We start from the raw sequence: 227,189 nt of genomic DNA on the forward strand, positions 1-227,189 counted from the left end.
GGTCGGCCCCGCCTGCGCCAGGCCGGGCGGCCGCGGCGGGCGGCACGACGCTCGCCGGCGGCGATTCGCGCCAGCGCGCGGCCAGCCAGAACAGCAGCAGCGCCACCAGGCCGAAAAACAGCCAGCCATAGATCAGGTGGTCGACGCCCACGGCCAGGCGCATGTTGCTCAGGTGGCCCAGCATCACGATCATGTAGGCGCGCACGCCATTGGCGAGGATGGGCACGAGCAGGGCGGCGGCCATGACGGCCAGGCGCCGCCGCGTGCTGTGGAAGTTGACGTGGGCGAACAGGGCGCCCAGGGCCAGCGCGGCGATCAGGTAGCGCAAGCCGCTGCACGCTTCCACCACCGACCAGTTCCCCGTGGGCAGTGAAAAATTGTTGCCATCGCGAAACACGGGCACGCCCGTCCATTGCAGCGCGGTGACGGTGAAGGCGGCCGTGAAGTCGATCAGGGGCTCGAGGAAGACTTCGCCAAACGGCACGGCGAGGAACAGATACGCCAGCGGAAAAGCCAGCAGGCGCACGGCCGGCCAACCGAGGATGGCCAGCACGCAGGCGGGCAGCATGGCCGTGGCCGCATATTGTTCCACCACGGGCACATTGGCGGCGTCGGCCAGCAGCCAGGCCAGGCCCAGCGCGCCCAGCATCAGCAAGCCCAGCGACGACGGCTGTGGCCCCAGCGCGGCCAGGCGGGCGCGCTGGCGCCAAGCCAGCCAACAGCTGATGGGCACGATCAGGAATCCATGCGCGAAGGTTTGCGAGCGCGACCACAGTTCCAGCATCGACCAGAAGGTGGCGTGGTACAACAGTACGACGGCGGCCAGGGCCAGCAGCAGGAGCATCAGCGGTTGCCGCTGGCCATGCCCGCGCCCATGTGGCAGCACGTTGGCATCCGGCAAGCGGGCCAGCTGGTCGAGTTGCGTGCTCATGTGGATGGTTCCCGCGCGGGCAGTGGCGGCGCGTCGGCGCCGCTGGCAGGCGTATCCGTACCGGCCTCGGCCGGTACACCCAGCATGGTGCCCAGGCCGCGCAGATTGCGTTCCCAGTCGTAATCCTGCAACACCAGCTGGCGCGCCGCCGCACCCATCGCCGCGCAGCTTCCATCGGCCGCGCCGTCCTGGGCATGGCGCAGCACGCGCGCGGCATGGTGGATGAACTCCGCGTCGTCGCGCGCCAGCAGCAGTTCCAGGCCAGGCTGGGCGGCGATGCCTTCCAGCGCCTGTGGCGTGGCCAGCACGATCTTGCCCATCGCCATCGCTTCCAGCACCTTGTTTTGCACGCCGCGGGCGATGCGCAGGGGCGCCACGGCCAGCGCCGCGCCGGCCAGGTAGGGCCGGATGTCGGGCACCTTGCCCGTCACCACCACGCCGGCCACCCTGGCCAGCGCCGTCACGGCCGGCACGGGCGCGCTGCCGACGATATAGAACCGCAGCTGGGGAAACTGGTGCCGCAGCGCGGGCCAGACGTGGCGCACGAACCATTGCACGGCGTCGATGTTTGGCCAGTAATCCATGGCGCCCGTAAACACCAGCGCTTGCACGCCTTGCGGGTAGATTGCGGGCTGGGCCGGCATGGGCGTGAAATACGCCGTGTCGACGCCGTTATTGAAATAGCCCGTCTTGCGCCGCGCCATCGGCGCGCACTGGCGGAACAGGGCCGCTTCGGCCGGCGAGACGAAGCTGGCGGCCGTGAACTGCTGGGCGATATGTCGCTCGTATTGCAGCAGCAAATGTGCTTCGCGCCGGTACAGCAGCGACATGGGCCAGGGCTTGCTGTCGCCGTACTGGCGCCATTTGTCGGAATCGACGTCGACGAAATCGATGACGCGGTGCAGGGTACGGCCCGCGCTGCCGTCGATGTATTGCGCCATGGGCCCGGAAAAGGCCAGCGCGTGGCGCACCTTGCCGCCTGATAGCAGGCCGTCGACCCACTGCAGCAGCCGCGCGTCGCGGTAGTACTGCACGCTCATGGCCTGGCGCGACAGCAGCGCCTGCATGGCGCGCCAGCGGGCCGCGCCGCGCGGTAAGTCGATGAAGCGCGTGCTGGCGCACAGGGCGGCCACGGTTTTCGTGTGCCGCCAGTCGTCGTCATCGTCGATGAAGCAGCCCAGGTGCACGCGGAAATGCCGGCTCAGGTAGCGCAGCATGTGCCATGAGCGTATCTTGTCGCCCTTGTTGGGCGGATACGGCAGGCGGTGGGCGAGGAAGAGCAGTTCGCGCATGGTGTGTCCCTCGCTTAGCCCAGCTGCCGCACGATGTGCGGCCCCAGCAGGTTGGCCAGCGGCAGCGGCAGGCGGCGCCAGGCGCGGATAAACAGCGCGTATTTCGGATTCAGGGGATTGACTTCCGGCAAAGTCTTCGCGCGCACGAGCCGGCAGGCGTAGGGCAGCGGCTGGGGCGCGAAACCCCAGTTCTTCTTGAAGTCGTATGCGCCGGTACCGAGCTTGCTGCGGCCGAAATCGAACAGGCGGCAGCCGCGCGCGCTGGCGCGGCGCATCGTTTCCCAGTACATGAAATCGTTGGCGCCCGTGCTGCGCGCCAGCGGCGTGCCGCCACCGTAATACGGCAGCACTTCATCGCGGAAATAGAACAGCAGCACGCTGGCCTGCGCCTGCTGGCCGTGATACACGGTGAGGATGTCGCAATCGCTGCCAAACACCGTGCGCAGCAGGGAAAAATGGCGGCGCGCAAAAACGGGCGTGCCCAGCCGGTGCACGCTGGCCGCGTAGATCGGGTAGAAGCGTTCGACGTCATGGTCGATGGCGCTGTGCAGGCCGCCCGCCATGGCCTTGCGCACGACGGCGCGCTGCTTGCGGGGAATCGCCAGCAGATTCTGTTCCGCATCGGGGTGCAATGGGCGGCGGAAGGTCGCGTACAGGGGTTTGTGCAGCCAGGACGCGTCCGGATTTTGTTCCACCTCGCGCCAGCGGTATTCCAGGTGCCCCACGCCGAGGCGCCGCGCCAGCGCCAGCGCGGCGCTGTCGAGGGCCTGGCGCACGGCAGCGCCGCCGCCGGCGATGCCGCCGTACACGCAGAATGGCAGCGAGACGAGCGAGGAGCCGAACAGGCGGCTGCGCAGATGGGCCAGCGGCAGTACGCCGGCGATGCGCCCATCCTGTTCCGCATACAGGAAATGGCTGTCATGCTGAAAACCTTGCTGCATGATGGTTTGCCAGCCGGCGCGGTGAAAGAAGGTCGCTTCCGGGCAGGTGTCGACGAAGGCATCCCAGCGCGCATGCTCGTGTTCCTGCAGCGACCGCACGGCAATGGCGGCGCTGCAATGTAGCGGGTCGGGAGGAAGGCTGGCCTCGTGCATCATGTGCTTTCCAAAAAAATACGGTCCATGCGGTCCCAGGAGAAATCGCGCGTCAGGCGCCCCAGCCGCGCTTCCATGCGCCCCAGGTTCAGGTAGTGGCGAAAGCGCGTCTTCGCGCTCAGACCGGGCGGGCGCGGCTGGCCGGGATCGAGTTCCCAGGGATGAAAATAGAATATGCCAGCTTGCCCGTCGCGCGAATTGATGCGTCGCAAAAGCCAGCGCGACAGTGCATACGGCATCAATCTGAAGTAACCGCCGCCGCCGGCCGGCAGGTTGTGCCCACGCAAGCGCACTGTGCTGACGGGCAATTCCAGCATGCCCAGCGGCCCCCGCGGGCGCCAGGCGAAACGGGGAGCATCGGGCATGCCGTAATGGTCGTGGCGGATCGGATAGATGCTGGAACTGTAGCGGTAACCCGCTTCCTGCAGCACGTCGAACGCCCACAGATTGGCCGCGCCGATGGAAAAGCTGGGCGCCCGGTAGCCGTGCACGGCCAGTCCCGTCAATTGTTCCAGGATGGTCTTGCTGCGGCGCACGTCATCGGCGAATTGCGCGGCCGACTGGTCGCAGGCGCGCAGGTGCGCATAGCCGTGGCTGGCCACTTCGTGCCCGGCGGCGGCCACGCGGCGCAGCATGGCCGGATAGCGCTCGGCGATCCAGCCCAGGGTAAAAAAGGTGGCGTGGATGCGACGGCGCTCGAGCAGCAGCAGGATGCGCTCGATATTCGCCTCGACCCGGCATTCCAGGCGCGGCCAGTCGGCGCGCGCGATGTGCGGCGCGAAGGCGGACACCTGAAAATAGTCTTCCACGTCGATGGTCAGCGCGTTGCGCAAGATCAAAGATGACGGCGGCGTCATGGCGTGCCCCGGCGCGCCGCCAGCCAGGGCGCGATGACGGCGGCGATGCGCCCGGCCGCGTGGCCATCCCACAGGGGCGGGATGCGGCCGCGCTTGCCGCCCGTGTCGAGGATGCCCTGCGCCAGCGCCAGGATGGCGGCCGGGTCCGTGCCGGCCAGCGTATTCGTGCCATCGCTCACCGTGACGGGGCGCTCCGTCGTGTCGCGCAGGGTCAGGCAGGGCACGCCCAGGGCCGTGCTTTCTTCCTGGATGCCGCCCGAATCCGTCAGCACCAGGCGCGCATCCTGCATCAGGCCCAGCATTTCAAGGTAGCCCAGTGGCGGCAGGCAGACGATGGCATACCGCGCCAGCATCGCTTCCAGGCCCGCCAGGCGCAAGCCGGCCGCCGTGCGCGGGTGGATGGGAAACAGCAGCGGCAACCGGGCCGACAACTGTCCCAGCGCCTGCAGCAGCGCTTCCAGTTGCGCCGGATCATCCACGTTCGACGGCCGGTGCAGGGTCACGAGGCCGTAGGCGGGCGGGCAGGCGTGGCCGTGGGCGCGCAGGGTGGCGGCGGGCACGATGGCGCGCGGCAGCTGCTGTCGCAGGCTGTCGATCATGACGTTGCCCACAAAATGGATGCGTGCGGGGGCGATGCCTTCGCGCAGCAGGTTGGCGCGCGCGCCTTCCTCGCTGGTGAGCAGCAGGCTTGATAACTGGTCCGTCAGCACGCGGTTGATTTCTTCGGGCATGCGCCGGTCGCCGCTGCGCAAGCCCGCCTCGACGTGGATCACGGGTGTGCCGCGCTTGGCCGCCACCAGCGCGCAGGCCAGGGTGGAATTGACGTCGCCCACCACCAGCACGGCATCGGGCGCCAGCGGCGGCCAGGCGTCGAGCACGGCGTCGAAGCGGCGCATGATCTCGGCCGTCTGTTGCGCGTGGTTGCCGGAGCCGACGTCGAGGGCGATGTCGGGCGGGCGCATGTCCAGGTCCAGAAACAGTTGTCCGTTCATGGCCGTGTCGTAATGTTGGCCGGTATGCAATAGGGTCACGCGCACGGCAGGCGCCTGACGCGCCAGGGCGGCCAGGATGGGCGCCATCTTCATCAGGTTGGGGCGCGCGGCCACCACGCACAGCAGGTGCGCCGGCGCGGCGGATGCAAGAGCGGGTTCGGACATGCTGCGGCCTCCTTAGAATTGCATGGTGAGCGTGGCGCTGACGCCGTTCTCGCGGTAGTCTCCGCCGCGGTTGCTGGCGTGCCGCGTATGCCGCACGTCGATGGTGGCCGTCATGTTCGGCCGCAGGACGCGGCTGTAGCCCGCCGTCACGGTGATATTGTTGTCGCGCCGGGGCGCGCTCAGCGAGCGCACGCCGGCGTAGCCGGCATTCGCATTGACGGTGGTGCGCGCACCGGCTTGCCAGCTCCAGCCCACATTGGCGCCGATCTGGCGCGTGCGGTCTTCGCTGCCGAACTCCACGCCGGGCAACAGGCCGCTATCGATGCCGCTGGCCGTTTGCGCCGTGCGGTCGACGGCGCTGATGCCGGCGATCATCGTGCTTTTCGCCGTGGCACGCGCCATCGTCAGTCTCAGCTGCTTTTGCAGGAAATAGCGGTGGCTGAAGTAATTGATGGCGCCCCGTTCCGGCCCCAGGCTGTTGGCGTAGCGCAGGAAGGCATCGATGCGCAGGCGCCGGTCGCGCGCATTCGGGAAGATGCCGCGCCACAACTGATCGAGCAGCTGGCCCGCGTCGCGGTCGCCCAGGCGCGAAAACTGCGTGGGCATGGTGGTGATGTTTTCGCTGTAATTGAGTTGCCAGTTGGTGTGGCGCTGCAGGAGATTGGCATCGAGGCTGTACGTGGTGCCAAAAAAGCGCTTGCCCGTGCTGAAGGCCACGCTGGTGCGCGGCGACGGCGTCCACACGCCGCCCAGCGACCAGAAGCGGCCTGTCGGCGCCTTGCCGGTGTTTGACAGATACCCTTCCTTTTCCATGCCGCCGCTGGCCGTGGCCGACCATTTGCTGCTGAACGGATAGCGCAGGCCCGCGCTGCTGCGCTGCATGCGCACGGGGGCCAGCTTGCTGTCCTGCGTGCGGCGCACGTCGTGGCTGGCGTTCCAGGTCCAGCCGTTGCCGCGCGGTTCGCCGCTGAGCAGTAACTCCATTTCATCGCTGTGCACGGACAGCAGTGCGCCGCCGCTGTCGACCGTGTTGCGCGTGTAGCGCAGCTCGGCCGTGGCCAGGCCGCGGAAACGGTGGCGCAGGTAGGGGCTGATGCCGGTGGTGCGCACGGTGCTGCTATTGTCCGTGTCGGGCAGCTCGGCTATCAGTTGCGGGCCGAACGGCGAGATGTTGCGCCGGCTCACGCTGGCATCGGCATCGATGAAGAACCAGTCCTTGACCAGCTCGGCGTCTGCCGAGGCGTGCAGTTCGTGGCTGTTCGTGTCGGCGCGCTGGCCCGACAGGTATTTGTGCCAGCGGTAATCGAGGTGCACGCGCAGGCGGGGGCCCGTGCCGATGAGGGCGATGGCGGGCGCGATTTCCGTGATGAAGTCCGATTGCGCCTGACCGGGCGGCGCGCGCAAGGCGTTGTCCGTATAGCTTTCGCGCAGGCGCAGCGACGGTTTGACCAGCCAGTCGACGGCGCCGGCCGGCAGCGGCAGCAGCAGGGACAGCAACGACAGCAGCGGCAGCGGTGGCGGCCCCCGGCGGCTAATCGTAATAGCCATAGCCGTAGTAGTCGTTGCCGGGGAACGATTTGGTCTTGTTGTAGATCAAATGAATGTGTTCGCACGATTCGATCTGGCGCAGCGCTTCCTTGACGGCGTGCTGGGTCGTCGTTTCCGCCTCGACCACCATCACGACTTGCCCCATTTGCCCCACCAGCGCGTGCGCCTCGCTGGTGATCAAGAGGGGCGGCGAGTCGAAGATGACGATGCGGTCGCCATAGCGGCTGGCGATTTCGGCCAGCAAGCGACTCATGGCCCGGCTGGCCAGCAATTCCGTCGCGTGCTTGTTGCTGCGTCCGGCGGGCAGGATGCTCAGGTTGGCCACGTTGGTTTTCAGGATCACGTCCGCCATGGCCAGTTGCGGATCGAGCAGCACGTCCATCAGCCCGGGCTCCGGCGGCAGGCCCAGCACTTTCAGGACGGACGGGCGCGCCACATCGGCGTCGACCAGCAGAACCGTGATATCCATTTCCATGGCGATGCTCATGGCCAGGTTGATGGCGCAGTAGGTCTTGCCTTCGCCCGGCATGGCGCTGGTGACGACGATCAGGTTGCCGTGGCGGATGGCCTCGGCGCCGCTGGCGCGCGCCTGGCGCAGCAGCGGGCGCTTGATGATGCGGAAATCCTCGGCCACCGAGCTGCGCCCGCCTTCCTGCGTGAGCATGCCTTGCTCGGCCAGCCGGGCCAGGTTCAGGGCGCGGTACTGGGGCGACCGGGCCGCGTCCGCACCCTGCGCAACATAAGGCACGCTGGCCTCGGCCACGCCCAGGATGGTGGGTTCCTGCTTGCCGCTGTCCTTGCTGCTCATCGTCGCTCCCGTGGCGTGGTCTAGAATTTCAGCAGCGCGGCCGTCATGACCCCGCCGTACAGCACGAACAGGCTGCCCAGGCAGGCGCCAAAGCCATAGCGGGCGCGGCGGCGGCGCACCTGCTGCAGCGCCGTCCAGTTCATCGATACCGTGCCCAGCACGTTCAAGCCCGTGGCGTCGCGCAGTTCGGCGGGGCTGAGGAAGGTCGGGCGCACCTGGCTGATCAGGAGGGCCGTGGCGACGCCGGCCACCAGGGCCGCGCCCAGCGCCGCGGAAAACAGCAGCGGGCGGTTCGGGCCGACGGGCGCATATTGCACCGTCGGCGGGTCGATGATCTTGAAGGCCATCATCTCGGTGGTGGAACTGAGTTCACCGGACAGCTTGGCCGCCTCGCGCCGGCCGATCAGCTTTTCATAGTTTTCCTTGTTGATGATGTAGTCGCGGTTGAGCTGCGCCAGCTGCGATTCCACCTCGGGCACGGCATTGCTCTGCGCCAGCAGGCGCTCGTTGCGCGCGTTGTATTCCTGCACGCGCGCCTTGATGGCGGCCACCTTGGCGTCCGCGTCCGTCAGCGCCACCTTCAGCTGCTGCAGCATGGGGCTGTAGTTCTTGCCCGGATCGCCGGACGCCGTTTTCAGCTTGCTTTCCTCGATCTTGCGTTCTTCCAGCTGTGCAATGAGGCGCTTCGAGGCGATGATGTCGGGGTGCAATTCCGTAAATTGCATGCGCAGGCTGTCGAGGTTCTTGTTGATCGACGCGATGCGTTCGTCGAGTTCGGGATTCGTGATGGCCGCCGCGTTCGGTTCCAGGTCGAGCACGGGCTCGTCGCCCTCGATCTGGCTCTGGATGGCCTTGCGCGCCTGTTCGGCCTCGACCAGTTCCAGCTTGGCATTGTTCAGGCTATCGGACGACATCAGCAGCTGGCTGCTGTAGTCGATGCCCTGGCGCGGCAACAGCAGCGTGTTGCGGATCTTGAATTCCTTCACCAGGTTTTCCGCCGCGCTCAGCTTGTCCTCGTAATTCTTGATCTGCTCGTCGATGAATTGCACCGCCTTTTGCGAGTCGCCTTTCTTGCCCTGGAAGCTGCCTTCGACAAAGATGGTCAGCAGGCTTTGCACGACGTCGCGCACCAGCTTCGGGTCGCGCCCGCTGTAGCTGATGGTGTAGATGTCGTACGCGTTGGTGCCCGTGATCTTGATGCGGCTCATCAAGTCGTCGAGCTGCGCTTCGTGTTCGCGCACGGTCTTCGAGTCCAGGTCGAGGTCGACCATGCGCATGACGCGCTCCACGTTCGGGCGGCTGAGCAGGGTGCGGCTCATGATGGCCACCTGCTGCTCCGTGTTCGGCACGCTGGTCATGCCGGCCATCAGCGGCTTGAGGATGGTTTGCGTATCGACAAACACGCGCGCCGACGTCTGGAAGTCGTCGGGCAGGGTGATCACCCGGATGAAACCGACGATGGCCACCAGCCACGCCACCACGACCGCATGCCAGCGGTACTTCCAGATACCTTTCAGGCTGGAAAGCAGTTGCTGTATCAATTCTTCCATGTCGCTTCCTTCAGGTGACGGTTCTGCACGGTCGATGGCTGGGCGGCGCGGACGACGGCGTCTTGCAAGAAAGGCTAGCCTGTTGAGTAAGCAAAGTATAGGGCGGCTGGAAGGCAAGATTTCCCAAGATGATTGCTTCTTGATACGCCTCAAGGTTCACTTGCCGGGTTTTAATAATCATAGGAAGTTCGCGGCCCAGGCTGGTTCTGCGGGGCCGGCCATGGACGCGCCATCGACTCGAAGAGGCTCCGCATGAATCCGTTTCGCCGTGCATTTGTCTGTAACGCGCTGGGCATGGCCTGTGCCGCCAGCCTGCTGGGCGCCTGCCGCTCGCCCCATCCGCTGGCACCGGCCGACGACAGCGCGCCCCTGCACGACTACCTGATCGGACCGGGCGACTCCGTCAACATCATTGTCTGGCGCAACCCGGAAGTGTCGCTGACGGTGGCCGTGCGGCCGGACGGCAAGATCACCACGCCCCTGGTGGAAGACCTGGAAGCGAGCGGCAAGACCTCGACCCAGCTGGCGCGCGACATCGAGCAAGCCTTGAGCAAGTTCATCCAGCAGCCCGTGGTGACGGTCATCGTCACCAATTTCTCGGGGCCATATGGCGAGCAGATCCGCGTGATCGGCGAGGCGGCCAAGCCGCAGGCGCTGCCGTACCGGCTGGGCATGTCGCTGATGGACGTGCTCATCGCCGTGGGCGGCATCACCGATTTCGCGGCCGGCAACAAGGCCAGCATCATCCGCAGGCGCGAAGGCAACCAGCAGCAGCTGCGCGTGCGCCTGGACGACCTGCTCAAGAATGGCGATATTTCCGCCAACGTCATGATGCGTCCGGGCGACGTGCTGCTGATACCGGAGAGCTTCTTTTAATAACTATCTCAACAATATCAAAACAGCACTTATATTTGTCATTTTGTACTTCCAGGCAAATTTAATCATGTAATTTTGCTATGAAATAGCGTATTTCTTTTGTTTTTTTTTGTCTGGCGTGGGAACTTCTCCAGTTTTTGTCTTGTCACAAGGCATTGGCTTCAGTCCGTCTCGACGGCTGCCGATGAACGTGAGGACAAGATGAGCTTTGACGATGAACCCATTATTTCCTTCGACACGCCGGGCAATTTCAGTGACCTGGTGGTGGGCGAGGGGCAGATCGACCCGGCCATGGAGCACGAGCTCGACCTGCAGCGCTTTCATATCCGCATGGCCAATTCGCGTGGCCGGCGCGAAGCGGCCAGTTTGCTGATCCGCAAGATGTACGGTTGGCGCGGCTATGCCGTCGATCCCGGCATCGCGCATGCCCTGAATAAAATCACGCTGTTCGCGGAAACGGCCGGCACCACCGTCGGCACCATGACCCTGTGCCTCGACAATGACGAGACGGGCTTGCCTGCCGATGAGAATTTCCGCGACAAGCTCGACATCCTGCGCACGGAGGGCCGGCGCCTGTGCGAACCGTCGCGCCTGGCCATCGACAAGGGCGTGAGCAAGCGCGTGTTCGCGGCGCTGATTCATATTTCTTATATCTACGCCCACAATATTCACGGCTTTACGGATTACGTGATCGAAGTCAACCCGCGCCATGTGGTGTTTTACAAGCGCATGCTGGGTTTCAAGGACTTCGGCGGCGAGCGCGAGTGCACGCGCGTGGGGGCGCCGGCCGTGCTGCTGCGGCTGGACCTCGATTACATGGGGGCCCAGATCCGCAAATACGGTGGCCTGATGGAACAGCATGGGGGTGAACGGTCGTTTTACCCCTTTTTTTTTCCGACATGGGATGAGCCCGGCATTACCGACAGGCTGAGGCAGGGGCGCAACTGATTCATTTGTTTTTCAGCAAAATCGCCTGCATGTGGCTGCCTGGAATCGCGTAGGTGATGCCGCTGGGCGCGCTGATGGCCGCCTCCTTGAGGCCCTTGACGTACACCATGTTGACGATGCCGTAGACGAGACCGGTCTCGGGATCGAACAAGGGGCTGCCGCTGCTGCCCGGATACGCGGTCGCGTCCAGCTGGAACACGGTGTATGGCGCCTTTTGCAGCTGTGCCAGGCGGCGGGGGTCGAGCCGTTGCGCGTTTTCGCTGGGCATGACCACCGGTGTCAGCGATGACACCGTGGCGCGGTGCGTGACGTGGTGCAAGCCGAGCAAGGTGCCCAGCGGAAACCCCGTAAAGGCCATGGCCTGGCCTTCGCGCACCGTGGCCGCATCGCCCAGCGCCAGGGCGGGCAGGGGTGCGCCCGTCAGGCGCAGCAGGGCCAGGTCGTGTTCCGCGTCCACCGCCTGGACTTTGGCGGGGCGAAATTGCGCCGCCTCGCCCTGGCCCGTGAGTATGCCGATGACTTCATTCGGATTGGCGTCGAGCAGTTTCTGGATCACATGGGCGCAGGTCAGCACGCTCAAGCCGTCGCCCGTCACGAACCCCGTGCCGATGAAGTTCATCGGCGGCGTGCGCGTCTTTTGCAGGCTGCCCACGCCGACGATCGACGGTTTCACGCGCGCGATGGTTTGCGCCAGCGGCGCATCGGCGCGGCAAGGCGCGCTGGCCAGGGCCAGGCAAAACAACAGGAGGGAAGACAAGGCTTTCATGGCGGCGCGCTTTCAAGGGACGAAGATCGTGGGGAGAGGGGCGGTTGCAGCAGCGCACACAGCAGCATCAGATAGCACAGCAGGGCGATGCGCGGCACGTCGAGCAGGCTGTCGAACAGGCCGACGACGAGAAAACCCAGCAGGGCGGCGGCGCAGGCCAGCGCGCCCGTGTCGCCGCGCGCGGCGCGGCGCAACAGGCGCTGGCCGGCCAGGGTCAGCAAGGCCAGCATGGACAATGCGCCGCACCAGCCCGTTTCGACCAGCAAATGCAAGGCCAGGCTCTTGATATGCCATGGCAAGTGATGATGGTCGCTGCTGAAGAACCAGTAATTATTGGCCTGCGTAAAGCGCCCGTTGGCGATCATTTCCCTGCCGCCGGGCGCGCGCAGGCTCAGGTTGTCGACCTCGATCACGGACGAGGTGGCCGTGCCGCTGGCCGCCAGTTCCAGCTGCACGGGCGCACGCAGCAGCCAGGCGCCCCCGCCCAGGCCGCCACTGTCGAAGGGGACGTCATAGTGTTGCCACGCGCCGGCCTGCATGCCGGGCGGCGCAGGGCGCAGGCGCAGGGGGACATGGACGCAGTTTTGTGCATACAGTAATTGTCTCTGGCACAAGCGCACCTGCAGCACGGGCATGGGGCCGCTTCTACGCGCGTCGAGCGACAGCGTGTAGCGCGTGGCGGCATGCACGGGCAGGCGTTGCAGCAGCCGCAACAGTTCGCCATAGCCGGCGCTGTAGCCGGGACTGGCCAGACGCACATAGCGGTTTGCCCCTTCCTCGGCATACGCGATGCTGGCCGGCACCTCGCGCTGGGGATTGTGCCAATAATAGGTGGCGGGAAAGCTGCCGATACCCATGCCGAACAGGCGATTGCCCGCGTCGGACGGCTGCATGGCCAGCGCCTGCCGCCAGTGGCGCAAGCGGCCTTGCATATCGAATGCTGTGGTGGAGAAACGTTCGGTGGCGTAATAGCTGGCCGAGACGGGGATGGCCAGCAGCAGCAGGACGCTGGCCGCGCCAGCGATGCTCAGGCTGGCCCGATCCAGCCGCCACAGCGGTGGGCGCAAGCGTCCGTTGCACAGCATCAGCATCGCCAGCAGCACGACCAGGCCGGCCGACAGCAGGGCTGGTGGTCCCGCCCGGTGCCAGACTATCCAGGCGAGATTGCACGCCAGCATGGTCCACGCCATCATCGCCAGGCCCAGCCTGGCCGGCCCGTTGTCGGCGCTGCCGCCCGGCCACAGGGGGCCGGGCAGCAGCACGGTCGCCATCAGCACGGCGGCCAGCAGGAACAGGAAATACGGGCCTTTCAGCCAGCCGGCGCCCTGCGGGCCAGCCGCTTCCGGCCACCAGGCTGCCAGCAAACCCTGCAGACACAGCGCGCACAGCAGGCTGGCCGGCGCCAGGCGCCACGGCAAGGGCCGCGCGGCCAGCACGAAGCTGGCCGCGAGCAGGACGACGGCGGCGAGCAAGCCCCGGTAGCCGGCCAGGCCGAACATGTATACAAGCAGGACGGTGCCCAGGCCGGTCAGCAGCAGCCACAGCAACAGTTTGCGTCCGGGCGGTTGGCCGGGCCCATGTTGTGCCGTGTCGGGTGCCGTCCGCCAGGCTTGCCACAAGGCCAGCGGCATGGCCGCCGCCAGGGCCGCGTACAAGCCCCGCGAAAAAGTGGTCAACGCCGCGTGCAGGGCCAGGGCCAGCAGCAGCAAGGCCAGCGCCGCCTGCCAGCGGCTGCGCGCGCGCGCCAGCCACAGGCCGGCAAACGGCAAGCTCAGGGCCAGGTAGCCGTCCAGCGCGGCGCCACCCGTGTGCATGGCGGAAAACGGCGCCGTGATGCGGTAGTCGCTGGACAGGTTCAGCAGACCTGGAAACACGGCCCGTTCCCACAGCGCGAACAGCGACACCATGGCCAGTCCCGTCAGCATGCCGGGCAGCGCGTAGCGGCGCAAGGCGGGAGGATCCGCGTCGCGCAGCAGCAGCGGCAGCAGCAGCATGCTCCAGGCCCAGGCCTTGCCCAGCCGCAAGCTGTTGTAGGGGCTCAGGTAGTTATCCCAGGCATTCAGGTCCAGGGGCGCCAGCGGCAGAACGCCGCGCAGTAGCGCCGCCAGCCAGGCCAGGCTGCACAGCAGCAGGCAGGCGCGGGCGCCGGGCGAGAGCCGCGCCGCCGCCGGCCGGGCGGGTCCGCCCAGGCGCCAGTAACCGCAGGCCAGCGTCAGCAACAGCAGCACGTCGATTTCTTCGAGGAAGAACCAGCCCGTCCACGGCGCCAGGTCCAGCACGGGCAGCAGGGCCGGTACGCAGAACAGCCAGCAGGCGGGACGCCAGCACAGCAGCAGGAAATACGCGGGCAGCAGGACGGCAAACAGCAGGCTGGGCCAGCCGTGGCCCAGCGGATACTGGCGCAGGGCCAGCACGCAGGCCGCGCCCGCCAGCAGGGCCAGGGGCCGCGCCGCCAGGCCGGGCATGGCCGCTTGCACAGCCATGTCCTACAACTGGGTCAGCAAGGCTTGCGCCGCGGCCCGCTGCGGGAAGTCCTTGTTGGCGGCAAGCAGTTGTTCCAGCTGCTTGCGCGCGCCGCCCTTGTCGCCCGATTTCGCCAGCGCCGCACCCAGGTGGTACTGCACTTCGGGCGACGTCGGCGCCAGCCCCGCCGCCTTGCGCAGCAGGGCCGTGGCGCGTTTGACGTCGCCTTGCTCCAGGGCGATCCAGCCCACGGTGTCGAGCACGGCGGGATTGTCGGGCGCCAGCTTGAGCGCCTGCTCGGCCGTGGCCAGCGCGCGCGGATCTTTTTCCTGCTGATAGGCCCAGGCCAGGTCATTCAAGGCCACCACGTTGCCCCCATCCTTGGCGACGACATACTGGAAGTGCTCGATGGCTGCGCGGTATTGTTTCGCCGCCAGCCGGGTGCCGGCCAGGTAGGTGCGCGTCGACAAGTCTTCCGGATGATCTTTCAGCCAGGTGGCCATGCGCGCATCGGCTTCGCGTTCCTGTCCCGACGCCTGCAAGGCGAGGTACAGCTGTACCTGCAACGGGCCGATGGGGCTGATGCCAAAGGCCTGCTGGTACAGCTTGACGGCTTGCTGCGGCAGCTTTTGCTCCATCAGCACGTCACCCTCGAGCTTGTAGCCGGCCGCCACCTTGGGCTGCTGTTCCTGCACTTGCCGCGCCACGGCCAGCGCCTCGCGCTGGCGATTCAGGTTCAGCAGCAGGGCCACTTCCACCACGCGCGCTTCGAGCAGGCCCGGGTCAAGCGCTTGCGCCCGCTTGACGGCTTGCAGCGCATGGGCATGGTCGCCCAGCGCCAGGTGCAGGCTGGCGATGCGCATCTGCAAGGGCGCGGACGTGGTTTGCAGGCTGGCCAGCTTGGTGTAGCTGTCGAGCGCGGCCGGCGCCTGGCCGGCACTGTATTCCACCTGGGCGCGCAGGGCCAGCGCATCGGCGTCGCCCGGATGGCCCGTCTGCAGGGTGCGCGCCAGTTCCAGCGCCTTGTCGGGCGCGCCCGTCTTCAGGTAAAAGTTACTCAGCAGCAGGGCTGGCGCGACGGCGTCGGGATTGTCGCGTTGGGCCCGCTCGAGCCAGCGCCGTGCCTCGTCGGTCTTGCCCTCCGACGCAGCCAGCTTGGCCAGCGCCGCGCACAGGTCGGCATTTTTCGGCGCCTTCGCCAACGCCCGCTCGAAGCGTTGCTTCGCCTGTTCCGGCTTTTTCTCGGCCAGGTCGATCTGCGCCAGGTTGTTCAGGGCCGGCAGATAGACGGGGTCCATGCTCAGGGCTTGCTCGAAGCTGGCGCGCGCGGCCGGCAAGTCGCGCAAGGACAGGTAGACGCCGCCTTTCAGGTTCAGCAGCAAGGGATTCGTGCCTTTCTGCTGTTGCTCCATCATCTTGACGGTGGCCAGGGCCTTGTCGTTCTGCTTGTTGCGCAGCAAGGTCATCACCAGCATGGTGCCCGCTTGCGGCGTGCTCTTGTCGAGCATGCTGGCGCGTTCCAGTTCGCTGATGGCGCGGCCGTTCTCGCCCTGGCCCAGGCGGCTGATGCCCAGGGCCGCATGCAGTTTGGCCGTGTCCGGCGCCAGCGTGCTGGCCTTTTCGAAATACGCCGTCGCCTTGTCGTACTGGCGCGCGCGCAAGTGGGCTTCGCCGGCCAGCGACAGCAATTCCACGTCGTCGGGAAAGGCGGCCAGCACGGGCAGCAGCAAGTCGATGGCCGCGTCGGTCTTGTTGCGCATTAATTCGATCGACGTCATCATCTTGATGGCGTACAGATGTTTGGGATACACGGCCAGGAAGCGCCGCAGGTAGCTTTCGGCCTGGGGAGGCGAGCCGAGCGCCAGTTGCACGGCGCCGGCCAGCAGGATGGACGGCATGTGATCGGGTGCCGCCTTGAGCACCAGCTGCAAGCCTTGCAAAGCCGCCTTGTTCTTGCCCTGACGAAAATCTAGCAAGGCTTGGGCTTGCAGCAAGCCCAGGCTATTGGGCGCCGTCTTGCGCGCCGTGGCCAGCTGGGCCGCCGCTTCCATGTAGCGGTTTTCCACGATGTCGAGGTTGGCCAGGTCGATATGCGCCTGGGTATTGTCCGGCTTTATTTTCAGGATCTGCAGGTAGGCGCGCCGCGCCGCGTCGTTCTTGCCTTGCAGACGCAGCAGGTCGCCCTGCAGGCGCAAGGCGTCGAGGTTGGCAGGCGCGCTTTTCAAGGCTTGCGCCAGCAGCAGCTCGGCCGTCGTCACTTGCTGCTCCAGCGCCGCCAGCCGCGCCAGGCCCAGCAAGGCCTCGACCTGGTCGGGATGGGCTTCCAGCAAGCGCGCGTACAGGGCGCGCGCCTCGTCCTTGCGCTCCAGGGCCAGCAGGGCGTCGCCGCGCAGGACCAGCACGCTGGCGGGCAGCGCCGCATCGTCGGCGATCTCGGCCAGTACCTTGTCGAACTGGCCCAGCATCAGCCAGGCCTTGCCCAGCAGTGGCATCACTTGCTGCGGCGCCGATCCCAAGGACTTTGCCTTGCGCAATTCTTTCTCGGCAGATAGCCCTTCGCCCGTGTCGATATAGATACTGCCCAGCAGCAAGCGCGCGGCCGCGTTGTCCGGTTCCTTTTGCAGCAGGTTCTTCAACTGGATGATGGCGGCGCGCGCCTCGCCTTTCTGACGGTATTGCTGCGCGTCGGCCAGGAGGGTGTCGCTGCTCTGCGTGCCGTGGCAAGCCGTCAGCAGGGGCAGCAGCAAGGTGCAGCACAGCGCGGCGGCCGGCAGGCCAGGGAAAGGGCGGGGCAGGGAACGGGCCATGGAAGTCTCCGGTAGCGACGTGCATGAGGGATCGGCATGGCCTAGCTTAAAAAGATGGCCGCCGGTCTCCTTGATTGCGCTCAACAAGCCGCCGATTGTCCGCGCGCATGCCGGCCGCCACCCCGTGTTTCTTGTTCCCGCTCAAGAATGGCCTGATCGGCAACCGTAGACTTTCCCGGACGGCGATGCTCGGGCCGCAACCCTTCGGAGCGCATGCATATGGACAGCAAGGTGGATAGCAAGACGGACGTGGTAGCGGTGGTGGGACTCGGTTATGTGGGCTTGCAGCTGGCCGTGGCGTTCGGCATGCGCCAGCGCACGATCGGCTTTGACTTGTCGGCCCGCAAGGTGGACAGTTACCGGCGCCACATCGATCCGACGGGTGAAGTCAGCCATGAACAGTTGCTGGCGGCGCAATGGCTGAGCGTGGGCTGCGATCCGGCCGAGCTGCAACTGGCCGATTTCATCGTCGTGGCCGTGCCCACGCCCGTCGACAGCGCGCACAATCCCGATTTCTCGGCCCTGGCCGGCGCCAGCGCGGCCGTCGGCCGCCACATGCGGCGCGGCGCCATCGTCATCTATGAATCGACTGTGTATCCGGGCGCCACCGAGGAAATCTGCATCCCCATCCTGGAACAGCATTCGGGCCTGCGCTGGAAGGAAGACTTTCATGTGGGCTTTTCGCCCGAGCGCATCAACCCCGGCGACCGCGACCACACCCTGCACAGCATCCGCAAGGTGGTCTCGGGCGACGACGACGCCACCCTGGACAAGGTGGCCGCCCTGTACGAAGGCGTGGTCGAGGCCGGCGTGCACCGGGCCTCGAGCATCCGCGTGGCCGAGGCGGCCAAGGTGATCGAAAACACGCAGCGCGACCTGAACATCGCGCTGATGAACGAGCTGGCCATCATCTTCGATCGCATCGGCATCGACACCCTGGAAGTGCTGCAGGCGGCGGGCACGAAATGGAATTTCCTGCCATTCCGTCCCGGGCTGGTGGGCGGGCACTGCATCGGCGTCGACCCCTATTATTTAACGCACAAGGCGGAAATGCTGGGCTACCACCCGCACGTGATCCTGGCCGGGCGCCGCATCAATGACGGCATGGCCAAGTTCGTGGCGGAAAAGACCATCAAGGAAATGGTGCGGGCAGGCTTCAAATTGAAAGGGGCGCACGTGAACGTGCTGGGCCTGACCTTCAAGGAGAATTGCCCGGACCTGCGCAACTCGAAGGTGGTCGACATGATCCACGAGCTGCAATCGTACGGCGTGCAGGTGCACGTGCACGATCCAGTCGCCGATGGCCGCGAAGCGCTGGAAGAATACGGTTTATCGCTGGAAACCTGGGAACAGCTGCCGCGCGCCGAGGCCATCATCAGCGCCGTCTCGCACCAGGCCCTGCTGGCCCGCCCGCTGGCCGATTTCCAGGCCAAGGTGCTGGAGAACGGCTGCTTCATCGACATCAAATCGCACTTCGATCCCCGTCCGCTCGAAGATGGCGGCTTGCACGTGTGGCGGCTGTGATGGCGGCCGATGCGCTCGATCCGGCTGCCGGCGCCTACGCGCTGGCCCGCGCGCAACTGCTGCAAACGCCGCGGCGCTGGCTGGTGACGGGCGTGGCCGGCTTCATCGGTTCGCACCTGCTGGAAACCTTGCTGCAACTGGGCCAGGAAGTGCGCGGCCTGGACAATTTTATGACGGGCCACCGCCATAACCTGCAACTGGTGCGCGCCAGCGTGGGGGAACAGGCGTGGCGCCGCTTCACCTTCATCGAAGGCGATATCCGCGACCCGCAGGCGTGCGCGCGCGCGTGCGGCGCGCCGGCACGCACGGCCGGCGACGGCGAGGCAGACGGTGAGTCAGATTTGGCCGATGGTGGCAGCGTGGCCGAGCGCGGCCGTGCCGCTCCGGGCGGCCCCGTCGCCGTCGACTATGTGCTGCACCAGGCGGCGCTCGGTTCCGTCTCGCGTTCGCTGGAAGACCCGCTGCTGTGCCATGCCGTCAATGTCAGCGGCTTCCTGAACATGCTGGCCGCCGCCCGCGAGGCAGGCGTGCGCCGCTTCGTGTATGCCGCGTCCAGCGCCACGTATGGCGACCATCCGGCCTTGCCGAAAGTGGAACAGCACATCGGCGCGCCTTTGTCGCCGTACGCCCTGAGCAAATATGTCAATGAACTGTATGCGCAGGTGTACGCGCGCTGCTACGCCATGCAGACGGTGGGACTGCGCTATTTCAATGTCTTCGGTCCGCGCCAGGACCCGCTGGGCGCCTACGCGGCCGTCATTCCCCGCTGGATCGCCGCCATGCTGGACAACGAGCCCGTGCACATCCATGGCGACGGCGCCACCAGCCGCGACTTTTGCTTCGTGCACAATGCCGTGCAAGCCAATATCCTGGCCGCCACCGGCACCGACCCGGCGGCCGTGAACCAGGTCTACAACGTGGCCGTCAACGCCCGCACCAGCCTGACGCAGTTGCACGCCACCATGCAGCAGATGTTGCTGGCCGTCCGACCGCAACACGTGCCGCAGGCGCCCCAATACGGCGAGTTTCGCGCCGGCGACGTGCGCCATTCGCAGGCGGACATCGCCAAGGCGGCCCGCCTGCTCGGTTATATGCCGACGCACGACCTGGCGCAAGGCTTGCGGCAGACTATCGCGTGGTATGTGGCGCAAGCGGGCCGGGCTTGAGAAATAAGCTGGTAAGAAATAAGTTGACAAGAAATAAGCTGGCGAGAAACAAGCTAACAAGAAGCAAGCTGATAAGAAGCAAGCTGGCCAGGCGTGAGGCATCCGTTGGCCGCAGCTGAGGTGGCTAAGGTCGCTGCGCAGGCGGCCTGCGCGGGTTGCGTCCGATACCGGCCCCAGGCCCATTTGCCTTGCCTGCTATGCCTACCCGATAGACATATAAGATACGCCTGGCAGATACCCGCTACGCCTAGCAGATACCACGATACCGGGCGCACAGGCTCGATATCCGTCCGGGCGCCTGCCGCTCGGCGCTCAACGGCGTTCTGCGTTCAGCGTGGCGTGGGCGCCGCGGTCGGCATGGGCGGCGTGGTTGATGCAGGCGGCGCAGGCGGCTCTGGGACGCCGTCGGTCTTGCTGCGGAGAACACGCGGCGTGCCGCGGAAATCGGCCGTATGCAGGGTGACGGGGCGGCGCCAGACGCGGGCGATATACGCCAGCACCTGTTCGGCCCGCTCCAGGTCGAGGCCGCGCCCATCGCGCTGGTGATCATGGCGCAGCACCAGGCTGCCATCGTCGTTGAGCAGGGTGACGGCGATGCACGGCGCGCCATAGTTGTATTTGGGCGCCAGGATGGCTTCGCGGATGGCCCGCAAGTCGCGGTTGGCCAATCGCGTTTCACCGTCGCGACGGCTCTCATGCACGAACAGGCCCAGGCGGTCAGCCAGCTCCCCGTCCAGATAGTTGCGAATAAAACTGCAGTCATCGTCGTCGTGGCAAATCTGGCGCGCCCGCGCCAGTCCTTCGCGCTCGATGATGTGTTCCCACATGCAAAAACCCAGGTGATAGGGGTTGACGGCCAGCGCCAGCTGGTGCTCGGCCGCGTACGGGCGCACCACGTCCGAATGGGACTTGATGGCGGACAGGTACAGGGCCGGCGGCAGAAAGTCCGCTTCGCGCAGCAGCCGCGCATGCCAGTACGAGGCCCAGCCTTCGTTCATGATCTGGCAGGCGTATACGGGATAGAAGTAAAACGATTCTTCGCGCACGGCGAGGAAAATGTCGCGCTCCCAATCGGCCAGTTCGGGCCCGTGTTGCGCAATGAACCACAGCAAGTCGTACTCGGGCTGCGGCGGCATGAGCGGGCGCTGCGCCAGGCGTGCCCGTGCCGCGTCGTGCGCCGCCAGCGCCGCCGCTTCGCCGGGCAAGCGCCGGTAGCGCTGCGCAAAAGGATCGGCCACGCCGGTCTTGTCTTGCTTGCCTGCCACACCGGCTGGCCCGGATGGCGCGGCGTAGGGCGGGCGGTGCAGCTCGGCGTGGATGTCGACGTGTTGCTCCAGCGCCAGTGCCGCATCGAGCACGGCTTCCACCTGTTCCTGCCCGTGGCGTTGCAGCGCCAATTCCAGACGCTGCGCCCGCGCCGCGCTTTGTTCCAGGATGCGCTGGCCCGCCATGGCGCCGAAACGCAGGAACAGGGCATTGCGGCTGGCAAAATCGGCGTGGCCCAGCACGTGGGCAGTGACGAGGGTGTTTTCGGCCACGGAATTGTGCTCGGCCATGTAGGCATGGCAAGGGTCGCCGGGAAACATGACTTCAAACATATGCGAGTTGCCCATCTTTCGATGCACGAGCTGGTGGAGGTAGCGCACGCCGAACGACCAGTGACGCATGCGCACGGGCAAGCCGTAGATGGCGATCTCGGCCATGAAACTGTCCGGCACCAGTTCGAACTCGACAGGGGTAAATTCCAGGCCCAGTTGCCGTGCCAGCGCTTCGATGCGCGCCGCGTAGTTGCCCAGGTCGCCTGGCGTTGGAGCAGGCTGCGTGTCAGCGCGCGTCATTCCGTTGCCTCCGTATCGGCCGCTTCGTGTTGAAAAAAGGTGCGGATGGCCGCCCAGATATCGTCACTCTTGCTCAGGATGCTGCTATGCAAGGGCAAGCCCCGTCGTTCCTGTTCGGCGAACAAGCCGTGCATTTCCGTTTCCAGGCTGCGCGGCACGCCGGGCACGGTTTCCACATAGCCCATATAGTTGAGCAAGGCGGCCAGTTCGCCCAGGGCCAGGCTGGCCGCCGCCCGGTCTTCGCTGAAATTCTCGCCATCGGAGGCATAGAACAGGTAGGCGTTGTAGCGGCCCGGCGCGTAGTGTTCCTGCAGCAGTTCCCGGCTCAGGCGAAAGGCGGTGGACGCCATGGTGCCGCCCATGCCATTGACCTGGAAGAACTCGGCCTCGGAAAATTCCCAGGCCCGTGTCGTGTGGGCGATAAAGCGCGTCTCCACGCGTGCATACTGGCGCCGCAAGCCCTGCAAGGCAAAGAAAAAGAAGGATTTGGCCAGCTTGCGCTCGGCTTGCCCCATGCTGGCCGACACGTCCAGCACGAAAAACACGACGGCATTCGTGCTGGGCCGGGGCTGCGGCAATATCTGGCGGTAGCGCAAGTCATCATTGGTGAAGGGGACGGGCTGCGCTTGCAGGGCGCGCCGCTTGATCGCTTCCTTGACGGTGCGCCGCCGGTCCAGGCGCGAACGGGCGCCATGCCGGTCCAGGCCGCTACGCACGAGCCTGATGTCATCGATCGCCCCAAGGTGGCGCGGCTGCAGATGCGGCAATTCGAACGCGTCCCACAGCCAGTCGAGGATGTCGTCGATGGGAAACTCCAGCAGCAGGCGCACCGCCCCCTCGCCATCGCCGCCATCGCCTTGCGCACCGGTCCCGCCCGCGACGGCGGGGCGCGCCGCGCGCAGGATATCGCCGGGCTGGCCGTCACCCTGGCCCGCGCCCACGCTGTTGCGCGCTGGCGCCAGGCGGAAACGCGCATGCTCGAGCAGGCGCATCGGCACTTGCACCGTGCGCTGTTGCGGCCCGCCGATCAGATCGGGCGCGGCGATCAGCTCGGGCAAGTGCGCCTGCACGGCGTCGCGCACTTTCTGGTTGTGGCGCAGCCAGTCGCGCGCGCCACGCGAGAACAGCCCGTACCAGGGCCGGGCCAAGGCCGGCGCGGCGCCCGCCTGCGCCGCCGCGCCAGCGGAATGCACCGTGCTGGCCGCAGCCGCCGTGCCTGCGGGGGCGCCGCGTGCCGGAGCGCCATCGTGGTTGCCCTTGCCTGGCGGGGTCGTGGCGGACATGGCTATTCCTGCGCCAGCAAGGTGGTCACGTAGTTGAGCGCTTCGCGTGCGCTGTGGGCGTCATAGCCATATTCGTCGACCAGACGCTGTTCGACGGCGGAGATCCTGGCCCGCACGTCGTCATCGGGACGCTTGGCCGAGCCGACCAGCCGCAGCACGTCACGCCGCTGCTCGAACAGATATTGCTGGATGGCGTCGTGCAATTGCGCATGGCTGCCCAAGCCAAACGCCTCGCCCCGCTTGAAGGCGCTCATGGCCTTGCGCACCACTTCCTGCCGGAACGACTGCTTGCCCGAGTCGCTGATATGGATTTTTTCTTCCACGGCGCGCAGGAAGCGCTCGTCGGGGCGCCGCTCTTCGCTGGTGATGGGATCGCGGATCTGGCGATTGTCGAGCATGGCTTCGACTTCATCGAGATATTTGTTCAGCAAGTCTTGCGCCTCTTGCTCGAATGACACGAACAGGGCCTTGTGCACGTCGGCCTTGACCCAGCGGTTATAGAAATCCTTGCGCGTGAGCACCAGATAATCGACCCATTTGCGCTTGCGCCGCGGTTCGATGCGCGCATCGCTCTCGATGCCGTCTTTCAGGGCCAGCAGCACGTCCATGGTGGACAGGCTGTTGCGCTGGGCGGAAATGATGGCGTGCGACAGGGCATTGATGACGAAACGGGGCGACACCCCGGACAGTCCTTCGTCGGGCGACTTGTCGCGCTCGCGCATGCGGCGCAGGTCGGCAGGCTGCAAATCGTCCACGTCTTCGTTGGCGTAGACGCGCAGCTTCTTGACCAGTTCGGCCTCCTTGTCGTCGCCTTCGGGCAAGCGGCTGAGGATGGCAAACACGGCTGCCGCATGCAGCACGTGCGGATCGAGGTGCACGTCGCGGAAGGCGGGGGCGGCCGCCTGGATCAGCTTGCGGTAGATGCGCGCCTCTTCGCGGTAATTGAGCGTGTATGGCACTTGCACGATGACCATGCGGTCGAGCAGGGCCTCGTTTTCGCTTTCTTGCAGGAATTTGCGAAATTCGGCCAGGTTCGTGTGCGCGACGATGGTTTCATCGAGGTAAATCAAGGGAAAGCGCGACACCTTGACATTCTTTTCCTGTGTCAGCGTGAGCAGCAGGTAAAGGAATTCCCGCTTGACCTTGAGGATCTCGATCATTTCCAGCATGCCGCGGCTGGCCGCATACACGGCGCCGGACCACGACCAGGCGCGCGGATCGCCTTCGTCGCCGTATTGCGCCACTTTCGACAGGTCGACCGAACCGACCAGGTCGGCCAGGTCGGCCGTGGTGGGGTCGTGCGGCGCGTACGTGCCGATGCCGCAGCGGCCCGCCTCGGACAGGTGGATGCGTTCGACGGGCATGCGCAGGAAATCGCCCGCATACTGTTCTTCCAGACGGGCGCGGCAATGGGGGCACAGTTCGCCATGCAGCTCCGCATCATAGCTGGCGCGGAAGTCGGCGCGCAGGCTGTGCGGCACCAGATGCAGCGGCGATTCATGCACGGGACAGCCGGCGATGCCGTACAGCGCGCCTTCGCTGCTGTGGCTATATTCTTCCAGTCCCCGCTTGAGCAGGATCACCATGGTCGACTTGCCGCCAGACGGCGGGCCCAGCAACAGCAACATGCGCCGGCCCACCTCGGAACCGGCGGCGGCCGCCTTGAAGTAGGCGGCGACCCGTTCGATCGCCTCGTCGATGCCGAACAGTTCGTCGTCGAACAGGCGGCAGCGGAAACGGCCGGCGTCGTCGGTGTGGCCGTTCCAGCGCATCATGTCCCACAGGTACTGGTGCGCGCTGCGCGTCAGCAGGGCCGCGCGGCCGGGCAGGATCTGCTCGATGAAGTCGGCAAAACTGCCGCCCCAGGGACTGATGCGGTGTTTTGCCGCCCAGGCCGCCATGCCGTGCACAAAACCCGCATGCTGGCCTGCTTGTTCGCCCTCAGGCGCGTCGTCGTGGCGTGTCATACCAGGGCTCGTCATTGTTTCCCCATCCTTGCTGTCGCTGGCGTTGCTAACGTGGCGCAGGCCCGGTTCCAGCCTGTCGGCCAAGTATACGGCGCCGCCTCTGCCCGCACGCCTGATGTCGCTCAACCTGGAAGAGGGAACTATTTTTATCCTCGCCGGGCCCAGATGGGCGGGGCGGCCAGGCGCCGGCGCTGTTCGATCCAGATCAATACCGGCCCGCGCGGCCCGTCCACACTGGTGGTTTGCGGCGACCCACGAGGAGAAGATAATGATAGGCAACGAGAATGGTTTCAGCGCGCCGCCTGGCAGCAGGGGCAGGGGGCAAAGCGCGGACGACGAGGAGGCCGTCGGCCAATTTTCCGTCCCCGGTGAAGACGAGAACGCGATCGAGAGCGCGTCCGTCTCGGACGTGCCCGACGCCCTGAGCGGCGTCAGCATGGAATTGCTGGAAATCAAGCGCAGCATCGAAGACGGCATGCGCCAGTCCATTTCCCAGGCGGGCGGCGTGCGCGCGGCCGACGCCTTCAGCGACGGCGGCAACATCCAGGGCGTGTCCATCGGCGTGGGTGACGGCGCCAGCGACAGCTCGTCCGGCGAACCGGGCTTGCCGGCCCTGACCTTGTACGTGGCCGAACCCACCTCCGTCGACCGCGCCAAGGCCGCCATCGTGGGGGCCATGGGCGTGCGCGCCGTGGCCAGCGACAAGGTGCCCGTCAATATCGTCGTCACGGGCGTGATCGATGCGCAACCGCACCGCTTCCGCCTGCGCCCGGCGCCGGGCGGCGTGTCGGTCGGGCATTTCCGCATCACGGCCGGCACCATCGGCTGCCTGGCCGTGGGGCGCAGCGCGCCGCGCAACAGCCGCTTGATGATACTTAGCAATAATCACGTGCTGGCCAATTCCAACGGCGGCGTCTTCAACGATTGCATCGTGCAGCCGGGCCCCATCGACGGCGGCCGCTGCCCGCAAGACCAGGTGGCCGTGCTCGAGCGTTTCGTGCCCATCAATTTCAGCGGTGGCGTGAATTTTGTCGATTGCGCCACCGGCTGGGCCTGGCCAGACCGCGTACGTCCCGAACTGGTCTACCTGAGCGGCGGCGTGCCCGCCTACTTTCGCATCAGCAATGCGCTGGTGGCGCCCGCGCTGGGCATGATCGTCGGCAAGTCCGGCCGCACGACGCAGTTGACGCAGGGCCGCATCACGGGCCTGGGCGCCACCATCAACGTCAATTACGGCGGCGGCAGGATCGCGCTGTTCCAGGACCAGATCGCCATCACGGGCGTGAGCGGGGCGTTCAGCGCGGGCGGCGATTCCGGCTCGTCCATCTGGACCTGGAACCAGCAGCGCAATCCCGTCGGCCTGCTGTTCGCCGGCGGCGGCAACATCACCTTCGCCAACCAGATGCGGCGGGTGGTGGTGGCGCTCGACATCAATCTGTACACTTGAACGCTGCCTTGACGTGTCATGCCGCCTGTCCTGTCGCCTTGTTTGACGCTATTTTGTGCACGATGATGATCTTGCTCAAGGACCGCAGCCACGCACGGTATTGGCCGGCGAACGGTGGTGCAACGCCGGTTGGGCGGGTGTATGATGGAATGCATCAGGAGGGTGTGTCATGTCAAACAGTAAATTCGCACAATCGCCATTTGCCGTCTTCGAAGACGCCGCCATGCCGTATTTGCCGGATGAGACCGCTGGACAGGGCATGGGCCAGTACGCCCATGCCGCACCGCAGGGCCGCCTGGAAGCGGCCAGGCGGCGCAACGAGCGGGCGCTGATGGCCATCGATGGCGTGGAAGGCGTCAGTGTGGGGCAGACGCTCTTGGGCAAGGAAGCGCTCGTCGTGTACCTGCGCGACTCTTCCGTCAAGCGGCGCGTGCCCTTGCAGGTCGAGGGCTACCCGGTAGAAACGAGCATCACGGGCCAGATCGATATCCAGCGCGGCTAGGCAGGCCTGCAGACAGGCCTGCCTGGCCGGGTATTCGCCCGCCTTATTTGCTCAGGCGGCCGATCGCTTCGGCCACGCCCGCGCCATAGGCCGGGTCGCACAGGGTGCAGTTGCCGATGTGGCGTTGCTTGACTTGCTCCGAGGCGCCCGAGATGGCGCGCGCCGTGTTGTCGAACAAGGCTTGCTGCTGTGCCGGTGTCATCAGGCGGAACAGGGCGCGCGGCTGCGAATAGTAATCCTCGTCGACCCGGTGGTTCCAGTGGTCGGCCGCGCCTTCAATGCTCAAGGGCGGTTCGCGGAAGTCAGGCTGCTCGGCCCACTCCTGCTCGCTGTTCGGTTCATAGCCCAGGGTGCCGCCCTGGTTGCCGTCGACCCGCATCTGGCCGTCGCGGTGGTAGCTGTGAAATGGGCACTTCGGCGCGTTGACGGGGATATGGCTGTGGTTGACGCCGAGACGGTAGCGCTGCGCGTCGCCATACGAGAATAACCGGCCCTGCAACATCTTGTCCGGTGAAAAGCTGATGCCGGGTACCACGTTGGCCGGGTTGAAGGCCGCTTGCTCCACTTCCGCGAAGTGATTGTCGGCATTGCGGTTCAGTTCCAGCACGCCCACCTCGATCAGCGGATAGTCACCGTGCGGCCATACTTTCGACAAGTCGAAGGGGTTCAGGTGATACGTGCCTGCCTCTTTTTCCGGCATGATCTGCACGTACAGGGTCCAGCGGGGGAAATCCTTGTTTTCGATGCTCTCATACAGGTCGCGGTGCGAACTTTCGCGGTCCTTGCCCACCAGCGCCTCGGCTTCGGCATCCGTCAGGTTTTGTATCCCTTGCTGGGTTTTAAAGGTGAACTTGACCCAGAATCGCTCGTTTTGCGCATTCAGGAAGCTGAAGGTATGACTGCCGAAGCCGTGCATGTGGCGGAAACTGCGCGGCAAGCCCCGGTCGCTCATCACCACCGTCACCTGGTGCAGGGCTTCGGGCAGCGACGTCCAGAAGTCCCAGTTGCTGTTGGCGCTGCGCAAGCCGGTGCGCGGGTCGCGCTTGATGGCGTGGTTCAAATCGGGGAATTTCAGCGGGTCGCGCATGAAGAAGACGGGCGTGTTGTTGCCGACCAGGTCCCAGTTGCCTTCTTCCGTGTAGAACTTCAGGGCGAAGCCGCGGATGTCGCGTTCCGCGTCCGCCGCGCCCCGTTCACCGGCCACCGTGGAAAAGCGCGCGAACATCGGCGTCTTCTTGCCCACTTCGCCAAAGATTTTCGCCCGCGTGTAGCGCGTGATGTCGTGCGTGACGGTAAACGTGCCGTGCGCGCCGGAACCCTTGGCATGCATGCGGCGTTCGGGAATGACTTCGCGGTCGAAGTGGGCCAGCTTTTCCAGGAACCACACATCTTGCAGCAGGGCGGGGCCGCGCGGGCCGGCCGTCTGGATGTTCTGGTTGTCGACTACGGGCGCGCCAAAGGCGGTGGTCAGCTTTTTCATTGGACTCTTTCTTTCATGGCTAGGCAGAGCAATGGACGCACCGGCGCTACTCAAACACTGGCTGGGTTGAATGCACACTCACCGGGGCTGGTCCAGAGTAAAATTTCTAAAATGCAAACCAGTGTAAACTTTTTTTGTGCGGGATGGCTTGCCACGCCGCCCGTGCGAGCACAGGCGGCATCCTTGCATCATAAGCGCTGAGTGGCTGCCGCTCCCGCACGCTTGCAAGTTACAAGTATATAAAGACAGACCTCGCTCACGCCACTGGCCTTTTGTCCAGATTTTAAAACCCAGTTTTTTAAAAGCGGTTCCAATTGTTGTGCCGGTGCTCCGTCGCTTCCTTCATCAGGTGGCCGGCGCGCAGGGCGTCGTCCGCCTGCACGGTCATGGCCAGTTCCTGGATGGCAGGCGGGTATTCGTGGTGGGCCGCTTCTTCCAGCAATTCGCGGCCCTTGGCCAGGTCGCGCGGCACGCCGCGGCCTTCGCGGTAGGCGTTGTACAGCAGGAACATGGCGTGTGCATTGCCCAGTTCGCTCGACTTGACCAGCCAGCGCGCGGCTTCGGCCTGGTCTTTCGGTACGCCTTCGCCATTCGCCGCCAGCAGGCCCAGCATTAATGCCGCCTTCGCGTGCCCTTGCTGCGCCGCCTGGCGATACCACAGCCAGGCTTGCGCCGGCGTGGCCGCGCGCAGCATCTGGCCCAGCTCGAACGCCGCTTCCGTGTCGCCGGCGCGGGCCGCCTGTTCGAACAGGGCCAGGGCCTCGGCGCGGCGCTCCGGACGGAGCTGGTAAATCAGCGCCAGTTCGCGCTCGGCGACGGGCATGTCCTTGCCGGCCCAGCTGCGTACCTTGCGCTCGGCCTGCTGGTCGCCCGCCTGGCGCGCATGCATGGCGACGGCTTCGATTTCCGCCGACGTGGGCGGTGGCGACGCCTGGCAGGCGGCCAGGACGGTGGCCAGCACGACGGCGGGCAGGGAGAGTGCGTGTTTCATTGGGATCTCCTTTCATCAAAACGGGCCGGCACATCCTTTGTGCCGGCCCTCAGACCTTATTTGCTCAGGTCGATGCGGTACTTGGCGAAACCGCTGGCGTCGAGACCGCCTTCGGCCGCCACGTTGGCGATGCCGCTGCCTTGCGCCAGCGCCAGGTGGCCCGGCGCCGAACGCAGGATCACGGGACCGGCCGTGGCCGTCTTGACGAAGCTCCAGCTGCGCGCGCTGCCATTGGCCGCCAGGGTCACCTTGCCGCCCTTGGTGCTGAGCGACGCCAAGTAATTGCTGACCACGGCCTGGTTCGCATCGGGCGACTTGATGATGGTCTTGCTGCCATCGATGCCGGGCACGGCGCCGCCGCCACCGGCGCGGTAATCGTTGGTGGCGACGATGAAATCATCGCCGTCGGCGACCGGTGCACCCTTGTAGGTCAGGTTGACGATGCGGCTGCCCGGTTTTTTCGTCACGTCGATCTGGTATGTTAGTGCATTGTTTTCCGCGTAGAACACGTCATAGTTATATATCGTGCCATACGACGGCACCAGGTCTTGCTCGGCCGTGGCGCTCGGGTCGATCTGGGCGAATTGCTTGGCCGACGTTTCCAGCCACGCCTTCAAGTCCGCGCCCTTGATCTTGACGGCTTGCAGGTTGTTGTTGCTATATAAATACAAGTCGCCTGGGTTGCGCACTTGCAAGCCGACCGGTGCGGCCGGGGAGGCGCCAGCGGCCACGTCCGTGAAGTCCGACGGCCCGTTGCGGCCCGCCTTGAATGGCGCGCTGCAGGAAATGACGGGGATGTTCTTGTAGCTGGACAGGGTCGCATCCGTGCTGGTGGCGATGAAATTCTTCACGTAATCGAGCTGCGCCTGGTTCACCAGCTGGATGGCGCTCACGTCGCCCACCAGCGCGAAGTAGGCGGACATCTCGAAATCCGTGCTGATGCCCAGCGGCTGCTTGGCGTAGGCGATGGTGGCGGCGTGCTCGGTGGCCACAAGGGGCGCGATGGCCGGGTCGGCTTTCACGAGGGTCTTGCCATCGGTGTACTTGAAGCCGCGCGATTCCACCGTCGTCTTGGCCGGCTGCACCACCCATTTTCCGCCCTGATACACCATCGTCAGCTTGATGATGCCCAGACGGCGGCCCCAGCTTTGTGCCATGACGGTGGGCACGCCGTTGACGAAGCCGTTGACGGCGTCGATCTTGGCGCTGGCCGGGAAGGCGCTAAACGAGCCGTCCAGCGCGGCCGCGCCTTCTTCCTTGCCTTTCGGGAAGATCAAGTGCGAGTGGCCGATCATCAGCGCGTCGATGCCCGTGCTGGTCAAGTGATAGCTGCCGTTTTCCATCTTCGGACTGTAGGTGCTCGTGTCCAGGCCGCCATGCGACAGGGCCACGACGAGGTCGGCGCCCTTGTTGCGCAATTCGGGCACGTACTGTTTCGCCGCTTCCTGCACGCCCGTCACGCTGACCTTGCCAGCGAGCACTTTCTGATCCCATTCGAGGATTTGCGGCGGCACAAAGCTCAGCACGCCCACATTGATTTTCACGGTCAGCTTGCTGCCATCGGGCGCCGTGGCGGCGAAATCGCGTGGCAGCAGGGTGTAGGGCTGGAAAATCGGCTTGCCGCTGGACACGCCGACGACATTGCTCAGCACGGAAGGGAAGGCGGGCGCGCCGCAGGTGCCCGTCGGCTTGGCCACGCCGGGAATGCCGAAATCCGTGTTGGTGATCTGGCTCAGGTAAGGCAAGCCATAGTTGAATTCGTGGTTGCCCATGCCGCCCGCGTCGTATTTCAGCGCATTCATGGCCTTGTGCACGGCCAAGGTGCCGGAGCAGGGCACGGGCGCGGCCACGGCCTGCAGGTCGGCGAGTAAAGTGCCCTGGATGACGTCGCCATCGTCGAGCAAGACGTTGTTCGGATTTTCCGCGCGCGCCGCCTGGATCAGGGTCGACGTGCGCTCAAGTCCCAGGCTCGTGTCTTCGGCCAGCGCGTAATAGTTATAGCTGAGGACGTTCGAGTGAATGTCCGTGGTTTCCAGCAACGCGACCGTGACCGTCGTGCCCTCGGGAATGGCCGGCGCCGTATTTGAACTGCCGTTGCAACCGACGAGACCCACACTTGCCAGCGCCGCCAGCATGACCCAATTTGTTTTCATTACCGCCCTCGGAAAGATTCAAAGGACGCGACTGTAACGCCGTCATATGACGCGGCGATGACAGCCGTGCAAGGCGCATGGATTCAGGGGGGGGGGCGCGCAGGCGGTCAGGGCCTTGGCCAGCCAGGCCGCATCGACGGGGCCCAGGTGCCGGGTACAGATCCGATGTTGAGAATTCACAATCACTGTGTATGGCAAGCCCTTGATTTGATTGCCAAAGGTGGGCAGCAAGGAAGGCCGGGCCAAGGCCTGGGGATAGCTGGCCGGGTGGCGCCGCAGGAACGCCTGTGCGGCGGCCCGGGTATCGATGCCGTGCGCGTCGCGCTCGGCGTGCTCTTCCAGCTGCTTGGATACGCCGAGGATGAACGTCATCATGGCGATGCCGATGGCGACCACCAGCAGGTTCAGGCCGGAATCCAGCGGCTTGTGGCGCAGGGCGCGTCAGGTGAGCGTCACCACGTTCATGCCGCGCTCCCGGTGCGGGGCAGGCGCAGCACGGCGGCGTCGGGCAAGGCGGCCAGGACGCGGGCGTCGTGGCTGGCGATGACGAGCGAGGCGCCCACTTGCGCGGCCTGGCTGGCCATCAGCGCGACGACGGCGGCGCAGGCTTCGTCGTCGAGGTTATCCGTCGGCTCGTCGGCCAGAATCAGTTTCGGGCGCATGACGATGGCGCGCGCGATGGCGGCCCGCTGCCGCTGGCCGCCGCTCAGGGCATGCGGGTAGGCGTCGAGCTTGTCGGCCAGGCCCAATTGGCCCAGCAGGCTGGCCGCGCGGGCCGGATCGGGCCGCTGGCCGTTGGCGTAGCCGGGCAGCAAGACATTGTCGAGCACGTTCAAGCTGGGCACTAGCGCCAGTTGCTGGGGCAGCAAGCCGACGGTGCGGCCGCGCCAGCTGTCGCGCTGGCGCGGCGAGAGGCCGGGCAGGGACGTGCCCGCCACATCGAGGCGGCCGGCCTGGGGCGCCAGGATGCCGGCCAGCAAGTGCAGCAGGGTCGATTTGCCGGAGCCGGATGGCCCCAGCAGCAGGGCGTGGCGCCCGACGGGCAAGTGAAAGGCGGCGATGTCCAGCACACGGCGGGCGCTGTCATAGCCGTAGGTCAGGGAGGCGAGGTGGAGCATGAAGTTCTTTCGGGTAACTGGCCGGCAGGCAAAGATTGCCGCACAAATGCAAGTGAGCTGCATTATAATTCAAACGCAATTGACTTGCATTTAAAATGCGGCCGTCCATTTCCCCTTGCTTGACAACCCGATCACCCCATCCGAAAGATACCCATGACCCAGCGCACACTCCCCGTCACCGTCCTGTCCGGCTTTCTCGGCGCCGGCAAGACCACCTTGCTCAACCACATACTGCGCAACCGCGAAGGCAAGCGCGTGGCCGTCATCGTCAACGACATGAGCGAAGTCAATATCGACGCCGCGCTTGTCAGGGATGGCGCTGAGGCGGCTGGCGCGGCCCTGTCACGCACGGAAGAAAAACTCGTGGAAATGTCCAACGGCTGCATCTGCTGCACCCTGCGCGACGATCTGTTGCTGGAAGTGCGGCGCCTGGCCGCGGAAGACCGCTTCGATTACTTGCTGATCGAATCGACGGGCGTGGGCGAGCCGATGCCCGTGGCCGCCACCTTCGATTTCGAGGATGAGCACGGCGACAGCCTGAACGACGTGGCGCGCATCGACTGCATGGTCACCGTCGTCGACTGCGCCAATTTGCTGGCCGATTTTCACAGCGAGGACAGCCTGGAGCAGCGCGGCGAGATCGCGGGCGAGGGCGACGACCGCCAGCTGGCCAACTTGCTCACGGAACAGATCGAGTTTGCCAATGTCATCGTCCTCAACAAGGTCGACATGGTGGCGGCGGACGAGCGCCTGCGCGTGCTGGCCATTTTGAAAGCCTTGAATCCCGGCGCGCGCATCATCGAAACGAACCAGTCCGTCGTGCCGCTGGACGCCATTTTGGGCACGAACTTGTTCGACCTGGAGCAGGCGGCCAGCATGCCGGGCTGGGCCCAGGAGCTGGCCGGCGTGCACGCGCCGGAAACGGAAACGTATGGCATCAGCAGCTTCGTCTATCGCGCGAAAGAACCATTCCACGCGCAGCGCTTGCACGATTACATTGCCCAGCCGATCAAGGGCGTGGTGCGCAGCAAGGGATATTTCTGGCTCGCCAGCCGGCCCGAATGGGTGGCCAGCCTGTCCGGCGCGGGCAAGCTGATGAATATCGAACCCGTGGGCCTGTGGTGGGCGTCCGTGCCGCAGGAGCGCTGGCCCACGGATGCGGCCTCGCTGGCGGAAGTCAGAACAGGCTGGAGCGAGCCATATGGCGACCGCTACCAGGAGCTCGTCTTCATCGGCCAGGACATGGACCAGGCCGCCATCGAGGCGGACTTAAGGAAATGTCAACTTAACTATACGGAAACGCGCCAGGGCATGGCTGCCTGGCGCAAGCTGCCGGATCCGTTTCCGCAGTGGCAGCGCATGGAAGAACTGGAAGATTAACCATCATAGGAAAGACATATGACAGAACTGATCCCCGTCACCATCATCACGGGTTTTCTCGGCAGCGGCAAAACCACCTTGCTCAAACGCATATTGCAGGGCGATCACGGCGTGCGCATCGCCGTGATCGAAAATGAATTCGCCGCCGAAAGCATCGACCATGGCTTGCTGGTGCAGGGCAGCGACGAGCAGATTGTGGAAATGAACAATGGCTGCATCTGCTGCAGCGTGCGCAGCGACCTGATCCGCATCCTGGGCGAGCTGCACGCGAAACGCGCGGCGGGCAGCATCGCTTTCGACCACGTGATCATCGAAACGACGGGCCTGGCCGCGCCCGGTCCCGTGGCGCAAACCTTCTTTGCGGAGCCGTCCGTCAGCGAGCACTACATGCTCGACGCGATTTTGACGGTGGTCGATGCGCGTCATGCGCAGCAGCAATTGACGGCGCATAAGGAAGCGCAGGAGCAGGTGGGATTTGCCGACCGCATCCTGCTGTCGAAGACGGACCTGGTCGGCAAGGACGAACTGGCCGCGCTGCGCCAGCGCCTGGTCGCCATCAATGGCCGCGCCAGCATACAGAAAGTGCGCTTCGGCAACGTGCCCCTGCGCGACATCCTGACTATCCGCGGCTTCAACTTGAACGCCATCGTCGAGCTGGAGCCGGATTTCCTGGGGGAACTGGGGCACCGCCATGGCGATGGCGTGCAATCGTTCGTCTACCACCAGGCCCAGCCCCTCGATCTGCTGCAGGTGGAAAATTTCCTTGACGCCGTGGTGCAGCTGTTCGGCAGCCAGCTGATGCGCTACAAGGGCATTTTGTATGTGGCCGACCTGCCATGCCGCGCCGTCTTCCAGGGCGTGCACATGCTGATGGGCTCGGAACTGGGCGCGCCGTGGCGCGACGGGGAGACGCGCGCCAGCAAGATGATCTTCATCGGCCGCGACTTGCCGCAGGACATGCTGATCCGGGGCCTGGACCGCTGCGTGGCCAAGCAGGACAGCGCCGTCGGGGTGGCGGCGTGAGCGTGGAGGCGGGCTTGCCCGCCCTGGCGCTGATCTTTCTGCTCGGCATGCGCCATGGCCTGGAACCCGACCACCTGGCCGCCGTCGACGGCCTGACCCTGCGCAGCCAGTCCGCCCATGCGCGCTGGGCGCCGTGGATGGGTGCGCTGTTTGCGCTGGGGCATGGCGTGACCGTGCTGGCCATCGTGGCCGTGGCCGCCGTGGCGTCGGCGCAATTCACGCCATCGGAAACCGTGTTCGGCTGGCTGGAATGGCTGCCCATCGCCTTGCTGCTGCTCATCGCGGCCCTGAATGCGCGCAGCCTGCTGGCCGGCGCGCATCTGGCCGAGGTGCGTGGCCGGCTGCTGCCGCGCTGGCTGCGGGGCGCGTCCGGGCCGCTGGCCGCCATCGTCGTCGGCATGCTGTTCGCGCTGGTGTTCGACACGGCCCTGCAGGCCGCCGCTTGGGGTTACGCGGCCGTCGCGCTCGGTGGCATGGGTCCCGCCCTGATGACGGGTCTGGTGTTTGCCGTCGGCATGGGCGTGACGGATACCTTCGATGGCTGGGTCACGGCGAAAGTCATGCGCACCGGCAAAATTGACCTCGTGCGCGCCTTCCGGCGCCGCCTGGGCTGGCCCATCGTTGCCATCTGCGTGGCCATGGCCGGCTACATGGCCGCCGGCAAGCTGGAACCCGCCTGGTCGCTGCCGGAAAGCTGGACGGCGGGCCTGGGTGCGGCCATGGTGCTGCTGATGGCGGCCCTGTACGGCTGGACCTTGCTGGGATTGCGCCGCGTGCGTGCCTGAGACGGGGGCGTGGGTATAATGGGAAAAAACTCCCGAGTCTTCCCATGTCCGCCTCCGAAATCGTCATCCGCCTGCTGACGCCAGCAGACACCGCCGCCTTTTGCGCGCTGCGCCTGCGCGCCATCCTGGATTCGCCCAGCTCCTTCTCCTCGTCACGCGAGGACGAGCTGGCGCGCACGCCGGAAGAGCACGCACAGCGCATCGCCGGCGGGCCGCTGCACCGGGCTTTTGGCGCCTTCGATGGCGAACGATTGGTCGGCTTCGCCGGCTTGCGGCGCGACCCGATGCGCCAGCTGTGGCACAAGGCTCTGCTATGGGGCGTGTTCGTCGACGTGCAGCAGCGGGGCAAGGGCGTGGCGCGGCGTCTCGTCAACGCCTGCATCGCCCAGGCCGAAGCGGACCCTGCCATCATGCAAGTGCACTTGAGCGTGAATGCGGAAAACAATGCCGCCCTGAGCCTGTATGAGTCGCTGGGATTCATCGCGTATGGCACGGAACCGCGCTCGATGCGCGTGGGCGAGCTATTTTATGACGAGCATCACCTGGCTTTATTGATCAGGTAATGCTGCCGCCGATTACTTGCAGCGCGGGCACAGGCCCTTGATCAGGTAATCGACTTCGCCGCCGCTGAAGCCTTCCGGCAAGAGCACGGGCGGCGGCAGCTTGACTTCATTGAAGCACGTGACGTTGGCGCATTTGGTGCACTGGAAGTGCGCGTGCTCGTGCGCCTGGTGGCCGGCACCGGCGCTGAAGCGCCACACCTGGTCGGCGCCCGCGATGCGGTGCACGAGTTCATTTTCCGTCAGCCATTCCAGCACCCGGTACAGGGTGACGGAATCGATATCGCTGTCCTGCGACAGCGCCTGCTGGATTTCGTGGTGGGTCAGCGAACGGCTTTGCGCCATTAAAAAGTCGAGCACCTTGACGCGCGTCTTGGTGACGCGGGCGTTGGTGTTGCGGATCAGCGATTCGGCGTGCGGTGTAGAAGATGATGTCAACATGATAGGCCTGCTTGCGGGGGATCGGCTGGCGGCGTCATCGCCGTGCCCCTTGCCACCCTATGGGCCGTATCTTAGCATGCGTGCTCACAAGCATGAAGCCGCGTCATGCTTTGAACGGCCAATTCAGTATGTCGGCGCCGCGAGCATGCCCGCGTCCGCGGGCAGTGCCAGCGGACGCTGGACGCGCATCACGCCATGGCTCAGGGCATCGAACATTCGGCCTTAGCCATGCCAGCGATCCATGCGCTCAACATGGCGTTCGCTTCCACGTGATTGGAAGCGCGCCCGATCACCGGCATCACCGATTCTGAATCGGTATGGCTGGTGCGGTACAGCAAGATGGAGGTTTCAGGCGAGCCCGGTACGATATCGTACTGGTAAGGCAGTCCCGGGCCACCGTAGGCCAGCGGCTTTTTACAGATGCCGCGCTTGATCGAGTCGATCAGCGGATTGGCTGTCTGGTTAAAGCCAAGCAATAGGCCGCTTTGCTGGGCTTGGCCAGTGGTGGAGTGACAGTGCGCGCAGTTTGCTTCCAGGTAGCCTCTGGCGCGGGCATCCAGCGTTTGCGAGGCATCGCTCCAGTCGACTGCTTTGGGCGCGGCTGCAGCGCTGATATAGCCGCTCAGCAAACCGAGGTCGTTGAGATTGTCGAGCTGATTTTTTGCGCCGGCGCCATACAGATAAGTCTTGTTGAGATTATGTGCCTTGGTGCCAATCGGCAGCAATTCGCCTCCGCCAGCCGAGGTGGTGGCGTGGCATTGCTGGCACTGTTGTGCGCTGGGTACTTTATAGCTGATTTTTTGACGCGATGTATTATCGCTGACCAGCTCTACGCGTTTGACGTCGCCGCCAACTTTCAGGGATGCGTCTTTCTGATCGTCATCCCATACATAGGGCAGGCCCAGCCAGCTGCCATCGGCCTGCTTGACCAGCAAACGGCTTTCTATCAGATGGTTCTTGCTCAAGTCGATGGAGTTGCCCTGCACCGTTTGATGGCTGACTGCCTGTGCCCCGATGTAGCCGGCATCGCTGCCTGCGGCCTTCGGGTAATAGAAAGTCTTGACGATGACCGAGCCATTGGGAAAAATGAAGGGATCGACGCCATTGCCGTTGTAGGTAATTTTGCCACCCTTGGGCAGATAAATGGCGCGCAACTTGCTGGAATAATCGGAAAACAGGGGGCTGTTCAAATCATACGCCACGGTAGCGGCATTGAGCCGCATCAGCTTGCCGTCGCTCTGCAGCAAATTCCAGCTGGATAATTTATCCGGTACGGTGGTGCGTTCAAAGAGCTTCACCTCGGACGCAAAGCTATCGCTCTCGGCGGTCTTGCCGCCGCCGCAGGCGCTTAGCAAGCTCATGGCGAGCATGAGCGCGAAAAGTGCGGCAAAAAATGTCAATCTGGTCTTCATATCATGGACTCCTGACGAGCAAAAAATGGATGGCAAGCACACTGTGCCCTCTGGCGCGGTCACACGCAGCGGCCCTGGTTTGCTTACTTAATGATCGGAAAGGCTGGAATGGCTGGCAGCGTCAATTGACAGTTCATGCGCGGCGCGAAAGGAAAGCTTGGCTGTAATAGCTCGACGGGTATGCCGGCAATCGCTTCCGGCGGTGTTTCTCCCGCCTCGATCGAGGCGCCCAACTTCAACCCGATGAGATTGATATCCAGCGTCTCATAGGAAATCACGGTGTCAATGACGGGCGTATCGAGCGAGGTATTGTTCTTGATGCAAATGCGGCTGTCATCGCTAGCCACGCCACCGACGCCCAAGCCGCCTAGCCCGGGCAAGGGTAGCAGGCCGCTACTTTTTGCCGGATCGAGTATGCCGTCCCACACGCCGTACGGCAGCAGCGTAGGCAAGCCATTCGATGCCAGCTGCGCGAACAGGCCATCGACCAGGGGTTTGAGCTCAGTCTTGAATGCGCCGTCCGGCGCATAACCCGATAGCGAGATGGTATTGCCGTAGGCATACAGGCCATGGATGAAGGGATTGTAGGCCGGGTCGTTGATGGCGAAACCGGTCGCCTGATAGCTCAGCGCCAGTATGCTGGTGGTCTTATGGTTCTTGATGACATTGTTTTTGATTTCAGTATTGTCCGCCGCCAACACCATGATGCCGGTCCCGACCGGCACCGATGTGACAAAGCCCGTGGCATTGTCGGCGACCGGCGTATTGTTATCATGGATATTGTTGTTTTGTATCAAAACCCCGGAACCTTTTTTAAAGCGATAGGTGCCAGGCAGGGAGAACACCAGCACGCCGCCCGTGTTGTCATGCAGATCATTGTTCTCCACGATGGCATTGAGCGAGTTTTCTATCTCCACGCCTGCCACGTTCAAATACACTTCATTGTTGCTGACACGAATATTTTGCGATTGTCCGACATAGATACCCGCATCCTCCGAACCGATCACCTTGCTGTTCTTGACGATGATATTGTCGGAGTTGACCGGGTAGAGGCCATACGCCATTTTGGACGTTTTGGTCGGATCAGTGGTCCACTCTGCGCGCAAGCCATCCATGGTCACATTGCTTGACGCTGAAACAAACACGGCATTGCCGGCCGCATCCTCTACCGCGAAATTTTTCAGCGTAATAGTCTTGACATTGCTGACCTGTAAGCCGTTGCGGCTGCTGGCGTCCTTGAAGGACAAAATGGTATCGCTCGCCGGATTGCTGCCACTGCCTTTGCCGATAATCGTCACGCCGCTGGTATTCATGATCAAGGGACGGTCAAAATGGAATTTGCCGGCCGGAAGCATGACGGTGGAGCCTTCCTTGAGACGAAACAGCAGATTACTCATGTCGCTGTCATTCATTTGCGCTGCCGTGATGACGACGTCCAGTGTCGAGGGCACCACGGCCTCGACAACGGGCACGCTGGAACTGCCGCCGCAACTGGCCAGCATGAGCATGGCGGTCGCGTAGGACATGGGTTGAAAGTGTTTGAGGCGCGGTAGTTTGTTCATGCAATGTCTCCCTTGTTGTATGGCGGTTTTTATCTTTTTATCCATATTTATGCGATGATTATAGTTCTGCCCTTGTGTTTCATTAGTGACAGAATTGGCCTAAATATGTGCATTTCATGCCAAATTTCGGGAGAAAAAATGTTGCGTTGCATTATTTAATGAGCCACCAGAGCGCGACCATTTCGGTGAGCCTGGCCACCGATTTGCTGAAAGGACTCGATCCCGATTCGGACCTGGTCAGGACCGCCCTGTCGCGTGCCAAGATCGCGTCCGAATTATTGCTGGAGCAAGGGGGGCGCATTACGATAGAGCAATTTTCCACCTTGCTGCGCCAGACTGCGCTCCTGCTCGACGACGAAACACCGCGGTTTTTTTCCCGCCCTTTGCGCAATGGCACGCTGAAGTTTCTCTGCCTGGGGATGCTCGACGCACCCAATCTGGATATTGCACTGCATCGTTTCGTCCGTTACTTCCGTTTGCAGCTCGATGACATGGGCTTTGATGTCACGCACGACAATCAACTGACCCGTATTGCCCTGATTGAATATGTGCCACCAAAAGGAGAGCGGGTGCTCGTACATGAGCTGATGCTGAAACTGGTGCATGGACTCGCTTCATGGATGATAGGGCGCGAGATACCGCTGGCGCGTGCCGATTTTGCGTTTCCCCGGCCGGCGCGGGCGGCTGAATACGTGTATTTATTTCCTGGCCCCATATATTTCGAGCAGGCCCAGACTGCGTTGTACATAGGCTCCGAGCATCTGGGTGCGCCACTGCGTCAGGACAAAAGTGCGCTCAATCAATTCTTGCGCAATGCGCCCGCCGATTGGCTGTACGTGCCATTTAATGACAAGATCCTCACGCATCGTCTGCGCGACTACCTGGCGTCCCGCCTGGGCGATGTGATGACGATAGGTTCTTGTGCGAAGGCGCTGCATTTTTCCGTCCGCACGCTGTCGCGGCGCCTGGCCGAAGAAGGAAGCTCATTTCAGACGGTAAAGGATGAGTTGCGGCGCGACATGGCGATTTTGCAGCTGATTAAGAGCGATTTGACGATCGCGGCGATAGGGCGGAGCCTGGGCTTCGATGATCCCACCACGTTCAGCCGGGCATTCAAGCTATGGACAGGCAGCGCCCCGGGCGTTTACCGCCGTCTTGGGGGCGGCGAAAAGTGCAATTGAACGGCGTGGCTCAGGGTTTGAACGTCCAATAGCGGCCGGCCACCGTATCGACGGGGGCGAGAAAGCGCTGGTCGGCGCGCGCATGGTTGCGTATCAGATAAAACATGTCGGACAGGGCCGAGCGCTTTTCCGCAAAGTAAGAGTGCTTCATGAAGCTCGTGTCGACCCCGGTGGCGTCGATGGTTTCCACGCCCGCCACGATCAGCATGCCGGCGCCGCTGTCGCCCGCGCGCGGGTAGCCGTGCACGGCTTTCGAGGCGGCCAGGGCCAGGTCTTGCGACGAGGCATACAAGGTGACGGGATTGCGCGCGCCGGCCAGCTTCGGCGCGATGTCGTGCCTGAAGACGGCCGCGTCGATATCGGGCGCGGACAGGATGATTTCCGTGATCTTGTGCGCCAGCTGCGGCTGCGCGGCCAGCAAATCGGCCACGGCCCGCGCCAGGCCGCGGCTGCCCATGCTGTGGCCCACCAGATAGACTTGCGCCGCTTCCGTGCTGGCGAGAAAGTCGGCCAGGAAGGCCGTGATATGGGGCGTGCTCCATTCGATATTGTTTTCATCGATGGTGTAGGCGGCCAGGTCGCCGCGCGACGGCCAGCTGTAGAACACGGGCGCGCCGTCGAAACCCAGATCGTAGGCCATTTGCCCCGTGCGCCGGGCCGCATCCTCGAAACTCACGTTGTAGCCGTGCACGAAGACAAAGGCGCTCTTGCCGGCCGAGGCGCGGATCTGCGTCTTCAAGGAGGCAAAGAAGTTGTCGCGGTCTTGCACCTCGGCGCTCAGCAGCACCACGTGCTTGGCCGGGTCGTCGCGAAACTCCAGGCGCCACAGCGACGGCGATTCCAGCTGGCCCATGCGGTGGTCGCGGGGGATGCTGATGGCGCAGCTGCCATAGCTGAGCGCATCATTGCCGTTGCCCATTCCTGTGCTGCGTTCGCCGCTGAAGCGCCGGGCCGGCGGCTTGCCCACGTCGCGCTGGCGGTCGGTGGCGAAATACACTTTGACCACCGCATAATTCGACACGACGGCGCCTTGATCGGCCGGGGAGGGCGCCTTCTCCGCCGCGGGCGACGGGGGAAAGGGACGCAGCGGGGGCTGCAGGGCGTCGAGCAAGCCTTGCGCGGCAAACAGGGTTTCCATGTCGTCCGGCGCGTTCGCCGAGGCCAGGGCGGCCGACAGGGCCAGTTGCAGCTGGGCATTGGCCGGCTCGGCTTCCAGCGCGGCGATGGCGGCCAGGATGGCGGCGGCGCCGTCGAACTTGGCGATGGCCTGCATCAGCCGTCGAAAATGGCTGGTGACGGTTTCGGGCGCGTGGCCGGGCGCGCCATGCCCGATGGCCGCCACGACGGCGGAAGTGATCAAGTCCATGCGCCACCTGCCTTTCCGTTCAATCTGGATTAAATGTCAATCCATATTGCCATAAAAGCACGCGAAAAGCGACTTGTCCAGCGCCCCGCGCAGCGGGACTGTCAACGGTCAATGCTGCTTGTCGTCGCTGAACTGCTGTGCCAGGGATTGCAGCGGCGCCACGGTCAGGCCGCCGCGGCTCACGTGCTCGGGGATGGCCACGCGCACGGGCTTGCTGTGCATGTTGGCCGACGATAAGACGTTCGTCGTGGTTTCCGGCGCCGCATTCCACACGGGATCGACGATGCCTTCGAACACATGCTTCAACTGTTCGCCCCAGGTGTCGCGGATCATGCGGAAATACTGGTTCTTTTCATCGATGGTGACGAAGCGCGTGACGGCCAGGCTGCCCGTCTCGTAGACGAGCAAATCGAGCGGCAAGCCGACGGAAATGTTCGAGCGCAAGGTCGAATCCATGGAAATGAGCGCGCACTTGGCCGCCTCGTCCAGGCGCGTGAACGGATTGATGACCCGGTCGATGATGGGCTTGCCGTATTTCGCTTCGCCGATCTGGAAATACGTGTTTTCATCGTGCGATTCGATGAAATTGCCGGCCGAATACACCTGGAACAGCCGGCAGCGCTCGGCGCCTATCTGGCCCCCTAAAATGATGCTGACATTGAAATCGATGCCGCAGTCGGCCAGGGCCTTCGCTTCGCGCAGGTGCACGGTGCGCACGGCTTCGCCCACGATGCGGGCCGCGTCGTACATGCTGGCCACGTTCCAGATGCTGCGTCCGTCCGCATCCACGTGTTCGGACACGATCTGGCGGATCGCCTGCGAGATCGACAAATTGCCGGCCGTCATCAGGACCAGCATGCGGTCGCCCGGGTTTTCGAACACGCTCATCTTGCGGAAGGTGCCCACCTGGTCCACGCCGGCGTTGGTGCGGGAGTCGGACAGGAAGACCAGGCCTTCGTTCAGGCGCATGCCTATGCAATAAGTCATCGTCGTAAATCAAGTCAAAAGGGGAAGCATTTTACACCAGCCGGACCGTGCCACCTGCTGGCAAGGCCCGGCCAGCCTCATTCCTGCCACGTTACACGGGCACGATCTGCACATCCACGTGCAGGGTTTCCGTGCCGCCACCCTGGCGCACGCCGCGCACGGGGGCGGCCGAATCGTAGTCGCGTCCGATGGCCAGGCGGCAATACGCATCCGTCATCAGCCGCGCATGCGTGACGTCGATGCTGACCCAGCCCGCGAAATCCGTGTCTTCCGTCCAGGCGTCGACCCAGGCGTGGCTGGCCGCGTGGCCCGTCGTGCCCGGATCGATATAGCCGGACACATAGCGTGCCGGGATGCCCCAGGCGTGGCAGCAGGCCAGGAACAGATGCGCGTGGTCCTGGCATACGCCGCGCCCCAGGGCCAGGGCGTCGCCGGCCGTCGTGGTGACCATGGTGGCGCCGCTTTCATAGGCCACCTTGCCGACGATGTGCTCGGCCAGGCGCAGCAAGTGTCCCGTGCCGGCAGTCACGCGCCGGTCCGGCAGGCTGGCGGCCGTCAGCTCCAGGATGGCGGGATCGGCCTGCGTCAGGGGCGTTGGCATGGTAAACAACAGCGGCGAGAGCGTGTCGACCAGGTTCAGCCGTCCCTTGTGCGGGTAGATGGTTTCCACCACGCCGTGCGCCACCAGGCTCAGCGACTGATGGCTGCCGTTAATCGTCAGCATGTGCGACAGGTTGCCGTAGGCATCCGTGTAGGCGTGGCACCGGCCCGGCGTGGCGATGTGCCAGGACAGGGCCCGCTGCTGCGGCTCGATGCGCGGCGTCAGGTGCAGCTGCTGGATGGTGTAGGCCAGCGGCGCACTGTAGGCGTAATGTGTTTCGTGGCGGATGGTGAGCTGCATCAGGCCGCCAAGGGAACGAGGAAGTCGCGGCTGACCCGGTTGCCCAGGTCGTAGATGTTTTCCAGAAATTGCGTCAAGGTCTGGTGCAAGCCCGCCTTCATGATGTCGTCGATATGGCCGAATTTCAGTTCCGCATGCAGTTTGCCGGCGAAACGCTCCGTATCGGCCGACACGTCGTTGCGGATATGTCTTAAGTTTTCCACCACGTCATCCATGCAGGCGAGCAAGGACCTGGGCATGTCGCCACGCAGCATCAGCAATTCCGCCACCCGTTCCGGGGTGATCACGTCGCGGTAGACCTTGCGGTAGATTTCGAAGCCGGAGACGGAGCGCAGCAGGGCCGCCCAGTAATAGAAGTCGCGCTGGGTGATGTCCTTCGACGTGTCGCGCGCGCCGTGGAACTTCACGTCGAGGATGCGCGCCGTGTTGTCGGCCCGCTCGAGGAAGGTGCCCAGGCGGATGAAGTGGATGGCCTCGTCCTTGAGCATGGTGCCCAGGGTCACGCCGCGCGACAGATGCGAGCGGTATTTCACCCATTCGAAGAATTGGCTGGGGTCCGTTTCCAGCAGATTGCTTGTCAAGCGCTTCTGCATGTCAAGCCAGGTGGCGTTCTGGATTTCCCACACTTCCGTCGTCAGGGTGCCGCGCACGGCGCGGGCGTTTTCGCGCGCGCCCGTCAGGCAGGCGAGGATGGAAGACGGGTTGTTCGGGTCGCGCACCATGAAGTCGAGCACGTCGCGCGTGTGGAAACGGCCATATTTGTGGTCGTACGCGCTTTGCAGCTCGGAAATGCCCAGGGTGGCGCGCCAGCCTTGCTCCGCGTCCTGCTCGGACTGCGGCAGCATCGACGTCTGCATGTTGACGTCGAGCATGCGGGCCGTGTTTTCCGCCCGCTCCGTGTAGCGGGCCATCCAGAACAAATGATCGGCGGTGCGGCTCAGCATTTTTTTTCTCCTGCAAAAGCGGATGTGGCTTCCAGTACCCAGGTATCCTTGGTGCCGCCCCCTTGCGAGGAGTTGACCACCAGCGACCCTTCACCGAGGGCGACGCGGGTCAGGCCGCCGGGCACCATGGAAATGGTCTTGCCGGACAGCACGAACGGGCGCAAATCGATATGGCGCGGCGCGATGCCGGCCTCGACATACGTGGGGCAGGCGGACAGGGCGAGCGTGGGCTGGGCGATGTAGCCGCCCGGATTGGCCAGCAGGCGCTGGCGGAAATCCTCGATCTGCGCGGCGCTCGACGCCGGTCCCACCAGCATGCCATAGCCGCCCGCGCCATGCACTTCCTTGACGACCAGTTTCGGCAAGTTCGCCAGGACGTAGGAAAGGTCGGCCGGTTTGCGGCACTGGTAGGTGGGTACGTTGTTCAAGATCGGTTCCTGCGACAGGTAAAACTTGATCATGTCGGGAACAAAAGGATAGATCGACTTGTCGTCGGCCACTCCCGTGCCGATGGCGTTCGCCAGGGTGACCCGGCCGGCGCGGTAGACGGACAGCAGGCCCGGCACGCCCAGCGAGGAGTCGGAACGGAAAGCCAGCGGGTCGAGGAAATCGTCATCGATCCGGCGGTAGATCACGTCGACGCGCTTGGGGCCGCGCGTGGTGCGCATGTACACGGAATTGTCGTTGACAAACAAATCCTTGCCTTCGACCAGTTCCACGCCCATCTGCTGGGCCAAAAACGCATGTTCGAAGTAGGCGGAGTTGTACATGCCGGGTGTCATGACGACAACCGTCGGGTCGTCGACGCCCATCGGCGCGACGGAGCGCAGGTTGTCGAGCAGCATGTCCGGGTAATGGTCGACGGGGGCGATGCGGTTGCGGGCGAACAGTTCCGGGAACAGGCGCATCATCATCTTGCGGTCTTCCAGCATGTAGGACACGCCGGACGGCACGCGCAAGTTGTCTTCCAGTACATAAAATTCGCCCTGGCCGGCGCGCACGATATCGACACCGGCGATATGCGCGTAAATGTCGGAAGCGACGGCGATGCCCTGCATTTCCGGGCGGTACTGGGCATTCTTGTAGATCTGCTCGGCGGGAATGATGCCCGCCTTGATGATGTTTTGCTCATGATAGATATCATGGATGAACATGTTCAAGGCTTGCACGCGCTGCACCAGGCCCGTTTGCATCTGCGCCCATTCGGCGGCGGGGATGATGCGCGGGATGGTGTCGAACGGAATCAGGCGTTCCGTGCCGGCATCGTCGCCGTAGACGGCGAAGGTGATGCCGACGCGGCGGAACGTCAGGTCGGCTTCGGCCCGCTTGCGGGCGATGGTCTCGGGGGATTGCTGCGCCAGCCAACTGTCAAATTCACGATAGTGTTCACGTACCTTGCTGTCCGTACCCACTTCATCCGCAGTCATTTCATTGAAAAAATTTGCCATGTTGTGATTTCCCTTGAGCCGTGTCTATATATAGCTCAGCAGGAAGCGTGCCAGTCCGGCGATGGCCAGAAAGTGCAATAATGACCACTTTTGTGGCGTTCACGGCCCATTTGCACCGCTTTGGTGCGCACGGCGTCAGTTTCTGGGGCTATCGGTCGCGGGCACGAACGGCCGGCAATCGATGGGCAGGTCGAGGATGAAGGTGGTGCCCGCTTGCGGCGAGCTGTCGACGGCCACGCTGCCGCCGTGGCTTTCGGCCACGTTCTGCACGAAGGGCAGGCCGATGCCCCAGCCGGGTGCGGGCGCGTGGTTGTCGCGCCGCAGGTAGTCGAAGATGCGCGCCATCTGCTCCGTGGCGATGGCGTGGCCACGGTTGTGAACGGTCAGTATCATGCGTTCGTGGGCATGCGCCACATGCACGGCGATGGGACTGTCGTCGCCATACTTGACGGCATTGCTGACCAGGTTTTCCAGCGCGCGGCGCAGCGAGTTCTCGCACCACCAGCCCGTGACGGACTGGCCCGTGAGCACACAGCGGCCAGAATGCTGCAGGTTGACCTGGCCGCACACGGCTTGCGCCAGCGGCAGGATGTCGAACTGGCTCAAGGCCAGCGGCAGCCGCTGGCCCCGCTGGTAGCTGAGGGTATCGAGCAACTCCTCGATCATCGCGTCGAGGCGCTTGCTGTGTTCGCCGATCTTGCGTGCCAGCTCCTGCACCTTGGCCGGGTCGGCTTGCCGCTGCAACAACTGGGCGCTGGTGGCGATGACGGACAAGGGGTTGCGCATGTCGTGCGACAGGCCGGCGGCGATGCGGCGCCGGAAACTTTCATGCATGGCCGTGAACTCGCGTATCGATTCGCGAATGCCCGTGTCGATGGAATCGTTGATGATGCGCCAATCGCGCCGCCGCAGGGACACGCCCGCCTCGAGGGCGACGGCGGCAAAACAGTCGCGGAAAATCTGGTACTCCTGGATCACCTGTTCCGGCCCGTAATCGGTCATGCGCGCCCGTTCATTGCCATGCACGGCCGGCACATTCGTGTTGCTGGCCGCATTGTCGCGCGCATGGCCTCGCGTCAGCGCCTCGGCCAGATTGTCGAAGAAGGCGGGCAGGGTGTTGATCAATATGGGCGTGAGCAATTGTTCGGCGCCGCGCACGCTGGCGCGCACGCGATGCTCCCATTCGGCCAGTACGGCGTCGCGCAAGGCGAAGATGCGTTGCGCGCGCTGGAGCGGCCGCAGCGGGGCGAGCGGATGATCAGTCGAGAGCGACACGCTTCCTCCAAGGCAGGACGGCGCACCAGCCACGCCGGCCGCACCGCATGTGGACAGTATCCTCTTGTTGGAGGCGGCGCGCACGCCCTTACTGAGCGTCTGTGGGGGCCGACATGATATAGGTCAAACGGGCCACCGTTGTGGACCAGGTTTCCAGCGAAAAGTTTTGCGGATCGTCATGACCGTTCGCATACCCCGTATCGAGCACGGCGTGGAAGGCGGGGATCAGCCACGTGCCCTTGCGTACGCTGGCGGCGATATACAAGAGGGCCAGGCGCTCGTATTGCGCGGGGGTAAAACCTGGATCGGGCGCCAGGCCGTCGTTGCCCTTGCCGCCGCCGGGCACGGAGTGGCGCGGCTGCACCAGTTCCACGTGCAGGAACAGGCCCGTCAAGGAAGGCTTGTCCTTTTCCAGTTTGCTGGCGTAGCCGGGCGTGCCGAAGTCGCGCACGGCCAGTGAATCGCCGAGGCGGTTCACGTAGACATGGCCTTTCGGGCCGCCGCCCAGCGCGGGATTACGTCTATTGAAATCGTTGAAATCCCAGTCGGCGTCGTTGATGTGCTCGGGAATGGGTTCGGCAAGAAAATTCGGATAGCTGGTGTCGTGGATGACGAAATAGCGGGCCATGGGCGCCGCCAGCCGGCCCACGGCGCGCGACAGGGGCGCGTCGACGGCGCCGCCCACGTCCGCTTCGCTGATCGATTGCTGCGCCAGCCAGGCGCGCAGGCGGGTCGGGGCGATGGCCGTGCGCTGGCCGATGCGGGCGGCCAGAAAGTCCGGCAGCGGCGCGCTCCCGCCCAGGCGCGCATACAGTTTCACAGGGCGCAGCAAGCACGTCGCCTGCGCCCGCGCATCGCCCTTGAAGCCGCTTTTCCAGGCGGCATACGGGCAGGCGGCTTGCTTCTGGGCAGCGGCCGGCAGGGACAGGCAAAGCAAGAGCAGCAGGGCAGGAAGTCGTTTCATGTGCGCATTGTCGCCGAAGCGCGGCGCGCCGCAAAGGCGCGCACGCGAAGCTGCCCGGGGAGGGGGCAGCTTAGGCGCGGGCGAATCAGAACGCCACGCTGCCCGACACGACAAAGGTGCGCGGCGCGGCCAGCACCAGGCTGCCGGCGTCGAACGAGGAGACGGCCGAGGCCCAGTAGCTGCGGTCGGCCACGTTGTCGATGCGCGCGCGCAAGGTCACGTCATGACCCGCCACCTGGGTCAGGTAGCGCGCGCCAAGGTCGACGCGGGTCCAGGAGGACAGCTGCTTGCTGTTGGCCAGATCCGCATACTGTGTCGACGTGTAGACGGTGCGGGCGTTCAGCGACAGACCCGGCGCGCCCGGCACATCCCATTCGCCGCCCACGCTGAGCTGGGTTGTTGGCGCGCCGATGGCATCCTTGCCATTGTTGGCCGGCTTGTCCGTGTTGCGCTGCTCCGTATCGAGCCAGGTCAGGCCGCCCAGCAGGCGCACGCCCGCCACCGGCGTGCCGAAGACGGACAGTTCCAGGCCCTGGTTGCGCTGTTCGCCCGACAGGGTGGCGCGCGAACCGAACACGGCCGGCAAAGGCCTGGGCGTGGAAAACAGCGAGGCGCTCATGCCCAGCCTGCCGCCGTCATACTTGACGCCGATTTCCTTCTGTTTCGACTTGTAGGGCGAGAAAACTTCCCCCTTGTTGCTCAACGGCAGGTCATTCTCGCCGTCAAAGTAGCTACCGCTGGCAACGGGACCCTTGACCAGCGCCTCGATGTAGTTGGCGTACAGCGACACGTTCTTGCTGGCCTTGTAGACGATTCCGGCCACGGGCGTGGTGGCGCTCTTGTCGTAGCTGGAATATTGCACGGCCGTGCCGTAGGCGTACGCCGCGTCGCGGATCTGCTGGCGGCGCAGGCCCACGGTCAACAGCAGCTGGTCGTCGAGGAAGGCCATGGTATCGGCCACGGCGTAGCTGCTGAGGATGGTTTTTTGCGTCAGCCGCGGGTCGCTCATCACGCCGCCAGAGTTGGCGGGCAGGGTGGGCGGCATGGCCACGTCCAGCGGACGGTAGATATTCGTCGGCAAGCCCGCATAGTCGCTGATCGCATACGCATTCTTCGCTTCGTTCCAGTGACCGGACCAGCTGGCCACCAGGGTGTGCTTGACGGCCCCCGTCACGAGCTTGCCGCGAATGCCCAGTTCGCCCGTGCGGATTTCCTGCTTGCGCGCATTGTCGAAGCGGTACACGCTGGCATCGCCATTGAGCGAGCCCAACGTCGGTTGGGCCAGGCTGTTGGCTTCCTTCGTCGAGCGGCCGCCGAACGCGGCCCAGGCCACCACATCCTTGGCGAGGTCCACTTCGGCGCGCGCCGTGCCGAACACGTCGTGCTCCTTCGAATAGCTCCAGGGCTGGGCAAAGTTGCTCGACGCATCGGGCGCGCCAGGCAAGCTCGTCAGGCTGCCCGTGCTGATGGAAGGGCGCGGCGCCGTCAAATCGAAATTCTGGTAGCCGGCATCGGCCGACAGGCGGTAGCCGCGGCCGCGATAGTCGAGGCCCACCGAAAACATGCCCACGTCGTGGTCTTCGCGCCGGATGCTGGTCTCGCCCTGGCGCTTGGCGGCATTCACGCGTACGCCAAATTCCTGCTGCTCGCCAAAGCGGCGCGCCACGTCGATGGCCGCATAGGCGTGGCCGCCCGATTCCACGCCCAGCGTCAGTTCCGTCAGCGGCGTGTTGCCGGCACGCTTGGGCATCAGATTGATGGCGCCGCCGATGCCGCTGCCGCCCGGCGCCGCGCCATTCAGGAAGGCGCTGGCGCCACGGAACACTTCCACGCGCTCGAGCAGTTCCGGCGATACGTATTGACGGGGCAACACGCCGTACAAGCCGTTGTAGGCCACGTCGTCCGAATCGAGGGCGAAGCCGCGGATCACATACACTTCCTGGAAATTGCCATAGCCGCGCGACATGCGCACGGCCGGATCGCTTTGCAGCAGATCGCCCACGCTGCGCGCTTGCTGGTCGGCGATGAATTGCTGCGTATAACTGGTGCTGCCGAAGGGCGAGTCCATCATGTCCACGTTGCCCAGCAAGCCCATGCGCCCGCCGCGCGCCACCTGGCCGCCCGCATACGCTTTGGACAAGCCTTCCGCCGACGCATCGGCCGAGGCATGCACGAGCACCGTGGGCATGGTCTGCGTGACGCCGTCCGCCGGCGTGTTCTGGGCGTGGGCGGCGCTGCTGGCCAGCAGGAAGGCGGCCAGGGCGAAGGGGGTAGGGACGAGGCGGAAGGAACGCATGGTATGGTCAGGATATGAATGAGAATGATTATCATTATATTCCAGCGGGGAAAGATGCGTGGGAAAGTGTGACAAAGCGGCAAAAAAATCGCCATGCGTACAACATTCACTGCAGCAGGCACTGGAATCTGGTGAAAAAGGGCGCGCCAGACGATACCTTGTGGATTGATCAATGCCTGTTGCCCGGTTTCGTTAGAATGGGCCATCGCGCCCGGCGCCCACAGGAAACCGCATGCCCTTGCACCGCCATCGACAGTCCGCCTTTATGCGCATACGGCGGGGCTTGAGCTTGAGAAGCGCGGCCGTCGCGCTGATCCTGGCCATGCACGCGCTGGGCTTGTATTTCCTGCTCCTGCCGGCGCGGCAACTCAAGCAATACACGGAAGTGGCGTTCATGACCCTGCTGCCGCCCCGGCCAACGCCGGCGCCGCCGCTGGCCTTGCCGCTGCCCATGCCGGTTCCTACTCCGCGCGCGCGGGCCAGCGTGCCATCCGCCGTCCCTGAGCTGCCTGCCGTGACGGCGCAGGCGATCACCATGCCCGCCGAGGAATTGCCCGAAGGGCCAGCCATGGCGCCGACCGGCGCGGACCTGCGCACGCGCGCCCGGCTGGCCGCGGGCGCCGCCGACAAGGCCCTGCGCGGCGAGCTGAAGCAAGACCAGCCCTGGCTGGCCAATGCCGACCTCAAGAGCGAGAACACTTTCCACAAGCTGCTTGCTTCCGCCTGGCGCGGCGGCCCCGTCATCCGCGTGGAGGAAGTCCTGTCGGCCGATGGCCGGCCCGTCACGCGCGTCGTCAGCGCCGGCGGCGCCAAGTGCTTTGGCATGGACGCGAACCCGGGCGCGGGCGCCGACCCGGCCAGGACGGGCGGCAAGGTCAAACGCGTGCCTTGCCCCGGCTAAAGACCGGCAAGGGCGCACGGTTATCGCGGCGATTGCGGGGCGGTGGTCCCCGGGCGGGCGTCAAATATGCTAAGTTGCGTCTGCAAATCCTGTCGACACCAACCCGGACGCCCATGCCAGCCGAACTCCTCATCCTCGCCCCCAGCCCCTCGGCTGCCGTCAACGCGCAGCTGGAACAGCAATACACGTGTCATCGCGCCTGGCAAGTGCCGGCGGACGAGCGCCAGGCCTGGCTGGCGGAACGGGCGCCGGCCATCCGCGGCGTCGTCACGACGGGCGCGCTGGGCTTGAACGCCGGCGACATGGCCATGCTGGCGCATCTGGAAATCGTCGCCGTCAATGGCGTCGGTCTCGACGGCGTGGCGCTCGATGTGGCCCGCCAGCGCGGCATCGCCGTCACCACCACACCGAACGTGCTGACGGACGACGTGGCCGACGTGGCGCTGGCTTTGCTGCTGGCCAGCGCGCGGCACATCGTGGCGCTCGACCGTTTCGTGCGCGACGGCGGCTGGGAACGCCGCGAGGCCATCGCCCCCGCGTCCAGCCTGCGCGGCAAGACGGCCGGCATCTTCGGCTTCGGCCAGATCGGCCAGGCCATCGCGCTGCGCCTGGCCGCTTTCGGCATCAAGGTCCGCTACTTCCAGCCGCGCGCCATTCCCGGCACCGACGTGCCGCGCGCGGCCTCCCTGCTGGCCCTGGCGCAGGAAAGCGATTATCTGATCGTCTGCGCGCCGGGCACGCCCGCCACGCGCAAGATCATCGACCGCAGCGTGCTCGACGCGCTCGGTCCGCAAGGCACCCTGATCAACATCGCCCGTGGCGCCCTCATCGACGAAGACGCCCTGATCGCCGCCTTGCAGGATGGCCACCTGGGCGCGGCCGGCCTCGACGTGTTCACGGATGAGCCACGCGTACCCAACGCCTTGCGCGCCTTGCCGAACGTGGTGCTGACACCGCACGTGGGCAGCCTGACCGTGGAGACACGGTATGCGATGGGGCAACTGGTGGTCGACAACCTGGCCGCGCACTTCGCCGGCTTGCCCTTGTTGACGCCAGTCAAACTATAAAAGTTCGCAGATAAACGTTTTAATCAAGCTTGAATGAAAGAGTAGCTATGGAATTGACAAAATCGCTGTTGCGCACGCGCGGCGGGCAGGACAGCGGCAAGGTGGGCATGATCGAGCTGTTCTTCGATCTGGTGTTCGTGTTTGCCGTCACACAACTGTCGCACGGCTTGCTGGCCCATCTGAGCGCCATGGGCTGGCTGCAGACGGGCTTGTTGCTGATGGCCGTCTGGTGGGTGTGGATTTTTACTTCGTGGATCACCAACTGGCTCGATCCCGAGCGCATTCCCGTGCGCATCAGCCTGTTCGCCCTGATGCTGGGCGGCTTGATCATGTCGGCCTCGATTCCCGAAGCGTTCGGCACGCGGGGCCTGGGCTTCGCGGGCGCCTATGTGGCCATGCAGGTGGGCCGGCCCCTGTTCGCCTGGTGGGCCGTGCGCCATGAAGCGCTGGCGCGCCGCCGCAATTTCCAGCGCATCGCCCTGTGGGCCGTGCTGTCCAGCATTTTCTGGATCGCCGGCGGTATAGCGTCGCCCGAACAGCGCATTTTCTGGTGGGCGCTGGCCCTGGCGATAGACCTGGCCGGGCCATGGATGCTGTTCGGCATACCCGGTCTGGGCCGCTCGACGACGGCCGACTGGGATGTCGATGGCAACCACATGGCCGAGCGTTGCGGCCTGTTCGTCATCATCGCCCTCGGTGAATCCCTGCTGGTGACGGGCGCCACGTTCGCGGGCCTGGAATGGACGGCCGCCAACTGGCTGGGCTTCCTGTCGGCCCTGGTCGGCAGCATCGCCATGTGGTGGATTTACTTTGACACGGGCGCCGAGGCGGGGCACCACCGCATCGCCCACTCGAAGGACCCGGGCCGCATCGCGCGCAAGGCTTACACATATATCCACGTGCTGATCGTGGGCGGCGTGATCGTTTCCGCCGTGGCCGATGAGCTGGCCCTCGTGCACCCGGACGAGGCGAGCTTCGCCGGCATCAGCGCCTTGCTGGGCGGCCCGATCCTGTATCTGCTGGGCAATGCGCTATTCAAATGGGTCAGCAGCGACCGCGCCGCGCCGCCGTTGTCGCATCTGCTGGGCATTTTGATCATCCTGGCGCTGATCCCGATGGCTTACGGCCGCCTGTATGCTCCGTTGACCCTGGCCTGCATCACCAGCTGCGTGCTGGTATTGGTGGCCGTATGGGAACATATGGCGCTGCGCCGTCCGCCGCCGGAAATCGATCCTTGATGCGCTATCCCTGATACTTGCCTGAACTTAGCCGGGCGGCGCGATGCCGTCCGGATCGCTGCGCGTATCGAGCTGCAGCTGCAGGAACGCCAGGTCCAGCCAGGCGCCGAACTTGGTACCCACCTGGCGCAGCAAGCCCACTTCCTCGAAACCCAGCTGCTTGTGCAGGGCGATCGAGGCGGTATTGCCCGCCTCGATGCCCGCCACCATCACGTGCTTGCCCAAGCCCTGCGCCCGCACGATCAGCTCCCTCATCAAGGCCTTGCCGACGCCGGCGCCGCGCCTGTCGGCGCGCACATACACGGAATGCTCGATGGTATGCCGGTAGCCCTCGAACGGGCGCCAGTCGCCGAACGAGGCGTAGCCGGCCACATGTTGTTGTGCATCGATGGCGACCAGCACCGGATAGCCGGCCTTCTCGCGGTCGGCCAGCCAGGCGGCGCGATTGGCCGCATCCACCGTCCGTTCATTCCAGATGGCTAAAGTATTGCTGACGGCATCGTTGTAGATGGCCGTGATGGCTTCGATGTCGCCCGCATGGGCATCGCGTATCTGCATGTTGCTCTCCTTGCCAAGCGTCTACTATAATGGACAAATCATAGATTGCCATCAGAAACTTGTCCAATAAAATTTTATAAATGTCCACTAAACCAGATGAATTGAACCAGCGTATCGGCGCCAGGGTGCGCCTCGAGCGGGAAAACCTGGGCTGGTCGCTGACGCAGCTGGCGGCCCGCTCGGGCGTGTCGCGCGCGATGGTGCACAAGGTGGAGCGGGGCGACTGCAGCCCCACGGCCACCTTGCTGGCGCGCCTGTCGGGCGCCTTCGACCTGAGCATGTCCGAACTGATCGCCCGCGCCGAGATGCGCCCAGGGCGCTTGCTGCGCCAGGCGGAGCAGCCCGTGTGGATCGACCCGCAGAGCGGCTATGTGCGGCGCCACGTGTCGCCCGCGTCCGACATGCCGCTCGACCTCGTGCATATTACCTTGCCGCCGGGCGCCGTGGTGGCCATGCCGGCCGCCGCCTATGTGGCGCGGCGTCAATTGATCTGGTCGCTCAGCGGCAGCCTCGTCTTCATGGAAGGGGACACCCGCCACGTGCTGGACGCGGGGGATTGTCTGGAACTGGGGCCGCCGGCCGACTGCGTGTTCAAGAATGAAACGGCCACGGCCTGCACCTACGCCGTGGCGGTATTGAAGAACTAAGGCTAAGCCAGCGCCGCCGCCCGCAACTGGGCGATGAAGGCGCGCGCGGCGGGCGCCTGTTCGTGGCGGCGGAAGGCCGCGGCGATCTCCGAGCTGATCTGCGGCGCCGCCAGTTCGCGGAATACCACGCCGGGCAATTGCACGCTGGCCATCACGGAGTGGGGCACGATGGCGCAGCCCACGCCCAGCGACACTTCCGTCAGCACGGCCACCAGGCTGCCGGGGCGCGACACCACCTGCGCCGAGAAGCCGCCGCGCCGGCTCACTTCCAGGGTGCCCAATTCCTGTTCCGGCACGATGAACGCCTGCTGCGCCAGCGCGGCCGGCCCGATCACGCAGGGGCGGGCCAGCGTGCTGTCCGCCTGCACGGCCAGCACGAAGCGGTCGCGCAGCAAGACGACGCTGTCGAGCCCATCCGGCAAGTGCAGGGGCGGGCGCACGAAGGCCAGATCCACCCGGCCCTGGTCCAGCAAGCCGGGCAGGGCATCCATCGGGTATTCGCGCGCGCCGATATGGATGCCGGGATGACTGGCGCGAAAGCGGGCGAACTGGTCTTGCAGCACGCCGGCATACGCGGCCGAGGCCACGTAGCCGATTGCCAGCCGTCCCAGTTCGCCCCGGCCCGCGCGCCGCGCCACTTCCTGCGCCTGCGCCAGCTGCGCCAGCGCGCGCGCCGCTTCCAGCACGAACAGCTCGCCGGCGGCCGTCAAGGCCACGGCGCGCTTGCTGCGCTGGAACAGGCGCGTGCCGAGCAGGCTTTCCGTTTCCTGCACCTGCTTGGTCAGCGCCGGCGGCGAAATGCCCAGTTCCGCCGCGGCCCGCGCGAAGTGCAGGCTGTGCGCGACGGCCAGCACGCAGCGGAAATGCCGCAGTTCCATCTCTTTTTCTGTATTCACCATGGGTGAATTATAAGCCGCTCATCTTATAACAGGAAATAATACAAGCCTGCTTACAATCGAGGCATGAAGAATACCGACTGGACCTTATATACGTGCTCGGGCGTGTGCGCACTGATCATGCTCGACACCAACGTGGTGGCCGTCTCGCTGCCCTCGATCGCCCGCTCGCTCAACGCCAGCTTCGTCGACGTGGAATGGGTGGTCAGCGCCTACATGCTGGCGTTCGCCTCGTTCCTGCTACCCGCCGGCAGCATCGCCGACCGCCTGGGACGGCGCAGGGTCATGCTGTGCGGCCTGGCCGTGTTCGCGCTGGCCTCGCTGCTGTGCGGCCTGGCGTGGACGCCGTTCGTGCTCAACGTGGCGCGCGCCGTCAAGGGACTGGGCGCAGCCTTGCTGCTCACGTCCGCGCTGGCCGTCATCGGCCACACCTTTCATGCGGAAAAGGAGAGGGCGCGCGCCTGGTCCGTGTGGGGCGCGGCCATGGGCGTGGCCATGACGGTGGCGCCCCTGTTGGGCGGCCTGGTGACGAGCGCCATCAACTGGCGCTGGATTTTCTATCTGAACCTGCCCGTCGTCGCCATATTGATGTTGCTGGTAAGCCGGCACGTGGATGAATCGAAGGATGCGTCCAACGCCAGCTTCGATCCGCTGGGCGCGCTGCTGTTTTCCGCCGGCCTGTTCTGCATCATCTGGGGCCTCATCGACGCCAGCGTGGCGGGCTGGTCCAGCCGCGCCACCATGCTGCGCTTTATCTCCGGCGCGGCGCTGCTGGCCGTGTTCATCGCCGTGGAACGGCGCCAGCGCGCCCCCATGGTCGATTTATCCCTGTTTGGCCGGCGCGTCTTCGTCGGCGCCGTGCTGGGCATGTTCGGCTACGCCATCGCCGCGCAGGTGATGATGACCTTTTTACCGCTGTATCTGCAGAACGCCTTCGGCTTTTCCGCTGTGCTGGCCGGCTGCGCCATGCTGCCGTTTGCCGTCGCCATGGTGGTGCTGTCGCGTCTGGCGCCGCGCGCCATGCGCCATCTGGACGACCGCGGCATTCTCGTCACAGGCTTGCTGATCGTCGCCGTCGGCAACGTGGCCACGGCGTTTGCCGCCGCCAGCCTGCAGTACGGCTGGGTGGCGGCCGGCATGGTCGTCACGGGGGCGGGCGCGGGTTTACTCAACGGCACCACGCAAAAAGCCATCCTCGCCTGCATCCCCCGCGAGCGCACGGGCATGGGTTCCGGCATCAGCACCACCACGCGCTTCGTCGGCATCGTGCTGGCCGTGGGCGCGCTGGGCGCCGTGCTGGCCATGCGCACGGCGGCCTCGTTCGAGCAACTGGCGTGGCTGCACGGCTTGAAGGCGTCGCCCGAAATGATCGGGCGCATCGTCGCCGGCAACGCGGCCGAGGCCTTTGGCCAGCTGCCGCCCGCGCTGCAGGCCGTGGCGCAGGAAGCGGCGCGCCACGCCTTCATCGACGGCTTTGCCAGCGTGCTGTACCTAGCCGGCGGCTTGGCGGCCGTGGCGGCGGCGCTGGTCTTCGTGCTGGCGCGACCCGTGCAAACAACGGGAAAAGTGTAACTGTTTAGTAATATCAGCGTGCGCCGCCCGCACTTGTAATATGATGCCATCGAGCAATACATGGCAATCATATAACTACCGCAGGTAATCCTATGCGCAGAAAACGCATCATCATCACCAGCGTACTGGTGGCCGTCATCGGCGTGGCCGCTCCCCTGAGCCTGGCCTTTTACCTGTCCTCCGTGCGCGCCGAGCAGGGCGAGCAAGAACGCCTGCGCCTGCTGGCCGGTTACGCGCTCGAGCGCGCCCACCGTTCCATCGCCTCGGCCAGCATGGCCCTGCGCAGCGCCGATGCGCTGGACTTGGCGCCGTGCTCGGAAGCGCATATCCAGCAATTGCGCCGCATCACCATGACCACGCGCAGCATCGACGATATCGGCTATGTGGAAAACGGCTTGCTCAAATGCACCTCCACGGGCATCGAGGAGACGCGCATCGCCATCACGCCCGCCGACTTCACGCTGGCCAATGGCATGGGCCTCGATTTCAACCTGCGCCCCGTCGTCAGTGGCGGCAAGCGCATGGTGGGGTTGTCCTACCGCGCCTACAAGGTGCTGATCGATCCCGTGCGCTTTTCCGACGTCATCGTCGACAGCGACATCCAGATGGCCGTGGCCATCGGCAGGGAAGGCGTGCTCGACACCTTGCACCATCCCGATCCGGCGCAAGTGCAGGCCTTGCTTGCCGGAAAACCCACGGCGGGCGACCTCACGCACGATGGCAGCATCCATGCGACGCTGTACCGCGACGGCTTGACGGCCGTCATGATCGAGCCGCGCAGCAAGCTGAACGACAGGCTGCGGCGCGAACAATTGCTGCTCTTGCCGCTGGGCCTGCTGATGGCCGCCTTCATCGTCGGCATCGTCGTGTGGCTGTCGCGCCGCCGCCTGTCGCTGCGCGGCGAACTGGAAACGGCCGTCGAGCGGCGCGAATTCTTTGTCCATTATCAGCCGATCATCGCGCTCGACACGGGCGTGTGCGTGGGCGCCGAGGCGCTGATCCGCTGGCGCCGTCCCGATGGCAGCATGATACGGCCCGACCTGTTCATCCCCGTGGCCGAGGAAAGCGAACTCATCCTGCCTATCACCGACCAGGTGATCGCTTGCGTCATCGCCGACATGCGCGCCGCGCTGCTGGCCGACCGCGAGCTGCACATCGCCATCAACCTGTGCGCCAGCGACATTGAAACGGGCAGGGTGCTCGACGTGCTCGAGCGTGCCCTGGCCGGCACCGGCATCGAGGCGCAGCAGATCTGGCTGGAAGCGACGGAGCGGGGTTTCATCAACGTGGAAGCGGCGCGCGCCACCATCGAAAAGGCGAGAGCGCGCGGACACGCCGTGGCCATCGACGACTTCGGCACCGGCTATTCCAGCCTGTCGAGCCTGCAAAACCTGCCGCTCGACGCCTTGAAAATCGACAAATCCTTCGTCGACACCATCGGCACGGACGCGGCCACCAGCAGCGTCACGCCGCACATCATCGACATGGCCCGCACCCTGAACATGCTGATCGTGGCCGAAGGCATCGAAACGCAGCGGCAAGCCGATTATTTGCTGGAACGCAAAGTCGAATTCGGTCAGGGCTGGCTGTTCGCGAAGGCGCTGCCGGCCGCCGAATTCCTCGGTTTTTACGCCACCCGCCGCATGCCGACTGCCACATGAGCCAGCCACGCTTTCCCTCTCCCTTGCAGCCGCTGCGCGTACCCGGCGGCTGGCACATCACCGTCAACACCCTGTTCGAGGTGGAGCCGGGGCCGGACACCATGCAATGGTTCAGCAGCGCATTGCTGCTGTGGGGCAGCTGCCGGGATACCGGTTACTGCTTCAATTCGCATTTCGAGCCGGAAGACGATCCGCAGGGCGAATTCGTGCTGGAGATGGGCAAGGTGGCATACGACCGCCACGGCAAGATCGTCCAGGGCAGCGACGCCTTCCTGGGCGAGTTTCGCACGCGCAGGAAGGCGGAGTTTGTCGCGCGGGTCGAGCAATTCATGCAGGACCCGGCAGCTTGAACGCTACGGTTTGCGCGGCAAGACCGTGTCCTGCCCGCCTTGCTTGAGCACGGCGCTGGCGATCTTGCCCGCCGCATCGCGCGTAAACACCAGTTCCGCGTCGATGGCGCGGAAAAAGAATTGGTCTTTTGCGTTGGCAAACAGGGGCGCCGAGCCCATGCCCGTGCCGGCCGCTTCCAGGCCCCGCTTGCCCAGGGTCACCGTCAAGGTGAAATCGGTGCCCATTGGATACTCGCCCACGTACTCGCTCAAGGCGGCGCGCGGCACTTCGATGGCCGTTTGCGGCTTTTTCAGCGGCGGCAAGGGCGTGCCGGGCAGCAAGGTGGACAAGCCCAGGGCGTCGACATCGCGCGCCGTGTTCGTCAACACCACCACGCCCCGCTTGCCGTCCGTCGTGAACGCCGCATAGCTGCTGTAGCCGCCCGTCTGGCCGCTGTGCCAGGCGTAGCCGTGTCTCTGTCGCTGTTCCAGCAGCCAGGCCAGGCCGATTTTCGTGTCGCCGTCCGGCGCAACCGGCCGCTGCGGCTGGATCGCCAGCGCATACGGGCGCAGCGGCTTGAACATATACGCTTGCAGGTAGGCGACCATGTCGCGCGCGCTCGAATACACGCCGCCGGCCGGCGCCACCACGTTCAAGTCCCAGGCGGGCGTGGGCTCGCCAGACAGCAAATGGCCGGGCGCCAGACGCGCCAGCATGCCGTGCTTGGGCTGGTTTGAGGTGGAACGCATGCCCAGCGGCACGGCGATGCGCTTTTGCAGCAGCGCTTCATAACTGCTGCCGGCCTGCTCGGCCAGGGCCGTGCCCAACACGGCGTAGCCGATGTTCGAGTAGTCAAATGTCGTGCCCGGCGCGCGCGGCAGCTGGTAGGCGGCGAGAAACTGCCGCTGCTTCGCCGCCGTGTAATCGGCATACGGATTGGCGGGGTCTTGCGGCGCGAAGTTGTCGGGCAGGCGCGGCAGCGAAGAATAATGCGTGGCCAGGTCGAGCAGGCTGATCGTTTTGCCGTCGAAGGCAGGCACCGTATAGCCCGGCAAGAATGCCGCCACGGGCGCGTCGAGTTTCACCTTGCCCTCGACGACGGCGTCGGCCAGCAGCAAGGCCGTCATGGTCTTGGTGACGGAACCGATCTGGTAGACGGTGTCGGCGCCCGGTTTGATGTTCTTGCCTGCATGCACGCTGCCAAAACCGTAGACGGCGCTGTCCTTGCCGTCAATCACGGCGATGACGATGCTGGCGTGCATGCCCGTGCGCGTGAGCGCTTCCGCGCGCTGGCGCACGGCGTCGTCCAGCATGGGCGCGGCCAGGGCGGCGCCGCCGGCGAGGCAAAGGGGAAGGAGGGCGAAAGCGGGTGTCATGGTTAACCTTGTCCAGAGTGGATCGAAGGCACGCCGGCGTCTGCGGAAGGCGGCTGGCATGCCTGGTGAAGGATACGGGCCGAACATGAAGGTTGCCTGAGTTTTATGTTTGCTGGTATGTCAACGCTTGCGTTTGCTCAATGTTCAGCCATCGGCGCTTCCAGCAGGCACGCCAGCTGCGCGCGCATGTCGGCGGACATGCATTGCAGCAATTGGCCGCGTCGGCGCGCATCTCCCCGTTTCTTTGACGGCACGTCGGCCAGGTCCGGTGCCCGGTAGGGCGCGCAGGGCAAGTGATAATTGCCGTCGCGCATGCGCAAGGCATGCAATTCCTGCCACGCCAGGTCGTAATCGGCGGCGATATGGCGCCGGCGCCGCGCATTCAGGGCGATGCGGTTGTCATTGCTGATCAAAAACAGATTATTGCAGGCAAAAAAATCGCCAAAATCGCGCAGGGCCGTCACCATCAGGTTTTTCGGGCGGCAACCGTGCAGCGCCCGCGTGGCTTGCTTGACGGCCAGCTTGCCCGCCTCGCTGCGCAAGCCTTGTAGCGCGCCCAGCTGCAGGGACACGCCATCGGCGCGCGGCACGAACAAAAAGCTGGCCAGGTACAGAGGCTGGCCATCGCGCGTCAGGCGCAGGCACAATTCGCCTTCGCGGTGGCTGTCGTGGATGGCCGTCAGCTGCAAGCGGTACAGCGCCCCATCCTTGCCTTCGAACGCGGCCAGCACCACGGGCTGGCACGCGGCCCGCTCGACCAGAGAGCGTGCCCCGGCCTGCCACAGGAAGCGGTAATGGCCTTCCAGCAAGACCAGTCTATCCGCGCAACCGAGCTGGCGCGACGCGTATGGCCGGTAAATCTTGAAGCGCAGGCAGGGATGCAGCTGCGCCAGCGAACTCAGACCGGGCATGCTGCCGAGAAAAGCTTGCCAGCGCGTGCGCTGGCGGGGGAAGAAGAGAGCGCCCAGCGCCGCTTTCAGGCGGTGGCCGCTGGCGGAGGTTGGTGGCACGGCGGGTGGCACGGCGGCGCCGTGGCGCAGGGGTAAAGCGATGTCATTCATGATTCAGCCGGAAAAGGGCAGGCGCTGCACAATGAGAGCCTTGCCAATCTGAATGCTACGTGGGCCAGGTGAATTTCATATTAAGAAGTGGACGATTGCTCGGCCGCAGTCCGGCCCCGTAGCCAGCCGCGGTATCTGGCACCACTGGAAACGGATGCGCGCCGGGGCGGGGAGGTGCTAGGATGGAGCCCTCGGGTGTTACGCAAACGCGCACGGGGACAGGCAGGCCAGGAAAGGAGATCACGCCATGAAAAAAACAGAGCCAGGCACGCAGCCCGACGAGGGCGCGGCGAGCGCGCAGTCCGCTAGCAGTCTGATCGACGCGAAGATCGCGTCCCTGCACGACTGGCGCGGCAAGACCCTGGCCGCCGTGCGCGCGCTGATCCGCCAGGCGGACCCGGAAGTGGTCGAGGAAGTCAAATGGCGCGGCGTGCCCGTCTGGTCGCATGCGGGCATGATTTGCACGGGCGAAACCTACAAGCTGGCCGTGAAACTCACCTTCGCCAAGGGCGCCGCCTTGCCCGATCCGGCTGGCCTGTTCAATGCCAGCCTGGACGGCAGCACGCGCCGGGCCATCGACCTGCACGAAGGCGAGCATCTCGACACCGAGGCGTTCAAGGCGCTGATACGCGCCGCCGTGGCGCTGAACACGGCGCCGAAACCAAAACGGACTTCTGTTTGAGACACTATTTATATATCTGGCACGACCCGATCCAGCGCATGCTGGTCGCTTCCGGCATCGAATTCAAGGATGTCATCCCCGCGCTTCGGCACGCGGACGGCATCGTGCTGCGCAGGGGCAGTGCGGGAACGATCAAGAAGCCCGCCGCCTTCCAGACCCTGGGGCGGCAGCAACTGCCAGCCCTGGCGCATGAAGACATGTCCGCCTGGGGCAGCCATGCCTGGGCCGATTGGCGCGGCGCAGCGCCGGCCTCGCTGGACGCGGACGTGGCCGCGACGCTCGACCACCGGGGTCCGCTCGCGCCGCTGCCCGCCTTGCGCAGCCGCTTCCTCGCCTTTGCCCATGACGATGGCTGGTATCTGAAGCTGTTGTATGCGGCATGGGACGACGTGACGGCCTTGCTCGCCGACGTCATCCCGCCAGCGCTGGGCACGCTTGATCTGGATGCCCTGCAACGGGGAGGCGACGGCTACTGGCTGCAAGACGGCACACTGCAGGTGGAACTGAAAACCCACGATATCGACAGCGTGTTGAACCGTCGCCTGTAGCGAAGGAACAGTGCGCCAGCCGTGCCACTGATTCGTCCCTGCTCCAGCGCGGACACGGTCTCCTGCAGCGCCATCCTGGCCCTGTTATGCGCGCGCGGGCTGGGTCGAAGTCGCTGGTGACGGCGGTGTAGACGCCATGGGTGCGTGGATACGTGTGGGCTACCGTGCCGGGCAGGGATAGTTTTCAGCATGGAGTTCCCAGCCCATGTCGGCGGGTTCAAACATCGCGCTTCGCCTTGCCATCCATGAGCAGGGCCAGCCTGGCCGCCATGCCGGCATTGTCGCGCAGCAAGCCATCGCGCTCCTGCGCCAGGCTTTCCACCTTCTGCTGTGATGTCTGGGACTGTTCCGCCAGCATGTCGAGCTGGCGGTCTTGCGCGGCCAGCGCCACCTTGGCGTCGTTCAGCGCCAGCAGGGCCGTATCGAGCTTGGCCAGCAGGGCGTCGGCGGAGGCGGCCGCCTGCAGGTATTGATATTCGAATTGGTCGCGCTCGGGCCGCACGGTGGCCAGCGCCGCGCGGTCGGCCGCCGCTTCGCCGGACAAGCGCGTGTGCTCCGTCTGCAACTGCGCCAGGCGCATGTCCTGCTGCACCAGCGTCGCTTGCTGGCCTTGCACACGCTGCTGCAGCTGCGCATTTTCCTGTTCCAGCCGGCTGATACGTTGCTGCGCCTGCGCGCGCTCCTCGCTGCGCTGGGCGGCGGCCGCTTCCTGGTAATGGTCGAACTGCGAGCGCACCTGCGCCAGCTGGCGGTTCAGGGCCGCGATTTCCTCGCCGCGGTCGGCCAGGCGCTGCGTCAGGCCCGCGTTATCGCTGTGCAAGGTGGCCAGGGTGACGGCGCGAAAATGGTGTTCTTCCTTCAGTTGCGCCAGCGCATGCTGGGTGGCGCGCAATTCCTGGGTGAGAGCGGCGCGCGCCTCCGTCAGTTTCAGGCGTTCCGTTTCCGTCTTCTTCAACTTCTCCAGCGCGGCGTCCAGTTCGACGCGGTTTTCCCGCATGCCCGTTTCCAGCTGCTGCGCCACGTCGCGCTGCTGCTTGTCGTACACGCCACGCATCGCCTCCATCAGTTCGGCCGGCAAGCCTGCTTCCGTTTTGACGGCGCCCACGCCCTGGAACTCTTCCTTCCAACGTTTCAGCAGGGGAGCGATGGTGCTCTTGCTGCCCGTGCTGCCCAGCGCTTCGCGCACGCTGTCGACCGTGGGATTGCGCCCATCGGCAGCGACGATTTGGGCTGCTTTCATAACATCAGAGTACAAAATGCCGGTGCGGGCCATAAAATCACCTATGAGCGAAATTTAGTAACGTATTACATGATACGTAATATCGCATAATATTACGATATAAATTTTAAGAATATTTGAAAAATATAAGCTGCGATAAGGTTGCTTATCGTGTGTTAAGGGGGTGGTTTGCATGCTATTCTGCGTATTTCCCAGTACACCAGCCCGATTTCAGCGATTCCATGCCCGATTTGCCCCTTTCCAAACGCCGTGTCGCCGCGCCCAAAAGCGCCGCCTTGGCTCCTGTGCCGTTACACGGCGCCCTGATCGATGCGGAGCTGGCCGCGCGCCACCAGGCGTTTCTCGCCGCCGCCACGTCGGACAACACGCGCCGCACCTACCGTTCCGCCATCCGCCACTACCAGGCCTGGGGAGCGGCGCTGCCCGCCGACGAGTCCACCGTCATCCGCTACCTGATGGCGTATGCGGACAGCCTGAACGCGCGCACCCTGGCCCTGCGCCTGACGGCCCTGTCGCAATGGCATGTGTATCAGGGCTTTGCCGACCCGGCATCCACGCCCACCGTGCGCAAGACCCTGGCCGGCATCGCCCGCCTGCACGGCAAGCCGAAGAAGAAGGCCAAGGCCTTGCCGCTGGAAGACCTGGAGCTGATCGTCGCCAGGCTGGCCGCGCTGGGCAGCGTCAAGGCCTTGCGCGACAGCGCCTTGCTGCAACTGGGATTTTTTGGCGGTTTCCGGCGCAGCGAACTGGCGGGATTGGCGGTGGAAGACGTGAGCTGGGAGCCGCAGGGCATGGTGATCACCTTGCCCCGCTCGAAAACGGATCAGCTGGGGGAGGGCATCGTCAAGGCGATCCCATTTGGCGATGGCGTCTGCTGCCCGGCCACGGCCTTGCGCGCCTGGCTGGCCGCGGCGCACATCCGCACGGGGCCGCTGTTGCGCCCCGTCAATCAGTGGGGCCATGTGAGCGCGAAAGCGCTGCACGCGAGCAGCATCAACACGATCCTGGCCAGCTGCGCCAGGCTGGCGGCGCTCGATTACGTGCCGGAACTATCGAGCCACAGCCTGCGCCGGGGGATGGCCACCAGCGCGCACCGGGCAGGCGCCGATTTCCAGGCCATCAAACGCCAGGGCGGCTGGCGCCACGACGGCACCGTGTATGGCTATATAGAGGAGGCAGGGCGCTTCGAAGAGAATGCGGCCGGGAGTTTATTGAAGGCGAAGAAGAAGCCGACGGGCTGAGGGCGTCCGGCAAGACCTTGCAGCGCGCCTTCAGCAGGTGACGGAGCTCCTGATGATAATCATGGGTGCTGCTGCTGGTAGAGAAGCCAGGTGAATACTGCCATGATCAGCAGAGAGAATAGGGCGCTGATGAACAGTATTCGTTGTGCGCGGGGCTGTCCAATCACGATCCCCAAGAGTCCAGCCCATGTTATTGGCAAGATCGCATAGATGACGACTGACACGATTTTTAGCGAGTTGGAGCATGATTCGCGACACACGTTGGTCTTTGCAACGACCTCAACCGCATGAGGCACCATATCGAATGCGATGCCAACCAGGAAGCCGAGGACAATAAAGGCGATCTTTTTAGCCAGCATTTGACCTCAAATAAAGGGATTCATTTCGAATTCCGAAGGCGAGACCTGGGCGACAGAAGCCATTTCAAACTCCATACTTGTTGTGAACAGCGGCTTTAAGCTCAGCCTGCGCCAAGCCTCCTCGCCGCCAAAATTCAAAAAAATACTCCAATGTTTCGGCAGGAGCGCCAATATCCATGGGATGCAAGACGCAGATGGCAGTTCTTATTTTTAAAACATCTGGCTCGTCCGATTGATCGCGTCCTTCGATTGCCCGCCAGAGGCGTACACGCTCAGCAATGACTTCCTCGGCCGTCGCCGCGCCGGTGATGTACCGATTCGCCACAACTGCGACTGATTTAGCAGCCTCAGTCAAAATGAGCTTGACGCCTTGAGGTCAGGTTTCCAAAGGCTTGCCATCGACAAGTAGGCGTAATCGTTCACCTGAAAAGCCAGCCCGGTGGCTTCCGTAAATAGCCTTGCCGATAGAATCGTAGTATATCGAATCGCTGGCCTCGATAGAAACGGTCACGCCCGATTTTTCGGGACACATTTTTTCAAGAGCTTCCGCAACATCACTTGTTGAACGTAGTTTTACGCCATTCAAGTCCACGCCCTCATTATCAGAAATTTGCAGAACAATTATTTCACCCACAATGGTTGCTCCAAAAATTCAACGAAGTGATGCTTCAGTTCTTACCTTGGCGGGCTGCCGCTTCTGGCAGATAGCGGCCTGCCAGAATGCTGCAGTGTATGGCATTGTTGCTCTTTTGAAAAGCAAAAGACCGGAGCATGGCGGGATAGCTGGCAGCATGCCGCCGAACCAGCTATACAAGCAGCCATCCTCGGCATTGCGCCGCCGGTCGAATTCAGGTATCGAGCATCTGCCAGGCATCCGCGATGCTGCCGGGCCGTATCATGCGGCCGCTTGTTCCCGGGGGCGGATGATCATGCAGGTGGCGGTCGCGTGCGCGTAGACTTTGCCGGCTTCGTCGCGGATCGTGCCTTCGGAAATGACCAGGTTGCGTCCCGCATTGATGACTTTGCCTTCCGCGTAGACCGTCACGTTGAAGGGCAGGGGGCGGCACATCTTGATGTTCAGGTCCGTCGTGCCGTAGCTTTCGCCAGCAGGCAAGACCGTGTGCGTGGCGCAGCCCGTGACCGTGTCGAGCACGGTGGCGGCGAAACCGCCGTGCACGCCGCCCATGGGATTGGCGTGGTTTTCATTCGCCGTCGCCGTGAAGACGACCCTGCCATGCTCGATCGTGTGCGCATCCATGGGCATGGTTTTGGAAATGCCGGGGCGGGGAAACAGGCCTTGCGCGAAAGCTTGCATCAGTTGCAAGCCGGTCATGTCGTTGGGGTGCATGCTAACTCCTGTGGGGGGATGGATGGGTTAAATGTCTTGCTGGAAACGCAGGCGCGAAGCGTGCAGCAGGAAGCGGGCGACGACGGCCAGCTCTTCTTCGCTGAAACCTTGCTTCAGTTGTTCATTCAGGCTGTCGAGCAGGGGCAGGGCGGCGGCCAGCACCTCGCCACCCTTGGGCGACATGTGCAGGGTGCCGGCGCGCGCGTCGAGCGCCGACTGGCCGCGCACGATCAGGCCGTTTTCTTCCATGCGCGCCACCAGGCCCGTGACGGCCGAGTTTTTCAGTTGCAGCGCCCGCCCCAGATCCTTCAATTGGCAGCCTTCCTCTCCCTTCAGGGCGAACAGGGCGACCACTTGGGTGCCGGAAAATCCCAGTTCGCTGGTGAAGACGGCATCGGCCGAGCGGAACAGGTTCTGGCGCGCCAGGTTGAGCAGATTGAACAGGCGCGGCGAACGCTCGCCCAGCGGACAGGCCGCGGCATCGGAAAGGTCTGGGGTGGGGGCGGTATTGGTACGCATGCGAAGTATACTACTACGTATGCGTAATAAATCAAGCGTAAATTGTCAGTCGCTCAGTCGCGCGGTGGGCATCCGATATAGCGCGCGCGCGGGCGTATCAGCGCCGCGCTGTCTGCCTGCTCGACGGCATGCGCGATCCAGCCGGCCGAGCGGGCCAGCGCAAACACGCTCATGCCCGCGCCCTCGGGCCAATCAAACGCCAGTTCCATGGCGGCCAGCGCCAGGTCGGCATTCGGCTTTACTTCGAGCAACTCGCCCGCCGTGGCGCACGCGGCCAGGATGGCGGACAGTTGCGGGGACCCGTGCGTCATCGCTGCCAAACGCTCGAGCAGATACGCGGCGCGCGGGTCGCCTAGCGGATACAGCGGATGGCCGAAACCGGCGAATGCCGGCGCGATGGCCGCGTAGTACTTGCCGATGGCTGCCCTGGCGTCCGGCCCGGCCAGCGCCTGCGTCAGCATGCGCCGGGCCGCCGCGCTACCGCCGCCGTGCTTGTCTCCGGACAAGGCCGCCAAGCCCACGCCCAGCGCGGCCGGCAGGCTGGCACCCGTCGACGCCACGCAGCGCACGGCAAAGGTCGACGCATTCAATTCATGGTCGGCCAGCAGCACGAGAGTGGCGCGCAGCAATTCAGTCTGGTTCGCATCGGCGTTCCACGCATTGGCCAGTTGCCGGTGCAGCGGCAGGGCGGATGGTGCCGTCTGCAGCAGGGCGGCGGCCAGCAGGCGCATCAGTACCGGGCCGGAGTGCAGCGCGTGCGGCATGTCCGCTGTCGTCAGCATGGCCATGGCCAGCATGGCGCGCGCCAGCGGCGGCGCATCGGGCGCGCTGGCCAGCCCTGGCGACAGGATGGGCGCGTCTTGCCGGAAATAGTCATTTTCACCATCGTCCCACAACAGGCCGGCGGCAGCTTCCAGCGTGGCGTGCCGGGCCAGCGCCGTCGCATCGCGGCCCCGGTACAGCAGCCGGCCATCGAGAATGTGGGAAATGCGCGTCTCCAGCACGGGCAAGCCCCAGTGCATGGCGGCCACGGCCGTCTGGCCGCCCCGTTTTGCGTCATTTTTACGGGCCGCCAGGCGCAGCACGTCTTCCTGCGGATAGCGCTTGCGGCGCGATGCACCATTGCTGACGGACGCAAGCAAACCCCGGCTCACATAGGAATACAGGGTGGGCAGGCTGACGCCCAGCAGGCGCGCCGCGTCAAGGGCGGACAGATCGTTGTTCATGGCGGCCATTGTAGCGTTTGTCACTTTATATTGATTGATGGAATCAAGATTGACGGCCCGGGTGGCGCCTCACTAGACTGATGCCTTTCCAGGAGTCTGCATGAGCACATTTACCATTCGCACCCTGCGCCGAGACGACGCCGCGCCACTGCTGGCCTTCGAGCAAGCCAACCGGGCCTGGTTCGAGCGCCATATCGACGGGCGCCCGGACGATTTCTACAGCATCGACGGCATCCACGCGCACGTCGCGCAATTCCTGGATCAGCACGCGCAGGGGTGCATGCACCCCTGCGTCATCGTCGACGAGCACGGGCAATTGATCGGGCGCGCCAACCTCAAGGATATTGACGGGCAGGCGCAGACGGCCGAAGTCGGCTACCGCATCGGCGAGCGGCAGGCGGGCAAGGGCCTGGCCACGGCCGCGCTACGCCACTTAATTGATCTGGCGCAAGACGAATGGCGGCTGGCCAACCTGTGCGCCTATGCCATCGACGGCAATGCGGCGTCGATCCGCGTGCTGGAGCGCTGCGGTTTCGTGCAGGGAACGGCCGTGCCCGATATTGCCTTGGTGGCTGGCAAGGCCGTCGATGGCCACCGGTTTGCGCTGGCTTTGCGGGCGGCTGGGGTAGACTCTGCCCTATGTTAAATATGCAAAGTTGCCAGATATGAATCAGGAAGCCTCAAAACGCATCATCGTCATCGGCGCCGGCATCGTCGGCGCGTCGCTCGCTTACCACCTGGCCAGCAAAGGTGCACAAGTCACCGTCGTCGAGGCGGGCGGCATCGCTTCCGGCGTGACGGGCACCTCGTTTGCCTGGATCAACGCGTCCTGCGCGGGGCCCGACCCCATCGCGGCCCTGCGCGGCGGCGCCATCGCCGCCTGGCGCCGGCTGGAAACGCACGTGCCTGGCTTGACGCCGCGTTGGCATGGCGCCTTATCGTATGGCACGCAGGATGGGCGCGTGTCGCCCGAGTCCGTAGTGGTAGGCCGACCCCGCATCGCCCAGCTGGAACCGCAGTTGCGGAAGCCGCCTGCACAGGCCGTGTACGAACCGGAGCAGGGCGCCCTCGACGCCGTCGCCGCGACGCACGCCTTGCTGGCGGCGGCCCGGGCGCTCGGTGCGACGGCCCTCACGCAGACGCCCGTGCTGGGCTTTGCCGTCGAGGACGGTCGCGTGACGGGCGTGGAAACGGCCACGGGCCTCATCGAGGCCGATATGATCGTACTGGCGGCAGGCACGGGTACCGCTGCGCTGGCGCAGAAACTGGGCGCCAGCTTGCCGATTCACGCCTCGCCCGCCATCTTTCTACGCTATCAGGCGCCGCCCGGTCTCGTGCGCGGCATTATTTCCAGCCATGTCATGGAAGTGCGGCAGGCCGAAGACGGCACCATGCTGGCTGCGGAAGATTACCTGGACGACGCGCCGGAAAACCAGCCCGCCGCCATCGCGCAGCGCACGGCTGGCGCGATCCGCAATGAACTGGAAGGCGCCGAGGCCATCGCGCCGGAGTTCGCCTGCATCGGCCTGCGCCCCATGCCCTCCGATGGCGTGCCCGTCATCGGCTACTTGCCGCAGGTGGAAGGCGTGTACGTGTGCGCCATGCATCCGGGCGTGGTGCTGGCAGGCATCGTGGGCCAACTGGCCAGCGGGGAAATCGTCACTGGCGAGCCAGCGTCAGCCCTGGAGGCTTGCCGGCCCGCGCGTTTCCTGGCGTGACTGTGCGCTGATTCCTACGGCACAGGCACGACAAAGACGGGCAGGATGAACGGCGCAGGCTCCTGCTCATCGCCTTCCTCCGACGGCTCCTGCATATAGTGCTCGTTGCGCCAGTCCCCGTTCACCACGCGGTCGGCGATCAACGCCAGATCCTGCGTTTCGCGCAGCGCGCAGCGAAACGGCAGCCGCCCATGCGAGCGCGACACGAGGCTGAAGCGCAGCTGGCGGCATTGCGCATCGTGCCAGCAATAGAACAGCATGTCCTCGCCTTTGAGTGCGCTGCTGCGGGCCACGATCACCTGGCCGATGAACTCGACGATATCGGCCACATGAATCTGCGGCGTCTCCTCGTCCGTGGGCGAAAAGCTCCACATATTGGTTCTGGCTTCTTGATTGATGTCGTCGGGATTGATCTCCACGGCATCGTCTTTCGCCATGGCGAACCAGTTGCTTACGACGGTTGAATGAATCATGTAAAGTTTTCAGTACTTATTAATATTTGTTTATTCGCGCACAAGCGGCTGGAAGATGCCGACGCGTCCATTCATCCGCGACATCGCCCATGGTTTTGGCGACGCCATCGCCTATCCAGGCCATGAAATCACGGTCAAGCTTGAATTCGGGACCGCACTGCTCCAACAGGAAGCGCCGGACGTTTTGCGTGTTTTTATAGTGGGCGTCGACGGCAGTATGCCGGGTGATGAGGTCGCCATGCCAATTGACATTCATGCTGTGTCCCTTTGTTTCATCTTTTGGCTATATTCTCATGCCATCGAAATGTCCGCGCCAGCTTTTCCTTCATTGAATGAGCAGAACGAGCGCAGCACGCGTCACCCCCTCGGCCCATCCGCCAGCAACTCCGCCAGCCTGGTCGTCAGCCACAAACTCGTCTCGCTCAGTTTCTTGCCATGAATCGATAAGCGCCGCACGGGCAAGCGCGACAAAGCCAGCGCAGGGCAGGGCACTTCCTGCAGATATCCCTTGTAGTTGTCGTAATTGGCGATGTTCAGCGGCAGAATCGCCCAGCCCAGCTCGTCCGCGACCATTTCCGCGATGCTGTAGAAACTGTCGGAGAACCACACGGCTGGGCTGAAGGCGTGTTCGCGGTTCAGGTCGGAATCCATGATCAGCTGGCGGTAGCGGGTCAGCTCGTTGCGGCTCACTTCCTGACCGTGCGCCATCGGGTGGCCCTTGGCCACGAACACGCCTTGCGCCACGCTGCCGATGTGCTGCTGCTCCAGCACGGGAGATATCGGGCCGCGGTCGAAGTGGAAGGCCACGTCGGCTTGCTGCTGCTCCACGTACTGCGCCACTTCCGACGCCGTGGCGTTGAGCATCACCAGTTCCAGCGCCGGGTAGCGCGCCGCCAGTTCCTTCACCAGGGTGCTGATGGCCAGGTAGGGCAGGGCTTCGTCCAGCGCCAGGGTCAGCTGGGCTTCAGGAGCGGCACTCAAGAGCTGGGCGCGCAGTTGCAAGCGCTCCGCCTGGCGCAGCAGTTCGCACGCTTCCAGGTGCATCACCTTGCCCGCTTCCGTCAGCACGGCGCTACGCCGCGAACGGTCGAACAGTTCCACGCCGAATTCCGCTTCCAGCAGACCGATCGAGGTGCTGACCACCGATTGGGCGCGGCCCAGCCGGCGCGCCGCGCCCGAGAAAGAGCCGGCCGCAACGGCCGCCTCGAAGTAGCGCATTTGTTCCAAAGTCCAGTGCATGGCATCAACCTATCTGTTTTACAGATGGATTTTAACTTGAATGCCATTCCAGGGCGACATAAAATGCTTTTACATGTTCAATAACACGAGATCCGCCATGAAAAACGCCCAAGCCAATTCCCCCGCCATCAGCTTTGCCTGGTGTCACGACGCCACCGCCGAAGATACCTTGTGCAAGTTATATCTTGACAATGTCAGCGCCGACTATATCTCCCATTCGGAGCTGCAGGGCGAGCGCGCCGATGCGCCCGGCAACTGGCGCGCGGACTTGCCTGAGGTGATACGCGGCGAAATCCGCGCCGCCCTGTCGCACGACTGGGCGCATGGCGATTCGACCCTGCTGGCAGTTGCCACGTCGGATGATGCCATTGTCGGCATGGCGCTCGTTTCCATCGACACCCGCCAGCGCGCCTCGAAATCGTTCGCCGCGCTGGACGACCTGGTCTTGCTGCCGTCCGTGCGCGGCAGCGGCATCGGCAGCCAGCTGGTGGAGTGGGTGGCAAGCGAATTGCGCAACCACGGCATCGCCCGTTTGTTCCTCGAATGCGGCGCGCACAACCTGACGGCGCAGACCTTCTTCCAGGGCCGTGGCTTCAAGCAAGTATCCGTCGTCATGCTGCGCGAACTCGACGCGCCCGCAGTGTCCGCTGTGGTGGATGACAAGGATGGCGACCGTGGCTGACGCCCGCCGCCCCCGACCAGCCCAGGCCCGTGGCAGCCTGGAACGTAAATATTTGCGCAGCACCAAATTCATTCAAACCGATAGTTGTTAAAAGTTACACTAAAATCACACGAGTTGTTTATGCATCCAATGAAAAAATGGCTGACGCTGGCCATCGTCTCCAGCGCCCTGTTCCTGATCGTGGTCGACATGACCGTGCTCTACACCGCCTTGCCCGCGCTGACGCGCGACTTGCAGGCCACTTCCTCGCAAAAACTGTGGATCATCAACGTGTACGCGCTGGTCGTCTCCGGTCTGTTGCCCGGCCTCGGCACCCTCGGTGACCGCTTGAGCCACAAACCCGTCTTCCTCGCCGGCCTGGCCGTGTTCGGCATCGCCTCGCTGTGCGCCGCGTTTTCGCCCGCGCCGGAATGGCTGATCTTTGCCCGCGTGCTGCTGGCCATCGGCGCCGCCTTGATGATGCCGGCCACCTTGTCCATCATCCGCCTGACCTTTACGGACAACCGCGAGCGCTCGTTCGCCATCGGCGTGTGGGCGGCCATCGCCTCCGGTGGCGCCGCGTTCGGCCCCGTGCTCGGTGGTTTCCTAATGGAACATTACTGGTGGGGTTCTGTCTTCCTGATCAACGTGCCCATCGTCCTGCTGACCCTGGTGCTGGCCGCCGTTGTCCTGCCGAAACGGGCCGGTAACCGCGACAAGCCGTGGGACCTGAAGGGCTCGCTGCAAATCATGATGGGTCTGCTTGGTGGCGTGTATGCGATCAAGGAGCTGGGCAAGTCGCAGCCGTCGTATGAAATTGCCGCACTGGCCTTCGCCGTGGGCGCCTTCTTCATGTTGAAGTTCGTGCGTCGCCAGAAGCGCCAAGCCCGGCCGCTGATCGACTTCGCCCTGTTCCGCGAACTGCCGTTTTCCAGCGCCGTGGCCGCCGCCATGGTGGCTTCGGCCGCCCTGATCGGCATGGAACTGGCGCTGAGCCAGCACATGCAGCTGGTGCGGGAACTGTCGCCGCTGGAAGCGGGTCTGCTGCTGTTGCCGCTGCCGCTGGCGTCCGTGTTTGCGGGCCCGCTGACGGGTTTCATGCTGCCGCGCGCCGACAAGGCCAAGGTACTGTGGGGTTCGTTGCTGGTGTCCGGCATCGGCATGGCATCGTATCTGCTGCTGCATGACGCCGCCGTCTCGGCCCAAGTGGCCAGCCTGGTGATCCTGGGCCTGGGCCTGGGCGCCGTCATGACGGCCGCGTCCAGCGCCGTGATGCTCAACGTGGCGCCGCAGCAAGCGGGCATGGCCGCCTCGATCGAGGAAGTGTCGTACGAGCTGGGTGCCGTGATCGGCGTGACGGTGCTGGGCACCATCATGTCGGCCGTCTACAGCGCCACCCTGGTGATCCCGGAAAGCGCGGGCATCTTGCCGAATGCGCACGACACCCTCGACGCCGCGCTACTGGCCGCAGAACAGTTGCCGGCCGAACTGGGCCTGCAAGTGTCGGAACTGGCCCGCTCGGCCTTCGACAAGGCGTTCATTGTCGTGCTGGCCACAGCTTCCGGCATTTTGATGGTCTCGGCCATGGCGATTCGCCACCTGCATCTGCGGGCGCGCAGGGCGATCTCGGTTTAATGGATCAGCGCTTCAGCAGCGGCGCCACCTTGTCGCGCAAGACCGTCCATTGGGCGTCGTGCACGGCCTGGTTGGGGGCGTGTCCGGCCCGTTTCACCACGGTAAACTCCTTGGTCGGCGCCGTGATGCTGTCGAAGTAGGTGCGCGCAATGGCGGGCGAGGTCAGCAAGTCCGCTTCGCCCATGATGAAAAACACGGGCAAGTCGAAGCGCGGGCCCAGCGCAGGCAGGTCGACCTTGGCAAACATGCCGTCGCCGCGCAGGCCGATGAACTGGATGTACGAGTAGTCATCGGCCGCCTCGGCATCGGCCAGCGCTTGCGGCGTGGCGTAGAACGGCGCCGGCTGCCACCAGTGCCTGGGCGGCGCATCCGTTGCCAATCCCTCATATTTGCGGTCGAAGCGGCGCAGGATGCCGAAGTTGCGCGGGTCCGTCCATGGAGGCGCGCCGAGCGCCGTCAGCTTGTCCACCGTGGCGGCATCGCCGGCCGCTTGTGCCAGCGCAAGCACTTCCCGGTACATGCCGGTTTCGTTGGCCCGCGCATTGACCACCTGCGCCGTGCCGATATACGCGTGGAACAGCTCTGGCTGCGCCTTGGCCATGTGCACGCCCAGGATCGAGCCCCAGGAACTGCCCATCAGAATGACTTTCCGCTGGCCCAGATGCTGGCCGACATAGCGGGCCACGGCGATGCCGTCGTCGCGCATCTGTTCCACTGTCAAGGGCACGTCTTCCGTTGGGCGCTGTTTGCCATACGTCATGCCCGCGCCGCGCTGGTCCCACTGCACCAGGGTGTAGTGGCGTTCCCAGCCGGCATAGATGGCGTCCGCATAGGGACTCAGCGCATTGCCGGGGCCGCCGTGGATGAACAGGATCACGGGATTGCCGCAGGTGGCGCCCGAGATCGTGATCCATTGCTCGATGCCATTGATGGGCACGTAGCCCTGTTCGCGGACGGACTGTGCGGGCGAAGCGCAGATGGACGGCGAGGCGGGTGGCGCCGCCTGCGCCACGCCGAAACAAGATAACAGCAGCAATGCCAGGCCTGTGATGCGCATATTGTCCTCTTCTATATAGTAGGGGGGAACTACAGCGTGCAATCCTGCGCCGGTTTGCCGGCGATAAAGCGGGTGCTGGCCTGTTCAAAACAGGCGGGCGCCGTCCACAGGATGAAATGCGGGGCGTTGTGCACGGTGGACAGCGCCACCTTGCCGGCCTTGCTCTGCGTCAAAGCCTGCACTTGCGCCTGCGCGCCCGCGTACGGCGTTTTCGGGTCCAAGGTTCCCTGCAGCACCAAAGTGGGCGGCACTTTCGCCGGCAAAGCGCCGAAATAGGCGTCGCGCGGGTAGGTGGGCAAGCCGCCGCCCAGCAGGATGCGGGGCAGGGGACTGGTAAACAGCAGCTCCGCCTCGTCGCGGTCGATGTCGGCGGCGCTCCAGTCCGGGCGCAGCGACGCTTGCAGATTGTTTTCCGAATTGCTGATGATGTTGACCAGCGGTATCGACAGCGGCGACTGGGGATAGCTGCCCAGGCCGGCCGCCGCCTGCGTCAACGTGGCGCGCACGGACGCCAGTTCCCCATCCTTGCCCTGGTCCAGCTCCTGCAGCAGATAGGGAATGCGGGCGCGGGCGGCGGGAACGTCGAGCATGCCGCCGAGGAAGTGCTTCAGGTTCTTGCCGGGGATCTTCGCCAGCAGCGCGGGATCGGCTTGCGCCTTGTCCAGCACGCGGCGGTACAAGGTTGCGGCCGGCTCGCCCAGTGCCGCATGGCAAGCGGCATCCGCATCGCAGCGGGCCAGCACCTGCATGCCGACCTGGTTGACCACGTGCGAGCGCTGGCTCAAGTCCCAGCGCGCATCCGTTTGCGGCGGCACCAGCGAGTCGAGGATGACGCCCTTGACGGGCAGCGGACCCAGCTGCAAGGTGCGCAAGACCAGCTGCGTGCCGTACGACACGCCATACACATACACGGGTGGCTTGTTCTTGCCCCGTTCGCCCTCGATCAGCGACTTCAAGTCGCGCGCGGCCATGGTGATGGAAAACTGCGCCGCGTATTCCGGCAGCAGATTGATGCCGGCAAAGCAGCTGCCCCATTCGGCACCGGCCAGCGCGCGGCCGCCGGGACTGTGTTCCGACTCTTCCACCTTGCACAGGCGCGACGAGTGGCCCGTGCCGCGGTGGTCGGGAATGAGGAATTCAAAGCCGGGAAAGCTGCGGCGCAGGGTGGGCAGCAAGCTGTAGAACGAGGCGCCCGATTCTCCGGGGCCGCCCGCCACCAGCCACAAGGTACCCCTGGCGGGCTTGCCGGCAGGCACATCGGCGGCAAACTTGCGCACGAAGACGTGCATGGCGTCGCTGTCGCCCACGGCGCGGCCTTCGGCGTCGTAGCTGCCGGGCACGTTCAAGCCCGAACACAGGCTGCCCGGGGCGGCCGTATCGGAGCAGGGCGTGAAAAACAGGGGTTCGGCATGCAGGGAAGTGGCAGCCAGCAAGGCGGCCAGCAGGGACAGGCGGGGCAGAACGGTCATCGGCTACTTTGGCGAAGGTGGAGATCAGCCGCCAAAGTAGCGTTTTTTACAGCAATTGTCCAGATGGAAATATTTCTGAGTGGGACTATGCTTGCTTGCTGTTGCGCAGCAAGCGCAGCCCGTTGGCCACCACCAGCAGGCTGGCGCCCACGTCGGCGAACACGGCCATCCACAGGGTCGCCATGCCGGCCAGGGCCAGGCCGAAGAACACGGCCTTGATGCCGATGGCAAAGCTGATGTTTTGCACGAGGATGCTGCGCGTGCGCTGGCTCAGGCTGATGAATTCGGGCAATTTGCCCAGCTCATCGTCCATCAGGGCCACGTCCGCCGTTTCGATGGCCGTGTCGCTGCCGGCCGCGCCCATGGCAAAGCCGATGTCCGCCTGCGCCAGAGCCGGGGCGTCGTTGACGCCGTCACCGAGCATGGCGACCACGCCGAACTGCTGCTGCAAGGCCTTGATTTCATCGAGCTTGTTTTCCGGCAGCAATTCCGCCTTGACCAGGCTGACACCGACTTCAGCGCCGATGCGCTGCGCCGTCAGCAAATTGTCTCCCGTCAGCATCACGGTGGTGACGCCCAGCGCGTTCAATCTGGCGATGGCGGACGCCGCCGTCGGGCGCAGCACGTCGGCCACGGCGATCACGCCCAGCGCGCCGGCGTTGGTCGCCAGCACCATGGCCGTATAGGCGAGCTGTTCCAGTCCGGTCAGGGTCGCCTGCAGTTCCGGCGTGAGCACATTGAGTTCCGACATCAGGCGCGCATTGCCCAGGTAGTATGTCTGGCCGGCGATATCGCCTTGCACGCCGCGCCCATGCAGGGCGGCAAACTGGCTGACGGGCAAGTGGCTGCTGGCGGGCGGACCGGCCTTGACGATGGCGGCGGCCAGCGGGTGGGCGGAATTGGCGTCCAGGCTGGCGGCCAGCTGCAGGATGGCGTCGCGGCTGCTGTCTTCCAGAGCCACCACGTCCGTGACGGCCGGCTTGCCCATGGTCAGAGTGCCCGTCTTGTCGACGGCGATGGCCTTGATGCGGTAGCCCGTTTCCAGGAATTGCCCGCCTTTCACCAGAATGCCGCGGCGCGCGGCCGCCGTCAGGCCGCTGACGACCGTGACGGGCGTGGAAATGACGAGCGCGCACGGGCAGGCGATCACCAGCATCACCAGCGCCTTATACACCCAGGCCATGAAGGGCTGGCCCAGCAGCAAAGGCGGCAGCACGGCCACCAGAATGGCGAACACGACGACTGCCGGCGTGTAGTAGCGGGCGAAATTGTCGACGAAGCGCTGCGTGGGCGCCTGTTTTCCTTGCGTTTCCTCGATCACCTTGACGATCTTGGCCAGGGTGCTGTTGCCGCTGTTGGCCGTCACGGTGACGTCGAGCAAGCCCCGTTCATTGATGGTGCCCGCGTACACGACGTCGCCCACGGCCTTGTCCACCGGCATGCTTTCACCGGTGATCGGCGCCTGGTTGACGGACGATGTGCCGCTGGACACCACGCCGTCGAGGGCGATACGCTCGCCCGGCTTGACGCGCATGGTCGCGCCGATAGCCACCGTGGCCACGCTTACCGGCTGCCAGGCGCCGCTGGCGTCGACTACCGTGGCCGTGTCGGGCGCCAGCTGCATCAGGCTGTGCACGGCGTTGCGCGCACGGTTCAAGGACAAGCCTTCGATCAGTTCGGCAATCGCGAACAGGAAGATGACCATGGCCGCTTCCGGCCACTGGCCGATGGCGATGGCGCCAAACACCGCCAGGCTCATCAGGAAGTTGATGTTCAGGGTGAACGTTTTCAGGGCGATCCAGCCCTTTTTCAGGGTCGGCCAGCCGCCTGTGGCGATCGACAGCAGGGCCAGGGCGATGACGAGGGGCGAACTGTCGGCATGCGTGGTCCAGGCCAGCGCTTCGGCGCCTCCAGCGGCCAGGCCGGAGACGACCAGCAAGCCTTTTTGCAGGCTGCTCAGGCTGCCTTCGTTCGGATCGCGCGCGACTGCCGCGTTCGCTTCCATGGGGATCGCCTGCATGCCGATGCCGTGCAGCGCCGCTTCCACCGTGGCCAGCGAGGGCAGGGTGTGGTGCACGTCGAGTACGCGGTTCATCAGGTTGAAATCGAGGCCCACCACACCCGCCATCGTGGCCAGCTTGTTGCGGATCAGCCGTTCTTCCGTGGGGCAATCCATATTGGCGATACGGTATTTGGCCGTGTTCGCGCCGGCGATGGCGGCGCTGGGCAGGGCAGACGCGGTGTTGCCGGCGGGGGCGGCGTGGCTGTGCGAACAGCAGCCGCCATGGCTGGGCTTGGCTTCCTGCGCATGCGTGTGCGCATGGTCATGCTTGTGCTCGTGAGTGTGCTCGTGGCTATCGTGCGGCATCGCATTCATCCTTCCGGTTTCGTGTATGCTTCCATTAGAAACCCTGTAGCCGCTACAGGGTCAAGCGGAATTTGCACGAAAGAATGAAAAGGGGATGCCATGCGTATCGGAGAACTGGCCAAACGAACAGATTGTGACGTGGAAACTGTGCGTTACTATGAAAAGGCGGGCTTGCTACAGGAACCGGGCCGCAACAGCGCCGGCTACCGCGAGTACCGCGAAGAGCATCAGGAACGGCTGCAATTCATCCGCCATTGCCGTTCCCTGCAGATCGGCTTGACGGATATCCGCGCCTTGCTGGAGTTTAAGAACAACCCGGCCGAAGGTTGCCAGAGCGTCAATGAGCTGCTCGACCACCATATCTTGCGCATCGCCGAGCAGATGGCGAATTTGCAAACCCTGCAGCAGCAGCTGGTGACCTTGCGCCACCAGTGCGACCAGCCGCAGCCGTCGCAAGACTGCGCCATCCTGCAAAACCTGTCCGAGGCGGCCAGCGGCAACGACTGCGCCTGCCATACCGAACTCCATTGAACCGATTGCTGCATGCTGAAACTGATACCTGGAAGTACTTTACTCACCTTATCCCTGCTGTCGCCGCTGGCCCATGCCGCCGATGCGCCTGCCGCCGCCCACTACCTGACCCTGTACGCCGTGCCCGGCGTGCCGCAGGACGATGACCCGTACACCTGGAGCACGGCGGGCGGCAAGCAACTGACGAAAGGCGTGACGAAGGCCGATGGCCGCGCCTATGTCAAGGTGGAGGAGGGCGAAGAAAACTATATCCTGAAAACCGTCAGCATGCGCTGGCAGCTGAAGGTCCCCGCGCAATGCTGGCTGGGCGCCCCTGACGCCTTCCAGCAATGCATGCAACTGGCAAAAACCACGAGCCGCTATGACGAAGAGCAGGATGCGCTCAAGCTGGCGGAGCAGCAGAAGGACGCCAAGATGCAGGCCCGGATCGCCGCCTATGCGGTGCAAGCCCAGGCCAACGACGATGCGCTGGCCTGGCTGGGCCGGCTGCCGTCGAGCTGGACCCTGGAAGGCTATGGCAAGCGCCTGCTGGGCATCGGCGACAAGATCACGCGGCACATCGCCGACGAGGTCAAGCAAGGCGGGCCCGACGCGCGCCAGTTCGTCTGCCGCGCCCCCGGTGACTACGGCCCCGTGCCCGACCAGGGCGCCGTCGAGGCCTGGATGGGTTCGCCGGCCGATGTGCGCAAGGCGCGCACCGGTCCGGCCTGGGATGGGCTGGTGGCGGCCGGCGCAAAGGGCAACTGGATGGCCCGGCTGGAGCTGTACTACGCCTTGTCCAGCGCCAATGTCAGCGAACTGAGCCTGGTGGAACAGTACCGCATCGTGCAATTGATGGAATGGCTGCACAAGAAGAAGGTTGGCGGCCTGTATAGTTACTTCAGCGCCGCCATCCCCGTCGCGCCAGGCGGTAACCACAGTGCCGCCTGGCGCAGGCAGGATCAGGTTTTTCTGTATTCCGCCATGTTCGGTGATTACGATCAGCAATTCCGCATGGGCAATGTCTTGCTGCGGGAAACAGACCCCACGCTGGTCGAGGCGGGCAAGGCCATGCAAGCCTGTTCCCAGGCCGCCATGCCGCACCGGCGCTAACGCGGCAGCAACGGCGGGCCGCCATCGCCCAGGCGGAAGGCGTCCACCACGCGCAATAAGTCATGCGCCTGGTCCTGCATGCTTTGCGCGGCGGCGGCCGATTGTTCGACCAGAGCGGCATTGCGCTGGGTCAATTCATCCATTTCCGTGATGGCATTGTTGACTTCCTCGATGCCCTTGCTCTGACGCTGGCTGGCCGCCGTGATGTCGTTCATGATTTCCGTCACTTGCTGGACGGAGGCGACGATATCGCCCATGGTGCGCCCGGCGCTGTCGGCCAGCTCGCTGCCCGTTTCTATCCTGGCCACGGAATCCTCGATCAATTGCTTGATTTCGCGCGCCGCCGTGGCAGAACGCTGCGCCAGGCCCCGCACCTCGGTGGCGACGACGGCAAAGCCGCGCCCCTGTTCGCCCGCGCGCGCCGCTTCCACTGCCGCGTTCAAGGCGAGGATATTGGTCTGGAAGGCGATGCCGTCGATGACGGCGATGATGTCGACGATGCGCCCGGAACTGGCCTTGATCGAGCCCATCGTCTCGACCACCTGGCCCACCACGCGGCCGCCTTCCAGCGCCACGTTCGAGGTCGACAGCACCATCTGGTTCGCCTGGTGTGCGTGACTGGCGTTTTCGCGCACGGTGTCGGTCAAGGCATGCATGGACGTTGCCGTTTCCTGCAAGGAATGGGCTTGGGACTCCGTGCGGGCCGACAAGTCCGCGTTGCCCAGCGCGATTTCACTCGCTTCCACCGTGATGGTGGAGCCCGCCTGGCGTATGTCGCCCAATACCGTGTTCCAGTTTTTCAGCACGGTGGCCAGCGCCCGCGACAGCTTGCCCACCTCGTCGTCGCCCTGCGCCTCGATGCGCGTGGTCAGGTCGCCGGCGGCCAGCGATTCGGCGGCGCGGCAAGCCTCGTCGATGGGGCGCACGACGGAGCGCGCCACCCACGTGGCGATCAGGGCCAGCAAGGCAAAGCCGATGGCCATGGCGCCCAGCGACAGCCAGCCGGCGCGCTGGCCCGCATTTTTTGTTTCCTGCAGCGCATCGGCCGTGTGGTGGTCCAGATTGAGCAGCACCTGGCGCAGCTGCCCGCGCACTTGCTGGTAATGTGTGGCGGCATTTTGCATCGCGGCCACGCCCGTATTCGGGTCCATCGAGGCCAGGTCCAGCGCCTGCGCCAGGCTGGCACGGTAGCGCTCGACACCGGGCAGTGCCTGGCCCGCTTCCGTGGCGGCGCCCGAGAATGTCTGCAACTGCTTCAAGCCTTGCGCGATGGCGTTCAACTGGCTGTCCGTCTGCGCACCGAACTGCTTGAACTGCTCATCCGACAGGCTGGCCGCGATGGCGATCTTCGCATACACGTCGGCGTGCACCTGACCCAGGGCGATGGCTTGCTGATTCGCAAGCCGCTCGGCCGTCAGGGTGACGTCTTTCAATTCGCGCATGCGCTGCTCGTTCTGCTGCATGGCGAAATAGGACAAGGCTCCCATGGCCAGCAGGCAAGCCAGCGCGACCACCGGGACGATCAACATCTTTTGTGCGATTTTCACATGCAGCCCCTATCGTCAAGAGATCGGCTTGCCATGCCGGTGCTGGCGGTGCGGCTTCCGGCTACAGGTAGATGCCGCCGCAGACGACGGTCTCGGCCAGCTTTTCGCAGTACATCACCTTCGGCTCGATCTTCTTGGTTTCCGGATTCGTGAATTTGTATTCCTGCCAGAACGTGCCCTTGCTCTTGGCCAGGTCGACGCGCTCCTTGACGAAGGCCTTGCCGTCGATATCTTTCAGGTCGATCAAGTTCTTGCCCACCATTTTCGGGTTGGCGCCATGCGCGGCGACCGTGCCGTCGAGCTTATAGACGACCAGGTACAGGTCGTGCAGGATGAATTGCGGCGACTTGGCCGTGATCTCGCCATACGCCTTGGCGTCGCCGGCGCTCTTGATGTAGGCCACGCCTTTCTTGACCATGGCTTCGGCGTCGGCACGCGTGGCGCCTCCTTCGGCAGCGCTTGCCACACTGGGCAGCGCTGCGGCGGCAAGCATGAGCGACAGGCAAACGGCAGGGGCGAACTTGGGCATGGGAATCTCCTTCACAGTGCGGCTGGGGGAAGCCGGCGGGGGAACCGGCGCGGTAAGGCGGCGCCTCTCGAAGTGCCGACGGCTCATGGTAGCGCGATGCCAGTGGGCATGCGCTGGTGCAACAGATATTTTTTCAGACGGGCGTTTTTGCAACAGCGCGTGCACATTGCCGCAATGGATACTTCATAGGAGAAAGGAGGCCGCAGCCTATCGTGTCGATAGTGTGGCGCGTGCGCCGCGCTACCAGTTGGCCGGGTCTTCCGCCGCCGCGCGCGCCAGGTCCTCGCGCCAGTCCTGCAGCACCAGGCGGTAGATATCGGCAAAGAAGGCGCGCGGGTCGTCCATTTCGTCCCATCGAGAGGGCAGGGCGTGGGTGCTTTCGGGGTCGTGTTCGAGGATGGCCTGGAAATCGTAGGCGGGATCTTGTAAGGCCTGCGCCAGCACGGCCACCAGCGCATGGCGGTGGCGGTAGCTGAGTTCCTTGTATTGCAACGTGATGTCGCGCCGTATCAGCGCCGCGCGCTGGACAGGATCGTTCATGTCCCAGGTGTCCAGTTCCACGCCCAGGGTTTCTTCGCGGTCATACACGTCAAAGGGACCGAGGAAATGGTGCAGGGTGGGAACGTAGAGGGCGTCGCTCCACGGGCCGCGCAATCCTTGTTGCATGCTCACTTCCCGCTCACGCGCATTCAGGCAAGGTCCAGCCTTCATAACCCAGGTCGGTCGGGTAGATGGCGCGGTTCTGGCCCCAGCGGGCGTGGTCGAGGATGCCGTCTTCATGCATGTCCAGCACCCATTCCGTGCTTTCCAACAAAGTGCCATCCTTGTGATACACGCGGAAGAAGGTGGACGTGCTCAGCGCGCGCACGATATTCTGCGGCACGCCGTTGCCATAGTGCGGCACATAGGTCTTGATCACGCACGTGCCCTGGTCGTTCCACTGCTGGGCATACACGGTGGCATTGCGCGCCGCGCTCACCTTGATGAAGAGCCAGCCTGCCAGCAGGATGAGGAACAGGAAGGCGGCGGCGATCAGGCCGGTTTTCTTGAGTAGCTGCATGAGGTCATGGCATGGCCGAAAACGAAGTTGCCGCATTGTATGTCAAGAGCGGAAATACTTGCTGCACAGCACGTACGGCAAGTATTTTCCTGCGTTGCTGTCTACTTCGCCAAGGCCGCCTGCAGGGCGTTCGCCATTTCCAGGTGATGTTGCAATGCTGGCAAGGTTTTCGTGGCAAAGGCCTTGATGTCGGGATCGCTCGCCTTCTGGCTGGCGTCTGTAAACAGTTTCACGGCGTCCTTGTGCGCGGCCACGCCGATGCTGGCCGCGTATTCCTTGTCGAATTGCTGGCCATCCAGGCGGCTCAGCTTGTCGATCTGCGCCTTGTGCCGGGCGCCAGGCTGGTCGCTGACCTCGATCTGCTTGCTGCTGGCAAGCTGTTTCAGCTCGTCTGCCACTTTCGCGTGGTCCGTGACCATGGCATCGGCGAATTTCTTCACCTCGGGATGGCTGCTCTTGCTTTGTGCCAGTTTGCTGGCTGCGATTTCCGTGCTGCCCGCGTCGGCGGCCTTGCTGAGGAATTGCTTGTCGTACGCGCCCGGCGCGGCAGCGGCGATGCTGTTGATGGCGATGCCGCTCAACAGCGCAACGGCGGCGCCGATGGCCACGCTCTTCAGGGAGGGGGTACGGGAACTGGTGGTGGAGATACGCATGGGATTTCCTTTCAGTATGGTTTTTTCTACAAGCTGATGGCAATGTTAAGCCCGCAGCCTGCGCACACCCATAGGACGCGTACGACGATTCCCGTAGGACTAGTCCTGTTCGTTAGCGCACAGTTCCACTTGTTTCAGCGCAAACAAGGCCGTGATGCCGGCATCGCGGCGCCAGGCGGGCATGCCGATATCGAGCCACTGCGCCATCGCGTCCAGGTGGGACGGTTCGGACACGCTGTGTTCGAGTTCATCGAGCACCGTGTCGCGGTCGATATACAAGCTGTCCAGCCAGGCGTCGAACGAGGGGGCCAGCTCCATCAGGCCGTGGGCGCGCTTGCCCGTCCAATCCGGCAACTCCTGCACGTAGGCCAGCACGCGGCCGCCGCCTTCCTCCGTCAAATCCAGGTAGACCATGGAATTGCCGCCATCGCGGGCGAACGGCAGGATGCGCACCGGCATGTCCGTATGCTGGCGCGCCGCACGGATTTCTCCGACCAGCGTTTCATCGCAGAAATCGCCCTCGTCAGCGCTGAAAAAAGTATTGAAGCCCATTTTTTCCACGCCGCCATTGCCATCCGGTACATCGCAGGTGTAATCAAACCAGGCGCCGTTGGCCACTTGCAGGAAGGCCAGGAAGGCGGGCGGCAAGGGCGCTTCCAGCAAGGCTTCGATGGCGGCGATCTGCTGCGCCGTGGGGGCAGGCTTGGCGCCCTCGAGCGCCAGGTGGCGGTATTGCGTGTAATAAGTCATTGATTATCCTTGTAGTTTTCTTGCGACCGCCACACCGTCCTCGCAGCCCGTCTCCACCTTGGCCAGCGCATCGACGAGGCCGGCGCGCAGCACGGCCATCGAGCGGGCCTTGTCGTCGATCTGGGCAATTTTCGTTTCCAGCATGACCCGCTTGGTGGCCGCGTCGAGCGCATTTTCCTGCCAGACGGCAATGACTTCGGCGATTTCCTTCAAGGTAAATCCCAGCGCCTTGGCGTGGCCGATCAGCTCGATGCGCCGCAGCGCCTGCGCCGAATATTCCTTGTAGTTATTCGTCATGCCCGGCTGCGGTGCCTCATCCAGCAAGCCCTGGCGCTCGTAGAAACGCACTGTGTCCTTGCTGACGCCCGTCAGGCGGGTGATTTCTCCGATGCGCATAGTTTTTTGACTTTCTACTAATTTGTGGAACGCGAAAAATGTGCAGGGCAAGGCGTATTGGCGCAGACAGTACGTTAGTACGGCAAGCCAATGCAACGCAGCCATGCGCAGTTTTTTGCGTTCCACGCTTGACCGTGGACTAAAGTCTACAGTTTACAGTGAAAACCTCATCTACTCCACACCACTGCCATGACCGCTTTCAATTACACCAACCAGACCGTGCTGATCACGGGCGCCTCGTCCGGCATCGGCCGCGTCTTTGCGGAAACCCTGGCCGCGCGCGGCGCCCATTTGCTGTTGCTGGCCCGCTCCGGCGCCGTGCTCGACAGCCTGGCCAGGGAACTTTCCCAGCGCCACGGCATCCGCGCCCACGCGCTGGTGGCCGACCTGAGCCTGCCCGGCGCGGCCGCGCAAGCCCACGCGCAGGCCTGCGCCCTGGGCATGCCGCCCGATGTGCTGATCAATAACGCGGGCTTCGCCACGCATGGCAGGTTCGAGAGCATCAACCTGGCGCGCCAGGCGGCCGAAGTGACCGTCAATTGCACGGCCCTCATGGAACTCACGCACTGCGTCCTGCCCCACATGCTGGCGCAGGGGCGGGGCGCCATCATCAACGTGGCGTCCACGGCCGCCCTGCAGCCCGATCCCTACATGGCGATTTACGGCGCCAGCAAGGCGTTCGTGCTGTCGTTCTCGGAAGCGCTGTGGGCGGAAAACCGCAGCCGCGGCGTGCGCGTGCTGGCCCTGTGCCCGGGCGCGACGGAAACGGCCTTCTTTGACGTGGTGGCCGCGCCCGAGGCGGCCGTGGGCAAGCGCATGGCGCCGCAAGACGTCGTCGATGAAGGCTTGCGCGCGCTGGACCAGGGCCGCAGCAGCCACGTGGCGGGCAGGCCCAACCGCCTGCTGGCCTGGCTGCCACGTTTGCTGCCGCGCCAGACCGTGCTGGGCATCGTCGAGGGCATGCTCAAGCCGAAAACGGCGTAGCGGTCAGAAGACCATGGTGGCGAACATGGCCAGCACGGCCGTCGCCATGACGAGGGTGGCCAGCCAGCCCAGCGCCCGCAGGCGTCTTGAAATGGTGAGCGTCCCCATGATGGCGGGGCGCGATGCCATCACCATCATCAGGGCCATGATGGGCACGGAAATGACGCCATTGATGACGGCGCTCCAGTACAAGGCCTTGATGGGGTCGAGCGGCGTGAAGCACAGGGCCGCCCCGATCACGGTGGCCGTGACGATGATGCCGTAGAACTTCTTGGCCGCCCTGGGCGCCAGTTCCAGGCTGTTTTTCCAGTGAAAGGCGCCGGCCATGGCATAGGCGGCCGAGCCGGCCAGCACGGGAATGGCCAGCAAGCCCGTGCCGATGATGCCCAAGCTGAACAGGGCGAAGGCGAATTCACCGGCGATCGGGCGCAGGGCGGACGCGGCTTGCGCCGACGTGTCGATATGCGTGATGCCTTGCGCGCCCAGGGTCACGGCCGTGGTCAGCATGATGAAGAAGGCCACCAGGTTGGAAAAGCCCATGCCGATGGCCGTGTCCATCTTGATGCGCTGGAACTGCCGTGGCGCCTGCTCCGGCGCGCGGCGCAAGGCTTGCGCGCTGGAATCGGCCTGCAAGTCTTCCACTTCCTGCGATGCTTGCCAAAAGAATAGATACGGACTGATCGTCGTGCCGAACACGGCCACGATCATGGTCACCGAGGCGGCCGACCAGGTGAACCGGGGCCAGACGGTGCGCAGCGCCACTTCGCCCCAGGGAATGTGCACGGTCAGCACGGTGGCCACATACGCCAGCAAGCCCAGAGTCAGCCATTTCAGGATGCGCACGTACCGTTGATAGGGAATGAAGACCTGCAGCAGCAGGGACAGCAGGCCGAAGGCCACAGCGTACAGGTGGGTGGGCCCGCCGATGATCAGGGTCATGGCGTCGCCCATGGCGGCCACGTCGGCCGCGATATTGATGACATTAGCCAGCAGCAGCAAGCCGACGATGGCGTACAGCAGGGAACGGGGGTAGTGGCGGCGGATATTCGTCGCCAGGCCGTGACCGCTGACCCGGCCGATCTTGGCGCTGATGACCTGGATGCCCAGCATCAAGGGAAACGTCAGGCACACCGTCCACAGCATGCCGAAGCCGAACTGGGCGCCCGCCTGCGCATACGTGGCGATGCCGCTGGGGTCGTCGTCGGCCGCGCCCGTGATGAGGCCGGGACCCAGCTTGCCAAGCCAGGTGTCGGAGGGGGCCGCCGGCTGGCGGACGGCGTCCGCGCGGCCGCTGTCGTTCTGCATGCGTGGCTCCTGTGTGGTGGAGCGAGCAGCGTATCACAGGCGGGCGGCGTCCAGTAGAGACGCCGCCGCAGGAGGCACGATTCAGTAGCGCGCATCCTTGGGCTTGCCGCCCTTCGGCCAGTCCTTGACCTTGTCGGGGAAGTCCGGGCGCGGCATGTGCGTAAAATATTCGGCCACGTCGACGGCATCCTGGTCGGACAGGTTGCCCTGGCCCAGCGGGAATTTCTGGCCGTGGCCCATCACCATGTTGGCCTTGACGAAGCCGGCCGCCGTGTAGGTGCGGGCCATGCCGGCGCCGATATTGAAGGAGCGCTCGCCCCACAGCGGCGGGAAGGCGACGACGCCGTTCGCACCCCGGATGCCTTCGCCATTCGCGCCATGGCAGACGGCGCATTGCTCGGCATACACTTTTTTGCCATGCACGGGGTCGGGCAGCAGCTTGCGGTCGAGCTTCGCCACGCCGCGTCCCGGCACCTTGTCGTTCGCTTGCGTGGCGCCCTTCATCCAGTCGATGTAGGCGACCATCGCCTGCAGGTCGGGACCGTCCACGGGCAGCGGCTTGCCGTGCATGGAGCGGCGGAAGCAGCCGTTGATGCGCTCGCCCAAGCTGATCACCTTGCCGGCACGGGGCGCTTCCGACGGGAAGAAGGCGGAAATGCCGAGGAAGGGCGAACCGTTGGCCACCGTGCCGCCATTCAGGTGGCAACTGCTGCAATTGAGGTCGTTGCCCACGTTGTGCGGCAGGCGCGCGCGGGTTTCCGTCATCAGCTGCATGCCGTGGATCAATTGACTGGCATTCGGATCGGCCGTCAGGGCGGCGAAGCGGGGCGTGACGAAGCCGCCCGCGTCCGGTGCCTTGAGCTTGAGCTCCTTGCGCACCTTGGCGATCTGCGCGGGCGTGACGGGCGCGCCCTGATTGCCCCATTTGCCGCGCACGAAGGTGAGGATTTCCGCCAGTTCCGTGTCCGACAGGCGGTCATACGCAGGCATGCCGAACGAGCGCGGCGACTGCTGCGTGACGGCCGACTGCCAGCCCGTCAGCGCAATATGGATGACGGAGGTGGCGTCCTTCGATTGCACGGAATCGTTTTGCGCCAGCGGCGGGAAGATGTTGTCGACGCCACGGCCGTCGCGGCGGTGGCAGGTGGCGCAAAACTGCAGGTAGCCGAGGCCGCCGCGCGTGTTGTACAGCGCATCGTTGCTGGCCGCGACAGCAGGCGCCGGTTTGCTCTGCGGCATTGGGGCGCCGGGCTTGGCCGGCAGGCCGTGCAGGTAGTGGGCCAGCGCATCGAGGTCGGCATCCGTGAAGTATTGCGTGCTGTGCGTGATGACTTCCGTCATGCTGCCGGCCGCCGTGCCGAAGCTGTTGCGGCCCGTTTTCAGCAATTGCACGATGTCGGCCGGCGTCCACAGATTGCGCAGGTTCACCGCGTGCCAGCCGTCGAAGGTGAAGCCGGACAGATAATGCTTGCCGCTACCGCCATCCTGGCCCATGGTTTTTTCCTGGAAAGCCACGCCGCGCGGCGTGTGGCAAGAGCCGCAATGGCCAAGCCCCTGGGCCAGATAGCTGCCCCGGTTCCACATGGCCGACCTGGCACTGTCGGGCTTGAATGGCGCGTCGTCGAGAAAGACGGCGTTCCACAGCGACAAGCCCCAGCGCATGCTGAACGGCCATTTCATGTCCGTCTCGCGGTTTTGCTGCGCCACCGGCGCCACGCCGCGCTGCAAATACGCGTACAGGGCCTGCATGTCGTCGGGCGTGATCTTCGCGTAAGAAGGGTAGGGCATGGCCGGATACAGATTGTGCCCGTCGGCCGCCACGCCCTTGCGCATGGCGCGGTCGAATTGCGCGAAGGTGTACGTGCCCAGGCCCGTCTTCGCATCCGGCGTGATATTCGTGCTGTAGATGGTGCCGAACGGCGTTTTGAGTTCCAGGCCGCCGGCCATGGCGGCGCCGTTCGGGCTCGTGTGGCAGGCCACGCAGTCGCCCAGGCGGGCGACATACTCGCCGCGCTTGATCAGCTCGGCCGACGCCGTGGGCGCAGGCGCGGCCCAGGCGCTGGCGCAGAAGGCCAGCATGCCCAGGAGCAGCAGCCAGGTCGTGATGGGAAAGAAGAAGGCAGAAGGGCGGCGCGAGCCGCGATGCAGGAAGGAAATGGCGTTCATGGTGACCCTTTATTATTACGCGCAAGCTTACGCATTCGTCACCACGGCGAAAATTGGGAGTTTCTTTCGATTAACTAGGTAATCTTCCCTAGTGTTTTCGCCTGAAAAATCGTGTAGGCAGCCTACAAGCTGCCCATGATGCGCTCGCGCAGCCAGCGGTGCGCCGGGTCCAAATGCATGCGCTCGTGCCACACCATGGCCATCTCGTAATCGGGCAGGGTGACGGGCGGCTCCCACGTGCGCAGTGCGCCCAGCGCGTTTTTCAGCAGGCGCGACGGCAGCAGGGCCACCATGTCGGACGCCGCCAGCAGGGGCGGGACGATGAGGAAATGCGGCACGGACAGCACCACCTTGCGCGTACGCCCCAGCTGTTGCAGCGCCGTATCGACGTTGCTGCGAAAGCCGCCGCCATTGGGCGAGACGACGATGAATTCCAGCGCGCAGAATTGATCGAGGTCGGGCGGCGATTGCAGCAGCGGGTGGTCGCGGTGGCCCGCCAGCACGTAGTGTTCCGTGAACAAGGTACGGTGGCGCAAGCCGGGCGGCGCTTCTTCCTGCGCCAAAAAGCCCAGGTCGACCTGGCCGTTTTCCAGGTCGTGCGCCATGCGCGCCGGCACCGCTTCGAACACGGCCATGCGCGACAGCGGCGCCTGCGCGCGCAGGGATGGCAGCATGGGCAGCAGGATCGCATACTCGGTGGCGTCGGCCGCCGCCAGGTTCCAGCGCACCTGGGCCGTGGCCGGGTCGAATGCCGATTCCGGCTGCAAGACTTGCTCCAGCTGGGCCAGCACGGCTTGCAGCGGCGCGAACAGGGCCAGCGCGCGCGCCGTGGGCAGCATGCCGCGCGGGCCGGCCAAGAGCAGCGGATCGTCGAAGGCGGCGCGCAGCTTGCCCAGCTGCACGCTGACGGAAGGCTGGCTCAGGTGCAGCCGCGCGGCCGCTCGCGTGACGTTGCGCTCGATCAACAGGGCGTTGAGGGTCAGCAGCAAATTCAAATCCAGCTTACGCAAATTGTCCATGGCTATACCTAGTATTTACTTTATTCATTTCCGCAATGATAGCGCAAACCCTACAGTAGTTCCTGTGCTTTTCATTCTTCACCTTTTACAGGAACTAACCGATGCAACTCCATGAATATACAAGCTTTGATGGCCTGGGACTGGCCCAGCTGCTGCGCGACGGCGACGTCTCGGCGGCCGAATTGCACGACGCGGCCGTGCGCGCCTCCGCCGCCGTCAACCCGCGGATCAACGCCGTGGTCGAGCTGTGGCCGCCGGATTTGACTGCCATCGACAGCACAGCGCCGTTCGCCGGCGTGCCATTCCTGATCAAGGACGTGGCCGTCACAATGGCGGGCCGGCGCAGCGAGGCGGGCAGCCGCCTGGGCGCCGGCCATGTCGCGTCCTGTGATTCCCACCTGATGACGCAGTTCCGCGCAGCCGGCCTGGCGACGTTCGGCCGCACGAGCACGCCGGAAATGGCGTTTGCCACCACCACGGAACCCGTGCTGTACGGCGCCACGCGCAATCCGTGGGACTTGGCATTGAGCGCGGGCGGCTCCAGCGGCGGCGCGGCGGCGGCCGTGGCGGCCGGCATCGTGCCGCTGGCCCATGCGACGGACGCGGCCGGTTCCATCCGCGTGCCAGCCGCCTCGACGGGCTTGTTCGGCTTGAAACCGAGCCGGGGACGGGTCTCGAACGGCCCCGCCATGGACGAGATCTTCAGCGGCCTGGGCGTGCAACTGGGCGTGAGCCGCACCGTGCGCGACAGCGCCGCCTTGCTCGACGCCGTGCAAGGCGTGATGGTGGGCGAGCCGTATGTGACGAGTCCGCCCAGCCACAGCTGGCTGTCGCAGGTGAGCCAGGAACCGGGGAAACTGCGCATCGGCGTGCAGCGCACCGCCTGCAATGGCGCCCGGCCCGTGCCTGCCGTCGAGGGCGCGCTGGACGCCACCGTGCGCCTGCTGGAAAGCCTGGGCCACCACGTGGAAGAGGTGCAACCTGCGCTGGGCGTGTCGTGGGAGGCATTCGTGCACGCGAATGCCGGCATCTGGTGCGCCAATCTGGTGCCGTGGATCGACGCCCTGGCGCAGGAAAGCGGACGCGGCGTGTCGCTGGAGACCCTGGAAGCGGCGACCCTGGCCTGTTACCGCCATGGCAAGATGGTGTCGGCTGTCGATTTCGTGGCGGCCCTCGACGTGCGCAACACGGTCACGCGCCACGCCGGCATCTTGTTCGGCAAGTACGACGTCTTGCTGACGCCCACCTTGCCGGATCTGCCGTGGCCGCTGGGCCGTTATGGCGAAAAGGAGCAACAGCTTGACGGTGTCGGCTGGACGGCGCGCCTGTTCGAGCATTCGCCCTACACGCCGCTGGCCAACGTGGCGGGCTTGCCCGCCATGTCCGTGCCGCTGGCCATGTCACATGAGGGTTTGCCGATCGGCATGCAGTTCATGGCGGGCTATGCCAAGGATGGCGTGCTGTTGCGTCTGGCGGGCCAGCTGGAGCGGGCGGCGCCGTGGGTGCAACGGCGGCCGCCCGTGTGGACAGGGCTGCATCTTAGAGATTGGTAGGTGGGTTCGTACTGACGATTCCTCAATGCATGTCCTAACAAGCATTCTCTATAAATCCCGTCACCAGAAAATCCCCTAATGAAATTTTGAATTTAATGGATGTCTTGATATTATCAAGCTGACAGTATGAAAATTAGCCATGCAATAAATTATGGCATCTACCATTAACTCAATACAATTTAAAAATGGAAAAAATTTTAGAAAAGAAAAATGAAGTGGGTGAAGCATGTGAAATGATACTAAGAATTTCGAAAATGATAGGATTCTTCGGTTCGATTTGTGGCTTTCTCTATCTAATCGCCTACACCCGCAATGCCGGAATACCATTTCCTGTCGAGTTGAACGTATTACCGACCCTGTTGTTATTGCTTGGCATAACCTCGTTGGGAAGTGTAATTATTCTTTCCTGTGGAGTGATGATACCTGCGTTCATTGCTGATGACCCATTGGGAGTAATAAAGAAATATTTCTTGGCACGTGATGTTTCAGGAAATATGATGAGGACACGCATCCTCCGGCACGCGTTGTGCTCCTTGCTTCCAATGATAACAACACTGCTTGGACTGTTGTTGCAGATGGATATATTTAGTAAAGATAGTCGCAACCTTTTTGGTACCATTGTACTATTTTTGTTTTCCATTATATGGATTGTTGCTACACCTTTCTTTATCCCAGCCTTCAAAGATAAATTTCGCGAGTACTATTTCACAATCTTTACGCAAACCTTTTTTTCCTTGTTTGGCTATTGTGTATTTATCCTGCTAGCTATCCTTACTTTTCCTGAAATGGATGACTGGCCCGCATGGAAAGGATGCTTGGCTGTTCTTGCCGTATTTTCACTCATTCACGTCATGATCACGCTCCCTAGCGATAAGTCTGTTGCTGGCCGTATTTTGGGCGGTGATTTGTTACCTGCGAGCATGAACTATGAGGCAAGATCTTCGGCTTCAGCTATTTTATTTTTTGTTATTGCTGCCGTAATATTCTCGATATTCAGATCGCCACTCAATGCCAGAATTGGCAGAGCAGTGCTTTATAATTTTGGAATTGGCGGTGGAATACCGGCAATAATCTGCCTTAAAACTCCAGCCTCATCCACTGTGTTGCAGCGAATAAAATTCTCCGAAGACAATTGTTCCGAGTCTGTCCAAATATTATTTGACGGAGGAGATAAGATATATGTTGCAAAAATTCCAAAGGAGGATAGATCCATGGGGAAAAGAAGATGGACTGAATTCGAGCCTGTTTATTTCCGACAGGACGAAATTAGTCAAAAAATATACCTATCTCAAGAAATAAAGAAAGCAGAATCCTCTGCTGTCAAAAAAATACAATAATATTAATTGTGATTTTTCTAGGTGGAGCTGCCCGAAAAATATTTATTAGCAAGCATTTGCGTACACTATTTTTTAAGGACGCATCGAAGCATGTATTACCGTATGTTATCCAATGTGCGCGTCGTACTAATATTTCACTAAAGGGCACCCAATGGGGTGCCTTCATTGCGTACCAAGTGCAAACGAAATCTTTCCCACAGCCGGTCGTGGAAGGGCAGGACGATCACGTTGCAGATCGGCTCGACCACGGCCAGCAAGCCGCCGAAGGCCATGGACCCCGTGGCCCAGTACATGACGCCGAAGGCCACGCCCATGTGCAGGCTCGTCTGGCTGAGTTTTTCGCCGGCCAGGGCGACAAAGCCCAGGCGGCTGGCGGCGTAGCGGCGGCGAATCGCGTGCCAGGCTTTTTCATGCCACGGCAACAGGGCCACGTTGATGATCGGTTCGATGATCGCGGCCAAGCCACCGAGCGCCAAAGACCCCGTCAGCAAATAGGCGAGGCCGAAGGCGATCGACATGTGCGTGCAGACCTGGCTGAATGTTTTGATGGCTGTGAACAAGGGATGCTCCTTTTCTGTTGAATTCGCTTATCTTTGATTTAGATGGTAACGATTCTCATTTACAAAAGGAAGTAGAATATTTCAACCGAATCCATAGATTGAAACTATGGATCTGGAAATATCAATTGCCCTGCTACGGGTAGATCCCCGCTGCAGCCATCGCCGTCAGCGTATCGCCGTCGCTTGCGACCACACGGCTTGCCAGCGTCCCTCGCGCCGCTCATAGCTATCGATGTGCCAGTAGCGCGAGCGGGGCACGGCCTGGCCGGCGAAATGGATTTCAAGCTGCGCCTGATAGCGCAGGACGGCCGCATCGCCATGCAGGCGCACAGCGATCTCGCCCGGTTCCCAGCTCAGATAGCGCATGTGGCCCGCCGCGATGGCGCCCATATATTCCTCCCGGGACAGCAGGCTGCCGATGGGTGTGACCAGCTGAAAATCGTCGGCGTGCAGGGTGCGGGCCAGCGCCACGTCGCCGTCAACCAGCGCGCGCAGGCGGCCGCGTTCAATATCGCGCAACTGTTCCTGCATGGCCGCTTCGGAGCCAGGGTGCTGTTCTTGCATGATTCCATCCTTCGCTGTGGGGGATTGACACTTTGACGTAATTTGTCCAAAATCCATGTTGACACTATATATTCAAAGTGTCAACATGCCCGCATGTCACTCCACACCCTCAAAACACAACGGATACTCGACGCGGCGCTGCCCGTGTTTTGCCGCTACGGCTACCGCAAGACGTCCATGCTCGACATCGCGCAGGCGGCCGATATGTCGCGCGCCGCGCTGTACCTGCACTTCAAGAACAAGGAAGACGTGTTTCGCGCCGGCTCCATACGGGCGCATGCCGCCGTCATGGCGCAAGTGGCGGCGGCGCTGGCCCAGTCCGGTCCCGTCTTCCCGCGCATTGAAACGGCGCTGCTGGCATTCCAGCAAGGCTTGATGGCGGAAATATCGTCCAGCGCTCATGGACAGGAATTGTTCGATGCCAACATGGCCCTGGCCGCCGACATCACCTTGAACGCGCGGGCAACCCTGGTGGCAAAGCTGGCGGGCGCGCTGGAACAGGCCGAAGCGGCGGGCGATATCGCGCTGCGCCGGGTGGACGCGAATGCCGCGCAAGTGGCCGCCTTGCTGGTGGCCAGCATGGACGGCATCAAGCACACGCAAGGGGGAGGGGAGGCGTTGCGCCAGGGAATCGCCCTGCACATGCGCGTGCTGGGCGCGGCGCTGCTGCGCATGTGAGCGGCGAAGCTCCCATGCGCAGTGGGGCAAAGGCTGTTACGGCAAGGTTTTCAGCACATTCTTTGTCGGCACGGAGAAATTATAGTTGTCGTGGCGGTCCCAGTTGATCGACCACGTCATCACGCCGCGGAAGTCCGGATACGCTTGCAGCGGCTTGATGGTGCCGCAATTGAGCAGGCGCGTCAGGCAATTCAGTGCATTGCTGACGTCGGCATTCGTCGTGAAGCCCGAGCCGGCCGAACTGCGCCCCGACGGCACACCAAAGCCCACCTGGTCAGGCCGCAGGCCGGCGAAGGTATTGCCGCCATAATTGAATCCTTCGATCAGCATGCGCGCCGTGGCCACCAGCTGGTCGGCAGAGCCCGCCTTGATGGCGCCCGTCGCGTACGGCGTGTAGATGTCGCCATTGTTGTAGTACTGCGGGTGCAGCACCGTCAACTCGCTGCGCAAGGCATTGATGATGGGAATGTAGGCGCCCCAGATGCTGCCATAGCTCGTGTATCCCCCTTCCACATACACCCATTCCGGCGCCATCGACAGGTAAAAGCTGTTGCCGACCTTGGCTTTCAGGTTTTTCACGGCGATCGGCAGATAGGTCTGGATGGCCGCGCCTTGCGCCACGCCGTTTTCCAGGTCCAGGTCGATGCCGTCGAAGCCATATTTCGTGATGATGGCGTACAGGCTGTTGGTGAAATTGGTCGCTTCGGCCGTGTTGCCGACGGAAACGGAACCGTTTTGCCCGCCCAGCGACAGGATGACCTTCTTGCCCTTGGCCCGCTTGGCGGCCACGTCGGCGATGAATTGCGCTTCCGTGCCCGCGCCCGGATCGATGGTCAGGCTGACGTTGCCGCCGCCCGCGTTGTCGCCGAACGAGACGACGATCACATCCCAGTCGTCGCTGACCTGGCTGATCGGATACGTGGCGCCGCTGGGGTTGGTGAAATTGTGCCAGTAGCCGATCAGCGCATGCTTGGCCAGGCCGGTGGGCGTTGGAGTAGGCGTCGGAGTAGGTGTTGGAGTCGGTGTTGGAGTAGGTGTTGGAGTCGGCGTGGGTGTCGGGGTTGGCGTAGGAGTGGGTGTCGGCGTGCCGCACTCTCCCACCGCCGTCCAGGGCTGACCGCTGCCGGCGCCGCCGCTGCTGGTCGACGGGTTATTTCCTTGCGTCCACCAGTTGGCCGTGTAATTGACGTTGTTGTAGCTGGCCTTGCCGCCGCCGTTGTAGGCGGTGCCGCTGCTCCACGGTGAAAAACAGGCGACCGCTTCCGTCGAGGCGGCCAGCAGTTGGCTCGTGCCGCCGCTGCCGCCACCGCACGCGGCCAGGATGCCGCCGAAGAGGGTAAGGATGAGGGTATTCATGACTGTCCGGTTCATTGCATCTCCTTGTATATTTTTTGACCGACCGGCTGGACACCGTCCGATTTTTTCAGAGTGCAAGCATTGCAGGTGGTAGTCAACTGGTTTTATTCTTTGCGCAAGATCACAATACCAGTTGACATCTGGTCCCGGAAGAAGGGCGATGCGGACCATACCAGTGGCTGTTTTCTGGCGCGCTGGTATGGTGTGCGGAATGACGCCGGGAGCAGGGCGGGGAAGGGAGGAGGACGCCGTGCGGCGCCGCACGGCAGTTACGGTGCGGTTTCCTTGCGCAAATCGGCAGGCGGCACGCGCGACAGGTCCAGCAGCATCTGCGTCAAGGCCAGTATCTGGCGCTGCATCAGCCGGTAGTCGAGCTGGGTCGTAGTGTCGATGCCATGGTCGAGCAAATAATACGGTTGCGCCATGTAATGAAGCGTGGGAACGGGCTGCGCGGACTGGAAATACGGGTCCTCGCCAAACCAGGCTGCATGCTCCTGGCCGGGTTTGCTCGACGGCAGCACGAACGCGGGTGCCGCGTTGACCTGTTTCAGCATGGCGTAGGACGCCTCCAGCAGTGCGGGCGTGCGCGGCGAGAACAAGGCAGCCGGCTCGACCCTGCCCGTGGGATGCAAATATCCATCGCTGTCGGGCAGCACCTCCAGCGCGCCCAGGTGCTCGATGGCCAGCATGGCGGCCATGCGCTGCGTCAATCCATCGTCCTGGTGGCGCTTGAAAAACTGCTCGATGCCCACGCCGCCCGCAAAATGGCCGCTCGTCAGCAGCAGCATGACGCTGCGCGGCAGGCTGCCTTGCGGCAAGCGCGCCAGGTACTGGGCCATGTCGACGATGGCGTTCGGGCCATTGTCGTCCAGCCCGTTCGGGCCATCCGTGTGGCTGGCCAGCACCATCAATTCCTCGGACTTCCCGGGGATGATGCCGATCAAATTGCGCGTCTGCGCCTGCCGCACGGTGGCAGCCATGGTCAGCCGCAAGATGGGCGCCGTGCCGGCCAGCACCCCTTCGCGCAAGCGCTGGCCCTGCGCGCGGTCGATAAACACGCCGGGCAACTGGCGCGCGACGCCGTCGTGAGGCGCATACAAGCCATCCGCCGTCCTCGATGGCGTATCGAGAATAACGATCACACCCGCCGCACCGGCCGCCTGCAAGCCGTCCAGCAAGGCGATGAACGGCTCCAGCCTCTGGAACGGACGCGCATACGGCGTGTCCGGCCCCATGGCATTCTGCGGATCGTGCACATGCGCGGCCGACTGGCGGAAAGCCTGGCCCGTCCACGCCACTGTGGGCAGCTCGACGAGCACCAGCTTGCCGGCCAGGCTGGCATTGGGCCTGATCCCGGGCGCCAGATAGGCGAGGCGCCCCGTCATGCCGGACGGCGGCGTCATGCCCGAATACGGAATATAGCCGGCCGACGGCAGCACGCCAGGCCGGTCGCCGGACACCACTTCCAGGCCCCAGTCTTCCGGCTGCACCGACCATTGCCGGAAGCTGACCGGCTCGAAGCCCAGCTGTTTGACACCGGCGCGCGCCAGGCGTTCACGCAGGGCGTCGATATAGGCTTCATGCCGGGGCGAACCCGTGGCGCGCAGGCGGCGCTCGTCCAGATCGACCTGCCAATCCAGCAGTTGTTTTCTGGACAGGAATTGCGTAGCGTCGACCGTCACGGCAGCCGACGGCGGCAGGGCGCGCGCAGGCCAAGGGCCGGGCTTGCTGGCACAGGCGCACAGACCGGCCGCGATGGCCAGCACGCCGGCGAGGGACAGCAAGCGGCGGCAATGCGGGAGCGCGGGGCGTGGATGCGCCTGGGTCATGCGGGTCTCCAGATTCTCGGCATTCAATGTTGAGACTTCTCATGCAAAATAGTCGACAAGACATTGATTTCATTGTTGATTTAATTGATATCGGCAGCCATGGAAAGCTTGTCGCGGGCCGTAATTTACCACGGGGCAAGGCAATCGGCCGGCACGCATCAGCAGGCGATACCCTGTTTCCCAGCGCGCCCAGTTCCATTCAGGCCGGCGACGTGCTGGACCAGGCATTGCTGCCGCAAACGATGCCCGGACACGACCTGGTCGACACCAATCTGGTGGGCGACGATATGGACGACCAGGCCAACAGCATCATTGCCGCCATGCGGGCCTCAGGTGTCGAACGCCTGGTTTTCGTGCTGTCGATGGGCATCTACGATGAAGTTCCCGGGAAATTCGCTGCCTGAAACAACGCCACGCTAGCCGAAGACCTGAAACCATTCCACCGCGCCGCCGACACCATCGAAGCATCGGGCCTGACATACGCGATCGTGCGTCCAGCCTGGATGACGGACGAAGAAGAAGTCGACTACGAACTGACGACGCGCCACGCGCCGTTCAACGTTCAAGGGCACCGTGGTCTCGCGCAAGAGCGTGGCAGACCTGATCGCCAGCATCATCGAAGCGCCAGACTTGCACCGGCACGCCAACCTGGGCTTGAACAAACCGAACACGGACGGGGGGACAGGCCGTATTTCATGTAGCGTGCTCAAGTGCCGCTGGCCAGCGGCAGCAGCGGCACGCAGATGGGAGAAATCGCATTTGCGATTGGGCAGTTGGCAAAATGGGGGTTTTCTCAAATTCATCGATAACTTCGCATAATTTATATTATGTCAAATGGTGGGTGGAGGTGGACGATACTTTTAAGTATCAAAATACATCGTTCACATAACACTGCTTGGCGCCCAAGGTTGTTGGGACGCCCACAGAACTAGTCACCTATCTCATTGTGCTCAGTAATATCAAAAATTGACCAGTCGGGGATCGATCTACGCAAAATTATGACCCTGATCACTTGCACACAAAGAACGATAACTTCCTTCATTAATGCAGCGGTGGTTATCCTTTGACCGCAAACAGATATCATTTCGGAGGGGTTGGCCTGCCCCGTATGAACAAGTTTGCTGCGGACCTCGTAGGACTTCTTTAATAAAGCGGCATTTCTTTTGCGAACATCAACTGTTCCACCGATCAACCGAACTGACCTGACGGTAATTTTATGCATCATTTCATTGTTAGCTTTGTCCCCGAGCAGTGCTTCAAACGCCGTCGCAACCTCAACCGCGCAATCACCAACGCTACGACGGCGTTGAGCTTGATTGAGCCGTTGGAGAGCAACCCGGACAGGAGCGCGCATAGGCTCAGAAAGGGAAAGATATGCTTGAACTATTTTTTGCGCATCGTGCTCATTTAAAATGCTGAAATCTCCTAAAGAACTAGGCAAAATCTCATGCATGTGTCCACCCCGTCCGCCACCTAAACTAGCCCGCTCTAAATCTGGATCATCAAATGTAAACCAATATGCCGAGGACATTGATATTCTTGGCCCAACAACCGTTAGCACAGTGATTATCTCATTGAACAATTCGTGATTCTTTAAAAAATCATCATTTTCTAAAGCATCTGATTGTTTAGGATCATAGATATAGGGATCGATTAATTTTTCAAAAACCAGTGCAGATTGCGGCGGGATAAAATCCAGCATACTTGTAACTGTACTAGTATTGAAATTTCCCATTATAAATTTCTTTTGCTCACTATCTGGAATATCCTCAATCGGTACAATTTTCACTTCCGCTGTAAGTTGAATTTGTCTATCAACAGGAACGCCCCAAATGGCACATATGAATTTTCCGGTTGCAGCTTTAGTTCCAAGTACCTTCAATGCCCATTCTATGGCTGCCTCTGCTGATTTATATTTTAGCGCTAGCTTTAGAAGCGATGTACCAATGTAAAATGGATAAAAACCAGTAGCTCCATTTCCTGTGCGAACCATTCTAGTTTCCTCACCTGGGAAACGATGATCCCGAGCAACAATTTCATTTAATTTCTTCCCCATCTCATCCATCTTTAAAATAGCAGAATATCTAATATCATCATCTCGACATTCCAGAGCAGAAAGTAAATTAAATTCTCGCCCAGAGAAAATTAAATCTTGACTTTCCTTGCATAAGTCCGTCAATTCTTGCGATAAGGCATTTATTTGTTCATTCAATATTAGCGCCATTGATTCAGACATTTTTTAATCCATAATAATAAAACAAAAATAATTTCCCGTGCTGACGGTACTTGGATAACAGCATTATGTATCAAAATCACCGCGTCTGGCACGTCCGCAAATCCCGTGACAACGAATTTCATCTTTGAAGCACCGCTCACAGACCTTTAAACGCAGACAATATCGAGCTTGCTGAACCGCCCATTTTGGTACCCCAAGCATATACGTGAAATCACCGAGCATTCTGGTGCGGTTGACTGCCCGCCAGTTGGTCCGCCTAGAGTTGCGAATAATCCAGTATTGATTGCGGAACTCATCCTCTACTTGCTCAAGTATCCGCAGCGAATTAGCGTCAAAATTTGCCATGTCACTTCCCTCCTCCCCGTCAATCAAGGTGGAGTAACTGTCAGAACGGACAATCGTCCACCACTTGTGGTAATCCGGGCGCGGTCGCCAGGTACACGACGCCGAGATTGTTATTGCACCAAGTCTGCAAGCCGTCCATGCAATGACCAGAAAGCGCCTGGAATGCGACCTGCGCAGCGCGCAGCATGTTTGTACAAAACGGGACCCGCCATACATCGACTTCCGGCACCACGATGCCCCTGGAGCGGAAGTAGCGTTTCTGGTCAAGCGCCCTGCACTGCATTTCCTTGCCGCAGTACTTTGCTATGTAGCTGGCGATCCTGTGCGCCCCGGCCACGCCGAAGCCGAAACGGTGCGGATCACGGACGTGGACTTGGCCCATCTGTTCGCCGTTCGGGCCACGCCCCAGGATGCTTTGCCAGATTGAGCGCAGCAGCGCATACATCTGCCGTCCAGCGACTGCCACATGAAAATGCAAGGCGCCACGGGCCTGTTCCTCAATGACCGCTACATAATGAAATTGTTTATGCTTACCAAGTTTTCGACAAAAGGCTTTCAGTGTTTTAATGCAAGTTCGCGGTCCAGCATGTTTTCTTTGTAGGTCAATGTGACCATGCGATCAGCGCCGATTTGCTTGCAGCAAAGGCGTACATTCTTTTTTGCGCGCCTGCCTGCATCGTCATCATTCGCTTCGCGCTGGCTCGACTGGCCGCGTTTTTCCCGTGGTTTGCGCTGCAGCGCTAGACCGATAAAGAAACGTTCTTTAGCGACACTGACTTCACGCTGTCCATCTGGAAATACGCGGCGTCTGGCCGTGTAAGTATCGTTCCAGCTATTCTTGATACCTCTGCCGACCAACCACGCGACAGAGCGAGTGAACAACTCCCTTTTATTTCAAATGATACAAACATGCTACAAAGCTGTTCAATAGTTTCGCGGATTCCTGCCGTTGACCTATGCAAGGCATGAACAACAAAGTTCTGCCGCACCAACAGGAGAGATCGTATGGCAGGAATATCAGCAGTCAGCGGCGGTACGGGATTTATCCCTACACAAAGCAAAAAAGACGTCACCAGCGCGGCGAGTGCCGCAGAGCAAAAGATCGCCGCGCCGGTCAGCGAGCCGCCGCAGGGTGCCAATGCGGAAGTCGCTGGCGCGACGGCCAGCAAGGCGCCGAACGGCGCGGCAGCGTTGTCGAACACGCTGCAGAGCCAGTACGACGCCTCGCGCGTAGACACGTCGGCTGTCGATGGACGCACCGCCAATACTGAGACCGGCAGCGCCGACATGGCCGAAGCTGGCGGTACCGAACAGGCCGGCGCGGCCGACGCGTCGGCCGGCGGCGATGACGCCAACCTCACCGCCACGGCGAGTTCCAGCGAGACTTACGAAGCCGAAGACAAGAACGAAAACGGCGAGGTCACCGAGCAGGAGCGCGCGGACTACAAGGAAACCAACGCCTATCTCAACAAGCATCCCGAAGCCGCTGCCAACGCAAAGGTCAAGGTCGCGGTCGATGCCTACGTGAATGGCGCGGCATCCTTCGCAGAACCACCACGGTCCGCCATTGCGACACAGGCCTGATACTACAATGGTGGGTATCAGTTAAACTGCTCCCGCTTACCGTTTCGTTCCTGTTTCAAGTAGACCATGCCAACAACTGCCGAAGTGCTCATCGTCGACGATGATCCCGATATCTGTACCCTGCTAGTCGCCTATCTGGGTGATTTCAGCATCCGCGCCCAAGCGGTCCATGACGGCACCGCGATGCGCTCGTCTCTTGCCCGGCAGCGCTTCGACATCATCATCCTGGATTTGATGTTGCCGGGTGAAGATGGACTGTCTCTGTGTCACAGCATCCGCTTCCTGTCTGATATTCCCATACTGATGCTCACGGCGCGGGGCGAACGCGGCGACAAGGTTGCCGGACTGGAAGCTGGCGCCGACGATTACGTGATTAAACCGTTCGACCCGCGCGAGCTGGTGGCGCGACTGCACACCATCTTGCGGCGCATTCGTGGCCGCGGTGTGGGAGCGCCGATGCCAGAGCGCAGGCCGCCGCCGGCCAACGACATCTGCTTCGGTGGCTGGCGGCTGAACCGCGCCACGCGCGAACTGACCTCGCCCGCGCAGTTGCTGATCCCCCTGTCCTACGGTGAATTCCGGCTGTTGTCGGCGTTCATCGAGAAGCCGCAAAGTGTCCTCAGCCGTAGCTATCTGTTGAGTGCGGCGCGCGGGCGCAGCATGGAGGCGTACGACCGAACCATCGACTTGCTGGTGTCCCGGCTGCGCCAGAAACTCGACACCGACAGCACGGCCAAGCCGCTGTTGCGCACCATCCGCGGCGAGGGTTATCTGCTCGACGTGGCATTCGACGCATGAGGTTCAAGTTCGTAGACACGCTGTTCTCTCGCCTGTTCGCCTTGGCAGTCAGCGCCATCGTGGCTAGCCACGCCATCGCCTTTGGCCTGTTTTTCATGCTCTATCACGATGCGGCTCGCTGCCACCCGCAGCCGCCGGTGGGCGGCGTGGTCATCGGAGTCGTCACGGAGTTGTTGGCACTGGCCACGGCCGCCTGGCTGGGTGCGCGCAGCATCGCGCGTCCGATCCAGCAATTGGCGGCCGCCGCAGTTGAACTCGGCAACGACGTGAACCGCTCGGCCCTGCCGGAAAGCGGCCCTGTCGAGGCGCAGTTGGCGGCGCGCGCTTTCAACCGCATGCAATCCGATCTGCGCCAGCAACTGGCTGCCCGCGGCCACTTTCTCGCCGCCGTTTCGCACGACCTGCGCACTCCGCTGACGCGAATACGGCTGCGCGTCGAACAGTTGGCCGAGCCCGATGTGCGCGCCCAACTGCACGCCGATGCCACCGAGATGGCCGCCATGCTCGACGCCACACTGGAGTATCTGCGCGGCGAAGCGGCCGTCGAGGTCCCGGCCATGCTCGATGTGCAAGCCCTGGTGAGTTCAATGACTGAAGATTATCAGGAGCAGGGACACGCCATCGAATACGCAGGCGTAGTCGCGCCCGTTCTGGCGCAGCCGATCGCGTTGCGGCGCGCCCTGGCCAATTTGATGGAAAATGCGCTGCGTTACGGCGGCATGACGAAGGTTGAGTGCGCCATGCACCCATCCGGACTGGCCATCACGATCCACGACCAGGGCCCAGGCATTCCGGCCGCCGAACTGACCGCCGTCATGCAGCCGTTCTACCGCCTGGAGTCGTCGCGTAACAAAGCCAGTGGTGGCGTCGGCCTCGGATTAGCCATCGCGTGCGAAGCCATTGAGAGACAAGGCGGCACGCTCACCTTATACAACGCCCCCGAAGGCGGCTTGGTCGCCACAGTGCTGTTGCGACCGAACAAATGTTGAGCGGCGCCAGCCTGATCCAGGCGCTGTTCTTTGTAAGCAGGATACGGCGTCCGGGCAAGTGCCGAGAATTGAGTCTTGTCTATCGGAAATTCAGACGTTCTGCAATCGCGAAGATCCCCATCCCAGCGAGCATGGCGATGAAGAAAACGAGCGGCTTGGCCCCTCCTGACGCCAGCGACGCCAAGGCCGGACCGGGGCAATAACCAGCCAGTCCCCAGCCGGCACCAAATGCCAGGCCGCCAAAGACCAGGCGCCGGTCGATTTGCCTCGATGTCGGCAAGCGCATCGCATCGCCCAACAGGCTGCGCTCCCTGCGCGATGCAAAACGGAATGCCACGATGCCGACGCCTATCGCGCCGCACATGACAAGGCCCAGCGACGGATTCCAACGCCCCGCGACGTCGAGGAAACCAAGCACTTTCGATGGATCCGTCATGCCCGATAGGATCAGTCCGATGCCAAAGACCAGACCCACAAGCCCCGCCAGTATGTTTTTCATTGCGAGTGCCTTAAGCGATGACGTGTCGGACGACAAAAACAGTGGCGAAGCCGGCAAGCATGAAGGCGACTGTCGCCACCAGTGAACGTGGTGACATGCGAGACAAGCCACAAACACCATGTCCGCTGGTGCAGCCTGACCCATAGCGCGTACCCACGCCGACCAGGAGGCCAGCAACAATCAAGGTGGGGATATCGGCGTCAATCCGTACCTCCGGCAACGTCAGCACTGCGCCATAGATCAATGGCGCGCCAATCAGGCCGGCAAGGAAAGCAACGCGCCAGGCGACATCGCCTTTCGGCCATTCCAGCAGACCGCCCAAGATGCCGCTAATGCCGGCAATACGGCCATTGAACAGGACAAACACCGCAGCCGACAAGCCGATGAGCATCCCTCCTGCCAACGAGGCCCATGGCGTAAAATTATTCCAATCAATCTGCACCTTACTTCTCCCATTCTGATTTGCTATTCATACAGTACCTGCTCGGCGCAACTCAAGCGGGGTTCGAGAATTCCTCGAATGCCGCCAGCGCATTGGCGCAATACATTGCCGACGGCCCGCCCCCCATGTAGATGGCCATGCCCAAGGTCTCCTCGAATTCGGCCCGGGTGGCGCCCAGCTTGACGAGGGCCTGCACATGAAATCCTATGCAGGCATCGCAATGGGCCGCGATGCCCAGGGCCAGCGCGATGAACTCCTTGGTTTTCCTGTCCAGCGCACCGTCGCGCGTTGCCGCGCGCGCCAGATCGCCAAAGCCTTTCATCACGTCGGGCATATCGGAACGCAGGGTCGCCAGTTGTTGCGATACCGACTGCGTCAGTGCGCGATAGCCGCCAGATTGCATGCTCATGTGTGCGCCTCCCTTGCCTGTTTCATTTTTTCACCGCACAGGTACGGATGCCAAACGGCAGATACGCGGGACAGAAGCGGAAAATGCCGGTCGCCAGGGGAATCACCCCCAGCCAGCCCCAGGCGCCGATGGCACCGCCCAGGGTGGCGGTGATCAGGCCCAGCCCCAGCAGTATCCGGATGGCACGATCGATATTGCCGACGTTCGCGTTCATGGTCTTGCTCCTCAATGGTTAATCGTCGCGATGACGACAGGAGACGCACGCCCTCGTTCCCGGTACGCGTCAAGCTCTACCCGTGCATATTTCATGCCAGCGTTACACAAAGTGAGGAGTGGAGAGAAAACAGGGACTTGGGACGACACGACAGGCAGCAGCGCGCTGCCATTCGACCGGCGGCACTGCCATGCTGGCAGCCTGGCAGTGCCGCCAGGCCACGACCGGCCGGCCAGGTGCTAGGCGATACCCAGCGCTTTCAGGCGGCGGTACAAGGTGCGCTCGCTGAGGCCAAGGTGCGCCGCGAGTTCCTTGCGCGTGCCGCCGAAGGTGGCGAACGCTGGCGCCGCGCGGCGGCATGTCTGGCGCGGCGCCCTGCGCCACCGGCGCCGCCAGCAGCTGCTCGACGCGGATCACGCCATCATCGGATCAGCGGCTGGACCTCGTGTTCGAAAAACGAAATCAAGGATTGCACCATGGGCGCGCTGGAGGATGGCTCGATGCGGGTGAGCGGTGGCGTTGGCATGCTGGCTCCTTTTGTGCAGCCATACTGTCGCAGGACTGCCAATGCGTCAAGTGGCACTGCCAGCGGCAGTGCCAAAGAAAGGCAGCGCATCGTTACATTGCGGCGTGGACGGCAGGAAAACGCCTGGAATCAGGCATTGGGGAGAGATATGTCGCCCAACCTCGTACTGGCACAGGTCTTGCGTTACCAGTTGGACCTCATGCACGCCAGGCTTGCACACCCAGGAGATAGACTCATCATGACCAACACATCACCGCAAATAGAAGGTTTCTTCGACCCCGCCACCAGCACCGTCAGCTATCTGGTGCTCGATCCGGCCACGCGCCGCTGCGCCTTGATCGATAGCGTGCTCGACTATGATCCTAAGTCGGGCCGCACCAGCACTGCCTCGGCCGACCGCCTGCTGGCGCGCGTCGCGGCCCTGGATGCCAGGGTCGAATGGCTACTGGAAACCCATGTGCATGCGGATCATTTGACCGCCGCGCCCTATCTGCAGGAAAAACTGGGCGGCAAGATCGGCATCGGCCAGCATATCGCCACCGTGCAGCAGGTATTCGGCAAGCTGTTTAACACCGGCGCCGACATGGCGCGCGACGGCAGCCAGTTCGACCATCTGTTTGCCGATGGCGAGCTGTTTACCATCGGCGCGCTGCAATGCCGCGCCCTGCACACGCCCGGCCATACACCGGCCTGCATGAGCTATGTCGTCAACGACGCTGCCCGCAGCGCCGCCTTTGTCGGCGACACGCTGTTCATGCCGGACTATGGCACGGCACGCTGCGACTTTCCCGGCGGCGATGCGCGCACCCTGTTCCACTCCATCAACAAGGTACTGAGCTTGCCGGAAGATACCCTGCTCTACATGTGCCATGACTACCAGCCGGGCGGCCGCGAAGTGCGCTATGTCAGCACCGTCGGCGAGGAGCGCAGCGGCAATATCCACGTGCGCAACGGCATCAGCGAAGAAGAGTTTGTTGCCATGCGCACCAGACGCGATGCGTCGCTGGAAATGCCGACCCTGATCCTTCCATCGGTGCAAGTCAATATGCGCGCTGGACATTTTCCCGAGCCTGAGGCGAACGGCATACGCTATCTGAAAATACCGCTCAACGCGGTCTGAAACAGACGGCACAGACTGGACGGAGAAAAAAATGCAAATTCATCAACTATCGCCCGCCCTTTCCATCTCGGCGCAAATTCTGCCGCACGAGCTGGCGGCGATCAGCGAGGCGGGCTTTCACTCGATTGTCTGCAATCGTCCCGATGGCGAGGGCGGCGACCAGCCCCTCTTTGCCGAGATCGAACGGGCGGCAAAGACGCTGGGCATGCGCGCCCATTACCTGCCGGCCGAACCGGGCAAAGTGAGCGATGAACAGGGCATCGCATTCGGACAACTGCTGGCTCGGCTACCGAAGCCGGTACTGGCCTATTGCCGAACAGGCATGCGCTCGACCACGATGTGGGCACTGTCGCAGGCGAATCAACAGTCCCTTCCACACATCATGGAGGCCGCAAAGAAGGCGGGTTTCGATCTGCACGGCGTGGCGCGGCGCATACTCAATCATGGCCGCACGCCGCTGGATGCCGCCGAAGTGACGCACGCCGTGGTCATCATCGGCGGCGGCGCCGCGGGCATCGCTACCGCATCGAGCCTCCTGGCGCGCCAACCCGATCTCGACGTCGCCATTATCGACCCTGCCGACGTCCATTACTACCAGCCTGGCTGGACCCTGGTTGGCGCCGGCATATTCGATGCTCCGCAAACCGCCCATACCATGGCATCGACCATTCCCCGTGGCGCGCACTGGATCAAGTCCGCCGTGGCGGCATTTGAACCGGAACGCAACGCCGTCATTCTGGATGGCTGCCGGATCGTCCGGTATGAACAACTGCTCATTTGTCCTGGCCTGAAGCTTGACTGGCATGCGATCGACGGATTGCCCGAAACCCTGGGACGCAATGGCGTCACCTCCAACTATCTGTACCATCTCGCGCCATACACCTGGAACCTGGTGCAGTCCCTGCGCGCCGGACGGGCAATTTTCACCCAGCCGCCGATGCCGATCAAATGCGCCGGTGCGCCACAAAAAGCGATGTACCTGTCCGCCGACCACTGGAAGCGCCATGGCGTGCTGGGGCAGATAGAGGTCGAATTCTGCAGTGCCGGCGCGGTGCTGTTCGGCGTTGCCGATTACGTGCCGGCGCTGATGGAATACATAGACGCTTACGCCGTCGATCTCAATTTCGGCCATACGCTGGTGAGCGTTAACGGGCCTGCCAAAATCGCCACCTTCAGTCGCACAGGCGCTGACGGCGGCAGGCAACTCGTCGAGCGTCCGTTCGATCTGCTGCACGTCGTGCCGCCCCAGGTGGCGCCCGACTTCATTCGTGTCAGCACCCTGGCCGTCGCCGCCGGCTGGCTCGACGTCGATCCCGCGACACTGCGGCATCGGGTGTGGAGCAATATCCATGCACTGGGTGACGTTGCCAATACGGCCAACGCGAAGACGGCAGCGGCGGCGCGCAAACAGGGCCCCGTCGTGGCCCATAATGTGCTGGCAGCGCTGGGCCGGGCCACCGGCAGCGCGCGCTACGACGGCTACGGCTCCTGCCCGTTGACTGTCGAGCGCGGCAAGATCGTGCTGGCGGAATTTACCTATGGCGGCAAGCTGGCCCCCAGCTTGCCGACCTGGCTCATCGACGGCACCCGTCCTTCGCGACTGGCCTGGCTGCTCAAGGAGCGCATCCTGCCGCCGCTGTATTGGCGAGGCATGCTCAAGGGCCGCGAGTGGATGGCGAAACCCGAGTTGGCCGATCAATGACGCCAAGCCGTTATTTTAGGGACCGACCATGACCATCATCCTGCTACTTGGCTTTACAGTCGGCATTATCCTGGCACTCACCGGTGCCGGCGGAGGCATCCTTGCCGTGCCGTTGCTGGTCTTTGCCGCTGACTTGAGCATGGTGCAGGCGGGTCCGATCGGCTTGCTTGCGGTCGGCCTGGCGGCGGCCCTGGGCGCGGTGATGGGCCTGAAATCCGGGACGGTGCGCTACAAGGCGGCGATGCTCATCGCCGGCGCGGGCATCCTCTGCTCCCCTCTTGGCGTGTGGCTGGCGCAGCGCAGTCCGAATCGGCCGCTGGCGATCCTGTTTTCCCTCGTCCTGCTCTACGTTGCGCTGCGCGTCTACCAGCGCGCCACTTCCGGCTCTGCCGATATCGCGGCGTCCGGCAAACGCGCGCCGCCCTGCCAACTCGACGCCACGCGTGGAAAACTGCGTTGGACGGCCCCTTGCGCCAGGGCGCTGGCCCTGGCGGGCGTGGCTGCGGGAATCCTGTCCGGTTTGCTGGGCGTCGGCGGCGGCTTCGTGATGGTTCCCGCATTGCAACGCTACACGGATTTGACAACGCAATCGATCGTCGCGACCTCGCTTGCGGTCATTGCGCTGGTATCGATGTCAGGCGTCGTCGCAAGTACGGCGGCCGGTCACTTGCAATGGGCCATTGCGCTGCCTTTCGCCATCGGTTCCCTGGCCGGCATGGCGGGTGGCCGTCTGGTCGCCTCCAGGCTACCGGCGCCGCATCTGCAGAAAGCGTTTGCGATTGTTTCCGCTTTGGCCGCGCTGGCGCTGTTTATCAAGGCCATCTGATGGCGCGCACTCGTGCGCCACGCCGACCCTGATCCCATCAGAATGCCTTGTGCTCAGTCGCAACAAGAGACATGGTCAATTGCTCCAGATGAGCAACGCCCACAGGATCCTCCGCCAGCAATGGCACTACCGCGTAGCGATGCGCGAGCTGCCGGGCCACTGTCGCGATGTGCCCCTGTTCGTTCAGGGCACGCTGGCGCAGCAGCGGCGAGCGTGGTTTGGCCGCACACAGACTGTTGTTGATGACCCAGGCCCACGGTTCAATTCCCGCCCTGCGCAAGTCGGCCTGCAGGCCGGCGGCCTCCAGCACCGGGGTCGTCTCGGCCAGCGTGACGATCAATACCTTGGTCTGGGCCTGGTCCTGCAACTGCATCATGGGCGTGGTGAAGTGCATCTGCGTGTCGGCCATCTGGCGCATCACTTCACGGTGATAAGCGCCAGTTGCGTCGAGCAGCAACAGCGTGTGGCCCGTGGGCGCGGTATCCATCACGACAAACTTTCTGCCAGCCTCGCGAATCGCGCGCGAGAACGCCTGAAAGACGGCGATTTCTTCGGTACAGGGCGAGCGCAAGTCTTCCTCCAGCAAAGCGCGTCCGGCCGCATCCAGTTTCTTGCCTTTTGTATCCATCACCTCCCGGCGGTAGCGCTCGGTTTCCACATGCGGATCGATACGGCTCACGCTCAGATGCTCCATTGATCCGCGGAGCGTTTCGGACAGGTTCCCGGCCGGATCCGAGGTCGTCAGATGCACCGCATGGCCGCGCCTGGCCAGCGCCACCGCCACGGCAGCGGCAATGGTGGTCTTGCCGACACCGCCCTTCCCCATCAGCATGATCAGACCGTGGCCGTTCCGGGCAATCTCGTCGACAAGGCTGGCAAGGGCAGGCGTGGCGATCGCTGGCAGCGCCACAACGGCGGGAGGAGCGCTGCCGTTCACGGCCAGCAGCAGGCGGCGCAAGGCATCAAGGCCGACCAGGTTGAACGGCATCAGCGGGATCCGGTCCTGGGGCAGTGACCGCAGTGCCTCGGGCAATGCGGCCAAGGCGCGCTGCTCGCGCTGCACGACGGACGCGGCCAGCGCATCGCTTGCACCCTCTGACGCTGGCAACACGCCATTGATGACGAGATACTGCTGCGTCAATCCAATGGCGGCCAGTTCATCGTGCGTGCGGGCAGCTTCACGCAGGGTGGCGCTTTGGGCCCGCGCCACCAGGATCAAGCGACTGCGCGCAGGATCGGCCAGCGCCGCGACGGCCGCATGGTAGCGGTCGCGCTGCTTTTCCAGTCCGGCCAGCGGCCCCAGACAGGAAGCATCGCCCTTGCCCTCCTCCAGGAACGCATCCCAGGCGCCCGGCAATTGCAGCATCCGTATGGTATGGCCGGTAGGTGCCGTATCGAACACGATGTGGTCATAATCCTTGAGGATTTGCTCATCGGTGAGCAGCGCGGTAAATTCGTCGAAGGCCGCGATTTCGGTGGTGCACGCTCCGGAAAGCTGCTCCTCGATGGATTTGACCACCGTTTCCGGCAACACGCCCCGCACCGGCCCGACGATCTTGTCGCGATACAACTGGGCGGCGGCCTGCGGATCGATTTCCAGCGCGCTCAGACCGGGAACGGCCAGGATGGCAGTGATCCGGTTGCCGATCGCCATATCAAACACCTGGCCGACGTTGGAAGCAGGATCCGTGCTGACCAGCAGGACGCGCCGGCCCTGGTCTGCCAACAGCACGGCATGGGCGCAGGCCAGCGAGGTTTTCCCCACGCCGCCTTTGCCCGTAAAGAACATGAACGAAGGAGGATGGTCGAGAAAGTGGAAGGCGGCTGGCATGCAGGAACTCCTCAGCAGGTTTTTCCGCCGCAGCAGGAGCCGGCGGCTGGGGCACTGGTGTCGGCCATGGCGACGCCGGCCCAGCGGGCCAGTTCCGCCCGCTGCGGGTAGCGCCCGGCCAGGGCAATCTCGCCATCCACCAATATCAACGGTAGCGAATCGGCACCGGAGCGCTCCAGGAAGCGCTTGACTTGCACGTTATCGGCAAAGGCCATCGGTTGCTGGGCCAGGTTGTAGCGCTCCAGCTGCACACCGTTGAGCCGCGCCCAATCCGCATCGGCTGAAAACTGGAGCAACTGCGGTTCAATGTTCACTCCGCATACGCCACTGCTGCAGCACATGGCGGGATCGAATACCTGAATGATTGTCATTTGCAAGCTCTCCTGTCTCCCCTGTTTCCAGACAATAGGCCCAATATGGCCCCGAAACAAGCGCGGCGGCACAGTGTGCCGCATGTTTTTACAAAAAAATTGATCTCGCGATGGTTGACCCGCAAATACCCGGATTTTTCATCGCGCGATGCCGGGCAGGTAAGTATGATGTCAGCATGAACTCCCATACTAAGGTGCTTATAAAGGAGAGCGAGCGATGTTCTTAGCGCGCACCTGCATGGTGCTGTCCGCCCTGATTTTCAGCGGCGCGGCCTGTGCGGATATCAATTGCACGGACCCGATTGCCGACTGGAAACCTCGCGAGCAATTGCAGCGTGAGGCCGAACAGCGCGGCTGGACCGTGCAGCGCATCAAGATCGATGATGGCTGCTACGAGCTCAGAGCCATTGATCGCAACGGCAACAAAATCAAGGCCAAATACTCCCCGGCATCGCTGCGCATGCGCAGCCTGGCGGTGGACTTCGGCAGTGACGGCGACGCCACCGACTACCTTGGCCCCGTGCCGCAGGGGCCAATCAGGCGGCGTGCAGGGCCAACATCCCACGGGGAAAAGCAATGAAAAACATGATAGTCTGCGCCTGCCTTGCAGGTGCATTGACGCTGCCCGGCTTCGTCCAGGCGCGCCCGGTCACACTCACAGCGCAACTGAAGAATTACGCCGGCAACGGCGCCTACCTGGCGGTGTATGTTACGGATGCCGCCGGCAAATATAAGAAAACGCTGTGGATCGCTGGAAAGAAGACGAAGTATTACAAGCACCTGAGCGACTGGGCACGCGGTAGCGGCATGAACGCGCGCGAATTTGACGGAGTCAGCGGAGCGAGCGTCGGCAGCGGCAAAACGCTTAAGGTGACAGTCGAGCTGGCCGACACCCTGATTGATGCAGGTTACGAGATCCGGATTGACAGCGCCGCAGAGGACGGGCGCGATCATCCGGCCGACGTGCGCACGCCGTTGACCAAACAGGGTGCCGGCAAACCCGTCGGTGGACGCGGCTACGTCAAATCCTTCACTTACGACATGTAGCCACTGCCCGCATGTTGCGACAGATACATTCGCTCGTGGGCCTGATCAGCGCACTGCTGGTCATCATTATCGGCTTGACGGGGGCTGTGCTGTCGACCACTCCCGCGCTCGAGCGGCTTGCGACCAGCGTGCCGGCGGGCGTCAGCGTTGCCGAACTCGCGGGCCGGGTGGCGCGCCACTATCCGGGAGCCGAGCAGATCCAGCGCACGGCCTCAGGAACCATCATCGTCTACTACAGCGCCGGAGACATCTCGGGCGTGGACCGGGTCGACCCGTCCAGCGGCAAGGCGATCGCGCCTTATGCGCCACCGGCATACGCACGCTGGTTCAAGGAGTTGCACAGGTCACTATTCCTCGACACGGCAGGCAGCGCCGCTGTCGGCATCGCCGCCCTGCTGATGCTGCTGGTCTCAATCTCCGGCCTACTCCTGCTGGTCAAGCGGGTGGGCGGTTGGCGCCAGCTGGCACGTCCACTGCACGGCAATCGCAGCCAGCGCTGGCACGCCGCGGTGGCCCGTCTTGCGCTCGCAGGCCTGCTGTTCTCCGCCTTGACCGGCAGCTACATGTCGGCGGCGACCTTCGCCCTCATTGCCGATGGCAGCCAGGACGAACCCGATATCCCCGCCACCACGTCAGGCGGAGCGCCGCTGCCCGCTTCCCGCCTACCAGCCTTGCTGGCAACCAGGCTGGTCGATTTGCGCGAGCTTTCCTTTCCTCTTGCCGGTGACCGCAACGCCGTCTATACCTTGCGCACCCGGCAAGGCGACGCCTATGTCGACCAGTCCACCGGTGCGCTGCTTGCCTTCCGCGCTCACAGCAATGTCCGGGAAGCCTTTGAACTGATCTACCGGCTGCATACTGGCGAAGGCCTGTGGTGGCTGGGTCTGGCACTCGGTCTGAGTGCGCTCAGTGCGCCGTGGCTGGCGGTGACGGGCATTGCCGTATGGTGGCAGCGGCAGCGGGCCAAACCCCGCATCGCCAACAACTCCTCCCTGGGCTCGGCGGACACCGTGATCCTGGTGGGGAGCGAAAACAACAGTACCTGGGGCTTTGCTCGCGTGCTGCACGATGCCTTGCGACAGGCCGGACAACGCGTGCACACGGCGCCGATGAACCAGTTCTCATCGGGCCACGGCACCGCGCGCCAGTTGTTCATCCTGACGGCGACCTATGGCGATGGCGACGCCCCCGCTTCCGCCACGCACTTTCTGGCCAATTTGGCCTATATTGACCCCAACCAGGCGGCAAGTTACGCCGTGCTCGGTTTCGGCGACCGCCAGTTCCCCGCGTTCTGCCAGTTCGCGCAGGCGGTCGACGCGGCGATGGCGGCGCGCGGATGGCGCCGGTCGCTGGAACTGGCCCTGATCGACCGCCAGTCGGCCCAGGAATTCGCGCGCTGGGGGAGCCAGGTCGGCGCGCTGCTGGGCCATGAGCTCGTCCTCGACTATGCCCCGGCACATCCGCCCACGCACGCGCTGCAGTTGCGCGAACGTATCGCCTACGGCGAGGAAGAGCACGATCCCACCGTCGTGCTGCGCTTTATAGCCGCCCCGCCGCCGGCCAGCGCCGGTTGGCTGAAAAGCCGGCTTGCCCCCCATCGACTGCCCCGCTTTGAGGCGGGCGACCTGGCTGGCGTCATGGCGCCCGGCAGTTCCATGCCGCGCTTTTATTCGCTGGCGAGCGGATCGGGTGACGGCGTGCTGGAAATTTGCGTGCGCAAGCAACCTGGGGGCGTGTGTTCGAGCTACCTGTACCACTTGCTGCCGGGTGACCGCATCGAGGCCTTTATCCAGCCCAATCCGCAATTTCGTCCGGCCCTGGGCGAGGCGCCCATCATCCTGATCGGAGCCGGTACCGGGATCGGGCCGCTTGCCGGTTTTATACGTAACAATACGGGCAAGCATCCGATGTACCTGTACTGGGGTGGGCGCCATCCCGACTCCGATTTTCTGTATGAGCCCGAACTGCGCAACTACCTGGCCGACCGCAGGCTGACGCAGCTGCACACGGCCTTCTCAAGAGTCGAGAATGGCGTCCACGTGCAGACCCGGCTGATGGACGACGCTGAACATATGCGCCGCCTGATCGCCGACGATGGCCAGGTGCTCGTCTGCGGCAGCCACGCCATGGCCGCCAGCGTCAGGCAGGCCATGGACCAGATACTTGCGCCGCTCAAGCTCGATGTGGCGGCGCTGCGGGAAAAAGGAAGGTATCGTGAAGACGTCTTCTGAACAGGCGCTGCGGCGCTACAGCCTGAATGGCGAAACCATGGGCAGCCGCTATACGGCCGTATTCTATGCGGCCGGACAACCGGACCTGGCCGCCATCGGCGCCAGCCTGTTTGCCGCCGTCGACAGGGTTGACCGGCAGATGTCGACCTGGAATGTCGCCTCGGACCTGTGCCGCCTGAACGCGGCGCCGGAAAACACCTGGCTTGCTGTGCCGCGGGAGCTTGCGCAGGTGCTCGCTGCGGGGCTGCTGGTCAGTCGCGAATCGGGCGGCGCCTTCGACATGGCGGTTGGCCAGCTGGTGGAGGACTGGGGATTCGGTCCGTCGCAATGCGCGCCATCGCCGCAGATCGCGGCCCGGCATGGCAAAACGTACTGCCCCGCCGCCGAGGCATTGGACGTGGATCTGGCGGCTCTGCAGGTGCGCAAGCGCGCGCCGCTGACGCTCGACCTGTCGGGCATCGCCAAGGGTTTTGGCGTCGACCAGTTGGCGCATTGCCTCGATGGCTGGTCCATCGCCAGCTATCTGGTCGGTATCGACGGCGAAATGCGCGCGCGCTCGACCAGACCCGATGGCCAGGCCTGGAGCGTGGCGATAGAAAAGCCGACATATGGCATCCGCGAAATCGGTGGCGTGATGGAATTGCACGACATGGCCATCGCCACCTCGGGCGACTATCGCCGCTGGGTCGACATCGACGGAACGCGCCATGCGCACACCATGCATCCGGCCTTGCGTCAACCGGTATCGAACCGTCTCGCGGCCGTGAGCGTGCTGACTCCCAGCTGCATGCTGGCCGATGCCTGGGCCACGGCGTTCATGGTCTTGGGCGACGTCGACGGTGTCGCGCTGGCCAGGAAACGCGGCATGGACGTGCTGTTCGTCCTGCGTCACGGCGCCTTGCTCGAGGAAATTCTGATCATCGATGGGAAGGTGGCCTGAGCTGCTTGGCCGTGCCTCAATGCGCCAGCGCCACGCCGCGCAGCCATCGCCATGTCGCCAGCCCCCACTTGACGCACTCGAACCAGGCGACGCCGAGCACGGCGACCAGCGCGCACTGCATCAGCAGCGCCATGTCCGGGAGCGCGAAGGCAAACAGCTCGCGAATGGGCGCCACGCCCATCACCAGCAACAGCAACAGCGAAGCCGCCAGGCTGATCCAGGCGAACGCCCGGTTCGACTTCAGCCCCCTCTTCCATGACGGCTGGCTCCATTGGCGGTTGACATAGATCAGTCCCAGGTTCGACAGCACGAGGCTGAGGAAGGTCGTCGCGCGCGCCACCTCGTCGGAATGGCCCCCCCACCGCACCAGCACGTGGAAGCCGACCAGCATGGCCAACAGCCCTGCCCCCTGCAGCAAGCCGCGCAGCAGTATTTCACGGTCGAACAAATGCATGTCCGGCCTCCTGGGTTTGCTCGCCATGGCATCGGCTTCGATCGGTTCGGCCTCGAACACGATCGAGCAGGCCGGGTCGATCACCATTTGCAAAAACAGTATGTGCACTGGCATCAAGAGCAAGGGCCAGCCCAGCAGCACCGGCAGGATGGACAGGCCAACGATGGGCACATGCACGGCGACGATGAAGACGATGGCCTTGCGCAGGTTGGCAAACAGGCGCCGGCCGTGTTGCACCGCCAGCAGCAGCGAGGAAAAATCATCCTTGAGCAATACCAGCGCTGCCGCCTCGCGCGCGACATCGGTGCCGCGGGCGCCCATGGCCACGCCGATGTTGGCTGCCTTCAATGCGGGCGCGTCGTTGACGCCGTCACCGGTCATGGCGACGATATCGCCACGGCTGCGAAAAGCTTGCACCAGGCGCAACTTCTGCTCTGGAGCGATGCGGCAAAAGACGTCGGTATCGGCCAGCCGCGCCCGTAGCGCCGTGTCGTCCAGCGCGGCCAGGTCCGTGCCGGACATCAAGCCGCTGGCCATGCCGGCGATACCGGCCTGCCGCGCAATCGCCAGTGCCGTGGCGGGATGGTCGCCCGTGATCATCACCACGCGTATGCCCGCCGCGTGACATTGCGCCACCGCATCGGGCACTTCGGGGCGCACCGGGTCGTGCATGCCAAGCAGGCCCAGGAATTCAAACTCAAAGACATGCTGGTTGTCAGGCAGGGGCGGTGCGGCAAAAGTTGCGCTGGCGACGCCGATCACGCGCAAACCGCCGTTTGCCATGGCCAGCACCTGCGCCGCGATGGCAGCGGCGCGCGCCGGCGCCAGATGGCAGAGATCGATGATGGCCTCGGGCGCGCCCTTCGCCGCCACCAGGAACTCGGAACGGTCCGGCGATTGCCACACCCGCGACATGGCCAGCATTTGCCGCGACAGCGGATAATCGTCGATCAGTTGCCAGTCGGCATGCAGGTGCTCCGTATTGGCCAGCAAGCGGGCACCTGTCTGGCTGATGGCCGACTCCATCGGGTCGAACGCGCGCCGATGGCTGGCCAGGACGGCATATTCGAGCAAGCCGTGCAGTTCTTCCCGCAAGGCCCCGGCGGGATTGCCCTGACAGTCATGGGCGCACTGCTCCGACCACAGCCGAGCCACGTCCATGCGGTTGGCCGTCAGCGTGCCCGTCTTGTCGACGCACAGCACCGTCGTCGCACCCAGCAATTCTATCGCGGGTATGCTGCGCGCCAGTATGCTTTCGCGCCCCAGGCGCCAGGCCCCCAGGCCCAGGAAAAGCGTCAGTATCACAGGCAATTCTTCAGGCAGGATCGCCATGGCCAGCGTGAGACCTGCCAGCAGTCCTTGCAGAGCGTCGCCGCGCAGCCACCAATAGGCCAATGCCAGGCCGGCGGCGAGACACAAGCCGCCAATGGCGACATTCCTGACGACGCGGCGTGTTTCCAATTGTATCGGGGTCAGCTCGCTCCCCATGGTGGCAAGCGAGGCGCCTATACGACCGAGCGCACTATGGGGGCCGGTGGCAACCACCAGGCCGCTCGCCGTGCCTTGCGTGATCAGGGTACCGGAATACACCAGGCAGTCCGGACTGCCGCCCGTCTCGTCGGAGCCATGCTTGATGACCGGCACGGACTCGCCCGTCAGCATGGACTCATCGGCCGTCAAGTTCGATGTACTGAGCAGTTCGATATCGGCGGGCACTCGGTCGCCCTCGGCAAGCAGCACCAGGTCTCCCAGCACCAGCTCCCTGCCAGCGATGCGCTCCTGCTTCCCATTGCGTATCACCAGGGCGCGTGGACAGGAGAGGTCGCTTAGCGCATGTAGCGAGCGTTCCGTGCGCCGGCGCTGAAAAAAGGTGATGCCCATGACGATGCAAACAAAGCCCAGCAGCATAAGCGCTTCATTGCGATCGCCCAGCAGCAGATAGATGATGCCGCAGGCGACCAGTAGCAGGAACATCGGCTCGGAAGCGACATCGAGCAGCAAGCGCCCGGCACTCAAGGGTCGCGAGGCGGGCAAGGCATTCGGCCCATTTTCCAGCAACCGCTGTGCGGCCTGCGCGGCTGTCAGCCCTTCACTGCCCTGCGGCTCCGACATGGCACCCATCCTTTTCCTGAGAGGCAAATCGTCGTAGCGGTCATGATGAGGTGCTTGCTTGAGGCGGCGATTCGAGCGTTGTGCAATTGCCTAGCTGCAATTCCCAATAGCCCACATCTATCCAGCGATCAAACTTGCGACCTACCCGCTTGAACAGGGCCACATTTTCAAACCCCAGGCGCGTGTGCAAAGCCACGCTGGCGTCATTGGGCAGCGCGATGCCGCCAATGACCACCTGCAACTGGCGTCGGCGCAATTCGTCAATGAGGGCGCGATACAGCTGGCGGCCGATGCCCCGGCCCACGCACTCGCGCGCCACGTACAACGTGGATTCGACCGAAAAACGGTAGGCGCTGCGGATCCGCCAGGGCGTTGCGTAGGCGTACCCCAGCAGTTGGCCTTCATGTTCAAAAACGAACCACGGCAACTGTTCCCCGACCGTGAGAATACGCCGCGCCATTTCCTGCACATCGACCATTTGCTCTTCAAAGGTGATGGTGGTGGCGGTGACGTAATGGTTGTAGATGGAGGCAATGGCCACGGCGTCTGAGCTGTTGGCGTATCGAATCATGAGTAAAGACCGTCTCGACTGGATTGCAGGAAATGGCGCCGCCATCGCTGACTTGACTGCCACTGAGTGCCACTAAGTTCCACTGAGTGCCATTCTAGCAATAATTGCGCTGCATCGGCGCATTCAAGGCGCATTGCGCTGCGACGGGTCGCGCAGGAACACCGGCGACTGGCCCGTCACGCCGGCACGGTCACCCTCGCGCTTGGCGGCCACCACCCACCACAGCAACTGCGGGAAGATGCGCTCCATGTAAGAGGTCCAGCGGGTGCCGTCCACCTCCGCGGAAAAGCTGCCATCACCGCCACCGCGTTGACCGGTACTATCACCGCCGCATACTCGACAAAGCCGATGTTGAAGTAGTCGGCCGACACGATATTGACCAGGTTCGACACCACCAGTGGCAGGCTGGCCGTGTCGGCGATGAAGCCGGCCGCCATCACGAAGGCCAATGTCGCCTTGGCTGAAAACTTCAGTTCCAGCAACATGGCGATCACGATGGGCGTCAGTATCAGCGCCGCGCCATCGTTGGCGAACAGCGCAGCGACGGCGGCGCCCAGCAGGACCAGCAAGACAAACAGCTGGCGGCCGCTGCCGCCACCCCAGCGCGCCACGTGCAGTGCGGCCCACTCGAAAAAGCCGGCCTTGTCGAGCAGCAGGCTGATGATGACGGCGATAGACGTGCCGGTGGCCTTCCAGACGGTGTGCCAGACGACGGGAATGCCCGACAACTGGATGACGCCAGCGAGCAGCGCGCCGCCCGCGCCGATGGCCGTGCTCCAGCCGATGCCGAGCCCGCGCGGCTGCCAGATGAGCAGTACCAGCGTGGCCAGGAAAATCAGGAAAGCGGCCAGCATACGAGTGTCTTCATTCTTGCGCCCGCCCCCACGGCATGGCCGGAAACGTCCACGCCCTCGTGGCGATGAAGCACAGGGCCCAGGCAGGCAGCCCCGGCCGGATGACCATGAGTGGCTTCCGCCAGCATGGAGCGGCAAGAGTTGCCAGTACACGGAACGTTCGTGAGTTTTCGAGAAAGAGTGAAAAGTAAGGCCTGCCGTGGTCTGCGGGCATGCCGCTGCGCTCGCCGGCTAGACGGCGCTTTGCCCGATGGCTTTGATCTCGTGCTGGATCGCATTTTTTTCGAGCATCTCCAGCGGCAGGCTGACAAAAACATTTATCCGGCTCATGATCTGGCGAAATACCTTGTGGAATACCGCGCGCTTCTCTACGTCCGTGCCGGTAGCCGCAGCCGGGTCTTCGAAACCCCAGTGCGCCGACATTGGATGGCCAGGCCAGTACGGGCAGACCTCGCCGGCGGCGTTGTCGCACACGGTAATGACGAAATCCATGTGCGGCGCGTCCGCGGTACCGAATTCATCCCAGTTCTTGCTGCGTAGTTTGTCGAGCGGATAGCCGGTCGCCTCAATTTGTTCGATGGCGAACGGGTTGACGCTGCCGCCCGGGTGGCTGCCGGCCGAAAAGCCGCGGAAGCGGCCTTTTCCCATGGTAGAGACGAGCGCCTCTGCCATCACGCTACGGGCTGAGTTGCCGGTGCAGAGAAACAACACGTTGTACACTTTTTCGGTCATGACGACTCCTTCAATCACTGCGGTGGGTGGATGTTCGAAATAATGGATTGTCTGGATTGGTTTTCATGTGGTCTCCATCTATTTCATTATTCTATAATTATAGAATAATCGAATAATAGAATGAATGTAAACCTGTTTCTATAAGTATAAAGTCCCTGACAAGGCTCCGATGGCAGACGCATCCGCTTGTTCAATGTGATCGACGACTACAGCCGTGAGGGGTGCGGCATCGAGCTTGATGTCTCATTTCCGTCGGAACGCGTTATTCGGTCCCCGGACAGTATCATCGAATGGCATGGCAAACCTCGAGTGATCCGCTGCGCTAACGGTCCGAAGTACATCAGTGCTGACACTTGCCTAGGTGTCCAGGCGCAAGTGAGTTAATACATTGATGTAGATCAATCAATTTTCGAACTGTCTGCAGCAGAATGTGATCATTCGCAAGTCTATGTTGACCAGACTATGACCGGGCGCCCGGATGGCGCAACACGACACGTGCCCTGCCAGGCGCCCTGCTCCACGCATGACCAACTTCAAAAGGAATAACATGACACCCACTACCATGAAAGCCGCTGTTGTCGAGCAACTGGGCCAGCCGCTGGTGCTGCGCGACGTACCCGTGCCGGTGCCCGGCCCCGGCCAGATCCTCGTCAAGACGGAAGCGTGCGGCGTTTGCCATACGGATTTGCATGCGGCGCGCGGGGACTGGCCCGTCAAGCCGACGCCGCCGTTCATTCCCGGCCACGAAGGCATCGGCCTGGTGGTGGCCGTGGGCACGGGCGTGACGGAAGTGCAGCTGGGCGACCGGGTCGGCGTGCCCTGGCTGTACTCGGCGTGCGGCCATTGCGAACATTGCCTGGCAGCCTGGGAGACCGTGTGCGCCGAGGCGCAGTTTGGCGGCTACACCAAGAATGGTGGCTTCGCCGAGTACATCCTGGCCGATCCGCGCTACGTCGCGCACATTCCGGCAGGTCTTTCCGCCGTGCAAGCGGCGCCCATCATCTGCGCCGGCGTGACCAGTTACAAAGGCATCAAGGAAACGGGCGCGCGGCCGGGTCAGTGGCTGGCCGTGTCCGGCATCGGCGGACTGGGCCACCTGGCCATCGAATATGCGGTGGCCATGGGCTTGCGCGTGGCGGCCGTCGATATCGATGAAGGCAAACTCGAGCACGCGCGCGCCCTGGGCGCCGAAGTGACCATCAATGCGCGCCAGGGCGACCCCGTCGCGGCCTTGCGCGAAGCGACCGGGGGCGGCGCCCACGGCGTGCTGATCACGGCGCCGTCGATTGATGCCTTCCAGCAAGGCGTGGCGATGACGCGCAAGCGCGGCACCTGCGTATTGGTCGGCTTGCCGCCGGGCGACTTCCCGACGCCGCTGTTCGACGTCGTCGCCAACTGCGTGACGATACGCGGTTCCTTCGTGGGCACGCGCCAGGACATGGCCGAGGCGCTCGCCTTCGCCGCCACCGGCAAGGTCAAGGCCGGCATCGAATTGCAGCCGCTGTCGGCCATCAACGAGATCTTCAGTCGCCTGGAACATGGCAAGGTGGCCTCGCGCGTGGTGATCGATTTCAGCGGCAATTGAGTCACAACTGAGCAGCGCCGGTGTGTCGTGCGACGGCAATGAAATGCATGTTGCTATAATTGCATATCATAAAGGACACACCGATGAAATCCTCTTTCTCTTGCTTGGTGGCCTGCGCCGCCTTCATCTTCTCCGCACCCGCCAGCGCGGCCGAGCCGGCCGCGTCTTCCTTGGCCGGACACTATTACCTGCAAGGCGTCATGGAAGTGGGCTCCGAACTGCTGCTGAAAAAGGATGGCAAGTTCGAATGGATGCTCAGTTATGGCAATACCGACGAGCAAGCCAGCGGCGAGTGGCGCGTGGCCGGCGATCTGGTGACCCTGGTGGCGGGCAACGGCGGCAAGGAGCCGCAGTTTCGCGTGTTCGAGGAAGCGGAAATGCGCATCCAGAAACCCGCCGAAGCGGGCCTGTGGGTGGCCATCGTCGGCTACCCTAAAGTGGGGCCGATGGCCGGCGTGGAAGTGAAATTCGAAGCGCAAAGCGGCAAGACGGCCACGGCCGTCAGCGTGGCCAACGGCGACGCCATCGTCCGCATGCCGGCGTCGGAACGCTGGGTGCGCGCCGGCTTGCGCCGCCAGGGCTCGAAGGCCGACTATCAATGGCTGCCCGTGCCGGCCGCGCGCGCGCAGCAGCGCATCGCCGCGTTCGCCGTCACCGATCCACAGTGGTTGAGCAGCCAGGCATTCCAGAAGCTGGCCTTGCGCGTCGTCAAGGGCGGCCTGAAAGTCGACGATGCGGACAACGGACTGGCCAGGGGCCTGTACGCGAAACCGTCATCGAAGCAATAACCTTCTCTCCACGTTCTATTCTCCAGGCACGCAGTCCTGGTCAAGCATATTGACCAGGACGACGCTGTTTGCCCACGCGCATGCCCGTGCGCCGTTGACACCCCGCACTGTCTGTCCTATAGTCCCCGGGTTGACGATAAATGAGAATGAGAATCATGTTCAGTTCTATTAAGAAATGGCTCGTATGCTATCCGCTCGTGGCCGCCAGCTTGTTGCTGGCCGGCGGCGCGCAAGCGCAAGCGCCCGACCAGGGCGCCGGTGCCAAGCAGTTGTGGCAATTGATCGATTACGTTGCCGTCGATTACAGCGGCGCCGTCGAGCACGGCAAGGTGGTCAGCGAGGCGGAATACGCGGAAATGCTCGATTTCACGGACAACGCGACGACGCAAATCGCCGCCCTGCCCGCCCACGCCTCGCAGCCGGCCATCGCCGCCGCCATCGCCGACTTGCGCAAAGCCGTCGTCTCCAAGGCGGACGGCGCGCAAGTCAAGCGCCTGGCGCACCATGCGAATGGCTTGCTGATCGCCGCCTACCCGATCCCCGTGGCGCCGAAAGCGCTGCCCAACCTGGCGCGCGGCGCGGCCCTGTATGCGGCCCAGTGCGCCTCTTGCCACGGCGTGGCCGGCGGCGGCGATGGTCCGCTGGCGGCCAGCCTGGAACCGAAACCGATCGCCTTCACGGATGGCGAACGGGCGCAGTCGCGCAGCCTGATGGCGCTGTACCAGGTCATCTCGCAAGGCGTGTCCGGCACCTCGATGGCCAGTTTCGGCCAACTGTCCGACAACGAGCGCTGGGACCTGGCTTTCTATATTGGCGGCATGTCGCACGACGCGGCGGCAAGCGCGCACGGCGAAAAGCTGTGGCAGGACGATCCACGCAGCAAAAAGCTGTACGCGGACCTGGCTGCCGTGACGACCCTGACGCAGGAAGCGGTCGCCGCCAAGCTGGGCGCGGAAGAGGCGCAAGCGCTGACGGCCTATTTGCGCAGCCATCCTGGCAAGGCCGAGGCGCACAAGCCGGCCGGCCTGGCCCTGTCGCGCTTGCGCCTGGCGGAAAGCCTGGCCGCCATGCACGCGGGCGACCGCGCGGGCGCCACGCGCCTGGGCCTGTCGGCCTACCTGGACGGCTTCGAGCCGATCGAGCCGATGGTTGGCGCGCGCAACAAATCCCTGCTGCTGGCCGTGGAAAACGCCATGTTGGCTTACCGTTCCGCCGTGGCCAAGGGCACGGTGGCCGAGGCCGAAGCGGCGGGCGACAAGCTGCAGCAATTGTTTACCCACGTGGAAGCGGAACTGGGCGACGCCAAGGCCGAGCCGATGACGACCTTTGTCGGCGCCCTGACGATCCTGCTGCGCGAAGGCGTGGAAGCGCTGCTGATCGTGATCGGCATCATCGCCTTCCTGCGCAAGGCCAAGCGCAACGATGTGCTGCCTTACGTGCATGCGGGCTGGGCCAGCGCGCTGGTGGCGGGCGGCTTGACGTGGGTGGCGGCAACGTATCTGGTGACCATCAGCGGCGCCAGCCGTGAAGTGAGCGAAGGGCTCGGTTCCGTGTTCGCGGCCCTGGTCCTGCTCAGCGTGGGCTTGTGGATGCACCAGAAGAGCAGCGCCGGACGCTGGCAGGAATACCTGCACGAGAAACTTACGGCGGCCATGTCGCGGCGCTCCGCCTGGGGCCTGTTCGCCCTGGCCTTCATCGCCGTCTACCGTGAAGTCTTTGAAACCGTGCTGTTCTATTCCGCCCTGGCGGCGGACGGCAATGGCGGCGCCCTGCTGGGCGGCTTCCTGGTGGCCATCGTGCTGCTGGTGGTGATCGCCTGGGCCTTGCTGCGCACCAGCGCCCGCATGCCGATCGGCAAATTCTTCTCGTGGACGTCCGCCTTCGTGGCCGTGCTGGCAGTCATTCTGATGGGCAAAGGCGTGGCCGCGCTGCAGGAAGCGGGCTGGGTCGGCGTCACTCCCGTCGATTTCATGCGCGTCGACCTGCTGGGCATCCTGCCAACGCTGGAAACCTTGCTGGCGCAGGCGGCCATCGTGGCCATCATCGTCGCCGGCTACGGCTGGAACCGCGTTACCGCAGGCAAGCGCAAGCTGGCTTGATTTTGACGCTCGATTCCTGAGACGCGCCGGCACGGGCGTTACCGCCCGGAAAGGCTGACAGCCCCCAATAGCCGCAGGCAGCTATTGGGGGCTGTCACATTGCGGCGGCTATTCGCGCAATTTTCCCTGACGGCTGGCGTACGCCTGGCACTTTTTCCGGTGATGAAGACATGAAGCTATTTTTCAGTACGTGACAATTGAATAGTAATATTTCCAAATATTTAACTATATTCGGTATTGCAGAGATTATACCGGCCGCCCGAACATGGGCCGCATGAAAAGAAGCCTATCGATTGAACGCACCACCAACGAAAGCTTATTGATGAAAACCACACGCGCAACAACATGGTCGCTGGGTCTGATTATGGCAGGCGCCCTGCTATCGTCCCATTCCTACGCGGCGAAAATCCCCGACTGCGGCAAAAGGGAACCGAGCAAAACCCTGCCCACACCAAAAAATAGCGAATACGACGCCTACCGCAATGCAAAGGCGAGCGCGGTGGCCGGCGGCGCGGGCAATACCGTATTCAACAACAATGAAGGCCGGCTTCCCGCCGTCGGCAAGGATGAGGTCTATTATGAATATTATCTGGGGATCGGCGGCGATGGCGGTGCGGGCTCGCATCGTGCCGTCTTGCTCGTGCAGACTCCCGTGGGCAAACGCAAGTTGGTGGAGCGCTACTATACGCAGGATCACTATGCTTCCTTCTGCAGCCTGAAGAACTAGTCTGTTCAAACTCCAGCAGAGCAAAAGCCCGAGGTTACGACGGCAAATCGCGCGCAGCCACATAGGCTTGCGCGCCCGACGCCAGAGTCACGCGCCCGCGCCGGTAGACGGCCACCTCGTAGGCGTCCGCCTGGCGCAATTCCTCAAGCGTCACAGCCAGCACGGCGCCCGGCACGCCATCCGTTCGCGCGAGGACCGGTCCTGCGCGATTTTGAAAATTGATATATGATGACCATCATGCAGAACTCACCCAATAAGTCAGCGGCCAAAATCACGGCGCAAAGCCGCAAGGAAGCCAGCCACGAACGCATCGTCGAGGTGGCCACGCGCGCCATCCGCCGCAGCGGCTATGCGGGCACGGGCGTGGCAGACATCATGAAGGAAGCGGGCCTGACGCACGGCGGCTTTTACGCACACTTCGCCTCGCGCGACGCGCTGCTGGCCGAAGCGGGCGACCGCGCCGGCGCCGAATCGGTGGCGCTGGCGGCCAGGGTGGCGGCCGCCGCCCCGCCCGGCCAGGCGCTGCAGGCCATGGTGGCCGCCTACCTGTCGCCCGAACACATCGCCGCCATCGAGGTGGGCTGCCCCGTGTCGGCGCTGGGTTCGGAAATGCCGCGCCAGGCGCCCGAGGTGCGGCGCGCCGCCACCATCCACATCAAGGAAATGATCGACCTGTTCGCGCGCCAGTTGCCGAACTGGGGCCAGCCGGAAGCGCACGCGCAAGCCATGGCGACGGTGTGCGCCCTGATCGGCACGACCATCCTCGCGCGCGCCGTCGACGAGCCAGCCCTGTCGGACGCGCTGTGCGCGGCCACCCTGGCGCAGTTGCAGGCGCCCGGCTAATGCACCGCCCGTGGCCTTGATACGTCCCGGGCTTTTTTTTCAACATGAATATGATTATCGTCATATTTTATATCCCAAGCTGTCAACCACTGAAGGAACTGCCATGAAAAACAAGCAAATTGCCCTGGTCACCGGCGCCTCGTCCGGCATCGGCGCGGCCACGGCCCGGCGTCTGGCGCAAGCGGGCTACACGGTGTACGGCACCAGCCGCCGCGGCGAGCAGGCGGCCGGACACGGCCATGCGATGCTGGCGCTCGACGTCACCAGCGATGCGTCCGTCGCGGCGGCAGTGGCCGAAGTGATGCGGGGCGAAGGCCGCATCGACCTGCTGGTGAATAACGCCGGGTTTGGCGTGGCGCCGGCGGGTGCCGAGGAAAGCAGCGTGGCGCAGGCGCAAGCCATCTTCGACACGAATTTCTTCGGCGTCGTGCGCATGACGCAAGCCGTGCTGCCGCATATGCGGGCCCAGGGCGGCGGGCGTATCCTTAATATCGGTTCCGTCGTGGGCTTCCTGCCCATGCCCTATGGCGCGCTGTATTCGGCCACCAAGCATGCCATCGAGGGCTACACGGAATCGCTCGACCATGAAGTGCGCGGCTGGGGCATCCGCGCCAGCGTGATCGAGCCGGCCTATACGAAAACCACGTTCGAAGCCAATCTGCTGGCGCCCGACGCCCCGCTGCCCGCCTACCAGCAAGTGCGCGCGGCCGTCACGCGCCGGCTGCAGGAACTGATGGCCGGCGCCGATGACCCTGGCGTCGTGGCCGACACGGTCCTGGCGGCCGCGCAGGCGCGCCAGCCGACATTGCGCTACACGGCCGGGCCGCTGGCGGCGCGCTTGCGCCTGATGCGCCGTTTCATGCCCGCCCCGCTGATGGACGCCGGCTTGCGCAAGGACCTGCGCCTGGCCTGAGCCCCGGCGTCCTTTTCAGCTATCAGGGAGAACTTCATGCAAGTATTGCAACTCAAACGCTACGGCGGCCCCGATCACGTCGCGTTCGGCGAACTGCCCCGCCCCGCGCCCGGCCCCGGCGAACTGCTGGTGCGGGTGCACGCCGTTGGCCTCAATCCCATCGACAACCTGATTCCCAAAGGCGACTTCAAGCCGATTTTAAAAATGCGCTTGCCGGCCACCCTGGGCAGCGACCTGGCCGGCGTGGTGGTGGAAGTCGGCAGCGGCGTCACGCGCTTCGAGGTGGGCGATGCAGTGTATGCGAGCATTTTCGACACGCCGCATGGCAGCCTGGCCGAATTTGCCGTCGTGCCCGAACTGGCGGCCGCACTGAAACCGGCCAATCTCGATTTCGTGCAGGCGGCCTCGATTCCCATGGTGGGCTTGACGGCATGGCAAGCCATGCACGAGCGCATGCACCTGCAGCCTGACCAGAAAGTGTTCATCCCGGCCGGTTCCGGCGGCATCGGCACGTTTGCCATCCAGCTGGCCAGGCACCTGGGCGCCCGCGTGGGCAGCACCACCAGCACGGCAAACGTGGAACTGGTGCGCAGCCTGGGCGCCGAGGAAGTGATCGACTACAAGACACAGCCATTCGAGGAGGTGCTGCGCGATTACGACGCCGTGCTGGGCACGGTGCGCGGCGACGGACTGGAAAAAGCCTTGCGCATCGTCAAGCCTGGCAGCCGCATCGTCTCGCTGGTCGGCCCGCCGGACGCCGCCTTTGCCCGTGCGCGCGGCATGAACGTGGTGCTGAAGCTGGTGTTTGGTTTGCTCAGCCGCAAGATCATCGGCCTGGCGAAGCGGCGCGGCGCCAGCTATGCCTTCCACTTCGTGCGTCCCGACGGCGGCCAGCTGGCGCAGATCGCCGGCCTGCTTGAAGCGGGCAGCATCCACCCCGTCATCGACCAGGTATTTCCCTTCGCTCAAGCGAAACAGGCGCTGGCCTACCTGGCGCAGGGGCGCGCACGCGGCAAGGTGGTGGTGCGGATGCCCGTGGCTTGAGCCGTCCTTGAACTGCTTTGCGCGCCGTGACTATGTGTGAGTTTTGCCTTGGTAATTTCGGCCATACTCGTTGTCAACCCCATACCTCTTGATAATGATCAAACTGAATCAAGGTAGTTCATGCGCACTTTCCCGCAATGCTGCTGGCTCGCTATCACCCTCGCGGCCGGCATCGGCCACGCCGCCGAACCGGGCGTCACCGAGACGCAAGTCCGGCTGGGCATGGTCAATGCCCAGACCGGGGCGGCGTCGGGGCTGGGGCGGGCCATGCTCGACGGCGCCACGGCCGTGTTCCAGGAGGCGAACCAGCGCGGCGGCATCCATGGCCGCAGCATCGAGCTGGTGGTCGCGGACGACGGCTACGATCCGGACCGCGCCATCAGCGAAACGCTCAGGCTGGTCGAGGACAAACAGGTGTTCGCCCTGTTCGGCAACGTGGGCACGCCCACCACCAACGCCGTCATACCGATCGTCCAGGAAATGAAGGTGCCGCTGGTGGGGGCGTTTACGGGCGCGATGACCTTGCGCCGTCCCGTGGTGCATGAAATCATCAACTTCCGCGCCAGTTATGACGATGAGTCCGATGCCCTGGTGCAGTATTTCGCCAGCCGGGGCGTCCAGCGCTTTGGCGTGCTGTACCAGGACGATGGTTTCGGCAATGCCGTGCTCGACGGCACCGTGCGCGCCCTGCAGCGGCGCGGCATGGAGCTCGTCGCCAAGGGCTCTTTCCAGCGCGGCACCACGGCCGTCAAGGCGGGATTGGCGGCCCTGATCGGACACGACTTGCAAGCGGTGATCATGGCCGGCCCCTACACGCCGGTGGCCGCGTTCATGCGCGAGGCAAGGCAGGCCGGGCTGACGGCGGCCCTGGCCACGGTGTCCTTTGTCGGCACCGACAGCCTGCTGCAACTGCTGGGCACGCAAGGCAACAACCTCGTCATTTCGCAGGTGGTGCCGTTGCCGGAAGACCGCCAGCTGCCCATCGCCGCCGAGTGCGCCACGCTGCTGGCCAGGCACGTGCCGGCGGCCACGCTGTCTTTCGTCAGTTTCGAAGGTTGCATCTCGGCCACCCTGATGGTGGCGGCGCTGCGCCGCGCGGGCGCCGACCTCACGCGCGAGCGCCTGATCCGCAGCTTCGAGACGTTCGACCGGCTCGATCTGGGCGGCTTGCGGGTGACGCTGGGCCCCGACAATCACCAGGCGTCGACGGCCGTTTTCCTGACCGGCATCGCCGAGGGCAGGATCGTTCCCGTCGCCCCGGGGCCTGGCGCGAAGTGATGCGCGTCCCCCTACCCTGGAGCCTGGCGTGAAAATCCGGAGCAAACTGATCATCAGTACCAGCGTCCTGCTGGCGGGCGTGGCGGCCATGGCGGCGGCCAGCCTGCTGCTGGTGAAAGGCATTGAAACCCATGTGCACGGCTTGACCGACCGGACCGTGCCGCTGTACACGGACGTGCTGCGCCTGCGCTATACCGTGCAAGACATGGCATCGGATTTCTTCGAACTGGGCAAGGCGGAAGACCTGACGCAGCTGGAACAGGTGTCCAACAAGATCGTCGCCAATATCCAGACCGCCGAGGGCCTCAGCGACGCCTTGCGGCGCCATGGCGAATCACAGGCGCCGCGCTATCACGCGGCCTTCGAACGGGAATTCCAGCGCATGCGCGTGGCCGTGCGCAAACGCCTGGAAGACGAGGCCTACTACAAGGCGCAGGCCACGCAGATGCGCCAGGTGCTGGCGCAGATCAAGGCCGCCGCCAAGGACGCGCGCGGCAAGATCCGCCTGATCGACAGCCAGGCCCAGGCCACGGCCGCCGAGGTGCAGCTGCAAAGCCAGCGCCTGAACCAGAACGCCCGCTACCTGACCGACCTGCGCAAGAGCATCCATGACATGCAGATTGCGCTGGCCGAAACGCAGGCCGTGCAGAGCCGTTTCCGCATCGCGCCCTTGCGCGAGCGGCTGGCAGCGGCGGTCGCGCGCCTGGCGGGAACCAGCGAGCGCGACATCAACCCGGCCCAGCAAGCGCTGCGGGCGACACTGCTCGCCACGGGGCAGCAGATGCTCGAGCCCGTCACCGGCTTGCTTGCCCTGCGCGCCGGGCTGCTGGCCGAGGGCGGCGCCAGCGCGGCGCTGCAGGCGCGCTATGCCGCGCTCAAGGAACACACGGACGCCACGCTGGCCGGCGCCCACCTGCGCCTGGCCGAGGAACTCGATCCCATCGAACTGCAGCTGGCCATCGGACGCGACCGGCTGGCGGAGGCCGGCCGCTACATGCATACCTCGGCCCGCATCGAGGATGCCAGCGGTGAAATCAACCTTGCCGTCGACGCCATCAGCATCGACGTGGGCGAAGTCATGCTTGCCGCGGCAGCTGGCGACGTCACGCGCCTGGGCCACGATATCGCGCAGCGCATCAGCGCCCTGCACCGCGACATGGCCACCATGCAGACCTTGCTGCAAAGCATAGGCCAGCTGGCCCTGCTGGCCGAAGCGCGCGGCGTCAATACCCAACTGGATGCGGTGGAGCGCGCGGGACAGCGGCTGGTGCAGGCCAAGGGCAGCGTGCTGGACAGCCAGACGGCGCTGGACGAGGTCATCGCCCACGTGCGCGCCTTCGAGCGCGAGCAGGCCGCCTATTCCACGCAGCAGGTGGCGCGCATCACGGGCCAGCAGCAGGACGCGGTGGTCATGGTGCGCGAGGGCGTGCGGCATGCCTTCGTGCTGATCTTCGGCATCGCGCTGGTGCTGCTGCTGGCCTGCGTGGGCATCACGGGACTGATCAGCGCTTCCATCGCCAGGCCGCTGGCGCGCCTGTCCCACGCCATCGCCCAGATTCGTGGCGGCAAGGCGCTGTCGGTGCGCGTGCCGCAGCATGGCAGCGATGAACTGGGACAATTGATCCTGGGCTTTAACGGCATGCTCGAACACGTGGAACAGCGCGACCTGGCGCTCAAGCAGGCCAAGGCCGAGGCCGAGGCCGCCAACCGCGCCAAGTCGGAATTCCTGGCCAAGATGAGCCACGAAATCCGCACGCCGATGAATGGCGTGCTGGGCATGACGGAATTGCTGCAGCGCACGGAACTGAGCCCCAAGCAACAGCGTTTCGTGCATACGGTGCACCGTTCCGGCGAAAGCTTGCTGAGCATCATCGACGACATCCTCGATTTTTCCAAGATCGAGGCGGGCAAGCTGGTGCTCGAACACATCCCCTTCGACCTGCGCCAGCTGCTCGACGACGTCGTGGCGCTGTTTGCCAACGGCATCGAGCGCAAGGCCATCGCATTTACCTGCCGCATCGCCCCCGATGTGCCGCAGCACGTGCGCGGCGACCCCGTGCGCCTGCGCCAGATCCTCACCAACCTGCTCAATAACGCCACCAAGTTCACCGAACGGGGCGAGATTGGCGTCGATGTCAGCCGCCCCGCCGCCGGCCAGCTGCGCCTGGAAGTGCGCGACACGGGCATTGGCATGACGCCGGAAGCGGCGGCGGCCGTCTTCCAGCCCTTCCGCCAGGCCGACAGCACCACCTCGCGCAAATACGGCGGCACGGGTCTGGGCCTGGCCATCATCAAGCAACTGGCGGAGATGATGGAAGGCAACATCGTGCTGCACTCCGTGGCGGGCCAGGGTTCCAGCTTCGCCGTCACCATCGCCGTGGGCAGCGTGGCGCCCGGGGACGCGCCGCCGGCGCCAATGCTGCCCGCCCTGCCCGCCGCATCGGACACTGCCGCCGCAGGCCAGGCGCCGCTGCGCATGCTGCTGGTGGAAGACAATGCGATCAACCAGGAAATCGCCCTGGCCATGCTGGAAGACAGCGGCTACCAAGCCACGCCGGCCGACAACGGGCGGCGCGCGCTGGCCCTGTGGGAGCGGCAGACCTTCGACGTGATCCTGATGGATTGCCAGATGCCGGAAATGGACGGCTTCGAAGCGACCCGGCGCCTGCGCCGCATGGAAGCCCAGCAAGGCCGTGCCCGCACGCCCATCATTGCCCTGACGGCCAATGCCATCCTCGGCGACCGCGAACTGTGCCTGGACGCGGGCATGGACGACTACCTCGCCAAGCCGTACACGCGCGCCGCCCTGCTGGCCGTGCTGGCCCGCTGGCGCCCGGTGCCCGGCGCGCCGGAGGCAGCCGGGATGGTGGAAACGCCAGAGACGGTCGCGGCGCCCGGCGCCATCCTCGACGCCGCCGCCCTGCAAAACCTGCGCGCCATGCGCCGTCCCGGCCGTCCCGACGTGCTGGGCCGCATCATCGACCTGTTCTACAGCGACGCCCCGCGCCTGCTGGGCCAGCTGGAAGTGGCGGCCGAGGCCAGCGATGCCGCGGCCCTGCAACTGGCGGCGCACACGCTCAAGTCGAGCTGCGCCAACGTGGGCGCGCTGGGCTTGTCGGCCACCTGCCGTGAAATCGAACACTACGCGCGCGGCAATGACGTCGGCAGCGCGCTGCAGCATATCCGCGGCATCCAGCAAGAGCTCGACCGTGTCCTCGCCGCCCTGGCCATTGAGAAGGAAGCCATATGAATACCGCATTGTCCCCGCAAGCACTGGTCCTCGTGGTCGACGACGACAGCATGACGCGCTTTCTGGTGACGGAAGCGCTGGAGCCGGAAGGTTTCCGCATCGAGGAAGCGGCCAGCGGCCTGGAAGCGCTGGCCGCCTTCCAGCGCCGCGTGCCCGACCTGGTCCTGCTCGACGTCGCCATGCCCGGCATGAGCGGCTTCGAATGCTGCGCCCTGCTGCGCCGGCTGCCCGGCGGCGCGCACGTGCCCATCGTCGTACTCACTGGCAACGATGACGACGACTCCATCAAGCAGGCGCTGGACGCGGGCGCCAGCGACTTTATTTCCAAGCCGATGCAATGGCGCTTGCTGGCGCACCGGCTGCGCTACCTGCTGCGGGCCAGCAGCGCCCTGACCGAGTTGAGCCGCATCCAGGAAAGCCTCAGCCACGCGCAGGCGCTGGCCCGCCTCGGCAACTGGGAATGCCGGGTCGCCGACGGCGACGGCTACTGGTCGCCGGAACTGTTGCGCATCCTGGGCCTGGAAGCCGGTTCCGGCCCCGCCAGCTTCGAGCGCCTGCTGCAATGCCTGCCCGAAGACCAGCGGCCCCTGCTGCTCGATGCCTTCATGGAGCTGCATGCCAGCGGCACCAGCTTCGGCCTGGAGCACAAGGTGCTGCGGCCGGACGGCGGCGAGTGCATCGTCTTTCACCAGGCCGTCGCCGTGCGCGAAGGCCAGCAAGTACTACTGATGCGCGGCACCGTGCAGGACATCACGGAACGCAAGCTGCAGGAATTGCGCATCGAATACCTGGCCAACCACGATGCGCTGACGGACTTGCCCAACCGCCAGCTGCTGAACGATCGCATCGGACAGGCCATCGCCCATGCCCGCCGCACGCGCCTGCACCTGGCCACTTTGATGCTGGATCTCGACCGGTTCAAGTTCGTCAACGACAGCTATGGCCACCCGGTGGGCGATGCGCTGCTGCAAGAGGTGGCGCGCCGGCTGAAGATGGCGGTGCGCGAGGGCGACACCGTGGCCCGCCAGGGCGGCGACGAGTTCGTCATCCTGCTGACGGACTTGCCCGACCTCGCTACGGCCGAGCAGATCGTGGAAAAAGTGCTGGCGGTGTTCGCCGCTCCTTTCGAGCTGGGCGAACATACCTTGCACGTCAGCACCAGTATCGGCGCCAGCGTGTTTCCGTCCGATGGCGACAGCGGCGACATGCTGCTCAAGACGGCCGATGCGGCGCTCTACAGCGCCAAGGACAGGGGCCGCAACGGTTACCAGTTCTACAACCACAAGATGGGCGTGCTGGTGGAAGAGCGGGCCGAAATCGAGCATGCGCTGCACCAGGCGCTGGCGCTGGGCGAGCTGGAATTGCACTACCAGCCCAAGGTCGACCTCACCAGCGGCAAGATTTATGGCATGGAAGCGCTGCTGCGCTGGCGCCGCGATGGCATCGGGCTGGTGCCGCCGGACCGCTTCATTCCCCTGGCCGAGGAAACGGGCATGATCGTGGCCATCGGCGAATGGGTGCTGCGCACGGCTTGCGCGCAACTGGGCGTCTGGCATGCCTACGGCTTTACGCACCTGACGATGGCGGTGAACGTGTCGGCGCGCCAGTTCCGCCAGGCCGACATGCCGCAACTGGTGCGCGAAGTGCTGGCCGACAGCGGCGTGCCGGCCCACTGTCTGGAACTGGAGCTGACGGAGAGCGTGCTGATGCAAAACCGCGACCTCGTGGTGAAGGCGCTGGAACAGTTGAAGGAAATCGGCGTCACCTTGTCGCTGGACGACTTCGGCACCGGCTATTCCAGCCTGTCCTACCTCAAGCAGTTCCCCATCGACGTCGTGAAGATCGATCAATCGTTCATCCGCGACGTGACCGACAGCGTGGATGGCGCGTCGCTGACACGCTCCATCATCGCCATGGCCAAGTCGCTGCGCATGACCACCGTGGCCGAGGGCGTGGAAACGGAAGCCCAATTGGGATTTCTCAATACCAACCACTGTGACGCCATGCAAGGCTATTACTTCAGCCGCCCCCTGCCCGGCGCCGAGATGGACCTGATGTTGTATGCCGGCACCCATTTGCCGCCCGAAAGCTGCCATGCGGACGCGCCGCAGCGCGTGCTGCTGCTGGTGGACGACGAGGAACATATCCTGTCCTCCCTGCGCCGCTCGCTGCGCAAGGAGGGTTACCAGATACTCAGCACCAGCAAGCCGGAGGAAGCGCTGGAACTGGTGGCGGCCCACGCGGTGGGCGTGATCCTCACGGATGCGCGCATGCCGGGCATGTCCGGCAACGAGCTCTTGCGCCGTATCAAGGGCATCTATCCGGAAATCGTGCGCGTGATGTTGTCCGGCTATCCTGAATTGCATTCGGTCACGGCCGCCATCAACGAAGGCTCCGTCTACAAATTCATCACCAAGCCCTGGGACGAGACCTTGCTGAAAGACCATTTGCGCGAAGCCTTCCTGCGCTTCGAATCGGGCGTGCAACGGCCGCCACGGGGTCCCCATGGCATCGAGATCGGCAACCGCGCCGCCTAGGTGCGGCCAGGCAAGGCGCCGGGCGTGCGCGCAGCCGTATATGATGCGGTCTGGACAAGAGCAGATGGAAAGGCTGGCGGCGCAGAATGACAACGATCAACGGACGATTGCGGGAATACGGCATCGATGCGGAACAGGCGGATGCCCTGGCGCAGGATATTCAACAGAAGAAATATGGCCCCCTGCTGCGGCAGTTGCTGCTGCGCGGCCTGTGGGCCGACGTCGTCGACGAAGACATGCCACAGCCGCAGTGGATAACACGCTGGCGCGAGCTGGCTGCGTCAGAGTTCCCCTTCATTAACTCCCCTGCCCTGCAGCGCCTGCTCGACGCCGGCGTCGACGTGCATGACCTGACGGACGTCGTGCGTGCCGCGCAGGTATTAACTATCTACAATATCGCCCAGCTGATGGACGAGCCTTGCCGCGACCTCGGCTATGACGTCGAGGATGCGCCCGATGCACAACTGGCGTATCTGGATGAGGCTGGCGCGCCGCACCGGCCAGGCAGCCTGCATGATGCGCTGGAAGAACTGGACCCGGCGGGCCGCCACGGCCAGCCCCGCTCGCTGGAACTGCGCCAGTTCGGCGGCTTGCCCGGCGAGCTGCAGGCGCAGCTCAGGGACTTGCTGGCGAAGAAAGCCTGGTCGCAGGCGGCCGTCCTGTGGAAGCGCGCCGTCGGCGACGAGCTGGCGCACTGCCCGGCGACTGTGCGGCAGCTGGCACGCCAGCTGTAACCCATTACCAGTAGCCAAGCACCTTCCACCAGAGCGTGCCGATGACGGCAAAGATCAGCAGTTCCACCACGCACATGATGAAGCCGACGCGCCACCAGTTGCCCATCGTTACGAAGCCGCTGCCGAAGATGATGGGCGAGGTGCCCGTCGCATAGTGGGTCAGGGTCATCATGATGGCCGAGCCGGCCGTCATCATCAGCATGAACGGCACGTGGTATTCGGCCGGGATCAGGTGCAGGCCCACCGTCAGGAAGGCCAGCAGCATGGCGCTGATGTGGGCCGTCGTGCTGGCGAAGAAGTAATGCGAGAAGACAAACACCAGCACCAGGACGCCGGCGATCGGCAGCCAGTCCATGCCGCTGGCGACGATGGCCGCCTTCATGCCGGCCGAAAACCAGGCGATCACGCCCGTCTTGTTCAATTGCTCGGCCATCATGACGAGCGCGCCGAACCACACGAGGGTGTCCCAGGCGCTCTTTTCCGACAGCACGTCGTCCCAGTCGATGGTGCCGGTAATGATCAGCACGAACAAGCCGACAAAGGCGACGACCGTCGCATCGAGCGAAAACGCGGGGCCGAACAGCATGGCCGGCACGTTGGCCCACAGCAATAACAGCAAGGCGAAGGTGCCCAGCATGACTTTTTCCGACGGCGACAGCGGCCCCATGCTTTTCAGTTCCGCCTTGGCGTAAGTGACGGCATCCGGCGTGGCCTTCAGTTCCGGCGGCGACAGCCAGTAGATAATCAACGGCATCAGCAGCAGGCAGACCAGGCCCGGCAGCAGCATGCACAGGGCCCAGGTGGTCCACGTCAGGTGGAAACTCTGGCCGCTGGCCTTGGCCACGAAGTCCACCACCAGCGGGTTCGGCGCCGTGGCCGTCAGGAACATGGCCGACGTGATCGGGTTGGCGTGGTAGTTGACGAGGGCCAGATAGGTGCCGACTTTCTTTTCCGTGCCCTTGGCCGGGTCCGAATCGAAGGCGTTGGCGATCGATTTCATGACGGGATGGACGATGCCGCCGCCGCGCGCCGTATTACTCGGCGTAAATGGCGCGAGCACCAGTTCGCAAATCGCCAGGCCATAGCCGATGCCCATGGTGCGCTTGCCCAGCAGCGAGATGAACAGCAGGCCGATGCGGCTGCCCAGCCCCGTCTTCTTCAAGCCGCGCGAAATCAAAATCGCCACGACGATCAGCCAGATCAATGGATTCGAGAAACTGCTGAGCGCATCCGTGATGGCGCCCTTGGACGAGGTCGACGTCACTTGCGACAAGGACACGATGACGATGGCCATCATCGCCATCACGCCGATCGGCATGACTTTCAGGATGATCGCCAGGATGGTGGTGAGAAAAATCGCCACCAGGCCCCAGGCCTTGGGCGTCAAGCCGTCAGGCGCCGGCAGCAATAGCATGCTCACCAGCAAGGCCGTGCAGATCAGCGCGGGGACGAGACGGAATGGGACGGCTTCCTTGAAATGCAGGAACAGGTCGCGCACTGTTTTATACATCTTTATTACCTTTCGCTGTGGGTCAGGCATCCTCGCGGTCGGAATCGTGCACGCAGCTTCATGGGCTGAAAGGCGCAAGAAGCGCGCCCGCAAGATGACAGATGCCCAACAATTCTGTTCGGCAATATCATACACGCTCGCCTGCCAGCGCTCTGCGCCATTGCGGCGACTGGCGCGTGCAAATTCCAGAATCGTTGACCTAGGTAGCCTGATCGCCATCTAGGACGCGCGAAAAAGACGGGAACTTGCGCACCCCGACGCTGCCTTACCCTGAGCGCCTGCAGCTTCGGGGACTCTCCTGGCAGCTGACCTGCCGCGGCGGCGGCAATGTAATAGTTCGCAATTCCTACCCGGGAGTACAGCATGAGCAAGCGTGTCCTGTCGATGTCCCTTTCCTTCGCCCTTGCGCTTGCCGGCTGCGTCAGCGATCCCGTTTATAACTGGCGCGCGCTGCCGGATGCCGATGTGGCGATATTGCCAGCGGTCACTATGGAGAAAGCGCTGCCGCACCTCTACAGGGCCAGGACGGGGTACCGGCGCGCCGTCGAGGACCAACTGGGAACGGAGTCTTCCACCTCCCGCTTCCTGCTCGGCGGCGCTGGCGTGCTCATGACGGCCATCGGCCTCAAGGCCCCGAGCGACGTGCTGTTGGTCGGCGCCGCCACGAGCGCCACCGCCTACACGCTGGCCAGCTCGCAATTGCCGCGCGCCCGCATCAGCGCCTATCTGGCCGGCATCGACGCGCTCAACTGCGCGGAAACGAGCATCGGGCCGCTGCGCAGCACCGACTATGCACGTCTCAAGGCCGAACTGCTGCTGCTGGACCAGGCGCGCGACACCTTGCGCAGCCGGATCGACATCGTCCAGGCGCACTATGAGCAAGCACATGACGGCACTTCCGCCGATGCCCTGGTCAGCGCGGCCGACACCCAGAAAGGCGCAAACACGGTATTGGTCAGCACGCAGTCCTTCCTGGCCAAGGTCGATACCGCCGCTGCCGCGCTGCACACCCAGGTGGAAAAGATCGACAAGTCGGTCACGCAGGCGATCGTCAGCGGCACGCCCGACATCAGCCAGATCAAGCAAGTGTCAGCCGGACTCGGCAGCAACATCAGCGCCATCCTCGCCAAGGCGGTGACGGACTCGAATACCGGCAAATCGGCCCCGGGCGGCGCTGTAGTCGCGCAATCGCGAGGGCAGCAGGGGAATGTTTCCGATCCGCTCAAGGACTTGCTCGCCGCGCAACAAGCTGTACAACAGCATATGCTCAACATTAAATCCTTGCTGCCGGCCAATTATGACTCGCTGAATGCGCAGGCACTCAGCGACTGCGGCTTGCCGGCGCTGCTCGCGCCGTTCACGGCCAATCCGGCGCAAGTGCAATTCTTCGTTGGCAAGCCGCTCACGCGGACCATCGACCTTAGTGGCGGAAAAAAAGAATATGTGGTGGACGATCCTGTCAAACCCTTGCCAGCAGGGATGAGGATCAGCAAGCCGGGACCGACGGGGACAACGCTAGACATCTTACTCGATGGCAGCGCGGCGTCCACCGCGGCCGGCGACTACGAACTACGCCTGCACGACCAGAGCCAGGCAACGGACGGCAGCGGCACGGCCATCATCAAGATCAAGGTGTCCGCTGGCGCGAAAGGTTCCTCCGACGCCCCTGCGGGTGCCACACCGGCGCAGCCCGGGCCGGCGGCCACGCCGCAGCAAGCGATCCTGGAGCTAGGCAAGATCTCGCTGGCAGGGGCACAGTTTACGATAGCCACGGCAAAGCCCCGAAGCGACAACAGCATCGCGGTTGGCATCTGTGAAGCAATCGATGACCAGACGCGCCGTGCCCTGGCCAATGCCATCAAAAGCGAAGCCATGGTGAACGCCACGGTCAGCGTCGATAAAGAACCAGCCCTGTGCCAATGAGGAACATACGCGTGCAACAGATGCCAGCCTCCAACACCGCCCCTGCCAGGGCAGCGACGGCGCGCTTCGACAAGCTAGGCGATATCGCCAAGCGGATGGCGATCGTGCATGCCGCCGTGGCGCGCTATGGTACGGACTTGAAGGCACGCTTCACAACGCTCGCCATGGTGAGCGCCGGCTACCGTGCCCGTTGCGATGCCAGTGGCGACTACGCGCTGCATGCGGAACCCTGCGTCGTGTGCACGGTCACGAACAAGTGGAACGAGCACGCGTCTGACCAGGCGCCCGATGGCGCCCCCCTGCCAAAGCGCCTGCTCGTGCGCTACGGGGCGCGCGGACGCGCGCTCGATTACGCGGTGCCGGTCGATGTGCAGTCGCTGCAGTGGTTTTCCGGCCTGGAGGCGCAGCGCAACAACGGCATCGTCGTCGATGCCCCAAGCGGCCCGTCGCACGGCGCCATCACCTGCGCCATCCGCTTGCAGTCGGCGCAGGGATGGCAATGGTATGCATTGAGCGCGCTTCACGTCCTGACGCCCACGCCGCCGCTTGATGTCCAGCCTGTGCCCGGCCTTGGCTTTGCAGCGCCGGGAGAGCCCGGCCGGGTGGGCACGAGCAGCGCCTATAGCGGCGTGCTCAGGCAAGGCGGCATCAGTTTCGACGCCCAGCTTGCTTACATCGACACGGCCTGGTTCAACGCCGCATTCTCCGGGGCCGCGCTGGGTCACTGTCCGCCGCTGCGCGGGCGCGCAGAGCTCGACGCGCTGGCCGATCGCTCGCGCTTCGTCATCCTGGCTCCCGCAAACGACGCTGCCCTTGGGGACGCGCCGCGGGCACCGATACTTGCCCAGTTCAGCCACTATGCCGACGGCCACTTGCCCATTCGGTACGACGTCACCCGCCATGGCGTTTCCTTCTCCACCGATGTCTATCTTGCCGAACTGATCGTTCTCGCGGCGGGCCGGAATCAGGCCGTGTCCAGGCAGGGCGACAGCGGCTCGCCGGTGATCGCCATCGACAAGGAGCGCGCCGTCTTTGTCGGCATGCTGATCGGCGGCCCTGCGCCGGACAGTGCCACTGACCGGATGGTGGTATTGCCTTCCTGGCAATTGCTGGACCTGGACAACTGGGCCAGCCTCCCGGCCGGCACGCGAAGCCTGAACCCGGCTTTTCTCATGCAGTGACGGCGCACCCATCTGAGCGTCCTCGCCAGGCACGCTGGTGCCAAGCTCACGCAGAGCCATCGTCAATAACGTGGTTCAGGTCAAAAAAATCCCATGCCGACCCCGCCTTCCAGGGGTAATTTCAGCCCGATCTTGCCAACCGCACTATAATGTCGGCACCGCGTGCGGCAGCAATGGCGGCGATAGACGGTAACAATTTCATGTGCGGGCCGGTACAATAGCGTCTGGGCCTACACAGGGTTTCACTTTTGCCAGCAGTTGCCAGCAACTAACCATTTTTTTGACCAGCCAACAAACACTATGAGTTCGATGAATGAAGAGCGCGTATTAAGCGTGCACCACTGGACGGATACCCTGTTCTCCTTTACCACCACGCGCGACCCGTCGCTGCGTTTCTCGAATGGCCATTTCACCATGATCGGCCTGCGCGTCGATGGCAAGCCCTTGCTGCGTGCCTACAGTATCGCCAGCGCCAATTACGAAGACCACCTGGAATTTTTCAGCATCAAGGTGCCGGGCGGCCCCCTGACGTCGCGTTTGCAACACTTGCAAGTGGGCGACACCGTCATCGTCGGCCGCAAGCCGACGGGCACCCTGGTATCGGACTACCTGCTGCCGGGCAAGCGCCTGTACATGCTGTCGACGGGCACCGGCCTGGCGCCTTTCCTCAGCATCGTGCGCGATCCGGACATCTACGAGCGCTTCGACCAGCTGATCCTCGTGCACGGCGTGCGCCAGGTCGATGAGCTGGCCTACCGCGAGCTGCTGGAAGAGCACCTGCCGCAGCACGAATTCCTCGGCGAGATGGTCAGCGACAAGCTGCGCTACTACCCGACCGTGACGCGCGAAGACTTCCGCAACATGGGCCGCATTACCGAACTGATCGAGAACGGCAAGCTGGCCGAAGACTTGGGCTTGCCGGCGCTGAACCCGGCCGAAGACCGCGTCATGATCTGCGGCAGCTCGGACATGCTGCGCGACCTGAAAGACATGCTGGAAGCGCGTGGCTTCAAGGAAGGCAATACCTCGACGCCTGGCGACTTTGTTGTCGAGCGCGCGTTCGCCGAGAAGTAATCCGCAAACCGCCAGCAGTACCCCAGGGGCCCGGCCCCGCCGCGCCCTGCGGCGGGGCCGGGCCTTTTTCATGGGCGCGACGGATTCAGCGGGCCAGCGCCGCGCCGCGCTGGTACTGCAAGCCATTCATGAAGCGCCGCACGGGCGTGAAGGCGCTGCTGAGAATATCGTCCTGCGCCGCGTAATAAGGCGTCTCGATCTTCAGCAAGCCCAGCACGGTCGCATCGAGCTTGTCCGTCTGATACGGCCGGCTTTCCAGCGCGGCGCGCGCGGCCGCCGATTGCGGTGCCTGCCGGTTATTCCAGATCAGCATGGGAATTTCATAGCCGCTCTTGTCGGAGGCGGAATGGCCCGCGTGATTGCGGCTGTAGCCCACTTCCTGCCCATGGTCGGAGACGAACAGCAAAGAGGCGGCGCGGTCCGTCTTGGCCTGCTCCACCATGCCGATCAGGGTGCCCAGCACGTAATCGCCATAGCGGATGGCATTGTCATACTCGTCGCGCTGGTTGCGTATCCAGCTGGACCGGCCCTGGTGTTCCATCTGCGCGCTGACGGCGTCGTGCGCACGGTCGAAATGCGCGAAGCGGCTGGGATAGCGCATGTCATAGCTCGGATGGGCGCCCAGCAAGTGCACCACGATCAGTTTTTTTGGCGCCGCATCGGCCAGCGCGTGGGCGAACGGCGGAAACAGGTTGCCGTCAAAATTGTTTTCGCCGCGACCGGTGCCGTAGTTGATGAAGTCGCTTTCATCGGCCTCGCCCGCCAGCAGGCCGATCCAGCCATCGTTGCGCGTCTGGTTCGACACCCAGAACGTCTTGTAGCCGGCCGCCTCGGCCAGCATCAGCAGATTCGGCTTGGCCATCCACGCATCGGGGTTGCTGATGTCGGCCGGCGTGAGCATCGTCATCATCGATTCCACCGTGCTGGCGGCGGGAGAAATCACGTCATTGAACACCAGCAGCTTGGCCCGCATGGCGTCGAGCTGGGGCGTGGTGGCACGCGGATAGCCGTACAGCGACATCGAGGCGCGGTTGGTGCTCTCACCGATCACCAGGATGACGGTGCGGGCATCCTCGCCCGCATAGCGCACGTTCCAGTCGCGCGGCGCGGCCATGGCCGCCGTCAGCGCATGCTGCATCGATTGCATCGCTTCCAGTTGCGCGCCGTACTGCTGGTAGCGCAGCGGCCAGAACAGGGCCGGATTTTCGCGCCGCATGGTGGTGTTGACGTGCAGCAGCACAAGAAACACGGCCATGCCGGCGGCAAAGCACTTTTGCGGCAAGCCCGGCGGCGTACTGTCGCGCCCGGCCTGCCAGCGCTGCAGCTGGCGGTCGGCCAGCAGCACGGCCGCCGTCACGAGCACGAACCAGCCGGCCGCTTGCGCCAGGGCGGCGCTGTTGTGCAGGAAAAACTCGCCCGTTTCGGCTTGATCCGTCGCAAACATGGCTTGCAAAACCGCATTGGGATTCGGTCGCATGCCAAAATAGCCACGCAAAAACCCTTTGATGGCGGCGTCCAGATAAAACACGGGCACGACGACGCGCACCAGCACGGTGATCGCGCTGGCGCGGCAGCGCCACGCATGCAGCACGCCGCCCACGCCGAGCAGGAAGGCTGCCAGCAAGACGCTCAATTTCAGGCATTCGTTCGCGCTGAGTTGATCGAAGAGGAAGAACAACAGCAGGCCAGCAATGCTGAACAGGACACGGCAAAACAGAATCAGCATGGAGGCGATGGCTAGTAAACATTGAACGGGCACAAGCCCGCGCGGACGGGCCAGCGATTGTAGCGCAGCCTGCTGCATCTCGTGCCATCATTTCTCGTGCGCTCCTGACAGAAATTGTCAGTGCTTTTTATTATGCTTTCGGCACCAGCAGGCCAGCCAGCCTGTATTCATATTGATATCTCCACCTGCGACAGGACTTTTCATGACACGTGCCATCACCATTCTGACCGAGAACTTTGCCGATTGGGAAACCGCCCTGATCAATTCCACGGCGCGCCTGTACTACGGCTTATACACGCAGTTCGCCACGCCGGGCGGATTGCCCGTCACCTCATCGGGCGGCATGCTGGTCACGCCGCAGCTGGCGCTGGAAGATATTGTGCTTGAAGACCTCGATTTGCTGATGGTGTGCGGCGGCAGCCACTGGCAAAGCGGCAAAGCGCCCGACCTGGGCCCGCTGCTGCGCGCCGCGCGCGACAGGGGCGTGGTGCTGGCCGGCATTTGCGACGGCACGCGCGTGCTGGCGCAATCCGGCGTGCTCGACACCGTGCGCCACACTTCCAATGGCGCCGCCAACCTGATGGACACCGGCTATGCGGGCGCCGCCCTGTACCAGGACGTGCCGTGGGCCGTGGCCGACCAGCGCGTCATCACGGCGCCCGGCACGGCGCCCGTCAGCTTCACGCGGGAAGTCTTGCGCGCCCTGGGCATAGACGACGACAACCTGACCGCCTACCTGGCCATGCACGGGGCCGAACATGGCCAGGCGGATCGTGCGCACCTGGCCGCCTGATGCCGCTCCCTGGCGGGCAATTTCTGCGCCACGTCACGGAATGACTGGCGTCCTGCGCCAGACTTGATTAAAGTGCATCCTTCATCGACACCGGAGAAGGATGCCATGAACCGCCTGAAGTACCTGTCAGCCTGCCTGATCCTGTCGTGCTGTGCGCCGCTGGCGCTGGCCCGGGGCGCCACCGTTCCCCCGCTGACGCCGGAACAGCTGCGCGCCGACCTGCGCTTCGTCCAGGACGCGATCGCCGCGACGCACCCGGAGCCGGGCTTTTCCGCCGATCCCGCCGCTGTGGGCCACGCCTACGCCGCCATCGCGGAACAGATGCGGGAGCCGATGTCGCCCGACCAGGCCTGGCGCTTGCTGGCCACGCTCAATCCCCTGTATGCCGATGGCCACCTGGCCATCACGCCGGCCGCGCCGCGGGCGCAAAGCCAGGCCTTCCTCGACGAGGGAGGGCGCTTCTTCCCCTATGAAGTCACGCTCGATGGCGCTGGCGGCCTGTACATCCGGGCCCTGCTGGGCGGCGCGCCGACGCCGCTGCAAGGCGCACGCATCACGCGCATCAATGGCGTGCCGGCCAGCCGCATCGTCGCCGACTTGCTGGCCCGCTGCCACGGCGACACGGCCGCATTTCGCGCCAGCCTGCTGTCGCTGCGCTGGCCCTTCCTGTACTGGAAGGTGATGGGCGCGCCGGCCAGCCATGCCTTGCAACTGGACGACGGCCGGGAATTGACGGTGCCCGGCACCGCCGCCCTGCCCGCCTATCTGGATAGCGATGGCAGTTTCGCGCAGCAATTTCGCTTCGCACTGCTACCCGGCAAGGCCGCCCTGCTGACCCTGAATACCTTTGCCTGGCCTGACAAAGCGCAATTCACGGCATTCACGGCCGAGGCCTTCCGCCAGATGCGCGCGGCGGAGGTGGACACCCTGCTCATCGACGTGCGGGCGAATGGCGGCGGCAATGATGACTTGTGGATCGATGGCGTGCTGCGCTATATCGCGGACAAGCCCTACCGCTGGGCCTCGACCTACCGCAAGAAGGTGATACAGGGACGCGACAGCGCGCACGAAAAGCTGGGCGACGTCATCGATGGCGAGATCACCTCCTGGCAGCAGCCGAGGCTGGACGATCCCCTGCATTTTTCGGGCAACACCTATCTGCTGGTGGGCGGGCGCACGTATTCCTCCTCCATCCTGTTGAGCAATGTCATGCAGGACTTCGGCTTTGGCAAGGTGGTGGGCGCGGCGGGCCAGGCGCGCACGCGCCAGAGCGGCGGCACGCAGAATTTCGTGCTGCCCAACAGCGGCCTGGAGCTGGGCGTGCCCCGCTTGCTGCTCCAGCGCCCGTCGGGCGCGGCCACTCCCGTGCTGCTGCAGCCGGACATCGTGCTGCCGGACAACCCCTACGATCCGCGCGCGCTGATCGATGCCGTGCTGAAGCTGGGCACTTGACGAGCTTAACGGGCGACCAGGCTGCGCAGGCGCGCCGCCGCGTGCGTATTGCCCGGGTCCAGCTCCAGCGTACGGCGGTAGTGCGCGACGGCCAGTGCCGTGCCTCCGTCCGCCTCATGCGCCTCGGCCAGGCTGTCGTGGGCATTCGCGCTGCCCGGCGCCAGCTGCACGGCCAGCTGCAGCACGGCGACGGCCTGTTTCGTCCGCTGCTGCGCCAGCAGGCGGTAGCCCCAGGCATTCAAGTCGCCTTCCGTGGGCGCGGACAAGCCATGCTGGCGCCGGATGGCCGCCAGCTTCTGCTCCAGCCCGTCGAAACCGCTGCTGGCCGCCTGCTTGCGCAGCAGGTGCGCGGCATACGCGCCGCCCCGCTGCTGGCGCAAGGCGGGAAGGTAGAAGCCGGCGACGGTATCGATCAGCTGTTCCGGCTGGCCGCCGGCCAGGTTGCTGAGGATAATGACGGCCAGATCATCGTCCGGATACACGTAGAAGGCGGAACGTCCGCCGCCGATGCCGGCCACGGCGCGGTGCGCATCGCGGCCGATGGTGGGCCAGCCCAGCGCCCACGGCGCCGGCTTGCCATCGTTCAGGCTGGTCGGCTGCCACAGCCGTTCCACACTGGCGGGCGCCAGCAGGCGACCCGACTGCAGCGCGATGAGCCAGTTGGCCAGTTCGGCCACATTGCTGTTGATGCCGGCCCCGGCGCGCATGAAGACGGGAAAGTCCTCGATCACGTTGCGGTAACCGTTGCCGCCCCGGTCCAGCACATAGGAACTGGCCTTTTTGGCGACCACGTCCTTCGCGTCGCCAAAGCCGCTGCGTGGCATGCCGGCCACGTCGAACTGCCGGCGCTGGACGAAAGAGACAAAAGGCTGGCCGCCTTGCCGCTCGATCAATTGTGCCAGCAACACGTAATTGGTCTGGTTGTAGCGGTAACGCTCGCCTGGCGCCGCTTCCACGGACATCGCCTGCACGGCTTGCCACGCCGCATCGGCGTCGTCCGGCTGCGGCCCCACCAGCTTGCCGCTGCGCTGGTCCAGCACGTCGGGCAAGCCCGAAGTGTGGTTGAGCAACTGCGTGACCGTCACGGCTTGCCAGGCGACAGGCAATCCCGTCAGGTACTGGCCAATGGGCGCGCCCAGGTCGATCTTGCCCTCCTGCACCAGTTGCATCACGGCCACGCCCGCAAACGCCTTCGTCGCCGAATTGATGGAAAACAGGCTGGCATCCGTCACCGGTACCTGGTATTGCAGACTGGCCAGGCCGAAGTTGCGCGCCAGGACAACCTGGCCACGCTGTATCACGGCAATTTGCAGGCCCGGAATCTGGCGTTCGCGCATTTCGTCCTGCAGGAAGGCGGCAAGTTGCTGCCCGGCATCCACGGCAAGGCCCGCCGGCGCGGCCATGGCGGCGGGTACGACAGCCGCTACGCCAGCGGCCAGTGCCGCGGCAAGTACTAGAAGGCGCAGCCCAGGCTGCATGCGGATGGACATCGTGGATACCTGCTTCTATTTATATATGGAAACACAAGCTTACTATATTCGCATGCCTGCGCTGCGCATTTTCTTTACCAGGCCAGCATCCCTGATCGCACCTGTCGCAGATCAAATGGCGCGCCATCCCTGTTGAGATAATCGAATCGGCGCCGGGCCATCGCGGCGGCGGCGCCCCCCCCCTGCGGGGACCAACTGAAATGGGAGGCATGATGAAAGCGCCTGTGCAGCACCGATCCGGTATTTCTTCCAAGACCATGGCCGCCGCGCGCGCCGCCGTGGTCTTCCTTGCGCTGGCAGCCTCGGGCTCCGCCCTGGCGGAACAGCCGCCACCGCCCTGCCACCCGAATCCCCACGCCCTGTTCGACCGGGCCATCGTGCATCTGCGCGGCGACGTGCGCAACTTGCCGAGGCGGCTGCAGGAGCGGCTGGAACGCATGGCCGAGCGGCCGCATACCTACCTGCCCATGCAGGCGTTCGCCGAGGCCGACAAACCCAGCCAGTTGTTCCAGTACTACCTGCTCGACACCACCGGTTTCGAAGCCAATCCCTTTACGGCGCGTTTTCCCGGCATCAATGACCAAGCCATGCTGACGGCCACGGGCGGCAACTGCGGCTTGCCCACCATCGGCGCCGTGCGCCTGGTGGTCGAGCCCAAGCCGGACCTGCCCACCGATCCGCAAGACGTGCGCGCCTTCATCGATGTCTTCACCGATCTGTCGAACCTGTTCGTGATCAATAATGAAAGCGGCTGGTACGAAGGCTGGATGATCCATGACCTTGAAGTCCCCCGGGTGGCGGCGCCGAACGCCGACGGCCGGGCCCAGTTCGGCACGATGACGGCGGCCGATGCGGCGGCGATGCGGGCGATGGGCTCGCACAACAATGAACCGGGCAAGCTGTTTACGATGGATGGCAATGCGCCCCACCTGCCCAATTCCAGCGATCAGTTTCCGGCGCGCCAGACGAATATCGTGCCCATCCAGCTGAGCATGGGCGCCGTCAATTGCATGCAGCAAACGGACTGCCATGGCTACTGGGAGTTCAACTACACGACCAACTGGATCCATCCGCTGTATGAATTGCCCTTCACGGGCGGCCTGCCCGGCACCTTCGAAGCCGGCAATATCGGCGCGCTGTCCTCGCTGATCCCGGGCTCGGGGCCGGCCGGCGTCAAGAACAATTCCATCGATTACGGCGACAATCCGAACACGGCCGGCACGCTGCAGGCATCGGGCCCGCGCGACCCGGACAAGTTCGATGCCGATGACGACGCGCAGCGTGAATACCGCCAGCGCTTCATCCCCAGCGGGCTGGCCCGTGAAATCCTGCTCGACACCTATGTGCGCCTGGCATCGTTCGAACCGGGCGTGGGCTTCCCGCAACGCCTGTACGATGCCTATGCGGCGCAGGTGAAACGCGTGGATCAGAACGGCGATGGCGTCATTTCCGCGCTGGAGGGCGACGTCGACAGTGCCAGCGATGGTTTTGCCGACAACTCGCGCCTGTTTCTGCCGGCGCCGTCGTTCCGGCGCTTCGCCGTGACGCGCGAAATCAACGACGGCTTGCTGGCGCCCCGCTTCGCGCCCAGCCAGCGCGCCTGGGTGCTGAGCGGCATGGCCACGACGGTCAGTCCCACGGTGCGCGCCTCGGAGGGGCGCGACGGCGACGACCGCTGAACGGCTGTATTGATCCAGATCGAATGTCCTCGCGCGCGGGACGGCATGCGGGTTCCGCGCGACTACACTGGAAATCTGGCCGACGCGTGAACGGCCGGGAATGCCGCAGGAGGGAACACATCATGGCCGATCTTGTCACGGGCAACAATGCGCATGTCTTTGGCCTGGGACAGCCCCATGCAACTGCAACGTCGTCGCTGCACCAGGCGCCACCCCGCAACACGGCGTTTCGCGACCTGCCGCCGCCCACGGGCAGCACGCCATTTCGTCTCGACCTGAAGGACGTCGTGGCGCCGGCCCTGTACGACGCCATCGTCAGGAACGGCAGGCTCGTCTTCCACCTGAATGGCGACATGGGCGGCATCCAGTATGCGGTGCCGCAGGAGCTGGTGGCGAAAGGCATGGAAAACGATTTCCAGGCCGACGCCAGCGCGCCGCCGGCCTTCTTGTACGTCACCGGCGATTGCGTCTACTTCAACGGCCAGATCAGCGAGTATTACAAGCAGTTTTACCAGCCCTATGAATTCTATCTGGCCCCCGTCTTTGCCGTGCCGGGCAACCACGATGGCGAAAACCTGCCGGACGACCAGACACTCGACGGTTTCGTGCGCAACTTTTGCGCACCCCAGGCCGTCAAGATGCCGGAATCGGGCGATTCCCACCGCACGGCCATGGTGCAGCCGAATGTCTACTGGACCTTGCTGACGCCGCAAGCCAACATCGTGGGACTCTACAGCAATGTCCCCGCCGGCGGCGAGGTCCGCTCGCCCCAGAAGGAGTGGCTGGCGTCGGAATTGGCCACTCTGCCGCGCGACCAGCCTTTGCTGCTGGCCTTGCACCATCCGATTTACTCGGCCGATGACCACCATTCCGGCAGCACCTACATGAAAGACCTGGTGGCGGCGGCGGCGGCCGAAGCGGGACGCCATCCTGACGCCATCCTTGCCGGCCACGTCCACAACTACCAACGCCTGTCGCGCGACAATGCGGATGGCGGCAAGACCCTGTACCTCGTCACGGGTGCCGGCGGCTATCACAACCTGCACCACATCATGAAGGTCCATGGCCAGCGCCTGATCCCGCCCGCCGTTTTCCATGACGACGCGGGCGACGCCGTCACGCTGGAAAACTACTCCGATGACCATCACGGCTTCCTGCGCGTCGAACTGGCCGACGGTGTCATGCTGGGGAAATACTACGAAGTGCCGCGTCCGCAAGAGCCATTCAGCAAGGGCAGCCATTTGCTCGACTACTTCCGTTTCGATTTCAAGCGGCACGCCTACCTGCTCAACACCTTGTCATGACTGGCGCGGCAGGTGCGCGGCAGCTACGCTTCCAGCCACACGTCCTCGTAGCCTTCGCGGTCGAGGATGAACTTGGCGCCGCTGGGCAAGGCCAGGTAGTCCAGCACTTGCGGCAACATCTCGTGCAGGTGTGCGGCATGCAGGGGCTGGTAAAAGTCCGGGGCGGCGTCGTGCTCGCCGCAATGGATGAACCAGCTGATGGTGCCGTTGTCCGGCAACACGACGCGCGTGCCGTAGATCGGTGACTGCGCCAGGCTGCCGATGGCCAGGGCCACCATGGGCTCGGGCGCCTGCACGGGCAAGCCGAATTTCTCGCAGATGCGCCGCTGTGTTTCGCTGATGAGTTCAGTCATGGTGTTCTCAGGATCCGATGTAGTGATAATGCAGGCGCAGCGCGCCATCGTGGCCGGACATTTCCAGGTGCAAGGTCGCCTCGTCCGGCTCGCCATCGGCCAGCAGCAGGCACTCCAGGCCCAGCGGTCCGGCGTCGGTGGCATATACGTCAACGGCGGGACGGTCGCCCTTGCCCGGCACAAAGGCCTGCGCCAGCGGCGCCAGAGACAAAACCTGGTTCGCCGCAAAATAACTGTCGAGCATGTCGATGACCTCCTCGGCCACGGCCGCAGACAGGGCCCAGTCACGCTGCAGCGCAACAGGATCGCGCCGGTCCAGCGTGTGCACGAAGGCCGCGGCCAGCGCATACGCCTGTTGCCGCAGACTGTCGGTGACTGCCATTTCCATGCTGTGACTCCCGTCTTGTCGCGTTAACAGGCCGCATTATAGTGCGAGGAAGGCAGTTGCATGCTAGTGCGGCAACGCTGTAAAGTAAGACACGATGAAAAAAACCTGTCATGGCAGTTGCCACTGCGGCGCCGTGCGCTTCGCGGCCGAGATCGACCTGGCAGCGCCCAGCCTGCGCTGCAATTGTTCCTATTGCCTGAAAATCCGCTGCTGGGCCAGCCAAGTGCCGCCTACGGCCTTCCGTCTGCTGGCCGGCGAGGCGGAGCTGAGCGAATACCGCTTCGGCGCCGGCCGCGAACGCCACTACTTTTGCCGCCACTGCGGCGTGCGCCTGTTCGGCCGTGGCGATTCCGCCCGCAGCGGTGCGTTTGTCGGCATCGGCGTCAACTGCCTCGACGATGCCTCGGCGGCCGAACTGGCGCAGGTGCCCGTCACCTTTGTCGATGGCTGGCATGACGAGTGGAGTGTGCCGCCAAAGGAAACACGGCATCTGTAGGGTGGAAGCATGGCTGGAAAGGGAAATGCGGGGACGCCGCGCCGCGACCGGCCAGATAAGCACGCGCACCCCGTTGTCTGGATCGGCATTCTGGGCGATAATTACGCCCATGAACGATACCACCACCTTACCCCCATTGCCCGATCGCCTGTCGATCGACCCGAGCAGCCCTTACCACGTTGCAGCCGTGTTCGAAAACGACGTCGGCATCCGCTTCAACGACAAGGAACGTCTTGACGTGGAAGAATATTGCATCAGCGAACGCTGGATCAAGGTCGCTTCCACCAAGTCCCTGGACCGCCGCGGCCGTCCGCTGCAGATCAAGCTGAAGGGCAAAGTCGAAGCGTTTTACCGCTAAGCAACACATTCAGTCGTCATCGAGGCCGATTTTCATCGGCCTTTTTTGCGTCTGCCGCTTGTTCTTCAAGCATCGCTGGCGACCAACCCAGCCGCGGCCGCCATGGGCAGCCACAGCAGGGCGTCGGCCAGCACCTCGTCCGGCGGCCTGCCGCTCGATTGCGCCGCCTGTTGCGCGCAGTGCGCCAGCGGCGCGCCACCGGCCAGCGCCTGCAGCCAGTAGAACTGCCAGGGTTGCAACTCTTGCATCGCAAGCCGGTAATGCATGCGCGTAATGGCCACGAAGGAGGAACTTGCCTCCGGCTGGGCCGGCACGGCGTCGTCCGGCGCAGCCTGCGCCTGATGCCAAAAAGAACACATGGGAAACGACAGGGCCAGCAGCCGCGTACATGGCGCCAGGCGCCAGGCCCGCGCATTGCCCAACAACACATCCAGGCCGGAAGCCAGCATGGGCGGCGCCAGCTTTTCCAGGCCTGGCGCCCTGCCCGCCTCGCTGCGCGCCCGTTCCAGCTGCGCCAGTTCCACGGGGAAACGCAAGGCAGCCTGATGTGTCCCGGCGGCACGCTGGCTGGCGGCGAGAAAATCGGCAAAGCCGCCGCCCAGGTCATACAAGGTCGGCGACGCGGACGGGTGGCGCCAGACATAGGCGCGGGCAAAGAAGGCGAACAACTCGTCGCCCATGACCTTGCGCAAGACGGGATAGTCGGCCTGCAGGCATTCGAGCAGGCGCTGCACATAGCCATCCGCATGGATGTGCAGCGGCGCCGGCCCGCCCCGCGTCCGTTTCAATACTTGCTCCTGCGTCAAGCCATGGCGCTCGCTGGCCAGCTGCGCGCCGCGCACGGCCCCGTCCGGCGACGTCATCGCCGTCAGGAACCACGCCTGCAACTGCGCCAGCGGCGCGCGGACGCCGCCGGCCCGATCCTCATCTCCGGCGGCGCTATGGGGCATGGGCCGCCTCCAGGTGAAAGCCCAGCGGCGCGGAGACGGCTGCGGCATCGCCGGACATGGCTGGCGCCGCCTCCGCCGCGGCGAATTCACCCCGGCCTGCCGCGCGCGCCTTGTCGAGCTCGGCCAGCAGTTGCGGGTATGGGGGAATATTGGCATCCCATTCCAGCAGGGCCGACACGCCGCCCGTCAGCCGCTGCGCCAGCGCGTACAGGCGCCACACGGCGGCCGGCACGGGCGCGTCGTGGGTATCGATCAGCACGGCGCCGCAGACGGTGGGTCCGGCCAGGTGGATTTGCACGATGTGGGCGTGCGGCAACTGGCGGATGTAGGCGGCCGCGTCATAGCCGTGGTTATGCGCGCTGACGTGGACATTGTTGACGTCGAGCAAGAGCCCGCAGCCGGTGTCCTCGGCCAGGCGGCCCAGGAATTCCCATTCCGGCATGCTGGACTGGGCAAATTCCACGTAGCTGCTGGGGTTTTCCAGGATCAGCGGACGGCCCAGGAATTCCTGCACCTGCCGCACGCGCGCGCCCACGTGGCGCAGGCTGGCCTCGTCCAGCGGCAGCGGCAGCAAGTCGTGGCTGTTGAGCGAGGCGGCGCCCGTCCAGCACAAATGGTCGGAAATCCACGCTGGCCGGATCTCGCCGGCCAGCTGGCGCAGCTTGCGCAGGTAGCCGAGATTGAGCGGGTCGCTGCTGCCGATCGACAGCGAGACGCCATGCATGACGATGGGCACCTGCGCCGCCACCTGCTCCAGCACATGGCGCGCATAGCCGTGGTTGTCGATGAAGTTCTCGCTGATGATCTCGAACCAGTCGACCTGCGGCCCGTGGCGCAGGATGTGTTCATAATGCGGCGGGCGCAGCCCCACGCCCAGGCCCAGGTTCGGCAAGCCCAGGCGTGGCGGCACCCCATGCGTGGCCCGCATCAGGTGGACGGCGGCAAGGCCAGGCGCAGGTCGGTGGGCGGCGGCGGAGCCCCCACCGGCGTGCCGCGCGCCGCCATCACCTTGCCATAGGCTTCCCAGGCCTTGTCGTAGACATTGTCGCCCAGCGCGAAACGCATGGTCTGGCCCAGCGGAATGTTGCGGTGCTCGGGCGCGGGGCCGAAATCGTACAGGGTCATGGTGGCGGGCTCGGGTGGGTCCTTCTTCGTGGTGTTCGGATACAGTTGCGAGGCCGAAATCGGCACGGCGCAGCCGCCGAAGCCGCCGCATTTGTTGTCGCTGGGCGCGCTGTAGACTTTATCGTCTTCCGGTTCGGGCGGCACGTAGCACGCCGTGCCCGGCGCCGCGGCGGCCTTGACGGAGTGGCCGCAGGAGGAGCCGCCCGTATCGGCCTGGGCAAAGCCGCAGCCGCCCTGGGCGTGGCAACCGTTGGAGCCGCGGCAGGTATGGTAGACGGCCAGCGCGGCGCAGGTGGACGACGCTTCGCCCTCCAGGTGCATGCCCTGGCAGGCGTGGTACAGCACGCCTTTCTCGGCCAACGGCACGCCCGTTGCCAGGTTGGGCGCCTGGCCCAGCACGGCCCAGCAAATGGCCATGCGGTCGCCCGCGCCCACCATCGACGGATACGGGAAGTCCAGCGTCTGGTTCAGCCAGTATTTGTCCAGCACGGAAGTGATGCCGTAGATGGCGCCCGTGGCCACCGTGCTCAGCATATCCAGGGTGCCGCTGGCATCCTTCAGGCGGTTCAGGGCGCCCGCCACGGCCGCCGGCGCGGGGATATTCTTAGGCGCGGTGGCCGGGTTGTAGCGCTCGTTGGTCAGCATGGCTTCGCTCCAGTGCCCGCCTTCCTTGTGCCAGGCGGCCCAGGTTTTTACCGGCAGCATGGCCTTCACCTGGCCGAAACGCTCGTAGTGGTCGAACGGGGCGCTGTCGTGGCGCGCCTGCGCGTCGCGCGATTCCGCATCCTTGCCATTGTTCGCGTAGGACGGATAATCGCACTTCAAGGCGACCAGGTCTTCGCGGTAATCGGGCTGCACGGCCATCAGGCGTTGCGCCGCGTCGCGGCGGTAGCGCTGGATGGCCGTTGCGCTGCCTTCGCCCTGGTCCGTGATGGCCGCCATCATGTCGATGGCCTTGTTGAACGAGCCCGTCTGGCCGCCATCCTGGTCTTGCGGGCCGAAGCAGGTATCGAACTTCGGAAATTCCGCCTTGGCATGGCCCTGCACCTGGCTGTTGAACATATCTTGCTGCACCGAACCGTTGACGAACAGTTTGTGCCACAAGGTCTGGCCATCCGTGTATTCGATGCTGATGTAGCGCGCATAGCATTCATACATATAGCCGATGGTGCCGAACAGGGGCAAGTCGTGCACGTGTTTGCCCGGCGTCCAGCCCGGCAGCGGCACTTCCGGGAAGTATTTTGTATGGTTCTGGCTGTCGAACTTCGCCAGCTGGGCGCGGGCCTGCTGTTCCGGCTGCTCGATGGCGAGGAACAGGTCGCACTGGTTGGCGTTCAGCTCTTCCAGGTTGACGCGCACGTGGCGGTAGTCGGCCGTGTCGTGCAGGTCGACGATGTGCGGGATCACCGTGCAGTCCTTGCCGTAGCAGGTCCAGCCGTGGTCCTGCGACTGCAGCTCCGACCCCGTGAAGCATGGCGCCGTGCCAATGGCCGTGGCCAGGTTGGCCGCCATCTGCAGGTGCAGCATTTCCTGGATGAAGACGCTAAAGATGACGTTGAAGGCCTTTTGTTCCTTCAGCTCGGGGCGGGCCGTGGTCCCCATGCCCGGCCACTGGCGGCCTTCGTAGTACGTGATGCCTTTCGAGTTGATCTGGTGCGTGCCCTGGATCGAGTACATGGTGGCCATGTACAGGGGAATGGTGAACAGTTCCACGCTGACGGCCGCCTGGGCGATGGCGCGCACGGCGGCCTTGTCGGTGTCCAGCATGTCGAGCGGACGGTTGGTGATGGCGGGCTGGGTGCTTCCTAAAACGGGCATTTTCATTCTGTATCTCCACAGGAAGGATGCGTTTCGGATATCGGGCCGTACCGCGCCATCTGCGCGCGCTGGTCACGGCACAGAAATCATACGCCTGAGAAAGATATTTTTGCGGCAAGATTTACGCGCCGATCCAGACATTGACCTGCGTCAATATCGCCACCCTTAGGCCCTGAAAATAGGCGTTTCAGGTGCTCATTCGATGACAATTGAATAGAATCGGCAAAATGCGCGCGTGTATAAGCGCCGCACCGGCAAGGGCCGGCGCGTGGCTTGCACGATGATAGTCAGGCGGCCGGCGGCGGCTGGAAGGCGCAGAAACCCGGCCACTGGTCGCGGCTGTCGCACACTTTCAGGCAGCCTTTGTCATCCTTGAACGTGGCGACCACCTTGATATGGAAGCCGTATTTTGGCGTGGTGGCCAGGAAGGCGGACGGGCAGCTTTGCTCCTTGCTGAAACGGAAAGTGATTTCTTCGCGGCGGCCCTTGCGCTCAAAGCCCAGCATGAAGGTTTCGTTGCTGTTCCACTGCGCCTTGCCCGGCACGCGGAAGCGGTAGCGCGGGCTGCCCTGCTGCTGGCCGTCGAGTTTCTGGCCGAAGACGCGGCTGCGGGCCGTGGCCGTTTCGACCTTGGCGATCGGATAGGGCACGGCAAACATGTAGGTGCCGGCAAAACCCTGGTCGAAGCCCAGGCCCTTCTGGTAAAACGGTACGACGATATGCGGCGCGCCCGTGTATTCCACGGTATTGCGGGCCGTTACGCGCGACGTCAGCTTGTCATCGGGCGCTTGCCCGAAGACCACGTCCAGTTCCAGCAAGGCTTGTTGCTTGTCAATATCTTGCGCCAGATAATCCTGGGCGAATATTTCCCCGTGCACGCAGCCGGCCAGTAAGGTGGCGGCGAAGCAGCCGGCGATCAGTCCAGGTATGCTCATGGCCGTTCCCCCTCGGGCGGCGCGGAAATGAGGCCCAGCCCCGTCACCTGCCAGCCGTTCTTGCCCTGTTTCCATTGAAATTGCTGGCCGAACCAGGCCAGTTCCAGCTCGCGCTGGATGCGGTGCGAATCCATGCGGCCCTGGCGCGCCTTGATGGCGGCGCCCGCCTGTTCGGCAGCGGCCTGCGACAAGGGCTTCAGCCACCGTTGATAGGTGTCGGGCGGCAAGGCCAGGATGCCGGCCACGCCGTCGTCGCGCGTGGCGACGACGACCTCCACGCTGGTCGCCCTGCGGGCCAGATAGGCGCCGCGCCGTCCGTCGGGCGAGACGGAGACCAGCATGGCGGGCGCGTAATCGCCCGTGACGATGCCCGGCATGTCAAACCACAGCAGCTCGCCCGTGTCCGTATCGAGCGCGCGGCCGTCGCGGGCGAACAGCAGTATTTCGCTGCGGCCCGGCTGCGGCACGCCCCATTCGGGATCGCGCTCCGTGCGCACCATGTCGTCGCGCTGCAGGGGACTGACGGGGCGCATCAGCGGTTCGCCGTTCTGTACGCCGATGAGGATCGTGCCCTGGCCCGTATAGCCCTTGGTAAAGGCCAGCAGCATGGGCTGGCCTTCGCGCCTGGCCTTGATGGGCCGCACTTCCACCACTTCGCGCGCGCCGCCGGGCCAGTAGCCGTGCTTGCGGAAAGTCAAGGTGACGAGCGGGTCGTGGCGGTCGCGCGTGACGACGAAGTCGCCGTATTGCCGCATCACCGGCACGTAAGGTGTTTGCGCCTGCGCGGCGGGCAAGACGGCGGCAAGCAGGCTGGCGGCGGCCGCCAGGCGGCATAAAGATAGGGACTGCATGGCATCCTCAGGGAGTCGCACCAGGCGAAGGATGAGCATGATAGCCGATTCCCCTTCAGCAACACTGTCCGTTAGGAAACATCAACGGCGCTGGATTTCGATCAGCTCGATCTCGAACAGCTTGGGCCACAGTTTTCCCGTGACAAACAAACGCTTGCCGCGCGCATCCCAGGCGATGCCGTTGAGCACGGCGTCAGGATTGGCCGTGCCCCGCTGGGCGGGCGGCAGCAAGCCCGTCAGGTCGATCCAGCCGACAACTTTACCGGTGGCCGGGTCGATGCGGGCGATCACGTCCGCACCCCACACATTGGCAAACAATTCCCCGTCGACCATTTCCAGCTCGTTCAGGCGCTCGATGGGGCGGCCTTCCGCCTTCACCTCGAAGCGGCGCACTTCCATCAGGGTTTTCGGATTGAGCACACGGATGGCGGCACTGCCGTCGCTCATATAGACGAAATGACCGTCGCTGGCCAGGCCCCAGCCTTCGCCCTGGTAGCTGAATTTGCGTTTCAGCTTGAAGGTTTTCTGGTCGAACACATAGCCCGTTTGCGAAATCCACGTCAGTCCCAGGATTTCATCGCCCACGTCCGTGATGCCTTCCCCAAATACCGTTTTGTCGAGCATGCTTTTCTGCAACACCTTGCCCGTTGTCAATTCCACCTTGCGCAAGGACGACTGGCCGTTCTGGCCCGTGCTTTCATACAGATGGCCATCCTTGAACAGCAAGCCCTGGGTGAACGCCTTGGGATCGTGCGGGTAGGTATTCTTGACAAAGTATCCATACACGGGAATGGCGGCCTGGGCGTAGCCCATTTCGCTCATCAGACCCACGGTGCATAACAATCCCAGCAGCAGCGAGCCTGCCGTACGCTTGAGTCTGACTTTTCCGGTGTTCTTCATATGCTTGACGGTGGTTGACGAGCGCCTATTGTAATCGCCCGGGCTGCGCCATGCGCGCCCTGACGAGCTCCAGCCAGGCGCGGGCGGCAAACGACAGCCGTCCGCCGCGGCGCCAGGCCAGCATCAGATTCCACTCCACGGGCGGGCCGGCCAGGTGAATGACGGCAAACTGCGACGGTTCCAGGGTGTCGCAATACATCTTCGGCAGCAGGCAGATGCCCACGCCCAAGCGGACCAGCGAGGCAATGAAATCCCACTGGCCGCTGCGGCCCGTGATGCGCGGGGCGAATCCGGCCCGCTGGCAGGCGTCCAGCACGATGTCGTTCAGGGCAAACGCGGCGCCATAGAAAATGAAGGGGCTGTCGGCCAGTTCGGCCAGGGCGACGGAAGAACGTCCCTGCCACGGCGAGCCGGGCGCGGCCAGCAGGCACAGTGGCGAGCGCACGAGCGGCAGCGCCTCGAAATCCTGCCAGGTGGCCGCGTTGCCCGGATAATCGAGCATGGTGCCCAGTTCCACCGTGCCCGTGCGCAGGTCGCGCTCGATGGCTTGCGTGCCGCTCTCGTACATCTTCAGCTCGATGCCCGGATAGCGCTGGTGGTATTCGGCCAGCCATGGCGCCAGCGTGGAGTGGGTTTGCGGCGACACGCCGACCCTCAATTCCCCCCGCTCCAGATGTTGCAAATCGCGCAACTCCACCTTCAGTTCCGCGTGCAGGGCCAGCAATGCATGCGCGCGCGACAGCACCACCTTGCCCGCGTCCGTCAGGGTAAAGCGCTTGCCCGCGCGGTCGAGCAAGGCCAGGTCCAGCGACTGTTCCAGTTGCTGGATCATCTTGCTGACGGTGGGCTGCGTCACATGCAGCTTGGCGGCCGCCCGTGTAAAACTGTTCTGCTCGACCACTTCGACGAAGTAGCGCAAGGAGCGGATATCCATGATGCATTCCAATATCGAATGATAATCATGAGTTTAAGTCATTTTATCTTTTGATGTGCGGTCACTACAATGAAAACCTCCCCCAGCCGTTTGAAAGCCCGCCGTGAAAGCCTTGCACTGTTCCACCGCCGCCCTGCCCTCCATCCCTGTCTGGCGCCAGCCCGCGCAGACCGTGTGGCAAGTGGGCGTGCTGATCGCCGCCTGGTGGCTGGCCGATGAAGCCGCTTCCGCCCTGCACCTGCCGTTTTCCGGCGGCGTGGTGGGCCTGTTCGTGCTGGTGGCCCTGCTGCTGGCGGGCTGGGTACGGCCTGCCGCTATCGAACTGGGCGCGAACTGGCTGCTGGCCAACATGCTGCTGTTCTTCATTCCATTGGTTGTATCCGTGGTGCAATTTACGCAGCTGTTGAAGTCGCAGGGCCTGATGCTGTTCGTGAATATCGGCCTGGGCTTTGCCAGCGTGATGCTGGCCACGGCCTTCACCGTGGAATGGGTGTGCCGTTATGAGCGCAAGCTGCGCCTGCAAACACTGCGGCGCCAGCGCGCAGCCAGGGAGCAGGCATGAGCACCCTGCTCCTGTCCCTGCTGTTTTTGCTGCTGACCCTGGTCCTGTTCTACGCCAACCAGGCCGTGCACCGCCGCCATCCGCACTTCTTGCTCACGCCCGCCATCTGCACCTCGGCGATACTGATCGTCATCGTGCAGGCGACCTCGACGCCGTTCGCCACGTATTTCGGCGAGACGCGCTGGCTGCCGTGGCTGCTGGGCCCGGCCACCATCGCCTTCGCCCTGCCCATCTTCCAGGAGCGCAAGCTGATCCGCAAGCACTGGCTGGCGTTGTCGCTGGGCAGCTGCGCCGGCATCGTGGCATCGGTGGCCGCCACCCTGCTGCTGGACCGGTTGCTGGGCGTGCACGGCGACATGGCGCGCAGCCTGCTGGCCCGCTCCGTGTCGACGCCGTTCGCGCTGGAAGCGTCGCGCCACATGGGCGGCTCGGCCCAGCTGACGGGCATCTTCGTCGTGATGACGGGCTTGTTCGGCTTGATGCTGGGCAAACCGCTCTTGAAACTGCTGCCCTTGCGCATGCGCATCGCCCGTGGCGCCCCGTATGGCGCGGCCGCGCACGGTTTTGGATTATCCGTGGCGCGCCGGGTGGGCACGGAAGAAGGCGCCGTGGCCAGCCTGACGATGATTTTCTCGGGCGTCGTGACCGTATTGCTGGCGCCATTGCTGGGCAGATTGTTGGGCTAACGGTCCACGGGGAAGGCGTTTATCGGGGATAATACGTCTTTCCCCATTCCAAGCAACCGCGCCACGATGAAATACCCTGCAGTGCTTCCCTTCAGCGACATCCTGCCGCGCCTGAACGAATTCGATGCCATCATCGACGTGCGCAGCCCGTCCGAGTTCGCGGAAGACCATTTGCCCGGCGCCATCAACCTGCCCGTGCTGGACGACGAGCAGCGCGTGCGCGTCGGTACCCTATATAAACAGACGAGCGCCTTCGAGGCGAAGAAGCTGGGCGCGGCGCTGGTGGCCAAGAACATCGCGCGACATATCGAAGACGGTTTCCTCGGCCATCCGCAACACTGGAAACCGCTCGTCTACTGCTGGCGCGGCGGCAACCGCAGCGGCGCCATGGCGCACATCCTGGCGCGCATCGGCTGGCCCGTCACGCAGCTCGAAGGCGGCTACAAGGATTACCGGCGCCACGTGAACGCCGAGCTGGCCACCCTGCCCGAACGCTTCGACTTCATCAACGTGCTGTGCGGCCCCACGGGCAGCGGCAAGAGCCGTTTGCTGCAGGTGCTGGACCGCCAGGGCGCGCAAGTGATCGACCTGGAAGACCTGGCGGCCCACCGCGGCTCCGTGCTGGGCGGCCTGCCGGACGCGGAACAACCTTCGCAAAAAGCGTTTGAAAGCGCCCTGTGGCAGCAACTGCGCACCTTCGACCCGGCGCTCCCCGTCTTCATCGAATCGGAAAGCAAGAAAGTGGGCCGGCTGCGCGTGCCCGACGCCCTGATGGAAAAGATGCGCGCGGCCGCCTGCACCGACGTGCGCCTGGACATCGGGGAGCGCGTGCAATTGCTGATGCAGGACTATGCGCATTTCGTCGGCGATCCGGCACGCCTGAATACGCAGCTGGCCCTGTTGACGCAGCTGCATGGCAAGGAGAAAATCGCCCACTGGCAGCAGCTGGCCACGTCTGGCCGCATGGCCGAGCTGGTGGAAGAGTTGCTGGTGCAGCATTACGACCCCGTTTACCGGCAATCGATCGCCCGCAACTTCAGCCGCTACGCCCAGGCGACGCCGCTGGTGCTGCCCGACATTTCAGAACATGCCTTTGAGCAAGCCGCGCGCGCATTATGTGCTATCGTCGGCGAACCCCGTGCCGCCAGCGCCGCGTAAGCGCCGGCGCAGCTTTTAATGACCTTTTTAGCAGGATGACGACCATGTCCGATAGCGCAGCAACACCCAATACACCCATCCGGTTGACCGAATTTGCCCATGGCGGCGGTTGCGGCTGCAAGATCGCGCCGGGCGTGCTGGCCGACATCTTGAAGGGCAGCGGCGGCTTTCCCTTGCCGAAGGAATTGCTGGTTGGCATAGAAACCTCGGATGACGCGGCCGTCTACCAGCTCAACGACGAGCAGGCGCTGATCGCCACCACGGATTTCTTCATGCCCATCGTCGACGACCCGTTCGACTTTGGCCGCATCGCCGCCACCAACGCCATTTCCGACGTGTACGCCATGGGCGGCACGCCCATCATGGCGCTGGCCCTGGTCGGCATGCCGATCAACAAGCTGCCGGTGGAAACCATCGGCCTCATCTTGAAAGGCGGCGAAACCATCTGCGCCCAGGCGGGCATCCCCATCGCGGGCGGCCACACCATCGATTCCGTCGAACCGATCTATGGCCTGGTCGTGCTGGGCCTGGTCCACCCGTCGCAAGTGAAACGCAACGCGGGCGCGCGCGCTGGCGATAAACTGGTATTGGGCAAGCCGATCGGCGTGGGCATCTTGTCGGCCGCGCTGAAGAAGAATGCGCTCGATGCGGATGGCTACGCTTCCCTGATAGCCAACACCACCAAATTGAATACCCCGGGCAAGAAACTGGCCCTGCTGGAAGGCGTGCATGCGCTGACGGACGTGACGGGCTTCGGCTTGCTCGGTCACACCCTGGAACTGGCGCGCGGCGCCAAGTTACAGGCGCGCATCGCCATGGACGATGTGCCGCTGCTGCCGCAAGTGCAGCAACTGGCGCAGAATGGCAACATCACGGGCGCTTCCGGTCGCAACTGGCAGGGCTATGGCGCGCAAGTGGCGCTGGCCGACAGCCTGAGCGCCATCGACAAGGCGATCCTGACGGACCCGCAAACGGCCGGCCCCCTGCTGGTGGCCTGTGCGCCGGAAGCCGTCGAGCAAGTGCTGGCGATTTTCCGCGCCGAAGGCTTTGGCGACGCCGTCGTCATCGGTGAGATGCAGGATGGCAGTATCGGGGTTTCCGTAATCTAATGAGTATTTTTTGCAAAGGCAGTCCCATGACCACGTTCTCCAACAAATTCCCCGCCATCCTGGCCACCGTCGCCGCCACCCTGGCCATCCACAGCGGCCTGGCGCAGGCGCAGCAAGTACTGCGCGTGTCGGCCATCCCCGACGAAGCGCCGACGGAGTTGCAGCGCAAGTTCAAGCCGCTGGGCAGCTACCTGGAGAAAAAACTGGGCATGAAGGTGGAATTTACGCCCGTCACCGATTACGCGGCATCCGTAGAAGGCTTGATCAATCACAAGCTCGACATGGTCTGGTTCGGCGGATTTACCTTCGTGCAAGCGAACGTGCGCAGCGGCGGCAAGATCGTACCGCTGGTGCAGCGCGAGGAAGACACGAAATTCCGCTCGGTATTTGTGACCACCAGCAAGGACATCAACCAATTGTCCGACCTGAAGGGCAAGAATTTCACGTTCGGCTCGGAATCGTCGACCTCGGGCCACTTGATGCCACGCTACTACTTGCTGGCCGCCAAGATCAACCCGGACACGGACATGAAGCGCATCGCGTTTTCCGGCGCGCATGACGCCACCGTGGCGGCTGTGGCCGGCGGCAAGGTCGATGCGGGCACCTTGAACATTTCCGTCTGGGAAAAACTGGTCGAAGCAAAAAAGGTCGATCCAAGCAAGGTGCGCGTGTTCTACACGACGCCCGGCTACTACGATTACAACTGGAGCGTGCGCGCCGACATGAACCCCGTCGTGCGCAAGAAGCTGACGGACGCCTTCCTGGCGCTGGACCCATCCACGCCGGAAGGCAAGGAAATCCTCGACCTGCAGCGCGCCACCAAGTTCATTCCGACCAAGGCCGAGAACTACAAGGATATCGAAGCGGCCGCGCGCGATGCCAAGTTGTTGAAGTAACTGCTGAAACCTGCCGGATGGCGTCCTGCGGACGCATCCGGCACACTCCCCCACACCGAAATCTCGCATGACATTCCAACTTCACAAGGTCAGCGTCCACCACGCGGGCGCCACCGGCAATGCGCTGGCCCTGCGCAAGCTGGACCTGGACGTGGCCCAGGGCGAGCAGATCGCCCTGATCGGCCCTTCCGGCGCCGGCAAGACCAGCCTGCTGCACACCTTGGCGTGCGCGCTACGACCCGAATCCGGCACCCTGGCCATCCTGGGCGCTTCCCCCTGGCAGATCGGCAGCGCCGCGCGCCACGCCTTGCGCGCGCGCCTGTTCCTGGCCCCGCAAACGCCGCCCTTGCCGCCGCGCCAGCGGGTCGTCAACGCCGTGCTGGCCGGCAGGCTGCCGCAATGGAGCTTGTGGACGGCCATCCGTTCGCTGCTGGCGCCCGTCGATCCGCGCGCCGCGTGGGAAGCGCTCGGCAAATTCAAGCTGCAGGATAAACTGTATGCGCGGGTCGACCGCCTGTCCGGCGGCGAACGCCAGCGCTGCGGCATGGCCCGCGCGCTCGTGTCGCAGGCCGAGGTCTTCCTCGTCGACGAGCCGCTCTCCGCGCTCGACCCCACGCTGGCCTTGCAGACGATCCATGTGCTGCAGGCCGAAGCGACGGCGCGCAACGCCACGCTGATCTGCAGCCTGCACCAGGTGGAGATTGCGCGCGCCTGCTTTACGCGCATCGTCGCCCTGCGCGATGGCCAGGTCGTCTTCGACTTGCCCAGCAGCGAGGTCAGCGACGCCATGATCACCGAACTGTACCGCAACAAGGCCGATCCGACGCCCCTGCTCGAGGTGCTGGAAACGAAGCTGGATGCCGCGAGGCCGCTTTGCTGACGAGCACCGCCATGCCACGCGATCCCGCCTGGCGCGGCCGCCTGACCATCACGGCCGTGGCACTGCTCGTGCTGTGGCCGATGCTGGTGCAGGCCGAGTTCAAGCCGTGGATCTTATGGGATGCGCAAAGCCTGGCGGCCACCTGGCAATTCCTTGCCAGCTTCGTGCCGCCCGCCCACTCGCTGGAATTCCTGCAACTGGTGGCCATTTCCAGCTGGGAAACCATCGCCATGGCCACGGCCGGCATGGCGCTGGCCATGCTGGGCGCCATCCCCTTGACCTTGCTGGTGACGGAGCGCCTGTCGATTTCGCGCATCGGCTCCGGCAAAGTGTCGCCCCTGGCCTCCAGCGTGCGCCATGGCGTGCGCGCGCTGCTGGTGCTGCTGCGCAGCGTGCCGGAACTGGTCTGGGCATTATTGTTGGTCCGCATCGTCGGACTGGGACCGACGGCGGGCGTGATCGCCATCGCCCTCACCTATTGCGGCATGCTGGGCAAGGTGTATGCGGAAATCCTCGAATCGTCGGACGCGTCGGCCTGCAATGCCCTGCTGCACAACGGCAGCGGCCGCCTGAAAGCCTTGCTGTACGGCGCCTTGCCCGAATCGGCCGCCGAACTCGTGTCGTACACCATTTACCGCTGGGAATGCGCGATCCGCGGCTCCGTCGTCATGGGTTTTGTCGGCGCGGGCGGCCTGGGGCAGCGCATGGATGAATCGATGAAAATGATGGCGGGCAGCGAACTGGCCACCATGCTGATGGTGTTCGTGCTGCTGGTGGCGGGCGCCGACGCCGTGTCCGCCATGCTGCGCCGGAGGCTGGCATGAAGAGCGACACGGCGATGCTGCCGGTTCCCCCTCGCGTGCGCTGGTCCACCTGGGCCTTGCTGGCTGGCTTAGTGTTGCTGGTCGTCGCCAGCTTCGCCACCCTGCCCCTGAAATGGGGCGAGTTCTTCAGTGCCGACGCCGTGCGCACGACGGCCGACTTCCTGCACGGCTTCGCCCCGCCGGAGCTGTCCAGCCCCTTCCTCATGAAAGTGGGCATCGCCACGTTCGAAACGCTGGCCATGTCGGCCATCGGCACGGTGATCGCGGCCGTCCTGGGCGCGCTGCTGGCCCTGCCCGCCAGCGGGCGCTTCGGCAACGTGGCGCGCAATGCGACGCGCGGCGTGTTGAACGTGCTGCGCTCCATTCCCGAACTGGTGTGGGCGTCGATTTTGCTGATCGCCGCCGGCCTGGGCCCGTTCGCGGGGACCCTGGCGTTGGCGCTGCACACGGTGGGCGTGCTGGGCCGCTTGTTTGCCGATGCCTTCGAGAATTGCCCACCCTTGCCGGCGGCGACCTTGCGCATCAATGGCGCGCGCCCTGCCGTGGCGTTCCTGTATGCGACTTTGCCGCAATGCAGCCCGCAGATGATGTCCTACACCCTGTACCGCTGGGAAAACAATATCCGCGCCGCCGCCATCCTCGGCGTCGTCGGTGCGGGCGGCCTGGGGCAGATGCTGAAATATCACTTGTCGCTGTTCCAGATGCAGAACGCCGCCACCGTCATCGTCGCCATGCTGCTGATGGTGGCCGCCGTGGACGGCCTCAGCTACCTGCTGCGCCGTGCCATGACCCGTTAATTTTTATTCTTCGCAAGGGATTGCCCATGTCAGGCTGGTGGACCATTATCTCGACAGAAACGCCGCAACAGCTGGCCGATATGACGAAAGTCAACAAGGAGGCATTGCTCGCCACCTGGGAAGCGGGCCTGTTCGGTGCGGACTGGATCGCGCAACTGTGCGCGCAGGGCAAGGCGACCCAGCTGACCTTTAACGGCTTCCCCAACCGCTACACGGCTTCGGCCGACGTCATCGTTCCCCTGCTGCAGGCAGGCATTGCCGAGGCGCAGGAAGGTGAATTTCCGCAAGATACGTTGACGGGCTGGCCCGGCAGCATTACCGTGCATCCGCAGCGTATCGCCGCCTGCGCGCCCGGGCAACTGCTGAGCATTGAAGTGTGGGACCAGTCTTAAGTCGTATGCAACAAATACGAATGCGCAAGCCTGCGTACCTGTTAATATTGTCAAATACTTCAATGGATGGCGCCATCCCATAGCTGAGCGCCACGCCATTCAAGCATGATGGACGTATTTTCCTGCACCGCAGGCCACTCTTGCATAGGCTGTCAACACCATGAAAAAACCGCTACTGGGCGCCCTCGCCACGTGCTGTGCGCTGCACGCCAGCGCCGCCCCTGTCGAAGACTTTATCGGCACGTGGAAACTGGAACGCACCACCGTGCCGAATTATGTCGTCATCAGGCAGGAAGGCGAGCAGCTCGTCGCGCTGCGCTACGCACGCAATGTCGTCACCAACAAGATCACCGAGCGGCGCTTTCCCGCCACCTACGCGAACGGTGATGTCACCATCCAGGCCGGCGAGACCATCATCGAAGCGCGCAGCGTGAACGACGTGGCGACCGTCACGATGCTGGCGGAAGCGTACAAGAAGATGTCGTCCGCCACGGCCGCGCCGACCAGTTAAGGAATGTCGCAGATTTGAAGAATATGATTATTCGCCCCACCACCGCCGGCGACTGGCAAGCCCTGAAAGCGACGCGTCTGGCCGCCCTGCTCGACGCCCCCGCGGCCTTCGGCGCCAGCCACGCCAGCGCGGCCGGTTTCTCCGATGCGGACTGGCAACAACGCGCCGTCAGCACGCCGCAACGCACGTTTTTCCTCGCCTTCGATGGGGAGCAGCCGATCGGCCTGGCCGCGCAAGTGGTGGCCGCCGATGGTGTATGCCACCTGATCGCCATGTGGGTACATCCCGACTATCGGGGCCTGGCCGTGGCGCAAGGACTGGTCGATGCCGTGAAACAATGCGCCGTCGGCCACGGCCACGGTCGGCTGGTGCTCGACGTGGCGCCGGAGAACACCCGCGCGGCCGCGTTTTACCAGAAACAGGGCTTCGTCTTCTTGCCGGAATGGGAAGCGCTGGAAAGCCATCCGCATATCCAGGTGCAGAAGATGGAATGGCGGGCGGCGGCATGAACCCACTCCGTTGGCACAGCCAAAAGATGAACCGTGCTTGACTGGATTTTTGACGCCATCGTCTGGATCGTTCGCCTGTTGATGTATGGTGTGTTAGGCACCGTCATTGAAAAGCTGTTCTATTGGCCGGGCTGGGCAATGCTGCGGCTACTCACGCTGGGTCGCTACCCGCCAGCAAAGGGGCGGCCCCACAATCGCTTTGCCGTTGCCCTGCTTGCGGCAATTGTCATTGCTTCCGGCTTGCTGATGGCATTGATGTAAATGCAGATACGCCTCATGCGGAAAAACAGCGGTTTCAAGCATTCCATTCATCCCGATGGACATCCTGTCTTAAAAACCTGCCCGCATCTGTGTTTTTTTCTACACTCACGTTTTCACTGATGAGTAGAAAGATAGCATATGCGTGCAATCCAAAAAGCTAGTCTTCTGCTGTGTTTATACGGCGCCGCGGTACAGGCTTGCGCGGATACCGATCAAGCCGTGGAACCATCCGGGCAGGATGCGGCGGCGTCCGTCAATGTCAAAGGCATCCGCGATCCGGACTGGAAACCCTACAGCGCCATGCTCAAGGGCGTCAAACGCTTCGAGGAAAAGCACGGCCTGGCGCCTGGCGCGCAACTGCGCTTCATCCTGCAACCGCGCCGTGCCGATGTCGACATGGACGCCGTCACGCTCAGGCTGGAAAGCGACGAGGCGGGCATGGTGATACCGCTGGGGGAAGGCAATATCTTCACCCTGCCCGTCGAACAGGGGCCGCTGTATGAGAAGGCCGAGCTGACCGTGAACCGCAAGGCGGGCTCGGTCAGGTGGATACCGTACGTCAGGAGCGCGGCGACCAGCGACACGCTGCGCCGCCTGGGCGACCTGCGGCTGGCGTGCGAAGTCCATTGGGCCATCGACAAGGACACCCTGCCTTTCGCCATGCGCACGGCGATGAGCGCCATGGGCGGCCCGTGCAATTTCGTGTCGCACAAGGGCACCTACAGCTTTGCCGAAGCGCGGCGCATCACGGCCGCGACGATCAGTTATAACGGCAGAAGCGCGCCCGTGCCCTTCAGCGGCGCGTCGTTCACGCCACCGCTGCGGGAGCAGGACTGGAGCGATGACAGCGTGCTCGAACTGACGTTCGACAACGATTAGCCTGGCCGCCACGAAAAAATACGGGCATCATATTGAAAATGAGAAGCATCATATTCTTTGCAATCGTGATCGGCATCATGTCGCCTTCATTCGCCCGGACTGGCAAGACGGCCAATTGCGGTATCGATGATATCGAACAATGCATGGCATCGGACGGCGCATCGTTGGTTCGCGCCATCCAAAAAGAGTTGCCTGATGTATTACAAATTCCATCCGACGGCAAAGTTCCGGCATTCACGACAGTTGAAGTCAATTCAGCGGCATCCGAAACAGCGCTGTCCATGGCATTGGCGCGCGCGTGGAAACGAAGCTTTATAGAAAAAGGGGTGGATAACGCAAAGGGTGCGCTACTGGCCTGCCAGCGCGAGACTTCGCTGCTGCTGACCGTGCCATTTATGCGCAGCGAAGGCCAGCAGGCACACTGCTTCAGATTTTAAGGCCGTGCACCTTGCATCCACTGTCCTGGCATAGCGCGGCGACGACGCTTTCCCATTCGTTCGCCACCAGCCAGGTCAACAATTTCAGCAGTTATTTCACCCGCTGCTTTTCCAGCTTGCGCGCCAGGGTGCGCCGGTGCATGCCCAGTCGTCGCGCCGTTTCCGAGATATTGAAATCCGTCTCGGCCAGCATTTCGTGGATGCGTTCCCATTCCAGGGTCTTGATGTTGGTGGCACGGTTGGTCAGTTCGATGTCGGCGTTGCCAGCCACGTGGCCGAAGGCCGCTTCGATGTCGTCCGTGTTCGACGGTTTCGCCAGGTACTGGCAGGCGCCCAGCTTGATCGCTTCGACGGCCGTGCCGATGCTGGCGTAGCCGGTGAGCACGACGATCAGCATCTCCGGGTCGTGCTGGTGCAGCATCTGCACGCACGCCAGGCCCGACGTGTTGCCATTGAGCTTCAAATCGACGACGGCGTAGTCGGGGCAATGCTGTTCCAGCAAGGCGCTGGCCTCGTCGAAATTGGTGGCCAGGATGACCTGGTAGCCGCGCCGCTCGAACGAGCGGCCCAGGGTGCGGGCAAACGCGGCGTCGTCTTCCACGATCAGTAACAGACGGTCATCCTGCATGGTGGTCGCTTTCTCTTTCCAGTTTGATGGCCGCCAGCGGCAAGGCCAGGTGCACCACCGCCCCGCCCTGCACCCTGTTGCGCGCCGTCACCGTACCGCCCAGGGTACGCGCGACATTCACCACCAGGAACAGTCCGAGTCCGCCGCCGGGTTTACCCTTGCTGCTTTGATACGGCTTGCCCAAGTGTGTCAGCATCGACGGCTCGAAGCCGGGACCCGCATCGGTGATAACCAGGTGCAAGGCGTCCGCTTCGCGCGTCGCTTCGAAGCGCAGCCACTCGGGCGACGCTTCGAGCGCATTGTCGAGCACATTGCAAATCGTTTGTTTCAGGGTCGAATCGAAGACGACGGGCACGTCGTGCTCGATGCGGTTATCGTACTCGAAACCCTGGATCGGGCGGCTGACGCGCCACTCGTCGACGAGGTCGTTGAGGAAGGTATTGATCGTCGTTTTCACGGACGATTCGCCGCGCGCCTCGCCCGCCGACAGCAAGATGCCGCTGACGATGCTCTTGCAGCGCTGCAACTGCGCCTGCATCTCCGTGATCTCTTCCAGCAATTCGCTATTCTTGCTCAGTTCCGGCATGCGGCGCCAGTCGCCGAGGATGACGGACAGCGTCGCCAACGGCGTGCCCAGTTCGTGCGCGGCGCCCGAGGCAAGCAAGCCCATGCGGACGATGTGTTCCTCTTCCGCCGCGCGCTGGCGCAAATCGGCCACCTTGGCGTCGCCGGCCCGCTGGTTGCGGTTGATGCGCGTGATGAACACCACGAGCAAGGCGGCGTTCAGGATGAAACAGATCAGCAAGCCTTGCACGTACAGGCTGGAAAAGCCCCGCTCGGGGTCGATCGGCAGGATCAAGGGGCCGGGCAGCACGGCCAGGCCGGCCAGGCACAGGCTGGTGATGGCCACCATGATCCACGTCGACCACACTTCCAGCAGCACGGCGCTGAGGATGACTTGCAGCAGATACAGGAAGGCGAACGGGTTGCTGATGCCGCCGCTCAGGTACAGCTGGGCCGTCAGCACGGTGACGTCGACCAGCAAGGCGAGGAACAGCGCCGTGTTCGAGACGGGCTGGCGTTCGTGCCAGCGCAGCAGGCTGGCAAGGTTGAAGGCGATGAGGCAGGACAGCACTTCGAGCATGTAGGGCACGGGCAAGGCGATGCCCAGTCCCACGCCCACGCCGAAGATCGTGCTGATCTGGCCGATCACGGCCAGCCAGCGCAGCTGGATCAGCAGCTTCATGTTCTGGTGGCCAGCCGGATGTTCCATCTCGGCCGCCACCGCACCGCGCTCTAAGACCTCGCGGTTGGGCAGGATCTCAATCCTGCCCGGCATGGTCGCTTTCTTGCGTATTGTGACCGGCGGCGCGGCGCGCACGGCGCTTGCGGTCTTCGCGCACGATCCACCACGTGATGCCGGCCACCATCAAGGCCAGGGCGAACCACGTCAAGGCATACACGAGGTGGTTGTTGTGGAAGGAAATCACGGTCAGGCCACCGACGGGAGCGTCGCTGGCCGTTTCCGACTTTGCCTTCGCATCGACGAAGTATGGCGCCACGTTGCTCAGCATGTGCGAGGCGCCGATGGCGGCCACGTCGCGCGAATACCAGTGCTGGGTGGCAGGACTGTTTTCGCGCAGGAAACCGCCGCCCGTCTCGCTGATGCGCAGCAAGCCGTCGACCTCGACGATGCCGGCCGGCGTGCCGGCGGCGATGCTTTCGCGCTTGGGCACGAAGCCGCGGTTGATCAGCACGGTGCTGCCATCGGCCAGGCGCAAAGGCGTCACCAGCCAGTAACCGCTGCCCAGTGCCGTCGTTGCTTGCACCAGGGTATTGAAAATGGGGAGATACGTACCGGAGAGTCGCACGTGGCGGTATTCATCCGTTTGAGGCGTAATGCTGGCCCAGGCTGCGGGGCCAGGTGCGTCCGTTGCGGGCGCATGTACGCGTTGTTCGACGCGCTCGATCAGGTCAAGCTTCCAGAACAGGCGCTTGACTTGCCAGGTGCCCAGGGCACAGAAACCGGCAAACAAGATCCCCGCCAGCAAGGCCAGTGCATATCGCACGACCATGCCGCGTGGGCCTGGCGCGGCATCTTGCGATGCGGCGCCAGGGGCGCGCCCGGTATTGCTTGGGCGCGTATTACTCATCATGGAGCCGTTTTCGTATGCATGTACTCAGGCATCAGATCCGGCATCATGTTGTGGTTCATGTGGTACATGACCCACAGGGAACCGGCCATGGCAATGCCCACGATCATGATCGTGAAGATCAGCGCCATCATGTTCCAGCCGCCTTCGGACTTGGTGTTCATGTGCAGGAAGTACACCATGTGCACCACCACTTGAACAGCCGCGAACGCCAGCAGGACCAGGCCCATGGTGCCCGAGTTGGTGATGGCTTTCGTCATCACCAGCCAGAAAGGAATGGCCGTCAGGATCACCGACAGGATGAAGCCGATGGTGTAGCTTTTCAGGCTGCCATGGTCGTGATTGTCATGGTGGTGGCTATCGCCGTGTGTGTGGTGGTCGCTCATGGCAGCACTCCCATCAGGTAAACAAAGGTGAAGACGCCGATCCAGATGACGTCCAGGAAGTGCCAGAACAGCGACAGGCACATCATGCGACGGCCGTTTTCCGGGGTCAGGCCATGCTTGTTCAACTGGAACATCAGGGTCACGAGCCAGATCACGCCGAACGTCACGTGCAAGCCGTGGGTACCGACCAGGGCGAAGAACGACGACAGGAACGCGCTGCGCTGCGGACCGGCGCCTTCGTGGATCAGATGAATGAATTCATACATTTCCAGCGACAGGAAAGCCAGGCCGAACAGGCCCGTGATGCCCAGCCAGACCAGGGTGCTGCGCAATTGCTTGCGCTGCATGGCCAGCATGGCGAAGCCGTAGGTGATCGACGACAGCAGCAGCATGGCCGTGTTGACGGCCACCAGCGGCAGGTCGAACAGCGCGGCGCCCGTCGGGCCGTCCGCGTAGCTGCGGCCGACCACGGCGTACGTGGCGAACAGACAGGCGAAGATCAGGCAATCGCTCATCAGGTAGAGCCAGAAACCCAGCAAGCTGCCGTTTTCCGGGTGGTGCTCGCGCACGAAGTAGCTGCGCGTGCTTGGTGCGGCGCCAGCGGCGCCGGTGTTATGGGCGATGGTATCAGACATGGCTGCTCAGCAATTTAGTATAAGCGTCTTCGGTACGGACCACTTCTTCCGCAGGAATGTAGTAATCGCGCTTGTAGTTAAAGGTATGGACGATGATGGCGACCATCATGATCACGAAGCCAACGCTGGCGACGAGCCACATTTGCCAGATCAGGCCAAAACCGACCAGTGCGGACAGTGCGGCGATCACGAAACCAGCCCAGGTGTTCTTCGGCATGTGGATCTTCGTGAAACCGGACGTCGGACGCTGGTAACCGTGTTTCTTCATGTCAGTCCATGCATCGAGTTCATGCACTTGTGGCGTGAAGGCGAAATTATAGTCTGGCGGTGGCGACGACGTCGACCATTCCAGCGTACGGCCGCCCCATGGGTCGCCGGTCACGTCGCGCAGGGCGTGACGGTTGCGGTAGCTGACGAAGAACTGGATCAGCATGGAAGCGATACCCAATGCGATCGAGACGGCGCCAAACCAGGCGATGATGGTCCAGATTTGCAAGGATGGATCTTCAAAGTGGTTGACACGACGGGTCACGCCCATCAGGCCCAGCACGTACAGCGGCATGAAGGCCAGGTAGAAACCGACGAACCAGAACCAGAACGAGCACTTGCCCCAGAACGCGTCGAGCTTGTAGCCGAAGGCTTTCGGGTACCAGTAGTTGATCGCGGCGAACACACCGAAGACCACGCCGCCGATAATCACGTTATGGAAGTGGGCGATCAGGAACAGGCTGTTGTGCAGCACGAAGTCCGCCGGTGGTACGGCCAGCAATACGCCGGTCATGCCGCCGATGGTGAAGGTGACCATGAAGCCGATCGTCCACAGCATCGGCAGTTCGAAGCGGATACGGCCGCGGTACATGGTAAACAGCCAGTTGAAAATCTTCGCGCCCGTCGGGATCGAAATGATCATCGTCGTGATGCCGAAGAAGGAGTTGACGCTGGCGCCCGAACCCATGGTGAAGAAGTGATGCAGCCATACCAGGTACGACAGGATCATGATGACGCAGGTGGCGTACACCATCGAGGCGTAGCCGAACAGGCGCTTGCTGCTGAACGTGGCGACGACTTCCGAGAACACGCCGAACAGCGGCAGGATCAGGATGTACACCTCCGGGTGACCCCAGATCCAGATCAGGTTGACGTACATCATGGCGTTGCCGCCCAGTTCCGTCGTGAAGAAGTTAAAGCCGGCAACGCGGTCCAGCGACAGCATGGCCAATACAGCCGTCAGCACCGGGAAGGCGGCGACGATCAGGATGTTGGTGCACAGTGCGGTCCAGGTGAAGACCGGCATTTTCATCCAGGTCATGCCTGGCGCGCGCATCTTGACGATGGTGGCGATCAGGTTGACACCGGACAATAGCGTTCCGACCCCGGCAATCTGCAAGGACCAGATGTAATAGTCTACCCCCACGTCCGGACTGCCGACGATGCCCGACAGCGGTGGATACGCCAGCCAGCCCGTGCGGGCGAATTCGCCGACGAACAGCGAAGCCATGACCAGGGCGGCGCCCATGGTGGTCATCCAGAAGCTGAAGTTGTTCAGGAAAGGGAAAGCCACGTCGCGCGCGCCGATTTGCAGCGGTACCACGTAGTTCATCAGACCCGTCACGAAAGGCATCGCGACGAAGAAGATCATGATCACGCCGTGGGCGGTGAAGATCTGGTCGTAGTGATGCGGTGGCAGGAAGCCGGCATTGTCGCCAAAGGCGATCGCCTGCTGGGTACGCATCATGAGCGCGTCGGCAAAGCCGCGCAACAGCATGACGAGGCCCAGGATCATGTACATGATACCGATTTTTTTATGGTCGATACTGGTGATCCAGTCGCGCCACAGGGTACCCCAGACGCGGAAATACGTCAGTGCCGCAACGAGTGCGATACCGCCCAGGGCGACCATCGCAAAGGTCGCCAGCAGGATAGGTTCGTGAAATGGAATTGCATCCCAAGTCAGACGGCCGAATATAAGCTTCGTCAGATCAATATGGTCTAGCATTGTTACTCTCAGAGAAAAAAGGGAGGCGCCAGGCAAGCGGCGCCAGTATCTGCAGCGCCACTACGATGCGCTGCGGGATTCATGCAGTGGTTACTTGGCTTGAACGCCCTTTTCCACGACTGCATCGCTAGCGACTACTGCCGTTACGGCCGCTACCGGGCTATTTGCCATCGTCAATTTGTATGGCTGGACCGGCGTCACGCACAGGGCGTCGGAAACGATGGTGCGGTTCAGAATTGCCTTGTACAGATCGTTAGGCACGGCGCTGTAGCGGCGCACCGGATCACGTTCGCTAGGCTGGGCCAGCGACAGGTAGTCGTCGCGGTTCAGCGCGCCGCCACCGGCACGTGCCGATTCCACCCATTTGTCGAAGTCCGCATCATTCACGCCGTGGAACTTGAAGCGCATGCCCGAGAAACCGGCACCGCTGTAGTTCGCGGAGAAGCCTTTATAGACGCCAGGCTTGTTGATGACGGCATTCAACTGCGTTTCCATGCCCGGCATGGCGTAGATCTGACCTGCCAGTGCGGGGATGAAGAACGAGTTCATGACGGACGACGCGGTGATCTTGAAGCGGATCGGACGATCGACGGGCGCATACAGTTCATTCACGGAAGCGATGCCTTGTTCCGGGTAGATGAACAGCCATTTCCAGTCCAGGGCCACGACTTCGACGATCATCGGCTTGTGACTGGCAGGAATCGGGCGGTTGGCGTCGATACGGCTCAATGGGCGGTATGGATCGAGGGTGTGGGTGCTGATCCAGGTCAGCAGGCCCAGCACGATGATGATCAACAGGGGCGCGCCCCAGATGATCAACTCGAGGCGAGTCGAGTGGTCCCAGTCCGGCTCGTATTTGGCCGCGGTGTTATTTTTTCTATAGCGCCATGCGAAAAGCAGGGTCAGGGCGATTACCGGAACGATAATCAACAGCATCAGCAATGTCGAGATGACAATCAGATTGCCTTGCTGAACTGCGATGTCACCGGACGGATTCAGTACCACCGTATTGCAACCAGCCAACAATGCGAGAGGTAAAAGAAGCAGTCCGCGACGAACTTTTAATGAAAACATACAGGAAAGTCCAGTACAGGGGATGAAGATATGGTACTGTATTCTCACTGGAGCGCGTTGGCAATTGGACGTTTTGTCCTACCCCTTGCTCGGATTTTCACTCGGTGGTTGAGGAGTTTTCCTATAGCTATCTATTGAATAGTCCTACTCCGGGCGTGAGACACCCGGGGTATGTTACGCGTTGGCCGAACTCGAAACTATATTGGAGACGATCATCATGTCCAGCACGCGCACACACAGCGGGGATGTACCCGCCGACTTTTCCCCCCACTCCCTGCGCGACGCACGCGGGGCCGGCACGGTCGAATCGCACATCGACCCCGGTGAGATCGCCGTCGGCGTGATCATCGGCCGCGCTTCCGAATACTTCGACTTCTTCGTCTACGCCATCGCCTCGGTGCTGGTGTTTCCGCGCGTCTTCTTCCCGTTTGAAGAGCGCCTGGAGGGCACATTATATGCCTTCCTGATCTTCTCGTTCGCCTTCATCGCCCGCCCGTTCGGCACCGTGCTCTTCATGGAGATCCAGCGCCGCATGGGCCGCAGCGCCAAGCTGACCTTCGCCCTCTTCCTGCTGGGCGTGTCCACGGCCGGCATCGCCTTCCTGCCGACCTACGCCCACCTGGGCTTTGCCGCCATCATCTGGCTGTCCGTGCTGCGCATCGGCCAGGGCGTGGCGCTGGGCGGTTCCTGGGATGGCTTGCCCTCGCTGCTGGCCCTGAACGCGCCGGAAAACAAGCGCGGCTGGTACGCCATGCTGGGTCAGCTGGGCGCGCCCACCGGCTTCCTGATCGCCGCCGGCCTGTTCTGGTTCATGCTGACCACCCTGACGGATGAAGACTTCCTCGACTGGGGCTGGCGCTATCCGTTCTATGTGGCCTTCGCCATCAACGTGGTGGCCCTGTTTGCCCGTCTGCGCCTGGTGTCGACGAATGAATATGCGCGCCTGCTCGACGAACGCGAACTGCAGCCCGTGAGCGTGTTTGAAATGAGCCGTGGCCAGGGCCGCAACGTGCTGATCGGCGCCCTGGCCGCGCTGGCCAGCTACGCCCTGTTCCACCTGGTCACCGTGTTCCCGCTGTCGTGGATTTCCGTCTACCAGACGCGTTCGGCCTCGGACTTCCTGCAAATCCAGATGATGGGCGCCGTGCTGGCCGCCGTCGGCGTGGTGATTTCCGGCGTGCTGGCCGACAAGGTGGGCCGCCGCACCACCCTGGGCGTGCTGGCCGTGCTGATCGCCATCTTCAGCGCCTTCGTGCCGACTCTGATGGGCGGCGGCAATGCGGGCCAGGACGTCTTCATCCTCGTCGGCTTCAGCCTGCTGGGCCTGTCCTACGGTCAAGCGGCCGGCGCCGTGACGGCCAACTTCCCTGCCCGCTTCCGCTACACGGGTGCGGCCCTGACTTCCGACCTGGCCTGGCTGGTCGGCGCCGGCTTCGCCCCGCTGGTGGCGCTGGGCCTGTCAGCCAACTTCGGCCTCGCCTATGTCAGCTTCTACCTGCTGTCGGGCGCCGTCGCCTCGCTGGCCGCCCTGAGCCTGAACCGGGCGCTGGAAATCCGCGACTGACATATATGTATACAGCGCAGCGCGCGCAGCACTGAAAAAACGCCGGCCCCGTCCGGCGTTTTTTCATGCCCCAGGCTGTAGCTGGCGCCCGACCCGGCTCACTGTATCGCCAGTTGCCGCCCGCCCGCGCCCTCCGTCTTCGGCAAGTCCAGCAACAGCACGCCTTTTTCATAGCGGGCCTGCGCGCCGGCCTCGTCCACCTCGTGCGGCAACACGAAGCTGCGGTATTGCTGGCCGTACTCGCGCTCGCTGCGCACGACCTTGCCGCCGCCGTCGCGCGTCACTCTCTCATCCTTGAGTTCGGCACTGATGGAGACGCGGTTGCCATCGATGGACACCTTGATATCGTCTTTATGCACGCCTGGAATGTCCGCCTGCACCTGATAGGCTTGCTCGGTTTCGGCAATGTCGACACGCATGCGTCCATTGCCCTCGTCGCGCACGCGCATGGCAGGCAAGAAGAAATCGCGCATCATGTCTTCCATGTCGCTGAAGGGGTCGAAACGCCCCAAGGGATTGAGCGCATCGCGCTGTATCAAATGATTGGCCATGATGTCCTCCTGCATGGGTTGGCTGGTACAGGGTGAGCATCGCCAGGGACGCCACCTCCATCAGCATCTTAGGACGCGAATCGACTGCCTCCTTGATCTGTCTCAATCGTGGCCACCTTGATTTTCCATCTACTTTGATCTGTGCGCTACCGCGCTTTACACAGGCTTGCAAGTCGGCAATTACCCGCAAGGCTGTTATGCTAGCGCACGCTATGCTTGACCACCAGGAAACTTGCATTTCAATTAAAATTGATTTTTTCGCGACAGCCTTACACGGACATGATGAATACCAAGACCCCGATCGATTCCTTCAGCTTTCGCCGCATCCTCGCCCGCAACGTCACCTTGCCGCTGGTCATCGGGGTCGTCACGGCCCTCGTGTTCGTCGCCCTGATCGCCTACCTGCTCTCTGCCTTGCGCTCGGTCGAGCACTCCGAACGGGTGATCGGCAATGCGAACGAGGTCATGAAGTTGTCGGTCGATCTGGAAACGGGCATGCGCGGCTACCTGCTGACGGGCGACGAGACGTTCTTGGCGCCATATAAATCGGGCAAGGCGAAGATCGCGGTCGAAATGAGCACCCTGCTCGAACTGGTGTCCGACAGCCCCATCCAGGTCGACCGGCTGCGCCGCATCCGCGCCCTGCAAGGCCAGTGGCTCGATTACGCCGAAGGCGTGATCGCACAGCGCCGCAACAACCAGGAATTCCTCGCGCGCGTGCGCCAGGGCGAAGGCAAGCTGGAATTTGACGAAATCCGCCGCGAATTCCTCGCCTTCCTGTCGATGGAACAGCGGCTGCGCCAGGAACGGGCCGACACGGCCGAAAGCCGCACCATGCTGGCCGTGGTGGTATTCCTCATCCTCAGCCTCGGTTTGTCGGGCTTGCTCGCCTACCTGGGACGGCGCGAACTGCTGCGTCTGTCCGATATCTACAACGATGCGCTCGAACAGCGCGGCAAGGACAACGACGTGCTGCAGGAGCAAGCCTGGCTGCGCACGGGACAGACGGAACTGGCGGCGCACACGAGCGGCCAGCTGGGCCTGCCGCAACTGGGACGCCACGTGCTGGACTTCCTGGCGCACCGCCTCGACGTGGCCGTCGCCACCCTGTACGTGGTCGACGAGGATGGCAGCCTGCGCCGCACTGCCGTGTATGGTTTCAACGACCAGGGCGTGAAGGACAAGCAAGTGTTCAAGCTGGGCGAAGGCCTGGTGGGCGAGACGGCGCGCGAAAAGCGCCTCAAGCATGTGCAGCAAGTGCCCGAGAATTACCTGACCGTGACGTCGAGCCTCGGCCGCGGCGCGCCACTGGAACTGGTCTTGACACCCGTCAGCAATGAAGGCGTCGTCAACGGCGTCATCGAACTGGGCTTTACGCACCCCGTCAGCGCCCGCGCCAAGGAATGGCTGAACCTGATCGGGGCGAATATCGGCACCTCGCTGGAAGCGGCCCTGTACCGCCAGCGCCTGCAAAACGTGCTGGAAGAAACCCAGCAATTGAATGAGGAACTGGAAGTGCAGCAGGAGGAACTGCGCACGGCCAATGAAGAGCTGGGTGAGCAGTCGCGCGTGCTGGAACAGTCGCAAGCCCACCTGGAAGAGCAAAAGGCGGCGCTGGAACAGTCGAACGAGCAGTTGGCCGTGCAGGCGCTGTCGCTGGACCAGAAGAACATCGCCATCGTCCAGGCGCACGCCCAGCTGGAAGCCCGCGCCGAAGAGCTGCAGCGGGCCAGCCGCTATAAATCCGAATTCCTGGCGAACATGTCGCATGAACTGCGCACGCCACTTAACAGCTCGCTCATCCTGTCCAAGCTGTTGTCGGACAATACCAGCGGCAATCTGACGCCGGAGCAAGTGACGTTTGCGCAAACCATTTATTCGGCTGGCAACGATTTATTGACCCTCATTAACGATATCCTCGACATTTCCAAGGTCGAGGCGGGCAAGCTGGAATTGACGCCGGACGCCGTACCCTTCGACGAACTGCTCAGCAGCATGAAGATGCTGTTCGGCGCCCAGGCGCAGCAAAAGAAACTCGTCTTTGACGTCAAGGTGGCACCGGACACCCCGCCATCCTTCGTCAGCGACCGCCAGCGCCTGGAGCAAATCCTGAAAAACCTGCTGTCGAACGCCATCAAATTCACCGATACGGGCACGGTGTCGCTGCACGTGAGCACGGATGCGGCCGGCCAGGTGCGCTTCCAGGTGCAGGATACCGGCATCGGCATCGCCGGCGACCAGCAACAGAAGGTGTTCGACGCCTTCCACCAGGCCGACGGCACCACCAGCCGCCGCTATGGCGGTACGGGCCTGGGCCTGTCGATTTCGCGCGACCTGGCCGCCTTGCTGGGCGGCAGCATCGAGCTGGCCAGCACGCCAGGCCAGGGCAGCACGTTCACTCTGGTGCTGCCGGCCGTCATGCCGGAACGCGTGGTGGAAGCGGCACCGGCGCAGGCCGCCGCGCCGCAGGCGCGCGCCGTGGCCGCCACGCCCAAGGCGGCGCCCGCCGCCAAGCCCGTGCCGCTGCCCACCTTCCAGGATGACAGGAATAACGTGCCGGCCGTCAAGACCGGCCAGCGTTCCGTGCTGGTGATCGAGGATGAACCGTCGTTCGCCGGCATCCTATTCGACCTCGCGCATGAAATGCAATACCGCTGTCTGGTGGCGCACGGCGCCGACGAAGGCTTGCGCCTGGCGGAAGAATTCCTGCCCGACGCCATCCTGCTCGACATGGGCTTGCCGGATCGCCCGGGCTTGCTGGTCTTGCAGCAGCTCAAGGAAAACCCGCTGACGCGCCACATTCCCGTGCACATCGTCTCCGGCAACGACCAGATCCAGGAAGCCATGCAGCTGGGGGCCATCGGCTACGCCACCAAGCCGCGCACGCGCGAGCAGCTGAAGGAAGTGTTCCGCAAGCTCGAATCGAAATTCACGCAGCAGATGAAACGCATCCTGCTGGTCGAGGATGACGAACGCCAGCGCGAAAGCGTCGTCCACCTGATCAGCGACGACGACGTGGAAATCACGGCCGTGGCCTTGGGCGAACAGGCGCTGGAATTGCTCAAAACGCAGATTTTCGACTGCATGATCATCGACTTGAAGCTGCCCGATATCCAGGGCAACGAATTGCTCGAACGCATGGAGCATGAGGAGCTGTGTTCGTTCCCGCCCGTCATCGTCTACACGGGCCGCAACCTGAGCCGCGAGGAAGAAGCGGACCTGATGAAGTATTCGCGCTCCATCATCATCAAGGGCGCCCGTTCGCCAGAACGCCTGCTCGACGAAGTCACCCTCTTCCTGCACAAGGTGGAGTCGGAACTGTCGAGCGAGCGCCAGGGCATGCTGCAGCAGGTGCGCAGCCGCGAACGCGTGTTTGAGGGCCGCAAGATTTTGCTGGTGGACGACGACGTGCGCAATATCTTTGCGCTGACGAATGCGCTGGAACAGAAAGGCGTGGTGGTGGAAATCGGCCGCAACGGCTTCGAAGCCATCAGCAAGCTCAACAGCGTGGACGATATCGACCTGGTGTTGATGGATGTGATGATGCCGGGCATGGATGGCCTGGAAGCGACGCGTTTGATCCGCGCCGATGGCCGCTACAACAAGCTGCCCATCATCGCCATTACGGCCAAGGCCATGAAGAATGACCAGGAAGAATGCCTGCAGGCGGGCGCGTCGGACTACCTGGCCAAGCCGATCGACCTCGACCGTTTGTATTCGCTGCTGCGCGTGTGGATGCCGAAGATGGAACGCATGTGATGGAGCGTTACTGATGTCCCTGCGCACCACGGACGCGCAATTGCATGCGCTGATGGAAGCCATCTGTCAGCGCTACAGCTATGATTTTCGCGACTATTCCCTGCCCTCGCAGCGGCGCCGCCTGCATCACGCGCTCGAGCGCCTGCATTGTGCCGACGTGCCGGCCTTGCAGCAACTGGTGCTGGACGACCCGGTGGCCTTTGGCAAGCTGCTGCAGATTTTGACCGTGCCGGTCACGCAAATGTTCCGCGATCCGGCGTTTTTCCGCACCTTGCGCGAACAGGTGGTGCCCGTGCTGAAAACCTACCCGTCGCCAACCATCTGGGTGGCCGGCTGCTGCACGGGAGAAGAGGCGCTGTCGCTGGCCATCGTGCTGGACGAGGAAGGCTTGCTCGAACGCAGCACGATTTACGCCACCGACATCAATCCGCAAGCGCTGGCCACGGCCGCGCGCGGCGTGTATCCGCTGCACCGCATGGCCGACTATGGCGCCAACTACCTGGCCGCGGGCGGCCTGGGCCAACTGGCCGACTATTACACGGTCGAGCATGTCACGGCGCATTTCCAGCAGCGCTTGCTCGACAGGATCAACTTTGCCGACCACAGCCTGTCCACGGACAGCGTTTTTATCGAAACGCAGTTGATTTGCTGCCGTAACGTGCTGATTTACTTCAATAAAACCTTGCAGGAGCGGGCCCTGGGTCTGTTCCACGACTCGCTGTGCCACCGGGGTTTCCTCGGCCTGGGCAGCAAGGAAAGCACGCATTTCACGCGCTTTGCCGCCGACTTCGAACCCTTGCCGGGTCCCGAAAAGCTCTACCGCAAGCGTGCGCCGTCGCACGCCGCTTCCCATTACGCTGGACGGCACATGCCAGGAATGAAACATGATGAATGAAACAAGCACCAAACTCTTGATCGTCGACGACTTGCCCGAAAACTTGCGCGCGCTCAATGCGCTGATCCGCGAGAGCGACCGCAGCGTCTACCAAGCCTCCTCGGGCGAAGAAGCGCTGGCCCTGCTGCTGGAACACGATTTCGCGCTGGCCATCCTCGACGTGCAAATGCCGGAAATGGATGGCTTTGAACTGGCGCAATTGATGCGCGGCACGGAAAAGACGCGCCACATCCCCATCGTCTTCGTCACGGCGGCCGGCAAGGAAATGAATTTCGCCTTCCAGGGCTATGAAAGCGGCGCCGTCGACTTCCTGCACAAGCCGCTCGACATCAATGCCGTGCAAAGCAAGGTCAACGTCTTTGTCGCCCTGCACCAGCAGCGCAGCGAAACGCGGCGCCAGGTGCAGGCACTCGAGCACAGCCGCCAGCAGCAGGAAGCATTATTGAAGGAATTGCGCGCCACCCAGGCAGAACTGCAGCGCTCGCTGCGCCTGCGCGACGAATTCATGTCCATGGTGGCGCACGAACTGCGCACGCCGCTGAACACGCTGTTCCTGGAAACGCAGATGCGCACCGTCAATCTGGAACGGGGCAACCTGGCCGCCTTCGAGCCGGAAAAGCTGGGCAAGATGGTGGCGCGCGACGGGCGGCAGATCCGCAGCATGGTGCGCCTGATCGACGACATGCTCGACGTCTCGCGCATCACCAGCGGCAAGCTGTCGATCCGCCGCGAAGCCGTCGACCTGACCAGCCTGGTGCGCCGCGTGGCGGACGACCTGGGACCGTATGCGGCCACCACGGGCAGCGTGCTGGAAGTGATGGCCTTCGAGCCCATCCAGGGTTTCTGGGATGCCTTCCGCGTCGAGCAGATCGTGGTTAACCTGATCAGCAATGCCGTGCGCTACGGCCAGGGCCAGCCCGTGGAAATCAGCCTGGCGCACACGCAGAACAGCGCCGTCATCGAAGTGCGCGACCATGGCATCGGCATCAATGCGCGCGACCAGGAACGCATCTTCGACGCCTTCGAGCGCGTCATGCACCAGGACCGCACGGGCGGCCTTGGCCTGGGACTGTTCATCACCAAGCAGCTGGTGGACGCGCACGGCGGCGCCATCACCCTGCAAAGCCAGCCCGGCAATGGCGCCCTGTTCAGCGTCACCCTGCCGCTGGCCGGCAGCTGAGGCCGGCATGACCCGTACACCATCTCCCCGCACCCAGGCCGGCGCCAGCGGCGTGGCCTTTCTGCTGCAACTGGAACGCCGGCTGCGCCTGCTGCAAGACACGGGCGAGATTCTCGCCTTGTCGGCGCAATTGCTGGGACAGCGCCTGGGCGCCCAGCAAGTGGCCTGTTTCGATATCGACCAGACCCTGCAATGCCCCACCCTGCAGCATGGGTGGAGCGATGGCCTGGCGCCGGGCGCGGCCGGCGAGTATTTCCTCGGCGATTATGCGGCCCGCCTGGCCGATGCGCTGGCCGCCGGCCAGGCGCTCGCCGTCAGCGACGTGGCGAGCGACCCGCGCACGTCCATGCCGGCCGCGCTGGCCACGTTTGCGCGCCTGGGCATCCGCGCCTTCCTGAACATTCCCATCGCCAAGGAAGGCCGGCTGGCGGCCCTGTTCGTCGTGCACAGCAACGCGGCGCGCCTGTGGCATGCGGACGAAATCGAACTGGCCGTGCAAGTGTCGGAGCGGGTCTGGTCGACCATTTTGCGGGCCCAGGCGGAATCGCGCTTGCGCGCCCTCAGTGCCAGCATGGAAACGCAAGTGGCCGAGCGCACGCGCGAGTTCGGCCGCACGTGGAACGTCAGCCCCGATTTGCTGGGCGTGCTCAACCTCGACGGCTATTTCGAGCACTCCAATCCCGCCTGGCAAGCCACGCTGGGCTGGTCGGCGGAGGAAATCCGCACGACGAAATTTTTTGAACTGATCCACCCGGACGACTTGCCGCGCACGCATGCGGCCTGGGAAGCGGCCAACCAGGGCCAGCCGGCGCTGCGCTTCGAGAACCGCTATCGCCACAAGCTGGGCGGCTGGCACTGGCTGTCGTGGGTGGCCGTGCCCGAGGGCGAGAAGGTGTATTGCAGCGCGCGCGACATCACGGTGGAAAAGAAGCTGGAAGCGGAGCTGGCCGCGCGCAACAGCGAGCGCGAGCGGCTGTGGCGCAGCGCGCAAGACCTGATGGTGGCCATCGATGCCGAAGGCTGCTTTGCCGCCGTCAACCCGGCCTCGGCAGCCATCCTGGGCTGGCTGCCCGAGGAAATGCTGGGCCGCAGCCTGTTCGACTTCGTGTTGCCCGAGGACGCCGCCGCCACGCGCCTGGCCCTGGCAAACGTGAGCCAGGAAGCCATGCCCAGCTTTGAAAACCGCTACCGGCACCGCGAAGGCGGCCACCGCTGGCTGTCGTGGGTGGCAGCGCCCGAAGGCGACCTGATTTTCGCCACCGGGCGCCACGTCACTGTGGAAAAAGAGGCGCAAAACACCTTGCGCACCATGCAGGAATCGTTGCGCCACAGCGAAATGGCCCTGCTGCAATCGCAAAAACTCGAAGCGCTGGGCAAGCTGACGGGGGGCGTGGCCCATGATTTCAATAACGTGCTGCAAATAATCTCCGGCAACCTGCAATTGCTGCAACTGGGCCTGGACGGCGACCCGCAGGCCGCCAAGCGCATCGCCAGCGCCTCGGCCGCCGTGGAACGGGGCGCCAAGCTGTCGGCCCAGCTGCTGGCCTTTGCACGGCGCCAGCCATTGAAACCGCTGGTGACGGACCTGGCGCAACTGCTGCGTTCGACGGAAGAGCTGCTGCGGCGCGCCACCGGCGAAACCATCGAAACGCGCTGGCTGCTGGCCGACGATTGCTGGCGCGCCCTGGTCGACCCGCACCAGCTGGAAAACGTCATCCTCAACCTGGCCATCAACGCGCGCGATGCCATGGATGGCCAGGGCCAGCTGACCATCGAATTGAGCAACAGCGTGCTGGACAACGACTATGCGGCGCGCCATGCGGACGTGGCGCCCGGCGATTACGTGCAGCTGGCCGTGTCGGACACGGGCGCGGGCATTCCCGCCGACTTGCTGGACAAGATCTTCGAACCGTTCTTCACGACAAAAGGCGAAGGCACGGGCCTGGGTTTGAGCATGGCGTACGGCTTCCTGCGCCAGAGCGGCGGCCACCTGACCGTGGACAGCGTGCCGGGCCATGGCAGCACCTTCCGCATCTATCTGCCGCGCTCGCTTGAAGCGGAAACGGAACTGCCGCTGCAGCTGAGCGGCCCCGTGCTGGGCGGCAAGGAAACCATCCTCGTCGTGGAAGACGACGTGCAGGTGCAGACGACGGTGGTGGACATGTTGCGCGGCCTCGGTTACGCCGTGCTGCGCGCCAGCGAGGGCGAGAGCGCGCTGGCCATCATCGGCAGCGGCGTCCCCATCGACCTGCTGTTTACAGATGTGGTGATGCCGGGCAAGGTGGCCAGCACGGAACTGGCGCGCCAGGCCCGCGTGCTGCTGCCGCAGCTGGCCGTGTTGTTTACGTCGGGCTACACGCAGGACGCCATCATGCGGGGCGGCCGCCTGGAGCCGGGCGTGGAATTGTTGAGCAAACCGTACCGGCGCGAAGACCTGGCGCGGCGCATCCGCCACCTGCTGGCCAATCGGCGCCACGTGACGGCCCTGCACCAGTACCGCGCGCAGCTGGCGCCGCAGCCGCCCGTGCTGCCGGGGGCGCGATCCATCCTGCTGGTGGAAGACAATGCGGACGCGCGCGCCATGACGAGCGAACTGCTGGTCATGCTGGGACACACGGTGCTGTCCGTGGGCACGGCCGAGGAAGCCTTGCCCCTGCTGGGTACGCCAGGACTGGAACTGCTGCTGACCGATATCAGCCTGCCGCGCATGTCGGGCGCCGAGCTGGCCGAACTGGCGGCGCGCGACCATCCGGGCCTGGAAGTGGTGTTTTCCACCGGCCACGCGCCCGCCAATTCCGGCGTGCTGGACCCGCAGGCGCGCTTCCTGGTGAAACCATTTACCGTCGAGCAACTGGAGCGAGCCTTGCTGCCCCCAGCCCAGTAAGCCAGGGCAAGCTAATACACGTCGAGCCGGCGCGCCTTCAGTGCGCCGGCCAGCTCTTCCAGGCCAAACGGCTTGCGCAGGAAGCGCGCGCTGGCGTCCTGCATCAGGCTGGCGCCCCAGTCGTGCCCGGAAGCAAACACCACCTCCAGCTGCGGCCAGTGCGCGCGCGCATGGCGCGCCAGTTCCAGGCCGGACATGGTGGGCAGGCTGATGTCCGTCACCAGCACGTCCAGGCCTGGCAAGGCCAGCAGCGGCAAGGCGTCCTCGGCGCTGGCCACGCCGTGCACGGTGTGTCCCAGCATATTGAGCATTTCCGTCGTCATTTCGCGCGCATCGTCATTGTCTTCCACCAGCAGGATGCGCCGCCCGGACGGGTCGGGCGCGCCCACCAGGCGGCGGTCGGCCAGCACATGGCGGATGCGCCGCGCCAGGTCTTCGCGCTGGTAGGGCTTGCTGAGCAGCTCCACGCCCGGGTCCAGCCGCCCGCCCTGCATGATGGCGTTGTGCGTGTAGCCCGAGGTAAACAACACGGCCAGTTCCGGCAGCAGCAGCCGGGCCTGCCGCGCCAGCTCCTTGCTGCTGACGGGCCCCGGCATGACGACGTCCGTAAACAGCAGGTCGATGGCCACGCCCGTGCCCAGCAGGGTCAGCGCCGCGGCGCCGTCGTCCGCATGCAGTACGTCGTAACCGAGGCCGCGCAGCATGTCGACCACCGTATGCTGCACGGGGGCATCGTCTTCCACCACGAGGATGGTCTCGCTGCCGCCCAGCACGGGCCCCGTCAGGCCCGGTGGCGGCTCGGCCAGTTTTTCCAGCGAACGGGGCAGGTAAATTTTAAAAGTCGTGCCGGCGCCCGGCGCGCTGTGCACCTTGATGTGGCCCGCGCTCTGGCGGATGAAGCCGTAGGCCATGGACAGGCCCAGGCCGGTGCCCTCGCCTTCGCGCTTGGTGGTGAAGAATGGCTCGAAGATCTGGTCGATCACGTCGCGCTCCATGCCATGGCCCGTGTCGGTGATGGTCAGCAGCACGTATTGCCCCTCCAACACGTCGGCATGCAGGCTGGCGTAGTCGGCATCGAGCGTAACGTTGCTCAAGGTAAAAGTGAGGCGCCCGCCCTTCTCCATCGCATCGCGCGCATTGATGGCCATGTTCAGCAGCACGTTTTCCATCTGGTTCGGGTCGACCAGGGTATGCCACAGGCCTTCGCTGATGAAGGTTTCCTCGGCAATCGCCTCGCCCAAGGCGCGGCGGATCAGCTCATGCATGCGGCGCAGCAGCCGCCCCAGGTCCGTCACCAGCGGTTTCAACGGTTGACGCCGCGCGAAGGCCAGCAGTTGCGACGACAGCTTGGCGCCCCGTTCGACGGCCGAGGCCGCCGACGCGAGGCGCTTGGCCGCCTGCGGATTGTCTGCCACGGTCAGCTTCAGCAACTGCAAATTGCCCGAGATAATTTGCAGGACGTTATTGAAATCGTGGGCCACGCCCCCCGTCAGCTTGCCGATCGATTCCAGCTTTTGCGCCTGCAACAAAGCCTGCTCGCTGCGCACCAGCGCCAGCCGTGCCTCTTTTTCGTCCGTGACGTCGCGGCCGATGGCGTGGATCAGCTTTTGCGCCGGCACGGCCGTCCAGGAAATCCAGCGGTAGCCGCCGTCGCGGCGCCGGTAGCGGTTTTCCATGCGCAAGGTGGGCGCGCCGTGGGCCAGGCGCGACAAGTCCTTCAAGGCCGCCATGCGGTCGTCGGGATGCACGAGGCTGATGAAATCCATGCCCAGCGATTCAATTTCCGGCCGCTCGAGGATCTTGCTCCAGGCGGGATTGACGGCGATGATCATGCCGGCCAGATCCGCCACCAGCATGATGTCGGTCGACAGCCGCCACATGCGGTCGCGGTCGGCCGTGCGGTTGGCCATCTCCACTTCCAGCGAGGAATTCAGATAAGCCATCTTTTCCAGCACGTTCTTCTGTTCCTGCACGTCCGTATTCGTGCCCACCCAGCGCAGCACCGTGCCCGCCTCGTCGAACAGGGGCAAGGCGCGCGCCAGGAACCAGCGGTAGGCACCGTCGCTGGCGCGGCGCATGCGGAACTCGTGCTCATAGGCGCTGGCGGTGGCGACGGCCCGCTCCCAGCTTTTCTGCGTGGCCTGTACATCGTCCGGATGCACGCAGTGGCGAAAACCGCTGGCGACCAGCGACTTCAGCGATTGTCCCGTGTATTCGCAGACCTGCTCGTTGACCCAGTAAGTGGCGCCGCTGCCATGCGCCAGCCAGGCCTGGTTCGGCATCGTGGAAGCGAGCGAACGGAACTGCGCTTCGCTGTCGAGCAAGGCGTTGCGCGCCTGCCAGTGTTCATCGATATCCTCGCACGAGCCATACCATTTCGCGGGCTGGCCGCGCTCGTCTTGCCGGCAGTATGCGCGCGAATGCACCCAGCGGTACTGGCCATCCTGCCGGCGTACGCGCATTTCCTGGTCAAAAGGCTGGCCACTGGCCACCGCTTCGCTCCAGGCCGCCAAGGAATGGGGGATATCTTCGGGGTGGATGGCGTCCAGCCAGCTGGAGCCCAGGCCGCTGCCGCCCGTCCATTCGCGCCAGCGCGGCGCCACGTAATCGAGCTTGCCTTCGGTATCGGCCGTCCACAGCACTTGCGTGTTCAGTTCTATGGCGTAATGAAAGTGTACGCGGCTGTCGTGCAGCGCCTGTTCCAGCTGGCCCCGCTCGATGACGTGCGCGGCCACGCGCGCGGCCAGCGCCAGCAGTTCGGTCTCGGGTTGCGTGGGATGGCATGGCGCCTGGAAAAACAGGCCCAGCACGCCCAGGATATGTCCCTTGGCGCCGAAGACGGGGGCGACCCAGCACGCCCGGTAGCCGTGCAGCATGGCTTCCTTGCGTCCCGCGCTCCAATTCACGTCACGCGTGATGTCGCCGCAATACACGGGCGCGCCGGAAAAGGCGGCCGTGCCGAACGGGGACGGCTGTTCGCCGCCGTGGCGCAGGGCCAGGCACAGGTCTTGCGGCAGGCTGGGTGCGGACAAGCCGCAAAAGCGGTCGGCTTCGTCGATGAGCACGAGGCAGGCATGCGCGCCGCCCTCGGCCAGGTCTTGCAGCGCCAGCAACAAGTGTTCCAGTGCATGGGCCAGGTCGGCGCCTGCCGCGATGCTGCCCAGCGCACTATGCTCGGCGTCCAGCAAGGAAAGAATGTTGTTTGCGTGCACCGTGTCGATATGGGGAAAACTGATGCCCGAAATATACCATGGGGCAACCCTCTTGCAGGAGGAAAACAGCTCAGTGTTTGATCTCTTCGCCCACGCGGCCCTATGCTAAAGTGTTGCTCTCTTCTCAAGCGAATTCCAGCATGCCTACCTCCTTGCCCTCCTCCCTGATCGCCACCGCCCTGCTCGCCTCCGCCCACGGCGCCGTCGCCACCCCCATGAGCCTGGACGACTACCTGGCCCTGAACGGCCCCGCCCCCACGGCGCAGATCGCGTACGGCCCCGCGCCGTCGCAATATGCGCAGCTGTTCCGGCCCGACGGCAGCGGACCGTTCCCCGTCGTCGTGCTCGTGCATGGCGGCTGCTGGACGGTGGCCTTCGGCGGTATCCAGCAGATGCGCAACGTGGCCGGCGCCCTCGTCGCGCAAGGCATCGCCGTGTGGAATGTGGAGTACCGGCGCGTGGACGAGCCGGGCGGCGGCTATCCGGGCACCTATGAAGACATGCACGCGGCGCTCGACAGCCTGCAACAGCACGCGCCCCAGTACCAGATCGACACGAGCCGCATCCTCGCCATGGGCCACTCGGCCGGCGGCCAGCTGGTGCAGTGGATCGCAGGCAGGGAAAAGCTGCCCAAGACCAGCCCCCTGTATCGCGACCAGTTCTTGCCAGTGAAAAATATCGTCAGCCTGGGCGGCCTGGCCGACCTGCGCCATGAAAAGGAATTGATCAAGACCAGCTGCGAGCGCGACATCGCCCAGCTGGCAGGCAGCGCCAGCACCGAGCGCCCTGACATCTACAGCGACACCAACGCGGCAGACCTGATGCCCAACGGCAGCCGCACCGTGCTGGCCACGGGAGAACTGGACACCATCTCCCCTCCCCGCGTCGCGCACGACTATGCGGCCAGGGCAATCAAGGCCGGCGACCATGCGGAGGTGCTGATTTTGCCTGGCGCCAGTCATTATGACGAGATTGCGGCGACGTCGAATGCGTGGGGGATGATTTTGCCGGTGATTCGGGGGATGTTGGGGATGGCGAGCGACAAGAGCCAATAAGGCAAGCGATCAATGCATGCGAATACACAATTTTCAGACCGGGCAATGAAGGTGAACCATGCGGGAGAGCAAGGTGCCATCAGCATTTATACGGGCCAGATCTTCATGGCCCGTTTGACCGCAAGCCATCTCGTGCAGGAACTGCGCGCCTTCAGGGCGCATGAACGGGAACACAGGACGATATTTCACGACGTGCTCAAGCGCCGTGGCTTGCCGCGCTGCCGCAGCTATTACCTGTGCGCGGCCGGAGGCTATGCGCTGGGCATCGTCACGGGACTGTGCGGAGCGCGCGCGATCTCGCTGACGACCGTGGCCGTCGAACGGGCGGTCCTCCGGCATCTGCGGCACCAGCTCGCCATGTTGAGCAAAGACGATGACGCGGCACACGCCATTGCGGCGATACTCAGGGACGAGCAGGAACATCACGACCAGGCATCCATCCACACGCAAGGCAGCGGGATGTTCGCACGCATGCTGACCGCTGTAGTGTCCGGCGCCACGGAATCGGTGATCTGGTTGGGGATGCGCCTTTAAGCATCACGAAACACGACGATCTGCACCAGTATCAATACTTATGATATCGAGGGCCACAAGATCGCGTTGTATTTACAGGTCTGCGCACCTGGTGGATTGGCGAGGGAACGCATGCTCAATGAAGGCCGCGAACCTGCCGGCTGAGATTATCCGTTTCTCATTTCAACTGATACTATTGGCCCGGGCGGCAAGCGGCCAGAAGCGGACATTCGCATCTGCGTGACAATGCGTGACTTTTCTCGCTGGGTAATTCGCTATGCTCATGGGCCGCTGGCGGCCATATGCAGACAAAAAAGCACGGGAAAGCCCATGAAGATTAAACCCTTTCCTATGAAATCCTTGTCGGCCGAGGTGGTAACGTACTACAGGGATCAAGGCCATATCACCAGCCCGTTTAGGATCATCGCCTGGCCCGGCCCCGGGCAGTACACGGTCACGTAGCGTCAGGCTTGACTGCCTGTCGTCCATCGTTTAAGTTGATGCAATGGAAAAACAGACTGAAACGACGCCACTCGATCTGCGTTCTGCCGAATGGGCAAGCCTGACGGATGGTTACGGCGGCGCTGAAAAAATTCCTGCGCTGCTGCAAGACCTGCGGCGGGGAGACGCCGAGGCCCTGGACGATTTGTATGGCCATATTTGTCACCAGGGCTCGATTTATCCGGCTTCGGTCGCCGCATTCCCGCACCTGGTTTCCCTGGCGGCGACGATGACATCGCCGGACCTGCGCGCCGGCGTGCTATCGCTGGCGGCGTCGATTCATGAAAGCGCCGGCCTCGACGAGGAATTGAAGGCATCCCCTTATGTCGCGGCCTTTCATGCCGTAGTCCCGGCCGCGCTCGTCATGGCAACCGCCGACCTGCGGCAGGTCGAGGACACGGTGAGCGGCATCTACTTGCTTAAGGCCGCCGCATCATTCGCCGGATTTGCCGGCGTGGCGCGAGTGCTGGGCGGCTTTGCCAACGAGGAGTTCTGCCTGGCATGTCCTGCCTGCGGCGTAGAGCTCTATGTGTGGCCGGTAGCGCAAGGGCTGTCGGTCGCCGCCGAGGATCCCGTCTTTACGCCAACAGCGAAAACGCTGCTGGTGATTGCCGGCCCTGCCGACAATTCACCCCACCTTGCCGCCTTTGCCTGGTTGCAAGCGCAAGCGGACGCTTTGCCCTTGCTGGATGACATCGCGTTTCGCTTACCTTTCCTGTTTGGCAGCGCATGCTGCGCCGGATGCGGTCACGTTTTTTCACTGATGGATGCGCTGCTCAGCGATGCAGTGGATTAATCCGGCAGCCTCACTGGAGCGCGCCTATTAAAGTCAGACACAAAACAATAATGTTTGATACAGGAGGCCGAGGTAGACATGCTCTTGGGGAGTTCCGCTATCGGCCAAAAGCAGACAGTGGCTGTTCTGCGAGGCATCTTGCATAAATTATTAAACGATTAATTTTATTGATAAAGTTTTTAGATTCTTGTTTGCAGTTCACAGTAGAGTCAAGATGTCGGGATTTTTTATGTAACAAAGCCTCTCAGGGGGGAGTACGGTTGTCGTGGCGATTCGTTATATTAAAATAGATGTGGAGCTAAAATGGCTGGCGAAATCATAAGGAAGGGAGATCCAACGAGCCACCATGGCATTGTTTTAGAGGGGTCGTTGATGGACATTTGCATGGGCCAGCCCATTGCATTCATCGGCCACAAGGTCCACTGCCCGAAGTGCAAAGGCGACTTTCCAATAGTCGAGGGCGTAATGACAACAACTTTCTACGGCAAGGGTGTCGCCGTCGCTGGCATGAAGACCAGTTGCGGCGCGATACTCATCGCGACGCAGTTCACCGACACTGTCGAGTGGAGCGTGGGCGCATCGGGATCGTCGAGTGCGACTACTGCTGCCAAAGCAGCAGCTGCAGCCGTGATGAACGTCAAGGTGTCGAAGCCAGGACCCGATGCAAAGCCGTTCGACGAGCAGTTCGTGCTGTTCAACGAAGAGGAGAGCGTCCTGGCCGAAATGCCCTATACCGTAAAGCTGCCTTCGGGCGAGCTCGTCCGGGGCATCACCGACATCGAAGGACGCACGGAGCGCTATGTCACCGACGTGGCTCAACCGATCGAAATATACTTGGGACACCACATAGCATGAGCGGACCTCTCGCGACAGCGACCACCAACACAAGGTTAGGCAGCATGCATCGGGTGACGGCTGCCACCCGATATACCAAGTCCTACGACACCACGGGCTGGCTCAAAGTCCAGCTCGAAGCCGACGCGGTGACGGGAAAAAGGACGGACTTCGCATTCATTTGCGAGTTCGTCAAAGTGATCATGGCTGGCGAGAAGGGCGACCGCGCATTCTTCGTTATCAAGGAAGGGGAACACAAGGGCCGGACCGCGAGCATGAAGAAGGAAAACGCTGCGAAGTGCTTAGTCGATGTAAAGCGTGGTTCTGGAGCAAAGCTGGTCGCGACAATGGGAACCTACAAAGAACTCGCATCAAAGCCTCGCCGCGGCCAGATCCACAACCAGCTTGTGTCCACTTTAGAGTTCGACGGGCATAGCGCGATGATTACTTTGGACTCCGACATCCCCTATGTCGAGACCAATCGGGTCAGCCCGTTCTTCAATCAGCAGCGCCATTCCAAGCCTCTGCCGCGCGGGATCTACCGGATTATGGCACCGCAGTCCGCTAAGGCCGACAAATACACCGCCTTCTACGTTACCGCCCCCGGCGGCAACCCTGATTTGAAATACCATACCGTCTGGTTCCCTATCGAATACGCTCCGAACCACAACAGCAATTTCGTCCATGTAGGTAACGTGTCGGAGGGATGCGTGACGATGTATGATCTGACCCAATGGAACGCGCTCTACCATTATCTGATTTCAAACCGCAGCGACTCGGAGGGAATATATGTCGGCACAGTCACCATCAAATAGAAGTGCCGCCTTGTGCGTGATCTTGGCCTGCGCGATCGCGCCTCGGTGCTTCGCGGACGGCGTTCAACCGATCCAATCAGCCGACCCATTACTGCGTTATCGGACAATCGGCGGCATGCAGGGGATGTATGAAGTCAGGGAAGAGGCCCGCAAATTTCTCAAGCGGCAAACGCCTCCTGCCCGTGGGGAATGGATGGCTTTGATGCCGGACGTGCGGACATTCGTCCCCACCTGCGCCGTCGCCTTTAAGACTCGTTGGGCCGTTGCGTCTGACAACGAGGACGGTAAGCCCGGCGTAATAGTGATTTGTCCGAAATCGATGGACAAGACATATAAGAAATGGGACGCTTTTGTCGGCGTCGTCTCTTCACCAAAAAACAACGCGCAGAAGTAATACGTTTCCGTTTTGAAAAATCATAAAGTTGTGGCCTGCAGCGATTGTTAAATTCACTCACGCTTCTAGCAGGACTCTAAATTTGCACAGAGTTCCGGTATCGAGCATCGCATCCTGCGACTGGTGTAGAAATAAGGCAACGCGCTTAACCCCGGTGGTGGCATGACTACAGACGCTAGAAAATCACCGTGAAGGCAGCGGCGCGAACGCTGGCAGTCTGCTTTGGGGCGAAAGCAGACCTTCCTCAACCGCAAACTGCCGACAACAGCAAGACCACGCCCGTGCCTCGAGCAAAGGCTCCCCGGGCCCAGCGGGCCTGAAAAATAGCCAGGGTAAGGCGCGCGGGCGAAGGCAGTACGCATGTACGGCGAGCCCAAGCAACGCAGCCATGGACATTTTCTCAGGCCCGCGACTCCGGCCCGCTGTTTTTAAACATTACTGAACACGCGCCAGGTACTGTGCCAGCTGGCCGAAGGTAGCCTTGAACCCCTGCTTCATCGACTCAAACCCTTGCTTGAAAGTCTCATGCTGCTCATCCGTCGCCTTGTGCGGTGTCGAACGCAAGGTCATCGTCGTCTTGCCATTTTCCTCCGTCAAGGTCATGACGTTGAACGATTCCAGCGGCCAAGTGGCGCTGACCGGATGCTGCACCGCATTGCCCTGCTTGTCGGCAAACGACAGGATGGACACGATGCGTTCCGGTGCTTCAATGGACTGGTAGGTGAACTTGCCCCACATCTCATAGCCATTGTCGGCGCGCATGCCGTAATGGAAAACACCGCCCGGCTGCAAATCCAGCGCCAGCACGCTCAATTCGAAGCCGACAGGCCCCCACCATTGCGCCAGGCGTTCCGGCTCCACCCACGACTGGAACACCAGTTCGCGCGGCGCGTCAAACGTTTGCGTGATGACAAAGTCGCTGCTGTCGCGGTGCTGGCCGTCCTGCTTCTGTTCTGCGGTGCTCATGCTCTCTCCCTGTGTTGGTGAACTGGCCCTTAATGTACCAGCGGCACCGATAAACGGGAAGGCCCGCACGCCCGACGGCCGCTACCGCGTCTTGCCTGCCGCCACCTGGTCGAGGATATGCTTGGGCACGGCCGCATAGTGCTTGAACTCCATCGTGTACGTGGCGCGGCCCTGGGTCAGCGAACGCAAGGTTGTCGAGTAACCGAACATCTCGGCCAGCGGCACCAGGGCCTTGACGATGCGGCCCGCGCCGCCGGGGATGTCGTCGACGCCCTGCACCATGCCGCGGCGGGCCGTCAGATCGCCCATGACGTTGCCCATGAACTCTTCCGGCGTTTCCGCCTCCACCTGCATCATCGGTTCCAGCAGCACGGCATGGGCCTTGCGCATGCCCTCCTTGAAGGCGATGGAGCCGGCCATGCGAAACGCGTTTTCGTTCGAATCGACGTCGTGGTAGGAGCCGAAGGTCAGCGTTGCTCTGACGTCGACGACCGGATAGCCGGCCAGCACGCCCGACTTCAAGGTTTCCGCGATGCCCTTGTCGACGGCGGGAATGAATTCGCGCGGCACCACGCCGCCCTTGATGGCGTCGACGAACTGGTAACCGGTGCCTGGCGGCAAGGGTTCCAGCTTGAGCACCACGTGGCCGTACTGGCCCCGTCCGCCCGACTGCTTGACGAACTTGCCTTCGACGTCATCCACCGTGCGCGTGATGGTTTCGCGGTAGGCCACCTGCGGCTTGCCGACATTGGCTTCCACGCCGAATTCGCGCCGCATGCGGTCGACCAGAATTTCCAGGTGCAATTCCCCCATGCCCGACATGATGGTCTGGCCCGATTCTTCATCCGTATGCACCTTGAACGACGGGTCTTCCTGCGCCAGGCGGTTCAGGGCTATGCCCATCTTTTCCTGGTCCTGCTTGGTCTTCGGTTCCACGGCCTGGGAAATCACGGGTTCCGGGAAGATCATCTTTTCCAGCACGATGACGTGGTCGATGGCGCACAGGGTGTCGCCCGTCGTCACGGCTTTCAGGCCCACGGCGGCGGCGATGTCGCCCGCATACACTTCCTTGATTTCCTTGCGCTCATTCGCATGCATCTGCAGGATGCGCCCCAGCCGCTCGCGCGCGCTCTTGGTGGGGTTGTAGACCATGTCGCCCGAGTTCACGACACCGGAATACACGCGGAAGAAGGTCAGCTGCCCCACGAACGGGTCCGTCATGATCTTGAAGGCGAGCGCGGCAAAGTGCTCTTCATCGGTCGGGTGACGCTCCACCTCGTTGTCGTGCTCGTCGTGTCCCATGATGGGCGGCACTTCCATCGGTGACGGCAGGTATTCGATGACGGCGTCCAGCATGGCCTGCACGCCCTTGTTCTTGAAGGCGCTGCCGCACAGCATGGGCACGATTTCATTGCGGATGGTGCGCGCGCGCAAGGCCTGTTTCAGCTCCGCTTCCGTGAACGTGTCGCCATTCAGGTAGCGTTCAGTCAACTCCAAGCTGGCCTCGGCCGCCTGTTCGACCAGGTGTTCGTGCCACTCCTGCGCCTGGGCCAGCAAGCTGGCGGGAATCTCGCCATAGCTGAACTGCACGCCCTGGCTGGCATCGTCCCAGGTGATGGCGCGCATTTTCAGCAGGTCGATCACGCCCGTGAAATGCTCTTCGGCGCCGATCGGCAGCTGGATGGGCACGGCCACGCCTTTCAGACGGTGGGCGATCTGCTGGCGCACGCGCAGGAAGTCCGCCCCCACGCGGTCCATCTTGTTGATGAAGGCGATGCGCGGCACATGGTATTTGTTCGCTTGCCGCCAGACGGTCTCGGATTGCGGCTGCACGCCGCCAACGGCGTCGTAGACCATCACGGCGCCGTCCAGCACGCGCATCGAACGCTCGACCTCGATCGTGAAATCCACGTGGCCGGGCGTGTCGATGATGTTGATGCGGTGTTCGGCGAAGTTGCCCGCCATGCCTTTCCAGAAGGCCGTGGTGGCGGCCGAGGTGATGGTGATGCCTCGTTCCTGCTCCTGCTCCATCCAGTCCATGGTGGCGGCGCCGTTGTGCACTTCGCCGATCTTGTGATTGACCCCCGTATAAAACAGGATGCGCTCGGTGGTGGTGGTCTTGCCGGCGTCGATATGGGCGCTGATGCCAATGTTGCGGTAGCGCTCGATAGGTGTTTTGCGGGTCATCACAATCTCCATGGCTAGCCCCGGCACGACTCGGTTCGCGCCGGTTTTCCAGTGTAGCAGACATCGATTTGGACGGCACGGGGGGCTGATTTTTACCATGCGTACAACACTGTTACCCCTGCGCACGTCTGGCGGACGGGGCAATCGAGGGATTCCGCTATACTTTCAAAGCTATTAATCCACTAAAGATTAATCAGGATCAATACGCACGATGATTTATCGTGTAAGGCGACGCCGCCGGCATGCAGCCCAGGTGCGCACCGAACGACATGCCCCACTCAGCCTATGACTATCCGACTAAGAAAAATAATCCTTTCCTCCCTGCTGGCGTCGCCAGCGCTGGCCATGGCCGGCGAACTTGAACAGCAAATGCAGCGTTGCGCCGTGCTCGGCGACGCCAGTGCCCGTCTGGGCTGCTTCGACACCCTGGCCAAGGCGGCGGAAAAGGCCACCATCGCGGCCGGCGGCGATCCCGCCACGGCGGCCGTCACCCTGGCGGCTGCCGCCGAGGTCGCTCCCCTCACGTTTGTCAGCCCGCCAGGCGTGGCCACGCCGGAGGCCGTCAACGCCGCCATTCCCGCCATCGCGCAGGCTGGCGCGGCGCCGCCGGAAGCACCGATTTCGCGCACGCAGCAATCGTGGGAACTCAACGATGCATCGAAACGGGGCCTGTTCAACTTCCGTCCGCACCGCGACACCTATCTGTTGCTGGCCAATTACAGCGACGCCTCGAATGACGAACCGTTCCAGGATTTCACGCCGGCCGGCATCAAGAGCCAGCACGTGGAATTGACGTTCCAGCTGAGCTTCAAGATGAAGCTGCTGGAAGACATCGCCGGAACGCCCATCGACATGTGGTTCGGCTACACGCAGCAAAGTTTCTGGCAGGCGTATAACCGCAAGGCATCGAGCCCGTTCCGCGAAACGAACTACCAGCCGGAACTGATGCTGATCTTGCCGATTAACAAGAATTTCGCGGGCCTGGAGTTCAATTACCTGAACCTCGGCTTCGTGCACCAGTCGAACGGCCAGACGTCGACCCTGTCGCGCAGCTGGAACCGAGTGTATGCCGAGCTGGGCGTGGAAAAAGACAACCTGGCCATCACGGGCCGCGTCTGGCACCGCATCGACAATAGCGCGGTCGACAATGACAATATCGACATCACCGATTACATGGGACATGGCGACTTGCGCGTGAGCTACCGCAACAAGGGGCACGAGTATGCCGTGACGGCGCGCCGCAATTTCAGCAAGAAGCATGGCTCCATGCAGGCAAGCTGGGCTTTCCCCTTGAAGGCCAACCTGAAAGGCTATCTGCAACTGTTCTCCGGCTATGGCCAGAGCTTGATCGATTACAACTATTCGCAGAAATCGATCGGCGCCGGTTTCATGGTCGACCTGTAAGCGGCACGGCAGCAGAAACGACAATGGCGCCGAGGGCGCCATTTTTTATGGGAAATATCGGCTTCAGCGCCGGCCGCCGCCCAGCACGCGGGCCGGCAGCATGACGATGGCCCGCAGCAATTCAAATACGCCTTCCACGCCGATGCCGATCAAGCGGAATGGCAGCAACAGCAGCCAGGCCAGCGGATACAGCACGAGGGCCAGCAGGGCCAGCGGCCAGCACACCAGCAAGAGCAGCAACCACAGCACGAATCCCAGCATCGCGTCCCCCTAGAATGAAATGTGCGGAGCAAGCCACGCTTGCCCCGCTACCGTGAGAGCACTATATAAAAGCGCCGCGACGGCGGCAACGGCGATGCGATGAACTGCGTGCTGCGGAGATGAACGGTGCAAAAACGGGAATGAACGGAGACTTACTGGCCGACGCAGATCACTTTCGTGATGTATTCATGCGCGTTCGGCTTCTTGTTGGTGGCCCATTTGATGGCCTGGTTGGCATCTTCGATGGTCATGACGGTGGCCTTGTCCTTGGACTTGATGAAGGACACGCCTTCAAACACGCCTTCCTTGCTGCGCATTACCTTGGCAAACACGGGCGGCCTGGTCTCGCCATCGCTGATTTTGTTCTGTTGCACGAGGTAACGCTGATCGATCTGTTCCATGATAGTAAAGCTGTCCAGTGGGTAAAAGACGAAATATACCCTGAATGGACAAACGCCGCAGGATGAAATCGCTGCGGCGTTGCCTTTACATTAATGATGCTTACGCATACACGGCGCTCTGCGTCACCGGCTGCAAGTTGACGTCGTAGATCACCTGCGCGCGGATCGACGCTTCCAGCGAGGGAATCGAGCCGCCGGCGCGGTACTGGAAGCTCACTTGCAGCACATCGCCCGCCTTCACGGCCACCGGCGTGGCCAACGGCAAGCACATGTAGTGGTTCAGCCAGTCGATGGTGGTCGAGCGCTCGGGCACCACGGCCAGGATGTTCTTGGTGACGAAACGCAAGGCGTTCAGCGTGCCGCTGCGCTCGACGACAAACTTGCCGTCGAAGCCGAACACGCTGTCCGTCGGCTGGCTGAAGTCGATGATGCTGTAGACGGAAGGCGGCGCCAGTTCCTGCACGCCAGGATGGATGGCCGTGGTTTCCTGGAATTGCACGATCGGTGCATAAAACCCCTCGAAATCGTATTCCTGCTGCATCGGCTGCACGGCCATGATGACGGCCTCGGGCAGGAAGATGGGCAGCGGGCCGCCGAAACGCGCCAGGTAGCGGCGCTTGAACGATTCGATCACCTCCACCTGCTTTTCGCGCAGCATGCCCACATGGATCATTTCGCAAATGACCACATCGACGGGCTCTGGCGGCAGGTATTCGAAGGCATCCGCGTGGACGACCTCGACTTTTTCACCGTTGGGATTGAGCGCCAGCATCTTGCGCGCTTCCTTGACCATGTCCGGATTGAACTCCACGCACCAGACCTTGTCGGCACGCGCGGCCGCAAACCACGACAGCACGCCCGTACCGCCGCCCAGCTCCAGCACCTTCATGCCGGGTTTTACCGCGTAATCGATCGCCGACTTGAACCCGTGCATGCGGTTCTGGTCCATCAACATATTGTGGTGGTAATGGACGGGGATAAATTGCCCCAGGTAACAACTCTCGATTTCTCGTTCATTCAGCATGTCTGTCCTCTTGGAGTCTGGCTCCGATGGCCGATCGGTTTTGTCATTCCAGAAAGCAGTGATATCGCACGGGCTGCGCGAGGGGCGGCGACAATACAGCCGGCGCCTGACGGTGGTGGGATGGCCCATGCGAGGTATCTCCTGATTAATGCGACACGATCATTATCGTTAATCGGCAAGGAGAACAAAGGGCTGAGGTGAGAGGCAAATCCATGCCAGTTTCAGCGCTGGCATGGAAAGCATTACTAAAGAGACACTTACTTGCGTGCCGCGCGCGCCTTTTGCGCCGCTTCGATGATGGCGACCACGCCGGGCTTGTCGCCCGCCTGGGCGAATTGCACGGCCGTCCAGCCATGGTCGCTCTTCAGGCTCGCGTCCGCGCCCCAGGACAGCAGCAGCTTGACGGCGCCCTCCTGGCCTTCGCGGGCGGCGAACATCAGCGGCGTAATGTTGGCGGGCGCGCGCGCATCGACCATGGCGTCGCGGTCGAGCAGGATTTTCATGATGGGCAAGTCGCCCGCCGAGGCCGCATAGTGCAGCGCCGTCCAGCCGCTCTGGTTGACCTTGGCGCCCTTGGCCAGCAAGGCGTTCACTGCGTCCTGCTTGTGCTTGTAGGCGGCCATCATCAGCGCCGTGTTGCCATTGGCCGAACGAGCTTCGATGTCGACGCCGGGCGTGTCGAGCAACACCTGGAACACCCGGTCCGCATCGTCGCGCAAGGCCAGCACGAGGGGAATGTCGCCGCGCTGCGCGTCAGGCAGGTTCGGATTCATGCCTTCCGCCAGCATGCTGCGCACGCCGCTGGCGTTGTTGACGGACACGGCGCGGAAGAAGGCGTCCGGTTCCGGCGCCGCCTGGCTGGCCGTGGCGCAGCACAGCAGCATCGCCAGCGCGAGTTTTTTCATTATGTTTTACCTTAAGAAGTTATGGCAACTGGTTGAATAACTTGAAGAAATTATCCGTCGTCTGCTGCGCCACCTGCGCCAGGGGGATGCCTTTCAGGGTCGACAGGTATTCCGCCACGTGGGCCACATAGCCGGGCTCGTTCATGCGGCCGCGGAACGGCACGGGCGCCAGATACGGCGAATCCGTCTCGATCAGGATCCGCTCGAGCGGCACTTCCAGGGCCACGGCCTGCAAATCCTTGGCGCTCTTGAACGTGACGATGCCGGAAAAGGAAATATAGAACCCCATGTCGATGGCGGCGCGCGCCACTTCCAGCGATTCCGTAAAGCAATGCATGACGCCGGCCACGCCGCCATCGGACACGCCCGCGCCCTCTTCGCGCATGATGCGTATGGTGTCTGCACTGGCCGCTCTTGTGTGAATAATCAAGGGCTTGCGGGTGATTCTTGAAGCTTTGATGTGAGTGCGGAAACGCTCGCGCTGCCACTCCAGGTCGCCCGTCAAACGGAAATAGTCGAGGCCCGTCTCGCCGATGGCGATGATTTTCGGGTGATCGGCCAGACGCACCAGGTCTTCCACGGACGGTTCAGGCGTGTCCTCGTAATCGGGATGCACGCCGACGGACGCGAAAATATGCGGATACTGCTCGGCCAGGGCCAGCACCTGTGGAAAGTCCGGCAAGTCGACGGACACGCACAAGGCATGCGTCACCTTGTTCTCGGCCATCTTGGCGAGGATCTCGGGCATGCGAGCAGCCAGCTCGGGGAAATTGATATGGCAATGGGAATCGATATACATAAGGCGGGATTGTACCGGAGGGAGCGGAATCTGGCAGGGGGAAGCAGCAAATCCCTCCTGCCGCCGACTGCTCCCGCGTGGTTCGCCTATTGCCCCTGCGGCGGCTGCCACAGCTCCACCTTATTGCCCTCGGGATCGATGACCCAGCCGAACTGGCCATATTCGGAGTCCGGTGCCTTCTCCAGCACCTTGCAGCCTTCGTCGCGCAGGTCTTGCAGCAGCGCGTCGAGGTCGTCGACGCGGTAGTTGATCATGAAGGAGGCCTTGCCGGGCGCGAATTGCTCGCTGTCCTTGGCCGCGACGGACCAGATGGTGGTGCCGCCAGCGGGCTTGCCGTCGGCGTCCGCCCAGGTGAAGGCGGCGCCGCCCCACGGCTGCACGTCCAGGCCCAGGTGGCGCTGGTACCAGGCGCGCAGCGCGGCCGGGTCTTGCGCGTGAAAAAATATGCCGCCGATGCCAGTGACCCGTTTCACGCCCGCCTCCGTTGCCGTCCAGTGCCTTGACTGTAACACCGGGGGCCAGGCGTGGCAAACGGACATGACGCGCTAGCCAAAAAAGTTATCAAGATGCATAGTGGCTTGCCGGTGCGCAACCATGGGGCTGCGCGCGGAATCGTGGAGAGTGTTCAATGCTGAAAACTGCCGGCCCTTTGCTACTGTTGGCCTGCCTGACCTTGACTGCGCAGGCGCAGGTGCTGGACAAGCGCGATGCGCCCAAGGCCATCCCCGATGCCGGACTGTGCCAGCCCGTCTGCGCCTCGGCACGCCAGGATTGCCGTGCACAAGCGCAAGGCGCCACGGAAAACGATGGCAGCCCCATCCTGTCGATGAAAGCGAGCAGCAATCCCTACGTTGCCGCAGGCAAAGAGACGGGTGTCCAGTCGCCGCAGCTGCGCCCGACCGAAGCCGAAGCCTTCCGCGTGCGGCGCGCCGAACGCCAGCAAGCGTGCGAAGTGCAGTACCGCAGCTGCACGCGCGCTTGCGGCTGAGTCATTCCTATCGCCACAGAATCACACAATCCAGATTAACTTGATACCGCAAGTGCTTGATTCTATTGGCAACTGGAAGCGTAGTCGAGCAGCATGTCTTCCAGGAACAGCTTGGGCGACAAGGGGTGTTCGGCAATCGCGCGGCGTTCGTTGGCGGCCTTGATGGCGGCCATCAGACGGCTCACGTTGATGCGTCCTGCCAAGGCTTCCAGCTCGCGCCGGTGGCGCGGGTAGTAGCGGATGGTGCCGGACAATTTGACGGAAAACACGTCATACAGCCAGCGCTGCAAGGAAGCGACCAGCGGCGCCAGCGGAGACTTCTGCAATTTATCCGCCGCTTTCAGGGCCGCTTCCACGCCAGGGTTGGCCAAGACTTGCAACAATTGTTCCGTTTCTTCGCGGCCACCCGATTCGGACTGGGCCAGCGCGGCCAGCGGCGCGCCGCCCTGCTCACGCAGCCAGCTGTCCGCATCGTTCAAGCCTTGTTGCTTGAGCCACGTCAAGGCTTGCTCGTGGCTGGGCATCGGCAAGGCAAACTTGCGGCAACGCGACAATATCGTCGGCAGCAGGCGGTCCAGGCTGTTCGATGCCAGCAAGAACAAAGTGCCCGGCGGCGGCTCTTCCAGCGTTTTCAGCAAGGCGTTCGAGGCGGGCGTGTTGAGCGCCTCGGCCGGGTACAGCACCACCACGCGCAAGCCTTGCCGGTGCGTGGAAATGTTCATGAAGTCGGCCAGGTTGCGGATCTGCTCGATCTTGATGTCCTTCGACGGCGTCTTGGTCTTGGCGCTTTTCTTCGCGCCGTCGCCCTCTTCGCCGTCATCGGCCACCTCGTCTTCCAGCGCTTCTGGACGGACCCGGCGGTAATCGGGATGGTTGCCCTGGCTAAACCAGCCGCACGAGGCGCAGGCGCCGCAGGCATGGCCGTCGGCGCGCACGTCTTCGCACAGCAATGCTTGCGCGAAATGCTCGATGAAGTCGGCCTTGCCGATGCCTTGCGCGCCATGGAACAGGATGGCGTGCGGCATGCGCGGACGCAGGGCTTGCAACTGCTGCCAGGCGTCCTGTTGCCACGGATAGAGAGAACTGGTCATGTCTTCTTCTTTTAAATCAGCACGTTATAACGCTTTTCTCAAGCAAAATATCAAGCAGCTGCGCGAGCTGCACTTGAATATCGGCAATGCTTTGCGTGGAATCGATGATGCGGAAACGGCCGGGGAACTGGGCCGCGCGGCGCAGATACTCGTTGCGCGTGGCGGCAAAGAAGTCCGATCGCTCCTGCTCGAACTTGTCGAGCGCACGCGTGGCGTCCAGCCGGGCACGGGCGACGGCCAGCGGCACGTCGAACAGGAACGTCAGGTCCGGCTGCAGGTGCGGGTGCACCCACGCTTCCAGCGCTTCCATCTTGCGCAAATCCATGCCGCGCCCGCCGCCCTGGTAGGCAAAGCTGGCATCGGTGAAGCGGTCGGAAATGACCCACTCGCCGCGCTCGAGCGCGGGCGCGATGACTTGCGCGATGTGTTCGCGGCGGCTGGCGAACATCAGCAAGGCTTCCGTTTCCAAATGCATCTTTTCATGCAGCAGCAGTTCGCGCAGCTTTTCGCCCAGGCTGGTGCCGCCCGGTTCGCGCGACGACACGAGGGTCACGCCGCGCTGGCGCAGGTAGTCGGTGACAAAGCCGATATGCGTCGACTTGCCCGCGCCATCGATGCCTTCGAAGGTGATGAAACGGGGTTGATAGTGTGGTGTCATGAAGCTTCTAGTTTGAAATAATTAACGCTGGTATTGATTCACGGCGCGGTTATGGTCGGGCAAGTTGGCCGAGAACTGGCTGGTGCCGTCGCCGCGCGCGACGAAATACAGCGCCTGCGTGCGGGCCGGCGCCAGCGCCGCCGTCAGCGATTGCGCGCCAGCCAGGGCGATCGGCGTGGGCGGCAAGCCGCCGCGCGTGTAGGTATTGTACGGGGTGTCCGCTTCCAGGTCGCGTTTGCGGATCTTGCCCTGGTAGTTGTCGCCCATGCCATAGATCACGGTCGGGTCCGTCTGCAGCAGCATGCCTGTTTTCAGGCGGTTGACGAACACCCCGGCGATCATGGCGCGCTCGGACTTTTGCCCCGTTTCCTTTTCCACGATGGAGGCCATGATCAGCGCCTCGTACGGGTTTTTATACGGCAAGGCCGGATCGCGCTTGTCCCACGCTTCGGACAGGCGGCCGATCATGGCCGCGTGCGCCTGCTTGAAAATCTGCATTTCGCTGGCCCCTTTGGCGAACAGATACGTGTCCGGGAAGAACAAGCCTTCCGGCAACACATATTCCGGGCTGATCTTTGCCATCAGTTCCTTGTCGGACAGACCCACGGTGTCGTGCTTGAGGCCTGGATGGCTGGCCATGGCCATGCGCATCTGCCTGAAGGTCCAGCCTTCGATGATGGTCAGCGACTCTTGCGCGAACTCGCCGCGTGCCAGTTGCGTGATCAGGCGCTGCGGCGTGGTGCCCGGTTTCAACTCGTAGGAGCCGGCCTTGATCTTCGAGGTCTTGCCTTCGATGCGCGCCAGCATGTTGAACAGGATGGGCACGATGGGCACGCCCGCGTCCGCGATCTGCTGACCGGCCGCATGCGCGCCGCTGCCCGGCGCGATCGTAAACGGAATGGCATCGCCGTCCGTGGTGATGGGCTGCTGCGCCCAGTACACAAAAGTACCGCCGACGCCGATGGCGGCGATGACTGAGCTGACTACAAGTTTTTTAAAGAAAGCCATTGTTCCGATTCTTGTGATGCGGGCGCTGATGGCCAACGTCCGCTTGTTATGATCGTTCATTTGTGAAGCAAGTGCGCGCAAAGCGGCGCCAACACTGGCAATCTTGCCGCTGCCGACGCGATCCGCGCGACATCACTATAATGAACCCGTAATGATAATGCTTAATCGCTGATCTAATGGAAATTATGAATAACTGGAATCAATTTTTAACCGCACAAGGCGCCCGCCCCGTTGCCACGAATGGCGCGCCTGACAGCACCGCGAACTCCCCCATCGCCGATTTTGGTCAGTCCCTGACAGTGTCCCAACTGCAAGAAGGTTTTGTCGCGGCCATCACGGACCAGGGATTGATCGGCCTGAACGGCGACGAGGCAGCCAGTTTCCTGCACGGCCAGCTGACCAACGACGTGGAACACCTGAACCAGGAGCAAGTGCGCCTGGCAGGCTACTGCACGCCGAAAGGCCGGCTGCTGGCCAGTTTCCTGATGTGGCGCAACGCCACCACCATTTATCTGCAATTGCCGCGCGCCATACAGCCGGCCATCCAGAAGCGGTTGCAGATGTTCGTGCTGCGCGCCAAGGCCAAGCTGCACGATGCATCGCTTGATGAAGCCAACCAGGTCGTGCTGGGCCTCGGCGGCAAGCAAGCCAGCGCGGCCCTGTCCGCCTGGTTCCCCGTCCTGCCCGCCACGCCGTTCAGCAAGGTCGAGCATGCAACAGGCACCCTGCTGCGCGTGGCCGATGCGTTCGGCAGCGCCCGCTATGAATGGCTGACGTCGGCCGCCACGGCGCGCGACGCGTGGCCGCGATTGAGCGAACAGCTGGCCAAGGGCGGCAACGACGCCTGGCAATTGTCGGAGATCCACGCGGGCATCCCGCAGATCACGGCCGCCACGCAAGAGCAATTCGTGCCGCAAATGGTCAATTTTGAATTGCTGGGCGGCGTCAATTTCAAGAAAGGCTGCTACCCGGGCCAGGAAATCGTCGCGCGCAGCCAGTATTTGGGCAAGCTCAAGCGCCGCACCACCCTCGTCAGCATCGGTGACGCGAGCGTCGCCGCCGGCGGCGAACTGTACACCGTCAGCGACCCGGAGCAGCCTTGCGGCATGGTCGTCAACGCGGCGCCCAGCGGCGCCGGCGGCGTCGACGCCCTCGTTGAAATGAAGCTGGGGGCGATCGAAGAAGGTTCAAGCGCCGCCGGCGCCGTGCGCTACGGTTCAGCCCAGGGCGTTCACGTGCAGTTCCTGCCCATGCCTTACGTGCTCGATGCACTCGACTTGTGAGAATGCCATGAAAGATTTGTACATTTATTATCAGGTCAAGCAAGAGCACGCCCAGGCGCTGGAAGCGAGGGTCCGTGCCTTGCAGGCGAAACTGGCGGCCGCCTCCGGCGTGGCGCCGCAACTAAAGCGCCGTCCGGAAGCCAAGGATGGCTTGCAGACGTGGATGGAAATCTATCCCGTCGTCGGCGAAGGTTTTGCCGAACTGCTGGCCACTGCCGCCGACGAGGCGGGCTTGCTGGCCCTGACGGCCGGCGCGCGCCATACGGAAGTGTTCATGGATTTGCCTCCATGTGCCTGATCGTTTTTGCCTGGAAAGTCAATCCGCACATCCCGCTGATTGCCGCCGCCAACCGCGACGAATTCTATGAACGCGCCAGCGCCCCCGCCGGCGCCTGGCCCGAGCATCCGCAAGTGTATGCGGGCCGCGACCTGCAGGCGGGCGGCAGCTGGATGGGCATCACGCAGGCCGGCAGCGGCAGCTCGCGCTTTGCCGCCATCACGAATATCCGCAGCCCGCAAGACCGCAATCCGGACGCCCCCTCGCGCGGCGCCCTGGTGGCCGACTATCTGGCTGGCGACATGTCGCCGCAAGACTACATCGCGCAAATCCGCCCCGGCGGCAATGCCTACAACGGTTTCAATCTGGTGCTGGGCGACGCCGACACGCTGATCTGGTTTTCCAACCGGGGCGACGGCGATGCGCGCAATGGCCAGCCATTGGAACCGGGCATCTACGGCCTGTCGAACGCCCTGCTCGACGCGCCGTGGCCGAAAGTCTTGAAGACCAAGGCCCAGTTCGCCAGCCTGCTGTGCCAGGGTGCGCCCGACGAAGCGTATTTCGACATGCTGGCCGACACCACGCGCGCGCCCGACTTCCGCTTGCCGGACACGGGCGTGCCGCTCGACCTCGAGCGCGTGCTGTCCGCCGTCTGCATCGAAACGCCGGGCTACGGTACGCGCACCTCCACCGTCGTGAAACTGTTCCCGGACTCGCCCGGCGAACTGCATGAGCTGGTGATTCAGTAAGTCAATGCTGGGGTCTGCCCCGTCGGGTCAGACCCCCGACAGCACCGCCGCTCCCTCACCATTCCTTTCCGTCACTGCTTAAAACGTTTGCGCGCACAAAAAAGAAAGCGCTTGCGCAAGCGCTTTCTTTTGTTTACGATGGATGCAAACGCGGCAACAAAGCCGTGCATCAAACACATAAAAACAAAAAATACCATCAGGAGACACCATGGCTACCATGGAAGATGTAGCGCGCGCGGCGGACGTATCGCTGTCGACCGTTTCTCACGTACTCAACGGCACCCGCAAGGTCAGCCCGAAAACCGTCGCCGCCGTCAACGCGGCCATGCAGCAGATCGGCTACGTGCCGAACATGCTGGCGCGCGCGCTGGCCGGCTCCTCGTCGGGTACCATCGGCGTGGCCATTTCCGCCTTCACCAATCATTACTTCAGCGAAACAGTGCGCGCCATCGAGGCGGCCTGCACGCGCCATGGCTTGATGATGCTGTTTTCCGATACGCATGACGATCCCGCGCAGGAATTGAAAGTGGTGCAGAACCTGCACCAGCGCAGGGTCGACGGCATCGTGCTGGCGCCGTCCGGCGATCCGCACAACCACGCGCTCGACTATTTAAGCAGCAACAAGATCGCGTCCGTGCTGGTCGACCGCATGTCGCCGCAGCCGTTCGACCAGGTGGGCGTGGAAAACAGCGAGGCGACGGCCGAGCTGGTCAGCCATCTGATCACCGTCCACGGCCACCGCCGCATCGGTTTCATCGCGGGCGCGCCCGGCCTGTCCACGACGGACGAGCGCATTGACGGCTACCGCCTGGCCTTGCAGCGCGCCGATATCGCCTTTGATCCCGATCTGCTGCGCTCGGGCGACTCCAACCTGGAGCGCAGCGGCGCGGCCACGCGCGAATTGCTGGCCCTGCCCGCCGCACAGCGTCCCACGGCCATCGTCGCCGGCAATAACCTGATGACCATCGGCACCATGCACGCCTTGCGCGACGCGCACATTGCGGTACCGCAAGACGTCGCGCTGGCCGGCTTCGATGATTTCGACTGGGCCGATTATTTCAGCCCCCGCCTGACCGTGATGGCGCAGCCGCTCGAAGAGCTGGGCGCCATGGCCGTCGACCTCTTGATCGACCGCATCGCCAATCCGGGCCGCGCCCAGCATGTGCAGCGCTTGTCGCCAACCTTGCGCGTACGCAACTCCTGCGGCTGCCCCTGACCTTTACACATAGACACACCATGCATCCAGCGATTTCCCTCGGTATCGACCTCGGTACCTCCGAACTGAAAACCGTGCTGATGGACAGCGCGGGCGCCGTGCGCGGCCAGGCTTCCGTGCGCATCGACACCAGCCGCCCGCAAGCGGGCTGGTCCGAACAAGCGCCGCAGGACTGGTGGGCCGCCTGCGTCAACGCCCTGGCGCAGCTGCGCGCCGGCTGGCCGCAGGACTATGCGCGCATCGCCTGCATCGGCCTGTCGGGCCAGATGCATGGCGCCGTGCTGCTCGACACCAACGATCAGGTCATCCGTCCCGCCATCCTGTGGAACGATGCGCGCGCCGAAGCCGAAGCGGCCAGCCTGGCGCGCGACTATCCCGCGTATGCGGACGTGACGGGCAGCCTGCCCATGGCGGGCCTGACGGCGCCGAAACTGCTGTGGCTGCAAACGCACGAGCCCGACGCCTTCGCCGCCATCGCCTGCCTGCTGTCACCAAAGGATTATCTGCGCCTGCGCTTGACGGGGATCAAACTGACGGACATGTCTGACGCGGCCGGCACCCTGTGGCTGGACGAAGCCAGGCGCGCCTGGTTCGCGCCCATGGTCACGGCCTGCGGCTTGCGCCTGGATCAATTACCGGCGCTGGCCGAAGGCGATGCCGCCACGGGCACCGTGCTGGCGGCCATCGCCGACCAGCTGGGCTTGCCAGCGGATGTGGTGGTGGCCGGTGGCGGTGGCGACAACCCCGTTTCGGCCGTGGGCATCGGCGCCGTCAACGGCGGCGACAGTTTTATTTCGCTGGGCACCAGCGCCGCCATCGTCTCCGTCACCGAGGAGCCGCTGGGCAACCCGGCCGGCGGCGTGCACAGCTTTTGCCACGCCCTGCCCGGCCGCTGGTATGCGATGGGCGCGATCCTGTCGGGCGCCAGCTGTTTGCGCTGGGCCACGGGCGTGCTGGGCCAGCCCGATGAAGCGGCCCTGCTGGCGCTGGTGGAGGCGGGCTTGCCGCTCGACACCCCCGTCGCACCATCCGCGCCGCTGTTTCTGCCCTACCTGTCGGGCGAGCGCACGCCGCACAACGACCCGCAAGTGCGCGGCGCCTTTTTGCAACTGGGCCACGACAGCACGCCGGCCCAGCTCGGCTATGCCGTGCTCGAAGGCGTGGCCTTCGCCTTGCGCGACGCCATGGCGGCCGTCACCTCGACGGGTGCCGTCGTTCCCCACTGCATGCTGGTGGGCGGCGGCGCGCGCAGCCAGTACTGGGCGCAGCTGCTGGCCAATGTGCTGGGCCGTGAGATGCGCACCCTGCACAACAGCGAACTGTCGGCCAGCCTGGGCGCGGCCAAGCTGGGCTTTGCCGCCATCGGCGACACCAGCCTGCTCACGCAGGGATTGCCCATCAAAAACACTTTCCTGCCCGATGCCGCGCACAGCGCAGCCTTGAGCATCCGTTACGGTCGCTACCGTAGCCTGTTTCCCGCCGTGCAAGCCTTGCACCAACTCAGTGATAAGGAATAGTAATGAATCAACTGCAACAATTGAAGCAATACAGTACTGTCGTCGCCGACACGGGCGACTTTTTGCAACTGGCCCGTTTCGCGCCGCAAGACGCCACCACCAACCCGTCGCTGATTTTAAAGGCCGTGCTGCAGCCCGAATACGCGCCCTTGCTGGAAAGCACGGTCGCGGCCCACAAGAACGCTACGCTTGACGATATCGTCGACCAGGTGCTGGTGCGTTTCGGCCTGGAAATCCTGAAAGTCGTGCCGGGCCGCGTGTCGACGGAAGTCGACGCCCGTTTGAGTTTTGACCGCGCCGCCACCGTCGCCCGCGGGCGCCGCCTGATCGCCCTGTACGAGCAAGCCGGCGTGGCCCGCGAGCGCGTGCTGATCAAGGTTGCCGCCACCTGGGAAGGCATCCAGGCCGCGCGCGAGCTGGAAAAAGACGGCATCTTTTGCAACCTGACCCTGCTGTTCGCGTTTTGCCAGGCCGTCGCCTGCGCGGATGCGAACGTGCGCCTGATTTCGCCGTTCGTGGGCCGCATCTACGACTGGCACAAGAAGTCGCAGGGTGCGGCATGGGACGAAGCGGCGCGCAGCCTGTCCAATGATCCAGGCGTGCAATCGGTCACGCGCATCTTCAATTACTACAAACAACATGGCATCGCCACCCAAGTGATGGGCGCCAGCTTCCGCAACGTGGGCCAGATCACGGCCCTGTCCGGCTGCGACTTGCTGACCATCAGCCCGGACTTGCTTGCCAAGCTGGAAGCGGCGGATGCGCCATTCGAGCGCGCCTTGGGCGGCGACTTGGGCGCGGCGCAGCCGGCCGTCACGTACGACGAGGCCGCCTTCCGCTACGCCTTGAACGACGATACGATGGCCACCGAAAAGCTGGCCGAAGGCATCCGCGGCTTCGCCGTCGATGCGGGCAAGCTGGACGCCATGATCGAGAAATTGCGCAGTCACTAAGTTTTCACCCAGTTTTTACCGTAGCACCGTTTGTTTTTACAATAAAAACCCTTGGAGATCCTCATGAAAAAAGTCATTACCGCCTCCCTCTTGCTGTCCGCCGCCTGCGGCGCTTTCGCCGCCGACAAACCGCTCAAATCGATCGGCGTGAGCGTGGGCGACCTGGCCAACCCGTTTTTTGTCGCCATCGGCCGCGGCGCGGAAGAAAGCGCGAAAAAACTGGGCGGCCCTGGCGTGAAAGTCACGACTGTGTCCAGCAAGTATGACCTGAACACCCAGGTCGACCAGATCGAGAACTTCATCGCCAACAAGACCGACATCATCATCCTGAACGCCGTCGATTCCAAGGGCATCGCACCGGCCATCAAGAAAGCGCGCAATGCGGGCGTGGTCGTGATCGCCGTCGACGTGGGCGCCGTGGGCGCTTCGGCCACCGTGATGTCCGACAACACCATGGCCGGCGACGTCTCGTGCGCCTACCTGGCCAAGCAGATCGGTGGCAAGGGCAATGTCGTGATCCTCAATGGCCCGCCGGTCACATCCGTGATCGACCGCGTCAACGGCTGCAAGAAGACCCTGGCCGCGTTCAAGGATATCAAGATCCTGTCCGACAACCAGAACGCGGGCGGCAGCCGCGACGGCGGCATGACCGTGATGTCGAACTTGCTGACGGCCCATCCGAAGATCGACGGCGTGTTCGCCATCAACGATCCGACGGGCATCGGCGCCGAACTGGCCATCAAGCAATCGAAACGCACGGACGTGAAACTGATCACGGCCGTCGATGGCGCGCCCGATGGTCAGAACGCCCTGAAAAACAAGGCTGGCCTGTTTGCCGCCACCTCGGCGCAAAACCCGTACCGCATGGCCACGGACGCCGTGCAGATGGGCTATGACATCATGAACGGCCGCACGCCGAAACAGACCATGGTGCTGTTGCCGACCCCGGCCATCACCAAGGAAAACGTCGCCACCTACACGGGCTGGGTAAAGAACTGATCTGCCTGACCTGAACCACGTGGCGCCGCCGGCCAGACGGCAGGCGGCGCCAGTTTCACCAGCAAGGAAGGACAGTCATGAGCGACGAAATTATTTTTGAAATGCGCGGCATCGAGAAGCGCTTTGGCGCCACGCGCGCGCTGCGCGGCGTGCACCTGACGGTGCGCAGCGGCGAAATCCATGCCGTGATGGGAGAGAACGGCGCCGGCAAGAGCACCCTGATGAAAATCCTGTCGGGCGTGTACACACCGGATGCGGGCGAGATCATTCTCGACGGTAAACCGATTCGTATCCGCAACCCGGGCGAGGCACGCGCGCTCGGCATCAACCTGATCTATCAGGAATTGAGCGTGGCCAAGAACATGACGGTGGCGCAGAACGTCTTCATGGGCAGCGAGCCGCAAGGACCGTTCTGGACCGTCAAGGGCGGCGAAATGCGCGCGCGCACGAACGCCATCCTGGCCGACCTCGGTTCCCGCTTCGACGCGGACACCATGGTGTCCGCGCTGTCGATCGCCGAGCAGCAGCAGGTGGAAATCGCCCGCGCCCTCGTGCATGAAAGCCGCATCCTGATCATGGACGAGCCCACTGCCGCCCTGTCCGACCGGGAAACCGAACAATTGTTCCGCATCATCGAAGAACAGCGCGACAAGGGCCTGGCCGTGCTGTACATCAGCCACCGCATGGCCGAGGTGGAACGCCTGGCGCGCCGCATCACGGTGCTGCGCGACGGCGCCTATGTGGGCGAACTGGGCAAGGACGAACTGGATCAAAAGAAAGTCGTGCAAATGATGGTGGGCCGCCCCGCCGACGACTTTTATGCGCACCAGCGGCGCAGCACACGGGGCGCCGAGCGCCTGCGCGTGGAAAAGGTGGGCGGCGGCAAGGTCAAACCCGCCTCGTTCAGCCTGCATGCGGGCGAAGTCACCGGCCTGGCGGGCCTGGTCGGCGCGGGCCGCACGGAACTGGCGCGCCTGATCTTTGGCGCCGACAAAAAGCAAACGGGGCAAGTGTGGCTCGATGGCCAGGAAGTGCATATCCACCGCCCGCTGGCGGCGATCCGCCACGGCATCGGCTACCTGCCGGAAGACCGCAAGAGCCTGGGCTTGTTCATGCAATTGTCGGCCATGGAAAACATGTCGATGAACATACTGTCCAAGCATTCCACGGCGGGCGTCGTCAACCGTGGCGCCCTGACCCAGCTCACGCGCGAGGCGATCAGCAACCTCAACGTGAAAGTATCGGGGCCGGACGGCATCGTCGGCGGACTCTCCGGCGGCAACCAGCAGAAAGTCTTGCTGGCGCGCTGGCTGGCCATCGCGCCCAAGGTCCTCATCCTCGATGAACCGACGCGGGGCGTGGACGTGGGCGCGAAGAGCGAAATCTACAAGATCATCCACCAGCTGGCGGACGCCGGCACGGCCGTGCTGTGCATTTCCAGCGAACTGGCCGAGCTGGTCGGCATCTGCGACCGCGTGATGGTGATGTGCGAGGGACGGATGACGGGCGAAGTGAGGGGTGACGATATCACGCAGGAAAACATCCTCGCCTATGCCACCCATCTGGACGCCGCTTAAAAAATCAATACAGGGAGAACTATCATGACTACCACCACCCGCGGCGCCGCGCGCGCCGGCGAACCCTTCAATGCCTCGAACCTGATGCGCCGCCTGGGCATGCTGCCCGTGCTGGTCGTGCTGTACCTGGCCATGTACGGCTTGACCGTGTATTTCTCGGCCGACGGCACGTCGACCTTCATGACCAGCAATAACACCATGAACATCTTCCGCCAGGTGTCGATCAATATCGTGCTGGCGTCCGGCATGACCTTCGTCATTTTGACCAGCGGCATCGATTTGTCCGTCGGCTCCGTGCTGGCCGTCTCGGCCGTAGCAGGCATGCTGATGTCGCTGTCGGCGCAGCTCGCCGGCTTCTCGATCCCCGCCTTCCTCATCGTCGGCCTGCTGCTGGGCGCGCTCAATGGCGTGCTGGTCGCCCTCGTCGGCCTGAACCCCTTCGTCGTGACCCTGGGTACCATGACGGCCCTGCGCGGCGCCGCCTACCTGCTGGCCGATGGCACCAGCGTGCTGAACACGGAAATCCCCAGCTTCGAATGGATGGGCAACGGCAGCTTCCTGGCCGTGCCATGGCTGATCTGGCTGGCGGCCGCCGTGGTGCTGCTGACCTGGTTCATCTTGCGCAAGACGACCCTGGGTCTGCATATCTACGCCGTCGGCGGTAATATCCAGGCGGCCCGTTTGACGGGTATCAAGGTCGGTCTCGTGCTGATGTTTGTCTACACGATCAGCGGCCTGTTCGCTGGCCTGGGCGGCGCCATGTCGGCCAGCCGCCTGTACGCGGCCAACGGCAACTGGGGCACGGGCTATGAGCTGGACGCCATCGCGGCCGTCGTGCTCGGCGGCACAAGCCTGATGGGCGGCGTCGGTTCCGTCTGGGGTACCGTCATCGGCGCACTGATCATCGGCGTGATGAACAATGGCTTGACGATTTTGGGACTGTCGTCGTTCTGGCAGTATGTGGCGAAAGGTGTCGTGATCGTGCTGGCGGTCATTCTGGATAAATGGCGCCAGTCGCACGCACAAAACTGAACCCGTAACCCATGAACTGCCGGGGTCGGACCCTGAGGGTCCGACCCCAGTCCTCGCTCTTGGGTTAACGCTTAGAACACCAGCCGCATTTCCACATGCGCAATCCCCGCCTCCTCGAATACCTCCCCCTGCTGCACGAAACCGTGGCGCGCATAGAATGGCGCGGCCACGGTTTGCGCGTTCAAGACCACGGCGGCATCGCCCCGTGCGCGGGCTTTATCCATCAACAAGGTCAAAATGGCGCCGCCCACGCCCGTGCCGCGGCCCGGCTGGCGCACGGCCATGCGGCCGATGTGGCCGTCGGGCAATAAGCGGCCCGTGCCGATGGCGTTGCCGGCATCGTCATAGGCCACGGCGTGCAGGCACACGGCGTCCATGTCGTCGAGTTCGATCTCGGCCGGCACTTTCTGTTCATCGACGAAAACTTCAAAACGGATGGCGGTGGCGTCGGGGCCCAGGGTGGCCCAGTCGCCGAGGCGGATGGTGTGCTTGGTCATGGTAGGTGCGAATAAGAGACGGGCCGCAATTGTCGCACGGCCCGCATGGAGGAAGGAAGGTCAGCCCGGCCGCTTCAAGTCAGCTTCACCAGCTGCTTGCCGAAGTTACGGCCTTTCAACAGGCCAATAAACGCTTCCGGCGCGCTGGCCAGACCGTCCGCCACGGATTCGCGGAATGTCAGCTTGCCCGTCGCCACCAGCGAGCCCAGCTCCGCCAGCCCTTGCGGCCAGAATTCCGGCTGCTCCGAGACGATGAAGCCGCGCAAGGTGAGGCGGTTGGTGAGGATGAAGCGGGCATTCTCGAGCGGCGTCGGTTCGCCGTTGTAGCCGGCGATCCAGCCGCACACGGCCACGCGGCCAAACGCATTGGTGCGCGCCAGCGCCGCGTCGAACACGGCGCCGCCCACGTTTTCAAAGATGGCGTCGATGCCGTCCGGCGTGGCCGCTTCCAGGTCGACCGCCAGCTTGCCCGCCTTGTAATCGACGCAGGCGTCGAAACCCAGCTCCTTGACGACGTACGCGCATTTCTCCGCGCCGCCGGCGATACCGACGACGCGGCAGCCTTTCAATTTCGCCAACTGCCCCACGACGCTGCCCACGGCGCCGCTGGCGGCCGACACGACCACGGTTTCACCCGCTTTCGGCGCCATGATCTGGTTCAAGCCATACCAGGCCGTCATGCCCGGCATGCCGACGGCGCCCAGGTAGGCCGAGGCGGGGATATGCGTCGTGTCGACCTTGCGCAGCATGGTGCCGTCGGACACGGCCACTTCCGTCCAGCCCAACGTTCCCACCACCGTGTCGCCCACGGCGAACTTCGGATGCTTCGATTCGAGCACCACGCCCACCGTGCCGCCGATCATGGTTTCATTCAAGGCTTGCGGCGCCGCATAGCTTTTATTCGTGCTCATGCGCCCGCGCATGTAGGGGTCCAAGGACAGATACTGGTTACGCACCAGCAATTGACCATCCTGGATGGCGGGAATCTCGACAGTTTCCAAACGGAAGTGTTCCGGCTGCACTTCAGCCGTGGGGCGCGAGGCGAGGACGATGCGTTGGTAGGTGCTCATGAATACTCCTTGTCGATAGATAGGATCAGCGGAAGGCTGGTGTCTGCTGCGTAGCGATCAAATCTCGTAGTCCATGCATTGCCGCGCTTCCCGCACGGCGCCAAAGAACGGCTTGATTTTCACGTGTTCGGGATGGTTCTGGTAGGCGTCGAGCGCTGCGCGGCTGGCGAACTCGCTGTACAGCACGATGTCGTAGGTCGCCTCCAGGCCCGGCTGGGCCACGGCCGCCTCGAATTTCAAGATGCCGGGCACCAGGTCGGAGCAGGCATCGAGCAAGGATTTCAGTTTCAAGGCATTGGTGGCGCGGTCGGCGCCTTCGGCGTGGTCTTTGAGTTTCCAGAAAACGATGTGCTTGATCATGGTGGCGATGTGAATCAGTTTATCAATGAAGCATTACTGTAACCGCTATCGGCATGCCTTGCAGGAACAGCGTGCACCATGCAAACGGGCGGCACCCAGGCCGCCCGCAGACTGGCTGTCAAGCAAGCATTACAGCACCTCGAACAAGCCGGCCGCACCCTGCCCGCCGCCGATGCACATGGTCACGACCACATATTTGACGCCACGGCGCTTGCCTTCGATCAAGGCGTGGCCCGTCAGGCGCGCGCCCGACACGCCGTACGGGTGGCCGACGGCAATCGCGCCACCGTTGACGTTCAGGCGGTCCATCGGGATGCCTAGGGTGTCGGCGCAATACAGCACTTGCACGGCGAACGCTTCATTGAGTTCCCACAGGCCGATGTCGGCCACCGTCAAGCCCGCTTTTTTCAGCAGTTTCGGGATGGCAAACACGGGGCCGATGCCCATTTCATCGGGTTCGCAGCCGGCCACGGCAAAGCCGCGGAAGATGCCCAGCGGCTGCAAGCCTTTCGCTTCGGCCACTTTGGCATTCATGACGATGGCCATCGAAGCGCCGTCGGAAAACTGGCTGGCATTGCCGGCGCTGATGACGCCGCCAGGAATGGCCGGGCGGATCTTCGCCACGCCATCGTAGGTCGTGTCCGCGCGGATGCCTTCGTCTGCCGAGATCGTCACTTCGCGCGAGACCAGCATGCCGCTGGCCTTGTCGGCCACGCCCATGATGGTGGTCATCGGCACGATTTCCGCATCGAACAGGCCGGCCGCCTGGGCCGCGGCGGCGCGCTGCTGGCTTTGCGCGCCGTAGGCATCCTGGCGCTCGCGCGAAATCTGGTAGCGCTTGGCGACGGTCTCGGCCGTCTGCAGCATGGGCCAGTACACTTCCGGCTTGTGCTGCTGCAGCCAGACGTCGCGGTACATATGCGTATTCATTTCATTTTGCACGCAGGAAATCGATTCCACGCCGCCCGCCGCATAAATATCGCCTTCGCCGGCGATGATGCGCTGCGCCGCCAGGGCGATCGCCTGCAAGCCCGAGGAACAAAAACGGTTGACGGTCATGCCGGCCGTCGTGACGGGGCAGCCGCCGCGCAAGGCCACCTGGCGCGCGATATTGCCGCCCGTGGCGCCTTCGGGAAAGGCGCAGCCGACCAGCACGTCTTCCACTTCCTCCGCCTCGATGCGCGCGCGCTCGACGGCCGCCGCCAGCACGTGGCCGCCCAGGGTGGCGCCATGCGTCATGTTGAACGCGCCCTTCCAGGACTTGGCCAGGCCCGTGCGGGCGGTCGATACGATGACGGCTTCATTCATGCTGTGTCTCCTTGTGGGAATGTTATATGGTCAATGATGGTCTCTACGGAACGAGAATAGCACATTTAAGTACGGTCGTTCGCAAAGTTGTGATGGCCGGCAATTTGTAAGCTTGGTGTAAGTTTCAAGCAAGCATGACGTAAGGTTCGGAGAACACACTCGCCCCAAGCTGTTGCAAGAATGGTCAAAAAGACCTCGGCAATGGTTCACTATAAAACATAGGGAGACAAACCATGGCAACACCATCCGGCTCGGCCGACGTACGGAAATTTTCCACCAAGGGAACGCCGATCACGCCCGAGGAACGCAAGGTCATCTTTGCGTCATCCTTGGGCACGGTCTTTGAATGGTACGATTTTTATCTGTACGGCTCGCTCGCTTCCATCATCGCCAAGCAATTCTTCATCGGCGACCCCACCACCACCTTCATTTTCGCGCTGCTGGCCTTTGCCGCCGGCTTCATCGTGCGTCCGTTCGGCGCGCTGGTCTTCGGCCGCCTGGGCGACATGATCGGCCGCAAGTACACCTTCCTGATCACCATCCTGATCATGGGCGGCTCCACCTTCATCGTCGGCTTGCTGCCGGGCCACGCCTCCATCGGCATCGCCGCACCGATCATCCTCGTCATCCTGCGCATCCTGCAAGGCCTGGCGCTGGGCGGCGAGTACGGCGGCGCAGCCACCTATGTGGCCGAGCACGCGCCTGAAGGCAAGCGCGGCGCGTTCACGGCGTGGATACAGACGACGGCCACCCTGGGCTTCTTCCTGTCGCTGATGGTCATCCTGGGCACCCGCCTGGCGACCGGCGAGAAGGATTTCGAGGCATGGGGCTGGCGCATTCCCTTCCTCGTCTCCGTCATCCTGCTGGGTATTTCCGTGTGGATCCGCCTGGCCATGAATGAATCGCCGGCATTCGCCAAGATGAAGGCCGAAGGCAAGACCTCGAAAGCCCCGCTGACGGAAGCGTTCGGCAAGTGGAAAAACCTGAAGATCGTCATCCTGGCCCTGATCGGCCTGACCGCCGGCCAGGCCGTCGTGTGGTACACGGGCCAGTTCTACGCCCTGTTCTTCATGATCCAGACCTTGAAGGTGGACCTGGCAACGGCCAACGTGCTCGTCGCCGTCGCCCTGCTGCTGGCCACGCCCTTCTTCCTGTTCTTCGGCAGCCTGTCCGACCGCGTCGGCCGCAAGTACATCATCCTCGGCGGCTGCCTGATCGCCGCGGCCACCTACTTCCCGATCTTCAACGGCCTGACCCACTTCGCCAACCCGCAGCTGGAAGCCGCACTGAAAAACTCGCCAGTGGTGGTCGTGGCCGATCCCGCTTCCTGCCACTTCCAGTTCAACATGACCGGTACCAAGAAATTCCCATCGTCGTGCGACATCGCCACCGGCTTCCTGTCGAACAGCTCGGTGAACTACACGAAGGAAGACGCGCCGGCCGGCTCAATCGCCAAGGTGCGCATCGGCACGAAGGAGTTTAGCTCGTTCAACGCCGTCATGACGCCCGATGGCCTGAACTTCGACGCGGACAGCAAGGCCCATGAAGCGGCGCTGAAGAAAGAATTGGGCGCCGGCATCAAGGAAGCAGGCTACCCGGCAAAAGCCGATCCGGAGCAGATCAACAAGCCGATGGTCGTCTTGCTGCTGTTCATCCTGGTGCTGTACGTGACCATGGTGTATGGCCCGATCGCCGCCATGCTGGTGGAAATGTTCCCGACGCGCATACGCTACACCTCGATGTCCCTGCCCTACCATATCGGTAACGGCTGGTTCGGCGGCCTGCTGCCGACCACGGCCTTCGCGCTGGTGGCCTTCAAGGGCGACATTTATTATGGCCTGTGGTATCCGATCGTCGTCGCCCTGGCAACTGTCGTGATCGGCACCCTGTTCGTCAAGGAAACCAAGGATAACAATATCTACGCCGACGATTAATGTGAGGCAAACCCCGGCCGCAAAGCCGGGGCCTGCAAAGCAAAACGCCGCTGACTGGTCAGCGGCGTTTTTTTATGTGGCGGCAAGCTTACTTGTCGTTTTTCTTTTTCAACTGGTCGCGCTGCTGCACGTATTCCTGGTAGCTGGTTTGATTGCGCTTGCGGCAGGCATTGCGGTCGTCAAAATTATTGAGGCTGTTGCAATACTCGCCGATCTTGTCCCGGTTTGCGTCATACAGTACTTCACAGCCAGTGATGGCCAGCAAGAAGGGAATGATCAGATATTTCATTGCTACTCTCATGGATAGGGACGGATTGCGCGAAAAAACACCAGATTGCCCACTGGATAAGCGGGCAGCTTTATCTTAACGCGATCTTGCCGAGAAGTACAAGCGCTCGGTATTACTTAATGGAAAGGATTCGCCTGCCTGCGCGCCCCAACGCATGCTATGTTGGAAGTTGCTCCCACCAGCCTCGTGCCAGACATGCCGCCCATTGCACCCGCCCCCTGCGGCCCATTGCAGCCCCCATTCGACGCCTTGCTGCATGACGTCTGCGCCAGCCTGGCTGCGCAAGCCGGTCACTTGTTGGACGGCATATACCTGTACGGCAGCATTGCCCGCGGCGACGCCACGCCGGGCATATCCGACCTCGACCTGACCCTGGTGCTGCGCCAGCCGCCCACGCCGCCGCAGTGGGAAACGCTGGAAGCGCTGCGCCTGGCCCTGCAGGCGCGCCACCGGGAAGTGGTCAAGATCGATTTCGACATCGGCCACCGGGCCCAGGCGCTGGCGCCCGAGCACCTGTACAGCTGGGGTTACTGGCTCAAGCACCAGTGCCGCTGCCTGTGGGGCGATGACCTGGCGCCGCACTTCGCGCCATTCTCTCCCTCGCGCGCCATCGCCCTGGCCGTGAATGGCGACTTTGCCCGCGTGCTGAACGACTATGCGCGGCGCCTCGATGACGAACGCGACCCCGCCGCCATCGTCCGCCTGCAGCGCGAAGCGTCGCGCAAGCTGATCCGTTCCTGCAACCTGCTGCGCCAGGATGGCGATCCCGGCTGGCCCGCCAGCTTGGACGAGCATGCCGCGCTGTTGCTGCGGCACGCTCCCGCCATGCAGGCGCAAATAGATTATTTCCTTGCCCAGGCCAAGCCCGGCGCCGCGCCAGCCAGCGGTTTTACGCCAGCCTTGCGCCAGTTCACGCGGTGGCTGGCGCGGCAACAGGCGAGCTAGACGCTTGCTTCCTCGTTCAACAGCGGATTGCCGGCCGCAAACGCCGCCAGGTGTTCGAGCAAGACGCGCACGCGGGCCGGCAGGTAGCGCCGCTGCGTCCACACGGCATACACGTGGCGCGGCTGCGGCATCCAGTCGGGCAGCACGCGCACCAGGCTGCCCCGGGCCACCTCGTCGCGGCACTGCAGCAGCGGACACAGCAGGATACCGATGCCCGCGTCTGCCATTTCCACGGCCAGGCGCATTTCATTGACGCGCAGGCGCGCCCGCGGTTCGATCACCATTTCGGCACCGTCGCCGGGCCGCCGCAAGCGCCACGAGCGCAGCGGCTCGGCCACGATCAGCTCGTGCTGTTCCAGTTCCTGCAAGTCGCGCGGCACGCCGGCGCGCGCCAGGTAGGCGGGCGCGGCCACCATCACCAGCGCAGCGCTGCCCAGGCGCCGCTGCATCAGCGAGGAATCGTCGAGCGCGCCCACGCGGATGGCCAGATCCGCCCCGCTGCCGACCAGGTCTTGCAGCAGGTTCGACAATTCCAGCTCCAGGCGGATGTCCGGGTATTTCTGCATGAAGCTGACCCAGGCCGGCGTCAGCAAGCCGCTGGCGAAGTTCACGGGCGCCAGCACGCGGATGCTGCCCGAGACGGCCGACAGGCTGGCGTCGAGCTGCTGCGTCGCCTGCCGCAGCGCGTGCACGAGGGGACGGCACTGCTCGTAGTATTGCCAGCCTTCCGCCGTCGGCTGCAGGCGGCGCGCGCTACGGTTGAGCAAGCGGTAACCGAGCTGGCTTTCCAGCTTTTGCAGCCTGCGCGTGACGGTGGCGGCGGGCAAATCCTCCTTGACGGCCGCCGCATGCAGGCTGCCTGCCTCGACAATGGCGACAAATAAGGCTAAATCATCGAGCATGATTGCATTTTCGGAATTTGAAATTAAAAATATGGCTCTAGTATAGATTGCTGCAAGTCGTTACGCTGCCTATTCTTACCATTTTGAAAGTACCCCATGTCCGAAGCCCTGCGCTTGCGCTGCGTATTTGCCTTCCTGATGTCGCTGGTCATGACCTTGCTGATGAGCGCCTGGGTCACCTGGCTCAATATCGGCCTGCAAGCCGACTTCCTGCCCCGCTGGCGCCATGCCTTCTTCGCCGCCTGGCCCGTGGCCTTCTGCGCCGTGATGCTGTTCGCGCCCCGCGTGCAACTGCTCAGCCGCAGCATCGTAAGCCGGCTCGCCGGCCGCCCTTAACCGGCAGTCGGCCACCGGCAGTATCACTCGGTCACTCCCGCCCACGGCCGCCCTGATCCGGGCTATGCTATGGCCTTCCTTGTTTTCACAGCGGAATGCCGATGCTCGATCATGTCTCTCTCACCGTCAGCGACCTGGCACGCGCCGAACGCTTCTATGACGCCATCTTCGTCGCGCTGGACGTGCCCAAGGTTGGCAGCGACCATGCCAACGCGTGGATAGGCTACGGCGAGCGCAGCGATGCGGAACATCCCGAGCGCAGCTACTTTTCCGTGCGCCTGGGCACGAAGCCCGACGACGCGCCGCGTCGCCATTGCTGCTTCAAAGCTCCCTCGCGCGCGGCCGTGGAAGCGTTCTGGCATGCGGGGCTGGCGCATGGCGGCATCGACCAGGGCGCGCCCGGCCTGCGCCACTATCACGCCAGCTATTACGCGGCCTTTCTGTTCGATCCGGACGGCAACCGCATCGAAGCCGTCTGCCATCGCGCCGACGCCGGCTGACAGGACGGGAAATCCCCCTCTGTTCGGCATTTCCACTTCGTGACGATTTGCCTATAATGGCTGCCA

The 227,189-nt window shown here is 63.5% G+C and carries 214 protein-coding genes and 4 pseudogenes; 103 read left to right on the forward strand and 115 right to left on the reverse strand.

Annotation, left to right across the window (positions count from 1 at the left end; translation table 11 throughout):
• The 8 genes from xrtA to GCN78_RS07610 all read right to left on the reverse strand — a co-directional run.
• The coding region (gene xrtA / locus GCN78_RS07575; RefSeq protein WP_152251161.1) for an exosortase A at window positions 1-931 on the reverse strand (931 nt) is incomplete at its 3' end.
• Window positions 928-2,223: a TIGR03087 family PEP-CTERM/XrtA system glycosyltransferase gene (locus tag GCN78_RS07580; RefSeq protein WP_152251162.1), complete on the reverse strand. Its 1,296-nt coding sequence runs from the start codon at window positions 2,221-2,223 to the stop codon at window positions 928-930. The genes GCN78_RS07580 and xrtA, both read right to left, overlap by 4 nt.
• 14 nt (window positions 2,224-2,237) lie before the next feature.
• Window positions 2,238-3,317, reverse strand: a complete 1,080-nt coding sequence (locus GCN78_RS07585) for a FemAB family XrtA/PEP-CTERM system-associated protein (protein ID WP_152251405.1) — start codon at window positions 3,315-3,317, stop codon at window positions 2,238-2,240.
• Window positions 3,317-4,174 (reverse strand): XrtA system polysaccharide deacetylase, encoded by an 858-nt coding sequence (locus GCN78_RS07590; protein ID WP_152251163.1) that lies wholly within the window; start codon window positions 4,172-4,174, stop codon window positions 3,317-3,319. The genes GCN78_RS07585 and GCN78_RS07590 overlap by 1 nt, the downstream gene beginning before the upstream one ends.
• Window positions 4,171-5,331, reverse strand: a complete 1,161-nt coding sequence (gene wecB, locus GCN78_RS07595) for a non-hydrolyzing UDP-N-acetylglucosamine 2-epimerase (protein WP_152251164.1) — start codon at window positions 5,329-5,331, stop codon at window positions 4,171-4,173. The genes GCN78_RS07590 and wecB overlap by 4 nt, the downstream gene beginning before the upstream one ends.
• A 12-nt stretch (window positions 5,332-5,343) precedes the next feature.
• Window positions 5,344-6,879 (reverse strand): TIGR03016 family PEP-CTERM system-associated outer membrane protein, encoded by a 1,536-nt coding sequence (locus GCN78_RS07600; RefSeq protein WP_152251165.1) that lies wholly within the window; start codon window positions 6,877-6,879, stop codon window positions 5,344-5,346.
• Window positions 6,863-7,687 carry an XrtA-associated tyrosine autokinase gene (locus GCN78_RS07605; RefSeq protein ID WP_152251166.1) on the reverse strand — a complete coding sequence of 275 codons (825 nt, stop codon included), beginning with the start codon at window positions 7,685-7,687 and terminating at the stop codon, window positions 6,863-6,865. The genes GCN78_RS07600 and GCN78_RS07605 overlap by 17 nt, the downstream gene beginning before the upstream one ends.
• A 20-nt stretch (window positions 7,688-7,707) precedes the next feature.
• Window positions 7,708-9,237 (reverse strand): XrtA system polysaccharide chain length determinant, encoded by a 1,530-nt coding sequence (locus tag GCN78_RS07610; protein ID WP_152251167.1) that lies wholly within the window; start codon window positions 9,235-9,237, stop codon window positions 7,708-7,710.
• Between the two features lie 252 nt (window positions 9,238-9,489).
• On the opposite strand from GCN78_RS07610, the gene GCN78_RS07615 reads away from it, so the two are divergent.
• The gene (locus tag GCN78_RS07615; RefSeq protein ID WP_152251168.1) at window positions 9,490-10,113 is read left to right on the forward strand and encodes an XrtA/PEP-CTERM system exopolysaccharide export protein; all 624 of its coding nucleotides are present in this window, start codon (window positions 9,490-9,492) and stop codon (window positions 10,111-10,113) included.
• Window positions 10,114-10,314: 201 nt separating this feature from the next.
• On the forward strand, window positions 10,315-11,061 hold the full coding sequence (locus tag GCN78_RS07620; protein ID WP_152251169.1) for an N-acyl amino acid synthase FeeM domain-containing protein: 747 nt from the start codon (window positions 10,315-10,317) through the stop codon (window positions 11,059-11,061).
• Window position 11,062: 1 nt separating this feature from the next.
• On the opposite strand, the gene GCN78_RS07625 is transcribed toward GCN78_RS07620, so the two are convergent.
• The 3 genes from GCN78_RS07625 to prsT are packed head-to-tail and all read right to left on the reverse strand — an operon-like array spanning window position 11,063 to window position 17,097.
• Window positions 11,063-11,827 (reverse strand): S1 family peptidase, encoded by a 765-nt coding sequence (locus tag GCN78_RS07625; RefSeq protein ID WP_152251170.1) that lies wholly within the window; start codon window positions 11,825-11,827, stop codon window positions 11,063-11,065.
• Window positions 11,824-14,310 (reverse strand): hypothetical protein, encoded by a 2,487-nt coding sequence (locus GCN78_RS29260; RefSeq protein ID WP_193316651.1) that lies wholly within the window; start codon window positions 14,308-14,310, stop codon window positions 11,824-11,826. Before GCN78_RS29260 ends, GCN78_RS07625 begins: the two co-directional genes overlap by 4 nt.
• Before the next feature lie 3 nt (window positions 14,311-14,313).
• Complete coding sequence (gene prsT, locus GCN78_RS07635) at window positions 14,314-17,097, reverse strand: XrtA/PEP-CTERM system TPR-repeat protein PrsT (protein WP_152251171.1); 2,784 nt, start codon at window positions 17,095-17,097, stop codon at window positions 14,314-14,316.
• Between the two features lie 219 nt (window positions 17,098-17,316).
• Here prsT and GCN78_RS07640 point away from each other — a divergent pair, with 219 nt between their 5' ends.
• Both GCN78_RS07640 and GCN78_RS07645 read left to right on the forward strand, forming a co-directional pair.
• Entirely contained in the window at window positions 17,317-18,621 is a 1,305-nt protein-coding gene (locus GCN78_RS07640) for a nucleotide sugar dehydrogenase (RefSeq protein ID WP_152251407.1), read from the forward strand.
• Window positions 18,621-19,787: an SDR family oxidoreductase gene (locus tag GCN78_RS07645; protein WP_152251172.1), complete on the forward strand. Its 1,167-nt coding sequence runs from the start codon at window positions 18,621-18,623 to the stop codon at window positions 19,785-19,787. Before GCN78_RS07640 ends, GCN78_RS07645 begins: the two co-directional genes overlap by 1 nt.
• A 329-nt stretch (window positions 19,788-20,116) precedes the next feature.
• Here the strand turns inward: GCN78_RS07645 and GCN78_RS07650 are convergent, their stop codons facing one another.
• Genes GCN78_RS07650 through GCN78_RS07660 form a run of 3 tightly spaced genes read right to left on the reverse strand, consistent with a single transcriptional unit; the run spans window position 20,117 to window position 24,875 of the window.
• Window positions 20,117-21,625 carry a SpoVR family protein gene (locus GCN78_RS07650; protein ID WP_152251173.1) on the reverse strand — a complete coding sequence of 503 codons (1,509 nt, stop codon included), beginning with the start codon at window positions 21,623-21,625 and terminating at the stop codon, window positions 20,117-20,119.
• Window positions 21,622-22,908, reverse strand: coding sequence for a DUF444 family protein (locus GCN78_RS07655; RefSeq protein ID WP_152251174.1), 1,287 nt, complete (start codon window positions 22,906-22,908; stop codon window positions 21,622-21,624). The genes GCN78_RS07650 and GCN78_RS07655 overlap by 4 nt, the downstream gene beginning before the upstream one ends.
• A gap of 2 nt (window positions 22,909-22,910) precedes the next feature.
• On the reverse strand, window positions 22,911-24,875 hold the full coding sequence (locus tag GCN78_RS07660) for a serine protein kinase (RefSeq protein ID WP_152251175.1): 1,965 nt from the start codon (window positions 24,873-24,875) through the stop codon (window positions 22,911-22,913).
• A gap of 268 nt (window positions 24,876-25,143) precedes the next feature.
• On the opposite strand from GCN78_RS07660, the gene GCN78_RS07665 reads away from it, so the two are divergent.
• Both GCN78_RS07665 and GCN78_RS07670 read left to right on the forward strand, forming a co-directional pair.
• Complete coding sequence (locus GCN78_RS07665) at window positions 25,144-26,322, forward strand: chymotrypsin family serine protease (RefSeq protein WP_152251176.1); 1,179 nt, start codon at window positions 25,144-25,146, stop codon at window positions 26,320-26,322.
• A gap of 169 nt (window positions 26,323-26,491) precedes the next feature.
• Window positions 26,492-26,824 carry a hypothetical protein gene (locus GCN78_RS07670; protein WP_152251177.1) on the forward strand — a complete coding sequence of 111 codons (333 nt, stop codon included), beginning with the start codon at window positions 26,492-26,494 and terminating at the stop codon, window positions 26,822-26,824.
• Between the two features lie 43 nt (window positions 26,825-26,867).
• On the opposite strand, the gene GCN78_RS07675 is transcribed toward GCN78_RS07670, so the two are convergent.
• From GCN78_RS07675 to GCN78_RS07695, 5 genes are all read right to left on the reverse strand, one after another.
• Window positions 26,868-28,304, reverse strand: a complete 1,437-nt coding sequence (locus GCN78_RS07675) for a catalase (RefSeq protein WP_152251178.1) — start codon at window positions 28,302-28,304, stop codon at window positions 26,868-26,870.
• Between the two features lie 298 nt (window positions 28,305-28,602).
• Window positions 28,603-29,295 (reverse strand): tetratricopeptide repeat protein, encoded by a 693-nt coding sequence (locus tag GCN78_RS07680; RefSeq protein WP_152251179.1) that lies wholly within the window; start codon window positions 29,293-29,295, stop codon window positions 28,603-28,605.
• 56 nt (window positions 29,296-29,351) lie between these two features.
• Window positions 29,352-31,448, reverse strand: coding sequence for a bifunctional 2',3'-cyclic-nucleotide 2'-phosphodiesterase/3'-nucleotidase (locus tag GCN78_RS07685; RefSeq protein WP_152251180.1), 2,097 nt, complete (start codon window positions 31,446-31,448; stop codon window positions 29,352-29,354).
• Window positions 31,449-31,490: 42 nt separating this feature from the next.
• On the reverse strand, window positions 31,491-31,823 hold the full coding sequence (locus tag GCN78_RS07690; protein ID WP_152251181.1) for a TlpA family protein disulfide reductase: 333 nt from the start codon (window positions 31,821-31,823) through the stop codon (window positions 31,491-31,493).
• A gap of 86 nt (window positions 31,824-31,909) precedes the next feature.
• The gene (locus GCN78_RS07695) at window positions 31,910-32,566 is read right to left on the reverse strand and encodes an ABC transporter ATP-binding protein (protein WP_193316652.1); all 657 of its coding nucleotides are present in this window, start codon (window positions 32,564-32,566) and stop codon (window positions 31,910-31,912) included.
• A gap of 153 nt (window positions 32,567-32,719) precedes the next feature.
• On the opposite strand from GCN78_RS07695, the gene zigA reads away from it, so the two are divergent.
• The 4 genes from zigA to GCN78_RS07715 are packed head-to-tail and all read left to right on the forward strand — an operon-like array spanning window position 32,720 to window position 36,317.
• Window positions 32,720-33,946 (forward strand): zinc metallochaperone GTPase ZigA, encoded by a 1,227-nt coding sequence (gene zigA, locus GCN78_RS07700; RefSeq protein WP_152251183.1) that lies wholly within the window; start codon window positions 32,720-32,722, stop codon window positions 33,944-33,946.
• Between the two features lie 18 nt (window positions 33,947-33,964).
• On the forward strand, window positions 33,965-34,969 hold the full coding sequence (locus tag GCN78_RS07705; RefSeq protein WP_152251184.1) for a CobW family GTP-binding protein: 1,005 nt from the start codon (window positions 33,965-33,967) through the stop codon (window positions 34,967-34,969).
• Window positions 34,966-35,754: a HoxN/HupN/NixA family nickel/cobalt transporter gene (locus GCN78_RS07710; protein ID WP_152251185.1), complete on the forward strand. Its 789-nt coding sequence runs from the start codon at window positions 34,966-34,968 to the stop codon at window positions 35,752-35,754. Before GCN78_RS07705 ends, GCN78_RS07710 begins: the two co-directional genes overlap by 4 nt.
• Window positions 35,755-35,798: 44 nt before the next feature.
• On the forward strand, window positions 35,799-36,317 hold the full coding sequence (locus GCN78_RS07715; protein WP_152251186.1) for a GNAT family N-acetyltransferase: 519 nt from the start codon (window positions 35,799-35,801) through the stop codon (window positions 36,315-36,317).
• A 12-nt stretch (window positions 36,318-36,329) separates the two neighbouring features.
• Here the strand turns inward: GCN78_RS07715 and GCN78_RS07720 are convergent, their stop codons facing one another.
• From GCN78_RS07720 to GCN78_RS07730, 3 genes are all read right to left on the reverse strand, one after another.
• On the reverse strand, window positions 36,330-36,755 hold the full coding sequence (locus GCN78_RS07720; RefSeq protein ID WP_070218730.1) for a Fur family transcriptional regulator: 426 nt from the start codon (window positions 36,753-36,755) through the stop codon (window positions 36,330-36,332).
• Window positions 36,756-36,955: 200 nt separating this feature from the next.
• On the reverse strand, window positions 36,956-38,167 hold the full coding sequence (locus tag GCN78_RS07725) for an SO2930 family diheme c-type cytochrome (RefSeq protein ID WP_152251187.1): 1,212 nt from the start codon (window positions 38,165-38,167) through the stop codon (window positions 36,956-36,958).
• 83 nt (window positions 38,168-38,250) lie between these two features.
• Entirely contained in the window at window positions 38,251-39,729 is a 1,479-nt protein-coding gene (locus tag GCN78_RS07730; protein WP_193316653.1) for a parallel beta-helix domain-containing protein, read from the reverse strand.
• A gap of 158 nt (window positions 39,730-39,887) precedes the next feature.
• On the opposite strand from GCN78_RS07730, the gene GCN78_RS07735 reads away from it, so the two are divergent.
• On the forward strand, window positions 39,888-40,910 hold the full coding sequence (locus tag GCN78_RS07735; RefSeq protein ID WP_152251189.1) for an AraC family transcriptional regulator: 1,023 nt from the start codon (window positions 39,888-39,890) through the stop codon (window positions 40,908-40,910).
• 10 nt (window positions 40,911-40,920) lie between these two features.
• Here GCN78_RS07735 and GCN78_RS07740 read toward each other — a convergent pair whose 3' ends face one another.
• The 8 genes from GCN78_RS07740 to GCN78_RS07775 form a co-directional block, all read right to left on the reverse strand.
• A complete protein-coding gene (locus GCN78_RS07740; protein WP_152251190.1) occupies window positions 40,921-42,276 on the reverse strand; it encodes an alpha/beta hydrolase in 1,356 nt (451 codons plus the stop codon).
• Between the two features lie 108 nt (window positions 42,277-42,384).
• Complete coding sequence (locus GCN78_RS07745; protein WP_092604876.1) at window positions 42,385-43,263, reverse strand: peptidase; 879 nt, start codon at window positions 43,261-43,263, stop codon at window positions 42,385-42,387.
• A 91-nt stretch (window positions 43,264-43,354) separates the two neighbouring features.
• Entirely contained in the window at window positions 43,355-44,164 is an 810-nt protein-coding gene (locus GCN78_RS07750; protein WP_152251191.1) for a transglutaminase family protein, read from the reverse strand.
• Window positions 44,164-45,108 carry an alpha-E domain-containing protein gene (locus GCN78_RS07755; protein WP_152251192.1) on the reverse strand — a complete coding sequence of 315 codons (945 nt, stop codon included), beginning with the start codon at window positions 45,106-45,108 and terminating at the stop codon, window positions 44,164-44,166. The genes GCN78_RS07750 and GCN78_RS07755 overlap by 1 nt, the downstream gene beginning before the upstream one ends.
• Entirely contained in the window at window positions 45,102-46,556 is a 1,455-nt protein-coding gene (locus GCN78_RS07760) for a circularly permuted type 2 ATP-grasp protein (protein ID WP_152251193.1), read from the reverse strand. The genes GCN78_RS07755 and GCN78_RS07760 overlap by 7 nt, the downstream gene beginning before the upstream one ends.
• Window positions 46,557-46,691: 135 nt before the next feature.
• On the reverse strand, window positions 46,692-47,831 hold the full coding sequence (locus GCN78_RS07765; protein ID WP_152251194.1) for a sensor histidine kinase: 1,140 nt from the start codon (window positions 47,829-47,831) through the stop codon (window positions 46,692-46,694).
• 88 nt (window positions 47,832-47,919) lie between these two features.
• Window positions 47,920-48,795 carry a hypothetical protein gene (locus GCN78_RS07770; RefSeq protein WP_152251195.1) on the reverse strand — a complete coding sequence of 292 codons (876 nt, stop codon included), beginning with the start codon at window positions 48,793-48,795 and terminating at the stop codon, window positions 47,920-47,922.
• A gap of 85 nt (window positions 48,796-48,880) precedes the next feature.
• Entirely contained in the window at window positions 48,881-51,091 is a 2,211-nt protein-coding gene (locus GCN78_RS07775) for a TonB-dependent receptor (RefSeq protein ID WP_152251196.1), read from the reverse strand.
• Window positions 51,092-51,374: 283 nt separating this feature from the next.
• On the opposite strand from GCN78_RS07775, the gene GCN78_RS07780 reads away from it, so the two are divergent.
• The 3 genes from GCN78_RS07780 (at window position 51,375) to GCN78_RS07790 (ending at window position 54,297) form a co-directional block, all read left to right on the forward strand.
• The gene (locus GCN78_RS07780) at window positions 51,375-51,992 is read left to right on the forward strand and encodes a hypothetical protein (protein ID WP_152251197.1); all 618 of its coding nucleotides are present in this window, start codon (window positions 51,375-51,377) and stop codon (window positions 51,990-51,992) included.
• Window positions 51,993-52,105: 113 nt separating this feature from the next.
• Window positions 52,106-53,059, forward strand: coding sequence for a 2-hydroxyacid dehydrogenase (locus tag GCN78_RS07785; RefSeq protein WP_152251198.1), 954 nt, complete (start codon window positions 52,106-52,108; stop codon window positions 53,057-53,059).
• A gap of 53 nt (window positions 53,060-53,112) precedes the next feature.
• Complete coding sequence (locus tag GCN78_RS07790; RefSeq protein WP_413465202.1) at window positions 53,113-54,297, forward strand: low temperature requirement protein A; 1,185 nt, start codon at window positions 53,113-53,115, stop codon at window positions 54,295-54,297.
• A 27-nt stretch (window positions 54,298-54,324) separates the two neighbouring features.
• On the opposite strand, the gene GCN78_RS07795 is transcribed toward GCN78_RS07790, so the two are convergent.
• The gene (locus GCN78_RS07795; protein WP_152251200.1) at window positions 54,325-54,855 is read right to left on the reverse strand and encodes a GNAT family N-acetyltransferase; all 531 of its coding nucleotides are present in this window, start codon (window positions 54,853-54,855) and stop codon (window positions 54,325-54,327) included.
• Between the two features lie 80 nt (window positions 54,856-54,935).
• On the opposite strand from GCN78_RS07795, the gene GCN78_RS07800 reads away from it, so the two are divergent.
• Entirely contained in the window at window positions 54,936-55,502 is a 567-nt protein-coding gene (locus tag GCN78_RS07800; RefSeq protein ID WP_152251201.1) for a helix-turn-helix domain-containing protein, read from the forward strand.
• Between the two features lie 2 nt (window positions 55,503-55,504).
• Here GCN78_RS07800 and GCN78_RS07805 read toward each other — a convergent pair whose 3' ends face one another.
• Window positions 55,505-56,401, reverse strand: coding sequence for a LysR family transcriptional regulator (locus GCN78_RS07805; RefSeq protein ID WP_226939521.1), 897 nt, complete (start codon window positions 56,399-56,401; stop codon window positions 55,505-55,507).
• Between the two features lie 63 nt (window positions 56,402-56,464).
• Here GCN78_RS07805 and GCN78_RS07810 point away from each other — a divergent pair, with 63 nt between their 5' ends.
• The 3 genes from GCN78_RS07810 to GCN78_RS07820 all read left to right on the forward strand — a co-directional run bounded on the left by GCN78_RS07810 (window position 56,465) and on the right by GCN78_RS07820 (window position 59,981).
• On the forward strand, window positions 56,465-57,970 hold the full coding sequence (locus tag GCN78_RS07810; protein ID WP_152251202.1) for an MFS transporter: 1,506 nt from the start codon (window positions 56,465-56,467) through the stop codon (window positions 57,968-57,970).
• Between the two features lie 92 nt (window positions 57,971-58,062).
• Window positions 58,063-59,631: an EAL domain-containing protein gene (locus GCN78_RS07815; protein ID WP_152251203.1), complete on the forward strand. Its 1,569-nt coding sequence runs from the start codon at window positions 58,063-58,065 to the stop codon at window positions 59,629-59,631.
• On the forward strand, window positions 59,628-59,981 hold the full coding sequence (locus GCN78_RS07820; RefSeq protein WP_152251204.1) for a hypothetical protein: 354 nt from the start codon (window positions 59,628-59,630) through the stop codon (window positions 59,979-59,981). The genes GCN78_RS07815 and GCN78_RS07820 overlap by 4 nt, the downstream gene beginning before the upstream one ends.
• Before the next feature lie 3 nt (window positions 59,982-59,984).
• Here the strand turns inward: GCN78_RS07820 and GCN78_RS07825 are convergent, their stop codons facing one another.
• Both GCN78_RS07825 and GCN78_RS07830 read right to left on the reverse strand, forming a co-directional pair.
• Window positions 59,985-61,337, reverse strand: a complete 1,353-nt coding sequence (locus GCN78_RS07825; protein WP_193316654.1) for a serine hydrolase — start codon at window positions 61,335-61,337, stop codon at window positions 59,985-59,987.
• Between the two features lie 137 nt (window positions 61,338-61,474).
• Window positions 61,475-62,398, reverse strand: coding sequence for a VirK/YbjX family protein (locus GCN78_RS07830; protein WP_152251206.1), 924 nt, complete (start codon window positions 62,396-62,398; stop codon window positions 61,475-61,477).
• A gap of 247 nt (window positions 62,399-62,645) precedes the next feature.
• On the opposite strand from GCN78_RS07830, the gene GCN78_RS07835 reads away from it, so the two are divergent.
• Both GCN78_RS07835 and GCN78_RS07840 read left to right on the forward strand, forming a co-directional pair.
• Window positions 62,646-63,080 carry a DUF1801 domain-containing protein gene (locus GCN78_RS07835; RefSeq protein ID WP_152251207.1) on the forward strand — a complete coding sequence of 145 codons (435 nt, stop codon included), beginning with the start codon at window positions 62,646-62,648 and terminating at the stop codon, window positions 63,078-63,080.
• Window positions 63,077-63,628: a hypothetical protein gene (locus GCN78_RS07840; RefSeq protein WP_152251208.1), complete on the forward strand. Its 552-nt coding sequence runs from the start codon at window positions 63,077-63,079 to the stop codon at window positions 63,626-63,628. The genes GCN78_RS07835 and GCN78_RS07840 overlap by 4 nt, the downstream gene beginning before the upstream one ends.
• A gap of 217 nt (window positions 63,629-63,845) precedes the next feature.
• Here the strand turns inward: GCN78_RS07840 and GCN78_RS07845 are convergent, their stop codons facing one another.
• Window positions 63,846-64,868, reverse strand: coding sequence for a DNA-binding protein (locus GCN78_RS07845; RefSeq protein ID WP_264372679.1), 1,023 nt, complete (start codon window positions 64,866-64,868; stop codon window positions 63,846-63,848).
• A 221-nt stretch (window positions 64,869-65,089) separates the two neighbouring features.
• On the opposite strand from GCN78_RS07845, the gene GCN78_RS07850 reads away from it, so the two are divergent.
• Window positions 65,090-66,109, forward strand: a complete 1,020-nt coding sequence (locus tag GCN78_RS07850; protein WP_152251210.1) for a tyrosine-type recombinase/integrase — start codon at window positions 65,090-65,092, stop codon at window positions 66,107-66,109.
• A 59-nt stretch (window positions 66,110-66,168) separates the two neighbouring features.
• Here GCN78_RS07850 and GCN78_RS07855 read toward each other — a convergent pair whose 3' ends face one another.
• The 6 genes from GCN78_RS07855 to GCN78_RS07880 all read right to left on the reverse strand — a co-directional run bounded on the left by GCN78_RS07855 (window position 66,169) and on the right by GCN78_RS07880 (window position 69,561).
• Entirely contained in the window at window positions 66,169-66,468 is a 300-nt protein-coding gene (locus GCN78_RS07855; protein ID WP_152251211.1) for a hypothetical protein, read from the reverse strand.
• Between the two features lie 64 nt (window positions 66,469-66,532).
• Window positions 66,533-66,823, reverse strand: coding sequence for a hypothetical protein (locus GCN78_RS07860; protein WP_152251212.1), 291 nt, complete (start codon window positions 66,821-66,823; stop codon window positions 66,533-66,535).
• Window positions 66,824-66,844: 21 nt separating this feature from the next.
• Complete coding sequence (locus GCN78_RS07865) at window positions 66,845-67,102, reverse strand: hypothetical protein (protein WP_152251213.1); 258 nt, start codon at window positions 67,100-67,102, stop codon at window positions 66,845-66,847.
• Window positions 67,103-67,363: 261 nt separating this feature from the next.
• On the reverse strand, window positions 67,364-67,816 hold the full coding sequence (locus GCN78_RS07870; RefSeq protein ID WP_152251214.1) for a PaaI family thioesterase: 453 nt from the start codon (window positions 67,814-67,816) through the stop codon (window positions 67,364-67,366).
• A 27-nt stretch (window positions 67,817-67,843) separates the two neighbouring features.
• The gene (locus GCN78_RS07875) at window positions 67,844-68,335 is read right to left on the reverse strand and encodes a MarR family winged helix-turn-helix transcriptional regulator (protein ID WP_152251215.1); all 492 of its coding nucleotides are present in this window, start codon (window positions 68,333-68,335) and stop codon (window positions 67,844-67,846) included.
• 53 nt (window positions 68,336-68,388) lie between these two features.
• A complete protein-coding gene (locus GCN78_RS07880; protein ID WP_152251216.1) occupies window positions 68,389-69,561 on the reverse strand; it encodes a citrate synthase family protein in 1,173 nt (390 codons plus the stop codon).
• A gap of 100 nt (window positions 69,562-69,661) precedes the next feature.
• Here GCN78_RS07880 and GCN78_RS07885 point away from each other — a divergent pair, with 100 nt between their 5' ends.
• Both GCN78_RS07885 and GCN78_RS07890 read left to right on the forward strand, forming a co-directional pair.
• On the forward strand, window positions 69,662-70,207 hold the full coding sequence (locus GCN78_RS07885; protein ID WP_152251217.1) for a GNAT family N-acetyltransferase: 546 nt from the start codon (window positions 69,662-69,664) through the stop codon (window positions 70,205-70,207).
• Window positions 70,208-70,226: 19 nt separating this feature from the next.
• Window positions 70,227-71,279: an NAD(P)/FAD-dependent oxidoreductase gene (locus GCN78_RS07890; RefSeq protein WP_152251218.1), complete on the forward strand. Its 1,053-nt coding sequence runs from the start codon at window positions 70,227-70,229 to the stop codon at window positions 71,277-71,279.
• A 14-nt stretch (window positions 71,280-71,293) separates the two neighbouring features.
• On the opposite strand, the gene GCN78_RS07895 is transcribed toward GCN78_RS07890, so the two are convergent.
• From GCN78_RS07895 to GCN78_RS07905, 3 genes are all read right to left on the reverse strand, one after another.
• Window positions 71,294-71,752: a hypothetical protein gene (locus GCN78_RS07895; RefSeq protein ID WP_226939522.1), complete on the reverse strand. Its 459-nt coding sequence runs from the start codon at window positions 71,750-71,752 to the stop codon at window positions 71,294-71,296.
• A gap of 19 nt (window positions 71,753-71,771) precedes the next feature.
• Window positions 71,772-72,008, reverse strand: coding sequence for a DUF6434 domain-containing protein (locus GCN78_RS07900; protein WP_152251219.1), 237 nt, complete (start codon window positions 72,006-72,008; stop codon window positions 71,772-71,774).
• A 101-nt stretch (window positions 72,009-72,109) separates the two neighbouring features.
• Window positions 72,110-72,991, reverse strand: coding sequence for a LysR family transcriptional regulator (locus GCN78_RS07905; protein WP_152251220.1), 882 nt, complete (start codon window positions 72,989-72,991; stop codon window positions 72,110-72,112).
• 97 nt (window positions 72,992-73,088) lie between these two features.
• On the opposite strand from GCN78_RS07905, the gene GCN78_RS07910 reads away from it, so the two are divergent.
• Together GCN78_RS07910 and GCN78_RS07915 are read left to right on the forward strand one after the other, a co-directional pair.
• Window positions 73,089-73,673, forward strand: a complete 585-nt coding sequence (locus GCN78_RS07910; RefSeq protein ID WP_193316655.1) for a GNAT family N-acetyltransferase — start codon at window positions 73,089-73,091, stop codon at window positions 73,671-73,673.
• A gap of 120 nt (window positions 73,674-73,793) precedes the next feature.
• The gene (locus tag GCN78_RS07915) at window positions 73,794-75,287 is read left to right on the forward strand and encodes an MFS transporter (RefSeq protein WP_152251222.1); all 1,494 of its coding nucleotides are present in this window, start codon (window positions 73,794-73,796) and stop codon (window positions 75,285-75,287) included.
• A 4-nt stretch (window positions 75,288-75,291) separates the two neighbouring features.
• Here the strand turns inward: GCN78_RS07915 and GCN78_RS07920 are convergent, their stop codons facing one another.
• The 3 genes from GCN78_RS07920 to GCN78_RS07930 all read right to left on the reverse strand — a co-directional run bounded on the left by GCN78_RS07920 (window position 75,292) and on the right by GCN78_RS07930 (window position 80,181).
• On the reverse strand, window positions 75,292-76,344 hold the full coding sequence (locus GCN78_RS07920; protein WP_152251223.1) for an alpha/beta fold hydrolase: 1,053 nt from the start codon (window positions 76,342-76,344) through the stop codon (window positions 75,292-75,294).
• Window positions 76,345-76,373: 29 nt separating this feature from the next.
• A complete protein-coding gene (locus GCN78_RS07925) occupies window positions 76,374-77,813 on the reverse strand; it encodes an alpha/beta hydrolase (RefSeq protein ID WP_152251224.1) in 1,440 nt (479 codons plus the stop codon).
• Window positions 77,814-77,898: 85 nt separating this feature from the next.
• Window positions 77,899-80,181, reverse strand: a complete 2,283-nt coding sequence (locus GCN78_RS07930; RefSeq protein WP_152251225.1) for a heavy metal translocating P-type ATPase — start codon at window positions 80,179-80,181, stop codon at window positions 77,899-77,901.
• 99 nt (window positions 80,182-80,280) lie between these two features.
• On the opposite strand from GCN78_RS07930, the gene cadR reads away from it, so the two are divergent.
• Both cadR and GCN78_RS07940 read left to right on the forward strand, forming a co-directional pair.
• Window positions 80,281-80,712 carry a Cd(II)/Pb(II)-responsive transcriptional regulator gene (gene cadR, locus GCN78_RS07935; RefSeq protein WP_099387768.1) on the forward strand — a complete coding sequence of 144 codons (432 nt, stop codon included), beginning with the start codon at window positions 80,281-80,283 and terminating at the stop codon, window positions 80,710-80,712.
• Between the two features lie 12 nt (window positions 80,713-80,724).
• A complete protein-coding gene (locus tag GCN78_RS07940; RefSeq protein ID WP_152251226.1) occupies window positions 80,725-81,804 on the forward strand; it encodes a hypothetical protein in 1,080 nt (359 codons plus the stop codon).
• Here the strand turns inward: GCN78_RS07940 and GCN78_RS07945 are convergent.
• From GCN78_RS07945 to GCN78_RS07975, 7 genes are all read right to left on the reverse strand, one after another.
• Window positions 81,801-83,351: a methyl-accepting chemotaxis protein gene (locus GCN78_RS07945; protein ID WP_226939523.1), complete on the reverse strand. Its 1,551-nt coding sequence runs from the start codon at window positions 83,349-83,351 to the stop codon at window positions 81,801-81,803. The two genes, GCN78_RS07940 and GCN78_RS07945, sit on opposite strands and share 4 nt — an antisense overlap.
• A gap of 61 nt (window positions 83,352-83,412) precedes the next feature.
• Complete coding sequence (locus tag GCN78_RS07950) at window positions 83,413-83,880, reverse strand: cache domain-containing protein (RefSeq protein WP_152251227.1); 468 nt, start codon at window positions 83,878-83,880, stop codon at window positions 83,413-83,415.
• A gap of 240 nt (window positions 83,881-84,120) precedes the next feature.
• On the reverse strand, window positions 84,121-84,546 hold the full coding sequence (locus GCN78_RS07955) for a hypothetical protein (RefSeq protein WP_152251228.1): 426 nt from the start codon (window positions 84,544-84,546) through the stop codon (window positions 84,121-84,123).
• 13 nt (window positions 84,547-84,559) lie between these two features.
• Window positions 84,560-84,940, reverse strand: a complete 381-nt coding sequence (locus tag GCN78_RS07960) for a hypothetical protein (protein ID WP_152251229.1) — start codon at window positions 84,938-84,940, stop codon at window positions 84,560-84,562.
• Between the two features lie 101 nt (window positions 84,941-85,041).
• The gene (locus tag GCN78_RS07965) at window positions 85,042-85,593 is read right to left on the reverse strand and encodes a DUF4142 domain-containing protein (RefSeq protein ID WP_152251230.1); all 552 of its coding nucleotides are present in this window, start codon (window positions 85,591-85,593) and stop codon (window positions 85,042-85,044) included.
• A gap of 99 nt (window positions 85,594-85,692) precedes the next feature.
• Window positions 85,693-86,343: an SMI1/KNR4 family protein gene (locus GCN78_RS07970; RefSeq protein ID WP_152251231.1), complete on the reverse strand. Its 651-nt coding sequence runs from the start codon at window positions 86,341-86,343 to the stop codon at window positions 85,693-85,695.
• 3 nt (window positions 86,344-86,346) lie between these two features.
• Window positions 86,347-86,739 carry a MerR family transcriptional regulator gene (locus tag GCN78_RS07975; protein ID WP_152251232.1) on the reverse strand — a complete coding sequence of 131 codons (393 nt, stop codon included), beginning with the start codon at window positions 86,737-86,739 and terminating at the stop codon, window positions 86,347-86,349.
• 189 nt (window positions 86,740-86,928) lie between these two features.
• On the opposite strand from GCN78_RS07975, the gene GCN78_RS07980 reads away from it, so the two are divergent.
• Complete coding sequence (locus GCN78_RS07980) at window positions 86,929-87,723, forward strand: SDR family NAD(P)-dependent oxidoreductase (protein ID WP_152251233.1); 795 nt, start codon at window positions 86,929-86,931, stop codon at window positions 87,721-87,723.
• Between the two features lie 3 nt (window positions 87,724-87,726).
• Here GCN78_RS07980 and GCN78_RS07985 read toward each other — a convergent pair whose 3' ends face one another.
• From GCN78_RS07985 to GCN78_RS07995, 3 genes are all read right to left on the reverse strand, one after another.
• Window positions 87,727-89,028 (reverse strand): NRAMP family divalent metal transporter, encoded by a 1,302-nt coding sequence (locus GCN78_RS07985; RefSeq protein WP_152251234.1) that lies wholly within the window; start codon window positions 89,026-89,028, stop codon window positions 87,727-87,729.
• 81 nt (window positions 89,029-89,109) lie between these two features.
• The gene (locus GCN78_RS07990) at window positions 89,110-91,107 is read right to left on the reverse strand and encodes a c-type cytochrome (protein ID WP_152251411.1); all 1,998 of its coding nucleotides are present in this window, start codon (window positions 91,105-91,107) and stop codon (window positions 89,110-89,112) included.
• A 209-nt stretch (window positions 91,108-91,316) separates the two neighbouring features.
• A complete protein-coding gene (locus GCN78_RS07995) occupies window positions 91,317-92,213 on the reverse strand; it encodes a LysR family transcriptional regulator (RefSeq protein WP_152251235.1) in 897 nt (298 codons plus the stop codon).
• A 101-nt stretch (window positions 92,214-92,314) separates the two neighbouring features.
• On the opposite strand from GCN78_RS07995, the gene GCN78_RS08000 reads away from it, so the two are divergent.
• The gene (locus tag GCN78_RS08000) at window positions 92,315-93,766 is read left to right on the forward strand and encodes an amidase (protein ID WP_152251236.1); all 1,452 of its coding nucleotides are present in this window, start codon (window positions 92,315-92,317) and stop codon (window positions 93,764-93,766) included.
• A gap of 185 nt (window positions 93,767-93,951) precedes the next feature.
• Window positions 93,952-95,103, forward strand: a complete 1,152-nt coding sequence (locus GCN78_RS08005) for a hypothetical protein (protein ID WP_152251237.1) — start codon at window positions 93,952-93,954, stop codon at window positions 95,101-95,103.
• Between the two features lie 137 nt (window positions 95,104-95,240).
• On the opposite strand, the gene GCN78_RS08010 is transcribed toward GCN78_RS08005, so the two are convergent.
• Window positions 95,241-95,663, reverse strand: a complete 423-nt coding sequence (locus GCN78_RS08010; protein ID WP_152251238.1) for a DUF2061 domain-containing protein — start codon at window positions 95,661-95,663, stop codon at window positions 95,241-95,243.
• Window positions 95,664-95,828: 165 nt separating this feature from the next.
• A complete protein-coding gene (locus GCN78_RS08015; protein WP_152251239.1) occupies window positions 95,829-96,227 on the reverse strand; it encodes a nuclear transport factor 2 family protein in 399 nt (132 codons plus the stop codon).
• 93 nt (window positions 96,228-96,320) lie between these two features.
• Here GCN78_RS08015 and GCN78_RS08020 point away from each other — a divergent pair, with 93 nt between their 5' ends.
• Window positions 96,321-96,905 (forward strand): TetR/AcrR family transcriptional regulator, encoded by a 585-nt coding sequence (locus GCN78_RS08020; protein ID WP_152251240.1) that lies wholly within the window; start codon window positions 96,321-96,323, stop codon window positions 96,903-96,905.
• 36 nt (window positions 96,906-96,941) lie between these two features.
• Here GCN78_RS08020 and GCN78_RS08025 read toward each other — a convergent pair whose 3' ends face one another.
• Together GCN78_RS08025 and GCN78_RS08030 are read right to left on the reverse strand one after the other, a co-directional pair.
• Window positions 96,942-98,276 (reverse strand): chitinase, encoded by a 1,335-nt coding sequence (locus tag GCN78_RS08025; protein ID WP_226939524.1) that lies wholly within the window; start codon window positions 98,274-98,276, stop codon window positions 96,942-96,944.
• Window positions 98,277-98,530: 254 nt separating this feature from the next.
• Window positions 98,531-100,090 carry a M28 family metallopeptidase gene (locus GCN78_RS08030; protein WP_152251241.1) on the reverse strand — a complete coding sequence of 520 codons (1,560 nt, stop codon included), beginning with the start codon at window positions 100,088-100,090 and terminating at the stop codon, window positions 98,531-98,533.
• A 41-nt stretch (window positions 100,091-100,131) separates the two neighbouring features.
• On the opposite strand from GCN78_RS08030, the pseudogene GCN78_RS08035 reads away from it, so the two are divergent.
• Window positions 100,132-100,791 (forward strand): annotated as a pseudogene (locus tag GCN78_RS08035) (NAD(P)H-binding protein).
• Window positions 100,792-101,018: 227 nt separating this feature from the next.
• On the opposite strand, the gene GCN78_RS08040 reads toward GCN78_RS08035, so the two are convergent.
• From GCN78_RS08040 to GCN78_RS29605, 4 genes are all read right to left on the reverse strand, one after another.
• Window positions 101,019-102,326 carry a HEPN domain-containing protein gene (locus tag GCN78_RS08040; RefSeq protein ID WP_152251242.1) on the reverse strand — a complete coding sequence of 436 codons (1,308 nt, stop codon included), beginning with the start codon at window positions 102,324-102,326 and terminating at the stop codon, window positions 101,019-101,021.
• A 63-nt stretch (window positions 102,327-102,389) separates the two neighbouring features.
• Window positions 102,390-102,671, reverse strand: coding sequence for a hypothetical protein (locus GCN78_RS08045; RefSeq protein WP_152251243.1), 282 nt, complete (start codon window positions 102,669-102,671; stop codon window positions 102,390-102,392).
• A gap of 40 nt (window positions 102,672-102,711) precedes the next feature.
• Window positions 102,712-103,278, reverse strand: coding sequence for a rolling circle replication-associated protein (locus GCN78_RS29600; RefSeq protein WP_461419037.1), 567 nt, complete (start codon window positions 103,276-103,278; stop codon window positions 102,712-102,714).
• Window positions 103,227-103,553 carry a hypothetical protein gene (locus GCN78_RS29605; RefSeq protein WP_226939526.1) on the reverse strand — a complete coding sequence of 109 codons (327 nt, stop codon included), beginning with the start codon at window positions 103,551-103,553 and terminating at the stop codon, window positions 103,227-103,229. Before GCN78_RS29605 ends, GCN78_RS29600 begins: the two co-directional genes overlap by 52 nt.
• A 123-nt stretch (window positions 103,554-103,676) precedes the next feature.
• Between GCN78_RS29605 and GCN78_RS08055 the strand changes: the two genes are divergently transcribed.
• The 3 genes from GCN78_RS08055 (at window position 103,677) to GCN78_RS08065 (ending at window position 106,042) form a co-directional block, all read left to right on the forward strand.
• Window positions 103,677-104,255: a hypothetical protein gene (locus GCN78_RS08055; RefSeq protein WP_152251244.1), complete on the forward strand. Its 579-nt coding sequence runs from the start codon at window positions 103,677-103,679 to the stop codon at window positions 104,253-104,255.
• 66 nt (window positions 104,256-104,321) lie between these two features.
• Entirely contained in the window at window positions 104,322-105,053 is a 732-nt protein-coding gene (locus tag GCN78_RS08060; protein WP_152251245.1) for a response regulator, read from the forward strand.
• Window positions 105,050-106,042, forward strand: a complete 993-nt coding sequence (locus GCN78_RS08065; RefSeq protein ID WP_152251246.1) for an ATP-binding protein — start codon at window positions 105,050-105,052, stop codon at window positions 106,040-106,042. Before GCN78_RS08060 ends, GCN78_RS08065 begins: the two co-directional genes overlap by 4 nt.
• A 79-nt stretch (window positions 106,043-106,121) precedes the next feature.
• Here the strand turns inward: GCN78_RS08065 and GCN78_RS08070 are convergent, their stop codons facing one another.
• The 5 genes and pseudogenes from GCN78_RS08070 to GCN78_RS29975 all read right to left on the reverse strand — a co-directional run.
• Entirely contained in the window at window positions 106,122-106,541 is a 420-nt protein-coding gene (locus GCN78_RS08070) for a YeeE/YedE family protein (RefSeq protein ID WP_152251247.1), read from the reverse strand.
• Between the two features lie 10 nt (window positions 106,542-106,551).
• Window positions 106,552-106,983, reverse strand: coding sequence for a YeeE/YedE family protein (locus tag GCN78_RS08075; RefSeq protein ID WP_193316656.1), 432 nt, complete (start codon window positions 106,981-106,983; stop codon window positions 106,552-106,554).
• A gap of 52 nt (window positions 106,984-107,035) precedes the next feature.
• A complete protein-coding gene (locus tag GCN78_RS08080; RefSeq protein ID WP_226939545.1) occupies window positions 107,036-107,386 on the reverse strand; it encodes a carboxymuconolactone decarboxylase family protein in 351 nt (116 codons plus the stop codon).
• Between the two features lie 28 nt (window positions 107,387-107,414).
• Window positions 107,415-107,606: a YgaP family membrane protein gene (locus tag GCN78_RS08085; RefSeq protein ID WP_152251249.1), complete on the reverse strand. Its 192-nt coding sequence runs from the start codon at window positions 107,604-107,606 to the stop codon at window positions 107,415-107,417.
• Window positions 107,607-107,845: 239 nt separating this feature from the next.
• Window positions 107,846-108,035: pseudogene (locus GCN78_RS29975) on the reverse strand (helix-turn-helix domain-containing protein); the annotation flags it as partial.
• Between the two features lie 335 nt (window positions 108,036-108,370).
• On the opposite strand from GCN78_RS29975, the gene GCN78_RS08095 reads away from it, so the two are divergent.
• The 3 genes from GCN78_RS08095 to GCN78_RS08105 are packed head-to-tail and all read left to right on the forward strand — an operon-like array spanning window position 108,371 to window position 111,780.
• On the forward strand, window positions 108,371-109,252 hold the full coding sequence (locus tag GCN78_RS08095; RefSeq protein ID WP_152251250.1) for an MBL fold metallo-hydrolase: 882 nt from the start codon (window positions 108,371-108,373) through the stop codon (window positions 109,250-109,252).
• Between the two features lie 31 nt (window positions 109,253-109,283).
• Entirely contained in the window at window positions 109,284-110,954 is a 1,671-nt protein-coding gene (locus GCN78_RS08100; protein ID WP_152251251.1) for a bifunctional protein tyrosine phosphatase family protein/NAD(P)/FAD-dependent oxidoreductase, read from the forward strand.
• 28 nt (window positions 110,955-110,982) lie between these two features.
• A complete protein-coding gene (locus tag GCN78_RS08105; RefSeq protein WP_152251252.1) occupies window positions 110,983-111,780 on the forward strand; it encodes a sulfite exporter TauE/SafE family protein in 798 nt (265 codons plus the stop codon).
• A gap of 37 nt (window positions 111,781-111,817) precedes the next feature.
• Here the strand turns inward: GCN78_RS08105 and arsA are convergent, their stop codons facing one another.
• Together arsA and arsD are read right to left on the reverse strand one after the other, a co-directional pair.
• A complete protein-coding gene (gene arsA, locus GCN78_RS08110) occupies window positions 111,818-113,611 on the reverse strand; it encodes an arsenical pump-driving ATPase (RefSeq protein WP_152251253.1) in 1,794 nt (597 codons plus the stop codon).
• Between the two features lie 11 nt (window positions 113,612-113,622).
• A complete protein-coding gene (arsD, locus tag GCN78_RS08115; RefSeq protein WP_152251254.1) occupies window positions 113,623-113,982 on the reverse strand; it encodes an arsenite efflux transporter metallochaperone ArsD in 360 nt (119 codons plus the stop codon).
• A 217-nt stretch (window positions 113,983-114,199) separates the two neighbouring features.
• Between arsD and GCN78_RS08120 the strand changes: the two genes are divergently transcribed.
• Genes GCN78_RS08120 through GCN78_RS08135 form a run of 4 tightly spaced genes read left to right on the forward strand, consistent with a single transcriptional unit; the run spans window position 114,200 to window position 118,200 of the window.
• Window positions 114,200-114,562, forward strand: a complete 363-nt coding sequence (locus tag GCN78_RS08120) for a PepSY domain-containing protein (RefSeq protein WP_152251255.1) — start codon at window positions 114,200-114,202, stop codon at window positions 114,560-114,562.
• A complete protein-coding gene (locus GCN78_RS08125) occupies window positions 114,559-115,029 on the forward strand; it encodes a DUF2271 domain-containing protein (protein WP_152251256.1) in 471 nt (156 codons plus the stop codon). The genes GCN78_RS08120 and GCN78_RS08125 overlap by 4 nt, the downstream gene beginning before the upstream one ends.
• A gap of 11 nt (window positions 115,030-115,040) precedes the next feature.
• Window positions 115,041-117,260 (forward strand): PepSY domain-containing protein, encoded by a 2,220-nt coding sequence (locus GCN78_RS08130; protein WP_152251257.1) that lies wholly within the window; start codon window positions 115,041-115,043, stop codon window positions 117,258-117,260.
• Entirely contained in the window at window positions 117,244-118,200 is a 957-nt protein-coding gene (locus GCN78_RS08135) for an FAD:protein FMN transferase (RefSeq protein WP_226939527.1), read from the forward strand. Before GCN78_RS08130 ends, GCN78_RS08135 begins: the two co-directional genes overlap by 17 nt.
• Before the next feature lie 16 nt (window positions 118,201-118,216).
• On the opposite strand, the gene GCN78_RS08140 is transcribed toward GCN78_RS08135, so the two are convergent.
• From GCN78_RS08140 to GCN78_RS08155, 4 genes and pseudogenes are all read right to left on the reverse strand, one after another.
• The gene (locus GCN78_RS08140) at window positions 118,217-120,766 is read right to left on the reverse strand and encodes a cation-translocating P-type ATPase (RefSeq protein ID WP_226939528.1); all 2,550 of its coding nucleotides are present in this window, start codon (window positions 120,764-120,766) and stop codon (window positions 118,217-118,219) included.
• Window positions 120,767-120,806: 40 nt separating this feature from the next.
• Window positions 120,807-121,337: an arsinothricin resistance N-acetyltransferase ArsN1 family B gene (locus tag GCN78_RS08145; protein WP_152251258.1), complete on the reverse strand. Its 531-nt coding sequence runs from the start codon at window positions 121,335-121,337 to the stop codon at window positions 120,807-120,809.
• Window positions 121,338-121,627: 290 nt separating this feature from the next.
• A pseudogene (locus GCN78_RS08150) lies at window positions 121,628-122,191 on the reverse strand (ArsB/NhaD family transporter); the annotation flags it as partial.
• Between the two features lie 231 nt (window positions 122,192-122,422).
• A complete protein-coding gene (locus GCN78_RS08155; RefSeq protein WP_152251259.1) occupies window positions 122,423-122,923 on the reverse strand; it encodes an arsenate reductase ArsC in 501 nt (166 codons plus the stop codon).
• A 159-nt stretch (window positions 122,924-123,082) separates the two neighbouring features.
• Between GCN78_RS08155 and GCN78_RS08160 the strand changes: the two are divergent.
• The 5 genes and pseudogenes from GCN78_RS08160 to GCN78_RS08180 all read left to right on the forward strand — a co-directional run.
• A pseudogene (locus tag GCN78_RS08160) lies at window positions 123,083-123,271 on the forward strand (IS3 family transposase); the annotation flags it as partial.
• A 199-nt stretch (window positions 123,272-123,470) separates the two neighbouring features.
• On the forward strand, window positions 123,471-124,508 hold the full coding sequence (locus tag GCN78_RS08165) for a zinc-dependent alcohol dehydrogenase (RefSeq protein ID WP_226939529.1): 1,038 nt from the start codon (window positions 123,471-123,473) through the stop codon (window positions 124,506-124,508).
• Window positions 124,509-124,591: 83 nt separating this feature from the next.
• On the forward strand, window positions 124,592-125,296 hold the full coding sequence (locus GCN78_RS08170) for a hypothetical protein (protein WP_152251260.1): 705 nt from the start codon (window positions 124,592-124,594) through the stop codon (window positions 125,294-125,296).
• A 155-nt stretch (window positions 125,297-125,451) separates the two neighbouring features.
• Window positions 125,452-127,395 (forward strand): cytochrome c/FTR1 family iron permease, encoded by a 1,944-nt coding sequence (locus GCN78_RS08175; protein WP_152251261.1) that lies wholly within the window; start codon window positions 125,452-125,454, stop codon window positions 127,393-127,395.
• 322 nt (window positions 127,396-127,717) lie between these two features.
• On the forward strand, window positions 127,718-128,122 hold the full coding sequence (locus GCN78_RS08180) for a ribonuclease domain-containing protein (RefSeq protein WP_193316658.1): 405 nt from the start codon (window positions 127,718-127,720) through the stop codon (window positions 128,120-128,122).
• A gap of 34 nt (window positions 128,123-128,156) precedes the next feature.
• Here the strand turns inward: GCN78_RS08180 and GCN78_RS29890 are convergent, their stop codons facing one another.
• Window positions 128,157-128,285: a hypothetical protein gene (locus tag GCN78_RS29890; protein ID WP_264372681.1), complete on the reverse strand. Its 129-nt coding sequence runs from the start codon at window positions 128,283-128,285 to the stop codon at window positions 128,157-128,159.
• Between the two features lie 62 nt (window positions 128,286-128,347).
• On the opposite strand from GCN78_RS29890, the gene GCN78_RS08185 reads away from it, so the two are divergent.
• From GCN78_RS08185 to GCN78_RS08215, 7 genes are all read left to right on the forward strand, one after another.
• A complete protein-coding gene (locus tag GCN78_RS08185; protein ID WP_152251263.1) occupies window positions 128,348-128,965 on the forward strand; it encodes a TetR/AcrR family transcriptional regulator in 618 nt (205 codons plus the stop codon).
• A gap of 103 nt (window positions 128,966-129,068) precedes the next feature.
• A complete protein-coding gene (locus GCN78_RS08190; RefSeq protein WP_152251264.1) occupies window positions 129,069-129,878 on the forward strand; it encodes an oxidoreductase in 810 nt (269 codons plus the stop codon).
• A 36-nt stretch (window positions 129,879-129,914) separates the two neighbouring features.
• Window positions 129,915-130,922 (forward strand): NADP-dependent oxidoreductase, encoded by a 1,008-nt coding sequence (locus GCN78_RS08195; RefSeq protein WP_152251265.1) that lies wholly within the window; start codon window positions 129,915-129,917, stop codon window positions 130,920-130,922.
• A gap of 120 nt (window positions 130,923-131,042) precedes the next feature.
• A complete protein-coding gene (locus GCN78_RS08200; RefSeq protein ID WP_152251266.1) occupies window positions 131,043-132,200 on the forward strand; it encodes an ABC transporter substrate-binding protein in 1,158 nt (385 codons plus the stop codon).
• A gap of 28 nt (window positions 132,201-132,228) precedes the next feature.
• A complete protein-coding gene (locus tag GCN78_RS08205; protein WP_152251267.1) occupies window positions 132,229-135,450 on the forward strand; it encodes an ATP-binding protein in 3,222 nt (1,073 codons plus the stop codon).
• Window positions 135,447-137,987: an EAL domain-containing protein gene (locus GCN78_RS08210; protein ID WP_152251268.1), complete on the forward strand. Its 2,541-nt coding sequence runs from the start codon at window positions 135,447-135,449 to the stop codon at window positions 137,985-137,987. The genes GCN78_RS08205 and GCN78_RS08210 overlap by 4 nt, the downstream gene beginning before the upstream one ends.
• 86 nt (window positions 137,988-138,073) lie before the next feature.
• Window positions 138,074-138,721 carry a hypothetical protein gene (locus GCN78_RS08215; protein ID WP_152251269.1) on the forward strand — a complete coding sequence of 216 codons (648 nt, stop codon included), beginning with the start codon at window positions 138,074-138,076 and terminating at the stop codon, window positions 138,719-138,721.
• Window positions 138,722-138,725: 4 nt separating this feature from the next.
• On the opposite strand, the gene GCN78_RS08220 is transcribed toward GCN78_RS08215, so the two are convergent.
• On the reverse strand, window positions 138,726-140,231 hold the full coding sequence (locus GCN78_RS08220; protein WP_152251270.1) for a DASS family sodium-coupled anion symporter: 1,506 nt from the start codon (window positions 140,229-140,231) through the stop codon (window positions 138,726-138,728).
• A gap of 363 nt (window positions 140,232-140,594) precedes the next feature.
• On the opposite strand from GCN78_RS08220, the gene GCN78_RS08225 reads away from it, so the two are divergent.
• From GCN78_RS08225 to GCN78_RS08235, 3 genes are all read left to right on the forward strand, one after another.
• Complete coding sequence (locus tag GCN78_RS08225; protein ID WP_152251271.1) at window positions 140,595-142,154, forward strand: hypothetical protein; 1,560 nt, start codon at window positions 140,595-140,597, stop codon at window positions 142,152-142,154.
• Between the two features lie 11 nt (window positions 142,155-142,165).
• On the forward strand, window positions 142,166-143,335 hold the full coding sequence (locus tag GCN78_RS08230; protein WP_152251272.1) for a hypothetical protein: 1,170 nt from the start codon (window positions 142,166-142,168) through the stop codon (window positions 143,333-143,335).
• Window positions 143,336-143,635: 300 nt separating this feature from the next.
• Window positions 143,636-144,409: a ferredoxin--NADP reductase gene (locus tag GCN78_RS08235; RefSeq protein WP_152251273.1), complete on the forward strand. Its 774-nt coding sequence runs from the start codon at window positions 143,636-143,638 to the stop codon at window positions 144,407-144,409.
• Window positions 144,410-144,494: 85 nt separating this feature from the next.
• Here GCN78_RS08235 and GCN78_RS08240 read toward each other — a convergent pair whose 3' ends face one another.
• Window positions 144,495-146,135 (reverse strand): phosphoethanolamine transferase, encoded by a 1,641-nt coding sequence (locus GCN78_RS08240; RefSeq protein ID WP_193316659.1) that lies wholly within the window; start codon window positions 146,133-146,135, stop codon window positions 144,495-144,497.
• Window positions 146,136-146,337: 202 nt separating this feature from the next.
• On the opposite strand from GCN78_RS08240, the gene GCN78_RS08245 reads away from it, so the two are divergent.
• Window positions 146,338-146,928, forward strand: a complete 591-nt coding sequence (locus GCN78_RS08245) for a type 1 glutamine amidotransferase family protein (RefSeq protein ID WP_152251275.1) — start codon at window positions 146,338-146,340, stop codon at window positions 146,926-146,928.
• 105 nt (window positions 146,929-147,033) lie between these two features.
• Window positions 147,034-148,380, forward strand: coding sequence for a S41 family peptidase (locus GCN78_RS08250; protein WP_152251276.1), 1,347 nt, complete (start codon window positions 147,034-147,036; stop codon window positions 148,378-148,380).
• Window positions 148,381-148,385: 5 nt separating this feature from the next.
• Here GCN78_RS08250 and GCN78_RS08255 read toward each other — a convergent pair whose 3' ends face one another.
• Window positions 148,386-149,870 (reverse strand): serine hydrolase domain-containing protein, encoded by a 1,485-nt coding sequence (locus tag GCN78_RS08255; protein WP_152251277.1) that lies wholly within the window; start codon window positions 149,868-149,870, stop codon window positions 148,386-148,388.
• Window positions 149,871-150,079: 209 nt separating this feature from the next.
• On the opposite strand from GCN78_RS08255, the gene GCN78_RS08260 reads away from it, so the two are divergent.
• Both GCN78_RS08260 and GCN78_RS08265 read left to right on the forward strand, forming a co-directional pair.
• Window positions 150,080-151,549: a hypothetical protein gene (locus GCN78_RS08260; RefSeq protein WP_226939530.1), complete on the forward strand. Its 1,470-nt coding sequence runs from the start codon at window positions 150,080-150,082 to the stop codon at window positions 151,547-151,549.
• A gap of 122 nt (window positions 151,550-151,671) precedes the next feature.
• On the forward strand, window positions 151,672-152,853 hold the full coding sequence (locus tag GCN78_RS08265; RefSeq protein WP_193316660.1) for a metallophosphoesterase family protein: 1,182 nt from the start codon (window positions 151,672-151,674) through the stop codon (window positions 152,851-152,853).
• Window positions 152,854-152,876: 23 nt separating this feature from the next.
• Here the strand turns inward: GCN78_RS08265 and GCN78_RS08270 are convergent, their stop codons facing one another.
• Entirely contained in the window at window positions 152,877-153,206 is a 330-nt protein-coding gene (locus tag GCN78_RS08270) for an immunity protein Imm33 domain-containing protein (RefSeq protein WP_152251279.1), read from the reverse strand.
• A gap of 7 nt (window positions 153,207-153,213) precedes the next feature.
• Window positions 153,214-153,594, reverse strand: a complete 381-nt coding sequence (locus GCN78_RS08275; RefSeq protein ID WP_152251280.1) for a hypothetical protein — start codon at window positions 153,592-153,594, stop codon at window positions 153,214-153,216.
• 94 nt (window positions 153,595-153,688) lie between these two features.
• On the opposite strand from GCN78_RS08275, the gene GCN78_RS08280 reads away from it, so the two are divergent.
• Window positions 153,689-154,090 (forward strand): GFA family protein, encoded by a 402-nt coding sequence (locus GCN78_RS08280; protein ID WP_152251281.1) that lies wholly within the window; start codon window positions 153,689-153,691, stop codon window positions 154,088-154,090.
• Between the two features lie 109 nt (window positions 154,091-154,199).
• Window positions 154,200-154,448 (forward strand): DUF3297 family protein, encoded by a 249-nt coding sequence (locus GCN78_RS08285; protein ID WP_010398340.1) that lies wholly within the window; start codon window positions 154,200-154,202, stop codon window positions 154,446-154,448.
• Window positions 154,449-154,513: 65 nt separating this feature from the next.
• On the opposite strand, the gene GCN78_RS08290 is transcribed toward GCN78_RS08285, so the two are convergent.
• The 7 genes from GCN78_RS08290 to GCN78_RS08320 form a co-directional block, all read right to left on the reverse strand.
• Complete coding sequence (locus tag GCN78_RS08290) at window positions 154,514-155,398, reverse strand: HvfC/BufC N-terminal domain-containing protein (RefSeq protein WP_193316661.1); 885 nt, start codon at window positions 155,396-155,398, stop codon at window positions 154,514-154,516.
• The gene (bufB, locus tag GCN78_RS08295) at window positions 155,388-156,326 is read right to left on the reverse strand and encodes an MNIO family bufferin maturase (protein ID WP_152251283.1); all 939 of its coding nucleotides are present in this window, start codon (window positions 156,324-156,326) and stop codon (window positions 155,388-155,390) included. Before bufB ends, GCN78_RS08290 begins: the two co-directional genes overlap by 11 nt.
• Complete coding sequence (locus GCN78_RS08300) at window positions 156,326-158,347, reverse strand: ferritin-like domain-containing protein (RefSeq protein ID WP_152251284.1); 2,022 nt, start codon at window positions 158,345-158,347, stop codon at window positions 156,326-156,328. Before GCN78_RS08300 ends, bufB begins: the two co-directional genes overlap by 1 nt.
• Before the next feature lie 281 nt (window positions 158,348-158,628).
• Window positions 158,629-159,276, reverse strand: coding sequence for a hypothetical protein (locus GCN78_RS08305; protein ID WP_152251285.1), 648 nt, complete (start codon window positions 159,274-159,276; stop codon window positions 158,629-158,631).
• Complete coding sequence (locus GCN78_RS08310) at window positions 159,273-160,127, reverse strand: hypothetical protein (RefSeq protein ID WP_152251286.1); 855 nt, start codon at window positions 160,125-160,127, stop codon at window positions 159,273-159,275. The genes GCN78_RS08305 and GCN78_RS08310 overlap by 4 nt, the downstream gene beginning before the upstream one ends.
• Window positions 160,128-160,208: 81 nt before the next feature.
• On the reverse strand, window positions 160,209-161,027 hold the full coding sequence (locus tag GCN78_RS08315; RefSeq protein WP_226939531.1) for a glutaminyl-peptide cyclotransferase: 819 nt from the start codon (window positions 161,025-161,027) through the stop codon (window positions 160,209-160,211).
• A 25-nt stretch (window positions 161,028-161,052) separates the two neighbouring features.
• Entirely contained in the window at window positions 161,053-161,961 is a 909-nt protein-coding gene (locus tag GCN78_RS08320; RefSeq protein WP_152251287.1) for a LysR family transcriptional regulator, read from the reverse strand.
• Window positions 161,962-162,064: 103 nt separating this feature from the next.
• Between GCN78_RS08320 and GCN78_RS08325 the strand changes: the two genes are divergently transcribed.
• The 14 genes from GCN78_RS08325 (at window position 162,065) to GCN78_RS08390 (ending at window position 171,862) form a co-directional block, all read left to right on the forward strand.
• The gene (locus GCN78_RS08325; RefSeq protein WP_152251288.1) at window positions 162,065-162,523 is read left to right on the forward strand and encodes a CidA/LrgA family protein; all 459 of its coding nucleotides are present in this window, start codon (window positions 162,065-162,067) and stop codon (window positions 162,521-162,523) included.
• The gene (locus tag GCN78_RS08330) at window positions 162,520-163,209 is read left to right on the forward strand and encodes an LrgB family protein (protein ID WP_152251289.1); all 690 of its coding nucleotides are present in this window, start codon (window positions 162,520-162,522) and stop codon (window positions 163,207-163,209) included. The genes GCN78_RS08325 and GCN78_RS08330 overlap by 4 nt, the downstream gene beginning before the upstream one ends.
• 66 nt (window positions 163,210-163,275) lie before the next feature.
• Window positions 163,276-164,367, forward strand: a complete 1,092-nt coding sequence (gene mnmH, locus GCN78_RS08335; protein WP_152251290.1) for a tRNA 2-selenouridine(34) synthase MnmH — start codon at window positions 163,276-163,278, stop codon at window positions 164,365-164,367.
• Window positions 164,368-164,411: 44 nt separating this feature from the next.
• Window positions 164,412-165,476, forward strand: coding sequence for a selenide, water dikinase SelD (gene selD, locus GCN78_RS08340; protein WP_152251291.1), 1,065 nt, complete (start codon window positions 164,412-164,414; stop codon window positions 165,474-165,476).
• Window positions 165,477-165,502: 26 nt separating this feature from the next.
• Window positions 165,503-166,372 (forward strand): putative selenate ABC transporter substrate-binding protein, encoded by an 870-nt coding sequence (locus tag GCN78_RS08345; RefSeq protein ID WP_152251292.1) that lies wholly within the window; start codon window positions 165,503-165,505, stop codon window positions 166,370-166,372.
• A 67-nt stretch (window positions 166,373-166,439) separates the two neighbouring features.
• A complete protein-coding gene (locus tag GCN78_RS08350; RefSeq protein ID WP_152251293.1) occupies window positions 166,440-167,252 on the forward strand; it encodes a phosphonate ABC transporter ATP-binding protein in 813 nt (270 codons plus the stop codon).
• 11 nt (window positions 167,253-167,263) lie between these two features.
• The gene (locus GCN78_RS08355; RefSeq protein ID WP_152251294.1) at window positions 167,264-168,076 is read left to right on the forward strand and encodes a PhnE/PtxC family ABC transporter permease; all 813 of its coding nucleotides are present in this window, start codon (window positions 167,264-167,266) and stop codon (window positions 168,074-168,076) included.
• Window positions 168,073-168,873: a phosphonate ABC transporter, permease protein PhnE gene (phnE, locus tag GCN78_RS08360; protein WP_152251295.1), complete on the forward strand. Its 801-nt coding sequence runs from the start codon at window positions 168,073-168,075 to the stop codon at window positions 168,871-168,873. The genes GCN78_RS08355 and phnE overlap by 4 nt, the downstream gene beginning before the upstream one ends.
• 26 nt (window positions 168,874-168,899) lie before the next feature.
• The gene (locus GCN78_RS08365) at window positions 168,900-169,265 is read left to right on the forward strand and encodes a hypothetical protein (RefSeq protein ID WP_152251296.1); all 366 of its coding nucleotides are present in this window, start codon (window positions 168,900-168,902) and stop codon (window positions 169,263-169,265) included.
• 160 nt (window positions 169,266-169,425) lie between these two features.
• Window positions 169,426-169,776 (forward strand): hypothetical protein, encoded by a 351-nt coding sequence (locus GCN78_RS08370; RefSeq protein ID WP_152251297.1) that lies wholly within the window; start codon window positions 169,426-169,428, stop codon window positions 169,774-169,776.
• Window positions 169,777-169,799: 23 nt separating this feature from the next.
• Window positions 169,800-170,285 (forward strand): GNAT family N-acetyltransferase, encoded by a 486-nt coding sequence (locus GCN78_RS08375; protein ID WP_193316662.1) that lies wholly within the window; start codon window positions 169,800-169,802, stop codon window positions 170,283-170,285.
• Between the two features lie 33 nt (window positions 170,286-170,318).
• Window positions 170,319-170,546: a hypothetical protein gene (locus tag GCN78_RS08380; protein ID WP_226939532.1), complete on the forward strand. Its 228-nt coding sequence runs from the start codon at window positions 170,319-170,321 to the stop codon at window positions 170,544-170,546.
• A 219-nt stretch (window positions 170,547-170,765) separates the two neighbouring features.
• Entirely contained in the window at window positions 170,766-171,425 is a 660-nt protein-coding gene (locus GCN78_RS08385) for a hypothetical protein (protein WP_152251299.1), read from the forward strand.
• A 38-nt stretch (window positions 171,426-171,463) separates the two neighbouring features.
• Window positions 171,464-171,862 carry a hypothetical protein gene (locus GCN78_RS08390; protein WP_152251300.1) on the forward strand — a complete coding sequence of 133 codons (399 nt, stop codon included), beginning with the start codon at window positions 171,464-171,466 and terminating at the stop codon, window positions 171,860-171,862.
• Window positions 171,863-171,953: 91 nt separating this feature from the next.
• On the opposite strand, the gene GCN78_RS08395 is transcribed toward GCN78_RS08390, so the two are convergent.
• The 7 genes from GCN78_RS08395 to cyoA form a co-directional block, all read right to left on the reverse strand.
• Window positions 171,954-172,490: a response regulator transcription factor gene (locus GCN78_RS08395; protein WP_034788474.1), complete on the reverse strand. Its 537-nt coding sequence runs from the start codon at window positions 172,488-172,490 to the stop codon at window positions 171,954-171,956.
• Window positions 172,480-173,829 carry an ATP-binding protein gene (locus GCN78_RS08400; protein ID WP_152251301.1) on the reverse strand — a complete coding sequence of 450 codons (1,350 nt, stop codon included), beginning with the start codon at window positions 173,827-173,829 and terminating at the stop codon, window positions 172,480-172,482. The genes GCN78_RS08395 and GCN78_RS08400 overlap by 11 nt, the downstream gene beginning before the upstream one ends.
• A complete protein-coding gene (locus GCN78_RS08405) occupies window positions 173,813-174,646 on the reverse strand; it encodes an SURF1 family protein (RefSeq protein WP_152251302.1) in 834 nt (277 codons plus the stop codon). Before GCN78_RS08405 ends, GCN78_RS08400 begins: the two co-directional genes overlap by 17 nt.
• Entirely contained in the window at window positions 174,643-175,029 is a 387-nt protein-coding gene (cyoD, locus tag GCN78_RS08410) for a cytochrome o ubiquinol oxidase subunit IV (protein ID WP_034748058.1), read from the reverse strand. Before cyoD ends, GCN78_RS08405 begins: the two co-directional genes overlap by 4 nt.
• Window positions 175,026-175,664: a cytochrome o ubiquinol oxidase subunit III gene (gene cyoC, locus GCN78_RS08415; RefSeq protein WP_034788486.1), complete on the reverse strand. Its 639-nt coding sequence runs from the start codon at window positions 175,662-175,664 to the stop codon at window positions 175,026-175,028. The genes cyoD and cyoC overlap by 4 nt, the downstream gene beginning before the upstream one ends.
• A complete protein-coding gene (gene cyoB, locus GCN78_RS08420) occupies window positions 175,657-177,660 on the reverse strand; it encodes a cytochrome o ubiquinol oxidase subunit I (protein WP_152251303.1) in 2,004 nt (667 codons plus the stop codon). Before cyoB ends, cyoC begins: the two co-directional genes overlap by 8 nt.
• A gap of 90 nt (window positions 177,661-177,750) precedes the next feature.
• Window positions 177,751-178,734, reverse strand: a complete 984-nt coding sequence (gene cyoA / locus GCN78_RS08425) for a ubiquinol oxidase subunit II (protein ID WP_152251304.1) — start codon at window positions 178,732-178,734, stop codon at window positions 177,751-177,753.
• Between the two features lie 217 nt (window positions 178,735-178,951).
• Here cyoA and GCN78_RS08430 point away from each other — a divergent pair, with 217 nt between their 5' ends.
• On the forward strand, window positions 178,952-180,298 hold the full coding sequence (locus tag GCN78_RS08430) for an MFS transporter (RefSeq protein WP_152251305.1): 1,347 nt from the start codon (window positions 178,952-178,954) through the stop codon (window positions 180,296-180,298).
• A gap of 98 nt (window positions 180,299-180,396) precedes the next feature.
• Here the strand turns inward: GCN78_RS08430 and GCN78_RS08435 are convergent, their stop codons facing one another.
• Window positions 180,397-180,849: an Hsp20/alpha crystallin family protein gene (locus GCN78_RS08435; RefSeq protein ID WP_152251306.1), complete on the reverse strand. Its 453-nt coding sequence runs from the start codon at window positions 180,847-180,849 to the stop codon at window positions 180,397-180,399.
• A 282-nt stretch (window positions 180,850-181,131) separates the two neighbouring features.
• Between GCN78_RS08435 and GCN78_RS08440 the strand changes: the two genes are divergently transcribed.
• The 4 genes from GCN78_RS08440 to GCN78_RS08455 are packed head-to-tail and all read left to right on the forward strand — an operon-like array spanning window position 181,132 to window position 189,567.
• Window positions 181,132-184,608, forward strand: coding sequence for a response regulator (locus tag GCN78_RS08440; protein ID WP_152251307.1), 3,477 nt, complete (start codon window positions 181,132-181,134; stop codon window positions 184,606-184,608).
• Window positions 184,609-184,621: 13 nt separating this feature from the next.
• Entirely contained in the window at window positions 184,622-185,503 is an 882-nt protein-coding gene (locus tag GCN78_RS08445; RefSeq protein WP_152251308.1) for a CheR family methyltransferase, read from the forward strand.
• Window positions 185,493-186,683, forward strand: a complete 1,191-nt coding sequence (locus tag GCN78_RS08450) for a hybrid sensor histidine kinase/response regulator (RefSeq protein WP_071077266.1) — start codon at window positions 185,493-185,495, stop codon at window positions 186,681-186,683. Before GCN78_RS08445 ends, GCN78_RS08450 begins: the two co-directional genes overlap by 11 nt.
• 7 nt (window positions 186,684-186,690) lie before the next feature.
• Complete coding sequence (locus GCN78_RS08455) at window positions 186,691-189,567, forward strand: PAS domain S-box protein (RefSeq protein ID WP_193316663.1); 2,877 nt, start codon at window positions 186,691-186,693, stop codon at window positions 189,565-189,567.
• Window positions 189,568-189,578: 11 nt separating this feature from the next.
• On the opposite strand, the gene GCN78_RS08460 is transcribed toward GCN78_RS08455, so the two are convergent.
• Window positions 189,579-192,779 (reverse strand): PAS domain-containing protein, encoded by a 3,201-nt coding sequence (locus tag GCN78_RS08460; RefSeq protein WP_226939533.1) that lies wholly within the window; start codon window positions 192,777-192,779, stop codon window positions 189,579-189,581.
• Window positions 192,780-192,919: 140 nt separating this feature from the next.
• Between GCN78_RS08460 and GCN78_RS08465 the strand changes: the two genes are divergently transcribed.
• The 6 genes from GCN78_RS08465 (at window position 192,920) to GCN78_RS08490 (ending at window position 197,687) form a co-directional block, all read left to right on the forward strand.
• Window positions 192,920-193,834, forward strand: a complete 915-nt coding sequence (locus GCN78_RS08465; RefSeq protein WP_152251310.1) for an alpha/beta hydrolase — start codon at window positions 192,920-192,922, stop codon at window positions 193,832-193,834.
• Between the two features lie 12 nt (window positions 193,835-193,846).
• On the forward strand, window positions 193,847-194,368 hold the full coding sequence (locus GCN78_RS08470; protein WP_152251311.1) for a demethoxyubiquinone hydroxylase family protein: 522 nt from the start codon (window positions 193,847-193,849) through the stop codon (window positions 194,366-194,368).
• Window positions 194,369-194,852: 484 nt separating this feature from the next.
• On the forward strand, window positions 194,853-195,644 hold the full coding sequence (locus GCN78_RS08475) for a hypothetical protein (RefSeq protein ID WP_152251312.1): 792 nt from the start codon (window positions 194,853-194,855) through the stop codon (window positions 195,642-195,644).
• Window positions 195,645-195,947: 303 nt separating this feature from the next.
• Window positions 195,948-196,499, forward strand: a complete 552-nt coding sequence (locus GCN78_RS08480) for a PAAR domain-containing protein (protein ID WP_152251313.1) — start codon at window positions 195,948-195,950, stop codon at window positions 196,497-196,499.
• On the forward strand, window positions 196,496-197,293 hold the full coding sequence (locus tag GCN78_RS08485; RefSeq protein WP_152251314.1) for a hypothetical protein: 798 nt from the start codon (window positions 196,496-196,498) through the stop codon (window positions 197,291-197,293). The genes GCN78_RS08480 and GCN78_RS08485 overlap by 4 nt, the downstream gene beginning before the upstream one ends.
• Window positions 197,294-197,303: 10 nt before the next feature.
• A complete protein-coding gene (locus GCN78_RS08490) occupies window positions 197,304-197,687 on the forward strand; it encodes a hypothetical protein (protein WP_051958827.1) in 384 nt (127 codons plus the stop codon).
• A 435-nt stretch (window positions 197,688-198,122) separates the two neighbouring features.
• On the opposite strand, the gene GCN78_RS08495 is transcribed toward GCN78_RS08490, so the two are convergent.
• Window positions 198,123-198,653 carry an SRPBCC family protein gene (locus GCN78_RS08495; RefSeq protein WP_152251315.1) on the reverse strand — a complete coding sequence of 177 codons (531 nt, stop codon included), beginning with the start codon at window positions 198,651-198,653 and terminating at the stop codon, window positions 198,123-198,125.
• 81 nt (window positions 198,654-198,734) lie between these two features.
• Complete coding sequence (gene fusA, locus GCN78_RS08500; RefSeq protein ID WP_152251316.1) at window positions 198,735-200,840, reverse strand: elongation factor G; 2,106 nt, start codon at window positions 200,838-200,840, stop codon at window positions 198,735-198,737.
• Between the two features lie 345 nt (window positions 200,841-201,185).
• On the opposite strand from fusA, the gene GCN78_RS08505 reads away from it, so the two are divergent.
• On the forward strand, window positions 201,186-202,244 hold the full coding sequence (locus GCN78_RS08505) for a phospholipase A (RefSeq protein WP_152251317.1): 1,059 nt from the start codon (window positions 201,186-201,188) through the stop codon (window positions 202,242-202,244).
• A 63-nt stretch (window positions 202,245-202,307) separates the two neighbouring features.
• Here GCN78_RS08505 and GCN78_RS08510 read toward each other — a convergent pair whose 3' ends face one another.
• The 6 genes from GCN78_RS08510 to GCN78_RS08535 all read right to left on the reverse strand — a co-directional run bounded on the left by GCN78_RS08510 (window position 202,308) and on the right by GCN78_RS08535 (window position 206,107).
• Entirely contained in the window at window positions 202,308-202,505 is a 198-nt protein-coding gene (locus GCN78_RS08510) for a hypothetical protein (RefSeq protein WP_034784591.1), read from the reverse strand.
• A 152-nt stretch (window positions 202,506-202,657) separates the two neighbouring features.
• Window positions 202,658-202,906: a hypothetical protein gene (locus GCN78_RS08515; RefSeq protein ID WP_152251318.1), complete on the reverse strand. Its 249-nt coding sequence runs from the start codon at window positions 202,904-202,906 to the stop codon at window positions 202,658-202,660.
• 100 nt (window positions 202,907-203,006) lie between these two features.
• Window positions 203,007-203,930: a methyltransferase domain-containing protein gene (locus GCN78_RS08520; protein WP_152251319.1), complete on the reverse strand. Its 924-nt coding sequence runs from the start codon at window positions 203,928-203,930 to the stop codon at window positions 203,007-203,009.
• A gap of 257 nt (window positions 203,931-204,187) precedes the next feature.
• A complete protein-coding gene (locus tag GCN78_RS08525; RefSeq protein WP_226939534.1) occupies window positions 204,188-204,835 on the reverse strand; it encodes an ankyrin repeat domain-containing protein in 648 nt (215 codons plus the stop codon).
• Between the two features lie 19 nt (window positions 204,836-204,854).
• The gene (locus tag GCN78_RS08530) at window positions 204,855-205,634 is read right to left on the reverse strand and encodes a TatD family hydrolase (RefSeq protein WP_152251321.1); all 780 of its coding nucleotides are present in this window, start codon (window positions 205,632-205,634) and stop codon (window positions 204,855-204,857) included.
• Window positions 205,635-205,720: 86 nt separating this feature from the next.
• Complete coding sequence (locus GCN78_RS08535) at window positions 205,721-206,107, reverse strand: VOC family protein (RefSeq protein WP_152251322.1); 387 nt, start codon at window positions 206,105-206,107, stop codon at window positions 205,721-205,723.
• Window positions 206,108-206,262: 155 nt separating this feature from the next.
• Between GCN78_RS08535 and GCN78_RS08540 the strand changes: the two genes are divergently transcribed.
• Entirely contained in the window at window positions 206,263-206,622 is a 360-nt protein-coding gene (locus GCN78_RS08540) for a hypothetical protein (protein ID WP_152251323.1), read from the forward strand.
• Between the two features lie 62 nt (window positions 206,623-206,684).
• Here GCN78_RS08540 and GCN78_RS08545 read toward each other — a convergent pair whose 3' ends face one another.
• Genes GCN78_RS08545 through mltG form a run of 3 tightly spaced genes read right to left on the reverse strand, consistent with a single transcriptional unit; the run spans window position 206,685 to window position 209,379 of the window.
• On the reverse strand, window positions 206,685-207,713 hold the full coding sequence (locus GCN78_RS08545; RefSeq protein ID WP_152251324.1) for a DNA polymerase III subunit delta': 1,029 nt from the start codon (window positions 207,711-207,713) through the stop codon (window positions 206,685-206,687).
• Between the two features lie 16 nt (window positions 207,714-207,729).
• Entirely contained in the window at window positions 207,730-208,371 is a 642-nt protein-coding gene (gene tmk / locus GCN78_RS08550; protein ID WP_152251325.1) for a dTMP kinase, read from the reverse strand.
• Between the two features lie 21 nt (window positions 208,372-208,392).
• Window positions 208,393-209,379, reverse strand: coding sequence for an endolytic transglycosylase MltG (mltG, locus tag GCN78_RS08555; protein ID WP_152251326.1), 987 nt, complete (start codon window positions 209,377-209,379; stop codon window positions 208,393-208,395).
• Between the two features lie 176 nt (window positions 209,380-209,555).
• Between mltG and ygfZ the strand changes: the two genes are divergently transcribed.
• From ygfZ to GCN78_RS08600, 9 genes are all read left to right on the forward strand, one after another.
• Complete coding sequence (gene ygfZ, locus GCN78_RS08560) at window positions 209,556-210,662, forward strand: CAF17-like 4Fe-4S cluster assembly/insertion protein YgfZ (RefSeq protein ID WP_152251327.1); 1,107 nt, start codon at window positions 209,556-209,558, stop codon at window positions 210,660-210,662.
• Between the two features lie 7 nt (window positions 210,663-210,669).
• Window positions 210,670-210,960 (forward strand): DUF4936 family protein, encoded by a 291-nt coding sequence (locus tag GCN78_RS08565; protein WP_152251328.1) that lies wholly within the window; start codon window positions 210,670-210,672, stop codon window positions 210,958-210,960.
• Window positions 210,951-211,688 (forward strand): NRDE family protein, encoded by a 738-nt coding sequence (locus GCN78_RS08570; protein WP_152251329.1) that lies wholly within the window; start codon window positions 210,951-210,953, stop codon window positions 211,686-211,688. Before GCN78_RS08565 ends, GCN78_RS08570 begins: the two co-directional genes overlap by 10 nt.
• A gap of 208 nt (window positions 211,689-211,896) precedes the next feature.
• Complete coding sequence (locus GCN78_RS08575) at window positions 211,897-212,904, forward strand: LacI family DNA-binding transcriptional regulator (protein ID WP_152251330.1); 1,008 nt, start codon at window positions 211,897-211,899, stop codon at window positions 212,902-212,904.
• A 32-nt stretch (window positions 212,905-212,936) separates the two neighbouring features.
• Entirely contained in the window at window positions 212,937-214,421 is a 1,485-nt protein-coding gene (gene xylB / locus GCN78_RS08580) for a xylulokinase (RefSeq protein WP_226939546.1), read from the forward strand.
• 2 nt (window positions 214,422-214,423) lie between these two features.
• Window positions 214,424-215,374: a transaldolase gene (gene tal, locus GCN78_RS08585; protein ID WP_152251332.1), complete on the forward strand. Its 951-nt coding sequence runs from the start codon at window positions 214,424-214,426 to the stop codon at window positions 215,372-215,374.
• Between the two features lie 63 nt (window positions 215,375-215,437).
• On the forward strand, window positions 215,438-216,373 hold the full coding sequence (locus tag GCN78_RS08590) for an ABC transporter substrate-binding protein (protein WP_077404737.1): 936 nt from the start codon (window positions 215,438-215,440) through the stop codon (window positions 216,371-216,373).
• 77 nt (window positions 216,374-216,450) lie between these two features.
• Window positions 216,451-217,950: a sugar ABC transporter ATP-binding protein gene (locus GCN78_RS08595; protein ID WP_152251333.1), complete on the forward strand. Its 1,500-nt coding sequence runs from the start codon at window positions 216,451-216,453 to the stop codon at window positions 217,948-217,950.
• 24 nt (window positions 217,951-217,974) lie between these two features.
• Window positions 217,975-218,982 carry an ABC transporter permease subunit gene (locus GCN78_RS08600; RefSeq protein WP_152251334.1) on the forward strand — a complete coding sequence of 336 codons (1,008 nt, stop codon included), beginning with the start codon at window positions 217,975-217,977 and terminating at the stop codon, window positions 218,980-218,982.
• 71 nt (window positions 218,983-219,053) lie between these two features.
• Here GCN78_RS08600 and GCN78_RS08605 read toward each other — a convergent pair whose 3' ends face one another.
• The 4 genes from GCN78_RS08605 to GCN78_RS08620 form a co-directional block, all read right to left on the reverse strand.
• Window positions 219,054-219,479, reverse strand: a complete 426-nt coding sequence (locus GCN78_RS08605; protein WP_152251335.1) for a GNAT family N-acetyltransferase — start codon at window positions 219,477-219,479, stop codon at window positions 219,054-219,056.
• A 74-nt stretch (window positions 219,480-219,553) separates the two neighbouring features.
• A complete protein-coding gene (locus GCN78_RS08610) occupies window positions 219,554-220,549 on the reverse strand; it encodes an NADP-dependent oxidoreductase (protein WP_152251336.1) in 996 nt (331 codons plus the stop codon).
• A 57-nt stretch (window positions 220,550-220,606) separates the two neighbouring features.
• Window positions 220,607-220,909 carry a Dabb family protein gene (locus GCN78_RS08615; RefSeq protein WP_152251337.1) on the reverse strand — a complete coding sequence of 101 codons (303 nt, stop codon included), beginning with the start codon at window positions 220,907-220,909 and terminating at the stop codon, window positions 220,607-220,609.
• A 129-nt stretch (window positions 220,910-221,038) separates the two neighbouring features.
• Window positions 221,039-222,217, reverse strand: coding sequence for an acetyl-CoA C-acyltransferase (locus GCN78_RS08620; protein ID WP_152251338.1), 1,179 nt, complete (start codon window positions 222,215-222,217; stop codon window positions 221,039-221,041).
• Between the two features lie 233 nt (window positions 222,218-222,450).
• Between GCN78_RS08620 and GCN78_RS08625 the strand changes: the two genes are divergently transcribed.
• Window positions 222,451-224,151, forward strand: coding sequence for an MFS transporter (locus GCN78_RS08625; protein ID WP_152251339.1), 1,701 nt, complete (start codon window positions 222,451-222,453; stop codon window positions 224,149-224,151).
• A gap of 88 nt (window positions 224,152-224,239) precedes the next feature.
• Here the strand turns inward: GCN78_RS08625 and GCN78_RS08630 are convergent, their stop codons facing one another.
• Window positions 224,240-224,440: a hypothetical protein gene (locus tag GCN78_RS08630; protein WP_077404762.1), complete on the reverse strand. Its 201-nt coding sequence runs from the start codon at window positions 224,438-224,440 to the stop codon at window positions 224,240-224,242.
• A 195-nt stretch (window positions 224,441-224,635) separates the two neighbouring features.
• On the opposite strand from GCN78_RS08630, the gene GCN78_RS08635 reads away from it, so the two are divergent.
• Window positions 224,636-225,385: a nucleotidyltransferase domain-containing protein gene (locus GCN78_RS08635; RefSeq protein WP_152251340.1), complete on the forward strand. Its 750-nt coding sequence runs from the start codon at window positions 224,636-224,638 to the stop codon at window positions 225,383-225,385.
• Here the strand turns inward: GCN78_RS08635 and GCN78_RS08640 are convergent.
• Window positions 225,382-226,287 (reverse strand): LysR family transcriptional regulator, encoded by a 906-nt coding sequence (locus GCN78_RS08640; protein ID WP_152251341.1) that lies wholly within the window; start codon window positions 226,285-226,287, stop codon window positions 225,382-225,384. The genes GCN78_RS08635 and GCN78_RS08640 overlap by 4 nt on opposite strands.
• Window positions 226,288-226,383: 96 nt before the next feature.
• Here GCN78_RS08640 and GCN78_RS08645 point away from each other — a divergent pair, with 96 nt between their 5' ends.
• Both GCN78_RS08645 and GCN78_RS08650 read left to right on the forward strand, forming a co-directional pair.
• Window positions 226,384-226,623 carry a DUF2798 domain-containing protein gene (locus tag GCN78_RS08645; RefSeq protein ID WP_152251342.1) on the forward strand — a complete coding sequence of 80 codons (240 nt, stop codon included), beginning with the start codon at window positions 226,384-226,386 and terminating at the stop codon, window positions 226,621-226,623.
• A 95-nt stretch (window positions 226,624-226,718) separates the two neighbouring features.
• Entirely contained in the window at window positions 226,719-227,123 is a 405-nt protein-coding gene (locus tag GCN78_RS08650) for a VOC family protein (RefSeq protein WP_226939535.1), read from the forward strand.
• Window positions 227,124-227,189: the final 66 nt, after the last annotated feature.

Origin of the sequence: Janthinobacterium rivuli (assembly GCF_009208735.1) — a bacterium.
Classification (GTDB): Bacteria; Pseudomonadota; Gammaproteobacteria; order Burkholderiales; family Burkholderiaceae_D; genus Janthinobacterium.

Coding starts and splice junctions, on each gene's coding strand:
- GCN78_RS07580 (WP_152251162.1), bottom strand. CDS start 2,223: ATGCGCGAACTGCTCTTCCTCGCCCACCGCCTGCCGTATCCGCCCAAC.
- GCN78_RS07585 (WP_152251405.1), bottom strand. CDS start 3,317: ATGCACGAGGCCAGCCTTCCTCCCGACCCGCTACATTGCAGCGCCGCC.
- GCN78_RS07590 (WP_152251163.1), bottom strand. CDS start 4,174: ATGACGCCGCCGTCATCTTTGATCTTGCGCAACGCGCTGACCATCGAC.
- wecB (WP_152251164.1), bottom strand. CDS start 5,331: ATGTCCGAACCCGCTCTTGCATCCGCCGCGCCGGCGCACCTGCTGTGC.
- GCN78_RS07600 (WP_152251165.1), bottom strand. CDS start 6,879: ATGGCTATTACGATTAGCCGCCGGGGGCCGCCACCGCTGCCGCTGCTG.
- GCN78_RS07605 (WP_152251166.1), bottom strand. CDS start 7,687: ATGAGCAGCAAGGACAGCGGCAAGCAGGAACCCACCATCCTGGGCGTG.
- GCN78_RS07610 (WP_152251167.1), bottom strand. CDS start 9,237: ATGGAAGAATTGATACAGCAACTGCTTTCCAGCCTGAAAGGTATCTGG.
- GCN78_RS07615 (WP_152251168.1), top strand. CDS start 9,490: ATGAATCCGTTTCGCCGTGCATTTGTCTGTAACGCGCTGGGCATGGCC.
- GCN78_RS07620 (WP_152251169.1), top strand. CDS start 10,315: ATGAGCTTTGACGATGAACCCATTATTTCCTTCGACACGCCGGGCAAT.
- GCN78_RS07625 (WP_152251170.1), bottom strand. CDS start 11,827: ATGAAAGCCTTGTCTTCCCTCCTGTTGTTTTGCCTGGCCCTGGCCAGC.
- GCN78_RS29260 (WP_193316651.1), bottom strand. CDS start 14,310: ATGGCTGTGCAAGCGGCCATGCCCGGCCTGGCGGCGCGGCCCCTGGCC.
- prsT (WP_152251171.1), bottom strand. CDS start 17,097: ATGGCCCGTTCCCTGCCCCGCCCTTTCCCTGGCCTGCCGGCCGCCGCG.
- GCN78_RS07640 (WP_152251407.1), top strand. CDS start 17,317: ATGGACAGCAAGGTGGATAGCAAGACGGACGTGGTAGCGGTGGTGGGA.
- GCN78_RS07645 (WP_152251172.1), top strand. CDS start 18,621: ATGGCGGCCGATGCGCTCGATCCGGCTGCCGGCGCCTACGCGCTGGCC.
- GCN78_RS07650 (WP_152251173.1), bottom strand. CDS start 21,625: ATGACGCGCGCTGACACGCAGCCTGCTCCAACGCCAGGCGACCTGGGC.
- GCN78_RS07655 (WP_152251174.1), bottom strand. CDS start 22,908: ATGTCCGCCACGACCCCGCCAGGCAAGGGCAACCACGATGGCGCTCCG.
- GCN78_RS07660 (WP_152251175.1), bottom strand. CDS start 24,875: ATGACACGCCACGACGACGCGCCTGAGGGCGAACAAGCAGGCCAGCAT.
- GCN78_RS07665 (WP_152251176.1), top strand. CDS start 25,144: ATGATAGGCAACGAGAATGGTTTCAGCGCGCCGCCTGGCAGCAGGGGC.
- GCN78_RS07670 (WP_152251177.1), top strand. CDS start 26,492: ATGTCAAACAGTAAATTCGCACAATCGCCATTTGCCGTCTTCGAAGAC.
- GCN78_RS07675 (WP_152251178.1), bottom strand. CDS start 28,304: ATGAAAAAGCTGACCACCGCCTTTGGCGCGCCCGTAGTCGACAACCAG.
- GCN78_RS07680 (WP_152251179.1), bottom strand. CDS start 29,295: ATGAAACACGCACTCTCCCTGCCCGCCGTCGTGCTGGCCACCGTCCTG.
- GCN78_RS07685 (WP_152251180.1), bottom strand. CDS start 31,448: ATGAAAACAAATTGGGTCATGCTGGCGGCGCTGGCAAGTGTGGGTCTC.
- GCN78_RS07690 (WP_152251181.1), bottom strand. CDS start 31,823: ATGATGACGTTCATCCTCGGCGTATCCAAGCAGCTGGAAGAGCACGCC.
- GCN78_RS07695 (WP_193316652.1), bottom strand. CDS start 32,566: ATGCTCCACCTCGCCTCCCTGACCTACGGCTATGACAGCGCCCGCCGT.
- zigA (WP_152251183.1), top strand. CDS start 32,720: ATGACCCAGCGCACACTCCCCGTCACCGTCCTGTCCGGCTTTCTCGGC.
- GCN78_RS07705 (WP_152251184.1), top strand. CDS start 33,965: ATGACAGAACTGATCCCCGTCACCATCATCACGGGTTTTCTCGGCAGC.
- GCN78_RS07715 (WP_152251186.1), top strand. CDS start 35,799: ATGTCCGCCTCCGAAATCGTCATCCGCCTGCTGACGCCAGCAGACACC.
- GCN78_RS07720 (WP_070218730.1), bottom strand. CDS start 36,755: ATGTTGACATCATCTTCTACACCGCACGCCGAATCGCTGATCCGCAAC.
- GCN78_RS07725 (WP_152251187.1), bottom strand. CDS start 38,167: ATGAAGACCAGATTGACATTTTTTGCCGCACTTTTCGCGCTCATGCTC.
- GCN78_RS07730 (WP_193316653.1), bottom strand. CDS start 39,729: ATGAACAAACTACCGCGCCTCAAACACTTTCAACCCATGTCCTACGCG.
- GCN78_RS07735 (WP_152251189.1), top strand. CDS start 39,888: ATGAGCCACCAGAGCGCGACCATTTCGGTGAGCCTGGCCACCGATTTG.
- GCN78_RS07740 (WP_152251190.1), bottom strand. CDS start 42,276: ATGGACTTGATCACTTCCGCCGTCGTGGCGGCCATCGGGCATGGCGCG.
- GCN78_RS07745 (WP_092604876.1), bottom strand. CDS start 43,263: ATGACTTATTGCATAGGCATGCGCCTGAACGAAGGCCTGGTCTTCCTG.
- GCN78_RS07750 (WP_152251191.1), bottom strand. CDS start 44,164: ATGCAGCTCACCATCCGCCACGAAACACATTACGCCTACAGTGCGCCG.
- GCN78_RS07755 (WP_152251192.1), bottom strand. CDS start 45,108: ATGCTGAGCCGCACCGCCGATCATTTGTTCTGGATGGCCCGCTACACG.
- GCN78_RS07760 (WP_152251193.1), bottom strand. CDS start 46,556: ATGGCAAATTTTTTCAATGAAATGACTGCGGATGAAGTGGGTACGGAC.
- GCN78_RS07770 (WP_152251195.1), bottom strand. CDS start 48,795: ATGAAACGACTTCCTGCCCTGCTGCTCTTGCTTTGCCTGTCCCTGCCG.
- GCN78_RS07775 (WP_152251196.1), bottom strand. CDS start 51,091: ATGCGTTCCTTCCGCCTCGTCCCTACCCCCTTCGCCCTGGCCGCCTTC.
- GCN78_RS07785 (WP_152251198.1), top strand. CDS start 52,106: ATGCCAGCCGAACTCCTCATCCTCGCCCCCAGCCCCTCGGCTGCCGTC.
- GCN78_RS07795 (WP_152251200.1), bottom strand. CDS start 54,855: ATGCAGATACGCGATGCCCATGCGGGCGACATCGAAGCCATCACGGCC.
- GCN78_RS07800 (WP_152251201.1), top strand. CDS start 54,936: ATGTCCACTAAACCAGATGAATTGAACCAGCGTATCGGCGCCAGGGTG.
- GCN78_RS07805 (WP_226939521.1), bottom strand. CDS start 56,401: ATGGTGAATACAGAAAAAGAGATGGAACTGCGGCATTTCCGCTGCGTG.
- GCN78_RS07810 (WP_152251202.1), top strand. CDS start 56,465: ATGAAGAATACCGACTGGACCTTATATACGTGCTCGGGCGTGTGCGCA.
- GCN78_RS07815 (WP_152251203.1), top strand. CDS start 58,063: ATGCGCAGAAAACGCATCATCATCACCAGCGTACTGGTGGCCGTCATC.
- GCN78_RS07820 (WP_152251204.1), top strand. CDS start 59,628: ATGAGCCAGCCACGCTTTCCCTCTCCCTTGCAGCCGCTGCGCGTACCC.
- GCN78_RS07825 (WP_193316654.1), bottom strand. CDS start 61,337: ATGACACCCGCTTTCGCCCTCCTTCCCCTTTGCCTCGCCGGCGGCGCC.
- GCN78_RS07830 (WP_152251206.1), bottom strand. CDS start 62,398: ATGAATGACATCGCTTTACCCCTGCGCCACGGCGCCGCCGTGCCACCC.
- GCN78_RS07835 (WP_152251207.1), top strand. CDS start 62,646: ATGAAAAAAACAGAGCCAGGCACGCAGCCCGACGAGGGCGCGGCGAGC.
- GCN78_RS07845 (WP_264372679.1), bottom strand. CDS start 64,868: ATGAAAGCAGCCCAAATCGTCGCTGCCGATGGGCGCAATCCCACGGTC.
- GCN78_RS07850 (WP_152251210.1), top strand. CDS start 65,090: ATGCCCGATTTGCCCCTTTCCAAACGCCGTGTCGCCGCGCCCAAAAGC.
- GCN78_RS07855 (WP_152251211.1), bottom strand. CDS start 66,468: ATGCTGGCTAAAAAGATCGCCTTTATTGTCCTCGGCTTCCTGGTTGGC.
- GCN78_RS07870 (WP_152251214.1), bottom strand. CDS start 67,816: ATGCACCCCAACGACATGACCGGCTTGCAACTGATGCAAGCTTTCGCG.
- GCN78_RS07875 (WP_152251215.1), bottom strand. CDS start 68,335: ATGCGTACCAATACCGCCCCCACCCCAGACCTTTCCGATGCCGCGGCC.
- GCN78_RS07880 (WP_152251216.1), bottom strand. CDS start 69,561: ATGAACAACGATCTGTCCGCCCTTGACGCGGCGCGCCTGCTGGGCGTC.
- GCN78_RS07885 (WP_152251217.1), top strand. CDS start 69,662: ATGAGCACATTTACCATTCGCACCCTGCGCCGAGACGACGCCGCGCCA.
- GCN78_RS07890 (WP_152251218.1), top strand. CDS start 70,227: ATGAATCAGGAAGCCTCAAAACGCATCATCGTCATCGGCGCCGGCATC.
- GCN78_RS07895 (WP_226939522.1), bottom strand. CDS start 71,752: ATGATTCATTCAACCGTCGTAAGCAACTGGTTCGCCATGGCGAAAGAC.
- GCN78_RS07900 (WP_152251219.1), bottom strand. CDS start 72,008: ATGAATGTCAATTGGCATGGCGACCTCATCACCCGGCATACTGCCGTC.
- GCN78_RS07905 (WP_152251220.1), bottom strand. CDS start 72,991: ATGCACTGGACTTTGGAACAAATGCGCTACTTCGAGGCGGCCGTTGCG.
- GCN78_RS07910 (WP_193316655.1), top strand. CDS start 73,089: ATGAAAAACGCCCAAGCCAATTCCCCCGCCATCAGCTTTGCCTGGTGT.
- GCN78_RS07915 (WP_152251222.1), top strand. CDS start 73,794: ATGCATCCAATGAAAAAATGGCTGACGCTGGCCATCGTCTCCAGCGCC.
- GCN78_RS07920 (WP_152251223.1), bottom strand. CDS start 76,344: ATGCGCATCACAGGCCTGGCATTGCTGCTGTTATCTTGTTTCGGCGTG.
- GCN78_RS07925 (WP_152251224.1), bottom strand. CDS start 77,813: ATGACCGTTCTGCCCCGCCTGTCCCTGCTGGCCGCCTTGCTGGCTGCC.
- GCN78_RS07930 (WP_152251225.1), bottom strand. CDS start 80,181: ATGCCGCACGATAGCCACGAGCACACTCACGAGCACAAGCATGACCAT.
- cadR (WP_099387768.1), top strand. CDS start 80,281: ATGCGTATCGGAGAACTGGCCAAACGAACAGATTGTGACGTGGAAACT.
- GCN78_RS07940 (WP_152251226.1), top strand. CDS start 80,725: ATGCTGAAACTGATACCTGGAAGTACTTTACTCACCTTATCCCTGCTG.
- GCN78_RS07950 (WP_152251227.1), bottom strand. CDS start 83,880: ATGCCCAAGTTCGCCCCTGCCGTTTGCCTGTCGCTCATGCTTGCCGCC.
- GCN78_RS07955 (WP_152251228.1), bottom strand. CDS start 84,546: ATGCAACAAGGATTGCGCGGCCCGTGGAGCGACGCCCTCTACGTTCCC.
- GCN78_RS07960 (WP_152251229.1), bottom strand. CDS start 84,940: ATGCAGCTACTCAAGAAAACCGGCCTGATCGCCGCCGCCTTCCTGTTC.
- GCN78_RS07965 (WP_152251230.1), bottom strand. CDS start 85,593: ATGCGTATCTCCACCACCAGTTCCCGTACCCCCTCCCTGAAGAGCGTG.
- GCN78_RS07970 (WP_152251231.1), bottom strand. CDS start 86,343: ATGACTTATTACACGCAATACCGCCACCTGGCGCTCGAGGGCGCCAAG.
- GCN78_RS07975 (WP_152251232.1), bottom strand. CDS start 86,739: ATGCGCATCGGAGAAATCACCCGCCTGACGGGCGTCAGCAAGGACACA.
- GCN78_RS07980 (WP_152251233.1), top strand. CDS start 86,929: ATGACCGCTTTCAATTACACCAACCAGACCGTGCTGATCACGGGCGCC.
- GCN78_RS07985 (WP_152251234.1), bottom strand. CDS start 89,028: ATGCAGAACGACAGCGGCCGCGCGGACGCCGTCCGCCAGCCGGCGGCC.
- GCN78_RS07990 (WP_152251411.1), bottom strand. CDS start 91,107: ATGCTGGCCTTCTGCGCCAGCGCCTGGGCCGCGCCTGCGCCCACGGCG.
- GCN78_RS07995 (WP_152251235.1), bottom strand. CDS start 92,213: ATGGACAATTTGCGTAAGCTGGATTTGAATTTGCTGCTGACCCTCAAC.
- GCN78_RS08000 (WP_152251236.1), top strand. CDS start 92,315: ATGCAACTCCATGAATATACAAGCTTTGATGGCCTGGGACTGGCCCAG.
- GCN78_RS08005 (WP_152251237.1), top strand. CDS start 93,952: ATGGAAAAAATTTTAGAAAAGAAAAATGAAGTGGGTGAAGCATGTGAA.
- GCN78_RS08015 (WP_152251239.1), bottom strand. CDS start 96,227: ATGCAAGAACAGCACCCTGGCTCCGAAGCGGCCATGCAGGAACAGTTG.
- GCN78_RS08020 (WP_152251240.1), top strand. CDS start 96,321: ATGTCACTCCACACCCTCAAAACACAACGGATACTCGACGCGGCGCTG.
- GCN78_RS08025 (WP_226939524.1), bottom strand. CDS start 98,276: ATGAACCGGACAGTCATGAATACCCTCATCCTTACCCTCTTCGGCGGC.
- GCN78_RS08030 (WP_152251241.1), bottom strand. CDS start 100,090: ATGACCCAGGCGCATCCACGCCCCGCGCTCCCGCATTGCCGCCGCTTG.
- GCN78_RS08040 (WP_152251242.1), bottom strand. CDS start 102,326: ATGTCTGAATCAATGGCGCTAATATTGAATGAACAAATAAATGCCTTA.
- GCN78_RS08045 (WP_152251243.1), bottom strand. CDS start 102,671: ATGGCAAATTTTGACGCTAATTCGCTGCGGATACTTGAGCAAGTAGAG.
- GCN78_RS08055 (WP_152251244.1), top strand. CDS start 103,677: ATGGCAGGAATATCAGCAGTCAGCGGCGGTACGGGATTTATCCCTACA.
- GCN78_RS08060 (WP_152251245.1), top strand. CDS start 104,322: ATGCCAACAACTGCCGAAGTGCTCATCGTCGACGATGATCCCGATATC.
- GCN78_RS08065 (WP_152251246.1), top strand. CDS start 105,050: ATGAGGTTCAAGTTCGTAGACACGCTGTTCTCTCGCCTGTTCGCCTTG.
- GCN78_RS08070 (WP_152251247.1), bottom strand. CDS start 106,541: ATGAAAAACATACTGGCGGGGCTTGTGGGTCTGGTCTTTGGCATCGGA.
- GCN78_RS08080 (WP_226939545.1), bottom strand. CDS start 107,386: ATGCAATCTGGCGGCTATCGCGCACTGACGCAGTCGGTATCGCAACAA.
- GCN78_RS08085 (WP_152251249.1), bottom strand. CDS start 107,606: ATGAACGCGAACGTCGGCAATATCGATCGTGCCATCCGGATACTGCTG.
- GCN78_RS08095 (WP_152251250.1), top strand. CDS start 108,371: ATGACCAACACATCACCGCAAATAGAAGGTTTCTTCGACCCCGCCACC.
- GCN78_RS08100 (WP_152251251.1), top strand. CDS start 109,284: ATGCAAATTCATCAACTATCGCCCGCCCTTTCCATCTCGGCGCAAATT.
- GCN78_RS08105 (WP_152251252.1), top strand. CDS start 110,983: ATGACCATCATCCTGCTACTTGGCTTTACAGTCGGCATTATCCTGGCA.
- arsA (WP_152251253.1), bottom strand. CDS start 113,611: ATGCCAGCCGCCTTCCACTTTCTCGACCATCCTCCTTCGTTCATGTTC.
- arsD (WP_152251254.1), bottom strand. CDS start 113,982: ATGACAATCATTCAGGTATTCGATCCCGCCATGTGCTGCAGCAGTGGC.
- GCN78_RS08120 (WP_152251255.1), top strand. CDS start 114,200: ATGTTCTTAGCGCGCACCTGCATGGTGCTGTCCGCCCTGATTTTCAGC.
- GCN78_RS08125 (WP_152251256.1), top strand. CDS start 114,559: ATGAAAAACATGATAGTCTGCGCCTGCCTTGCAGGTGCATTGACGCTG.
- GCN78_RS08130 (WP_152251257.1), top strand. CDS start 115,041: ATGTTGCGACAGATACATTCGCTCGTGGGCCTGATCAGCGCACTGCTG.
- GCN78_RS08140 (WP_226939528.1), bottom strand. CDS start 120,766: ATGTCGGAGCCGCAGGGCAGTGAAGGGCTGACAGCCGCGCAGGCCGCA.
- GCN78_RS08145 (WP_152251258.1), bottom strand. CDS start 121,337: ATGATTCGATACGCCAACAGCTCAGACGCCGTGGCCATTGCCTCCATC.
- GCN78_RS08155 (WP_152251259.1), bottom strand. CDS start 122,923: ATGACCGAAAAAGTGTACAACGTGTTGTTTCTCTGCACCGGCAACTCA.
- GCN78_RS08165 (WP_226939529.1), top strand. CDS start 123,471: ATGACACCCACTACCATGAAAGCCGCTGTTGTCGAGCAACTGGGCCAG.
- GCN78_RS08170 (WP_152251260.1), top strand. CDS start 124,592: ATGAAATCCTCTTTCTCTTGCTTGGTGGCCTGCGCCGCCTTCATCTTC.
- GCN78_RS08175 (WP_152251261.1), top strand. CDS start 125,452: ATGTTCAGTTCTATTAAGAAATGGCTCGTATGCTATCCGCTCGTGGCC.
- GCN78_RS08180 (WP_193316658.1), top strand. CDS start 127,718: ATGAAAACCACACGCGCAACAACATGGTCGCTGGGTCTGATTATGGCA.
- GCN78_RS08185 (WP_152251263.1), top strand. CDS start 128,348: ATGATGACCATCATGCAGAACTCACCCAATAAGTCAGCGGCCAAAATC.
- GCN78_RS08190 (WP_152251264.1), top strand. CDS start 129,069: ATGAAAAACAAGCAAATTGCCCTGGTCACCGGCGCCTCGTCCGGCATC.
- GCN78_RS08195 (WP_152251265.1), top strand. CDS start 129,915: ATGCAAGTATTGCAACTCAAACGCTACGGCGGCCCCGATCACGTCGCG.
- GCN78_RS08200 (WP_152251266.1), top strand. CDS start 131,043: ATGCGCACTTTCCCGCAATGCTGCTGGCTCGCTATCACCCTCGCGGCC.
- GCN78_RS08210 (WP_152251268.1), top strand. CDS start 135,447: ATGAATACCGCATTGTCCCCGCAAGCACTGGTCCTCGTGGTCGACGAC.
- GCN78_RS08215 (WP_152251269.1), top strand. CDS start 138,074: ATGACAACGATCAACGGACGATTGCGGGAATACGGCATCGATGCGGAA.
- GCN78_RS08220 (WP_152251270.1), bottom strand. CDS start 140,231: ATGTATAAAACAGTGCGCGACCTGTTCCTGCATTTCAAGGAAGCCGTC.
- GCN78_RS08225 (WP_152251271.1), top strand. CDS start 140,595: ATGAGCAAGCGTGTCCTGTCGATGTCCCTTTCCTTCGCCCTTGCGCTT.
- GCN78_RS08235 (WP_152251273.1), top strand. CDS start 143,636: ATGAGTTCGATGAATGAAGAGCGCGTATTAAGCGTGCACCACTGGACG.
- GCN78_RS08240 (WP_193316659.1), bottom strand. CDS start 146,135: ATGCTGATTCTGTTTTGCCGTGTCCTGTTCAGCATTGCTGGCCTGCTG.
- GCN78_RS08245 (WP_152251275.1), top strand. CDS start 146,338: ATGACACGTGCCATCACCATTCTGACCGAGAACTTTGCCGATTGGGAA.
- GCN78_RS08250 (WP_152251276.1), top strand. CDS start 147,034: ATGAACCGCCTGAAGTACCTGTCAGCCTGCCTGATCCTGTCGTGCTGT.
- GCN78_RS08255 (WP_152251277.1), bottom strand. CDS start 149,870: ATGTCCATCCGCATGCAGCCTGGGCTGCGCCTTCTAGTACTTGCCGCG.
- GCN78_RS08260 (WP_226939530.1), top strand. CDS start 150,080: ATGATGAAAGCGCCTGTGCAGCACCGATCCGGTATTTCTTCCAAGACC.
- GCN78_RS08265 (WP_193316660.1), top strand. CDS start 151,672: ATGGCCGATCTTGTCACGGGCAACAATGCGCATGTCTTTGGCCTGGGA.
- GCN78_RS08270 (WP_152251279.1), bottom strand. CDS start 153,206: ATGACTGAACTCATCAGCGAAACACAGCGGCGCATCTGCGAGAAATTC.
- GCN78_RS08275 (WP_152251280.1), bottom strand. CDS start 153,594: ATGGAAATGGCAGTCACCGACAGTCTGCGGCAACAGGCGTATGCGCTG.
- GCN78_RS08280 (WP_152251281.1), top strand. CDS start 153,689: ATGAAAAAAACCTGTCATGGCAGTTGCCACTGCGGCGCCGTGCGCTTC.
- GCN78_RS08285 (WP_010398340.1), top strand. CDS start 154,200: ATGAACGATACCACCACCTTACCCCCATTGCCCGATCGCCTGTCGATC.
- GCN78_RS08290 (WP_193316661.1), bottom strand. CDS start 155,398: ATGCCCCATAGCGCCGCCGGAGATGAGGATCGGGCCGGCGGCGTCCGC.
- bufB (WP_152251283.1), bottom strand. CDS start 156,326: ATGCGGGCCACGCATGGGGTGCCGCCACGCCTGGGCTTGCCGAACCTG.
- GCN78_RS08300 (WP_152251284.1), bottom strand. CDS start 158,347: ATGAAAATGCCCGTTTTAGGAAGCACCCAGCCCGCCATCACCAACCGT.
- GCN78_RS08305 (WP_152251285.1), bottom strand. CDS start 159,276: ATGAGCATACCTGGACTGATCGCCGGCTGCTTCGCCGCCACCTTACTG.
- GCN78_RS08310 (WP_152251286.1), bottom strand. CDS start 160,127: ATGCAGTCCCTATCTTTATGCCGCCTGGCGGCCGCCGCCAGCCTGCTT.
- GCN78_RS08315 (WP_226939531.1), bottom strand. CDS start 161,027: ATGAAGAACACCGGAAAAGTCAGACTCAAGCGTACGGCAGGCTCGCTG.
- GCN78_RS08320 (WP_152251287.1), bottom strand. CDS start 161,961: ATGGATATCCGCTCCTTGCGCTACTTCGTCGAAGTGGTCGAGCAGAAC.
- GCN78_RS08330 (WP_152251289.1), top strand. CDS start 162,520: ATGAGCACCCTGCTCCTGTCCCTGCTGTTTTTGCTGCTGACCCTGGTC.
- mnmH (WP_152251290.1), top strand. CDS start 163,276: ATGAAATACCCTGCAGTGCTTCCCTTCAGCGACATCCTGCCGCGCCTG.
- selD (WP_152251291.1), top strand. CDS start 164,412: ATGTCCGATAGCGCAGCAACACCCAATACACCCATCCGGTTGACCGAA.
- GCN78_RS08345 (WP_152251292.1), top strand. CDS start 165,503: ATGACCACGTTCTCCAACAAATTCCCCGCCATCCTGGCCACCGTCGCC.
- GCN78_RS08350 (WP_152251293.1), top strand. CDS start 166,440: ATGACATTCCAACTTCACAAGGTCAGCGTCCACCACGCGGGCGCCACC.
- GCN78_RS08355 (WP_152251294.1), top strand. CDS start 167,264: ATGCCACGCGATCCCGCCTGGCGCGGCCGCCTGACCATCACGGCCGTG.
- phnE (WP_152251295.1), top strand. CDS start 168,073: ATGAAGAGCGACACGGCGATGCTGCCGGTTCCCCCTCGCGTGCGCTGG.
- GCN78_RS08365 (WP_152251296.1), top strand. CDS start 168,900: ATGTCAGGCTGGTGGACCATTATCTCGACAGAAACGCCGCAACAGCTG.
- GCN78_RS08370 (WP_152251297.1), top strand. CDS start 169,426: ATGAAAAAACCGCTACTGGGCGCCCTCGCCACGTGCTGTGCGCTGCAC.
- GCN78_RS08375 (WP_193316662.1), top strand. CDS start 169,800: ATGATTATTCGCCCCACCACCGCCGGCGACTGGCAAGCCCTGAAAGCG.
- GCN78_RS08390 (WP_152251300.1), top strand. CDS start 171,464: ATGAGAAGCATCATATTCTTTGCAATCGTGATCGGCATCATGTCGCCT.
- GCN78_RS08395 (WP_034788474.1), bottom strand. CDS start 172,490: ATGCAGGATGACCGTCTGTTACTGATCGTGGAAGACGACGCCGCGTTT.
- GCN78_RS08400 (WP_152251301.1), bottom strand. CDS start 173,829: ATGCCGGGCAGGATTGAGATCCTGCCCAACCGCGAGGTCTTAGAGCGC.
- GCN78_RS08405 (WP_152251302.1), bottom strand. CDS start 174,646: ATGATGAGTAATACGCGCCCAAGCAATACCGGGCGCGCCCCTGGCGCC.
- cyoD (WP_034748058.1), bottom strand. CDS start 175,029: ATGAGCGACCACCACACACACGGCGATAGCCACCACCATGACAATCAC.
- cyoC (WP_034788486.1), bottom strand. CDS start 175,664: ATGTCTGATACCATCGCCCATAACACCGGCGCCGCTGGCGCCGCACCA.
- cyoB (WP_152251303.1), bottom strand. CDS start 177,660: ATGCTAGACCATATTGATCTGACGAAGCTTATATTCGGCCGTCTGACT.
- cyoA (WP_152251304.1), bottom strand. CDS start 178,734: ATGTTTTCATTAAAAGTTCGTCGCGGACTGCTTCTTTTACCTCTCGCA.
- GCN78_RS08430 (WP_152251305.1), top strand. CDS start 178,952: ATGTCCAGCACGCGCACACACAGCGGGGATGTACCCGCCGACTTTTCC.
- GCN78_RS08435 (WP_152251306.1), bottom strand. CDS start 180,849: ATGGCCAATCATTTGATACAGCGCGATGCGCTCAATCCCTTGGGGCGT.
- GCN78_RS08440 (WP_152251307.1), top strand. CDS start 181,132: ATGAATACCAAGACCCCGATCGATTCCTTCAGCTTTCGCCGCATCCTC.
- GCN78_RS08445 (WP_152251308.1), top strand. CDS start 184,622: ATGTCCCTGCGCACCACGGACGCGCAATTGCATGCGCTGATGGAAGCC.
- GCN78_RS08450 (WP_071077266.1), top strand. CDS start 185,493: ATGATGAATGAAACAAGCACCAAACTCTTGATCGTCGACGACTTGCCC.
- GCN78_RS08455 (WP_193316663.1), top strand. CDS start 186,691: ATGACCCGTACACCATCTCCCCGCACCCAGGCCGGCGCCAGCGGCGTG.
- GCN78_RS08465 (WP_152251310.1), top strand. CDS start 192,920: ATGCCTACCTCCTTGCCCTCCTCCCTGATCGCCACCGCCCTGCTCGCC.
- GCN78_RS08470 (WP_152251311.1), top strand. CDS start 193,847: ATGCATGCGAATACACAATTTTCAGACCGGGCAATGAAGGTGAACCAT.
- GCN78_RS08475 (WP_152251312.1), top strand. CDS start 194,853: ATGGAAAAACAGACTGAAACGACGCCACTCGATCTGCGTTCTGCCGAA.
- GCN78_RS08480 (WP_152251313.1), top strand. CDS start 195,948: ATGGCTGGCGAAATCATAAGGAAGGGAGATCCAACGAGCCACCATGGC.
- GCN78_RS08485 (WP_152251314.1), top strand. CDS start 196,496: ATGAGCGGACCTCTCGCGACAGCGACCACCAACACAAGGTTAGGCAGC.
- GCN78_RS08495 (WP_152251315.1), bottom strand. CDS start 198,653: ATGAGCACCGCAGAACAGAAGCAGGACGGCCAGCACCGCGACAGCAGC.
- fusA (WP_152251316.1), bottom strand. CDS start 200,840: ATGACCCGCAAAACACCTATCGAGCGCTACCGCAACATTGGCATCAGC.
- GCN78_RS08505 (WP_152251317.1), top strand. CDS start 201,186: ATGGCCGGCGAACTTGAACAGCAAATGCAGCGTTGCGCCGTGCTCGGC.
- GCN78_RS08510 (WP_034784591.1), bottom strand. CDS start 202,505: ATGCTGGGATTCGTGCTGTGGTTGCTGCTCTTGCTGGTGTGCTGGCCG.
- GCN78_RS08515 (WP_152251318.1), bottom strand. CDS start 202,906: ATGGAACAGATCGATCAGCGTTACCTCGTGCAACAGAACAAAATCAGC.
- GCN78_RS08520 (WP_152251319.1), bottom strand. CDS start 203,930: ATGCTGAATGAACGAGAAATCGAGAGTTGTTACCTGGGGCAATTTATC.
- GCN78_RS08525 (WP_226939534.1), bottom strand. CDS start 204,835: ATGAAAAAACTCGCGCTGGCGATGCTGCTGTGCTGCGCCACGGCCAGC.
- GCN78_RS08530 (WP_152251321.1), bottom strand. CDS start 205,634: ATGTATATCGATTCCCATTGCCATATCAATTTCCCCGAGCTGGCTGCT.
- GCN78_RS08540 (WP_152251323.1), top strand. CDS start 206,263: ATGCTGAAAACTGCCGGCCCTTTGCTACTGTTGGCCTGCCTGACCTTG.
- GCN78_RS08545 (WP_152251324.1), bottom strand. CDS start 207,713: ATGACCAGTTCTCTCTATCCGTGGCAACAGGACGCCTGGCAGCAGTTG.
- tmk (WP_152251325.1), bottom strand. CDS start 208,371: ATGACACCACACTATCAACCCCGTTTCATCACCTTCGAAGGCATCGAT.
- mltG (WP_152251326.1), bottom strand. CDS start 209,379: ATGGCTTTCTTTAAAAAACTTGTAGTCAGCTCAGTCATCGCCGCCATC.
- ygfZ (WP_152251327.1), top strand. CDS start 209,556: ATGGAAATTATGAATAACTGGAATCAATTTTTAACCGCACAAGGCGCC.
- GCN78_RS08565 (WP_152251328.1), top strand. CDS start 210,670: ATGAAAGATTTGTACATTTATTATCAGGTCAAGCAAGAGCACGCCCAG.
- GCN78_RS08570 (WP_152251329.1), top strand. CDS start 210,951: ATGTGCCTGATCGTTTTTGCCTGGAAAGTCAATCCGCACATCCCGCTG.
- GCN78_RS08575 (WP_152251330.1), top strand. CDS start 211,897: ATGGCTACCATGGAAGATGTAGCGCGCGCGGCGGACGTATCGCTGTCG.
- tal (WP_152251332.1), top strand. CDS start 214,424: ATGAATCAACTGCAACAATTGAAGCAATACAGTACTGTCGTCGCCGAC.
- GCN78_RS08590 (WP_077404737.1), top strand. CDS start 215,438: ATGAAAAAAGTCATTACCGCCTCCCTCTTGCTGTCCGCCGCCTGCGGC.
- GCN78_RS08595 (WP_152251333.1), top strand. CDS start 216,451: ATGAGCGACGAAATTATTTTTGAAATGCGCGGCATCGAGAAGCGCTTT.
- GCN78_RS08600 (WP_152251334.1), top strand. CDS start 217,975: ATGACTACCACCACCCGCGGCGCCGCGCGCGCCGGCGAACCCTTCAAT.
- GCN78_RS08605 (WP_152251335.1), bottom strand. CDS start 219,479: ATGACCAAGCACACCATCCGCCTCGGCGACTGGGCCACCCTGGGCCCC.
- GCN78_RS08610 (WP_152251336.1), bottom strand. CDS start 220,549: ATGAGCACCTACCAACGCATCGTCCTCGCCTCGCGCCCCACGGCTGAA.
- GCN78_RS08615 (WP_152251337.1), bottom strand. CDS start 220,909: ATGATCAAGCACATCGTTTTCTGGAAACTCAAAGACCACGCCGAAGGC.
- GCN78_RS08620 (WP_152251338.1), bottom strand. CDS start 222,217: ATGAATGAAGCCGTCATCGTATCGACCGCCCGCACGGGCCTGGCCAAG.
- GCN78_RS08625 (WP_152251339.1), top strand. CDS start 222,451: ATGGCAACACCATCCGGCTCGGCCGACGTACGGAAATTTTCCACCAAG.
- GCN78_RS08630 (WP_077404762.1), bottom strand. CDS start 224,440: ATGAAATATCTGATCATTCCCTTCTTGCTGGCCATCACTGGCTGTGAA.
- GCN78_RS08635 (WP_152251340.1), top strand. CDS start 224,636: ATGCCGCCCATTGCACCCGCCCCCTGCGGCCCATTGCAGCCCCCATTC.
- GCN78_RS08640 (WP_152251341.1), bottom strand. CDS start 226,287: ATGCTCGATGATTTAGCCTTATTTGTCGCCATTGTCGAGGCAGGCAGC.
- GCN78_RS08645 (WP_152251342.1), top strand. CDS start 226,384: ATGTCCGAAGCCCTGCGCTTGCGCTGCGTATTTGCCTTCCTGATGTCG.
- GCN78_RS08650 (WP_226939535.1), top strand. CDS start 226,719: ATGCCGATGCTCGATCATGTCTCTCTCACCGTCAGCGACCTGGCACGC.